Consider the following 230,686-nt stretch of genomic DNA (forward strand, 5'->3'; position numbering starts at 1 on the left):
GCAGGCGCCGGGGAGCTGGCCGAACGCCTCCCACAGGCCGCGGTCGCGCTCATGCCGCAGCAGGTCGTCGTCGAGGTCCTGCCGGGGCGCGTCGCGCGGCTCCAGGGTGAGGAGGTCGGCGACCGGCAGGTCCCGGCTGGCCCGGCGCAGCACGGCCAGCGCCTCCCGCCGGGCCGTGGTGGCGAGCCACGCGCCGAGGCGCTCCGGCTCGCGGATGTTGCCGAGGTGCTCGACGAGGCGCAGCCAGGTCGCCTGGTGCACGTCGGCGGCGTCGGCCGAGCCGAGCCGGTAGCTGCGCGCGACCGACCAGACGAGACCCGAGTAGCGGTCCACCAGCGCGTTCCACGCCTGCTGGTCGCCCTTGGTGGCGCGATCGAGCAGGGCGGCGGTCTCCGATTCCGGCAGCGTCATGTGTTGCGATCCCACCGTCATGGCAGCCCCGGGTATCCGCTGAAGACGCGCGCGCGAGCCGCCGTCAGGACGGCCTTGAGGGCGACCTCGACCGAACCGGTGCGGCTGATCTGCTCGGCGAGGAGGGCGACGACGTGCGGCGTGGCGAAGGAGGTGCCGCTCCACAGCGCCCAGCCGGTGGGGAACCGCTCGTGCTTGACGAAGGTGCTGGTGATGTCCGAGCCGGGTGCGGTGACGGTGACCCAGTCGCCGGCGTTGCTCCACTCGCACAGGCCGAGGCCGTCGTGCGCGGCGACCGCCACGACCTGCTCGGCCCACTCCGCGTCGGTCCCGGCGAAGGCGGCCGGCCAGAACGGCCGGTCCCGCAGGCCGTCGTTGCCCGCGGCCGCGACGACGAGTCGCTCCTTGCCGCTGAGCAGCGACTTCATCGCCGCCGCGAGCGCCAGCGGCGGCTGGTCGTCCAGCGTGTAGCCGCCGAGCGACAGGTTCACCAGCTTCTCGCCGGTCACCCGGCCCAGGGCCGCGATCAGGTCGGCCTCGGTGCACAGACCAAACGTGTCGAGTACGCGCACAGCCCGCACGTCGGCCTTCTGGGTCCGTGCGGCGATCACGCCGATGATGAAGTTGGCGTGCCCCACGTCGCCGTCGAGCATCCCGTCGTGGTCGACATCGGTGTCGTTCTCGTAGTCCGCCGCGCTCGCCGTGTATGCACTCGCCGGGAGCGGGCTGTCGCGCCACACCCCGGTGTCGATCACCATCACCGGCACCTCGCCGTTGGAGCGGGTGTTGCCCGGCTTCAGCAGCGGCTTCGGAGCGGGCTGCGGCGGGCCGAAGGGGCCACCGTGCTCGAAGGGCGCGGAGACGAAGACATGGTTGGGGCTGACCACCGCGCGGGTGTCGCCGTCCTCGGCGGCGGCCTGCCGGACCCCGCGGGCGGCGGCGGCGACATCGAGGCCGTCCACGCGCAGGCGCAGCAGGCCGGGGACGAGCTCGGTCTCGGTGATCCCGTCCGCGTGGCCGAGGCGGCCGAGCACGTGCTCAGCGGCCTGCCGGTGATCGGAGAGGACGAGCAGTTCGTTCTGCGCGAACCAGACGGGCTTGCGACCGGCCTTGGTCTCGCTGCCCAGCCAGCTCAGACGGGTCATTCGGCGCGCGCGCCGCTCCTGCCACTGCTGGAGGCGATCTTCCGACATAGCCATACTCGTTGTCCTCCCACATCCCTCGCGTGCTCGCAAGACAGAGAGCCCGAACGGGTGATCTGATACATCGCCAACTGTCAGAACGACGACAGTCGACAGCCGTCCGCGTAGGCGGATGGGAGTGTATCGAAGCATGAGCGCGCGCTAGCCCTAGTCATGGCCGACCCACGCCGGGCCCGAACTCTCGGGACGGCGTTGCTGGCCAAGGCCGTGCGGGAGCGAGATGCCGCCGCCCAGTCCGGCGCATTGCGCGTTCTCGGTCTCGCCGCCCGCGAGCAGCAGGATCCCGGCCTCGCGGCCCAGCACCTCCGCCGCTCCATCTCCGTCGCCCTGCGCCACGGCCTGCTCACCCTCGCCGCCGAATCCCGGATGAGCCTCGCCCTCGTCCTCGACGACCTCGGCCGGTCCCGCGCCGCCCTGCGGGAGATCGACCGAGCATTGTCCGCATTGGATGGTCTTGCCCTCGCCCGGGCCCGGATGCAGCACGGCATCCTGCTGCGCCGGGTCGGCCGGGAAGGCGAGGCCCTCGACGCCTACGGTGCGGCGCTGGCGAGCTTCCGCCGGCACGCCGACCGGCTCTGGCAGGCACGGGCGCTGACCAACCGGGGGGTGCTGCAGGCGTACCGGGGCGGGTTCGGGCAGGCCCGAGCGGACCTGGGGCGGGCGGAGGAGCTCTACCGCGAGCTCTCCCTCACCGCCGCTGCCGCGCAGGTGCAGCACAACCTCGGGTTCGTCGCGGCGCAGGGCGGCGACATCGTCAACGCCCTGACCTGGTACGACCGCGCCGACGAGCACTTCCGCCGCAGCGGATCACGCCCGGCGGTGGCCCTGATCGACCGTGCCGAGCTGCTGCTCGCCGCCCGGCTGCTGCCGGAGGCGCGGGAGGCGGCGCAGGACGCGGTCGAGTCGGCGACGACGGCCCGGCTCGGTGCGCTGCTGCCACAGGCCCGGCTGCTGCTCGCCCAGGCCGCGCTCGCCGCCGGGGACCACGAGGCGGCCCGGGAGGCGGCGGGCCTCGCCCGTAAGGCGTTCCAGCGCCAGCAGCGCGACCGCTGGGCGGTGCACGCCCGCTACCTCGAACTGCGCTCCGCGCCCCGGCAGAGCCCGGCCCGGCTGCGCGCCCTCGCCGTGTCGCTGGCGGCGGCGGGCTGGCCCGAGCAGGCGCTGGAGGCCCGGTTGAAGGCGGCGGCCACCGGTGACCTCGACGCGCTCGCCGAACTCGCCGCGATCAAGCCCGGTCCCGGCCCCGCCCGGCAGCGCATCCGGGCCTGGCACGGGCAGGCGCTGAGCCGGCTGCACCTCGGCGACCCGGCCGGGGCGAAGCGGGCCCTGCTCGCCGGGATCCGCCTGCTGGATCAGTACCGGGCCGCCCTCGGCGCGACCGAACTGCGGGTGCTCAGCTCGGCCGAGGGCGCCGAGATCGCCGCGCTCGGGGTGCGGCTGGCGCTCGCCGAGCACGCGCCCCGGCAGGTGCTCGCCTGGGCCGAACGCTTCCGGGCGGCCACGCTGCGGCTGCCGCCCGCCGCACCGCAGGACGATCCCGAGCTGCTGCGCGAGCTGGCCCAGCTCCGGCGGGTCAGCGCGGAGATCGCCGGCTACGAGGGCGATCCGGTACGCCGGGCCCGCCCGCTGCGCCGCCAGCGGGCACTGGAGGAGTCGATCCGCCGCCGGACCTGGCGTACGGCAGCAGCCACGTCCAGTGTGGACACACCGGCCTCGGTCGACCGGATCGTCGGGGCGCTCGGCGATCGGGCACTGCTGGAGCTGGTCGAGCAGGACGGCACGCTCTTCGCCGTCGTCGCCGCCGCCGGGCGGGTGCACGTCCTGCCGCTGTGCGAAGCGGCTCTGATCGGACCGGAGATCGCAGCGCTGCGGTTCGCCCTGCGCCGCCTCGTCCTGCACTACGGGTCGCCGGCCTCCCTCGCCGCCGCCGAAGCCGCCGCCCGGCACGGACTGCACCAGCTCGACGGGTGGCTGCTGCTGCCGGTGCGCCGCCTCATCGGCGATCGCGACCTCGTCATCGTGCCGACCGGCGCGCTGCAGGCGCTGCCCTGGTCGGGTCTGCCGAGCTGTGCCGGGCGCTCGGTGACCGTGGCGCCGTCGGCGACCGCCTGGTGGCACGGCGCCACCGCCACGCCGACCGGGCTGGGGGAGCGGACCGTGCTGATCGCCGCCCAGCGCCCCGACCACGCCATCGCCGAGGTGCTGGCGCTCGCCGAACGGGCACCCGACAGCAAGGTGCTCGTCGGGCCGCAGGCGACGGTCCGGGCGACGCTGACCGCGATCGACGGCGCCCGCTACGCCCACCTCGCCGCGCACGGTGCCTTCCGGGCCGACAACCCGCTCTTCTCGCACATCAACCTCGCCGACGGCCCGATGACCGTGCACGACCTGACGACCCTGCGCAAGGCGCCCGACCTCGTCGTCCTCTCCGCCTGCGACACCGGCCTCTCGGCGGTCCACCCCGGCGACGAGCTGATGGGCCTGACGGCGACGCTGCTCAGCGCCGGTACGCGAACCCTGGTGGCGAGCATCGGCCCGGTCAACGACGAGGCGACCCGGGAGCTGATGCTGAGCCTGCACGGACACCTCGGGGCGGGCCTCGATCCGGCGGCGGCGATGGCGGCGGCCCAGCACAAGGCCCCGCCCGAGCACTGGGCCACCGCACACAGCTTCACCTGTTTCGGTGCCGGCGTAGCCTGACCGCCCAGGCCGCCCAGGCCGCCCAGGCCGCGTCCCAAGATCGCCGCAACTCTTGAAGAGTTGGTCCTAAACGGGTTTCTTGGGACCAACTCTTCAAGAGTTGCGGCGATCTTGATTGTCCCGCATCCTGGCATCTACGATTGTAGATATTTATCACCTCGGGAGGTGTGCGTGAAGACAATCATCAGGGCCGGGCTGACCGGCCTCGCCGTGACGGCCATGACGGTCTCGACGGGTGCTGCCGCGGTCGCGGGCCCGGTCGTACCCCGGCATGCGATCAACGTCTGCCAGTCGGCGAGCTTCTACGCCAACTACGATTCCGCCGGCGGGCCGAACCAGCTCAAGCGGGTGCTCGGTTATGCCGACAAGATCGGCCACACACCCGGCGCGCACCCCGTCTACAACGGCTGGGCCGCCACCTTCGACTTCGGCCCCAACGACTGGGGCTACATCCGGATCGAGTGCATCGGCGGTTACGACTCATGGTGACGACCAAACCGCTGTGGCAGCGTGTCCTCGTCGCGCTCGCCGTCGCCACCGCCCTCGTCGTGCTCGCTCCCGGTACCGCTATCGCCGCCAACGGCACGATCGGCGTCCGCGAGACCGTCTGTGCGGAGTCGCTCTTCGTGCGTACCGACCCCAACGGCGCCTGGATGGGCACCCTCTACGCCGGGCAGACCTTCCTCGTGAAGGGTCCGCGCAGCGGCGGCTACATCTTCGGCTTCGCCTACGGCCACATCAACCGCAACGGCTGGGTCCAGGACGGTTGGTTCTGCTAGCCCACGATCGTCGCAACTCTTGAAGAGTTGGTCCTAAACGGGTTTCTTAGGACCAACTCTTCAAGAGTTGCGACGATCGTGCGTTGCGGCTGCCGTGCGGCGGCCGTGACCGTGATCGTGCGGTCGGATATCAGCGCTCCGACCGTCGCCCAGGCGACATGAGCGGGCGTATCAGCGGCCGATCTCCCGCGCTCTGTCTGTCAGCCGTGCCACGAAGGCACGCGACAGTCGGAGGTGCGCATGCCGAACGAGGAGAACACCGGAGCGCTGGCCCGCGGCACCGCGATGCTGCTCGCGAGCCTCGCCGAGACCGGTGTCCCGGCTGAGCTCGCCCACCCGCAGAGCACTGTGGACAGTGCCCGGCTCGGGGTGTGGCCGGTCGCGGTGCTGCCGGAGACGATGCCCGCACAGGTGGGCGCCGCGCTGCGCCTGCGGGTGCGGTACCTCGTCTTCGCCCAGATCCCCGAGGCCGGGTCCATCGCCGAAGCCATGGACGTGCTCGACCGGGTGCTCGTCGTGGGGCAGCCCTACCTGATCCCGGATCAGGTGCCCGACGACCTGTGGCAGGCGCTCGCCACCCCGCACCGGTTGGGGCTCCTCTTCGACGTACCCATCCAGGTCGCCCCGGCCGCGCCCAGCGGACCCAGGGTGACCTCGCTGCCGCAGCTCGCCACCGTCTCGCTCGGCCGGCTCGCCGGCCGGGTGGTCACACCCGGCGGCGTGCCGCTCGCCGGGATGCGGGTGGCGGCCCACGACGGGACCGCCACCACCCACACCGACACCCGGGGGCACTTCACGCTCACCGGTGTCATCGCCGACCAGCCGCTCACGCTGCTGGTCACGGGCCGCGGGCTGCGGCTCACCGCCGAGGTTGCGGCCGTCTCGGCCGAACCCGTCGTCATCACCTGCGAGATCTAAGGAGGTTGATCAATGCCCATGTACTCCTCTCCCGGCATCTATGTCGAGGAGGTGTCCGGTGGCAGCAGGCCGATCGAGTCGGTCGGCACCAGCACCGCCGGCTTCGTCGGAACGGCTCCCCTCGGCAGCGCCCGCCGCCACGAGGCGGTCGCGATCAACAGCTGGTCGGAGTTCCTGCGTGTGTTCGTCGGTGACGCCACCGTCAGCACGCCGCTGTCGCGGGCCGTCTATGGCTTCTTCGACAACGGCGGCGGTCGCTGCTACGTCGTCAACATCCCTCAGGGCGAGCCGCTCGCCGGGAAGGGCCGCCAGCGCAGCGGGCTCCGCCTGCTGGAGGCGATCGACGAGGTCGCGATCGTGGCCGCGCCCGGATACACCGACGCGCTGTCCTATGAGGATCTGCTCGCGCACTGCGAGCTGATGGGCGACCGGATGGCGATCCTCGACGGCCCCGAGCAGGTCGGCGACGTCGAGCAGCTGACCCGGGTCGGCACCGGCACCGCGCCGGCCAAGCCGAAGCGGGCCGCCACCGACAAGCCCGCCGACGGGGAGACGGCTCCGGCCGAGGAGAGCCCCGGCCTGCGGCCGCGCCAGTCCGACTACGGCACGTTCTATGTCCCGTGGCTGGTCGTGCGCGACTCGCTCACCGGCGAGGTCGTCAGCACCCCGCCCAGCGGCCACGTCGCCGGTGTCTGGGCGCGGACCGACACGCTGCGCGGCGTGCACAAGGCACCCGCCAACGAGGCGGTTCGCGGCGCGGTCGACCTCAGCTACCGGGTGACCAAGGTGGAGCAGGACATCCTCAACCCCGCCGGTGTCAACTGCATCCGGCACTTCCCGGCCGAGGGCATCCGCATCTGGGGTGCCCGCACCCTGGCGGCGAGTGCCAGCGAGTGGCGCTACCTCAACGTCCGCCGCCTGTTCAACATGCTCAAGGAGTCGATCGGCGACGGCACCCGGTGGATCGTCTTCGAGCCCAACGACAACCTGCTGTGGAAGTCGATCCGCCGCGACATCGACGCGTTCCTCACCCGGGTGTGGCGCGACGGCGCGCTGCAGGGGCGCTCGCCCCAGGAGGCCTTCTTCGTCAAGTGCGACGAGGAGACCAACCCCGCCGAGGTCCGCGACGCCGGGCAGGTCGTGACGCTGATCGGCGTCGCGCCCGTGAAGCCGGCCGAGTTCGTCATCTTCAAGATCAGCCAGTCCGCCGGTGTCGGCGGCGACCAGGCAGGAGCCTGACATGCCCGACGTGACCGCGCGTCCCGCCGCCCAGCCGGGCAACCTGGTGGACCCGTACCGCGCCTACAACTTCAAGCTGCTCATCAACAACGTGACCGAGGGCCACTTCACCGAGGTCGGCGGCCTGGGCATCAAGGTCGAGACGATCCCTTACCGGGAGGCGGGCAACAACTCCGTGGTCCGGGCCATCCCCGGCCGCGTCAGCTACCTGCCGGTGACGCTGCGCTTCGGCCTCACCTCCTCCCTGGAACTCTGGGAGTGGCTGATGACCGCCGTCGAGGGCCGGGTCAGCCGTCGCAACGTCTCCATCGTCATGCTCGACAGCTCCGGCTCCGCGGAAGCGCTGCGCTGGAACCTCGTCAACGCCTGGCCCCAGGAGTGGTACGGCTCGCCGCTCGACGCGATGAGCCGGGAACTCGCCGTGGAGACGCTCGTCCTCGCTCATGACGGCATCTCGCGGGAGACCAGCAATGTCGGCGCGGCTGCGTAGCCTGGCCGGCTGGGTTCGCGGGCTCGTTCCGGTCGTTCGGCTGGGGGGCCTCGCCCCCCAGCCGGGCCCCGGCAACAACCACAACCCCGCAGGCCCTATCCGGGTACGCCCACCGGCGCGCTCGGCTGTGCGGAAGCCGGTGTCTGCGGCCCCCGCCGCTACCTCGGCCCGCGCGGATGGCGGCGCGCTACCGTCGCAGCCCGCCGTTGGCGAGGCGGCAGAACCCGGCGCCGAGGTGCCGTCGCAGCTCGCCCCGGCCGCTGCGGAGATCGCAGCTCGTGGCGCCGAGGGATCACCGGAGCGTGCCTTCCACGCCAAGATCTCGGCGCCTCCCGCGGCGTACGCGGATCTGGGCGGAGAGGTCGCTTCGGGGCGTGCTCACAACGCCAAGATCGCCGAGCATTCCGCAGCGGCCGCGGCCGCCGGCATCGCGTGGGCGGACGGGGAGCAGCTGTCTGCCGTGGGAGAGCCGTGGATCGCTTCTGCGGAGACGGCGGCTGTGCGGCGGCCGGCTCCGTGGGCGCCGGAAGCGGTCGAGCCCGCTGAGAGCGGATGGCCCGGGGCGGCCGATCGGCACCCCGCGAAGAGCACTCAGGGTGCTGATCCGGGAAGCGACACCGGTCGGCGGAGCCTGCCCGAGGTGCTCGCCGACCAGGTAGGGGTCGAGCCGCGGCAGGCCGGCGACGCTCTGGTCGCAGATCGGGCGAGTCGTCCAGCGACGAGTACGGCGAGCGAGCACACCGGCGCTCTGGAGGCTCCGTCCGGCGCGGCCGGTCAGCGCGCCGCTGCGACACCGCCGGTGCGGCAGCGCGACATCGCCCGCCCGGTCGGCGACCCCGCACATGATCACGTCTGGTTCGGGGAAGCAGACGTGACCGACGCCGGTGAATACGGCGGATTCCCCGAACCAGACGTGATCACCAAGGCCCGCGCGGCGACGGGTGACCGGCCGCGCCCGGCGGCGGACCGTGCCGAGGCCCCCAGCCCGCAGGCGTCGCCCGGCATCGGCGCGGACGCGCGGAGCGAGGGAATCGGCCGGTCGGCGTCGTCGAGCTCGCCGGACCTGCTGGACCGAGCGACGGCGGGCCATCGCCGTCCGAGCGCGGACCGGCGCGCCGCGGTCGGCCCGTTCCCGCCGGTGCCTCCGATTGCGGCGGACCCGCTGAGCCCGGTTGAGCAGGCCACCCGTGCTGCGGCGACGGGCGTATCCCCGCTGCCGGAACCGCGGTGGCGCACGGAACGTGCCGACGCGCTCCGCGCCGACCCGCGTGGTGATGACGCGCCACGTGCCGGCGCGCGCGACGCCGACGCTTCCACGGCAGCCGGTGCGCGCCCGTGGATCGACGGCCAGCGCGACCGGGAACCGCAGCCACGCGCCGAAGCCTCCATGGTGGAGCGCTACCCGGCGACCGGCGGCAGGTACGGCGACACCGACTGGATCGACCGCGCCGACCCGCCGACCCGCTACCTGCCGTGGCTGCTGGCTCAGGCCGAGCGCCCCGAGGACCAGCCGCGCGACGGGGCCGCCCCGACCGCCCGATCCGGCGCCGACGCCCGTCCCGGCGCACCCGCCCGACTCGGCGGCGACACCCGGCCCGGCACTGACACCGGGCCCGGCACTGACACCCGGCTCGGCACTGACACCCGGCTCGGCGGCGACGGTCGGCCCGGCGACGCCCGGCGGCCCGGTGCGGACACCCGTTCCGGTGCCGACGCGCAGCCGGGGACGCGTGACCCGGCGCGCGCCGAGGTCCCGGTCTGGAGCGACGTCCGCGCCCCGTGGCCGCTGCTCGACGGCGAGCAGCCGACGAACCCGACCACCTGGCCCGAGCTGCTCGACGACGCACCGCTGTGGATGGTCGCGCCGCCCGTCGACGCCGATCAGAGCCGGATCGCCCGGCTGCAACGCGAACAGGAGGGCCAGCCGTGGAACGCATAGCTTTTCTCGTCGACGCGACGGGCGAACGGATCGACTGCCTGATCAACCCGGAGACCCTCGTCATCCGCCGGCTCGCCGGGGTACGCCCAGCGGCCCTGCCGGGTGCCGTGGTGGGCGCGGGCGCCGACGACACGCTGCTCTTCACCGGTGGCGGGCGGACCGAACTCGTCCTGGACCTGCTCTTCGACGTGGACCTGCTGGAGCCCGCGCACCGCCCCGACGACGTGCGCGCCCTGACCGGGCGGCTGTGGCGGCTGGCGGAGAACGGACAGGGCCGCCCGCCGCTGGTACGCCTGGTGTGGGGCAAGAGCTGGAACCTGCCCGGTGTCGTGGTGAGCATCGCCGAGCGGCTGGACTCGATCGACACGACGGGTACGCCGCGCCGCTCCTGGCTGCGGCTGAAGCTGGTGCGCTCCGCGGAGGAGCCGCCCGCGACCCCGGGGCGTACCACGTCGAGCGCCGTCGAAGCGGTCGGCAACGGCTCGGGCGGCCAGGGGGTCCGCTTCGACCTGCTCGCCGCCGACGCTCTCGGCGACCCGACCAAGTGGCGCGAACTCGCCGAGCACAACGGGATCGCCAACCCGCTGAGCGTGCCGTCGGGGTCCGTGCTGGGGGTGCCGTCATGATCATCCCACCGCTGACGATCCGCCTCGACGGGGCTCGGCTCGACGCCCGGGTCCTCGCCCTGCGCGTCGCCGGGCAGCTCTCCCAGCCCGCGCAGGCCGAGGTGACCCTCGACGCCGACGCGTCCTGGGCGTTCGGGGCGCGGCTGCAGATCGAGGTCGGCGACGACGAGCTCTTCGACGGCGAGGTCACCGCCGTGGAGCTGGTCCGCGGGCCGGGCTCGGAGCGGGCGCTGCTGCTGCGCGGCTATGACAAGCTGCACCAGCTGCGCAAACGCCAGCTGCCCCGGGTCTTCACCCATGTCACCATCGCCGACCTGGCTCGGGAGCTCACCGCCGACCTCGGCATCACCGTGCAGTGTCCGGACCCGGGCTCGTCGATCGAGCGGCTGGTGCAGCACCGGCAGAGCGACTGGGAGCTGCTGTCGCAGACCGCCGCCCGCTGCGGGCGCTACCTGGTGCTCGACGGCGACACCCTCGTCATCGACGGGCTGCGCCCGCGCGGTGCCGCGGTCGAGCTGAAGGTCGGCGACTCGCTCTGGCAGTGCCGGGTCGAGGCCAATGTGGACCGTGCAGTGCGCGAGGTCTCCTCGATCGGCTGGCACCCCCGGCTGGGGGAGGTCACCACCGGGCGGGCAGCCGATCGCGGGTTCAAGCCGGGCGGGAAGCTCGACCCCGGCGCGGGCGGTACGCGTACCCTGCTGGATCAATCGGTGGACCTGCAGACGGAAGCCGCCCAGGCGGCACTGGACCGCAGCGCGGCTCGCGTGGTCTGCCTGAGCGGGACCGCGCGGGGCGACGTGGCGCTGCGGCCCGGCCGGACCGTGGCGGTGACCGGGCTCGACGACGCGATCGACGGGGCCTACCCGATCTGCTCGGCGGTCCACACGGTGACGGCGGAGGGTTACCGCACGGTCTTCGGCACCGAGCCGCCCGCGCCCGCCGCGCTGCCCACCGGTGCCTCGGTGACGCTCGGCAAGGTGACCTCGGTCAACGACCCGGACGCGAAGGGGCGGGTGCAGGTGAGCCTGCTCGCCTACGGCGACCTGGACATCGGGTGGCTGGGCGTGCTCTGCCCCGGTGCCGGCCCCGGCAAGGGGATCGTGGCGCTGCCGGACCCCGGCGACCTCGTCGTGATCGCGCTGCCGCACGAGAACCCGGCCGAGGGGATCGTGCTCGGCGCGATCTACGGCCCTGAGACCCCGAAGGACACCGGGGTCAGCGGCGGCTCGGTCCAGCGGTGGACCCTGCACAGCGGGGGCGGCCAGAGCATCGTCATCGACGACTCCGAAAAGTCGATCAAGATGGCGAACGCCGACGGCAGCTCGCTGGAGCTCGCTCCCGGCACGGTCCGGCTCCTGGCCCACACCGACCTGGTGATCGAGGCGCCCGGCCACAGCATGACGATCCGGGCCGCGAGCGTCGACTTCGAGCGCGCGCTGCTGCCGGTTCCGTCGCTCGACGTGTCGGCGGTGCTGCCGTGAAGTTCGTCGACAACAGCTTCGACATCCGCTGCGACCACGACGGCAAGGTCCAGAACAACCCGTCGCAGCACTGGGTCGAGATCGCCGGGCACCCGGTGCTCGTCGACGACGATCCGCAGAACCGCGCGATCGTCCGGTGCCCCAACATCGGCGCCACGATGAAGCCCTGCGTGAAGACCCTGCGCGTGGCCGTCGGCTACAGCGAGTGGATCCGCATCGACGGCCAGGCGGTCGTGCTCGACACCCTCGACGGACTCACCGACGGCACGGTGCCCGGCACCGTGCACTACCGCGTCCGGATCCCCGGCCAGTCCTTTGTGGAGGAAAACTCATGACCGCCAGCTCCCTGCGCTTCTCCGGCGCCGACGGCGTCGTCACCACGGCCACCGGTCGGCTGGCGATGGTCCACGGTGACGAGGCGATCCGCCAGGCCATCATGCTGCTGCTCGGCACCGTGCCGGGGGAGCGGCTGATGCGGCCCGACTACGGCTCGCACCTGCACCGGCTCCTCTTCGCGCCCAACGACCAGACGACGGCCGGGCTCGCCATCCACTACGTCCGCCAGGCCCTGGCCCGCTGGGAGCCGCGCGTCGAGGTGGAGGAGGTCGACGCCGACCCCGATCCCGACATCGCCTCCCGGCTCAACATCCACCTGCGCTACCGGGTCAAGCAGACCCTCACCGTCGACACGCTCGACTACCCACTCGCCCTCGGAGACCTGTCATGATTCCCGTACCCAACCTGGATGACCGCACCTTTGCCGACCTGGTCACCGAGGCCAGAGACCGCGTTCAACGCTCCTGCCCGGAGTGGAGCGACCTCTCCGTCCACGACCCGGGCGCGGCCCTGCTGGAGGCCTTCGCCTACCTCACCGAGGTGATGCTCTACCGGCTCAACCGGCTGCCGGAGAAGGCCTACCTCGAGTTCCTCAACCTGCTCGGGATCACCCGGCACCCGCCGGCGGCCGCCTGGGTCGAGCTCACCTTCACCCGCACGGGGCAGGACACCGCCGAGCGGATCACCATCCCGATCGGCACCCGGGTCCTCGCCGCACGGGGAGCCGACCCGCAGCCGGTCGTCTTCACCACGACCACGCCGGCCGTCATCGCACCCGGGGCCACCGAGGTCGGCGTCCGCGCCTACCACTGCGAGCTGGTCGAGGGGGAGCTGCTCGGGCTCGGGACGGGACTGCCGGGGCAGGTGCTGCGTACCGATCGGGCGCCGCTCGTCACGACCGGCGAGGCGCTGGAGGTGATGCTCGGGGTGCAGACGGCCGAGCCGTCGACCGGTGCCGCCGCCCGGGAATATCAGGGCAAGACGTTCGAGATCTGGCGGCAGGTGGAGACCTTCGCGGGGCTCACCCCGCTGGACCGGGCCTACATCCTGGACCGGGCCTCGGGGGTCATCACCTTCGCGCCGGACCTGGACCGGTCCGGGGTGCCCGGTGCCGTGCCGGGGGCGCACCGCGAGATCCGGATGTGGTACCGGATCGGCGGCGGCTCCGGGGGCAACGTCGCCGCCGGGACGCTGACGACGCTGCGGGATCAGCTCGGTGGCGTACGCGTCACGAATGTGGATCCGGCCCGGGGCGGGCGCGACATCGAGCCGGTCGACGCTGCCGCGAGGCGCGGGCCCTACGAGCTGTTCAGCCTGCACCGGGCGGTGACCGCGCGCGACTTCGAGCTGCTCGCGACCGCCGACTCGCCCGCCGTGGCGCGGGCGCGGGCCTTCACCCGGGCCTCGATGTGGTCCTTCGCCCGGCCCGGCGAGGTCGAGGTGACGCTGGTCCCGTTCGTGCCCGAGGCGGCCCGGCCCGGCTGGCGCCTGCCCGTCTCCGCCCTGATCGAGCGGCAGCTCGAAGAGGTCCGGCTGGACACTCAGTCCAATCTCGACAGCCGTCGCGCGCTCGGCACCTCGGTCACCACGACCTGGGCCCGCTACAAGACGGTCTCGATCCGCGGCAAGGTCGTCGTCGGGCGGCAGGAGGACCTCGACGCGGTCCGCCGGCGCATCCACGACCGCCTCTACCAGACGATCAGCCCGCTGCCCGCGCCCGGCACCGTCGAGGGCTGGGCCTTCGGCGAGCCGCTGCGAGCCTCCAATGTGTATCGCATCCTGGAGCAGGCCGAGCCTGGCGTGCGCTACGTCGAGGGCGTCCGCTTCGTCGTCGACCACGCGCCCGACCACGACATCCGCACCCTCGCCTCGGACAACTACCAACCCACCACCTGGTACGCCGGTGGTGCCGAGCAGCTCTTCCGCTCCACCAACGACGGCAGTGGATGGGAGCTGATCAGCGACTTCCCCGGCGAGCGCGTCCGGCAGGTCCTGCCCGCGCCCGCCGCGGACCGCCCCGGCGTCGTCGCCCGGCCCGGCACCGTCGCCGCGATCACCAACTCCGACGAGGGCGGCTCCTCCGTCTATGTCTCGACCGACCTCGGCGAGACCTGGCGCAAGATCGCCGAGATCGACGCGGTGGTGCTGGAGGCGACCTGGATCGACCGCGAGGAGGCGGTGTCGCTGCTGCTCGCCTCGGATGTCGGCCTCTACGAGATGTCGTTGATGGACGGTGCGGTGCCGCTGCAGATCATCGTCGACCAGAAGGACCCCGACCGGGGCTTCTACTCCGTGAAGGCGTTCGTCTCCGAGCGCGGCGTCTGGGGCGTGGCCCTGGCGTCGCAGACGTCCTACGGCATCTACCTCTCCACCGCCGGGGGACGGCAGGGCACCTTCGCCCACATCGGACTCGCGGGCACCGACACGCGTACGCTCGCCGTGCAGCTGGAGGGCCCCGACACCGTGCTCTGGGTCGGCACCGGCATGGCCGACCCGCGCAAGCCCGGCAAGGGCTGCTACCGGGCGCGCCTTTTCGAGGCCGACATCCGCTGGCAGGAGCTCTCCGCCGGGTGGACCGGGGGCACCTGCTGGGACCTCGACTTCCTCGACGGCATCGCCTACGCCGCCAGCCAGAGCGCCGGGGTGCTGACCCTCGACACCCGGGCCTCGGCACCGCAGTGGGAGACCCCGGCCGTCAACTGCGGACTGCCGCTGCGCGACCGGACCCGCTTCGAACCGGTGCAGACCATCGCCGCCGCCGAGCAGGTCCTCGCGGGCGGGGTCCGGGGCATCCAGGCCCGGGTCAACCCGACCCAGTGGAAGTCCGCCGCCAGCACCGAACTGCCCCAGCTCGTCACCGTCCCGCCGACGTGGCTGCTCGTCTCGGGCGACCACGACATCCAGGTGGTGATCGACGATGCGGCGTGACGCGATCGCCGGGATGCTCCCGGCCGCCTACCAGCGGGCCATGCACCCGAGCGGCGTGCTCTTCGCCCTGCTCGACGTCATGGAGGGGCTGCACGAGGCGAGCGAGGCCCGCCTCGACACCGTGGAGGACCTCTTCCACCCCTACCGCACGCCGGAACGGATGCTGCCCTTCCTCGCCCGCTGGGTCGCCGTCGACCACCTCGGCTCCGGCCGGGACCTGGTCGCCCGCGGCACGGCACTGGCGCAGTCCCGGGGCACCGGGCCGGGGCTGCGGGCCGCGATCTCCATCGCGACCGGACTGTCTCCTGCCGAGATCGGGATCGAAGAACCCGCTGACCGGCCGTTCCACCTGATCGTCCGCATTCCCGCCGGATCTGAGCTGACCGAGCGGGTCCGGCACATCGTCGAGCTGGAGAAGCCAGCCGCGACCACGTTTGAGATGGGAACTCTGCCATGACCGCTAAATGGGTAGTCACCACCGCCACCGAGCGGGTCGCGATGGACCAGTCGCGTACCGCCGAGGTGACCTTCACCGTCACCAACCAGTCGCTGCGCAACGCCCGCGCGGTCTTCGACATCCGCACCGGAGAGGGCGTCGACGAATCGTGGTTCACGATCGACGACCCGCAGCGGCCGATCAAACCGGCCGCCTCCGTGCCCTACCTGGTGAGCGTCAAGGTGCCGCCGACGGCGCCGCCCGGCTCCTACGAATTCGAAGCCCGCGTCTACCCGCCCGACTCGGCGCCGGAGGAGAACTTCGTGCTCAGCCGCCGGGTGCTCCTGGAGGTGCCCGCGCCGCCCGCGCCGGTGAAGAAGCCCTTCCCGTGGTGGATGGTGATCGCCGCGGCGCTGCTGGTGCTGGTCATCGGCGTCATCACCTGGGTGGTCTGGCCCAGCTCCGCCGAGCCCGAGGTCGCCCCGAGCGCCTCGCCCAGCCCGTCCGTCTCCGCCTCGGCCGCACCGGTCGTCTTCGCCGCGGTGCCGAAGCTCGCCGGGCTCAGCCTCGCCGACGCGAAGGCAGCCCTGGTCAAGGCCGGGTTCGTCGTCGGTGCCGTGCAGTACAACTGGGACAACGGCCGGGGCCCGGGCTCGGTGGTCCGCCAGTCGCTGCCGGCCGGCCTCTTCGCGGGCAAGGGCAGCATCGTCGACCTCGGCATCGGGGCCGCCGCGTCGAAGCCGGTCGTCTCGGCTCCCGCCAACAACTCCAGCGTCCCGCCCGGGCGGATGCCGAACGTCGTCTGGACCCAGCCCGACTCGTGGCCCGCCCGCTGGCTCGTCTCGGTGCAGATCGAGCGGTGCACGCGCAACATCCTCGGCGAGACCTGCGGTCCGATCCAGCTCGTCCCCGGCCAGGTCGTGACGGCCCGCGAGGTCACCCCGGCGATGCCGGTCCTCAACTACAACGTCGTCAACAACACCCGCGACAGCGGCTGGGTCATCGTCAACGTCCAGGTGCTCGACGACTACGGCACCGCGACCGAAGCCGGCACCGTCCGCTTCTACCTGGAGCACTGAGATGCCCGCGCTGACCAGGGGTCAGAAGATCCTCGCCGCCGTGGCGGTGGTGATCATCGCGCTCTTCGTGACCGGTGTCGCCACCCAGGGCGACGACGGCGAGGTCACCGTCGACCCGACCCAGAACGGCCTGGTCAAGATGCTGGGCGGCTGGTTCGGCAGCCCTGACCAGGCCGAGCTGGGCGAGTTGACCGCGCCCTGCCTCACCGAATCGGTGCTGGCGATCGAGGGGAGCTGCGTGCTCACCGTCAAGGGGTCCGACAAGGACCTCCGCGAAGTCCTGCTCCAGCCGGACCAGGCGCTCCAGCTGCACACCCGGGCGCCGCACGACGACGCCGTGCTCGACAAGGACGTCGAGGCGGGCAAGGAGATCAAGGTAGCCGTCGACGGCGATGGCGTCGACATCACGCTGAGCTGCGAGAAGTGCACTGTGAAGGTGGGTGGGGACAATGGATAGGCTGCGTACGCCGTTCTTCTTCATCGCGCTCGTCGCGCTGGGCCTCGTCGTCGCCGTCGAGACCGGGAGCAACTTCCTGCTCGGCCTGACGACCCCGGCGATCGGCACCGCGCAGCAGCTCGGCGCCGATGTGCCACCCGGCGCCGCCGAGCGCCCCGGCGGCATCGCGATCAGCTACCTCGCGCTCATCGACGTGGTGCTGCTCGGCACGGTCGTGCTGATGGGCGTGGCGATCCTCGCCTCCAAGCGGCTGCACGCCCGAGCACAGGGCGTGATCACGCTGATCGGCGCGATCATCCTGATCATCACGGCGCTGGTGCTGCTCTTCGTCGCCATCGCGAAGCTGATCCTGATGGTGTCGCTGCTGCTGGCGTTCCCGTTCGGGACGATCGTCTATCTCATCCTGTGGGGGTCCTTCCCCCGTGGTGAGGCGGCGACGGTGCTCTCGCTGATCATGTTCCTCAAGGTCGTGGCGGTGGTGTGCCTCGTCGCGGCGCAGCAGCGGTTCCTGCAGAACAAGGGCCTGGTGCTGATGGTGATCACGTCGCTGCTCGGCAACGTGGTGGCGGTGTTCCTGCACGGGCTGGTGCCGGGGATCCTGGTCAGCATCACCGACGACATCGCCGGGATCGTGTTCGCGATCGTGGCGATCATCTGGGCGATCGTGCTGCTCATCGGCTCGATCCCGGCGATCATCCGGGCGATCCAGGTGACGGCGGAGAGCGCGAAGCAACTCAAGAGCGCGGCCCCCGCGGTGACCGTGTAGCGCGTGGCGCTCTGCGCGTGGCGCTCTGCGCGTGGCGCTCCACCCGCTTGATCGCGTTGTTTCCGGGAAATTGGCCCTTCCGGGGGTCGGTGAGGGCGCTGTTTCCGGGAAACAACGCGATCAAGCGCGCAAGGCAAGGGTGCGCGCGCGGTGATGGCACCAACTCTTGAAGAGTAGGTGGGATCTTGCGGGGCGGGGCGGGGCGGGGCGGCGTGGGGCGGCGCGGCGCGGCGCGGCGTGGGTGTGGGGCGGGGCGCCGCAGGTGCGGGGCGGCGCGGGCGGCGGCGGCGCGGGTGACGCGTGCCGGGAAGGGTGGGCCGAGCTGGGCGGGGATTCCCACAAGGTTGCTGCAAGGTCGCGCTGGTTACCTGGTCATAGCCCTTCCACACGCGGAGCGAAGGGGCTGTTTCCAGGGACAGCGCATCAAGCCACCATCCCGCGTCCCAGGATGACCGCACCGCTCGTCCCCTCGGGGACGACCTTGGCGGGTAGCGATGCGGTTAGGCGCCGACGGACCCCCGTGCCGTCGGCGCCTTCGCCCTGTCGCCGTCGCCTGGCGTCGGAATTCGTTGCTACGGTGCCTGAGCACAGCCCGAGCCGCCGACACCGACGAGAGGGGCGCGCACCATGCGCCGACGTGCCGCTTCGCTGATCATCACCGCGACCCTGCTGGCGGGCTGCGGCAGCACCGCCGACCCCGGCGAGCCGATCGCGGCAGCGACCTCGTCCGCGCCCGTCGAGCAGGCCGTCGAGCAGGCCGTCGATCCCGGCGCCACTGCGGGCGTCTCCGGTACGGCGATCCCGCGGCCCAGCGCCCCCGCGACCGCCGCCTGCCACGGCTTTCCCGCCGACAACGTCTGGCGCGCCGACGTCTCGAAGCTCCCCGTGCACCGCTCCTCGTCGACCTATGTCGCCAGCATCGGCGCGAGCGCGGCCATGCATCCCGATTTCGGCTCGGGCACCTGGGAGGGCGCCCCGATCGGCATCCCGATCACCCAGGTCAAGCCGGGTCAGGCGAAGGTCCGGGTCAGCTTCGAGTACGCGTCCGAGAGCGACAGGGGCCCCTATCCGATCCCGATCGACGCCAAGGTCGAGGGCGGCCGGAGCAGCACCGGCGACCGCCACGTGATCCTGGTCGACGCGCCGGGCTGCCGGGTCTACGAGCTGTACGCCGCCTACCCGTCGAGCGACGGCACGTGGCGGGCCGGGTCCGGTGCCGTCTTCGATCTGCGCTCCAACCGGCTGCGCCCGGCCGGGTGGACCTCCGCCGACGCGGCCGGGCTCTCCGTCTATGCCGGACTGGTCCGCTACGACGAGGTGGCGGCCGGGCGGATCGACCACGCGATCCGGATCACGGTGCCGAGGACGCGGGACGCGTACGTGTGGCCGGCCCGGCACCAGGCGTCGGTCCGCACCGACGCGGCGCTGCCGCCGATGGGCCTGCGCCTGCGGTTGAAGGCGTCGGTCGACATCTCCCGGCTGCCCGCCCAGGCCCGGGTGGTCGCCGCCGCGATGCAGCGCTACGGCGTGATCATCGCGGACAACGGCTCGTCCTGGTACATCTCGGGCGCCCCGGACGACCGCTGGTCCAACGACGCGCTGCGGGCGCTGAAGGGTCTGCACGGCAGCGACTTCGAGGCGGTCGACACGTCGAGCCTGATGGTGTCGAAGGACTCGGGCGCGGTGAAGCGCTAACGGCCCGAGCGCGGCCCGCGCAGGACCCGCAGCGCTATCCCCGGTGCCATCAGCGCGGTCGGCGGGTCGACCAGGTTGAGCACCCGCAGGAACGCCGCGCCCAGCACCGGATCGGTGGTCGCGGTCCGGTGCAGCCGGTGGACGTAGGCGTTGACGAACCGGACCTTCGCCGATCGCCGCCCGGTGACCTCGGGGAACCGCAGGTCCGTGCCGACCGCGATCGACCACGGCCCGTCGACGATCGCCGAGGCCTCGCGGAAGAACCGTCGAGCCAGGTCGTCGGTCCCGTCGACGAGGAGCCGCCGCAGCAGCAGCGCCTCCAGCGCCGCGACCGTCATCCCCTGTCCGTAGACGGGGTTGAAGCTGCACAGGGCGTCGGCCACGACGAGGTGGCCCGCGGGGAAGCGGCGCAACCGCTCGTAGCGGCGTCGCGTACTCATCGGATAGCGCATCTTCACCGCGTCGCCGAGCGCCTCGGAGTCGCGGATCACCTCGGCGACCTGCGGCGCGGCGAGCGTGTCGGCGAAGGCGAGCATCCCGTCGTGATCGGTGGGCGGCTCCTCGCCGAGCACGCCGCTGAGCGCGACGGCGAAGGCGCCGTCCTCCTGCACGGCGACGATCCCGGTCCGGGGCGCGCCGGGCATCGCGTTGGTGAGCGCGCCGAGCAACCCGTCGAGGTGGCGCTTGTCCCGTCGGTATGTCCTGGTGACATACGTGACGCCGATGCGCACCTGCTCCTCGACCGGGCGGCGGAAACCAAGTTCCTCCAACCACATCGGCGTACGCGATGCGCGCCCCGCGGCGTCGACGACGAGCTCGGCGCCGATGGTCCGCTCCACCCCGGCCGTCGACCGCACCCGGACCCCGGTGACGCGCCGCCGATCGGGGCTCGCGGTCAGCCCCAGCACCTCGTGGCCGTCGACGATCTCGACGCCGGGCAGCGCGGCGATGCGGGCCCGGATCGCGTGCTCCAGCAGCGGCCGGCCGATCCCGATGCCGATCAGCGGGGAGTCGGCGCGGCTCATCCGGTAACCGTCGTTGTACCAGTGCACGTCACCGTGCAGGTCGACCAGTGGTGCGCCGAGCCGGGCGAGTTCGACGGTGAGTCCCGGGAAGAGCTCCTCCAGCGCGGTGCGGCCCCGGGCGAGCAGCACGTGCAGTTGCCGGTCCTGCGGCACACCGCGCCGGGCCGAGGGCTCCTCCGGAAGGGTGTCTCGATCCACGAGGACGACCTTGGCGTACGCGTCGCTGAGCGCGCGAGCCGTGAGCAGTCCACCCATGCTTGCGCCGATCACCACGGCGCTCTTGGCAGCTGCCATGCGCAAACCCTAAGGTCGCGCCCCCCGCCGAAACCTCTCCTGGATTGCGCACCCCACGATCGTTACGTTTTGCAGCAAAGCGTGGTCATTTCGCGCCGCGAGGGCACGCTTTGCTGCAAAACGTAACGATCTTCGTGCTCGCCGGCTCGGCGGTGGAGCGCTGGCGGTTACCCGGCGCGGCGGAGGAGGACGTCGCGTTCGCGGGCGTTGGCCGTCATCTCGGCGGCCTTCGCGAACTCGGCCCGCGCCTCCGCATCCCTGCCCAACCGGGCGAGCAGATCACCGCGGACCGTGGGCAGCAGGTGGTAGCCGCGCAGCTCGGGCCGGTCGGCGAGCTCGTCGACGAGCCGGAGCGCGGCCTCGGGACCGCTCGACTGTCCTATCGCGACAGCTCGGTTGAGCTGCACGATCGGTGACGGTGCGATGAAGGCGAGCGACTCGTAGAGGGTGGCGATCGCGACCCAGTCGGTCGGGCCCGGCTGGGCGTGGCAGGCGGCGATCGCGGCCTGCAGGACATAGGGGCCCGCCGGGCGGCCGAGCTGCCGGGCCCGGAGCAGGGCGGCGAATCCGCGCCGGATGAGCAGCTGGTCCCAGCGCCCCCGGTTCTGCTCGGGCAACGGGATCGGGTGGCCGTCGGCGTCGACACGGGCCCGCAGCCGCGACGCCTGGAGCTCCATCAGGGCGGCGAGCCCGTGCACCTCCGGCTCGTCGGGCGCGAGTTCGGCGAGCATCCGGCCCAGGCGCAGCGCCTCCCGGCAGAGCTCCGGGCGCATCCAGTCGTCGCCGCTCGTCGCCGAATATCCCTCGTTGAAGACGAGGTAGACGACCTCCAGCACCGAGGCGAGCCGGTCGGCGCGTTCGGCCGGCGGTGGCACCTCGAAGGGGATCTTCTTCTCGGCGAGGGTCTTCTTGGCGCGCACGATCCGCTGCGCCACGGTCGGTTCGGGGACGAGGAACGCCCTGGCGATCTCCTCGGTGGTGAGACCGCCGAGCAGGCGCAGCGTCAGGGCCACCCGGGCCGGGGTGGGCAGCACGGGGTGGCAGGCGATGAAGATCAGCCGGAGCAGGTCGTCGGAGAGCGGATCGTCCTCGAGGACCGCCTCGAACTCCGCATCGGTGGTGAAGACGGCGACGCGCTGCTGGTCGGCGTACTCGTGGCCGATGTCTTTGATCTTGTCTTTGAACCGGTCGTCGCGGCGCAGGCGGTCGATGGCCCGGTGTTTCGCCGTGAGCATGAGCCAGCCGCCGGGGTTGGCCGGGACGCCGGTCTCCGGCCACTCGGAGAGCGCGGCGATCAGCGCGTCGTGCGCGAGGTCCTCGGCGAGCCCGACGTCGCGCACGAGGCGGGTGAGCGCCGCGATGATCCGGGCCGACTCCAGCCGCCAGACCGTCTCGATCGTGCGGTGCGCGTCGGGGTGTGTCACTGCTACTCGAAGACCTGGCGGAAGTCGCCCTCGCCCTCGCCGATCATGGCCCAGAAGCGCCGGGAGATCTCGATGACCTCCTCCTTGGAGCGCACCTCGACCAGCGCGAAGCTGACGATCGTCTCCTTCGCCTCGGCATAGGGGCCGTCGGTGAGGGTCATCACGCCGCCCTTCGTGGAGACGTGGGTGCCCTTGGGGTCGAGGCCGCCGGCCGCGAGCAGCACGCCCTGGCTGGTCAGCTCCTCGATGAAGAGGGCCATCTCGGTGAAGAGCTTCTCGTCGGGGGCGGGTCCGCCACCGTTGGTCGTCATCAGGAATCGCATTTCTCAAAAATATCTCGCCGGGGTTGTCGATTCTCGTCGGGCCCGTTCGCTGCCCTTGTAGAAGCGGATGGAGCAACCATCCGGGACCGATCTGAGGAGATCATCATGCGCAAGCTCGTGGTTGCCGAGTTCATCTCGCTGGACGGCGTCGTCGAGGCACCGGACCAGTGGCACTTCCCCTACCTGAGCGAGGAGATGTTCTCGGTCATGTGGGCACAGAACGCCCAGACCGACACGATGCTGCTGGGCCGGGTCACCTACGAGAGCTTCGCGGGCGCCTTCGCGAACGCCCCGGCCGACGACCCGGTGGCGGCGAACCTCAACCGGCCCGAAAAGCTCGTCGTCTCCTCGACGCTGACCGAGCTGACCTGGAAGAACTCGACGCTGCTCAGTGGCGACGTGGTCGAGCAGGTCACGAAGCTCAAGGAGCAGCCGGGCCGCGACATCCTCACCACCGGCAGCATCACGCTCGTGCGCGAGCTGCTGCGGGCCGGGCTCGTCGACGAGCTCAGCCTGCTGGTGCACCCGATCGTCGTCGGTTCGGGCACCCGCCTCTTCGAGGACGGCGTGCGGATCCCGCTGGCGCTGTCGCACTCCGCGGTGCTCGCGGCAGGCGTGACGCACCAGGTCTACACCAAGGCCTGAGCCGGGTACGGGCGCCGGCCTCCCCCTGCGGGAGGACGGCGCCCGCCGTGGTGCTACGGCTGCTGCACGAGCCGGAACGACTGCGCCCCGGTGCCGTTGCACGCGTACTGCACCAGCTGGACGCTGTTCGCCGTCGAGGCGCCGGGCACGTCGAGGCACTTGCCGCTGAAGCGGTTGACGAAGTGGTAATAGCCCCCGCCCTCCGCGACGGCCTGCCACTGCTGGTTGTTGCCGCCGGAGTAGGACCAGAGCTGGATCGGTGCGTTGTCAGCGGTCGACACATTGGTCACGTCGAGCGACTGCGCGGCGTTGAGCCGGATGTTGACCCGGTGGAAGCCACCCGTGGTCGGCTGGAACTGGAACTGCTGCGCGTTGGAGTTGTTGCAGGTGTACTGCTGGATCGCGGTCCCGTTCGCCGAGGCGGCGCTGCGGGCGTCGACGCACTTGGCGTTGGCCTTGTTGACCACCGAATACCACGCGGTCGGCGAGATCGGGCCGGACGGCGACGGCGAGGTCGACGCGCTCGGGCTCGGGCTCGGGGGAGTGCTGGTCGCACCGCCCAGCCACAGCAGGCCGTCGATGAGCCACCGGTTCTGCACTTCACTGGCGAAGGTGGACGAGAGCCGGGTGTTGGTCTCGTAGTTCATCGCGTTGTGGCCGAAGTTGGCGTAGAGCATCTTGTAGTTCCGGTTGGTCCAGATGATCGGGTAGTAACCGCTGTACCACGTCTGGTTCGGATCGGTCCCGACCGGGAAGCTGGACTGGTCGATCGAGGCGAGGATGTCGATGTTCGGGTTCTGCCGCAGGTCGTTGTTCCACGAATACCACTCGCTCGTCGCCGAGGTGAAGGTGTTGCCCAGCCGCAGCGTGGACGGGTGCGTGGTGTTCTCGACCTTCAGCGTCTCGCTGGTGGGGCCCCAGGTGTTGGTGCGGAAGGCACCCGTGCCGAGGAAGGTGTTGTAGTACCAGCTCCAGGAGTTGGGATCGGTGTTGAAGGCGGTCACGTGGAAGCCCATCCACGCACCGCCATTCTGCATATAGGTCTGGAACGCGGCCCGCTGGGCGGCGGGCGGCGCGTCGTCCAGGAACATGATCACCTTGTACTGGGCCAGGTTGCCGGTGTTGAGCAGGCTCCAGTTGTTGGTCGACTCCCAGGCGAAGCCGTTCTGCGTGGCGGCCTGCGGGAACCAGACCCGGGCCTCCTTGACGAAGTCGATGTGCGCGGCGTCCCAGGTTCCGTTGTAGAAGGCGAGCACCTTGAAGCTGGGTGCGGCCTGGGCGGGGGCCTGGTTGACGGCGAAGCCCAGGCCCAGCGCGGCGCAGAGCGCCACGATGAGGGCGAGCCGCTGCTTGCCGCTGGAGATCAGTCTGCTGGCTGTGGATCTTACGGGCATGAGGATCCTCCGGGGACGGTGAAGGGAGGCGTGACTGCCGATCCAGGCACCGGAGACCGCTTCGGAACATTCTCGGTCACGAATCAATGGATCTGCAAGGCAAGTTTCCTATTAATTCCGCGGGGTGGCGTCGCGTACCCCTGTCCGTCAGTGACGAGCGGCGAGGTCGTCCCTCGCGGTGGTGATCCACCCTCTTCGTCGCAGGCAGGTTGAGTTGAGCGAGCTGACGACCGACCCGGCACCATCCCGCACCGACGAGGGCGCCGTCCCCGGCCCACCCGGCCCCGACGTCGCCGAGCTGCTCGTGGAGATCCGGACCCAGCTGGCGCGGGACAACGACCGCGCCGCCGCGCGCGAGCGGGTCATCGACCGGCTGCACGACGAGAACCAGCTGCTGCGCGGCGGCGAGCACCGACAGCTGCTGCGCCCGGTCCTCACCGATCTGCAGCACCTGCGCAACGACCTGATCCGGCAGGCCGCGAGCCTCCCGCTGGAGCTGACCGCGGCCGACGCGGCGAACCTGCTCGCGAGCTTCGCCGACAGCGTCGAGCTGATCCTCGAACGGGCCGGGGTGCAGATCCTGCCGGTCGAGGCGGGCGACCGCTTCGACCCGTCCCGGCACCGCGCGGCGGGGATCGTCCCCGCGACCACGGCGGAGGAGGACGGCACCGTCGCCGAGAAGCTCGCCGACGGCTACTTCGATCTGACCGTGCAGCGCCCCGCGGCGCCCGCGGTCGTCCGCGTACGCCGCTGGACACCGCCCGCGGCCACCGGCGAGCCCAACACCCAGGAGAACTCATGACCCAGGAGAACACCGCCTACTTCGGCATCGACCTCGGCACGACCTACTCGGCGATCGCCTACATCGACGACACCGGCCGGCCGACCGTGATCCGCGACCAGATCGGGGAGAGCCTGACGATGCCGTCGGTCGTCTTCTTCGAGTCCGCGGAGAACGTCGTCGTCGGGGCGGGTGCCCGCGAGATGGCGAAGATCCTGCCGGAGCAGGTGGTGGAGCGGGTCAAGCGGCAGATGGGCCGCGAGGCGCAGTGGGAGTTCTTCCAGCGGACACACACCCCCGAATCGATCTCCGCGCTGATCCTGCGCAACATGGCCGACTACGCTCGCGAGTTCACCCAGCGCGAGGTGAAGCAGGTCGTCATCACCGTGCCGGCGTACTTCGGGATGCTGGAGCGCAACGCCACCCGTACCGCCGGGGAGATCGCCGGACTCGACGTCATCGGCATCGTGCCCGAACCGGTCGCCGCCGCGCTGCAGTACGAGGTGATGGACGGCTCCCCCGAGAAGACGATCCTCGTCTACGACCTCGGCGGCGGCACCTTCGACACGACCGTCATCCGGATCACGGCCGACGAGATCACCGTGCTCTGCACCGACGGCGACCAGGAGCTCGGCGGCACCGACTGGGACGACCGCCTCGCGCAGCACCTCCTGCAGGAGGTCGTCTCCGCGACCGGTGCGACGGAGAACCCGGAGGAGGACCTCGCCTTCATGGCGGAGCTCTACGCCACGGCGGAGAAGACCAAGCGCCAGCTGTCGCAGGCGGAGTCGCGCCCGGTCGTGCTGCGCTTCGCGGGCAAGCCGGTCAACCTGGTGCTCACCCGGACCGTCTTCGAGGACCTCACCCGGGACCTGGTGGACCGCACCATCGAGATCACGCACCGGACGCTGGCGGCGCTCGGCGAGAAGATCGGCAGCGCTGCGCCGAAGTCCGCGATCGACGAGGTCCTGCTGGTCGGCGGCTCGACGAAGATGCCGATCGTCGCCGCCCGCCTCACCCAGGAGTTCGGCTGGACCCCGCAGATGCACGACCCCGACCTCGCCGTCGCCAAGGGCGCCGCGCGGTTCGCGCTGAGCCAGGCGGTGTGGCACGAGGAGGCGGGCCCGACCGCATCGGGCGAGCCGCGGGGCGCGCTCACCCCGGCCCAGCGGGAGAAGCGGATCGAGGAGCTCTCGGAGCAGACCGGCATTCCCGGCGCCGCGATCGCGCTCGTCTCCGAGAAGAAGATCACCAACGTGCTGCCGAAGGCGTTCGGCGTCAAGCTCTACGACACCCGCAAGAACGGCCCGGAGGCCGATCCCGACTCGTTCTACATCCACCACCTGGTGCACGCCAACGACACGCTGCCGAGCGGGCCGCACGTCCTCGACGCGGAGACGATGGTGGCCAACCAGCAGTCCGTCATGATCGAGATCTACGAGCAGGCCGGCTCCACGGAGAGCCCGGACGTGTCGGCGAACAAGTCGGTCGACCGGGGAAACGGCACGATCGAGCCGCTGCCGCCGCTGCCGGCCGGGTCGCCGATCAAGATCACGATGGAGATCAACAGCGAGGGCCGGCTGGCGCTGCACGCCGTCGAGCCGGTCTCCCGCCGCGAGCTCACGATCGAGGTCCAGGTCAACGTCCTGTCCGACGCCGAGATCGCGCCGCTGAAGAGCATGGTCAGCTCCATCGCCGTGCGGTCCTGACCCGTGGCCTTCGACGCGGCCCGCTACGAGCGGGAGGTGATCGGCCCGCTGCGCGGACGGCGTGGCGGGCTGCCCGACATGGATCCGCGGGTCCGTTACGGCATCGACGCCGGCATGGGGCAGCGCGAGATCGAGGAGCAGCTGCGCAAGGTGCGCGCCTTCTGGAACCAGAAGGCGACGGGCGCCGCGGCCCACCCCGCGACGAAGGTCTGCCGGCAGCTGCTCGCCGCCGACGACGAGCAGAAGCGCGTCGTCGGCGGCCGGATGGCCACGCGCGAATACTGGGACGAGGAGTCCGCCGCCTACGCCAAGCGCGCCAAGACCGCCATGACCGCGCTCGTCGACGAGCTCCGGACGGCCTACGGCGGCGTCGGCCTGGTCCTGCGGACGAGGCTGAGCGCGATCGCGAACCAGAAGGGCATCCCGCTCGGCGAGGTGGAGGCCGCCGCCGGGCAGGCCAAGCTCCGCGTCGTCGATCCGGTGAAGCTGCCCGCCGAGAGCGGGCTCGACCGCACCGCCTTCAAATCGCTCACGGACAACCTCGCCGTCGTCGGCCTGCCCACGATCGTGCAGCTGCTGCACCCCGGTCTCGCCCGTCCCTTCACGCTCACCGGTGGCTTCGCCGTCTCCGGCGGCTCGGAGCGGCTCGACGCCGCAGCGGTCACCGCACAGATCACCGCCGCCGAGCGAGCCGCCGACTCGCCGTCGGTGCGCGCGCGCAAGGCTGCGCTCGGTGTGCTGCGCACGGCACTGGGGCAGGGGAGCGACCTGGGCCAGGTGGCACTGTTCCAGGTGGCGGAGCAGCTGCGGCTGAGCCGCGTCGACGGCGTACCCGACAACATCATCGTCGGCAACGCCGTCGCCCTCGGCATGACCAAGCAGGACGCCGACCTGCTCGTCTCCAGCCTGCCCGCGGGCACGGCACCGGTCTCGCCCGCCACCCGCCTGCGCGAGCTGCTCGCCGAGGGCCGGCTGCGGACGGCGCAGCAGCAGCTCGCCTCCATCCCCGCCGGTGACGGCGAGGCCGACGAGCTGCGCCGCCTGCTGGCGGACGCGGACGGCAAGGTCGTCGCGCTGCTCGCCGAGGCGGACCGGGCGCTCGCCGGTGCCGCGGAGGCGGATGCGGAGCGGGCGCTGCGGCAGGCGCTGGCCCTCGCCACCGACGACGACGAGATCACGGCCCGGATCCGGCGGCTCCCGCCGCCGCCACCGCGGGACCTGCGGGTCACCACCGAGGCAGACACGTCGCTGCGCTGGTCCCCGCCGCTGACGGGCATCGGCGGCCTGCGCTACCGGGTCGTCCGCGCTCTTGACCGCCCACCGGCCTCGCCGCAGGACGGCGTCCTGGTCGGTGAGACCGCCGAGACGACCGTCGTCGATCCCGGCGCGTTGGTCGCCCGGCGGTTCGGCTACGCCGTCTTCGCCGCCGGTGAGGCGCAGGTGTGGTCGCGGGCCGCCGAGACGACCGTCACCGTCATCCCGCCCGTCCGGGATGTCACGGTGAAGGCGACCCAGAGCCAGGTCGTCGTCTCCTGGCAGGTGCACCCGGCGGTGGTCTCGGTGCGGGTGCGGCGTACCTCCGGCCGACCGCCCTCCTCCGCCACCGAGGGCTACCCGATCAAGGCGTCGACGGCGTCGTTCACCGACACCGACATCACCGAGCGCGTGGAGTACTACTACAGCCTCGTCGCCGTCTACCACGACGAGCGGCTCGGCGAGGTCGCCGCCGAGATGGTGCTGGTCTCGGCTGCTCCCCGCCTCACCGCGCGGGCGGTGGAGAACCTCGTGGTGGAGCCGATCGAGGGCAGCGGCGCCCAGCACCGGGTGCGGATCTCGTGGACCCCGCAGCCCTCGGTCGACGTGCGCATCCGCCGCTCCGATGCGGTGCCGTCCTGGCAGGTCGGCACGGAGCTGCCGGTCACCGCCGTGGGCGCCTTCGGCACGGAGGTCGCCGGAGCCGTCGTCACCACCGACAACCGCTGCGTCCTGGAGACCGAGGTCCCGGCCGGCTTCCACGTCTACGTGCCGTTCGCCATCGGCGGCAACGGTGCGGTGGTGGGGCGCCACGTCGCGCAGGGCCTCGCCGCTCCGATGCGGCAGCTGCGGGCCGAGCGCCTCGGCGACCGCGTCGTCCTGTCGTGGGTGTGGCCCGACGGGGTCGGGATCGCCGAGGTGACCTGGCAGGCCGACGGCGGCGCGCAGCAGACCACCCGCATCACCCGCAATCAGTATTTCGCCGAGAGCGGCTGCCGGCTCGACGTCGGCGCGGTCGGCGGAGACGTCGCGGTCGTCGCGGTGACGGTCGGCCCGCTCGGTGAGGCCCGCTCGCCCGTCCTGCGCCAGCCGGTGCCGGGCCGGACCGGGCGCCTCGCCTACACGGTCGAGCGCCTGCCGGGCCTGCGGCAGCGCTGGTCACCGCAGCGCGTCCTGCGGGTCACCGCCGAGACGGCGTGCCACATCGACCACCTCGTCGTCGTCGCCCGCCAGGGCCAGGTGATGCCGCTGCGGGCAGCGCAGGGCGAGGAGATCCACCGCTGGTCCGATCTGGACCTCGGCACGGGCGAGGTACGGGAGTTCACGATCGACCTGCCGGCCGCGTTCCGCCGCCCCTACTGGATCCGCTGCTTCGTCGAGCCACCGCAGGGCGTCACGCTCACCGATCCCCCCATCGACCAGCTGAAGGTGTAGCCATGCGCAAGATCTCCTGTCCCTACTGCTACCGGCGTACCAGGGCCGGTCAGCTGCACTACCAGTGCAACGGTCGCGGTTCGGTCGGCCGGGCCGGGTGCAAGGCCGACACCTCCGATCCGGACCGCGTCCGGGAGACCGGATACACCCAGCCGGTACGCCGGTCCTACCCCCCGCTGCGCAGCTGGTGGCGTTCGCCGCGGCAGGCACCGTGCCCCTCGTGCGGTTCGCTGAGCGGCATCCGGGTCTGCCCGCACTGCCACACGCCGCTGCCGGTGAGCTTCGGCACCTCCAACAGCCCGCTGATCGCCATGATCGGCGCGAAGGGCACCGGCAAGTCCGTCTACCTGACCGTCCTCGCCAACGAGCTGCGGGTCGGGCTGCGCCGGCGGTTCCAGTCGGCGGTCCGCCTCACCGGCGACGCGCAGGGCGGATTCAGCTCGCCCCAGCAGTGGCTCGACAACAACGTCAAGCTCGTCTACGAGAACCACGCCCTGCCGCCGCAGACCGCCGCTGCCACGGGCGGGCGCCGCGAACCCCTCGTCTTCGAGTGGCGCCAGCCCCGCACCCTGTACGGCTTCCTCAAGCGGATCGCCACCACCTACCTCTCCTTCTACGACACCGCCGGTGAGGACCTGTCCAGCCTGCGCAGCGCACAGGACCTCGCCTACCTCGACGCCGCGGACGCGCTGATCCTGCTCCTGGACCCGTTCATGCTGCCGCAGGCCCGGGACCGGATCAGCGTGCCGACGCAGGCGATCACCGAGGAGCCCACGATCCAGATCCTGGGCCAGGTCACCGAGGCCCTGCGGACGAGCCGCCACATCCCGGGGTCGAAGCGGATCAAGATCCCGGTCGCCGTGGCGTTCGCGAAGATCGATGCCTTCTTCGACATCCTGGACCCCGACGACCCGCTGCTGCGCCCGCCCGTGGCGGCCGGCGGCGTCTACGACGAGACGGCGGGCCGCGCCACCCACGAGCACGTCCGAGCCCTGCTCGACGACTGGGGCGGCGACGACATCGACAGCTACCTCCAGACCAACTACACGACCTTCCGCTACTTCGTCGTCTCGTCGCTGGGCGCACCGCCCGACTACGCCAACGCCAAGGTCGACGCGGGCGGCGTACGCCCCTACCGGGTCGACGAGCCGCTGGTGTGGCTGCTGAGCCGCTTCGGTGTCGTGCCGTCCCGGGAGACCAGATGACCGAGGGCTTCGAATCGCTCATCTACACCGACTGCCGCCCCGGCATGGGCCTGTCCGGCAGCGCGGGCTTCCAGTTCCAGGCCCGCTCGGCGGGGGCCGACAAGCGGGCGATGGAGATCGTCGAGAGCGCCCTGCTCTACGAGGCGCCGGCGAACTGGATGGGGGAGCGGCGCCCGGTGGAGGATTACCCGCCGTCGCTGGCCCATCTCTTCGACCGCTACTTCATCACCGCCGCGGGTGCCTACCTCGGCCGGGAGGCCAACGGTGCCCGCGAGGGCAACCAGATCACCCACGCCATCATCACCGCCAACCCCGACGCGTACGGGTCGCTGCGCCCCGCCCAGCTCTTCGGAGCGCCCTTCTGGACCCGCGAGCCCGCACCGACCACGAGCATCCCGCCGCACACCGCCGAGCTGGAGCCGGGCCCGTTCGACGAACTCCAGGCGCAGGAGTTCGTCAACGCCACACCGGGCGGCCAGGAGCTGCTGATCCACCTCGTCTCCGCACTGGAGCGGATGCGCGATCCGGCGGCCCGCAAGGTGCTCTTCATCGCCGACGACCCGGGCCTCGTCCTGCGCTGGATCGCGCTGGGCACGCTGCTGCTGCCCCAGCGCCGGGCCCTCACCATCGGATTCAAGGTCTTCACCACCAGGCCCACCAACAGCAGGCAGCAGATCGTCGCCGTCCATCCGGGGTGGAACAGCCTCAACGTGAGCGTCGACAACGATCAGGGCTTCATGGTCGTGGACCTCGTCCGGGACCGGTGGACCAGGGTGGAGCCGACGCCGCTCGCCGAGCTCTGGGCGCCGCTCTTCTGCACCGAGAACGCCTACGACGTGCTCGCCGCGATCGAGGTCGCTGCGGGCAGCGGGCAGCCCGAGGACCGCGCACCCGTGATCGGGCTCGCCGCCGAGCTGGGCCGGGTTCCCGACCGGACGGACGCCGACGTGGTGGTCGCCTGGCTTCGCGGCGGGCCCGCCGCGCAGCTCGACATCTACGGCGGCCGGGTCACCGACCTGCTCATCGCCGAGGTGGGCAGCTGGCCCGCGGCGGCGCTGGCCGGGCTGGACGAGGTCGCCCGCACCGGTTACCGCGACGGCGGTGACTCGGCGGTCTGGCCGGCCGAACGCGTCGTCGCCGTCCGCCACGCGCTGCTCGTCGCCGAGGTCGCCCGCGCCGTCTCGCACGGGTTCGCCGACGGCAAGCAGCTGCCGCAGCTCCCCGATGCGGTCTGGGGTGCCGAAGCGCGGGCCGCGGCCGTGGAGGCGGTCCTGGCGGGGATGGCGGGCGCGTCGGTCGCCGGGTTCGAGGCGATCCTGCGCGTCGCGCAGCGCTTCCGCGTCGCGGTGCCGCTGGGCCAGGTGCCCGACGCGGTCGACGCCTTCATCGCCGACTGGGCGGACCATCCCGAGCGCGGCTACGACAGCCGGGCCTGGCCCTCCGGCGAGCTGCTCTGGGCGCGGCTCCGGTCGGAGCTGGAGGCGCGTGCGGAGCGGGACCCGAAGGCCGTCGGCGACGCCTGGTGGGAGCGGCTGCTCCCGGAGACGAGCTCGATCTCGGACGCCCTCGACGAGGCGGTCGTCTCGACGGCGATGCTGCGCCTGCCCGCCGCCGACGCCCACGTGCTGCTGACGGACTTCCTGGGCAGCCCGCTGACGGCGAACCAGATCAGCCGGGTGACCTCCGTGCTCTTCGCCCGCCGTGCGGCGCACTACACCGAGCTGGTGACGATCAACGACCGCGTTCCGGCGGACACCGTGATCGGCACCAGGATCTTCGCCGGTCTCGACGACACGCTGCGGACCGCCAGGACGCTGCCGCAGGAGCCGCTGGAGCTGGCGTGCCGCCTGGTCGAACGCGGCCTCTACCACCCGTCCCCCTACGTCGCCGACCTGGTCGAAGCCGTCCGGTGGCTGCCGGAACTCCTCAGTGCACTGCCCAAGTTCCAGCGCACCGAGGTCCCGACGGACCGGCTGCAGGCCCTCCCCTCGATCGTCGTCACCGCCCGGCTGACGGAGCTCTACGAGGCCGTGCTGCTCAACGGCCGCCCGTCAGCCGTCGTCGCCGTGCTGGCGTGCCTGCCCGCCGTCGCCGACCTCTACGGCCGCAGGCTGGCGAAACCGCCCCGCGGCAAGCGGCACCCGGCCCACCTGATGGTCGCCTTCCTGCTGACCGCGGTGCCGGACTGGCAGCCGATCCTCGAACCCAAGCAGCGCGCGGCCGTCGCGGCGGAGCTGCGCTGGTGGCTGGGGCGCGCCGACGACAAGGAGCTCGACGCGATGGAGCGCTACCTGGAGGCGATGCGCTCCAAGGAGGTCCGCGAGCTGTGGAACCAGCACGTGGCGGAGGCAAAGGGCGGCGGCAGCCGCTGGGGCATCTTCGGGCGAAAGGGGTAGGACGATGCAGTACATACTCGCGTTCGCGGCGATCGCCGTGGCGATCGGGCTCTACATCTGGGTCTGCGTCCTGGTGCTGGCGTTCGCCACCCTGCCGATCGCGCTGATCGCGCTCCCCGTCGGCCTGGCCGGTGGAGCAGGACTGGCACTGGTACGCACATCCTCGGTGCTCCTGGGCCGCCAGCCGCTCACCGTCATCGTCACACCGCAGATGACCGCTGCCGCCGCGCTGAAGCGAAAGCGCAAGGCACACCAGACGATCGACGTCGCCTGGGCCCATTACCTGACGGCCCAGGTCTTCCGGGATCACCGTGCCGCCGTCGCCTGGTTGGGCCGCGACATCAAGAAGATGTGGCAGTCGGCGTACAAGCCGATGGCGTCGAGTGACAACGTCATGGTCATCCTGGCCTTCTGGCCGCTGGTGGTGCTGGTGCCGATCGTGCTGGGCGCCGGGACCGCCGGCATCGTGCTCGGCCTGGCGGTGATCACCGCGGTCGGTGCCCTCGTCACCGCCGTCGCCCGGGCGATCGGTGTCGTGGTGACGATGGTGCTGCGGGCTGTCGGCCTGATCTGGCAGTCCGCCTTCCGCGCCCGCGCCAGCTGCCCGAGCTGCTTCGCCGTGACGAGACTGCCCGCCTACCGCTGTCCGGGACCGCACCCGACCGGCGACAACCTGCACCGGCGCCTGGAGCCCGGACGGCTGGGCGTGTGGTGGCGGCGCTGCTCCTGCGGCACCCGGCTGCCCACGACGGTGCTGCGGACGGCGTACAGGCTGCAGGCCGTGTGCCAGATGTGCGGCCATCCGCTGCACAGCGGCGCCGGGATGGCGAGGGATGTCCGCATCCCCGTCTTCGGCGCGGCGAGCGCGGGCAAGACCCATCTCATCATGGGCGGGCTCGTCGGGGTGGTGAGCCGCAACGGCGATCGCGGCACGGAGATCACGATGGCCGACCCGGTCAGCGACGGCACCTACCAGCAGTACCTCAAGCTCGTCGAGTCCGACGTGTCGCCGCCGAAGACCGAGGTGTCGCGCAGGCCGTTCGCCGTGACGGTGCTGATCAAGGGTGGTGGCGTACCCCCGTCGAACCTGGTCCACGTCTTCGACGCGGCGGGCGAGGCCCTGGTGGATCCCAGCCACAACGCCGAGTACTCCTATCTCGACCTGTCCCGCACCCTGCTCTTCGTCCTGGACCCGTTCTCGGTGCCCGATGTCCGCGACCAGGCCGCGCTCTCCTTCCCGAAGGTCGCCGCGCTCGCCAACGCGGCGAGCCGGGACCCGGAGGAGTCCTACAACGGCACCGTCAACCGGCTGCGGGGCTACGGGGTCAAGACCGAGCAGAAGTCGGTGGCGTTCGTCCTGTCCAAGGCCGACCTGCTGGTGCAGATGCCGATCGCCGACGGCCTCGTGGCGGGCCGCTCCGATTCGGCCGCGATCCGCGCGTGGCTGACCGAGCGGCGGCTGGAGAACCTCGTCGCGACGGTCGAGCACGACTTCGCGAAGGTGCGCTACTTCTTCGTCTCCGCCAAGGATCTCGGCCAGCACGGTGCGGTCGCACCCTTCGCCTGGCTGCTGAGCCAGGACGGACTGTCCCTGCTATGAGAGGAGTGACCGCATGACACAGCCGGCCCCACCGTTGGGCTACCGCCGAGGTCGACTCGTCCTGATGCTGATCCTGGGCGCGGTGTTCGCGGCGATCGCGCTGCTGATCGCCACCTCGGGCTTCCCGCCCGCCTACGCGGCGTTCTTCGAGACCATCACCACGTGGGCGCGGGGGGCGTGGTGACGGCCGGGACCCAGCCCATCGGCATCGATCTGGGTACGACGTACAGCGTCGTCGCCACCGTCGACGCCGAGGGCAGGCCGACCGTGCTCCGCAACGACCTCGACGAGGAGACGGTGCCGTCGGTGGTCCACTTCGAGTCCGCGTCCTGTGTGCTCGTGGGCTCGGCCGCGAACAACGCCACCGCCGTCGCGCCCGACCACACCGTGGCGCTGATCAAGCGCCAGATGGGTACGGACCGGCTGCTCGAATTCTCCGGTGTGGAGTACACCCCGGAGTCGATCTCCTCGCTGATCCTGCGGGCCCTGGTGCAGGGGGTCGCCAACGCCCGCGGCTACCGGCCGCCGCCGCCCGGTGTGCCGGTCCCGGCCGTGGTCACGGTGCCGGCGTATTTCGGCATCCGGGAACGCGAGGCGACCCAGCAGGCCTGCCTGCTCGCCGGCATCGACGTGCTGGAGCTCGTGAGCGAGCCCGTCGCCGCCGCCATCCACTATGGACTGTCGGACTCGCCGGGGCAGGGGCTCGCACTCGTCTACGACCTCGGCGGCGGCACCTTCGACGCGACGCTGCTGGAGATCGGGGCGCAGATCTCGGTCCTCGCCACCGACGGCGACGCCGAGCTCGGCGGTGCCGACTGGGACGAGCGCCTCGTCGCGCACCTGATGGACCGGTTCGAGGAGGTCGCCGGTTCGCAGGACGACCCGACCGACGACCCGTCCTTCCTGCCGACGCTGCGGCAGATGGCCGAGCGGCTCAAGCGCGACCTGTCCAGGGTCACGTCCCGGCAGGTGCCGATCCGGCAGGCCGGGAGGACCGTGACCGTGACCGTCACGCGTACCGAATTCGAGGCGATGACGAGGGATCTCGTCGAGACCACCCTCGCCGCGGTACGTCGGCTCCTCCAGCACGCCGGGCGGGTTCCGGCCGAGGTGCGGCACGTGCTGATGGTGGGGGGATCGTCGCGGATGCCGATGGTCTCGGCCGCCCTCGTCGCGGAGTTCGGCTGGCAGCCCCGGCTCTACGACCCCGATCTCGCCGTGGCGAAGGGAGCGGCGCTGCGGGCCCACCACCTCAGGCCGCCCGTGTCGGCGGCGGGCGGGCCGGGGATCCGGGCGGTCCAGAGCCGGGCCGCGACGGCGTCGGTCGTCGCCCGGGGCCTCGGGCTCCTCATCGAGGACAGCAACGACCCGACCGCGAACCGGACCTTCGTCCAGCACGTGATCCATCAGAACGAGCGCCTGCCGATCGTCGGCCGCCAGGCCGAGCTCGCCACGATCCTGCCCGGTCAGGGACGCATGAAGATCGCCGTCTATGAGCAGGCCGGGTCGGTGTCGTCCCCCGAGGCCGAGCACAACCGGCCCGCGCTGGAGGGTGAGCTGAGCGGCCTGCCCGACCGGCTGCCCGCCGGGTCCCGGATCGTGGTCAGCCTCAGCCTCGGGCTCGACGGCCGCCTGGAGGTGACCGCCACCGAACCGCGCAGCGGCGTGACGCTCCGGCTGGAGGCCTTCGTCGAGGGCGTCATCGACGCCGAGGCCCGCCGGCAGGCGGCCGGCCGGCTCAACTCCATCACGGTACGCCAATGACGGCCAGGGGGACCCGATGAGCGACTGGGTGCGACGCGCCTTCGACAGCATCGGCGGTACGCAGAGCCCGCCCGGCGCCTATCTGAAGGTGCTGCAGGACAAGTACATGGGCAAGGTCTTCCTCTGCATCGATGTCAGCGGATCGATGAGCGAGAACGCCGGTGGTGGGAAGACTCGGCTGCAGGCGGCGGTGGCCGGTGCGAAGGTCTTCGTGAAGGAGGCGGTCGCAGCCCACTACCAGGTCGGCCTGATCCTGTGGGACGACAGCGTGCACGTCTTCGTCCCGCTCTCCGGCGACCCGGCGGCGGTCGACACCGCGCTGTCGCGGGCGACGATCGCCGGTGGGACGGCACTGGCGCCGACCCTGACGAAGGGCATCGACCAGCTGCGCAAGCTGCGCGGGGACCGGGTCATCGCGATCTTCAGCGACGGCGAGATCCCCGACATCCGGCGGGCGCGCGAGCTGTCCAAGGAGGCGGCGCGGCTGGAGATCCGCATCCTGGTCCGCGGGCTGGGCCGGTCCGCGGCGGCCTCGCTGGAGCAGGTCGCGACCGAGGGCGACGTCGCCGAGAACGTCGTCGGCACCTCGGCCGAGATCGAGTCCGGCATCGCCTCGATGGCGCGGCGGATCATCAATCGCAAGGGCAGGCCCTGACCGCGCCGGTTCAGGAGGCCGTGGCGGTCTCGGGCTCGACCGGCGGATCCGTGGGCGCCGGCGCCTCGCTCGACGGCTCGTCCGGTGTCGGCGACGGGGCGTCCGTGGGTGACGGGGCCTCGGTGACCGGGTCGGTGGGCGAGGGTGTCGGCGACGGGGCGGACGGCGGGGTCGCGGTGACCACGGTGACGGAGTTGCTGGGCGGCGACAGCAGCCCGGCGTCGTTGCAGGCGATCACGGTGAAGGTGTAGCCGGTGCCGGAGTTGAGGTTGACGATCGTCACGCTCGTCTGCCGGGTCCAGCCGGACGGGGACCCGTCGCGCAGGATGCGGTAGTAGGCGACGCCGCCGGTGCCACCGTCCAGTGGGGGTGACCAGGTCAGGACCACCGTGTCCTGCGTCGCGGCGACCGCCGTGAGGTTGAGCGGGGCCGTCGGGGGCTTCGACTGGCCCGAGCCCGTCCACACCGGGGAGGGCGTCGGCAGGGTGGTGATCGCCGGTGACGGCTGCGGTGCCGAGGACGGCATCGAGGTCGGCAGCGGGCTCGGTCCGATCGACGGGACGACCACCACGGCGGTGATGCCCGGTGCCGGGGTCGTGACGGCTGCCGCCATCGGCGGTCCGTCGCGCCGGTCGGGCTCGCCCTGCAGGAGGAACATGGTGCCGACGGCGACGAGGGCGACGACGATCAGCGCCCCCAGCGCCCAGACCAGCCCGCGCCGGCTCCGCCGCGGGTCGTCGGCGGACGGTGCGTTCTCGATGATCGTCGCCGCGCGCAGCGGTACCGCGGCGGGCCACGGCGCGGGCGGTCCGCTCACCGGCACCTGCTCGACGAACGGGATCCGCGCCAGCGCCTCGGCCACCTCGTCCGGGTGACCCGGCACGGCGTCGACGGCGGAGCGGGCGGTCAGCCAGTGGTTGGTGGCGAGCTCAAGATTGATCTTGTGGGTCTTCGGCCCGCTCAGCGCGACCACGGCCGGCAGGATGACCTGCTCCCACGCGCTCTGCGGCAGAGCGGTGCCACCGCGCAGCGCCGCCCAGGTCTGCGTGAACTCGTGCCGTCCGACCTCCATCCGGTCCAGACGGCTGTCGTGTTCGGGCTGGTCGAATCTGTCCAGGAGCAGTTGGTGCACCTCGTCGCCGGACCGGCCACCCGCCATGTCGTCCAGCAGGATGCCGAGCGACACGATCTGCTCTCGGGCATGCTGCGCTGCGGACATCTGGGCCTGAGCCACTTCTTGCCTCCGGGGTGTCGGTGCTGGGTGCACCCTCATACCCGGTCCCGGCTCAGCTGAACCCGGACCGATCCTGCCGAGCTAGCATGGCGGCGGTCGCCCGGTCACACAAATGGGGCCATATTCATCGATGGAATATGCCTTCTGAGCTGCTGATGGCGATCGCAGCGATGGATTCTCCATCTTTAATCATCAATCAGCGTATGTACGATTCGCGCCCCAACCGGGTACGTTCGCCCCAAACCGGCATGGACGGCGCATGCCTACCGTTGGCTTCCGCAAGATCGTGCTGCTTCCCGGAAGTAGGCCTGACCGACCCGCTCCGAGGGGACTGCTTCCGGGAAGCAGCACGATCTCGTGCGGGCGTGAGTCCGGGATCTAGCCGCTCAGCGGCACGAAAGAGGCCATATCCATCAATGGGATATGGCCTCTGAGCTGCGGTGGGCGATACTGGTTTCGAACCAGTGACCTCTCCGGTGTGAGCGGAGCGCTCTCCCGCTGAGCTAATCGCCCGCATCGGGGTCAGACTTTACAGGATGGCCGAGACCGCCGCATCTTCGCCCCACCCGGCGAGCCGACCCCATCGATCTTCGAACAGGTGTACGATAACCGCGCAACCAAATGCTGCACGCCTCGTTTATATCGATGCATAGTCAGTTGCAAATCAGGTCCTGACCTGGGGGTGGTCGTGGTGAATCTGACCATGGGACGAGTGGAGTCGTGGCGGCTGGCGTGGTCAGTGCGTCGTGACTGGCCCGACGGCACGCACGAGTTCGTCGGCATCCGGCGCACGCGCCGGTCCGCCGAGCGGTTCCAGGTGGGAGATCAGGCGTTCTGGCGGCGGTCGCCGCTCACGCCGGTGCTCTCGGTGGTGCCGATCAGCGAGCGTGACTTCCTGCTGCACGGCCGGTTCCGGCGCGGCTGCCGGGCACCTGACTGCCCGGTGGCGGTCCACGATGTCGAGTTGGTCAACGCGGCTTACCGGTCGCGTCACCGCCTCCGCTGGTGGGCCCGCTCGGAGTGACGGCCCTGTGTCCGTCGCGGCCCCTGGAGAGATCCAGCGGGCCGCGACGGCGCCACGGGCGATGCCCCGGCGCCGGGGCCGATGCCCGGGGTGTGGGGTGAGACCTCAGCGGCCGGGGAGCCAGGAGAGCACGTCGATGCCGAAGGTGACCCGCAGGCTCACCGCGAGCACGACGGCGACGAAGATGAGGCCGATGGCGCCGATCAGCGCGCGGACCGGCCAGGACTGGGCGGAGATCCAGAAGGTCCAGAGGCGGAATTTCTCCCGGCCCCACGTCAGCAGCCGCTTGGCCCAGTGAAACTCGATCGCCCAGATGCCGAGGCCGGCGAAGACGATGAGCCAGCCGGGGCCGGGCAGCGGGATGAGGAGCACGCCGAGCCCGACCACGAGCGCGCCCAGGATGCCGATCACGATCTTGAGGGCGATCCGGCCGGTCGGGTGCTGACGGATCCTACCGAGGCCTTTTGGAGGCTTTGATCCGTTTTCGCCTAGCGCCACAACTCAGCCTGACACACGTTCGCAGCCGAGTGCGTCACCTTACGGAAGGTGCGCACGTTACGGGAGTGAGTCGACGTTGGCACACCCCGACGCCGGGCAGAGCGGGATACCGCAAAGCGGGACATCCTAGAGTAAAGCCGCCCAGAAACGGGAAGCTTTGCCGCTGCCTTCCCACTAGCGGGTGAGATCAGCGCATCACGTAGCGTAACCAAACGTTGTCACTGAGTATTGGGGATGGGCGGGGCGAGCATGCTTCCGCCGCGGTGCCGGGGGGAGTCCGTCATGAGTGCCATCCGACCGACGACCGTTGAGGTCGAAACGTCCCTGCGGCTCGTCGCGCCTGACGCGACAGCCCTACCTGTACGAGCGAGCCTGCGATATGACCCGGCCGACCCGTACGCCGTGCAAGTGATCTTCCACGCGGAGTCGGCCGGCGGCGAGGCGGTGAGCTGGTCCTTCGCCCGTGAGCTGCTCGTCACAGGGCTGGACGAGCCCGCGGGCATCGGCGACGTGCGTGTCTGGCCGTGGGCGACCCCGCGGGGCGATTTCGTCGCCCTCGCGCTGTCGTCACCGGACGGCAACGCGCTCTTCGAGGTCCCGCGCAGCGTGCTCGTCCGCTTCCTGCGGCGCACCTACGTGGTGGTGCCCCGCGGTCGCGAGACGGAGCACCTCGACGTCGACGCCGCGGTCAACCGGCTACTGGCCGGCCGCTGACCTGCTCGGCAACGCGGGGCCGCGGCACGTATTTGCTGCGGTCGTCGACGACCCGGGACTGGTCCGGGTCGAGGAAGTCGATCAGATCGATCAGGCTGTTCTGCGCGTGGATGAGGCGCAGGTTGCCGGTGTCGTCGTTCGAGGAGATCTCGTCGACGTCGCTGCGGAGCCTGGCGAACCACTTCGCGAAGACCGGGTCCGAGTCGAGCCGGGCACAGAATGACGCATAGGTCATCGCCTCGTGCCCGCCGTTCGGACCCGGCACCATCATCAGCTCGCCGATCGCGCGCTGCTGGCCGCGGAAGAGCCGGAAGTGCGGCGGGTATTTCGGCCCGGAGTGGGACAGCGTCGTCTCCACGGCCATCAGCCGAGTGGTGAACTCCTTGTTGCGGGCATCGTCACCGAGGTCGAGGAAGCGCAGCTCGCGGCGGATGATGACGACCCAGCAGAGGTACTCGGTCAGCGTGTAGACGGTGAAGTCCCGCGCGTACTGCTCCTGCTCCTCGTCGCCGCTGTGCAGGTAGCGCGGCAGGTACTCGTCGCGGACCACGTTGAAGATCCGGCCCTGGAGGCTGACCGCGGCGAGCAGCAGCGGCTCGCGGTAGCGGCTGAGCACCTCGGCCGCCCGCTCCGCCTTCGTCGCCTCGTGCTTCTGCTGCTCCAGCGCGTGCTCCAGGCGCCGGGTCCGCTGGCTGGACCAGGTTGTCAGAACGCCGGCCACGATGGCGCCGAGCACGGAGATGCCTGCGGTGATGATCCCGATGATGTCGCCCACGAGGCGCAAGTATCCAGCCTCGGCCGCCACAGCGCCATACCCGCAGGTACGAGCGTCCACGATGGACGGGAAAGGTGGACATCCGGGCCGTTTACCACTAGGTTCGTGCGCCGGAGGCTTGCGTGATGATAAGACGGTCAATCACCGCCAAGATGTCGGCGCTGGTCGTGATTCCGCTGGTGGCGCTCATCGGCCTGTGGCTTTTCGCGACCGCCCTGACCATTGGTCCGGCGCGTGATCTCCGTTCGGCGGAGACCCTTTCGGCCGGTGTCGGCGACCCGGCGAGGTCGGTCGTCGCGCGCCTCCAGGCTGAACGCCGGTGGTCGGTTGTCCGACAGGGCTACCGGACGGCGAAGGCGCCCTCGGCCGAGATCGAGACGGCGCTCATCAAGCAGCGCACGATCACCGACGACGCCATCGCGGCCTTCCTGGACAAAGCGGGCTCCCGCGAGGTCGCCGACGCCGCCAACCCGGTGGTCGCCTCCCGCCTGCAGGAGTTCCGTGCCGTCCTCGCCGACCTGCCCAACGGTCGCCAGAGCATCGACGGCCCCACCGCCAGCCGCGCCGCGATCATGCACCTCTACACCGGTGTCATCGACGCCGCCTACCACCTCTTCAGCCCGCTCGCCGAGGTCAACGACCCGGAGCTCGGCCGGATCTCGCGGACGCTGCTCGGCCTCAGCCGCGCCCGCGAGTTCGTCGCGCAGGAGGACGCCCTGATCAGCGGCGTCGCGGCAGCCGGCACGATGACGCCCTCCGACATCACCGAGATCTCCGGCGCGATCGGCGCGCAGCGGCGCCTCTTCGCCGACGCCGCCGCGGAGCTGCCCGCCGCTGAGGGCACCGCCTACGCGGCGATGCGCAAACAGGACGCCTTCGTCCAGCTCGCCTACATGGAGGACCAGGTCATCCGCGACGGCCGCGCGGACAAGGCGCTGCCCATCAACCCGCAGGTCTGGCGCGCCGCGATCGACACCGTGCTGACCGACCTCAACGAGTTCGAGGTGAAGGTCGCGATCCCGAGGCGCGAGCGCGCGCTCGACGTCTCCCGCGCCGCCTACCTGCGCCTGTCCCTCGCCGGAGTGGCCGGGCTCGGCGCGGTGCTGCTGGCGCTGTGGATCGGGCTGCGGGTGGCGCGCTCGGTGACGAGCCGGCTGCGCAGGCTCCGCGATGTCGCGAGCAACCTCGCCGATGTCGAGCTGCCCGATGTCGTCTCCCGGCTGCGCCACGGAGCCAAGGTGGAGGGCGCCGAGGGCGACAAGACCCTGGAGTTCGGTCTCGACGAGATCGGCGAGGTCGGCTACGCCTTCAGCGCGGTCCGCCGGACCGCCGTGCACGCGGCGATCGACGAGTCGAGCCTGCGCCACGGACTCAACGAGGTCTTCCTCAACGTGGCCCGGCGCAGCCAGACGCTGCTGCACCGCCAGCTCACCCTGCTCGACCGGATGGAGCGCCGCTCCAGCGACCCGCAGGAGCTCGAGGACCTCTTCCGCCTCGACCACCTCGCCACCCGGATGCGCCGCCACGCCGAGGACCTGGTCATCCTCGCCGGTGGCGCACCCGGTCGCGGTTGGCGGCACCCGGTGCCCGCGGTCGACGTGGTGCGGGGGGCGGTCAGCGAGATCGAGGAGTACATCCGGGTCACCGTCGAGCGGATCCCGCCGGTCGCGATCTCCGGCCGCGCGGTCGGCGACATCATCCACCTCCTCGCCGAGCTGGTCGAGAACGGCACGTCCTTCTCCCCGCCGCACACCCGGGTCGAGGTGAGCGGTGAGCTCATCCCCACCGAGGACCAGGAGGGCTTCGACCTCACGATCAGCGTCGAGGACCGGGGCCTGGGCATGTCGGCCGAGGCGCTCGCCGAGGCGAACGAGCGGCTCGCCGCCCCGCCCGACTTCGACCCGGCCAACAGCGCGCGGCTCGGCCTGCTCGTCGTCGGCCGGCTCGCCGCCCGGCACGGGATCTCGGTCCGGCTGCGCCGTTCGGCACACGGTGGCGTCTCCGCCGTCGTGGTCGTCCCCGAGGAGCTCGTCGCCGAGATCGTGCAGCGGCCGACGACGACCGTGCCCGCGCAGCGGTCCGCGCAGGCCCCCGCCATCGCCGCGACCGCCACGGGCCGGGTGGCGATCGGCGCCACCGCCGCGACGCCCGAATCGACCGCCAAGGCCGCCTTCGCCGCGCACGCCGCGACCGAGGTGCTGCCCCGGGTGACCGACGAGCCGGAGCCTTCGGTCGAGCCGAGCCGGGCCGCCGCGCCCGACGTCTCGGTCCCGCCGGCCGACGTGGTGGTCGAGGTCGGATCCGACCTCGGCGGCCTGCCCCAGCGGCGTCGCAACCGGGCCGAGGCCGCGGCACCCGAGCCGGAGTCGCCCGCTGAGGGCAGCGCCGAGGTTTCCCGGACACCGCAGCGGGTACGAGCGACGATGGCCGCCTTCCAGTCCGGCTCCGCCAGCGGCCGGACGGCGGCCCGTCAGTCCGCGGCCGAGCAGGATCACACCGATGAGCTAGGGGAAGCACAGTGACCGCCTCGTCAGCCACAGCCGTCCCCGGTGGTCTCGCGTGGCTCCTCGACGACCTCGTCGAGCGGGTTCCGGTGGCCCGGCACGCGGTGCTGCTGTCGGTGGACGGGCTCGTCGTCGGCGCCTCCTCCGCGATGGCGCGCGAGGACGCGGAGCACCTCGCCGCCGCGTCGGCGGGACTGTCGAGCCTCGCCAAGGGCACCGGACGCAGGTTCGGGGCCGGGGCGGTCCGCCAGACGGTGATCGAGCTGACCGATGCGTACCTGCTGATCGCTTCTGCGGGGCCGGGAGCGTGCCTGGCGATCCTCACCGGACCCGAGACGGACCTGGGCCTGCTCGCCTATGAGACCGAGCTGCTCGTGGCCCGGGTGGGCCCCCACCTGGCAGCACCGGCCCGATCGGGCCCGGCCGGAGCCGATCGCGGCGAGTCACGGGAGACGGGCCCGGGGCGTTGAGTCGGGAACATGCCACTCCCGAGTGGCTTGATGAGGAGGCCGGACCGGTGGTCCGGCCATATACCATCACCGGGGGCCGGGTCGATCCCTCCGGCTTCGATCTCATCGCCCACGTGGTCGCGACCGGCGTCGGACTCAAACCCGAGCACGGCCCCGAGCACCGGGCGATCCTGGCGCTCGCCGAGCACCCCCGCTCGGTGGCCGAGGTGGCGGCCGGTCTCGACCTGCCGCTGGGGGTGGTGCGGGTCCTGCTCGCGGACCTGCACGCCGATGGCCTGCTCGACCGGCACGACCCGCCGTCTGCTGTGGACGGACCGACGGAACAGCTCCTCCAGGCGGTGATTCATGGACTACGCGCGATCTGACGACCACGTACCGCAGGCTCTCAAGATCCTGATCGCGGGTGGCTTCGGCGCCGGCAAGACCACGCTCGTCTCCTCGGTCAGCGAGATCAGCCCGCTGCGGACGGAGGAGGTCCTCACCAGCGCGAGCACGGGGATCGACGACATGTCGGGCGTCGAGCAGAAGCGCACCACCACCGTCGCGATGGACTTCGGCCGGATCACGCTGAGCCCGAAGCTGGTGCTCTACCTCTTCGGCACCCCCGGTCAGGAGCGGTTCCTCTTCCTCTGGGACGAGCTCTCCACCGGCAGCCTCGGTGCAGTGGTGCTCGCCGATACCCGGCGGCTCGCCGACAGCTTCCCGGTGATCGACTACTTCGAGCGCCGCAACACGCCCTTCCTCGTCGCGGTCAACTGCTTCGACGGCAACCGGACCCACAGCGCCACCCAGGTGCGGACGGCGCTCGACCTCGAGCAGCACGTCCCGGTGGTGCTCTGCGACGCCCGCCAGCGCGACTCGGTCAAGGAGGTGCTGATCACCCTGATCGAGCACATCCTGCGCCGGGGCGGCGCCCAGATCGCGCGGCGCTGAGCCGGGCGGCGTGAATACACCGCGGGGCGGGTCCGATGGACCCGCCCCGCGTTACCCCACACCTGGGTCAGATGCCGTTGGTGGCGATCACCGACTGGTACCAGTGCGCGCTGCGCTTGAGAACCCGCTCCTGTGTCTCGTAATCGATGAAGACCAGGCCCCAGCGCTCGTCGTAGCCCGAGTTCCACTCGAAGTTGTCCATCAGCGACCAGACGTGGAAGCTCTCCAGCTTGACACCCTGCTCCAGCGCCGAGTGCACGGCGGCGAGGTGGCTGCGCAGGAACTCCACCCGGTTGGCGTCGTCGACGGCACCGTCGTCGCTGCGCCGGTCGGGGCAGGGCAGGCCGTTCTCGGTGATGGTGAGCGGGATGTCGCCGTAGTCCTTCTTGACCCGGAGCAGGATGTCGGTCATGCCCTGCGGGTAGTTCTGCTGCCAGGACGCCATCGTCACCGGGTGCCGCACGATCGTCTCGCCGGTGCCGGTCACGTAGTAGGGCGTGTAGTACTGGATCGCCAGCAGGTCGACCGGGCTCGCGATGACCTTGAGGTCGCCGTCCTTGATGTTGCTCACCATCGGGCTGAACTGGTCGATGGCGTCGAGCGTGTCCTGCGGGTAGGAGCCCCGGAAGATCGGGTCGAGGTAGAGCCGGTTCTCGAAGCCGTCCAGCTCGTGCGTGGCCGCGATCGCCTCGGTCGACGCGTCGGCCGGGTAGCACGGGTGCAGGTTGAGCGCCGCGCCGACCCGGGTGGCCGGGCCGAGGTGCGGCCGGATCGCCTGCACGGCGAGCCCGTGCGCGAGCATCAGGTGGTGGGCGGCGATGTAGGCGGCCGACGGGTCCTCGAAACCGGGGGCGTGGTGGCCCATCAGGTAGCCGTTCTGGACCACGGTCTTCGGCTCGTTGATCGTCAGCCAGGTCGGGACCGCGTCGCCGAGGGCCTCGGCCACCACGGCGGCGTACTCCGCGAAGCGGTAGGCGGTGTCGCGGTTCTCCCAGCCACCGGCCTCGTGCAGCGTCTGCGGCGTGTCCCAGTGATAGAGCGTCAGCATCGGCGTGATGCCCCGGTCGTGCAGCCCGTCGACGAGTCGCTTGTAGAAGTCGAGGCCCTTGGGGTTGACCGGGCCGCGACCGTTGGGGACGACTCGCGACCAGGAGACGCTGAATCGATAGGAGTGCAGCCCCAGATCCTTGATCAGGTCCAGGTCGTCGGCGTACCGGTGGTAGTGGTCAGCGGCGACGTCCCCGGTGTCACCGCCACGGATCTTGCCGGGCGTGTGACTGAACCAGTCCCACACCGACGGGCCTCGTCCATCGACAGCCGCGGCGCCCTCGATCTGGTACGCCGACGTGGCCGCGCCCCATACGAAGCCCTCCGGGAAGCGAAGTCCCAGCGTCGGCTCCCGTGATGGAGGATGAGGGGGCTGGGTAGGCACCGGCATCGCTTCTCCTTGTAACGTTTTGGGAACGTATGCGTGGGAACGCTCCCAACCTGCGCAATATTCCCGACTCAGCATTACTGGCGAGAGACCGGAGGGCGTGGGAGCGTTCCCATGAATCTGTGCGCGACTTTAGTTGCCCTTCGCACCGAAAGGAAGCCCTCAAATGGCGCAATATCTATGCCTACCCCCTGACCTGCCATAACAGACAAGAGCTCAGAAGGCAGCAACGGTTAACACCCTCGCAACACCACCTAGGAGCACTCCACTGTCAACGCCCACCGTCAAGCCGCTGCCCCACATCGCCTCCCCTGAGCAACAATGGCGCAGTGCGCTACATAGCAGCCATCGACCAGGGCACCACCTCGTCCAGGTGCATCATCTTCGATCACCATGGTGCGGTGGTCTCCAGCAGCAACAGGGAGCACCGGCAGATCTTCCCCCGGCCGGGCTGGGTCGAGCACGACCCCGAGGAGATCTGGGCCAACGTCAAGACCGTCGTCAGGCACGCCCTCGACGAGGCCGGACTCACCCGGGCGGACCTCGCCGCCGTCGGCATCACCAACCAGCGTGAGACGACCGTGGTCTGGGACCGCAGGACCGGTCGCCCGGTGCACAACGCGATCGTCTGGCAGGACACCCGGACCGACACGATGCTGCCGTCCTTCGGCCACCCCGATGTCTTCCGGGAGAAGACCGGACTGCCGCTCGCCACCTATTTCGCGGGCCCGAAGCTGCGCTGGCTGCTCGACAACGTCCCCGGTCTGCGCGAGCGCGCCGAGGCCGGCGAGGTGCTCTTCGGCACGATCGACACGTGGCTGATCTGGAACCTGACCGGCCGCCACCTCACCGACGTGACCAACGCGAGCCGTACCCTGCTGATGAACCTGCGCTCGCTCGCCTGGGACGACGAGATCATCGAGGCGATGGGGATCCCGAGGGCGATGCTGCCGGAGATCCGGGCGTCGGTCGAGGTCTACGGCGAGGCGACGGGGGACCTGGCCGGGGTGCCGGTCGCGGCGGCCTTCGGCGATCAGCAGGCGGCGCTGTTCGGCCAGACCTGCTTCGCGGTCGGCGATGCCAAGTGCACCTACGGTACGGGGAGCTTCCTGCTGCTCAACACCGGTACGCGACCCGTCGTCTCCCAGCACGGGCTGCTCACCACCGTCGGCTACAAGATCTCCGGCCAGCAGGCCGTCTACGCGCTGGAGGGCGCGATCGCGGTGACCGGCTCGCTGATCCAGTGGCTCCGCGACAACCTGGGCATCATCGATTCGGCCGACGAGATCGAGGCGCTGGCGGCGAGCGTCGAGGACAACGGGGGCTGCTACCTCGTCCCGGCGTTCGCGGGGCTGTTCGCACCGCACTGGCGCACGGACGCCCGGGGTGTCCTGGCCGGACTGACCGGCTATATCACCAAGGCCCACATCGCCCGGGCGGCGCTGGAGGCATCGGCGTGGCAGACCCGGGAGGTCGTCGACGCGATGAACGCCGACTCCAAGGTCGACCTGACCGGCCTGCGGGTCGACGGGGGCATGACGGCGAACGGGCTGCTGATGCAGTTCCTCGCCGACGTGCTCGACGTGCCCGTCGTACGCCCGGTGGTCTCGGAGACGACGAGCCTGGGCGCCGCCTACGGCGCGGGGCTGGCGGTCGGCTACTGGCCGGACCTGGCGACGCTGAAGGCGCAGTGGCAGGCGTCGGCGCAGTGGTCCCCGGCGATGGACCCGGCCCTGCGCGACCGTGAGCTGGCCCAGTGGCGCAAGGCGGTCCAGCGAACCCTCGACTGGGCGTAGCCAAGATCGCCGCAACTCATGAAGAGTTGGTCCTGACAGCGGTGACGCTTTGCAGCAAAGCGTGCCCATTTCGCGCTGTGAGGCCACGCTTTGCTGCAAAGCGTGACGAGGGGTTAGCACCAACTCTTCAAGAGTTGCGGCGATCTTGGCGCGGGCCGTGGGGCAGGCGAGCAATGGGAAGGAAGGCCTGGACCGACCGCCCTCGATACGGTGAGGCCGATCGGCGGAGGGCTGGGATGGAAGTCGAAGAGGTCTGGCGGGCTGTCCGCCGCGAACGGCTGGGCGTGGCCGCGATGCTGGAGCAACTCTCGCCGCAGGAGTGGCGGGAGCCGTCGCTGTGTGCGGGGTGGACGGTACGCGAGGTCGCCGCGCACCTGACGATGCAGGACCGGATCGGGCCGCTGAGCCCGCTGCGCGAGGTGATCCGGGCCCGGGGCAACTTCAACCGGATGGCCGATCAGACCGCGCGGCGCCTGGCCCGGCAGCCGACGGCGAAGCTCGTCTCGGACCTGCGGGATCTCGCCGAGTCGCGGCGGATGGGGTTCACGATGCGGCCCGCCGAGGCGCTGCTGGACATGCTCACGCACAGCCAGGACATCGCGCTGCCGCTGGGCCGGGTCTACCCGCTGCCGATCGAGGCGAGCCGGGTGGCGGCGGAGCGGGTGTGGGGGATGACGTTCCCGTTCCTGGCGCGGTGGCGGCTGCGCGGGTTCCGGCTCGTCGCCACCGACATCGAGTGGTCGCGCGGCCGGGGCGCCGAGGTCCGCGGCCCGATCGGGGCGATGCTGTTGCTGCTGGCCGGGCGGAGGGCGAGCCTGTCGCAGCTCTCCGGTACGGGAGCCGCCGCGCTCGCCGCCCGACTGGGCTGATCGCGAGCCCAGGAGCCGGTGTTCCCGATCGTGCACTCGGGAACACCGGCCGTTCTGGTCCGGCTCCGGCGTGACATGTGATCGTCATCCGCGAATGAGATCGTCTACTGTGGATGCCTTCAGCCGATGATCAGTGGAGTGGCGAACGTATGGCGAGCGGACATGAGCTGACCCTGGGGCGCAGCATCGGGATCTCCTTCGAACACGGTGAGGACCTCTTCGGCGGGATCGCCGAGGTCTGCCGGGAGCTGGAGGTTCGACAGGGCTTCATTCCGATGTTCATCGCGGGACTCAGCGAGGTCTCCCTCGCCGGCACCTGCTCCCGCGTCGAGGACCTCGCCGCCCCGGTCTGGGAGAGCGTGGACCTGTCCTACGTGGAGGCGCACGGTTCGGGGACGATCGCCTTCGAACCGGAGGGCGGCGGGATCAGCACCCACATCCACCTGTCGGTCGGGCGACGCCATCAGGCCGCCGTCGGGCACACGAGCCACCTGCTGCAGGCGAAGGTCCAGTTCCTCGTGGAGATGCTGCTGGTCGAGGTGGTGTCCCCGGCGATGCGGCGGCCCCTCGTGCCGGAGCTCTACGGAGTACCCCGGCTGCAGTACACCGTCTGAGCGACTATGCGTACTGCCAAAAGGCGGCAGCCTTGCCGAAGTCGACATACTGCACCTTGGCACCCTTGGCGGCGGCCTTCGGGGCATCGAAAACGATCTTGCCGCTCGTCTTCTGGCCCGGGTTGAGTGTGACTGTGTCCAGGTTGCCGGAGATGCCCGCGATGAAGGTCTCTGACTCGTAGACTGTTCCGTCGGCGGCGATCAGCTTGAAGTCGGAGGGCTCGGCGAGGTAGGTGTCAGCCCCGTCGACGAAGACGATCTCGATGTCGACAGTGATGTAGCCGCGCTCACCGGTGTCGTCGTCGAACTGGTTGGATGAGCGTACGCCTGTCTTCATTCCCCTGACGGTCACCTTGAGGTTCTTGTCGAGGGAGGTGGTGATCGGCACCTGCGTGCCGGCCTTCACTGTGGCCGGGCCACCCGGAGGTGCCGCCTCGGCCGAGGGCGCTCCTGCGTCAGTCTTCCCGGCGAGAGGGACTGTCCCCTTCTGTGTCGAACCAGCCGACGGGGCGGGAGTGTCGGAGCTGAGGGCGATCGCGACGAATCCGGCGAAGCAGATCAGCATCACAGCGCCGACGACTCCGAGAGTGATCCACAATGCGCTGTTGGAGCGCTTGGGCGGCGGTGGTGCGAACGGTCGCCATGCCGTTCCATCCCACTGGAATCCATTTACCACAGCGCCCACGGGGTAGGAGTTCTGTGGTGCGGGCACGATGGGATCGTTGGGCAGGGGTGGAAGCGTCATGGCGATCCTTGGGTTAGGGGGTGACTGGGTCACGCTATTCACCGGTCACGACTACAGGGAGTGCCTGTCTGACCACTAAGGATTGACGATCTGGCGCCCGGCATGGCCGAGGCGGCACGTTGGGCGGCCGACAATGGCTGGTCTCCGTGTCGCTTCCAACAGCTCACCGGGCATGGGGATGCCGTGCTGCCTCTACCGGGGTACGCCGAAAAGCGCTCGCCGGGTGAACACTCGGCTGCTGCCGTAACCTACCGTTAACGCCATCGCGAGAACGATCGGTGACGATGTCCGGCCGGGCGTCGGACGACGTTTCGATCAGCTTCCGCGCCGCGGGGTCGAGGATCCAACCCACTACCCCCTCGGGGGTACGCCGACCGACCACCACGGGGGGACGCTCGTCGATCGTTGCGGCCATAGCGTTCCGGGCATGTTGACAGCGATATTTCGGCAGGTCCGGCCGGTCACCGGGCAGCAGCGGCTGCTGTGGTGGAGCGGGGCGCTGCTGCTCGCCTCGGCGGTCGTCCACACCGTGGTGGCGATCGTCGACGGCGGCCCCTGGCTCGGTGCGGTCTCCTGGCGCAAGCCGGTCGTCTTCGGCTTCTCTTTCGGCGTCCTGCTCTGGTCGGCCGTCTGGATCATGCGCAACCTCAGCGACCGCTGGTTCGGCTGGCTGCCCGCGGGGCTGCTCGGCGGCGCGTCGCTGCTGGAGGTCTCGCTCATCACGATGCAGCGCTGGCGGGGCGTGCCGTCGCACTTCAACGCCGACACCACCCTCGACGACAACGTCTTCTCCGTGATGGGGATGTCGGTGGTCGTCGTCGTGCTCGCCGTGGTCTGGCTGCTCGTCTGGGCACTCGTACGCTTCCGGGGGTCTCCGGCGGCCCGGCTCGCGGCCGTCGCCGGTCTGCTGGCGGTGCTGGCGAGCGGCGTGATCGGCAAGGACATGATCGCCGAGGGCGAGGCGGTCGTCGCCGCCACCGGGCACGTCCCGGCGGGGGTCGTCTTCGGTGTCGAGGGCAGCGCGAAGCTCGCCCACGCGGTGGCGATGCACGGGCTCCAGTTGCTGATCGCGCTCGCCATCGGGCTCCGGCTGGGCCGGCGGAGCAGCCGGAGCCAGACGGGGATCATGCTGCTGGCGATCGGCGGCTACGGTGCGCTGCTCACCTCGGTGACCGTCACGGCGTACGCGGGAAGGTCCGTCACGGACCCGCAGCCGCCGATGGCGCTGCTCGGCGCGGCCGGGGTGATCGTGGTGGCGGCCTGCCTGGCGGTGACCGCGGCGGCGTGGGTGCGACGGCCCGTCCTGGCCGAACCGGCCGCGGCGTGATGAGGTAGCGGCATGGCCGACGACGCAGCCCGCACCGCGTGGCGCCCGGGCGCCCCGGTGCGGGCGGCGGCGCTCCAGGAGCTTCTGACCAGGGCGGGCGCTCGCATCAGCGCCCGCCTCGGCACCGTCCCGGCGCGGACGCTGGACGTGGCGCTCGCCGCCGGGATGCTGGCGGGGATGGTCGCCGACCAGCTCGGCATGGCCGCCGAGCTCGGTCCGATGCTGCCGGTGGCGATCGTCTACGCCGCGGTGATCGCGGGCAGTCTCGCCCTGCGGCGGCGGGCTCCGGTGACCGCCTACGCCATCGGCACGGCGGCTCTGGCGGGGGAGGCGCTGTGGGTGATGTCCGACGGGCTGGCGCCCTACGCCAACATCATCGGGCTCTACTCCGTCGGCCTCTACGCCACCCGGGGCCGCGCGCTCTGGGGACCGGTGCTCGTGCTGCCGGGAGTGCTCGCCTACTTCGCCCGGCTGGACTCGTCGCCGACGCTGCCGGTCGGGGTCCTCTTCGCCTGGCTGCTCGCGTGGGCGGCAGGTTTCAGCGGAGCCCGGCGCCGCGAGCGGCAGGAGGCGGCGCGGAGCCTGCTGCGCTTCACCGCCGTCGCGGAGGAGCGGGCGCGGATCGCCCGCGAGCTGCACGATCTCATCGGGCACACGGTCAACGTCATGCTCGTGCAGGCGGGTGCCGGGCGGGTGGTGCTCGACAGCGATCCCGGCAAGGCACGCGAGCTGCTGCTGAGCGTCGAGCAGACCGGCCGGGACGCGCTCGACGAGCTGGATCGCGTCCTCGGGGCGCTGCGCCAGGACACGGGGCCCGACCAGCAGCCCGGCCTCGCCGAGCTGGCCCGGCTCGCCCAGCGGATGGCCGCGGCCGGGATGGCGGTCACGGTCCTGGTCGAGCCCTCGGTGGGGGAGTTGCCGCGCAGCGTGGACCTCTCGGCGTACCGGATAGTGCAGGAAGCCCTGACCAACGCGCTGCGGCACGGGCGCGCGGCCCGGGCCACCGTCTCGGTCAGCCGGAACGGGCCTGACCTGCGGCTGGAGGTCGCCGATGCGGGACGGGGACCGCTGCCGGGCTACCGGCCGGGGCGCGGCCTGCTGGGGATCGCCGAGCGGGCGGCGCTCTTCGCCGGGACCGTGGAGCACGGGCGCGGCGACGGGGGCGGGTTCCGGGTGCGGGCCGCGCTGAAGGTCTCATGACGATCCGGGTGCTGCTCGCCGACGACGACGCGCTGCTGCGCGCCGGGGTCGCCGTGGTGCTCGGTGCCGCCGACGGCATCGAGGTGGTGGGCGAGGCCGCCGACGGGCTCGCGGCGGTGGAGCTGTGCCGCTCGCTCGCGCCGGACCTGGTCCTGATGGACGTGCGGATGCCCGGGATCGACGGCATCGAGGCGACGCGGCGGATCGTCGCGGCCGGGCTCCCGGCGCGCGTCCTGGTCCTCACCACGTTCCGCCACGATGAGTACGTGTGGGGAGCGCTCCGCGCGGGTGCCAGCGGTTTCCTGCTCAAGCGGGCCTCGCCGGAGCGGCTGGCGGATGCCGTGCGCACCGTGGCGGCCGGCGACACCCTGCTGGACCCGTCGGTGACCCACGATCTCGTGGAGCACTTCGTCCGCCGGGCAGCGTCGGCACCGGCCCCGGCCGAGCAGGACCGGCTCGCCGGACTGACCCAGCGGGAGGTGCAGGTGCTGCGGTTGATCGCGCAGGGCTACTCCAACGAGGAGATCGCCGGGCTGCTCGTGATCGCCGAGTCGACGGCGAAGACCCACGTCAAGCGCATCCTCGCCAAGGTCGGCGCCCGGGACCGGGCCCAGGCCGTGGTCCTCGCCTACCGCACCGGCCTGGTCACCCCCGGCTGAAGCCTGCGGTCCGTGCCAAGATCGCCGCAACTCTTCAAGAGTTGGTCCTAAACCCGTTAGGGCCAACTCTTGAAGAGTTGCGGCGATCTTGGGGTCGGCGCTGAAGGTCAGAGGAGGCCGGCCTGGCGCCAGAGGCGGGTGGCGGGCCCGGCGATCAGGCCGAGTTCGCGCAGGTAGGTGGTGATCCGCTCGGCCGACCACCGCAGCGTCTCCCGGAAGTGCGGATTCGCCCGGGCCGCCGCGAGCCCCACCGCGGGCCGGATCCCCACCGCCCGGTAGGCCTCCGGGTGCACCAGCCGCTGCGAGATCATCCGGGCGGCGAACCCGATCACCAGCCGCGAGTAGGCGAGCTCGCCCCGCCCGGCCGACTCCACCGCCCGGGCCAGCTCCTCCCGGGCGAAGCGGACGTGCCGGGCCTCCTCCACGACGTGGATCCGCGACACCATCCGGATCAGCGGCTGCAGGCTCTCATCGGCCATGATCTCCCGCTGGAACGAGTCGAGGACCTCCTCGGCGATGAGGATCGCGGCGTACATGTGCGGGCCACGGGCGGTGGTCTTGAGGAACCGGCCGAGGCCGTGCTCCACCCGGCTCGGCGGGTAGACCGGAGTGCCGAGTCGCTCGATCAGCCGGCCGAACATGATCGAGTGGCGGCACTCGTCGGCGACCTCCGTCAACGCGTACTGCGCGTGCCGCGACGTCGGGTCCGCGTCGTAATACTGCCGGATCAGCATCTGCATCAGGATCGTCTCGAACCACAGCCCGGCGCTCGCGGCGCTGGAGACCTCGTGCTTGGTGAGCTCGACCTGCTGCTCATGGGTGAGCCCGTCCCACAGCGGGGTCCCGAAGAGGCTGCTGCGTCGCGGCGGCAGCCAGAAGGCGCCCTCGACCAGCGGAGCGTCCCAATCGATCTCGATGAGCGGGTCGTAGGTGGTGCGCAGCGAGGAGGTCAGCAACCTCTCGGCGGTCTGCTCGCGGGAGGGGGTCATCGGCGGCACTCCAGGGTCTTGATGTTTCCCGAAGTAACTGTTACGAATCGTATCGTGCAACAGACGACTGACGGACGCAAGACCCGCTGGGCCGCCCACCGCAGCCAGCGCCGGGTCGAACTCATCGCCGCCGCGATCCACGCGATCCTCCAATATGGACCAGAGGTCGACATGGAGCAGGTCGCGCGGGTCGCCGGGGTCACCAAACCGGTGCTCTACCGCTACTTCGCCGACAAGTCGCAGCTCTGGGGCGCCGTCGGTGAGCACGTCGCCCAGATCGTGGTCGAGGCGGTCGGACCGGCGATCTCCCGGGTCCGCGAGGAGCGCGCGCTCATCGCCGCAACCATCGACGCCTATCTTGGCACGATCGAGGCGCAGCCGCAGCTCTACCGTTTTCTCATGCAGCAGCAGGGGATCCCGGGCGTGCAGCACTCGATCGCCGGTTCGGCGCAGACCGTCGCGGCCGGGCTCGCCCGGGTGATCGGCGACCGGCTCCGCGCGATGGGTCTCGACGCGGGCCCGGCCGAACCCTGGGCCGTCGGCATGGTCGGCATGGTCCAAGCGGTCGGCGACTGGTGGATGCGCCACGGCCAGCCGATGTCGCGCGAGGCGCTCACCGAATACCTGACCACCCTGCTCTGGCAGGGCATCGCGGGGGTCCGGGCCGCGGCCGACGTTCCGGGTGGTCTGGCGGCGAGGATATGACCCCCGACGGGTACGCCGGCCCGGCCCTCCTGCACACCGCCGACCTCGTCCACCCGGTCGAGGTCCGGCTCTCCGGTCGCGTCGAGCCGGTCGACGGCCGGTTCCACTGGGGCGGCCGGATCGACACCGACACCGCCACGGCGGAGCTGGTCCGTGCCGGTGCCCGCGGGGTGGCCCTGAGCATCGCCGACGGCACCCCGGTCCCGGTGCGCCTCGCCGAGGTCGACCCCTGGGGCGGCGTACGCCTCACCGCGACCGGCCCCCCACCCTGGACCGCGCCCTCGCCCCGAGATAGCACCAACTCTTCAAGAGTTGGGGCTAACGGGGACGACGCCCATAGCACCAACTCTTCAAGAGTTGGTGCTATCGAGGGAGACGCCCATGGCACCAACTCTTCAAGAGTTGCGCAGATCTTGGGGGACGGCAGTGACGGGAGCGGCAGTGATCGAGACTGATATCGCGATCGTCGGGGCGGGGTTCGGCGGCCTCGCCGCCGCGATCCGGCTCAAGCAGCGGGGCCACCACGACTTCGTCGTGCTGGAGAAGGCCGACGAGGTCGGCGGGACCTGGCGGGACAACACCTATCCGGGCTGCGCCTGCGATGTGCCGTCGCACCTCTACTCCTTCTCCTTCGCGCTCAACCCCGGCTGGTCCGACACCTTCTCCGGGCAGGCCGAGATATGGGCCTACCTGCGCGGTTGCGTGGAGAAATTCGGTGTCACACCGCACCTGCGCCTCGGGCACACCGTCGGCGACGCCGCCTGGGACGAGCGGTCGCAACGATGGCACGTCGAGACCGACCGCGGCACCTTCTCCGCCCGGGTGCTGATCGTCGCCACCGGCCCGCTCAGCGAACCGTCCCTTCCCGACATTCCCGGGCTGGCGACCTTCGCGGGCACCGTGTTCCACTCCGCGCGGTGGCGGCACGACCACGACCTGGCCGGCCGGCGGGTCGCCGTCATCGGCACCGGGGCGTCGGCGATCCAGTTCGTGCCGAAGATCCAGCCGGTCGTGGGGTCGCTCACCGTCTTCCAGCGTACGCCGCCGTGGATCATGGGACGGATGTCGCGGCCGATCAGCCGGGCCGAGCACGCGGTCTATCGCCGGGTGCCGGGTGCCCAGCGGCTGGTGCGGACGGCGATCTACTGGGTGCGGGACGCCTCCGCGCTCGGCTTCCTGCACCCGAGGATCAACCGGCTGGGCCAGAAGCTCGCCGAGGGCCACCTCCGGCGCCAGGTCGGCGATCCCGAGCTGCGCGCCAAGCTCACCCCGACCTATGTCATGGGCTGCAAGCGGGTGCTCCTCTCCAACGACTACCTGCCCGCGCTGACACAGTCCAATGTCGACGTCGTCACCGAGTCGATCCGCGAGGTCCGCCCCGGTGGCATCGTCACGGTGGACGGCGTGGAGCACGAGGCCGACACGATCATCTTCGGGACCGGGTTCCACGTCACCGATTCGCCGGTGATGCAGCGGATCCGGGGGCGCGATGGGCGTACCCTCGCGGAGACCTGGACCCCGACGATGCGCGCCTATAACGGCACCGCGGTGGCGGGGTTCCCCAACCTCTTCTTCCTGCTGGGACCCAACACCGGGCTCGGGCACACCTCCGTGGTGCTGATGGCGGAGAGCCAGGTCGCCCACGTGCTCGCCGCGCTCGACCACATGCGGCGCAACGGCATCGCCGCGATCGAGCCGACCGAGCAGGCGCAGCGCCGCTACGTCGAGCGCATCGACGCCCGGATGGCCGGCACGGTCTGGGCGACGGGTGGCTGCCAGAGCTGGTACCTCGACTCCACCGGCCGCAACTCCACCCTGTGGCCGGGCTTCGCCACCGGGTTCCGCCTGCGGCTGCGCCGCTTCCGGGCCGCGGACTACGCCGCCGTCCGCCTCCAGCAGGGAGCACCGCTGTGAATCTCTCCGGCAAGACCGTCTTCATCACCGGCGCGGCCCGCGGGATCGGCGCCGAGGTGGCCCGGCTCGCCGCGGCACAGGGCGCCACGGTCGCCGTGGCCGGGCTGGAGCCGGCGAAGCTGAGCGCGCTCGCCGGGGAGATCGGCGGCCTCTGGTTCGACTGCGACGTCACCGATTCGGCGGGCTTGGAACGCGCGGTCGCCGCGACCGTCACCGCGACGGGCCGCATCGACGTGGTCCTCGCCAACGCGGGCATCGCCAACATCGGCACCGTTGCGATCAGCCCGGTCGACGCGCTGGTCCGGACCCTCGATGTCAACCTCGCCGGGGTCTTCCGGACCGTCCACGCGACCCTGCCGCACCTGCGCGAGAGCCGGGGCCACTTCCTGCTCGTCTCGTCGGTGGCGGCGTTCACCGCGCTGCCCGGGATGGCCGCCTACGCCGCGTCGAAGGCGGGAGTGGAGCAGCTCGGCAACGTGCTGCGGCTGGAGACGGCGCACCTCGGCATCACCGTCGGCACCGCGCACCCGATCTGGATCGACACCGACATGGTCCGCGACTTCGAGGCCGACCTGCCGTCGTTCCGGGCGGCGAAGCAGCGGATGCCCTGGCCGCTGGGGACCACGGTGACGGTGCAGAAGTGCGCGCGGCTCCTCGTCCGGGGGATCGAGAAGCGTAAACGCAAGGTCTACGTACCCGGGTCGATCGCGGTGGTCCAGGCGCTGCGGACCGTGGTGCTCAGCGCCTTCGCCGACGCCGTGATCCGTTCCGGCGGCCGGGATCTCGTCCCGCGGATGGAGGCGGAGGTCCGCGCCCTGGGCCGGGACTTCGGCGCGCACGCGGTCGGCACGGCCCGGCCGGAGGCGACCCCGTGACGATCGCCTTCGACCGGCGCGGCAGCGGGCCGCCGCTGGTGCTGATCCACGGCATCGGCCACCGCTGGCAGGCCTGGCAGCCGGTCCTCGACCGACTCGCCGAGCACCACGACGTCGTCGCCATCGACCTGCCGGGCTTCGGCGCGTCGCCGGTCCCGGTCGGCGGCATGCCGCACGGGATGGCCGCGACGGTCGCCGCCGTCGGGGAGGTCTTCGCCGACCTGGGGCTGGACCGCCCGCACGTGGCGGGCAACAGTCTCGGCGGCGCGATCAGCCTCGAACTCGCGGCGGACGGGCTCGCCGCCTCGGCGACGGCGCTCTCCCCGGCCGGGTTCTTCACCGAGGCCGAGCGCCGCCGCGCCCTGCGCATCCTGTCCCGGATGCGGTGGAGCACCTTCGCGCCGGGCGTGATGATGCGGCCGTTCCTGCGGTCGCCACGGGGGAGGGCGGTCTCCTTCGGCCCGATCGTGGCCCTGCCGGGGCAGCTCGAGCACGACCGGGCGGTCGGCGACGCGCTCGCGATGCGGCGCGGCAAGGGCTTCCGCGCGGTGGTCCGGGCCTCCGCCGGGTACGCCTACGCGGGCACCCCGGCCTGCCCGGTCACGGTGGGGTGGGGTGAGCGGGACCACATCTTCGGCGTACACCAGCTGGACCGGGCCCGGGAGCGCCTGCCGCAGGCCCGCCACGAGCGCCTGCCCGGCTGCGGGCACGTGCCGATGAGCGACGATCCGGCGGCGGTGGCGCGTTTGATCCTCACCACAACGGGCGCCGTTTCGGCGTAAACCGCTGGCGCCGCGCGGAGCAGCCGGGATACGGTCGAGGGGATGTGAGCCACTGACACCCGCTCCACGCCCGCGACCGAGGCCCTGCCCGGCGGGCGTTTCGCCTCGTGTCCCCGGTGGTGCCGCATGTCCCAAGCCCTGCTCGCCCATGATCTCGTCCGCACCCTCGGCACCCGCCGCGTGCTCGACGGGGTCTCCCTCACCGCCGCACCCGGCCGCCGCATCGGCCTGATCGGGGAGAACGGTGTCGGCAAGTCCACGCTGCTGCGGCTGCTCGCCGGGGCCGACGAACCGGACTCCGGCACCGTCGTGCGCCCGGCCGACCTCGGCTACCTGCACCAGGAGCTGCCCTTCGAGCCGAGCCGGACCATCGCCGACGTCCTCGACGACGCCCTGCGCGAGGCGCGGGAGGACCTCGCCGAGCTGGACCGGCTGACGGGTGCGATCGCCGTGTCGGCCGACGACCCGGCGCTGCTCGACGCCTATGCCGAGCGGCTCGACCGGGCCGAGGAGCACGCCGCCTGGGACGCCGACCGCCGCGCCGGGCTGGTCCTCGCCGGGCTCGGTCTCGGCCGGCTCGCGCACGACCGCACGGTGGGCTCCCTCTCCGGCGGTCAGCGGGGCCGCCTGGCCCTCGCCGCGCTGCTCATCCGCCGACCCGCCGCCCTGCTGCTCGACGAGCCGACCAACCACCTCGACGACGAGGCGGCCGCGTTCCTGGAGGGCCAGCTCCGCGGCCTGCCCGGTGTCGTGGTGCTGGCGAGCCACGATCGGGCGTTCCTCGACGCCGTCTGCACCGACCTGGTCGACCTGGACCCGTCGATCGACGGTCCGACCCGCTTCGGCGGCGGCTACAGCGACTACCTCGCCGAGAAGCGGGCGGAGCGGCAGCGCTGGGAGCGCCGTTTCGCCGAGGAGCAGGAAGAGCTGGCCGAACTCCGGCAGGCGGTGGCCGTGACGGCGCACCGGGTCGCGCCCGGCCGGGGACCGCGCGACAACGAGAAGATGGGGTTCGGCCACACCAGCGGGCGGGTGCAGAACCAGATCTCCCGCCGGGTCCGCAACGCCGACCGCCGGCTCGACGAACTCTCCCGGGACCAGGTCCGCAAGCCACCGGAGCCGCTGCGCTTCCGGGGCCTGGCACCGGTCGCCGCCGCCGCCGATGGCGTGCTGCTCGCGCTGCGGGAGGTCCGGGTGCCGGGCCGCCTCACCCTCGACCGGCTCGACATCGCCGCCACGGACCGGCTGCTCATCACGGGTGCCAACGGCGCGGGCAAGTCGACGCTGCTCGCGGTGCTCGCCGGTGAGCTCGCCGCCGCGGGCGAGGTGGTGCGGCGGCGCGGGCTCCGGGTCGGCCTGCTGGCCCAGGACACCGTCTTCGACCGGCCGGACCGCACGGTGCGGGAGACCTACGCGACCGTGCTCGGCCCCGAACGCGCCGAGGCGGTGCCGCTCACCTCGCTCGGCCTCGTCGCACCCCGGGACCTGGGCCGTCCGGTCGGCGAGCTCTCGGTCGGGCAGCGGCGGCGGCTCGCCCTGGCCCTGCTCGTCGCCGAACCGCCCGACCTGCTGCTGCTCGACGAGCCGACCAACCACCTCTCGCCCCGCCTCGCCGACGAACTGGAGGAGGCGCTCGGCTCCGGTCCCGGCGCGGTGGTGGTCGCCAGCCACGACCGCTGGCTGCGATCGCGCTGGTCGGGGCGGACGGTGGAGCTGCGGGCCGACAGCCCCGTCGGCGGGTAGCTGCTGGACACGCCACGACACCGCGGCTGAGGCCGGGACCGACTCTGGCGCCGATAGCACCGACTCTTGAAGAGCCGATAGCACCGACTCTTGAAGAGCCGATAGCACCAACTCTTGAAGAGTTGCGGCGATCTTGGCGACGGGACGGGTCGGGGTGGCTGTCGGCGGCTGGGTGGGTCAGCCCGCGTGCACCGGCAGGAACGCGCTGATCGCGGCGCGCAGCCCGGCCGGGTCCAGCCCGTGCAGGCGGGCGTGGTCGTCGGGCGTGCCGTAGCGGCGGAGCTCCTCGTGGCGTACCCCCAGGGCGAGTGTCCGATGTGGAGCAGCGGCCAGCGCGCGTGCCACCTGGGGCACCGACGTGCCCGCGAGGTAGGGCTCGACCAGCACGATCTCGGCCGACGCGGCCCCCACGGCGGCGCGCAGCCCGGCGTCGTCGAAGGGCCGGACCGTGCTCGCGTAGAGCACCGTCACGTCGAGGCCCTCGGTCGCGGCGAGCACCGGGTCGAGCATCGGCCCGACCGCGAGCACCACCGCCGCCCGCCCGGTCCGCACGGTCGCGAAGCGCCCCGGCGCCACCGGCCGCGCGGCGGCGTTGACCTGCGTCGAGAGCCGCAGGTAAACGCGCGAGTCGCCGTCGGCCGCCGCGTGCCGCAGCAGCGCCTCGGCCTCATCGGCATGTCCCGGCACGTGCACGGTCCAGCCCGGCAGCGTGTCCAGCAGCGCGACATCCCCCGGCGATTGATGGGTACGCCCACCGGCCGCCACGTCGTAGGAGGCGCCCACCCCGACCAGCACCGCGCCGACGTCGAGGTGATTGAGATCGAGCTTGATCTGCTCGAAGGGCCGTTCGATGAGGAAGCTGCTGATCGTGTGCACGATCGGGCGCAGCCCGGTCAGCGCCAGCCCACCGGCGGCGCTGATCAGCAGCTGCTCCCGGATGCCCACGTTGATGACGCGGTCGGGGTGCCGGGCCGCGACGGGTTCGAAGGCGGCGGCGGTGATCTCGGCGAGCACGACGGCGAGCCGGGGATCGTGGTCGAGCAGGTCGGCGGTGGTCTCGACGAATCGGTTCCGCATGACGGTTCCCTACTTCTTGGACTCGACGTGCGCGACGACGACGAGCGGCTGCCCGCCGTGCTCCCTGGTGTAGGCCGCCGCCAACAACCCGTGGTCCCGGCCGTCGACCTCCTCGGCCGCCCAGCCCTCCACGACGAAACGGGCGGCGATGCCGCCGGGCCAGCCGTGCGTGTCGGACCGGTTGTCGACCACGACGACGTGCAGGTTGTCGAGGCCGAGTGCCCCGGCGAGCGCGATCGCCTCGTGGTTGCTGCCCTCGCCGAGCTCGGCGTCGCCGACGAGCACCCAGACCTGGGAGCCGAGCCCTTGCGCCTTGAGCCCCAGCGCGACCCCGAGACCGATCGGCAGGCCGTGGCCGAGCGAGCCGCTGGAGATCTCGACACCCGGGAGCAGGGTGCGGTCGGGGTGGTGGCCGAGGGCCGAGTCGATGCCGCCGAATCCGGCGAGGTCGGCCGGGTCGAGGAAGCCCTTCGCGGTGAGCACCGCGTAGTAGGCGCTGGGGCCGTGGCCCTTGGAGAGCAGGAACCAGTCGCGGTCCTGGGCGTCGGCGGTGGCGGGGGAGACCCGCAGCACCCGGTCGTAGAGCACCCAGATCGCGTCGAGGGTGGAGATCGAGGCCGGGTCGTGCTTCTCGTCGCCGGTCATCAGGGAGAGCAGCGGGCGCAGGTCGTCGTAGCCGCGAAGGGCGGTGGCGTTCATGGATACCAGCCTCCGACTTCAAGTGCACTTTAAGTCAAGGGCTAGAATCGGCTGCGTGACCCAGGTCTCGACACCGCACCCGGAGCGGCTGACGATCGGCGAACTCGCCGCCCGCAGCGGGCTCGCGCCGTCGGCGCTGCGCTACTACGAGGAGCAGGGGCTGATCGCCGCCGAGCGGACCTCCGGTGGCCAGCGGCGTTACGCCCGCAACGTGCTGCGCCGCATCGCCTTCGTCCGGGCCGCCCAGCGGGTCGGGCTCACCCTGGAGGAGGCCCGCGTCGCGCTCGACCGGCTGCCGTCGGAGCGGGCGCCCCATGCGGGGGAGTGGGCCAGGGTCGCCACGACCTGGCAGCACCGCATCGACGAGCAGATCGCGGAGCTGCTGACGTTGCGGGAGAACCTCTCCGGGTGCATCGGCTGCGGGTGCCTGTCGCTGCGTACCTGCCGGATCTACAACCCCGACGACGCCGCGCGCGCTGGCGGACCCGGCGCCCGCTATCTGCTCGGCGACGATCATGTCGCCGGTAACTGAAGATGTCTCGTGTAGACGTCTCTACAGCGCCACATTTGCGGACTATGGTGGCTTCCCATGAGCCATCACCCCCTCGACCGCCTGACCGCTGACGAGATCGACGCAGCTCGCGTCGTGTTGGAGCAGGCCGGACTCCTCACCCCCACCACCCGTTTCGCCGTCGTGCAGCTCGTCGAGCCGAGCCGTGCCGAACTCGCCGCCTTCCGTGAGGGGGATCCGGTGGATCGGCGGGTTCGCTCCGTGCTGCTCGATGTCGCGACCGGCGCCACCCGCACCTCCATCGTCTCGGCGACGCATGCCCGCGTCGTCTCGGTGACCGATGTGGACACCGCCCAGGGCCAGGCGCCCATCATGCTCGAAGAGTTCATGCTGGTCGACGAGATCGTCAAGGCCGACGAGACCTGGGCGAAGGCGATGGCCGTGCGCGGCATCACCGACCTCTCCCTGGTCCGCCCCTGCCCGCTCTCGGCCGGTGACTTCGACCTGCCCGGCGAGAAGGGCCGCCGCCTGCTGCGCGTGCTCTCCTTCCTCGCCAACCGCGAGGAGGACCACTGCTGGGCGCACCCGATCGACGGGATCGTCGCCTACGTGGACCTCATCGAGAAGCGGGTCATCAAGGTCATCGACCAGGCGGAGTTCCCGATCCCGGCCGAGGAGGGCAACTTCGACGACCCGGCCTACGTCGGGCCGATGCGCACGACGCTCAAGCCGATCAGCATCACGCAGCCCGACGGGCCGTCGTTCAGCGTCGACGGATCGCTCGTGACCTGGGAGGGCTGGCAGTTCCGCGTCGGCTACGACGCCCGGGAAGGCCTGGTCCTGCACCAGATCTCGCTGCAGGGCCGGCCGCTGATCCACCGCGCCTCGATCGCCGAGATGGTCGTCCCCTACGCCGACCCGAGCCCGGTGCGCTTCTGGCAGAACTACTTCGACGCGGGCGAATACCTCCTCGGCGTCAACGTCAACGCGCTCGACCTCGGCTGCGACTGCCTCGGCGAGATCCACTACTTCGACGCCGTCCTCGCCGACGGCGAGGGCCGCCCGGCGGTCTTCCCCAACGCGATCTGCCTGCACGAGGAGGACCACGGGGTGCTCTGGAAGCACACCGACCTCTTCACCGGCTCCAAGAACACCCGCCGCCAGCGCCGCCTGGTCATCTCGTTCTTCGTCACGGTCGGCAACTACGACTACGGCTTCTACTGGTACCTCTACCTCGACGGCACCATCCAGTTCGAGAGCAAGGCGACCGGCGTCATGTTCACCTCGTCCTATCAGGACGACAGCCCCTATGCCACGGAGGTCGCCCCCGGCCTCGGCGCCCCCTACCACCAGCACCTCTTCAGCGCCCGCCTGGACATGACCGTCGACGGCCCCCGCAACGCCGTCGACGAGCTCCAGGTGCAGCGGGTGCCGGTCTCGGCGGAGAACCCGGTCGGCAACGCCTTCACCCGCAGCTCCACCCGGTTGAAGCGGGAGTCCGAGGCCCAGCGCCTCGCCGACCCGCTCAACGGCCGGGTCTGGCGCATCGTCAACCCCGAGTCCGCCAACCGGATGGGCCGCCCGGTCGGCTACCAGCTGCACGCGCAGGGAACCCCGGTGCTGCTCGCCGACCCGTCGTCGTCGATCCACCGCCGGGCCGGTTTCGCGACGAAGCACCTGTGGGTGACCAGGTACGCCGAGGACGAGCGTTACCCCGCCGGTGAGCTGGTCAACCAGTCCACGCCGCACGCGGGCCTGCCGACCTATGCCGCCGCCGACCGTGACATCGACGGCCAGGAGATCGTGGTCTGGCACACCTTCGGCTCGACGCACTTCCCGCGCCTGGAGGACTGGCCGGTGATGCCGGTCGAGACGACGGGATTCACGCTCAAGCCGGTGGGATTCTTCGACCGCAACCCCACCCTCGACGTCCCCGACTCCCGTGAGCTCACCGCGCACGGCGAGGGTGCCCACTCCTGCGCCTGCTGCTGATCCGGGGCGCACGCGGCGCCCGGTGCACCCGCGAAAAAGCCGCAACTCTTCAAGAGTTGGTCTTAAGGCCTGGCGGCCTGAAGCACCAACTCTTGAAGAGTTGCGGCTTTTTGCAAGTTAGCGGCGGACCTGGAGGGCGATCGCGGCGACGGTGGCCTGGACACCCTTGAGGAGAGCCGGAATCGGGGCCCGGGCGGTGTCGCCGGCGGCGGCGAGCCGCTCACGGGTCTTGCCGGAACCGACGACCACGAAGCGGTCCAGCCCGACGGCGACGACGAGGCCCGCGAGGGTCGCGGTCGGCGTGTCCGGCACGGGCTCGCGGTTGACGACATAGCCGAGGCGTACGCGAGGCGAAGCCGCCAGCAGCGTATTGGCGGCCGGGTAGCGAATGGTGATCTTGCGGCCGAAGGAGGACTTGGTCTCCTCACGGCGGATGACGCCCGTGGCGGTGAGGTCGCGGGCCACCACGCCGCGGATCTCGCCGCGCAGGTGCTCCAGCCAGGCACGGACCGGGTGGCCGTTGCCGCGCCGGACGATCTCGGCGAGCACGGCGTCGGTGAGCCGGGCGCCCCAGGGCTCGCTGTCGCGGACGGCGACGAGGCCGTCCTTGATGTCGATGCGACCGGCGATGAGGAGCTCCGCCAGCGTGGCACCGGCGAGACCGGTGTCGAGTAGATCGTCGTTGATCGGGGCCTTGCCGCTGAACTCATCGTGTCCGATGAGGAACAGCTCTTGCGTCAACGTGAAGTCGGACATGACTGCCACTCCGAGGGGGGTTCGCGGCGAGCCCTGTGATGAAGGAAAAGCACGCCTGGCGGCACCGTCTGATCGACGCCCGTAACCCTACGACACGGAGTCCCTACAGACAAGTTCCACATTGCCTGGATGGAGGAGCCCTATTACCAGAAACAAAGATGAAACACGAACGAACGGAAACGCTTGATGGACAAAAAGATGGGACCCCGCCAACCCGTTGTATGCCCGAATGATCGGTCATAGGATGCCGTGGTCATACCTCCGTACCCCCCTCTAGGAGTTGGCACATGTCCTCTCAGTCCCCCTTCGGCGGGCTGGCACCACGCCGACTAGGCGCGATGCACATCGTCTTCTTCACCGTGGCTGCGTCGGCGCCGCTCACTGTGCTCGGCGGTGGCGTCACGACCACCTTCGCCGTCTCCGGCAGTCTCGGTGCCCCACTGTCCTTCGTGGTCCTCGCGATCGTCCTGGCCATCTTCGCCGTCGGCTACTCGGCGATGAGCCGCTACGTCGCCAACGCGGGAGCCTTCTACGCGTACCTCGCGCAGGGACTCGGTCGCGCCTTCGGCGTCAGCGCCTCCTTCGTCGCGCTGCTCGCCTACAACGCCATTCAGATCGGTCTCTACGGTCTGTTCGGCTACGCCGTCGGTGGCTTCATCAACGAGAAGGCCGGGCTCACCTGGCACTGGTCGGTCTACGCCTTCATCGCGATGGGCATCATCGGCCTGCTCGGCGTACTCAAGGTCGACCTCAACGCCACCGTGCTCGCGGTCTTCCTGATCGCGGAGTGCATCATCATCGCGATCTTCGACGTGCTCGCCCTGGGCAGCCCGGCGGCCGGTTCCCTCAGCCTGGACGGGCTCAACCCGAGCCAGCTCTTCAACGGCACCATCGGCGCGGTCATGGCGCTCGGCATCGCCGCCTTCGCCGGCTTCGAGTCCGGCGCCATCTTCAGCGAGGAGGCGAAGGACCCGAAGCGCACCATCGCGCGGGCCACCTACATCGCCGTCGCCTTCACCGGCATCTTCTACGCCTTCAGCTCGTACGCGTTGCTGCAGGCCGTCGGTCCGACCGGCGACACGGGCATCGCGGCAACCAGCGCCGCGGCCGGCCCGGGCGCCCTCTTCGGCACCCTCGGCGCGCTCTCCAACGGCTTCATGGCCGACGCGGCCGTGGTCCTCTTCGCCACCAGCGTCTTCGCCGCCATGCTGAGCTTCCACAACGGTGTGGCGCGGTACTTCTTCGCGCTGGGCCGGGAGCGGGTGCTCCCGGGCGTGCTCGGCCGCACGGGCGTCCGGACGGGTGCCCCGTTCGTCGGCTCGCTGCTGCAGACCATCATCGCCGCCGTCGTCGTCACGATCGCCGTGGTCTCCGGGACCGACCCGCTGCTCGAACTCTTCACCTGGCTCTCCGGCGTCAGCGCCGTCGGCCTCGTCGCGCTGCTGACCGGCACGTCGATCGCGGTCATCGGCTTCTTCCTCCGCCGCCAGACGGAGGAGAACCTGTGGCAGCGCATCATCGCCCCGGCGCTCGCCGCGATCCTCCTCGCCTCGGTGCTCTTCCTCATCGTCACCAACTTCGAGTACCTGGGCGTCTCGCCGGAGTCGAAGCTGATGTGGATCCTGCCCGGCTTCACGCTCGTGGCGGCGGTGCTCGGCCTGATCTGGGGTCTGGCGCTCAAGCAGGTCCGCTCCGATGTCTACAACGGCATCGGCCAGTCGGCGACGGACCGCCTCGAGGTGCTCCCCGAGTCGACCTACGCCACGCTGTAACAAGCACGCAGGCACCATCGCAGACGCCGATGCGGACCAGGCTCCCCGTGCCCGGTCCGCACCGGCGTTTTTCGTGCCTGTCGGCCCGCTGTGCGTACCCCCGGAGGGTTTTCAGCCCTTGACCGAGCCCGCGAGCAGGCCGCGGACGAAGAAGCGCTGCAGGGACAGGAAGACGACCAGCGGCACGATGATGGAGACGAAGGCGCCGGCGGTGAGGCGTTGCCACTCGTTGCCCCGGGTGCCGGCGAGGTCGGCCAGCTTCACCGTCAGCGGTGCCGTCTTCTCGGTGCCGTCGGCGAAGATCATCGCCACCAGCAGGTCGTTCCAGACCCAGAGGAACTGGAAGATGGCGAGCGAGGCGAGCGCGGGCACGATCAGCGGCAGCACGATGCTGCGGAAGATCCGGGCGTGCCCGGCACCGTCGACGCGAGCCGCCTCGATCAGATCGTTCGGCAGCTCCGCCATGAAGTTGTGCAGCAGGAAGATGCCGAGCGGCAGCGCGAAGCAGGCGTGCGCGAACCAGACCTGGATGAACTTGTCCGGCCCCTGGAAGTCCCACGGCTTCCAGTAGGTCGAGCCGATCGCGATGCCCTTGGAGAAGAAGCTCAGCAGCGGCACGAGCGCCATCTGCAGCGGGACGACCTGCAGCGCGAAGATCGCGATGTAGATCCAGTCCCGGCCCCGGAACTTCGTCCACGACAGCGCGTACGCCGCGAGTGCGCAGAAGAAGAGCGGGAAGAGGACCGCCGGGATCGTGATGACGATCGAGTTGATGAAGTAGCTCGCGAGCCGGCCGCTCTGGTCGTTGGCGCTGAAGAGCACCTCGCCGTAGTTGTGCAGGGTGAGCTGGGGATCGCTGAAGAAGTTCCACCAGCCGTTGGACTTGATCTGGTCCTCGGGGCGCAGCGACGACAGGAAGAGCCCGAAGGTGGGGATGGTCCAGACCAGGGCGATCACGATGGAGACCACGGTGGCGGTGCGGCTGCTCAGCCGCCGCTTGACGCGGCCCGCCGCGGTCGGGGGATCGACCAGTGCGCTCATCGAATCGTCCTTTGCTGCCGCAGGTTGCGAATCTGGTAGATGATGATCGGCGTCACCAGGACGAAGAGCAGGACCGCGAAGGCGGCGCCCTTGCCGCTGTCATAACGCACGAAGGCGTAGTCGTACATGCCGTAGGCGAGCACGCTGGTGTCGAAGTTGCCGCTCGTCATGGCCCGGACGATGTCGAAGACCTTCAGCGTGCCGACGGTGATCGTCACCAGCACCACGATCAGGGCCGGCCGGATGCTCGGGATGGTGACCTGCCAGAACATCTGCCAGGGCGTCACGCCGTCGAGCCGCGCCGCCTCGACGATCTCGGTGGGGATCGCCTTGATCGAGGCGGAGAGGACCACCATGGCGAAGCCCGCCTGGATCCAGATCAGCACCACGATCAGGAACAGGGTGTTCCACGGCGAGTCCAGCAGCCACTGTCTCGGCTCGCCGCCGAACCAGACCACGATCTGGTTGAGCAGGCCGATCTGCTGCTCGCCCGGCGGGCGGTAGGCGTAGACGAACTTCCAGATGATGCCGGCGCCGACGAACGAGATCGCCATCGGCATGAAGATCAGCGCCTTGGCGAAGGACTCCAGCCGGGCCTTGTCCACGAGCACGGCGTAGATGAGGCCGATCGAGGTGGCGATCAGCGGGACCAGGACCACCCACAGCAGCGTGTTGCGCAGTGTGATGAGCGCTTCGCGCTGGGTGAAGATCCACTTGTAGTTGTCGAGGCCGACCCACTTCGCCTCGAAGGTGCTGGCTCCCTGGAAGGACAGGATCGTGGTGCGGATGGCCGGGATGATCAGCCCGATCATCAGCAGCGCACCGGCGGGGAAGAGAAACGCGGCGGCGACCCAGCGGTCCTTGCGCAGCGGCAGTTTGTCGAGCACCAGCAGCAGCACTCCGACCACGGCCAGGAAGGCCAGCACGCCGTAGAGCAACTCCAGGAGCTTCGGGCCCTCGGCGGTCCAGTCGAAGTTCACGCCCACTCCTCAACAAGTGTTCGGATCGTCATTGATCGGATCAGACTAGTGCGGGTGGGACGCGAAAGCGCCCCACCCGCATCAGGTAAAACTCTTACTTGGGCCAGGAGCTCTCGATGTAGTCGAGCGTGTCCTTGGTGCTCTTGCCCGTGATCCAGTCGGTCATGCCCTTCCAGAACGAGCCCGCGCCGACGGCTGCCGGCATCAGGTCCGAGCCGTCGAAGCGGAAGACCGAGGCGGAGTCCTGCAGGATCTCCACGGACTTCTTGTCGATCGGGTTGGAGACGTTGGCGATGTCGAGACCCTTGTTGGCGGAGACCCAGTTGCCCAGCTTGGCGCGGCTGTTGGCGTGGTCGGCGCTGGCGAGGTAGGTCTGGAACGCCTTGACCTCGTTGCGGTCGGCGAAGGCCGCGACGAACTCGCCGCCGCCGAGGACCGGCTTGCCCTTGGCCGGGTCGATCGCCGGGAAGTAGAACGCGAAGACATCGCCGTCCTCGGCGACCTTCGTGCCCTTCGGCCACTGGTTGGCGTAGAAGGAGGCCTGACGGTGCAGGGCGCACTTCTTCTGGGTGATCGGGATGCCACCCTCCTGGAACGACGTGGTCGCGATCGACTTGACGTCACCGAGGCCGCCGTTGACGTAGGCCGGGTTCTTCAGGATGGAGCCCGCCCGGTCCGTCGCGGAGACGATCTTCGGGTCGTTGAAGGGGATCGTGTGGGCCACCCACTGGTCGTAGACCTCGGGGCCCTGGTCGCGCAGGACGATGTCCTCGATCCAGTCGGTCGCCGGCCAGCCGGTGGCGCCGCCGGACTCGATGCCCGCGCACCACGGCTTCATGCCGGTGGCGGCGATGGTGTTGCTCAGGGTGATGAGCTCATCCCAGGTGGTCGGGATAGCCCAGCCCTTCTCCTTGAACATCGAGGGCGAGTACCACACGAACGACTTCACGTTGGAGCCGAGCGGCGCGCCGTAGAGCTTGCCGTCGACCGTCGAGTACTTCAGCCAGTCGGGGGAGTAGTTCTTCTCGGCCTCGGCCTTGGTCGCCGCGCTGGCGGGCTTGAGCGCGCCCTGCTTGGCGAAGGTGGCCAGAAGGCCTGGCTGGGGGATGAACGCGATATCGGGAGCGTTCCCACCCTGGACCTTAATAGGAAGCTGGGCCTCGAAGTCAGAGGTACCCGCGTAGTCGATCTTGATGCCGGTGCAGTCCGTGAAGGCCTTCCACGACTGCTTGAGCAGGTCGGCCTCGGTGTCACGGATGGAGGTGCTGACGGAGACCGTCTTGCCGTCCAGCCCCTGCCCCTTGTAGGCGGCATAGGCCGAGCACGCGGCCGTGTCGAGGTTGGGGTTGTCCTTCCCCGCCTCGGTGTCGCTGCTGCTGCTACATGCCGTGACGGTCAGTAGACCGGCGGCGGCGAACGCTAGGAGCAAGCGTCGCGTGGTGGATGCCATGGACTGTCTCCTTCTACCGATGAACAATCTTGCAGTTCATGCAATCGCTTCCAAGGACTTACGTCTAGACGTGGAGCCAGCAGGGTTCGTAACAATTCAGAAACTGGCTCGTCAAGCGGTTGTGATGTTGTCTAGGTTAAACAAGACGTACGTACGGTTTTCTAGAAAGGTTGCGCCATGTGGGACCCGACGATCTATCAGCGGTACGCCGACGAGCGTTCCCGGCCCTTCCATGACCTGCTCGGACGGGTACGAGCACCCGCGCCGTCCTCCATCGTCGACCTCGGTTGCGGTCCCGGCAACTTGACAGCAACAATCGCCGAACGTTGGCCCGCCGCGACGATCCTCGGCCTCGACTCGTCGCCCGAGATGATCGCCACGGCACGGGGCCTGGCCGGCACCGTCGACTTCCAGGTCGCCGACGTTCGGCAGTGGATGCCCGCTGCCGACCTTGACCTGCTCGTCTCCAACGCGACCCTGCAGTGGATCCCCGGGCACGCCGCCCTCGTGCGGTCCTGGGCGGCGGCCCTGCACCCGGGTGCCTGGCTCGCCTTCGCCGTGCCCGGCAACTTCGACGCGCCCTCGCACCGGGCACTGCGCGACGAGGCCACGGCGCCTGCGTGGGCCGCCCGGCTCGGCGAGCTCACCCGCGACCACCTCACGGTGGCCGAGCCCGCCGACTACGCCTACGACCTGATCGAGGCCGGCTGCGCCTACGTCGACGCGTGGGAGACGACCTACCTGCACCTGCTGCCGGTCGCCGGACCCGACCACCCGGTGCTGACCTGGATGGAGGGGACGGCGCTGCGACCGTTCCGGGCCGCCCTCGACGAGGCGGAGTGGGCTGCGTTCCGCGCGCAGCTCAGCACCCGTCTCGCGGAGGTCTATCCGGCCCGTCATGGTGTCGTCGCCTTCCCTTTCCGTCGCCTCTTCGTCGTCGCCGAGCGGTAGGCACTCACGATCGGCGCAACTCTTCAAGAGTTGGTGCTTTTGCGGTCCGCTGGTGTTTCCGCGTGCCGACGGCTATTCCCGGGCGAAGGCCGCCGAAGCCTCGCGTTCGAGGTCGGCGTACTGGTCGTCGCCGACGCTGACCTCCACCTGGCGGATCCGTCCGCCGGTGAAGGTCGCCGGCGCCCGATACTCCCTGCTCACCGGGTCGGAGCTGTCGCGGCCGACGCACAGGCCGTCGCCGCTGAGGGTGAAGAGCCCGATCTGGGTACGCATCGGGCCCTGCGCCACCACGGTGTCGTTGACCCAGAGCTTGGTGTGGCCGAGGGTCTCGTGGTGGTCGCCGACACTCTCCTTGGCGAACTCCACGCCCAGGATGTAGCGGCCGGGGCTCAGCGGTTCGGAGACGAACTGCTGCTCCGGCGGCACGCCGAGGAAGTTGAAGACGTAGTAGACCTTGCGGTCCTTCAGGAACAGCGAGTGCCCGCCGAAGCGGGAGCCCTGCGCGAAGATGACGCCGGACGCGTCCGGGTCGGTGATCTCGACCGTGGCGAGCAGGCGATAGGAGCGGCCCCGGATGTTGGGCGCGATCTGCTCGGGCACCTCGGCCGAGTCGGGGTAGTAGACGTAGGTGTCCGTCGGCGGGAAGGGCGCCGGGCGGTCGTCGGCGAGGATCTCGTGCGGCCGCCGGTCGTCGAGCGGCAGCACGTTGTAGCGGCCCGCCTCCTCGAACCACAGGTCGACCAGGGCCTTGAGCTTCTCCGGCTCCTGGGCGGCGAGGTTGTTCGACTCGGACCGGTCCACGTCGACGTGGTAGAGCTCCCACTCGTCGGCGTCGAAGTGCCCGATGCCCGAGGTCGGGCCGTGCACGGTGACGGCCTTCCAGCCGTTCTGCCAGATGCCGCGGGTGCCGAGCATCGCGTAATACTGCCGCTCCTTCCTCGTCTGCGCCTCGCCGTTGTCGAAGGTGTAGCGCATCGAGACGCCGGGCAGCGGGACCTGGTCGACGCCGTCGACCACCTCCGGGAAGGTGATGCCGCAGCAGTCCAGGATCGTCGGGACGATGTCGGTGGCGTGGTGGTACTGGTGGCGTACCTCCCCGCGGGCCTTGATGCCCTTGGGCCAGGAGATGACGAGCGGGTCGGCGGTGCCGCCGGCGTAGGAGTAGCGCTTGAACATCTTGAACGGCGTCGAGAAGGCGACCGCCCAGCCGGTGGGGTAGTGGTTGTAGGTGTCGGGGCTGCCCAGCCTGTCGAGGAGGGCGAGGTTCTCCGACATCTCGTCGGGCCAGCCGTTGAAGAACTTGTTCTCGTTGACCGAGCCGTTGGGGGTGCCCTCGCCGCTGGCGCCGTTGTCGGCGCAGTAGAGCACGATCGTGTTCTCCAGCTGCCCGGTCTCCTCCAGGAACTCGACGATCCTGCCCACCTGCGAGTCCGTGAACTCCGAGAAGCCCGCGTAGACCTCCGCCATCCGGATGAAGAGCTTCTTCTCGTCGTCCGAGAGCGTCTCCCACGGCCGCATGTCGTCGCCGGGGTCGTGGGTTCCCGGTGGCAGCGGATTGATCCCGGTCAGGTCGGTCTCGGGCGGGATGATGCCGTGCTCCACCATGCGGGCCAGCGCCCACTCGCGGTAGGCCTCGTACCCGTCGTCGAACTTGCCCTTGTACTTGTCCGCCCACTCGGCCGCGACCTGGTGCGGAGCGTGATTGGCGCCGGGGCAGAACCACATCAGCCACGGCTTGCCGGGTGCGGCCTGGCGGCTGTCGCGCAGCATCTTCAGCGCCTGGTCGGCGAGGTCCTTGGAGAGGTGGTAGCCCTCCTCGGGCTGGTAGGGCTGGTCGATGTAGTGGTTGTCCTCGACGAGGGTCGGGTACCACTGGTTGGTCTCGCCGCCGATGAAGCCGTAGAAGCGGTCCCAGCCCATCCGCAGCGGCCAGCCGCGCTTGGCCGCGCCCGCGTTCGCCTCGTCGACCGGGACGCTGTGGTTCTTGCCGACCCAGTAGGTGTTCCAGCCGTTGTCGCGCAGGACGTGGGCCATGCTCGCGCACTCCGCGGGGAAGTGCGCGTTGGAGCCCGGGAAGCCGATCGAGCCCTCGGTGATGCAGGCCATGCCGTTCTGGTGGTGGTTGCGGCCGGTGAGGAAGATCGACCGGGTCGGCGAGCAGAGCGCCGTGGTGTGCCACTGCGAGTAGCGCAGGCCGTTGTCGGCGAGTTTCTGCAGCGTAGGCATCTCGATCTTGCCGCCGAAGGGCGACCATGCGGCGAGACCGGTGTCGTCGTACAGGACGATCAGCACGTTGGGGGCACCCTCGGGGGCGGTGGCGGCGACATAGGGATCCCAGTCGGGGATGGAGTCGCGCACGTCGAGGTTGATTATTCCTTTGAACGGCTTCGTCATGAAATACACCGTAAAGCGAACAAGCCTCGCCATGGGGCGAAATCCGGTGGGTCCACGGTGTGGGACCGCGTCCCGCTAGGATCTCTCGCGTGGGTGACCTGACCGAATACATCGCCGGCCTGCCGAAGGCCGAACTGCACGTGCACCACGTCGGATCGGCGTCGCCGAAGATCGTCGCGGAGCTCGCCTCGCGCTATGAGGGGACGACCACCGTCCCGGCCGATGAGACGAAGCTCGCGGAGTACTTCACCTTCACCGACTTCCGCCACTTCATCGAGCTCTACCTCAACGTGGTGGACCTGATCCGCGATCCACAGGACATCTACACGCTGACCTATGAGGTCGCCGGGGAGCTGCACCGGCAGGCCGTGCGCTATGCCGAGCTGACCTGCACGCCCTACTCCAGCATGAAGCGGGGGATCCAGGGCGCCGCCTACTGCGAGGCGATCGAGCAGGCCCGCTCCGACGCCCGCCGGGACTGGGGCATCGAGCTGCGCTGGTGCTTCGACATCCCCGGCGAGTCCGGCATCTACGCCGCCGAGCAGACACTGCAGGTCGCGCTCGACCAGCGCCCGGACGGGCTCATCTCCTTCGGCCTCGGCGGCCCCGAGATCGGCGTGCCGCGACCGCAGTTCAAGCCCTTCTTCGACGTGGCGCGGGCCGAGGGGCTGCGCAGCGTGCCGCACGCGGGCGAGACGACCGGGGCGCAGACGGTCTGGGACGCGATCGAGGCGCTCGGCGCCGAGCGGATCGGGCACGGCATCCGGTCGATCGAGGACCCCAAGCTCGTCGACTACCTCGCCGACAACCAGATCCCGCTGGAGGTCTGCCCGACCTCCAACATCCGCACCCGGGCCGTCGCGACCCTCGCGGAGCACCCGCTCGCCGCGCTCGTCGCCGCCGGGGTGCCGATCTCCATCAACTCGGACGACCCGCCGATGTTCGGCACGACCCTGTGCCGGGAGTACGCCGTCGCGGCCGAGCTGCTCGAGCTCAACACGGTCGGCGTGACGGAGCTGGCCCGGGCCGGTGTCCGCCACTCCTTCCTCGCCGAGGAGGGCCGGCAGGCGCTGCTCGCCGAGATCGACGCCTACGAGATCAACTGGTACGCCGAGGGGCGCGATCCGCGGCACTGACGCTCTGAGCAGCCGAAAGGCCGTGTCCGCCCCGCCCGGTATGTCATGATTCATGCGTCCGGGTCGGGGGGAGCGTGTCCACACGTAGGTTGATGATCGCGTACGCCGCGTGGATGCTCGCCCTCTCGGTGGCGTTCTACGCTGCCCCCGAGCAGCACCTCCTCATCTGGGGTGCGGTCGGCGTCAGCAGCGCGGCGGCGGTCCTGTTCGGCGTCTACCGCTACCGGCCGCGCCGCCGCTGGCCGTGGTACCTCATCGCGGCGGCGATCCTCGTCTTCTGCGCCGGAGACGCGACCTACAACATCCTCACCCAGTACCGCGGCTACTCCAACCCCTATCCGTCGCTCGGCGACGCCTTCTACCTCGCGATGTTCCCGCTGCTCGGGGCCGGAGTCTGGGGGCTGTCGCGCAGCGGTGCGGCCGGGCGGGACCGCGGCTCGGCGATCGACGCGTTCATCTTCACCGCCTCGTTCAGCCTGCTCTGGTGGATCTTCCTGATCGGGCCGCACGTCTCCAACCCGGACCTCACCACGCTGCAGCGCATGGTCTCCATCGCCTACCCGATCGGCGACATCCTCATCCTCGCCACGGTCGGCCGGCTCGTCGCCATGGTCCGCTTCTCCCCGACGGTCGTCATGCTCACCATCGGCGGCATCAGCCTGCTCATCACCGACGTGATCTACGGCCTGATCCAGCTGCACGGCGACTGGGCGGTCGGCGGGCCCGTCGACGCCGGGTGGCTGCTCTTCTACGGGCTCTGGGGCGCCGCCGCGCTGCACCCGTCGATGGCCGAGCTCACCGAGCCCCGGATCGTCCGGCCCCGTGCCCCGAGCCGCCGCCGCCAGATCATCCTGTCGCTGATGGCGCTGATCCCGCCGATGGTCCTGCTCGTCGAGGTCGTCGACGGCGAGGTCCGGCACGGATCGGCGATCGCGATCATCGGGATCGTCGCCACCGGGCTCGTACTCGTCCGGCTGCTCGTGCTGCTGGACGCCTACCGTCGCGGTGCGCTGCGGGCCGACGGCGTACGCAAGGCGAGTGCCGCCCTCGTCTCCGCCGACGACGTGGACGGGGTCATCGACGGGCTGCGCGGCGCGGTCTCCAAACTCGTCGCCGACGGCGAGAAATACCGGCTCGCGGTGGTGATGAACGACGGCACCTGCCCCGAGCTCTTCACCGAGATGATCGGCCGCGACACCCAGGTGCGCTACACCTCCTCCCTGCCCGATCGGGTCGGCACGGCGCTCGGCGGCTTCGAGGTCACCCTCGTCTGCCCGCTCGCCCTCGACGACCGGCCGATGGGCGACCCCGTCATCGGCGTACTGCTGATCGGGGCACCCGAGGCATCACTCGGCTACCTCCAGGCGCCGATGGAGGTGATGGCCTCGCAGGCGGCCCTCGCCATCGAGCGGATCACCCTCAGCGGCGAGATCATCCGCCGCAACAGCGAGCAGTATTTCCGCACCCTGGTGCAGAACACCGCCGACGTGATCCTCATCGTCGAGCCCGGCACCCACACGATCCGCTACGCCAGCCCGTCGGCGGAGCAGTTCCTCGGCTCGGCCGAGATCGTCGGCATGCACCTGGAGGACCTGGTCCAGCCCGAGCCGGGTGCCGCCCGCGCCGAGCTGTCGCTGAACGTGGTGGGCGATGAGGCGTACGAGGCGGATTGGTCGATCGTCCGCAAGGACGGCTCGCAGGTGCAGGCGCAGGTCTCCGCCCGCGACCTCACGGCGGAGCCGACCGTGGCCGGCATCGTGGTGACGCTGCGCGACGTGACCGAGGAGCGGCGGATGGCCGCGGAGCTCACCCACCGGGCCTTCCACGACTCGCTCACCGGCCTCGCCAACCGGGTCTTCTTCCAGGAGCGGCTCGCCGCCGCCACCGAGCGGGCCCAGGGCAGCGGCAACACGCTCGGCATCCTCTTCCTCGACATCGACGACTTCAAGGCGGTCAACGACACCTTCGGGCACGACTACGGCGACCGGCTGCTCGCCGCGGTCGGGCAGCGGCTCGCCAGCGTGGTCCGCGCGCAGGACACCGCCGCCCGCCTCGGCGGCGACGAGTTCGCCGCCCTGATCGAGGAGGCGCCGAACGCCACCGCCGTCGAGGAGGTCGCCAACCGGATCGTCACCGTGCTCTCCGAGCCCTTCGTCATCGACGGCCGCCTCGTCTCCGGCGTCTCCAGCATCGGCGTCGCCACCTCGACCGGCTCCATCCCGGGCAAGGACCTGCTGCGCCAGGCCGACCTCGCCCTCTATGTCGCGAAAGGCGAGGGCAAGGGGCGGTGGAAGCGCTACCAGCCGGAGCTGCACGCGGCCTTCGTCGAGAAGCTGGAGCTGCGGTCGGCACTCGACCAGGCGCTGGCCCGCTCCGAGTTCATCCTCGAATACCAGCCGATCATCACCCTGAGCACCGGCGCGACGGCCGGGTTCGAGGCCCTGCTGCGCTGGGACCACCCGACCCGGGGCCGCCTGCTGCCGGGCGAGTTCATCGAGGTCGCCGAGGAGTCCGGGCTGATCGTCCCGCTCGGCGGGTGGGTCCTCGCCCAGGCGATGGCGGCGGCGGTCCGCTGGCAGCTCGTCGCCGGAGCCGCCGAGCAGGGCGCGCCGTGGCACGCGGCCCCCTATGTCAGCATCAACGTCTCCGTCCGGCAGTTCCGCACGCCGGGGTTCGTCGCGAGCGTGCGGGACGCGCTCACCTCCTCGGGCCTCTCACCCCGGCGGCTGATGCTGGAGATCACCGAGAGCCTGCTGCTGCGCGACGACGACCAGGTCTGGGGTGACCTCGCGGAGCTGCGCAAACTCGGCATCCGGGTGGCGATCGACGACTTCGGCACCGGTTACTCGTCGCTGAGCTACCTGCGGCACGTGCCGCTCGACGTGGTGAAGATCGACCGGCTCTTCACCAGCGGCATCACCTCCTCCACCCAGCAGGCCGCACTCGTCGACGGCATCGTGCGGCTCGCGCACACGCTCGGGCTGGCGGTGATCGCCGAGGGCATCGAGTCGTCCGCCGAGCGGGACCTGCTGGAACGCATCGGCTGCGCCTATGGGCAGGGGTTCCTCTTCGCCCGCTCGCTCAGCTTCGTCGCGACGGAGGAGTGGGTGGCGGCTCGGCAGGGCGCCTCCTGATGGTGATCGCGTTGTCCGGGAGACAGTCCCGTCGGGGGCGGGTGAGGGGCCGGGTTCCGGGGAACAACGCGATCGTGGGCTTTGGCTCTGCTCACACGGGCGCAGCACCCGGCGTGTTGCGCCGGTGTAAGCAGAGCAAAGCATCGTTCCCGCCCACACCGGGTAGGGGTAGGTGAGCCGAACGGAGAGGACGATCAACGATGTTGCTGGAACGCAAGGTGGCCGTGGTCTACGGCGCCGGATCCATCGGAACGGCGGTGGCGAGCGCCTTCGCCCGTGAGGGCGCCAGGGTCTTCCTCGCCTCGCGGAAGGAGGAGACGCTGCGCCGGTCCGCCGACCGGATCAGCGCGGCGGGCGGCACCGCCGAGACCGCCGTCGTCGACGCGCTCGACCAGCAGGCGGTCACCGACTTCGTCGACGGGGTCGCCCGGCGGGCCGGCGCGGTCGACATCTCCTGCAACGTCATCGGGGTCGGCGACGTGCAGCAGCCGCTGCTGGAGATCTCGGTCGGCGACTTCCTCCAGCCGATCCGGACCGCGATGCGGTCGCAGTTCATCACGACCAGGGCGGCCGCGCCACACATGATCAGCCAGGGCGGCGGCGTGGTCATCACCTTCGGCGGTTCCGGCCCGCAGACCATCGCCGGCCTGGGCGGGTTCAAGGTCTCGCTCGACGCGATGGAGGGCCTGCGCCGTCAGTGGGCCATCGAACTGGGCCCGCACGGCATCCGCGTCGTCACCCTCAAGTCCGGCGGAATAGCGGAGTCGCTGCCGCCGGAGATGCCCGAGGCCGCCGCGATCACCGAGGCGCTGACGAAGGATACGCAGCTGGGGCGTACCGCGACGCTGGCGGATGTCGGCAACGTCGCAGCCTTCGTCGCGTCCGACCACGCCCGCACGATCACCTCCACCGAGGTCAACATCTCCTGCGGCGCGATCGTCGACTGAGCTCGTCACTGTCTGGTGTGGATGATCGCGTTGTTTCCGGGAAACAGGCCCCTGCGGGTGGCTCTGAGCGGCTGGTTTCCGGGAAACAGCGCGATCATGCCGCTACCAGATCGTGTAGAGCAGGTGGTTGACGCTCAGCGCCGTCACCGCCTGCACCGTGAGCCACCAGCGGTGCGACCTGGACGGCAGCAGCGCAACTGCCGGCAGCAGCCAGATCGTGAACGGAAGCCAGATCCGCTCCACCTCGGCCTTGCTCATCCCGGACAGGTCGGCGGCCATGATCGCGACGAGCCCCGCGACCGGCAGCACCCACACCGCCATAGGACCAACTCTTGAAGAGTTGCGACGATCGTGGCCCTGCCCCGGGACGCGGTCGTGGCCTCGCCCCGGGACGCGATCGTGGTCCCGCCGCGGGGCGCGGTCGTGGACCCATCCCGGGATGTGGTCGTGGACCCAGGCCATGGCGGGGAGGAGGGCCCGGCGCACGGCCACGATCACCGCTGGACCGGCGGCGAGCACCAGGCAGGCGAGGTTGGCCCAGACCCAGTAGGCGTAGGAGCGTTCGTTCGCCACGCCCTGGTAATACCGCTCGACGACCAGGTGGTAGCCGTCGAGCCACCAGAATCCGGCGAGCGCGAACCCGGCCACGACCACCGCGGCACCGCCCAGCGCCCAGCCGATCAGCGTCCAGCGGCGGGTGAGCAGCACCATCGCGAGCGCCGGGAACGCGATGAGGACGAGTCCATAGGAGAGGAAGAGCGTTGCGCCGAGCACCAGCCCGGCCGCGACACCGAGCACGGGACCCCCGCGCCCGGGCCGGGTCGCGGCGGCGGCGAGCAGGGTCAGCCCGACCACCGCGACACCCATGAAGAGCCCGTCGGCCGAGGCGCCGACCCAGATCGCGCCGGGGAAGAGCACCGTGAACGGTACGACCGCCCGGGCGCGCTCCTCGCCGTCGAGCAGGCGTACGGTGAGCGGCACCCCGACCGCCGCGACCGCGCCGACCAGCACGCAGACGATGGCAGCCCAGGCTCCGCCGCCGAGCCCGATCCGGTCGAGGCCGACGAAGAGCAGGGTGATGCCCGGCGGGTGCCCGGAGACGTGGGTGCCCCAGGAGTCGGGCTGGAAGTCGAGGATGTGATCGGTGAAGCCGCGCAGCATGGCGCCCGCGTCGGTGATCCGGGGTACGTCGTGGAGGTATTCGGAGTCGGTGGTGAGCCGGTCCGCGAAGCCCACCTTCCACCCGTCGATCATGGCCAGCGCCATCGTCCACGCGAGCGCACCGAGGTAGGCGGCGCCGAGCAGCGCCACCCAGCCCATCCGCCGGGCGAGTGCCGGGCCGACCCCGATGACCAGCACGGCGATCGCGACGGCGAAGACCGATCCGGTGTCGGCGTGCGGCATCCACGCGGCGTAGATCGGCGGCGACATCGTGTAGACGGGGTGCCCGGCCCGGTTGAGCAGCACTCCGACGACGGCTGCCGCGCCGACGAGCGCGAGGCACGCGGCCAGCGTGATCAGGTCGGCGGCGGCGACGGCGCGGGTCGACGGGCGGGCAGCCTGCTCGGACGAGGTCAAGCCGACGGCCACCATCAGCTCCGCAGTCCCGCCGCGGCGAACTCGGTGAGCCCGGCCCGGAAGTCGATCCGCGCGGCGAAACCCAGCTCGTGCCGGGCCCGGGCGGGGGAGGCGACGACGTGGCGTACGTCGCCGGCCCGGAACCGACCGGTGACGATCGGCGGCGGCCCGGCCATCACCTCGGCGAGGGAGCCCGCCATCTCGCCGACCGTGGTGACGTGTCCCGACGCGACGTTGTAGGCGCGCAGCCCCGTCATCGAACCGGTCGCGGCGGCGAGCGCGGCGACGTTGGCGGCCGCGACATCGCGGACGTGCACGAAGTCCCGGCGCTGGCCGCCGTCCTCGAAGACCTGGGGTGCGTCGCCGCGCTCCAGCGCCGACCGGAAGATCGCCGCCACCCCCGAGTAGGGCGTGTCGCGGGGCATGCGGGGGCCGTAGACGTTGTGGTACCGCAGGGCGACGGCGGCACCACCGACGGCGTGGGCCCAGGCGCTCGCGAGGTGCTCCTGCGCCAGCTTCGTCGCGGCGTAGACGCTGCGGGGATCGAGCCGGGCGTCCTCGTCGACGAGCCCCGGCACCAGGAACTCGCCGCACCGGGGGCAGCGGGGTTCGAACCGCCCGGCGGCGAGGTCGGCGGTGTCGCGGGGCGCCGGTGCGAGCGGGCCGTCGACCGGGCAGGCGTAGGCGCCCTCGCCGTAGACGACCATGGAGCTCGCCAGGACCAGGGAGCCGACGCGGTGCCGGGTCATCGCGGCGAGCAGGACGGCGGTGCCGAGGTCGTTGCAGCCGACATACTCCGGCAGGTCGGCCATGTCGACGCCCATCCCGACCATCGCGGCCTGGTGCACCACCGCGTCGACGCCCGGCAGCAGCTCGTCGAGGATGTCGGGGTCGCGGATGTCGCCGAGGCGCAGCACGGCACCGTCCGGTGTGGGCGGTTGCTCGCGGTGGGCGTACGGGTGCACGGAGTCGAGGATCGCGACGTCGTGGCCGTCCGCGACGAGTGCCTCGGTGACGTGGGAACCGATGAAGCCCAGGCCACCGGTGACGAGGATGCGCATGGTCACAACCTAGGTGCCTCGGACGTGCGAAGTGTGGAGGCGTTCGCAGTTTGTAAGGAAACACTGCGAGTTGGTAAGAATTTAGACCCTTGATCACGGATACGGTCGAGCCCGTGATTGATGTCGTCCTGCCCTGCCTCAACGAAGCGGCCGCGTTGCCGCTGGTGCTGACCCGGCTCCCCGAGGGGTTCCGCGCGATCGTCGCCGACAACGGCTCCACAGACGACTCCGCCCGGGTCGCCGCCGACCTCGGCGCCACCGTCGTCTCGGTGCCCCAGCGCGGCTTCGGCGCCGCCGCCCACGCGGGGCTGGAGGCGGCGACCGCCGAGGTGGTCTGCTTCCTCGACGCGGACGGCTCCTTCGACCCCGCGCAGCTGGTCCGGGTCGCCGAGCCGGTCGATCGGGGTGACGTCGACCTGATGCTCGGCCGCCGCCGCCCGACCACCCGGGGCGCCTGGCCGCCGCACGCCCAGGCCGCCAACGCGCTGCTCTCCTGGCGCCTGCGCCGCACCCTCGGCATCGACATCCACGACCTCGGCCCGATGCGGGCAGTCCGCCGCCGCCCACTGCTCAACCTCTACCTGCGCGATCGGCGCTTCGGCTACCCGCTGGAGATGATCATCATGGCGGCGCGGGCGGGCTGGGACATCCGCGAGGTCGACGTGGACTACGCCCCGCGCGCCGCCGGAACGAAGTCCAAGGTCACCGGCACGGTGAAGGGGACCCTGCGGGCGGTCCGCGACATGAGCAAGGTGCTCGCCCGATGAGCGCCCGGATCCTGGTCCTCGCCAAGGAGCCGGTCCCGGGCCGGGTCAAGACCCGCCTCTGTCCACCCTGGACGCCGGAGCAGGCGGCCACCCTCGCCGCCGCGGCGCTCGCCGACACGATCGAGGCGGTCGACGCCACCCCGGCCGCCGACCGGGTGCTCGTCATCGACGGTGACTGGCCCGTCCCGGACGGCTGGCTCACCGTCCCGCAGTGCGCCGGCGGGCTCGACGAGCGCATCGCCGCCGCCTTCGCCGACACCCGCGAGCCGGGTACGCCGACGCTGCTCATCGGCATGGACACCCCGCAGGTCACGCCGGAGCTGCTGACGGCGGCCGTGGCGGGGCTCGACGGGTCGGACGCGATGCTCGGCCCGGCCGCCGACGGGGGGTGGTGGGCGCTGGCCCTGCGGGAACCCGGCGACGCGAGGCTGCTGGTGGGCGTACCCACCTCGGTTTCCGAGACCGGCGAGCTGACGCTGCGCGCGCTGCGCGCGGGCGGACTGAGCGTGGGTCTGCTGCCCGAACTGCTCGACGTGGACACCGCCGAGGACGCCCACGCCGTCGCCGGGCTGATCCCGGCGAGCAGGTTCGCGCAGGCGGTGGCCCGATGAAGGCCGCGATGGGCGTCTACGCCGCGGCGCTGCACCGGGCCGAGCGGGGCGTCGACTGCGCGCTGTGGCTCACCACCGCCGACGGCGTGCCGCTCAAGGAGATGGACCCCGCCGCGTGGTACGCCGAGCTCACCGACGGCGACATCACCGTGGTGACCCGCTGCGGCGGACCGACGATCGACATCGGCTGCGGGCCGGGCCGCCTCACCGCCGCCGTCTCCGACCTGGGCGTCGTGGCGCTCGGTATCGACATCAGCCCCGACGCGGTCCGCCTCGCCGAGGCCCGGGGCGCCTGGGCGCTGGAACGCTCGGTCTTCGATCCGCTGCCGGGGGAGGGCGACTGGGCGCACGCGCTGCTCATCGACGGCAACCTCGGCATCGGCGGCGACCCGCGCGGGCTGCTGCGCCGCTGCGCCCAGCTGCTGCGCCCGTCGGGAACGGTGCTCGTGGAGGTGGAACCCCCCGGTACGCCGACCTGGCACGGCAACGTGGCGATCAGCGACGCGTGGCGGACCAGCGAGGTCTTCGCCTGGTCGATCGTGGGCGTGGACCGCATCCCGGAGCTCGCCGCCGACGCGGGCCTGCGCGTCGCCGACATCTGGACCGAGGAGGGGCGATGGTTCTCAAGCCTGCAGAACTGAGCAGGGCCTTCACCTCCAGGCTGCGCTCGCCGAAGCTCACCAGCCAGCTCGGCCTCCTGCTCGGCCTCGCGATCGGGATCTGCCTCGGCACCGGCTATCTCAGCCACGCGATCCAGCATCCGCCGGAGTGGTTCTCCTGGCCGTCGCGGCCGGTCAACCTCTACCGGATCACGCAGGGCCTGCACGTCGCGACCGGGCTCGCCGCGATCCCGCTGCTCGCGGCGAAGCTGTGGTCGGTCTATCCGAAGCTGTTCCGCTTCCCGCCGTTCCGCAGCGTGGTGCACGCGATCGAGCGGCTCAGCCTGATCGTGCTGGTCGCGGGCGCGATCTTCCAGCTCACGACGGGCATCCTCAACATCGCCCGGTGGTACGACCCGATGGGCTTCTTCTTCACCGTCGCCCACTACTGGACCGCGTGGATCACCGTCGGTGCCCTGCTCGTCCACATCGGGGTGAAGCTGCCGATCATCCGGCGGGCGCTGGCCGCGACCCCCCGGCAGGCGCCGACGACCGGCCTGACCCGGCGCGGCCTGCTCGCCTCGGTCGGTGCGGCGGTCGGCGTCGTCACCCTCGCCACGGTCGGCCAGACCTTCCGCCCGCTCGCGGGCATCTCGCTGCTGGCACCGCGCGACCCGCGCGTGGGCCCGCAGGGCCTGCCGGTCAACACGTCCGCGCGGGTCGCCGGGGTCCAGGTCGACCCCAAGACCTACACCCTGGCGGTACGCGGACCGGCGCGCGAGCTGACCCTCACCCTCGACGACCTCACCGCGATGGCGCAGGCCGACGCGGAGCTGCCGATCACCTGCGTGGAGGGCTGGAGCGCCACCGCGCACTGGTCCGGGGTCCGCATCCGCGACCTGGTCCGCGCGGTCGGCGGCGACGACACCTCGCAGGTGACGGTGCGCTCGCTGCAGGAGATCGGCTTCTACACCTCGTCGATCGTGGCGCCGCCGCACGCCAAAGACCCGCTGACGCTGCTGGCGCTGCGGATCAACGGCGAGCCGCTGCACCCCGACCACGGCTTCCCGTGCCGGCTGATCGCCCCGAACCGGCCTGGCGTCATGCAGACCAAGTGGATCGCCTCGATCATCGTGGAGCAGCCGTGAAATGGATCCGAGGCCTCCTCGTCGTGGCCGGCGTCTGGATGGTGGTCCACGCCGTCCGGGGTGTCTACGCCGGGCTCGGCGGCCAGGACCTCTTCCATTACGTCCGGTATCTCCTCGGTGCGTGGCTCCTCAACGACCTGGTCCTCGTACCGATAGTCATCGGCCTGGGCTTCGTGGCGACGCGCTGGCTGCCACCGTGGGCCAAGCCCTACGCCCAGGGCGCCCTGCTCTGCGCCCTGTCCGTCGTCATCGTCGCCTATCCGCTGCTCACCGGGCACGGCAAGGCGTCGGACAACCCGTCGGCGCTGCCCCGCAACTACTGGGTCGGCCTGCTCGTCACGCTCGCCGCGATCGGCGCGGTCGCGACCGGACTCGCTCTCAGGGCCAACTCTTCAAGAGTTGGTGCTAAGAAGGCGGAGCCACCCCGATCCCTGGAGGACTCATGATCGCCCCCGACGTCGCCGTCATCGGCGGCAGCGGCTTCTACTCCCTGCTCGACGGTGCCGAGGAGGTCGTCGTCGAGACGCCCTTCGGCGCGCCGTCGGACGCCGTCACCGTCGGCACGGTCGGCGAGCGGCGGGTCGCCTTCCTGCCCCGGCACGGGCGGGACCACAGCGTGCCGCCGCACCGGATCAACTACCGGGCCAACCTGTGGGCGCTGCGCAGCCTCGGCTGCCGCCAGGTCCTCGCACCGTGCGCCGTCGGCGCGCTCGACCCCGCCCTGGTGCCGGGGACGATCGTCCTGCCCGACCAGGTGGTCGACCGCACCACCGGCCGCGAGCAGACCTTCTTCGACACCGGCGCGGTGCACGTACCCTTCGCCGACCCCTACTGCGCGACCGGCCGGGGCACGGTCGCGGCGGTGGCGTCCCGGTCGGACCGCCCGGCCGTGGAGCGGGGCACGATGGTGGTGATCCCCGGCCCCCGTTTCTCGTCCCGAGCCGAATCCCGCTGGTACGCCGCCCAGGGCTTCACGCTCGTCAACATGACCGGGCTGCCCGAGGCGGCGCTCGCCCGGGAGCTGGCCCTGTGCTACACGGCGATCGCCCTCGTCACCGACCTCGACGCCGGGATCGACGGCGGTCACGAGTCGGTGAGCCAGGCCGAGGTGTTCCGGGTCTTCGCCGAGAACACCGAGCGGCTGCGGGCGATGGTCCTCGACGTGGTGACGGAGTTGCCGACCGATCGGACGTGCGCCTGCGCCGACGCCCACGAGGGGATCACGCTGCCGTTTCCGCTGCCCTGAACCGCCCGGCGGGTCGGTTGTCGGGCGCGGCCGGTGTGATGATGGATACGTGGTGAGCAGGGCACCCAGGCGATCCCCAGATTTCCGGGGCACCTTTGGATCATGCAAAGGCGCATCCTGGTCGGCGTACCGTCGGCGATTTTGGCAGTGGCACTCGCCGGCGGCGTCGGACACGCCCTCGTGACGCGGACCGACGAGACCGGCGAGCTCAGCTCGGCGCCCGTGCGCGAGCGGGCCGCCGCCGTGACCCAGGAGAAGGCGCCCGAGGCGGAGGTGCCGAAGGCGCCGACCGTCGCCGTGGCGACGAAGGCCGACACCTGGTTCTCCTGGCAGCTCATCGACACCGCGACCGGGACGAGCTCCGGATCGGCGAACGCGGCCGACCAGACCAACAACACCGAGTCGATGATCAAGGCGTGGATCGGAACCGACTACATCGCCGCCGCCGACGCGCAGGGGCGCGCACTCACCGCCGAGGAGAAGGCGCTGATCACCAAGATGATCAGGTTCTCCGACGATGCCGCCGCACAGACCCTCTACCTGCGGCAGGGCGGCGACGAGGTGATCGAGCGGCTGATCAGCGAGGCGAAGCTCACCGGGACGACGGTCACCGAGAGCTGGTGGTCCAAGACGCAGATGACCGCGCTCGACGCGACCCGGATGATGACCTACATCCTGCAGCGGGCCGAGGCGTCCGCGCAGACGGCGTGGCTGGTGGGATTGATGCGCGATGTCGACCCGAGCAACGCGTTCGGCATCCCCGAGGTGCTCCCGGCGGCCGCGGACCCGGCGGTGAAGAACGGCTGGACCGCGCACGAGTCCACCGGCCTGTGGAACGTCAACAGCCTCGCCGCCTGGGACGGCAAGATCCTGGTGGTGATGACGCACTACCCGGTCGCCTACGGACAGGCCTACGGCGAGCAGCTCATCCGAGATGTCGCGTCCGACCTCCTGCCCTCGCTCTAGTGGCGGGCGCTCGGAGTGGGGGACGGGCGCGGCGATAGCATCGTCAACGCCGGACAAACCGAACTGAGGAGATCATCGTGAGTGCTGTGCCCGTACCCGCTGCTGTGGCCGACCCCGTCGTCGTCCCGGCCGGGACGACGGCCGCGGCCGCGGTGGCCGCCGCCGGATTGCCGACCAGCGGACCGAAGGCGATCGTCGTCGTCCGCGACGGCGAGGGCCGCCTGCGCGACCTCTCGTGGACACCCGACGCCGAGGCGTCCGTCGAGCCCGTCTCGATCGACTCGCCCGACGGCCTCGACGTGCTGCGCCACTCGACCGCGCACGTGCTGGCCCAGGCCGTGCAGGACATCTTCCCCGAGGCGAAGCTCGGCATCGGGCCGCCGATCGACAACGGCTTCTACTACGACTTCTCGGTCTCCCGGCCGTTCAACCCGGAGGACCTCGCGAAGCTCGAGTCCCGGATGCAGGAGATCATCAAGTCCGGGCAGACCTTCCACCGGCGGCGCTTCGACTCCCTCGACGAGGCGAAGGCCGAGCTGGCCGACGAGCCCTTCAAGCTGGAGCTCGTCGACATCAAGGGCGATGTCGACTCCGACGTGATGGAGGTCGGCGGCGGCGAGCTGACGATCTATGACAACCTCGACGCCAAGTCCGGCGAGCGCTGCTGGGGCGACCTGTGCCGCGGCCCGCACCTGCCGTCGACCCGCTTCATCGCCGCCTTCAAGCTGATGCGCTCGGCCGCCGCCTACTGGCGCGGTTCGGAGAAGAACCCGCAGCTCCAGCGCGTCTACGGCACCGCGTGGCCGAGCCGCGACCAGCTCAAGGCGCACCTGGCGATGCTGGAGGAGGCGGCCAAGCGCGACCACCGCAAGCTCGGCGCGGACCTCGACCTCTTCAGCTTCCCCGACGAGATCGGCTCCGGCCTCGCGGTCTTCCACCCCAAGGGCGGCATCATCCGCCGGGAGATGGAGGCATATTCGCGGCAGCGCCACGAGCAGGCCGGATACGAGTTCGTCAACACCCCGCACATCAGCAAGGCGCAGCTCTTCGAGACCTCGGGCCACCTGCCCTACTACGCCGACACGATGTTCCCGCCGATGCAGCTCGAGGGCGCGGACTATTACCTGAAGGCGATGAACTGCCCGATGCACAACCTGATCTTCAGGTCGCGCGGGCGGTCCTACCGCGAGCTGCCGCTGCGCATGTTCGAGTTCGGCACGGTCTACCGCTATGAGAAGTCCGGCGTCGTGCACGGCCTGACCCGGGTGCGCGGCCTGACCCAGGACGACTCGCACATCTACTGCACCAAGGAGCAGGCGCCCGGCGAGCTCAGCGCCCTGCTCGACTTCGTGCTCAACCTGCTCAAGGACTACGGCCTCAACGACTTCTACCTGGAGCTGTCGACCAGGGACGACTCGCCGAAGTTCATCGGCGCCGACGAGGACTGGGCCGAGGCGACCGAGGCGCTGCGTACCGCCGCCGAGGCCTCCGGTCTGGAGCTCGTCCCCGACCCGGGCGGCGCGGCGTTCTACGGCCCGAAGATCAGCGTGCAGGCGCGCGACGCGATCGGCCGCACCTGGCAGATGTCGACGATCCAGGTCGACTTCAACCAGCCGGCCCGGTTCGGGCTGGAGTACCAGGCAGCCGACGGTACGCGTCAGCAGCCGGTCATGATCCACCGTGCCCTGTTCGGGTCGATCGAGCGGTTCTTCGGCGTGCTCACCGAGCACTACGCCGGTGCGTTCCCGGCGTGGCTGGCACCCGTCCAGGTGGTCGGCATCCCGATCCGCTCCGACGAAGAGGCCGGACACCTCGCCCACCTCGCCGCGTTCGTCGCCCAGCTGCGCGAGCACGGCATCCGGGCCGAGGTCGACGCCTCCGACGAGCGGATGCAGAAGAAGATCCGCACCGCGCAGCAGCAGAAGATCCCGTTCATGGCGCTCGCCGGTGACCAGGATGTCGCCGACGGCACGGTCTCCTTCCGCTACCGCGACGGCTCGCAGCGCAACGGCGTCGCGATCGACGAGGCGGTGGCCCACGTCGTCGAGATCGTCCGGTCCCGCGTCAACGTCGGGCCGAGCGCACCCGCCGCGCCCGCCGCGGATGAGCCGGTCGCTTCGTGAGCGTGGCTTCGCGGGCGTGGACCTCGTGAGCGTCGGGGAGCCGGACGGGCTGGAACGGCTCTGGACACCCTGGCGGTTGTCCTATGTGGCTGGACCGGAGACGCCCGGCTGCCCCTTCTGCGCGGCACCGGGCAGTGACGAGCACGGGCTGATGGTGGCGAAGGGGGAGACCGTCTTCGCCATCCTCAACCGCTTCCCCTACAACCCCGGGCACCTGCTGATCTGCCCCTACCGGCACGTCGCCGACTACACCGAGATCACGGCGGCGGAGACGGCGGAGCTGGCGTCGTTCACCCAGACGGCGATGCGGGTGGTCCGGGCGGTCTCCAACGCGCACGGGTTCAACCTCGGGATCAACCAGGGCGGAGTCGCCGGGGCGGGGATCGCCGCGCACCTGCATCAGCACGTGGTGCCGCGCTGGGGCGGCGACGCCAACTTCCTGCCGGTGATCGGGCGGACGAAGGCGCTGCCGCAGCTGCTCACCGACACCCGTGACCTGCTCGCCGAGGCCTGGCACACCGCCTGACCGTCGGGTGTCGTACGGCTGGGGCAGGATCGGATCCATGATTGGTTCTCTCTACTCCACCGTGCTCGACTCGCCCGACATCAAGGGCTCGGCGGCGTTCTACGCCGAGCTGGCCGGGCTGTCCGAGCACTACGCGGACGACAACTGGGTCACCCTCCTCACCAAGGAGGGCTGGCGGGTGTGCTTCCAGCGCGCCGACGACCACGTGTCGCCACGGTGGCCGGACCCGGCCGCGCCGCAGCAGTTCCACCTCGACTTCCGCTTCCCCGACATGGCGGCGGGCGTCGAGCGCGCGATCGAGCTGGGCGCCACCCGGCTGCCCGGCGGCGGCGAGACCTGGACGGTCCTCGCGGACCCGGCGGGCCACCCGTTCTGCGTGTGCCAGGGCGAGCCCGGCAGCGAGATCCAGCTCGCCGACGTGGCGATCGACTGCCCGGATGCGGCCGCGCTGGCGGGCTTCTACTCGGAGCTGCTCGGCCTGCCCGTGACCTGGGAGGGTGAGGGCGGCGGTGCGATCGGTGCCGACGGCAAGCTCAGCGTGATCTTCCAGCAGGTCGAGACCTACAACCCGCCGCAGTGGCCCGACGCGGCCCACCCCCAGCAGTACCACCTCGATGTCAAGGTCACCGACATCGAGGAGGCGGAGCCGAAGGCGCTCGCGCTCGGCGCGACGAAGCTGCCGGGCGGTGGCGAGGACTTCCGGGTCTACGCCGACCCGGCCGGCCACCCGTTCTGCCTCATCTGGTGACCGCAGCCCGAGTCTGAAACGAGATCAATATCACCCGATCGGCTGGAAGGTGTACTTTCGGCCGATCGGGTAGGTGAGGATTCTCCTGAAGAACGATTCACATAGCGGCGGCGGATGTCACCGTTACGTGCGGAATCGGGGATCGGGGGATCGAATGGCTGTGTCGCGGCGTGGACTGCTGCTGGGCAGTGCGCTGACGGCGACGGGTGCCGCCGTGGGCGCGACCGCGCACCTCATCCCATCCCTGTTCGGTCCGGACCGGCTCCCGCTCGACGGCGGCTACGCCCCGGCGGGCAACGCCGACGACTGGACCCCGCGCGGGCAGATCCGCACCATCTGGCATGTGCCGACCGATCAGCCGCTCGTCGCGCTCACCTTCGACGACGGCCCGATGCCGGACTGGACGCCCCGGGTGCTCGACGCTCTCGACAAGGCCGACGCGCCCGCGACCTTCTTCATGGTCGGGCAGAACCTGCGCCGGCACGCCGACCTCGTCAAGGGCCGGCTCGGGCGCCACGAGGTCGGCAATCACACCTGGGAGCACAAGGACCTCGCCAAACGCGACGAGGCCTCCGTGCGCAACCAGCTCGTCCGCTGCCACGAGGCGATCCGCGAGGTCACCGGCCAGACCGCGACGCTGCTGCGGCCGCCGTGGGGCCACCTGGGCGGCTCGACGCTGACCGTCGCCGACACGATGGACTACGACGTGGTGATGTGGTCCTACCGGATGCCGGAGGACCGGTTCCGGACCAACCCGGCGGGCATCGTCGACGATGTGGCGGCCTGCGTGCGGCCCGGGACGATCATGCTGGCGCACGACACCGGGCCTGCCGACCGGCTCGTCACGATCGACAACCTGGGCGAGATCATCAAGGCCGTCAGGGGCAAGGGCATGCGGCTCGTCACGGTCTCCGAACTGCTCGCGGCGGGCACGACCGCCTCGCCGGGCAGCGGATCGAAGAAGTGACGCCGGCCGCTCCCGTGATCTTCGCCGGTGCCACGCGATCATGTTGATGGAATTCAATCTTCCGTCGCCACTTCGCCTCTGCTAACGTTCTGTCATCCATCGACGACGGTGCGCGTCGCGATGCGGGTGAGCAGCCCGCCGAGGAGGAGGTGATGTCCATGTCGGCCACCTCCGGCCAGGTGGGCGCCCCGGGACTCCCGCCGACCCCGCCCGCCCCCCGATGGGAGTAGCCGTCACGCTGCAGGCCACGGCCCTCGTCGCCGCCGCCTGCCGGGCCGAGGAGGCGAGCCAGCCCCTGCCGCGCCTGCACGACCCGTTCGCCGAGCTCTTCACCGCCGACCTCACCGGGTCGGCGCAGGCGCTGCTCGCCGCGGGGCGCGAGGAGGTCGTGCACCGCACGCTCGTCATCGACACGATCGTCAGCGATGAGGTACGCCGCACGCCCGGCCTCACCGTGGTGAACCTCGGTGCGGGGCTCTGCACCCGGCCCTACCGGCTGGACCTCTCCACGTGCCGGGAGGTGGTCGAGGTGGACGCCGCCGCGACCCTGAACCGCAAGGCGGCTGCCCTCGCCGAGCACGAGCCCACCTGCTCGGTGCGCCGCATCGACGCCGACATCCGCGACCTGCCCGACCTCGGCGTCACCGGCCCGATCCTCGTCGTCACCGAGGGCCTGCTCGTCTACCTCGACGCGGCCGAGCTGACCGCGCTCGCGGGGACCCTCGCCCGGCTGCCCGGCGTTCTCGGCTGGGTCGCCGACGTCGTCTCGGCCGACTCCGCGCAGGCGATGGGGGTGACGACCGGCCGGGTCGGTGCGGGGTTGACGATCACGGGCCTCGCCTCGCTGGACCCGATCGAGAGCGCCGGTTGGACGGTCACCGACCACCGGCTGCTGTCGTCGACCCGGTCCGCCGCCCATGCGCCACCGGCCGGGAGCGCTCCTGCCGCCCGCCGCGTCATCGACGGGGTCCTGCTCCTGCGCCCGTGACTCCGCTCGCTGGCCGGTCGAGCGCCGTTTTGTTCCGGGTGATCTCTCGCCGTGTGCGGAGATCTGCGTGCGGCGCCTCGCAGGTGGTCGAGCCATCGGCGCGTCCGGCATGGTGGAGTCATGTGTCGAACATATGTTCTATCTCCGGATGGTGCGCCGCTGTGCCCGGTCGAGGCGGGGAGGCGGAGATGATCGTGGTCGAGGACGTGACGATCCGCTACGGCGCCGTCCCCGCCGTCGACGGGGTGAGCCTGACGGTCGAGCGCGGGGAGATCGTCGGGATCATCGGTCCCGTCGGCTCCGGCAAGACCGCGCTGCTCGAGTGCGTCGAGGGCACCAGGAGCCCCGACAGCGGCAGGGTCCGGGTGGGCGGCGTCGACCCGCACGCCGACCGTACCCACATGTCGGTGATCGCCGGGGTCGCGCCGGCGGGCGTGAAGTACCCGGGCCGTGCCTCGGTCGGTGACATCTCCAAGCTCTTCGCCGGCTTCTACCCCGGCGGGATCGACCACCTCGAGCTGCTGGAGCGGTTCGGTCTCGCCGACCGGCTCCGCCGGTCGCCCAACCGGCTGACGCCGCCGGAGAAGCAGCGATTCGCCCTGGTCATGGCGTTGCTCGGCGATCCGCAGGTGGTCTTCGCCGACGACCTGCACCTCGACGAGGACGGCATCATCGCCGAGCAGCTCCGCCGCTGCGCCCGCGAGGGCCGCACGATCCTGCTCGCCTCGCACCACCTCGCCGAGGCCGAGGCGCTCTGCGACCGGGTCGGCGTGCTCGTCGACGGTGGCCTGGCCGCCCTCGACACCCCGTGGACGATCATCCGCGACCATGCCGGCGGCGGCACCACGCTCGCCGACGCCTACCTCGCCCTGACCGGAGAGCCGGCCCATGTTCACTAGTGTCCTGGCGTTCGAGTCCAAGCGGATGCTCCGCAACATCCCGTCGATCTTCTTCGGCGTGCTGCTCCCCACGATCCTGTTGGTGATCTTCGCCGGGCCGTACGGCAACGAGCCCGCCGAGGTGTTCGCCGGTGCCGGGTCGGTCGACATCGCCGTACCCCGATATGCGGGTTTGGTCCTTGCCTGTGCCGGAATGGTGAGCTTCCTGATCGGTCTCGTCGACTACCGGGCGAAGGGCTTCCTGCCCCACCTGCGGCTCGCACCGGGCCAGCCGAAATACTTCATGCGGGCACAGGTGCTGGTCAACGGCGTGGTCGGCCTCGCCGGGCTGCTCCTGCTCATCGGGTGGGGCGCGATCGCCTACGACCTGCACGCGCCCGCCCACCCGGTGGCCTTCGCCGGGATCGTCGCGCTCGCGGGCGCCGCCATGTTCGCCATCGGTATGTTCTTCGCGGCGGTGCTGCGCCACGACGGGCTCGCCATCCTCGTCGCCAACGTGCTGCACCTGGTGATGATCTTCTGGAGCGGCGCGGCGATCCCGACCGAGTTCATGCCGGACTCCGCCCACAAGCTCGGCGAGCTGCTGCCGCTCACCTACGCCGTGCGGGCGATGGAGTGGGCGTGGCTCGACCGGGGCGGCGACGCGCTCGGTGCCGACCTCGGCGTGCTGGTCGGCACCGTGGTGGTCTGCGGGGCGGTGTCGATCTGGCGGTACCGCTGGAAGTAGCGCGCGCCGGGCACATAGGAGCACGCCTCTGCCGAGTTCGTCGGGCGACCGCCCCGGTGGCGGTCGCCCGGCGGCGGCTCACGCGTGGTGGGCCGCTTTCGCCTGGTCGGCGAGGTGGCCCGGCATCGGGTCGTAGCGCAGGAAGGCGCGGCGGAAGGTCCCCGCACCGGCCGTCATCGACCGCAGCTCGATCAGGTAGCGCAGCAGCTCCGTCGCGGGCACCTCGGCCCGCACGACGGTCCGCTCGCCGCCGTCGGACTCCGAGCCCAGCACCCTGCCGCGCCGTCCGGACAGGTCGCTCATCACCGCACCGACGTAGTTGTCGGGCACCGTGATCGTCACCTCGTCGACCGGCTCCAGCAGGGTCACCGTGCCGTGCTCGGCCGCGTCGCGCAGCGCCAGCGAGCCCGCCGTCTGGAACGCCGCGTCCGAGGAGTCCACGCTGTGCGCCTTGCCGTCGACGAGGGTCACCCGCAGGTCCACCACGGGATACCCGGCGACGATGCCCTTGCCCGCCTGCGCCCGCACGCCCTTCTCGACGCTGGGGATGAGGTTGTGCGGCACCGCCCCGCCGACGACCCTGTCCTGGAATTCGAAGCCGGCGCCGCGGGGGAGCGGTTCGACGATGATGTCGCAGACGGCGTACTGGCCGTGGCCGCCGGACTGCTTGACGTGGCGGCCGTGGCCGTTGGCGTCGGCGGCGAAGGTCTCCCGCAGGGCGACCCGGACCGGTTCGGTGGCGAGCTCGACACCGCCTGCGCGGAGCCGGTCGAGCACCACCTCGGCGTGCGCCTCACCCATGCACCAGAGCACCAGCTGGTGGGTCTCCGGGTTGCGCTCCATCCGCAGCGTCGGGTCGCCCGCCGTGAGCCGGGCCAGGTTCTTGGCGAGCGCGTCCTCGTCGGCCCGCGTCCTCGGCACGACCGCGACCGGCAGCAGCGGCTCGGGCATCGCCCACGGCGCCATCAGCAGCGGCGACTCCTTCGCGGAGATCGTGTCGCCGGTCTCCGCCGACGGCGACTTGGTGATGGCGCAGATGTCGCCGGCGAAGCAGAGGTTCACCTCGCGCAGGCTGGTGCCGAGCGGCGAGAAGAGGTGCGCCACGCGCTCGTCGGCGTCGTGGTCGGCGTGGCCCCGGTCGCTCCGCCCGTGCCCGGCGATGTGCACCGCGGTCTCCGGCCGCAGCGTGCCCGAGAAGACCCGGACCAGCGACACCCGCCCCACGTAGGGGTCGATCGTCGTCTTGACCACCTCGGCGACGAGCGGGCCGTCCGGATCGCACTCGATCGCCTCGCGCGGGTGCCCGGCGAGGTCGGTGACGGCGGGCAGCGGGTGCTCCAGCGGCGTCGGGAAGGCCGAGGTGAGCACCTCCAGCAGCACGTCGAGCCCGACCCCGGTGGTCGCGCAGACCGGCACCACGGGGTAGAAGTGCCCCCGTGCGACCGCCTTCTCCAGGTCGTCGACGATCGTCGCGAGGTCGATGAGGTCGCCGTCGAGGTAGCGGTCCATCAGCGTCTCGTCCTCGCTCTCGGCGATGATCGCCTCGATGAGCTCGTTGCGCGCCTCGTCGATCGCGGGCAGGTGCTCGGCGTCCGCTTCGCGTACCACGCCGGGGTGGCCGTCGCTGTAGTCGTGGACCCGCTGCGTGATCAGCCCGATCAGCCCGGCGACCGAGACGCCGTCGTCGCCGTGCATCGGCAGGTAGAGCGGCATCACGCCGTCGCCGAAGACCCGCTGGCAGAGCGCCACGGCCTCGTCGAAGTCGGCCCGGGGATGGTCCAGCCGGGCCACGGCGACCGCGCGGGGCATCCCCACGGCGGCGCACTCCTCCCACAGCGCCACGGTCGCCGCGTCCATCGGCTCGCCCGCGCTCACGACGAAGAGCGCCGTGTCCGCCGCCCGCAGCCCGGCTCGCAGCTCGCCGGTGAAGTCGGCGTAACCGGGGGTGTCCAGCAGGTTCACCTTGACGCCGTCGTGCAGCAGCGGCGCGCACGCCACCGCCACCGAGCGCTGCTGCTTCACCGCTGCCGGGTCCGCGTCGCAGACCGTCGAGCCCTCCGCCACCGAGCCCGGCCGGGTGATCACGCCCGAGGCCGCCAGCAGCGCCTCGACCAGCGTCGTCTTGCCCGCCCCCGAGTGCCCGACGAGCACCACGTTGCGTACGCCGTCCGGCCCCGCCACCACCGGCACCGGCCCGGTGAGCCCTCTATCGCCCTGCTTGCCTGCCATGTCTCCCAACCTCCTGGACCTGGGTCGATGCGGACAGATGTGCGCTACCTCACACCGATCCCACACCCGATACCCTCACAAAACAACCCCAACAAGAGGCCGACCGCCACACCACTCACATCGCCCGAGCGGCACGACACCACCACGACACCAGAGGACCAAACCGTCCAAGGCGACCGTCGAGCGTCATTGCGGGGAGAAGCCTAGACCGCCCGCGGCGGTGTGGGGCCGGGAACGACCCGCGGCGGGATCGAGCCTGACCGCCCAGAGCGGGTCGTTCCCGGCCCCACACCGCTCACCCCGCGAAACAACGAGCCACTAAGGTGAGATGCCTATGGCGAAGATCTTCAGCGTCTCCATCAAAGCCGCCACCGCGAAGCTTCTCGACCCCATCGGGCGAGCCCTCCTCCGCGTCGGCGTCTCCCCCAACGCCGTCACGGTCGCGGGCACCATCGGCGTCCTGGCCGGTTCCTATGTGGCGGCGCGGGGCCACCTCGTCTGGGCCGTCGTCGTCGTCACCCTCAGCGCCCTCACCGACGTCATGGACGGCTCCATGGCGCGCCTGCGGGGCACGTCGAGCAGGTTCGGCGCGGTGCTCGACTCGACGATGGACCGGGTCGCCGACGGCGCCGTCTTCGTCGGCCTCGCCTACCTCTACCGCGACGAGGTGCCGACCTTCCTCGCCGTCATGGTCTGCCTCGTCGCCGGTCAGGTCGTCTCCTACGTGAAGGCCCGGGCGGAAGGCCTCGGCATGTCGTGCAACGTGGGGCTCGTCGAGCGGGCCGAACGCCTCATCCTGGTGGGCGTGGGTGCACTCATGACCGGCTTCGGCCTCGCCTGGGGCCTGCCGGCCGCGCTCTGGGTGCTCGCCGCCGGGTCGATCTTCACCGTCTTCCAGCGCATGTGGCACGTGAGCAGGCAGGCATGAAGGACCGCCTGGTCGAAGGTGGGTACGCAGCCGGGTGGCGCCTGATCCGCGTCCTGCCCAAGCGGGTCTCCTGGGCGGCGTTCCGGACCGGTGCCGACCGGGCCGCCCGCAAGCGCGGCCCCGGGATCCAGCGGCTGCACCGCAACCTGAGCACCGTGCTCGGCGCCGACGCCTCCGACGAGCTGATCCGGCAGGCGGTGCGCTCCTACGCCCGCTACTGGCTGGAGGCCTTCCGCCTGCCGTCGCTGAGCACCGACCAGATCCGGGCCGGTTTCCGCCTCGACGGCTGGGAGCTGCTGCGCGACGCCCACGAGGCGGGCACCGGTGCCGTGGTGGCGCTGCCGCACTCCGGCAACTGGGACGCGGCCGGTGCCTGGGTCTCGGCCCAGGGCATCCCGATCACCACGGTCGCCGAGCGCCTCAAGCCGGAGGGGCTCTACCAGCGCTTCGTCGCCTTCCGGGAGAGCCTCGGCATGCGGATCGTCCCGCTGACCGGCGGTTCGCAGCCGATCATGGAGGTGCTGGAGGAGGCGTTGCGCGCCGCGCACATCGTGCCGCTGCTCGCCGACCGCGACCTCTCGGCCCGGGGCATCGAGGTCACCTTCTTCGGCGGCCGGACCAGGATGCCGGCGGGCCCGGCGTTCCTCGCGATCCGCACCGGTGCGCCGCTCTTCGTCGTCTCCCTCTGGTACGACGGAGAACTTCCCGTGGGCCGCGTGCACGGTCCCCTGACGGTGCCGGCCGCCTCGGCGGGGCCGCTCGACGTGCGAGTCCGCCAGGTGACCCAGATGATCGCCGACGAGCTGCAGGCGGGCATCGCCGAGCACCCGGCCGACTGGCACATGCTGCAGAAGATGTGGCTGAGGTAAGGGGCCGGGTATGCGGATCGGGATCGTCTGCCCCTACTCCCTGGACGTGCCCGGCGGAGTCCAGTTCCACGTCCGCGACCTCGCGGAGACCCTGATCGGGATGGGCCACGAGGTGAGCGTGCTCGCCCCGGCCGACGAGGACGCGGAGCTTCCCTCCTACGTCGTCTCGGCGGGGCGGGCGGTCGCCGTCCCCTACAACGGCTCGGTGGCCCGCCTCTCCTTCGGCCCGATCTCGCTGGCCCGGGTCCGCCGCTGGCTCTCCAACGGCCGCTTCGACGTGCTGCACGTGCACGAACCCGTCTCGCCGAGCCTCTCCCTGCTCGCCGTGCTGTCGGCCCGGGGCCCGGTCGTCGCGACCTTCCACACGGCGATGACGAGGTCCAAGGCGATGGCGGCGGGCAAGGGCATGCTGCAGCTCGTGCTGGAGCGGATCACCGGCCGCATCGCGGTGAGCGCGCTCGCCCGCAAGGTGCAGGTGGAGCACCTGGGCGGCGGCGCGGTGGAGATCCCCAACGGGGTGGCGGTGGCGAAGTTCGCCCACGCCGAACCGCTGCCGGGCTGGCCGGGCAAGGGCGGCGCGATCGGCTTCCTGGGCCGCTTCACCGAGTCCCGCAAGGGCTTCCCGATCCTCGTCGACGCCGTCACGAAGCTGCTGCCCGACTACCCCGACCTGCGGCTGCTGCTGGCCGGGCCGAGCGATCTCGCCGAGGTCGACATCCCGGACGACGTGGCGGAGCGGCTCACCTTCCTCGGCAAGGTCAGCGAGGAGGACAAGGCCCGCATGCTGCGCAGCGTCGACATCTACGTCGCGCCCAACACCGGCGGTGAGTCCTTCGGGATGATCCTGACCGAGGCGATGGCGGCCGGGGTGGCGGTCGTCGCGAGCGACCTCGACGCGTTCCGCCGGGTGCTCGACGGCGGCCGGGCCGGAGCGCTGTTCCCCAACGGGGACGCAGGTGCCCTCGCCAAGACCCTGGCGAGCCTGCTCGACGATCCGACGCGCCGTGCTGAGCTGCGGGAACGCGCCGCCGAGGTGATCGGCCTCTACGACTGGCCGGTGGTCGCGTCCCGCGTACTGGAGGTCTATTCGTCCGCGATCGACGCGACCCCGGGGACCGTCGTGGCCGAATAGCGGCCCGCCATTGGCCCGTTTCGGTGCCTCGGGACCGTGGGCGGGCAGGTGGGCCGATAGCATCGCGCCCGTGGGATGGGTCGTGAGCGTGGTGGTCGCGGTGGTGCTGGTGGGCACCTACGTGACCTGGCTGGCGACCCGGATCGACCGGCTGCACCAGCGGGCCCACGCGGCGCGGGGAGCGCTCGACGCCCAGCTCATGCGGCGTGCGGCGGCGGCGGCGGTGCTCGCCGAGGAGCGCGAGGTCGGCCCGCTCTACCCGCTGGCCCGGGCGGCTCTCGACGCCACCGAGGAGCGTGAGGCGGCCGAGAACGACCTCACCCATTACCTGCGCAAACTCGACGCCGATCCGGCGGACGGCCTGGTCGACGCGGTGGTCTCGGCCGAGCGGCGGGTCCGGCTCGCGCGGCAGGTCCACACGGACTCGGTCCGCGACGCGCTCACGCTCAGAGAACATCATCTGGTACGCCTGCTCCGGCTCACCAGACGCCACCCGCGCCCGGTCTACTTCGACATTGATCTGTGACTCAGGTCACATCGGGTGCCACGGACCGATGATTGGCCGTCGAGTCCGAGCAGCCCGGCCTCATAAAATTGGACCGCTTCAGTCTGAGTGATCAAGTATCGAGGAGTGGACAATGTCGGAGGCAGTCGTCGGCACGTCGCGCGTCAAGCGGGGCATGGCCGAGCAGCTTAAGGGCGGCGTGATCATGGATGTGGTCACCGCCGAGCAGGCGAAGATCGCCGAGGATGCCGGTGCCGTCGCGGTGATGGCGCTGGAGCGGGTGCCGGCCGACATCCGCGCCCAGGGCGGCGTCTCGCGGATGTCCGACCCCGACATGATCGAGAGCATCATCGCCGCCGTGTCGATCCCGGTGATGGCGAAGGCGCGGATCGGCCACTTCGTCGAGGCGCAGGTGCTCCAGTCCCTCGGCGTGGACTACGTCGACGAGTCGGAGGTCCTGACCCCGGCCGACTTCGCGAACCACATCGACAAGTGGGCGTTCACGGTGCCGTTCGTCTGCGGTGCGACCAACCTGGGCGAGGCGCTGCGCCGGATCACCGAGGGCGCGGCGATGATCCGTTCCAAGGGTGAGGCCGGCACCGGCGACGTCTCCAACGCCACCACCCACATGCGCAAGATCCGGGCCGAGATCAAGCGGCTGACCTCGCTCCCCGCCGACGAGCTCTACGTCGCGGCCAAGGAGCTGCAGGCGCCCTATGAGCTGGTCAAGGAGATCGCCGAGACCGGCAAGCTCCCGGTGGTGCTCTTCACCGCCGGCGGCATCGCCACCCCCGCCGACGCCGCGATGATGATGCAGCTCGGCGCCGAGGGCGTCTTCGTCGGCTCGGGCATCTTCAAGTCGGGCAACCCGGAGCAGCGGGCCGCCGCGATCGTCAAGGCGACGACGTTCTTCGACGACCCGGACGTGATCGCGAAGGTCTCCCGCGGTCTCGGCGAGGCGATGGTCGGCATCAACGTCGAGGAGCTGGCACAGCCGCACCGCCTCTCCGAGCGGGGCTGGTGAGGGTGGGCGACCCGATCATCGGGGTGCTCGCGCTGCAGGGTGACTTTCGCGAGCACCTGACGGCGCTCGCCGAGTGCGACGTCATCGCCCGGCCGGTCCGCCGGCCGAGCGAGCTCGATGAGGTGGACGGGCTCGTCATCCCCGGCGGGGAGTCCACCGCGATGAGCAACCTGGCGATCAACTTCGATCTGATGGACCCGATCTCCGACCGGATCAAGCGCGGCATGCCCGCCTACGGCACCTGCGCCGGCATGATCATGCTGGCGCAGGAGGTCCTCGACGGCCGGCCCGACCAGCGCTCCTTCGGGGGTCTCGGCATCACCGTCCGGCGCAACGCGTTCGGGCGCCAGGTCGACTCGTTCGAGGCCCCGGTGGAGCTCACCGGCATCGAGGGCGGCCCGGTCAACGCGGTCTTCATCCGCGCGCCGTGGGTCGAGTCGGTCACCGACGAGGTCGAGGTTATGGGGCGCGTCACCGATGGACCGGCCGCCGGTAGGATTGTCGCGGTCCGGCAGGGCAACCTGCTGGCCACCTCATTCCACCCGGAACTCACCGGGGATCTGCGGTTGCACCGCCTCTTCGTGGAGATGGTGCACGCCGCGAGCTGAAGACGCGGGCGATCACGCCGCGGAGCTGCCACCATGGTGGTCGCTCCGCGGTGCGGCGCAAGGATGCACACGACGGAGGGGTTATGTCCGGCCACTCAAAATGGGCGACGACGAAGCACAAGAAGGCGGCGATCGACGCCAAGCGGGGCAAGATCTTCGCCCGCCTCATCAAGAACATCGAGGTGGCGGCCCGCACCGGTGGTGGAGACGTCAGTGGCAACCCCACGCTCTTCGACGCCATCCAGAAGGCGAAGAAGACATCGGTCCCGAACGACAACATCGATCGTGCGGTCAAGCGCGGCTCGGGCCTGGAGTCCGGCGGCGCCGACTGGCAGACGATCATGTATGAGGGTTACGGCCCCAACGGCGTCGCGCTCCTGATCGAGTGCCTGACGGACAACCGCAACCGCGCCGCGACCGAGGTCCGCACCGCCCTGACCCGCAACGGCGGCAACCTCGCCGACGCGGGCTCGGTCTCCTACCTCTTCACCCGCAAGGGCGTCGTGATCGTCCCCAAGGCCGATCTCACCGAGGACGACGTGCTCGGCGCGGTCCTCGACGCCGGTGCCGAGGAGTGCAACGACCTGGGCGACTCGTTCGAGGTCATCTCCGCGCCGACGGACCTGGTCGCGGTCCGCACCGCCCTGCAGACGGCCGGCATCGAATACGACTCGGCCGACTCCAACTTCGTCCCGGCGACGACGATCGAGCTCGACGAGGAGGGCGCCCGCAAGGTGCTCAAGCTCATCGACGTGCTCGACGACTGCGACGACGTGCAGAACGTGGTGGCCAACTTCGACATCTCCGACGAGGTCATGGAGAAGCTGGACGCCTGACGTCGACATGGGACCAACTCTTGAGGAGTTGGTCCCATGAGTCCTATACGGCGAGCGCGGGCTCGGCGGCCCGGCGCAGGTTGCGGATCGCGGGCACCGCGAGCAGCACGAAGCAGCCCGCGACCCCGACGACCGCGGAGAACCCCAGCACCTGCTGGGCGCCGACGAGCACCGCGACCGGTCCGGCGAACGCCTGGCCGATCGGCACCCCCATCGTCGACCCCGCCACCTCATAGGCCGAGACGCGGTTGAGCACCTCCCGCGACACCTGGGTCTGGATGCTGGTGGCCCACATCACCGACCAGAACGCCCAGGCCGCACCGCCGACGGCGTGCCCGATCAGCAGCAGTTCCAGCGGTGCAGCCGCGGCGATGGAGAGCGGGATCAGGGCGAACCCGAAGAGCGCGACGGCTCCGGCGGCGAGCGGCCGGGCGGGCCGGATACGCATCGCGACCAGCCCGCCGACGATGGTGCCCGCACCCATCGCCGACATCGTCCAGCCGTAGGCCGACATGCCCAGCCGCTCGGTGACGAGCCCCGAGCCGAGCGGGATGAGCGGTCCGAAGAGCGTCACGCCGTAGCAGACCCAGATCAGGATGACGCTCCACATCCACGTCCGGCTGCGGAACTCCTGCCAGCCGACGCGCAGGTCCCGCCGCATGCTCCGGGCCGTCCGGGTCGCCGTGGAGGCGGGGGTACGCGGCAGGCGGAGGAGCAGGAGGCAGGCGGCACTGAGCGCGAAGGTGCCCGCGTTGATGGCGTAGACCGTGCCCGGCCCGGTGAGTACCACGAGGGTCGCGGCGAGCGCGGGACCGAGCAGCTGGGCGAGCGCGTCGGCGACCCGCAGTGCGCCGTTGGCCCGCTGGACGTCGACCGCCACCATCGGCACCATGCTCGCCACGCCCGGCTGGAACATCGCCGCCGAGCCGCCCGCGATCGCGGACATGACCAGCATCAGCCACAGTGGCGAGTTCCCGGTGACGAGGGCGACCGCCACGATCGTCTGCGTCACCACCCGGACCAGGTCGGCGCCGATCATCATCCGGCGCGCGGTGAACCGGTCGGCGAAGACGCCGCCGAAGAGGATGAGCGTGATGAACGGCGTCATCCACGCCGCGAGGACGAGCCCGACCCCGGTGTCGCCGTGGCCCGCCCCGCGTACGGCGAGAGCCACCGCCACCGGCAGCATCCCGTCGCCGAGCAGGGCCACCGTCCGGGCGGCGAAGTAGAGGGCGAACGTGCGGGTCCAGAGGTGCGGTGCGGTCATGTCCCGGTCGAACCGTCTTCTGTAAAGAATCCTTCCCGATGGAGGGGCCGCGGTCGCGGATGTGGCCGATCGGCCCACCGAGGCCTGAGGAGAACGGTCAGAAGATCGCCGCAACCGTGGAGGAGTCGGTGCTGTTGCGGCGGAGCCTGATCCAGAGCCAGGCGGCGCCCGCGATGATCAGAGCGGCACCACCGGTCACGAGCGGCGTCTGATAGCGCGCGGTGAACGGTCCGACCTGCGGCGATCCGGGGTCCCGCAGCGGCAGCGCCACCGCGTCGGTGGCGACCTGCAGCTCCAGCGTGTCGTCGGGTGCCTCCGCGAGGACGGCGGGCTCGGCGCCGAGCAGGCGTACGCGGTGGCCGTCGACGACGACCGGTGCGCCGCCGCGCCAGCCGACCAGTCGTGAGCCCGGCCGGCCCTCGATCGCCGGGGTCGCGGTGGGCCGCCCGGATGCCGTGTCGAGCCCGTGCAGGCGGCCGGTGCGGTCCATCACCAGCAGCGTCCTGCCGTCCGGCGTCCACGCCGCGGGTCCGGCGAGCCGGCGGCTGTCGAGGGTGACGCGCCAGCCGGATCCGTCGGTGCGGTGCAGGGTCAGGCTGTCGGCCTGCTGAACCGCGATCGCCGTGCCGTCCGGGCTGAACGCGCCCGTCAGCGCGGCGATCGCCATCGGGCGCGGTGGCAGCGGTGCCGACCAGCGGATCCGCCCGGTGTCGGCGTCGACGACCCGGACCTCTCCGCCGCGCGGCTCGTCGACGCTGGGGTCGCTGTCGAAGTGGGCCACGAGGAGTTGGCGGGCATCGGCCGACCAGGCGAGCGGAGCCCCGGCCCGGATCACCCGGACGGATCCGTCGGTGACGTCGAGGATCCGGGTGAACTGCTGGCGGCTGGTGGGCCAGTGCGGCATCGCGAGCCGGCGGCCACCGGGGGACAGGTACATCGTGGCGGCGTCGTCGGAGGTGAAGCTCCACTCCGGACGGTCGTAGACCCGGATCGCGTCGCCGGGACCGATGAGGGTGAGCCGGACCTGGTCCATCCGGGAGTAGACGGCGAAGGCCCGGCCGATCGGCGCACGGTTCAGCGTGGCGGTCCAGGCGGGAGCGAGTTCGAGCGAGCGGGGCAGCGAATCGTCAGCGGCCGCAGGGGTGGTGCCGGAAGCGGTGGCGCCTGCCGAGGCGGCCACGAAGGCGAGCGCCGCACCGCTGGCGAGAGCAACGAGTACGCCTCGGACGGCCACGGATCGCGCCTTCTTCATCGGTACCTCGCACGTCGATCACGTAGATCTGTCGACTTCGAGGATCACCGTAGCGGAGGGAGGGCCGACGGCACATCGGCCCTCCCTCCCGGCTACTTCTTGTCCTGCTTCCAGGACAGGGGTCCAGGCAGGTCGATCCGGTTCGCACGGGTCTTGGAGTTCCAGGACCAGCGACCGATCTTGATCCCCCAGGAGGAGAACCCGCTCTGTGTGAAGTGAAAACGGAACGGTCCAAACCGCGTCATCTTGCGAAACAGAATCGCCATGACTCATGTCTGCCCACAGCGCGCCCCTTCGAAACCAGTGGTGCACACCCGCCCCACGAGTCCCGGATCCGTGTGACCGCGCTCACATTCGATACGGAACAGTATCGTATCGAACTCTGCGCCCGTTAGCTTATGTGAGACACCGATACGGAACGGTCCCGTATCACAACTGGGGGGAAGAGATGGACACCCAAGCACCACCCAATACCGGCCACCCGAGGCGATGGGCGATCCTCGCGGTTCTCGTCCTCAGCCTGCTCGTCGTGGTCCTCGACAACACGGTCCTCAACGTCGCCATGCGCACCCTTGCCAGCCCCGAACCCGTCGGCATCGGCGCCACGCAGGGCCAGCTCGAGTGGGCGATCAACTCGTACACACTGGTGTTTGCGGGTCTGCTCTTCAGCTTCGGCATCCTCGGCGACCGCTGGGGCCGCAAGCGGATGCTCATCCTCGGCCTGGTCCTCTTCGGCCTGGCGTCGCTCGTCTCCGCCTATGCGCAGGACCCGGGCCAGCTCATCGCCGCGCGGGCGCTGATGGGCATCGGCGGCGCCGCGATCATGCCGGTGACGCTCTCGATCATCTCCAACGTCTTCGACCCGCGTGAGCGGGCCAAGGCGATCGGCCTCTGGACCGGCGCGGTCGGCCTCGCCATCGCGATCGGACCGCTGCTCGGCGGCTTCCTGCTGGAGCACTTCTGGTGGGGCTCGGTCTTCCTGATCAACGTCCCGATCGTGCTGATCGGCCTCGTCTCGGTGGCGCTGCTCGTGCCCGAGTCGCGCAACCCGAACCCGGGCAAGCTCGACCTCGTCGGCGTGGTGCTCTCGGTCATCGGCCTCACGGCCCTCGTCTACGGCATCGTCGATGGTGGCGAGCACGGCTTCGACCAGCCGGAGGTCTGGGCCTGGGTGCTCGGCGGCGCGGCGGTCATCGCGGCCTTCATCCGCTGGGAGATGCGCACCGATCACCCGTCGCTCGACGTGAAGCTCTTCCGGGACGCGCGGTTCTCGGCCTCGATCGCGGGCATCGGCCTGCTCTTCTTCGGCGCGATGGGCAGCTTCTTCTTCACCGGCTTCTACCTGCAGATGGTGCGGGACTTCTCACCGATCAAGGCGGGCGCGCTCTTCGTGCCCTTCGCCCTGGGGCAGATGTTCTTCGCACCGCTGAGCTCCACCCTGGTCCGGCGCTACGGCGTGAAGCTGGTCTCGACCCTCGGCATGCTGCTCGCGACCGCCACCTTCGTGGTGATCACCACCTGGAACGCCGAGACGCCGGTCTGGGCCATCGCGGTCAACTTCTTCTTCATGGGCGTCGGCATGGCGAACGTGATGCCCCCGGCGACGGCGGCGATCATGTCGACCCTGCCGAGGGAGAAGGCCGGTGTCGGTTCGGCCGTCTCCAACACGGTGCGGCAGGTCTCGGCGGCGCTCGGTGTCGCGGTGCTCGGCTCGATCGTGGCCGGCGTCTACCGCGACCAGGTCGCGGGTGCCACGGCGGCGCTGCCGGACGGCGTGCGGGAGACCGCGAGCGAGTCGATCGGCGGTGCCTACGGTGTGGCGCAGGGGCTGGCCGCACAGGGTCAGGGTGCCGTCGCGGCACCGCTGATGTCGGCCGCGAACGACGCCTTCGTCCAGGCGATGCACTGGGCTGCCTGGGGCAGCGCGGCCATCACCCTGGTCGGTGCCTTCGTGATCCTGAAGTGGGCGCCGGGCAAGCTGCCGGCCGCGCCGCCCGCACCCGCCACGGGTGCTCCGGCGGCGCCGGAAGCCGGATCGGGAGCGCGGGAGAAGGCACCTGCGCTGGCTGAGGCGTAGGATGCAGCGCTAATGGCGATCTCAGCAGAGTCGAAGGATGGGGGAGCGGCGATCGCCGCTCGCCCATCCGGGCGTCCCCGCAGTGCCCGCGCCGATGAGGCGATCATCGATGCGGCACTCGACCTCCTCGCCGAGGGGGTCGGGGTGGACGCCCTGTCCATCGAGTCGGTGGCGTCCCGGGCGGGAGTCGGCAAGGCCACGATCTACCGCCGCTGGCCCGGGAAGTACGAGCTGCTCATGGACTGCGTCCGCTCGATGAAGATGGCGCAGCCCGAGCCGCGCGGGGAAAATGTTCGCGACGATCTGATCAGCCTGCTCGGCGTCATCGGTCTCAACGACGACAGCCGGTCGGAGAAGGTCTTCCCGTGCCTCATCCCCGAGGTGATGAAGAACCCGGATCTCCGGGTGCTCTACCAGCAGCTGATCGAGCCGCGCCGGGCCCGCATCCGGACCGTGCTGCAGCGGGGCGTCGCCACCGGCGAGCTGCGGGCGGACCTCGACATCGAGCTGACCACGCTGATGCTCAGCGGGCCGGTGGTGATGCAGCGGATGCTGGACTGGAATCCGGCGATCCAGCGCGACGGTCTCGCCGAGCGAGTCGTCGACGCCCTGCTCGCGGGCGCCGCACCCCGCTGATCTCCCACTGGCAGCCCCGTCGGCGCGGGGTCGTCAGTGGACGGTCGCTCTTGACTGGACGCCCGGCACGGGTGATCCTTGTCCTCCGATAGGCAGTTTACTTAACAGTCGTAGGAGGACTGATGCGCCGACGCAGGGCATTCGCGCTCGTCGTGGCGATGGCCGCCGGGATGACGCTGCCGGCCAGCGCCGCCACCGCGGGCGGGCACCACGAGCAGCCTCGCTACCAGCGGGTCGGCTACTTCACCCAGTGGGGCATCTACGACCGCGGCTTCCTGGTGCGCAACCTCGTCGCCAACGGCCAGGCGGCGCGGATGACCGTACTCAACTATGCCTTCGGCAACGTGACCAGCGAGGGCCTCTGCACGGCCGAGGGCGACGCGTGGGCCGACTACCAGCTGCCGTTCGCGGCGGCCGAGAGCGTGGACGGCCGGGCCGATGTCGAGGGCCAGCCGCTCGCGGGCAACTTCAACCAGCTCCGCAAGCTCAAGAAGCGCTACCCCGACCTCAAGGTCAACCTCTCGCTCGGCGGCTGGACCTGGTCGAAGTACTTCTCCGACGCCGCGCTCACCCCGCAGTCGCGCCGGGCCTTCGTCGCGTCCTGTGTGGACCTGTTCATCAAGGGCAACCTGCCGGTGCTCGACGGTGACACCCACGGCGGGCCGCGCTCGGCGGCCGGGATCTTCGACGGCATCGACCTCGACTGGGAGTGGCCGGGCTCGCCCGGCAACGACGGCAACGTCGTGCGCCCCGAGGACAAGCAGAACTTCACCGCCCTCGTCGCGGAGTTCCGCCGCCAGCTCGACGCCGCGGGACGCCAGGCGCGCCGCCACTACGCGCTCACCGCGTTCCTCCCGGCCGACCCCCAACAGATCGACAACGGGTACGAGGTGCGCAAGGTCTTCCGCGACCTGGACTTCGCCACCGTCCAGGGATACGACATGCACGGCAGCACCTGGGAGCTGACCACCAACCACCAGTCGGCCCTCTTCCCGCCGTCCGGCGAACCGCAGCAGCCCGACTTCACCGTCAGCCGGGCCGTCGACGCGCTGCTGAGCCGGGGCGCTCCCCGGTCCAAGCTCGTCGTCGGAGTGCCGTTCTACGGTTACGGCTGGTCCGATGTGCCCGACGTCGACAACGGCCTCTTCCAGCAGGGCTCGGGTCCCGCGCCGTCCTCGGCCGACCCGGGCTACGAGGATTACCGCAACATCGTCAAGCTGCTCGACGAGGGCTTCACGCTGCACCGGGATCCGGCGGCGGGCTTCGCCTGGGTCTTCGACGGCAGCACCTTCTGGACCATCGACGACCCGGTCGTGCTGGCCCAGAAGATGCGCTACATCAAGGCCAACGGGCTCGGCGGCGCGATGGCCTGGTCGCTCGACGCCGACGACGAGCAGGGTTCGCTGATGCGGGCGATCGAGCGCGGCCTGCGCTGACCGGGCTCCGGTGGGGGTGCCGACCCTTCGGCACCCCCACCGGTTCACGCCGGTGCGTTGTCGGTGAGGAACCTCGTGATGGCGGTGCGCAGCGCCTCGTCGCCCATGCCCGGCAGGACCAGGTAGACGCCGTGCTCGCTGTCGCTCGGCACGATCACCAGCTGCTTCACCGTGGTGGCCGGCGTTGCGGCGTAGAAGCTCTGCGCCGCCCGGACGAAGTCGGCCGACTCGTTCTCCCCGGCGGCGTAGAGCACCGGCACCGTCATCTTCTTCGCACTCGGCAGGCCGTCGACCCCGCTGAACGTCTCCGGCGCCGAGATGCTGACCACCGCGGCGAGCCCCGCGACGGACGGCGCCGCGGCCACCGAGGCCGTCGCACCCATCGAGGCCCCCATCAGGACGATCTTCGTCGCCCCATCCTGGACCAGGAAGGCCGCGGCCACCCGGACCTGTTCGGCGAGCCCGGCCGAGGCGGTCGGGGAGACGCCGAAGCCGGCGAAGTCGAAGACGAGCGCGCGGTAGCCGCGATCGCTGAGCTCCGTGGCGTTGGCGATCCACTGGCAGGAGTCGCCGCCGTTCATGTGGGCCAGCACGATCCCGGTGTTACCGGTGCCGAGCACGATCCCGTAGAGATCGGCGCCGATCTCCTTTCCGAAGTGGACCCGGCGGCCGGGGGCGGCCTGCTCCTCGCAGCCGGCGCCCGCGACGGGACCGGAGGGGGACGGCGACGCCGCCGGAGTGGAACCGCTGCAGGCGGCGAGAGCCAGGCACCCGGCGAGGACTGCGAGGGGAGCGGAGAAATGACGCAACATACGGTCGTGACGCGAAAGGCCGCCCGCCCGGTTGCCAGGTGGAGACGGCGTCCGTGGCCCATCTCGGGCCTTGCGGACGGGTTTGAGGAGGCTCCGTTCCGGCTATGCTCCCGCAGTGACCGACTGGCAGATGATCCTGGACACGAAGTTCGCCGTTCCCCGGGATCGGCCGATCGGCGAGCTGGTGGCGCAGCTGGTGCCGATGCTCCGCTCGCCCGATCCCGTGATCCGGGACCGGTTCGGCTACTCCATCCTCTCGACCTGGATCGCCCGCGGGGAGCTCGACGCCTACCTCGGCCAGCTCGGCGATGCCATGGCCGCCCGGTTCGGCGATCCCGAGATCCAGGCACGGACGTTCGCCCCGCTGATCCTCGCCGAGGTCATCGGCCGGGGTCGCTTCGAGCAGACCTGGCTGTCGGCGTTCGAGCGCTGGTACCGCACCGAGACCGACCTGCGCGGGCTCGATCCCCGGCTCGGCTGGTTGCACGCCGTCGCGCACGGTGCGGACCTGCTCGGCGCCTTCGGCGCCGCGGAGCAGCTCACCGCCGCCGACCTCACCGGGCTGCTCGACCTCGCCACGGTGCGGCTGCTGACGCGGACCACCCACGTCTTCGACGCCTGGGAGGACGACCGGCTCGCCGACGCGATCGCCCGGGTGCTGTCGCGGCTGGAGCTGAGCCGGGAGCAGGCGGTGGAGTGGCTGGCGCCGGTCGCGGCCGACTTCACCCGCCGGGACTGGTCCGTGCCGGTGCCCGCCCACGCGGTGAACACCATGCACACGCTGCGGATGCTCTACCTGCTGATCGACCGGGGATTCCGGCTGCCGGGCGTGGAGGGCGAGCCGATCCAGGTCTGGCACCGCGAGGCGATCCTGGAGGCCCTGCTCGACGTCCTGCGCCTGACGAGCCGCCACCTCGGCTGACCGGCCCCGGGCGGCGTCACGTCCGCCGGGCCGCTGTCACGTTTTGCAGCAAAGCGTGGCTTCGCGCAGCGATGTGGCCACGCTTTGCTGCAAAACGTGACGATGTCAGCCGGTGCGGAGGCGGTGCAGGCGCAGCGCCAACTGGACCTCCAGCGCGCGCTCGGGGCGCTGCCAGTCGGGCCCGAGGAGCTGGCCGACGCGGTCGAGGCGCTGGGTGACCGTGTTGACGTGGACGTGGAGCTGCTCGGCGGCGCGGGCGAGGCTGCCCCCGGCGCCGAAATAGCACTCCAGCGTGTGGATCAGCGCCGTGCCCCGCCGCGCGTCGTAGTCGACGACCGGCCCGATCGTGCCGCCGAGGAAGCGCAGCACGTCGCGGTCGCCGCCCGCCGTCACCGCGCCGAGCAGCAGCCCGACGAAGCCCAGCTCCGCCGTCGAGGCGCCCTCGCCCGCGCGGCCGAGCGCGATGAGGGCGGTCACGCACCGGTCCGCCTCGACGTAGGCGGCGGCGAGGGCGGCGGGCGAGGAGGCGGGCCCGGACGAGCCCGCCGTCACCGGCCGGCCGACGACCCGGCCGAGCTCCTTCGCCACGGCGCGGGCCGCGGTCCCGGCGTCGCTGCCGGGCAGCATCAGCACGATCCGGCCGTCGCGGGCCGCCGCGAGCCCGGCCCGGGTCGCGGCGTAGGTCGCCGCCCACGACGCCGACCGCTGCCGCGCCGGTCCGGTGCCGGCCTCGTCGTCGCCGACGACCACGATCACGTGCGGTGCGTCGAGGTCGAGGCCGAGCCGCTTCGCCCGCGCACGCAGCGCGTCCGCGTCCCGGTCCGGGCGCGAAATAAGATCATCGAGCAATTCGCCGCGTACGCGTCCCTCGGCCTCGGCGACGTTGCGGCGGAAGAGCAGCAGCAGTGCGGTGACGAGGGCCGCCCGTTCGAGGATCTGCTGGTCGGCGTCGGCGAGTTCGCGCTCGGGCCGCAGCACCAGGGCACCGAGGTTCTCCGCGCCCGCCACCACGGCCGAATACCACAGCGGGGGCGAACCGGCGCTGATCCTCCTGATCGCCCGCCCCTCGGCCCGGGAGGCCGACAGCGCCTCGGCGACGGCGGACGAATCCGGCTCGGCGATCTCGCCGACCATGGTGAGGCGGCGGCCGTCCGCGTCGAGCACGAGCAGGGCGCCGCCGAGGACCTCGGTGACGGCCGCGGCGACGTCCTCGACCCCGCCGCCGCGCAGCACGAGGGAGGTCATCCGGTCGTGGGCAGCCGCCGCGCGCTCCACGGACGAGCTGTGGGCCCGAATGACGGCGTTGGCGGCCGAGAGCTCGTCCAGCGCCGTTTGCGTCTCAGCGAGCAATCTAGCGGTGTCTATGGCGACGGCGGCGTGCGCGCCGAGGGAGACGAGCAGCGCCACCTCCTCCCGCGCGAACGGGCGGGCCGATCGGTTGGCCGCGAAGAGTACGCCGATCACCCGCGCACCGAGCCGCAGCGGTACGCCGAGGATGGCGACGAGCCCCTCCTCGCGTACCCCCTCGTCGATGTCCCCCAGGTGGCGGAAGCGCTCGTCCTCGCCGTAATTGGCGGTGGCGTAGGGCGTGCCGGTCTCCGCGACCAGACCGCCCAGGCCGGCCCCGAGCGGGAGCCGGAGCCGCTGGAAGCGGGCGGAGATCGACCCGTCGGTGACCCGCATGTAGGTGTCGCCGGTCTCGGGGTCGTTGAGGGTGAGGTAGGCGACGTCGGTGCCGAGCAGGCTGCGCGAGCGGTGCACGATCGCCCGCAGCACCCCGTCGAGATCGCGCAGCCCGGCCAGGTCGCTGGCGGTGTCGAAGAGCCCGGAGAGTTCGAGCTCGCGGCGGCGGCGGCGCTCCAGCAGGGCGCGGACCCGCAGCGCCACCACCTTCGCGTCGTCGAGGTCGGCGAGCTGCTCGGCGCTGAGCCCCTGCGCGCGGGCACCGACGAGCGGGCCCTCGAACTCGACCGGCGCGGCCTCCCGCTCCAGCAGTTCCAGCAGCTCCGTCAATGCCGACATGCGGAGCATTCTTAATGAGCGGTCCATCCGCCGTCCATCGCGATGGACGCGCCCGTGATGAAAGCCGCCGCCGGTGTGCACAGGTACGCCATCAGTTCGGCCACCTCGTCCGGTTCGATCAGCCGTTTGATGGCCGAACGGACGAGCATGATCTTCTCGATCACCTCGGTCTCGGGGATCCCGTGCGCCGTCGCCTGATCCGCGATCTGCCCCTCCACCAGCGGCGTCCGGACGTAGGACGGGTTGATGCAGTTCACCGTCACCCCGTGCGGCGCCGCCTCCAGGGCCACGGTCTTCGACAACCCCTCCAGTCCGTGCTTGGCGGAGACGTAGGCCGACTTGAAGGGCGAGGCCCGCAGCCCGTGTACCGAGGAGATGTTGACGATCCGGCCCCAGCCGTTGGCGTACATGTGGGGTAGCGCGTGCCGGATGAGCAGGAACGGGGCGTGCAGCATCACCCGCTGGATGTAGGCGAAGCGATCCGGCGGGAACGCCTCGACCGGCGCCACGTGCTGCAGCCCGGCGTTGTTGACGACGATGTCGATCGCGGCCGGGATCGCGTCGAGCGCGTCGGCGTCGGCGTCGGCGAGGTCCACGGTGATCGCCACCCCGCCGGTCTCGGCCGCCACCCGGCTCGCCGTTTCGGTGTCGCGGTCCACCACCAGCACCGTCGCACCCGCGGCGGCCAGCCTCAGGGCGCAGGCCCGGCCGATCCCGCTGCCCGCACCGGTCACCAGCGCGGTCCGGCCGGACAGGGCCAGCCGTACCACCGGCGTTGTCGTCGTCATGGCGCTTGAAGTTACGAGCGGATGACTGCCGGGCACATGGGCGCCGGACACATAACTGCGGGGGGCGCTGTGTGGAGATGCTGAAGTGTCACACCGCTGCCGTAGGGTTTCGTGAATGCTGCGGGTGCTCGGTGTGGACCCTGGATTGACCAGGTGCGGGGTGGGGATCGTCGAGGGGGTTCCCGGGCGTCCGTGCACGATGGTGCACTACGAGGTGGTCCACAGTGACCCCGACGAGGAGCTGGCCCATCGGCTGCTGCGCCTTGACCGCCGCTTCGCCGAGCTGATCACGGAGTTCGCCCCGGCGAGCGTCGCCGTCGAGCGGGTCTTCGCGCAGAACAACGTCGGCACCGTCATGGGCACCGCCCAGGCCGGCGCGATCGCGATCGTCGCCGGTGCCCGGGCCGGGCTGCCCGTCACGCTCTACACGCCGAGCGAGGTCAAGGCGGCCGTCACCGGCTCCGGCTCGGCCGACAAGGCCCAGGTGACACTGATGGTCACGCGGCTGCTGAAGCTGGCGGCCCCGCCCCGCCCCGCCGATGCCGCCGACGCGCTGGCCCTGGCGATCTGCCACGTCTGGCGCGGTGGCACCCGGGACAAGCTCGCCGCCGCGCTCAAGGCCGCTCGGCGCTGACCGGCATCCGGCACCGGCGGGGCTCTGCGGCGGACGCGGGCGGGCGTATTACTGTGTCGTACACGTGTGCTGGGAGGGGTTCGACATGATCGCGAGCGTGGCGGGGCAGGTCACCTCGATCGGCGCCGAGAGTGCCGTCGTCGAGGTCGGCGGGGTGGGGCTGGCCGTCCACTGCACGCCCGGCACGCTCGCCTCGCTCCGGCTCGGCGCACCGGCCCGGCTCTCGACCAGCCTCATCGTCCGCGAGGACTCGCTCACCCTCTACGGCTTCCCCGACGACGCCGAGCGCAGCCTCTTCGAGGTGCTGCAGACCGTCAGCGGTGTGGGCCCCCGGGTCGCGCAGGCCGTGCTCGCGGTGCACCCGCCCGACGTGGTGCGCACCGCCATCGCCTCCGGCGACGTCTCGACCCTGACCCGGGTGCCCGGCATCGGCAAGAAGGGCGCGGAGCGGATCATCCTGGAGCTCCGCGACAAGATCGGCCCGGTGGTGCCGGGTGCCCTGGCTACCGGGGTGCCCCGGCAGATGGCCTGGCAGGACCAGGTGCGCCAGGGACTCGTCGGGCTGGGCTGGACCCCCAGCCAGGCCGATTCGGCGATCTCCGCCGTGGCTGAGGGCATCGACGGGCCCACGCCGCCCGTCCCCGACCTGCTGCGGCAGGCGATCAAGCTGCTGGGTAAGGCACGATGACCGCCGAGTCCCTCGTCAACCCGATCGCGACCGCCGAGGAGCGCGACGCCGAGGCGTCGGTGCGGCCCAAGCGGCTCGCCGAGTTCGTCGCCCAGGAGCGGGTCCGCGAGCAGCTCGAAGTGCTGCTGCACAGCGCGCTGCGCCGCGGCACGCCGCCCGATCACATCCTCTTCTCCGGCTCGCCCGGTCTCGGCAAGACCACCCTCGCCATGATCGTCGCGGCGGAGCTCGGCGGCGGGCTGCGGATGACCTCGGGCCCCGCGATCGAGCGCTCCGGCGACCTCGCCGCCGTGCTGACCAGCCTCCAGGCCGGCGATGTGCTCTTCATCGACGAGATCCACCGCATCGCCAAGCCGGCCGAGGAGCTGCTCTACTCCGCGATGGAGGACTTCCGGGTCGACGTCATCGTCGGCAAGGGTCCGGGCGCCACCGCCATCCCGCTCGACGTGGAGCCGTTCACGCTGGTCGGGGCCACGACCCGGTCGGGGCTGCTGACGGGTCCGATGCGGGACCGGTTCGGGTTCGTCGGGCACCTCGAGTTCTATTCGGGGCACGAGCTCGCGGCGCTGCTGATGCGCTCGGCGCGGATTCTCGGCGTCCCGGTGGAGCAGGACGGGATCGTCGAGATCGCCGGGCGGTCGCGGGGCACACCACGCATCGCCAACCGGCTGCTGCGCCGGGTTCGCGACTTCGCCGAGCTGCGGGCCGACGGGGTGGTGACGCTCGCGACGGCGCAGGCGGCGCTCAAGGTCTACGACGTCGACGCCATCGGGCTGGACCGGCTCGACAAGGCGGTCCTGATGGCACTCGTCTCGTCGTTCGGCGGCGGGCCGGTCGGGGTCTCGACGCTCGCCGTCGCGGTGGGGGAGCAGCCGGACACCGTCGCCGAGGTCTGCGAGCCCTTCCTGGTCAGGGCAGGTCTGCTCGCGCGTACGCCGCGGGGTCGGGTGGCGACGCCGGCAGCGTGGCGGCACCTCGGGCTGATCCCGCCACCGAGCGCAAATGGTATCTTTTCGGGCGGCGTCGGAGCGGCGCCCGACCTGTTCACCGCCGACGACGAGGCCGACGATCGTCCGTGACCGGACTGTGATCTGTGCCGGGATGTGGAGATCCCCGGCGAACCGACTAGACTCGCCGCGGTCCGAACGGACGAACACGAATGCCACCGCCGGTGATTTTCATGTCACGGTGGGGTGAGATCGGAAGGTCCCCGACGTGAATATTGCGGAAGCAGCCCAGGGCGGCGGCTCGTACATGACGCTGCTGTTCTTCGCAGCCATGGCGTTGCTCATGTATTTCATGATCATCCGGCCGAACAACAAGCGGCGCCGCGAGGCCGCGGAGCTGCAGAACAGCGTCTCCGCCGGTGACAAGGTGATCACCGTGGTCGGTCTGCACGGTACAGTCGTCGCCGTGGACAGCGAGGCCGGCACGGTCACGCTGGAGATCGCTCCCGGTGTCAACACCGTCCACGAGCGCGCGGCGATCGGCCGGGTCATCAAGGCCGAGAACGCCGAGGAAGCTCCCGCCGTCGAAGCGACCGCGACCAGCGCCGAAGACGTGGTTCAACCCGGTCGTTGACCGGTGATCATTTAATCCACCGCGACGTGCCACACCCTCACGTTCCGACGTAGGGTGTGGCGCACGCCTCTCACCCCGTGCTCCCACACGGTTTGACCCAAGGAGACAAGACAGCCGTGGCACCACCTCAGGGACAGATGCGCCCCGGGCGGCAACTCGCCGTGCTCGGGGCCATTTTCGTCGTCCTCTACGCCATCGTTTTCCTCGGCGGCACGGGCAGCTTTCAGGACAGGTTGAAGCCGCAGCTCGGCCTCGACCTGGTGGGCGGCACGCGAGTGACGCTGCAGGCCGTGACGTCTGACGGCAGCCAGATCGACCCGCAGAAGCTCGAGGAGGCCCGACAGATCATCGAGGATCGGGTCAACGGCAAGGGCGTCAGCGAAGCCGAAGTCGTCACCGACGGCTCGGACAACATCGTGATCTCGGTGCCCGGCCAGAACAACGACTCGGTGAAGGACGTCGGCCAGCCGGCCAAGATGCTCTTCCGCAAGGTCATCAACATCACCAACGGTGGCGGCATGGCCCCGCCGTCGACCGCGTCGCCGAGCCCCTCGGTCAGCGGCTCGGCCAAGCCCAGCGCCTCCGGCTCCGCGAAGCCGAGCGTTTCGGGCTCGGCCAAGCCGAGTGCGACGCCGTCCGCGGGCGGCAGCGGTGGTGGCGGTGCGGCAGCGTCGGCCACGCCGACCCCGACGCCCACGCCCACCCCGAGTGCCAGCGCCCCCGCCGCCGCCGTGGGCAAGGTGCCGACGCTCGACGAGGTCAAGGCGAAGGTCGGTGCCACCGCGTGGAACGCGGCGAGCGCCCTCACCGCCGTCGGCGACCCGACCGCCAACCCCGAGATCGGGCTCACCCTGGCGCCGTTCAGCAAGCTCACCGGCCCCGAGGTCGGTGTGCTGCCGGTGACGATGCAGTTCAACGTGCCGCAGATCAACTGCGAGCAGCTCGACAAGCGCTTCGCGGGCTCGATCGACGATCCGAAGAAGCAGGCTGTCGCCTGCCAGTCGGGTGGCAAGTACCTGCTCGACGTCGCCAAGGTCGAGGGCATCGACATCGACAGCGCGAGCCCGCAGCTGGCCCAGAACGGCCAGTGGGAGGTCGCGCTGAACTTCACCAGCGACGGCACCAGCAAGTGGACCAAGCTCACCGGTGAGGCGTTCCGCAACGACGTCGACCCGAAGTGCGAGCAGGCAGCCCTCGGCGACCAGGGCAAGTGCCTCGTCGCGGTCGTCCTCGACAACACCGTCATCTCGGCACCGCAGATCCTCGGTGTGCTGAGCAGCCAGTCCTCGATCAGCGGCAGCTTCAACTCCGCGAGCGCGCAGGACCTGGCGAACAAGCTCAACTTCGGTGCCCTGCCGCTGTCGTTCGTGTCGCGTGACTCCCAGTCGATCACGGCGACGCTCGGCAGCGAGCACCTCAAGGCGGGTCTGCTCGCGGCCGGTATCGGCATGCTGCTCGTCGCGATCTACGCGTTCTTCTACTACCGCCTCCTGGGCTCGGTCATCTTCCTCTCGCTGATCCTGTCGGGTCTGCTCGTCTTCGGCGCCCTCGTGGTGCTGGGTCGGGAGATGGGCTTCACCCTCACCCTGGCGGGTATCGCCGGCTTCATCGTCTCCCTCGGTGTGGCCGCCGACTCCTTCGTCATCTACTTCGAGAGACTCAAGGACGAGATCCGCGAGGGTCGGACGCCGCGCAGTGCGGTGCCCCGGGCCTGGCAGCGGGCGCGCAAGACGATCCTCACCGCCAACGCGGTCTCGATCATGGCGGCCGTCGTGCTCTACCTGGTCTCCAGCGGTCCGGTGAAGGGCTTCGCCTTCGCGCTGGGCCTGGCGACGGTCCTCGACCTCGTGGTGGTCTTCCTCTTCCGTCACCCGATCATGACCATGTTCGCCAGCACCAAGGCCTTCCTCTCGCCGAAGGTCAGTGGTTTGGGTCGAGTGCTGCACCAGCGCAATACTGATGACGATGAGTCCGTCGGCACCCGCCGCATGCGGACCAAGGAGGCCTGACAATGAGCAACACGGGTCTTGCGACTCGCCTCTACCGGGGCGAGGCCGGTCTCAACATCGTCGGCAAGCGGCGGATCTGGTTCTCGGTCGCCGGCGTCCTGCTGGTGGCAGCGATCCTGAGCCTGACGCTGGTGGGCTTCACCGCCGGCATCGAGTTCGAGGGCGGCAACGAGTTCCAGGTGCCGGCCTCGGTCGGCAGTGTCACCCAGGCGGAGGACGCCGTCGGCAAGGCGGTCACCGCGGTCTCCGCGTCCGACGCCGAGCCGGGGCACGTCGTCTCCTCGCAGCGGGTGGGTGACTCGATCTACTCGATCCGCACCTCGACGCTCACGACGGAGCAGACACTCGCGGCGAAGCAGCAGATCGCCACGGCGCTGGGAATCCCGGCCGACCAGATCGGTGAGAGCACCGTCTCGCCGTCCTTCGGTGGGCAGGTCACCCGGCAGGCCATCATCGGTCTCGTCGTCTTCCTGCTGGTGGTGACGGTCTTCCTGGTGTTCCGTTTCGAGTGGCGGATGGCGGTGGCGGCGCTCGCGTCGCTCGCCTTCGACCTGCTCGCGACGGCGACCGTCTACGCGCTGGTCGGGTTCGAGGTGACGCCGTCGACCGTCATCGGCTTCCTGACGATCCTCGGCTTCGCGCTCTACGACGTCGTCGTCGTCTTCGACAAGGTCCAGGAGAACACCCGGGGCATCACCGGCAGTGCGACCCAGACCTATGCGGAGGCGGCAAACCTCGCCGTCAACCAGACCCTGATGCGCTCCATCAACACCGGTCTGGTCGCCCTGCTCCCCGTCGGCGGCCTGCTCTTCATCGGCGCCGGTCTGCTCGGTGCGGGCACCCTGAAGGACCTCGGTCTGGTGCTCTTCATCGGTATGGGCACCGCGGTCTACTCCTCGATCTTCTTCGCGACCCCGGTCCTCGTGGCGCTCAAGTCGATCGAGCCGAAGATCGCCAACCACACCCAGCGGGTGCTGGCCCGCCGGGCCGGCCTCGCGGCGAAGGCGGCCGAGCCGGCCACCGCCGTCGCGCAGCCCGTGGGTGAGCCGGTCGCGGCCGGTGCGCCGAAGCCGGGCGCCAAGCCCGCTCGCCGCCCGTCCAACACGCGGCCGTCGGCACCGAAGCGTCGCTGACACAGCACGTGTCAAGGGGCCCGCTCACCTCGGTGAGCGGGCCCCTTACGCTTACCCGGTGACTGACGAGCTGACTGGCGACAGCGGACCCGGGGTGGCGGCCCTCGTGGCGAGCCGCGTCGTGGACGTGCCCGATTTCCCCAAGCCCGGGATCCTCTTCAAGGACCTCACGCCGCTCTTCGCGGACGGCCCGGTCTTCCGCCAGGTGATCGATGTGATCATCGCCCATCACGGCGGCCGTGGCGGGTTCGACGTCGTGGTCGGTGTCGAGGCGCGCGGGTTCGTCATCGCCGCCGCCCTCGCCTACGCCTCGGGTGTCGGGGTCGTGCCGGTCCGCAAGGCGGGCAAGCTGCCCCGGGTGGCCCACTCCGCCACCTACGACCTGGAGTACGGCACGGCGACCCTGGAGATCAGCGAGGGTGCCTTCACCCCCGGCCAGCGGGTGCTCGTCGTCGACGACGTCCTCGCCACGGGCGGCACCGCCGAGGCGACCCTGGACCTGGTCGCCCGGGCCGGCGGGGTCGTCTGCGGCTTCACCGTCCTGATGGAGCTGGCCTTCCTCGCCGGGCGCGACCGGCTCCCCGGCTGCGACGTCCACGCGCTGATGACCGTCTGACCGAACGGATGGGTCCGCGCGCTCGGCCGTTCGGTAGTCAAGACCTGGCCGCAGGGTAGGATGGGTTCCTGCCCCGTCGGTCGCGTCGAGCGGCGACGCCTACCGGTCGGGTCGGGAGGAGCGGCTGGTGTCCACCGATCCCGTCGAGTCCCCGGAGGCCGTCAACGGCGTGGTGCCCGCATCGGGCAGCCGCACGGCGACGGTCACCCCTGGAGTCGTCCTGCCCGGCGAGGAGCCGAGCGGCGACATCAGCGGCGGACTCGGCCTGCTCAACGGGGCTCCGTCCGGGCGTCGTGTGCGGGCGAGACTCACCCGCTTCAACGCGCCCTGGCAATCGACGCTCATCAGCGAGGAGCTCACCCCGCTGATCAGCCTGCACCGCAACAGCCACCCGAGGGCCGACATCCGCCTGCTCCAGCGGGCCTATGACACGGCCCGGCAGTGGCACGAGGGGCAGTATCGCAAGTCCGGCGACCCCTACATCACGCACCCGATCGCGGTGGCGAACATCCTCGCCCAGCTCGGCATGGACACCACCACGCTGGTGGCCGCCCTGCTGCACGACACGATCGAGGACACCGACTACACGCTTGAGGGGATCAAGGCCGACTTCGGCGACAGCGTCGCGCTCCTCGTCGACGGCGTGACCAAGCTCGACAAGGTCAAGCTCGGCGACTCGGCCAAGGCCGAGACGATCCGCAAGATGGTCGTCGCCACCGCCAAGGACCCCCGGGTCCTCGTGATCAAGCTCGCCGACCGGCTGCACAACATGCGCACCATCAACTTCCTGCCGCCCGCCAAGCGGGAGCAGAAGTCGAAGGAGACGCTGGAGATCCTGGCGCCGCTCGCGCACCGCCTCGGCATGAACACGATCAAGTGGGAGCTGGAGGACCTCGCCTTCGGGCAGCTCTTCCCGAAGCGCTTCGACGAGATCAAGCGCCTCATCGACGAGCACCAGCCGCAGCGGGAGGCCCTGCTGCGCCAGGTGACCCAGAAGGTCAACGTCGATCTGCGCGCTTCCAAGATCAAGGCCGATGTGACCGGTCGGCCGAAGCACCTCTACTCGGTCTACCAGAAGATGATCGTGCGAGGTCGCGACTTCAACGACATCTATGACTTGATCGGCGTTCGCATCCTGGTCGAGACGGTCCGCGACTGCTATGCGGCGCTCGGTGTGATCCACGCCAACTGGCAGCCGGTGCCGGGGCGGTTCAAGGACTACATCGCGATGCCGAAGTTCAACATGTACCAGTCCCTGCACACCACCGTGATCGGCCCGACGGGCAAGCCGGTGGAGATGCAGATCCGCACCAACGCCATGCACCGCACCGCGGAGTACGGCATCGCGGCGCACTGGAAATACAAGGAGATCAAGAACGCGACGGTCGTCGGACCGCCGGCCCACATCGACGAGATGACCTGGCTGCGGCAGCTGCTCGACTGGCAGCGGGAGGCGAGCGACCCGAGCGAGTTCCTCGACGCCCTGCGCTTCGACCTGTCGAGCCAGGAGGTCTACGTCTTCACGCCCAAGGGCGACGTGCGGGCGCTGCCGGTCGGGTCCACCCCGGTGGACTTCGCCTACGCGGTGCACACCGACGTGGGTGCCCGGTGCATCGGCGCGCGGGTCAACAGCAAGCTCGTGCCGCTGGAGTCGGTGCTCTCCAACGGCGACGTGGTGGAGATCTTCACCTCCAAGTCGGAGAACGCCGGGCCCACCCAGGACTGGCTGGGCTTCGTCAAGTCGCCGCGGGCGCGTACCAAGATCAGGCAGTATTTCAAGAAGGAGCGCCGCGAGGAGGCGATCGAGGCCGGCAAGGAGCTGCTGACCAAGGCGATGCGCCGGGAGGGCCTGCCGCTCAAGCGGCTGCTCACCTCGGATGCGCTGATGGCGGTCGCCCGCGATCTGCACCTGTCGGACCTGGAGTCGCTCTACGCCGCCGTCGGTGAGAGCCACGTCTCGGCCCAGTCGGTCGTCTCGAAGCTCGTCGCCGGTTACGGCGGCGAGGAGGGGGCGATCGAGGACATCGCCGAGACCGCCGTCGCGACCCGGCCGCCGCGGTCGCGACAGTCCGGGCAGGACCCGGGTGTCGTCGTGGTCGGCGTCTCCGATGTCTGGATCAAGCTGGCCCGCTGCTGCACCCCGGTCCCCGGCGACGAGGTCTTCGGCTTCGTCACCCGGTCCGGCGGGGTCAGCGTGCACCGCGAGGACTGCGCCAACACCGCCGACCTGCGCCTGCAGCCGGAGCGGATCGTCCAGGTGAGCTGGAAGCCCACGGCGGGCTCCACCTTCCTCGTCGCGATCCAGGTCGAGGCGCTCGACCGGCACAAGCTGCTGGCCGACGTGACCCGGGCCCTCTCGGAGGAGCGGGTCAACATCCTCTCCGCCGTGGTGACGACGACGCGGGACCGGGTCGCGGTGAGCCGGTTCAGCTTCGAGATGGCCGATCCGAAGCACCTCGGGCACCTGCTCAACGCCGTCCGCAAGGTCGACGGCGTCTTCGACGCCTACCGGGTGACCAGCGGAGCCTAGCCAGGCGACAGCGAGCATGCGAAAAGGGCCCCACCGTCGCGGTGGGGCCCTTTTCGGGGCTTACTGGTGGGTTGGTCAGGCCTTGACCGGAGCGACCGTCACCGTCTTGATGACGACCGGGGTCTTCGGCTTGCCGTCGCCGGTGGCCTTGCCGTCCTCGCCGACCGCACCCGCGGCGATCACCTTGTCGAGGATGTCCAGGCCCTTGGTGATCTTGCCGAGGACCGTGTAGTTGGCCGGCAGGTTCGCCTCGGGGATGTCCTGGTCGATGAGGAAGAACTGGCTGCCCGTCGAGGCCGGCTGACCGGTGTTGGCCATCGCCACCGTGCCCCGCTCGTAGGTCGGGTTCTTGCCGGTCGGCAGGTTCTCCTCGGCGAACTTGTAGGTCGGGCCGCTCGCGCCCGGCTCCTTGCCCACGCCGCCACACTGAAGGATCTTGAAGCCCTCGGTCACCATGCGGTGGCAGCTCGAGTTGTCGAAGAACTTCTTCGACGCGAGGTGCGCGTAGCTGGCGGCGGTGCACGGCGCGTGGGTCACGTCCATCTCGACCTCGATGACGCCGAGGCTGGTGGTGATGGTCATGAGCTGCGTGCCGGCGCGGGGGACCTCGGTCGGCGGAGCGCCGACGTCCTTGAGGTTGGGGTTCTGCGCGACATCATCCGGAACCCACTGGCAGCCCGACGGCGCGGCGGCGCTCGGCGCGGCTGCGGGGGACTTCTCACCGCCGGTCAGCGCGGCGATGCCCCAGATCGTCAGGCCGACGACGAGGAGCAGGCCGACTCCGCCACCGATGAAGGCGTTGCGCTTGCGGCGCTGCTGTGCGGCTTCGAGCCGTTCGGCCATCTGCTGCTCGAGCCGGGCTCGTGCCGCGGCGCGCTGGCGTTGTTCCCTGACGGGCGTCATGATCGTGTTCCTCCGGAGTGTCAGGACTTGGTGCTGGGCGTGGCGGCTGGGGTGCTGCTCGGCGTCGTCGCGGGCGGCTGCTCGGTCCCGGGGACCACGGCGACCGTCTGGATCTTGACGTCGGACTTGGGCTTCGTGTCCTCACCGCTGGCATTCGCCACCGTACCGGCTGCAGCGATCTTCGAGATGATGTCGAGACCACCGCTGACCTGGCCGACGAGGGAGTACTTCCCCATCTCGACCTTGGAATCCTTGTAGAAGATGATGAACTGGCTGCCGCTCACGTTGGGCAGCATCGCGACGGTGCCGGCCTTGAGCGTGACCGTGCCGGCGTCGGCCGAGGCGCTCGGGCTGGGGCTCGCGGCCGGGTCGGCCGGCGGGATCGTGAGCTCGTTGGCGAACGTGTAGCTGGGCCCGCCCTTGCCGGACGCGCTCGGGTCGCCGCAGCGCAGCGAGTAGACATCCTTGGCGTGCTGGAGCTCGAAGCACGACGTGTTGTCGTAGAACTGCTTGCCCGCCAGGTAGCCGATGCTCGCCGCCGCGCAGGGGGAGTTGGCCTGGTCGAGGGCGACCTGCACGGCGCCCGTGCTCAGCGTCAGGGTCATCGCGGCGGTGCCGGTCTCGGCGAGGCCGCTCGTCGCCGGCGCGCCGACCGGCTTGAGGTCGGTGTTGGCCTCGGTGTTCTGCTCCTGCCACACGCACTGCACCGGGGCTGCCGCCGGCTCGGGCTTGGCGTCGAACCCGCCAAGCAACCAGGTGGCACCGAGGCCCACCAGGATCACGGAGAGCCCGGCTCCGACGCCGGCGCGAATCCGGCGGTTGCGCCGGGTCACATCGGCTCGTCGAGCAAGCTGCCGGTCGAGCTTTTCGCGCGCTAATTTGCGCGCCCGCGTCCTGCTGGAAGCCACGAGAGCTCCCTCCCTCATCTTCGCACCGCTAGGGGCACCATCACGTTTGAGACAACGATGCATTTTTGTGGCGCGGTTCACCGCGACACAATGCAAGGCGTCCGAGCGAGTGTACGAGGCGTCACTGAGAAAAGCAGGTGCCCGGGGGCGACAATCTGATCGACCTATGCGACATCCGCCACCTGACGCGCCGGATATCCGCTTCTGCCCGGTCGGTACGCTGTGCACATGTTGGTGGCCGGGTTCCCCGCGGATGCATTCGGGACGAATTGTTACGTGGTCGCGCCCGGCCCCGGTGAGCAGTGCGTCGTGATCGATCCGGGCATCGGTGTCGTGGAGCGCCTCGACGACCTGCTCGCCGAGCACCGCCTGCACCCCGCCGCGGTCCTGCTGACCCACGGCCACCTGGACCACACCTTCTCGGTCGCGCCGGTCTGCGGTGCCCGGGGGATCACCGCCTACATCCACCCGGACGACCGGGAGCTGCTCGCGGACCCCTCCAAGGCCCTCTCGATGGACCTGACAGCTCTCTTCGCCGGTCGGCTCACCTTCACCGAGCCCGACGACGTCGCGCCGCTCACCGACGGGCTGACGCTCGCCCTGGCCGGTCTCGAGATCACCGTCGACCACGCACCGGGCCATACCGGCGGGTCGGTGCTGCTGCGGATGCCCGGCGACGACGAGCCCCTGTGCTTCAGCGGGGACGTGCTCTTCGCGGGCTCGATCGGGCGCACCGACCTGCCTGGCGGCAGCATGGATCAGATGACGTCGAGCCTGCGGAGCAAGGTCCTCACCCTCGACGACGCGACGATCGTGCTGCCTGGCCACGGCCCGGCGACAACCATCGGGCGCGAGCGCACGACCAATCCCTACCTTCGGGAAGCCGGTCGGCCCGCCGCCCCTCGCGGTCTCTGACAGACCGTTCGCGACTTTTCAGCACGATTCAAGGAGCAACACGTCATGAGTAAGCCCATGCCCATCTCCGGCTTCCCGGAGTGGCTGCCCGGCAACCGCATCATCGAGCAGCAGTTCCTCGACCGGATCCGGCGTACGTTCGAGCTGCACGGCTTCGCCCCGATCGAGACGCGCGCCGTCGAGCCGTTGGAGACCTTGCTCAGCAAGGGTGAGACCTCCAAGGAGGTCTACCTGCTGCGCCGCCTGCAGGCCGAGGCGGAGGAGCCGCGGGGTGCGAGCGATGCGCAGCTCGGGCTGCACTTCGACCTGACCGTGCCGTTCGCCCGCTACGTGCTGGAAAATGCGGGCAAGCTCGCCTTCCCGTTCCGGCGCTACCAGATCCAGAAGGTCTGGCGCGGCGAGCGGCCGCAGGAGGGGCGCTACCGCGAGTTCATCCAGGCCGACATCGACATCGTGGACCGCGACACCCTGCCGGCGCACTACGAGGCCGAGCTGCCGCTCGTCATCGGGGACGCCTTCGCGGCCCTGCCGCTGCCGCCGATCCGCATCCAGGTCAACAACCGCAAGGTGCTGGAGGGCTTCTACCGGGGGCTCGGCATCGCCGACCCGGAGGCGGTGATGCGCGCGGTCGACAAGCTCGACAAGATCGGCCCCGCCAAGGTGATCGCGGAACTGGCCGGAGCGGGTGTCACGGAGGCGCAGGCGAAGGCGTGCCTCGCCCTCGCCGAGATCTCGGCGGCCGACGCCTCGTTCGCCGACGAGGTGGCGAAGCTCGGTGTCAGCCACCCGCTGCTCGATGAGGGCCTCGGCGAACTCGTCGCCGTGGTCGAGGCGGCGCGGGCGCACTCGCCCGGTTTGTGCGTTGCTGAGCTGAAGATCGCCCGAGGACTGGACTACTACACCGGGACGGTCTATGAAACGCAGCTGATCGGCTATGAGCGTTTCGGCTCCGTCTGCTCGGGCGGGCGCTACGACAACCTCGCGTCGGCCGGCACCGACCGCTTCCCGGGCGTGGGTCTTTCGATCGGCCTGAGCCGGCTGCTGGGACTGCTCTTCGGCCGGGACGCGCTGGCAGTGTCGCGGCCGACGCCGACGTGTGTGCTGATCGCGCTGCCGTCCGAAGAGGACAGATCGGGCGCGATGCGCACCGCTGCGGCACTGCGCGCACGGGGCATCGCGGTGGAGGTGTCGCCCTCCGCGGCTAAGTTTGGAAAGCAAATTAAGTACGCCGAACGGCGCGGCATCCCGTACGTTTGGTTCCCGGCAAATGCCGAAACGGGTGACACGGTGAAAGACATTCGGTCAGGTGTTCAGGAGGATGCAGCTCCCGCGACCTGGGCACCCCCCACGGCGGACCTATTTCCTGCGATCTCCACTACTTTCAATAAAGAAACCTAAGGATTAACCTGAGGCGGTATCGGTGTCGACGACCGGTCGCGCTGCGGTCCAGCACCGCTGCCGGCGTCGGCACTCCTCTGTGCGGGGGAGACACGCCTCATGGCCACGAACGTGAAGACCGAACAGCACCTGGCGACGCTCGCCGACGCCGTGCTGCAACCAGGATTCGTCGGCACCTCGCCGCCGGACTGGCTGCGCCGACGGCTGGCAGCCGGCCTCGGCGGGGTGGCCCTCTTCTCACGCAACATCGCCGATCCGGAGCAGCTCGCCGGTCTCACCCGGGAGCTGCGCGCCGAGAACCCCGGCGTGGTGATCGCCGTCGACGAGGAGTCCGGCGACGTGACCCGGCTCGACGTGCAGACGGGCAGCACCCGGCCCGGCAACCACGCGCTCGGCGCCGTCGACGACCTGGCGCTCACCGAGGCGGTCGCGGCCGACATCGGCGCCCAGCTCGCCGCCGCCGGGATCACCCTCAACTACGCGCCGACCTCGGACGTCAACTCCAACCCGGACAACCCGGTGATCGGCGTGCGCTCCTTCGGCGCCGACCCGGAGCTGGTCGCCCGGCACACCGCCGCGTGGGTCCGCGGGCTGCAGTCGGCGGGGGTCGCCGCCTGCGCCAAGCACTTCCCCGGCCACGGCGACACCGCCGTCGACTCGCACCACGGGCTGCCGATCGTGCTGGCCTCGACCGACCGGCTCACCGAGGTCGAGCTCGTGCCCTTCCGGGCCGCGATCGCCGCCGGGACCAGGGCGATCATGACCGCGCACCTGCTGCTGCCGGCGCTGGACCCGGCCCTGCCGGCCACGCTCAGCCCGCGAGTGCTGGTCAAGCTGCTCCGCGAGGAGCTCGGCTACACCGGCCTCGTCATCACCGACGGCATCGAGATGGCCTCCATCAAGGCCGAGTTCGGCCTCGCCGGTGCCACCGTGCGCGCCATCGCCGCCGGTGCCGACGCGGTCTGCGTGGGCGGTGACACCGCCGACGAGGAGGCCGCGCTGATGCTCCGCGACGCGCTGGTCGCCGCGGTCCTGGAGGGCGTGCTCCCGGAGGAGCGCCTCGCCGAGGCGGCCGGCCGGGTCGCGGCGCTCGCCGAGTGGACCGCAGCCCAGGCGGCCAACCGCCAGGCCGCCGCGCTGCGCTGGGGCAGCGGTGAGGTCGGCCTCGCCGCCGCCCGCCGCGCGGTCCGGGTCACCGGGCAGATCAAACCCCTGACGACGGGCGCGCACGTCGTCGAGCTCGCGACCACGGTCAACATGGCCATCGACGCGGGTACGCCGTGGGGCGTCGGCGCACCGCTCGCAGCCCTGCTCCCGGGCACCACCGTCGAGCGGGTGGATTCGGTGGGGGCGGCCAACGGCTCCCTCCCGCATGCTCTGCAGACGGCCGACGGCAGGCCGCTCGTGCTCGTCGTACGCGACGCGCATCGGCATGAGTGGATGGCGCGGACGCTGGCGGTCGTTCTGGCCCGGCGCCCGGACACGATCGTGGTGGAGATGGGTGTGCCGACCGGGGAACCGCTCGGCGCGGTGCACCTGGCGACGCACGGCGCCGCGCAGGTGTGTGGCCGGGCGGCGGCGGAGCTCCTGACCGGGATGCGAGAATAGGGCCCTGTCGTAGCCGTTTCTTTCATCCGGGAGCAACTCGTGATCCGCACGCACAACGCCGGCATCCTGCGCGCAACGCACGTCGGTGAGGTGGTGACGCTCGCGGGCTGGGTGGCCCGTCGGCGTGATCACGGTGGCGTGACCTTCATCGATCTCCGCGACGCCAGCGGCGTCGCCCAGATCGTCTTCCGCGACGAAGACACGGCGCACTCGTTGCGCAACGAGTTCTGCGTCAAGGTCGTCGGCACGGTCTCGGCCCGCCCGGCCGGAAATGAAAACCCGGAGCTGCCCACGGGCGCCGTCGAGGTGATCGTCACCGAGCTGGAGGTCCTCTCCACCGCGGCGCCGCTGCCGCTGCCGATCGACGACAACATCGAGGCCGGCGACGACATCCGCCTGCGCTACCGCTACCTCGACCTGCGCCGCAGCGGCCCGGCGAGCGCGCTGCGGCTGCGCTCGCGGGCCAACCAGATCGCCCGCGAGGTGCTGCATGCCCGCGACTTCAACGAGATCGAGACCCCCACGCTGACGCGATCCACCCCCGAGGGGGCACGCGACTTCCTGGTGCCGGTCCGGCTCCAGCCCGGCAGCTGGTACGCGTTGCCCCAGTCCCCGCAGCTGTTCAAGCAGCTGCTGATGGTGGCCGGCATGGAGCGCTACTACCAGATCGCCCGCTGCTACCGCGACGAGGACTTCCGCGCCGACCGGCAGCCCGAGTTCACCCAGCTCGACATCGAGATGTCCTTCGTGACCCAGGACGACATCATCGAGCTCGGCGAGGAGCTCGTCCGCAAGCTGTGGAGCGAGCTCGCCGGGCACGAGATCCCGGCCGGTCCGATCCGGCGGATCACCTGGACCGAGTCGATGGAGCGCTACGGCTCCGACAAGCCCGACCTGCGCTACGGTGTCGAGCTCGTCGAGCTGACCGAGTTCCTGGCGGGCACCGAGTTCCGGGTCTTCCAGGCGCCCTACGTCGGTGCCGTCGTGATGCCGGGCGGTGCGGCGCAGACCCGCAAGGAGCTCGACGGCTGGCAGGACTGGGCCAAGGCGCGCGGCGCCCGCGGCCTCGCCTACCTGCTCATCGACGCCGAGACCGGCGAGCCCAAGGGACCGGTCGCGAAGAACCTCGCCGAGGCGCACCTGAGCGGTCTCGCCGACGCGGTCGGTGCCAAGCCGGGCGACGCGATCTTCTTCGCCGCCGGTGAGCGCCGCGCGTCGCAGGAGCTGCTCGGCGCGGCCCGGATCGAGATCGCGAAGCGGTCCGACCTGGTCGACGAGTCCGCGTGGGCGTTCTGCTGGGTCGTCGATGCGCCGATGTTCGAGCCCGCCACCGACGACGCGGGCAAGCAGCTCGGCTGGACCGCTGTGCACCACCCCTTCACCTCGCCCAACTCGGAGTGGATGGACACCTTCGAGTCGGCCCCCGACCGCGCCCTGGCCTATGCGTACGACATCGTCTGCAACGGCAACGAGATCGGCGGCGGCTCGGTGCGTATCCACCGGGGCGACGTGCAGTCGCGGGTCTTCTCGCTGCTGGGCATCTCGACCGAGGAGGCGAAGGACAAGTTCGGCTTCCTCCTCGACGCCTTCCAGTACGGTCCGCCGCCGCACGCCGGCATCGCCTTCGGCTGGGACCGGGTCTGCATGCTGCTCGCGGGGGAGACCTCGATCCGGGAGGTCATCGCCTTCCCGAAGACCCGGGGCGGCTTCGACCCGCTGACCGGCGCGCCGACGCCGATCACGTCACAGCAGCGGCTGGAGGCCGGCGTCGACGGCAAGCCGAAGCCGGTCGCGATCTCCTGATCCCGTTCTGCTCTCAGCCAGGTGGCACCTCGTGCGCTGCCTGGCTGAATCTATTTCTGCCCGCCACCGGTTATTGCGATCATGACCTCTCATTGCTTAGCATTTTCGCGGCGGCACGAGCCGCCTGCGCGAGGTGCCCCTCTCACCGCGAGCAATCGCACACCTCATTGAAGGAGCACTGGCAGTGACAGCAGTGGCAGAGTCGGGCGTGGCGGTCGCGGTGCGACCCATCCTCGAGGGCATGGCCGATCTGGAGCAGGTCAATCCGATCAGCGTGCTCGCGGGCGCGGTTCTGGACCTGGATTCGCGATCGATGGCGGCCGCCTACCCGGGCGGCGTCGAGAAGCAGGTCGGCAACCTGGCGATCGCGTCCAACGACATGCGGCGGACGCTCGTCGAGCACGGCGAGAGGATCGATTACCTGGGGAGAAAGGTAGCTGATCAGGGGACGCGAGTGTCCAACCTGGAGACCGCTGTCGCGGGCCTGTCCGGCAAGGTCAGCAGTCTGGAGACCAAGGTAGACAGCCTGGAGACCAAGGTCGGCAGCCTGGAGACCAAGGTCGACGGCGTCTGCGACCGGATGGACACGCTCGAGGGCAGGTTCGATGAGTTCGAGCGGAAGGTCGATCTCCGGTTCGAGCGGTTCGAAAAGCTGATGGCCGCGGGATTTGAGCGGCTCGCCACGCAGATCGGCGAGCGCGAGGTCTCGGGCAGGCAGCGCCGCCGCTGACCGGACGCGATCGCGCTGTCTCCGGCGAACGACCCTCTCCGCTCAGGTGCGAGAGGGTCGTTCACCGGAGACAGCGCGATCAGGGCGGAGTGTCGGTGCCCACGGGCATGATGCGCGGGTGACCATCGACAGCCGCATCAACCCCCCGCAGACCGGCGACGAGCGCGCGATGCTCGTCGCGTTCCTGGACTACCAGCGGGCCACGCTGGAGCTGAAATGCGCCGGACTCACCGACGACCAGCTCCGCGAGCTGAGCACCCCGCCGTCGCAGATCTCGCTGCTCGGCCTGCTGCGGCACATGGCCGACGTGGAGACCTGGTGGTTCGGCATCCGCTTCGCCAAGCTGGACCTGCCGTCGATCTTCGATCCACTGGAGGTCAACGCCGATTTCGAGGAGCTCGACTCCATGCCGCCCGCCGAGGTGCTGGCGGTCTTCCGGGCCAACTGTGCGCGTTCCCGCGAGATCGTCGCAGCGGCGGCATCTCTCGAGGACCTCGGCATGCGCGGTGACGGCAGCCCGGCGAGCCTGCGCTGGATCATCCTGCACATGATCGAGGAATATGCCCGCCACAACGGCCATGCCGACCTCGTGCGGGAGCGCGTCGACGGCGCCACCGGCGCGTAGTACCTGAGTATCCGGCCGAGCCCGCGTGAGTAGGTCAGCTCTGCCGCCGCACCGCATCGGCCGAGGACGATACGGGCATGCCACTGGGTAAGGAAGAAGAAGCCGCGCTGCAGCGGCTCGTCACAGAGGGTCAGCTGACCGTGGAACAGGCCGGCGCCGTCCGGCATGCCTTCGCCGCCGCACCGGTCAAGCAGTTCGGCTGGCTGGCCGAAGCGGGTGGCTATGCCGGAGGCGCCCTGATGGCCGTCGGTGCGCTGCTGCTCCTGGGCACCGCCTGGGACGACCTGGGGCACCTCGCCAAGGTCGCCATCCTGGTGGGCGTCGCCGCCGTCATGGCGGTCGCGGCCGTCGCCTTCGCCGGAGCAGCGGGCCTGCGCGCGACGACCGGAGCGCGGGGCCGGGCCGCGAGCGGGCTGCTGGCCCTGGTGTCCGTCCCGCTCGCAGCCGCGGTGCTGGTCGCGGCAGATTCTCAGGTCGATGTGCACCAGCCGACCTACGCGATGCTGGCCGGGCTGGGCGCGTCGATCGTCGCCCTGCTGGTGCGGTCCAGCCCGTTCAGCGTCGTCTGCGCCGGGCTGTGGAGCGCCGCCGCGGTCAGCGTCACGATGGTCGACCTGGCTGGTGCCGAAGCACTCGGCACCGGACTCGCGCTCGTCGCGGCCGGGGCGGTCTGGATCGTGCTCAGCTTCGCCTCGCTGATCACCCCGCGACCGCTGGGACTGCTCGTCGGCGGCGCGCTCGCCATCGTCGGTGGGCAGGCGCCGCTGTTCGGTTCCGCTCCCAACATCTGGGGGTACGGGTTGACGGCCGCGACGGCAGCCGCCTGCTTCCTGCTCTACCGCAGCACCCGGGCGACGGTGATGCTGTTCGGCGCGGTCCTCGGGGTCACCCTCGCCGTACCGGAGCTGGTCTATGACGTCACCGACGGCGGGCTGAGCCCGGCCGTCATCGTCCTGATCACCGGCGTGGTGCTGGTCCTGGCGAGCCTGCTGGCACTGCGACTGCGGTCCACGGCGCCGGTCCCGGAGGAGGCCGGCACCGCTCCGTGACGGCGACGGCCGCCGTGGACTCCACGGCGGCCGTCGTTCGGCGGGGTGTTACGGGGTCGTGCAGGTGTAGCCGGTCGGCAGGCTCGTGTCGCCGTTGGGGCGGCTCGCCTGCAGGCCGAAGGAGGTCGACGCCCCCGGTGCCAGCGTGCCGTTCCAGGAGATGCTCTTGGCGGTGACGACCTGTCCGCTGGTGGTGAAGGTCGCGTTCCAGGAGCCGGTCAGGGCGTGACCCGCCGGGAGCGTGACGGTGACGGTCCAGCTCGTGATGGTGGCGGTGCCGGTGTTGGTGACGGTCACCGGCTGCAGCACGTAGCCGTTGCTCCAGGTGCTCTGCGCGGTGCCGGTCGCAGTGCAGCCGCCACCGCCGCCGCCCGAGGAGGTCATCACGCTGAGCGTGCTGGAGACCGCCGATAGGTTGCCCGCGGCGTCCTTGGCCCGGACCTGGTAGCGGTAGGTGGTCGACGCCGTCAGGCCGGTGTTGGTGAACGATGTCGTGGTCGAGGAACCGACCACGGCGAAGGAGCCGCCGCTGGCACCGGGGGCGCGCAGGATGTCGTATCCGGTGACGCCGACGTTGTCGGTCGAGGCGGTCCAGCCCAGCGTGGTGCTGGTGCTCGTGGTGCCGGAGGTCGTGAGGCCCGTCGGCGCGCTCGGCGCAGTCGTGTCGCCGCCACCGCTGGACGTGGTGACGGTGACCGTGCTGGAGACCGCCGAGACGTTGCCCGCGGCGTCCTTGGCCCGGACCTGGTAGCGGTACGCCGTCGCCGCCGTCAGGCCGGTGTTGGTGAACGACGTGGTGGTCGAGGAACCGACCACGGCGAAGGAGCCGCCGGAGGTGCCCGGGGCGCGCAGGATGTCGTATCCGGTGACGCCGACGTTGTCGGTGGAGGCGGTCCAGCCCAGCGTGGTGCTGGTGCTCGTGGTGCCCGACGCGGCGAGGCCCGACGGCGTGCTCGGCGGGGTGGTGTCGGGGGTGGTGCCGCCATAGATCGTGGCCTGGGTGGAGGTGGTGCTCAGGCCGTTGGCGCCGGTGATGTATCGGTTGCCCCACGAGCTGCGCTGCGCCGGGTTGAAGCTCGTCACGAGGTCGAGGTACTCGACCCCGCCGCCGTTGCCGCTCCACGACCAGGCCATGTTGCCGATCCCGGCGGCCTGGGTCGCCGAGAGGATCGTGTCCTCGTCGGGGTTGCCGTCGGAGTGCATGTCGCCGAACTCGCAGACGCACAGCGCCAGGTTGCGGCTGGTGAAGGAGCTGATGTAGGCGGTGACCTCGGCCGCGGTGTCGAAGACGCCGTACATGTGGATGCTGAAGATGGTGTTGCCGGTGGTGTCCGCCGCGAGCACGCTCGGTGCGGTGTCACGCATGGTGAAACCCCAGTCCTGGCCCCAGTTCGGCGCGTCCACCATGATCGTGTGCTGGAAACCCGCGGTACGCAGGCGCTGGATCGCGCTCGACGTGGCGCTGGTCCAGTTGGGGGTGACGGCGTTGTTGCCGAACGGCTCGTTGCCGATGTTGAGGATGACGTAGTTCTCCTGGCCGGTCAGCGCGCTCTGGATGCTGATCCAGTAGTTCACCGCCGTGTCCAGCGAGACGGAGCCGCTCTGTTCGCCGAAGCCGGTCGTGTCGTGGTTCTCCAGTACGCAGATCAGCTTGTTGGCCTTGCACAGGCTGATCACGTTGCTGACGTCGGCGGCGGTGTTGGCGGTCCAACGGCCACCGCTGAGCACCACGCGGACGGCATTGGCCCCGGCCGCCTTGATGTCGGCGAAGGAGTTGGTCTGGCTCGGGTACCACGTGTGGGCGTGGTTGATCCCCCGCAGCTTCAGCGGTGTGCCATTGGCCTCGACCAGCTTTCCGTTGGTGACGCGGATGCCGACTGCGGCGTGCGCGGGCTCGGCGAACAGGAGCATGGACATGATGAGTGTGACCACCGCGGTGGCGGCGATCGCGATGCGTTGTTTCATTTCCTACCTCGGACAAGAGCCCCGGTGAAGGGGGACACCAAGGGGCGTAACAGATGTGCGCCCCGATGACCGTGCTCAAGCCCGTCCCGGCGATAGCCTAAGCGATGACGTTCATCAACACAACCGGTTAAGTTGAGGTCCGCGAAGTGCCCGCCGTTCGCAGACGCCGCCCGACTAATCCGCCAATGCCGCGCGGGGCGAATCAGGGTTTACTTACTGGCGTGAGTTGGTCGATCCTTGCCACCCCGCTCCACTCCGTCCAGCCGGACGTCCTCGAGTGGGCGGCGAGCGCGAGCGCCTCTTTCGGCGTACCCGGACAGTTGCCGCCGCCGCACCCCCTGCCGGTGGTGGCGGAGGTTTTGACCGCCTTCCGCAAGGCCGGGTGCCACGGCACGCCCTGGTTCCGGGTCGACGGCCTCGGTGCGGGGTTCGAGCTCGCCAGCGGCGGCGGGCTGGACCTCGGCGAGGTCACGCTGCAGGCGCCCGACTGGGAGGACCAGGAGGCGCCGCTCACACCCGAGAGCGAGGTGGGCAGCGTCGGGTTCCGGGACCCGGAGAGCACCGCGGCGCTCTACGCCATCTGCGCGCTCGCCCAGATCGCGGGCGCGATGCTCGTCTTCGACACCGACTGCGAGCGCGTCATCGTGGTCTGGCCCGGCGACAGCCCGGTCTCGCTCGCCGAGCACTGGCCCTGGTAGAGCGCCTGTCTCAGCTGATCCGGATCGAGCTGCGGGTCAGCTCACCCGCGTAGCCGAGGCGGCGGTAGAACCGCAGCGCGCCGTCGTTGTCGGACATCACGCCGAGCGACGCCATGCCGAACTCCGCGATCAGCCGCCGGGTCAGCGCCGAGGTGAGCGCCGCGCCGAAGCCGCCGCCCTGCCGGTCCGAGGCGACCGCGATGGCGGAGATGTGCCCGATCATGTCGACGCTGCGGTCACCCGCGACCGCCACCAGCCTGCCGCCGTGCCGGATGCCGTGCCAGGTCCGGATCCGCGGATCGCCGGGTCGGCTGGTGCTGTGCGGCAGCGCGTCGGCGATCACCGCGAGGATCTCGTCGTGGTCGGCCTCGGTCAGCGCGACCACGTCCGCCTCGCCGGGGTGCGGCGGCGGTTCGTCGGCGGTCCAGAGGAAATCCCAGTCGTCCTGCTCCAGGACCGTGAGGGTGGCGGCGAGCTGCGCGCGCGGGCTCCGGGGCAGGTGCATCCACCGGATGCCGTCCAGCAACCCGACATGGTCGAGCTGGGCGATCAGCATCGCCACCGGCCCGGCCTCGCCGCCGAGGGAGGCGATGATCGGCCCCCAGGGACCGACCGCGCGCCAGACCAGGCCGTCACCGGCGCGCCACGCGGTGACCTGACCGCCGCTGGAGGTGAGCAGGGCGTAGGGGTGCCGGTCGGTCGCGTCGAGCAACTCGGCACGGCCGTGGAGGTAAGGCGTCGGGCCGATCACGGGGAAAACGGTACCGTGGGGCCCGTGAGCGGACGATCGGGCGCCAGGCCCGCGGCGGGTGGTGGCCGGTGGGTCGATGTCGACCCGCCCCGGTTGACCCGCTGGCTGGACGGGTTCGTGCAGCGGCACGGCTCGCCCGAGACCGAGTCCGGGCTGGTGATCACGGGTGCCGACGGCGTCACCGCCGAGCTGACACCGCCGCCGGGGGTCGGCCCGGTCGCGACGATCGACGAGCTCATCGCCGCCGCGAAGCTGCCGCACCGGATCGGGCTGCTGCTGGCCCGGCGGGGTGCGATGGCGGTCGGCGTCGCGTTCGGGGACGAGATCGAGGTCTCCAAGGTGGAGACCTTCTACGTGCAGGGGCGCACGGCGGCGGGCGGCTGGTCGCAGCAGCGCTACGCCCGGCGCCGGGACAACCAGGCGACCGCGGCGACGGAGAAGGCCGCCGACATCGTGGCCCGGGTGCTGCTGCCGTCGGTGACGAGGATCACGGCGCTCGTCTGCGGCGGCGACCGCCCGATGATCGACGCCATCCTCGCCGACCGGCGCCTCGCCCCGCTGCTGGAGCACCGCGACGAGCGCTTCCTGGAGGTGGCCGAGCCGCGCTTCGCCGTGCTCGAGGAGGCGGCCAAGGCCGCCCGCAACACCCGCATCCGCCTGAGCGACTGACCCCGGTCCCCGGTTTGCAGCAAGGCGTGGCCTCCCGACAGGGAATGGCCACGCCTTGCTGCAAACCGGGGACCGGGACCGGACCTCAGCTGAACGTGTTGCACTGCTTCGGGTCGCCGGTGGTGTAGCCCTGGCGGAACCACTGCTGGCGCTGCGCGGCACTGCCGTGGGTGAAGCCGTCCTCGTTGATCGAGCCGCCGGCCTTCTTCTGGATCGTGTCGTCGCCGACCGCCGCCGCCGCGTTGAGCGCCTCGTCGAGGTCCTTGGTGGTGATGTTGGTGAAGAACGGTACGCCGGTGTCGCTCGTCGTCGACGTCGCCGACTTCGCCCAGACACCGGCGTAGCAGTCGGCCTGCAACTCCATCGCGACCGAGTACCTGTTGGCGTTGCGGGGGTCGCGCTGCTGGGCCCGCCGCACCTCCGCCTCGGTGCCGAGCAGGGTCTGCACGTGGTGCCCGTACTCGTGGGCGAGGACATAGGCCTGGGCGAACTGCCCCGGTGCGCCGAAGCGCCGGGCCAGCTCGTCATAGAAGCTGAGGTCGATGTAGACCCGGTTGTCGCCGGGGCAGTAGAACGGCCCGACACCGGAGGTGGCCGCACCGCAGGCGGTGTTGACGGAGCCGCTGAAGTAGCGCGTCGGCACGACCTGGTAGGGCTTGCCGAAGTTCTGCGGCAGCGACTTCTGCCAGTAGGCCTGGATCGAGTTGATGTAGGCGAGGTTGCGGCAGGCCGGGTCGTCGAAGCGCTTGGGGTTGTCCTTCGAGCAGGTCACGGCGAGCGCGGAGTTGTTGGCGGACGCCTGCGGGGCCGTGCCGCCGCCGAGCCCGCCCAGGTCGCCGAGGCTGTTGAGCCCGCCGCCGCGCAGCAGGCAGAAGCCGCCGACGCAGCAGATGACGAGGATGAGGACCAGGCCGAGCTTGCCGCCCTTGCCGCCTTTGAGGAACATCGGCAGCAGGCTGCCGAGGCATCCGAGCGCGGCGCCACCGCCGCCGGGCAGCCCGCCCCCGCCGCCACCGCCCCCGCCGAGGCCGGGGAACATGCCACCGCCCCCACCTCCGCCGCCGCCACCGGCGCCGCGAAGGTCCTCGACCTGGCTCGGGTCCAGGTCGGCGTTCTCATTGAGTGACATGGGGCCTCTCCTGCGCCGGTGATCAGCAGAACCACAGCGTAAGCCCCACCCGCCGCAGGGGATGACAAATCGGGTAGCGTTGCTCACGTTGATCATGCTGGGTTGAAAATCAGTACGGCGCGCCAAGTACGCTAGTTGCATCATGATTACCGCAACCGGGCTCGAGCTGCGCGCCGGCAGCCGCATCCTGCTCTCCGAAGCCACCCTCCGGGTGCAGCCCGGTGACAGGATCGGCCTTGTCGGCCGTAATGGCGCGGGCAAGACCACGATGCTGAAGTCGCTCTCCGGCGAGGGCACGCCCTATACGGGCCAGATCGAGCGCAAGGGCCCGGTGGGCTACCTGCCGCAGGACCCGCGGACCGGCGACCTCGATGTCACCGCCCGGGACCGGGTGCTCTCGGCACGGGGCCTGGACAAGCTGATGGCCGAGATGCAGTCGCTGGAGAGCAAGATGGCCTCCGACGACAAGGCGATCCGCCGCTACGGCCAGCTTGAGGACCAGTTCGCCTCGCTCGGTGGATACGCCGCCGAGGCCGAGGCCGCTCGGATCTGTGCCAACCTCGGCCTGCCCGACCGGGTGCTCGCCCAGACGATCGGCACCCTCTCCGGCGGCCAGCGCCGCCGGGTGGAGCTGGCCCGGATCCTCTTCCGCGACTCCGGCGACGCGGGCATCCTGCTCCTCGACGAGCCCACCAACCACCTCGACGCCGACTCGATCAACTGGCTGCGCGGCTTCCTCGCCGGGCACAAGGGCGGGCTGATCGTGATCTCCCACGACGCCGGCCTGCTGGAATCGGTCGTCAACAAGGTGTGGTTCCTCGACGCCAACCGCGCTGTGATCGACACCTACAACGTCGGCTGGAAGACCTACCTGGAGCAGCGGCAGACCGACGAGCGCCGCCGCACTCGGGAGCGCGCCAACGCCGAGAAGAAGGCCGGCGCCCTGATGGCCCAGGCCGACAAGCTGCGGGCCAAGGCGACCAAGACCGTCGCCGCGCAGAACATGGCCCGCCGCGCCGGCCAGCTGCTGTCCGGACTGGAGGAGGTGCGCGCCTCCGACAAGGTGGCGAAGGTGCGCTTCCCCAACCCCGCGCCCTGCGGCAAGACCCCGCTCACCGCGACCGGCCTCTCGAAATACTACGGCTCGCTGGAGATCTTCAGCGGCGTCGACGTCGCCGTCGACAAGGGCTCGCGGGTGGCGATCCTCGGCCTCAACGGCGCGGGCAAGACCACGCTGCTGCGGATGCTCGCCGGTGTGCTGGAGTCCGACACCGGCTCGGTCAACGCGGGCCACGGCCTGCGGGTCGGCTACTACGCCCAGGAGCACGAGCAGCTGGAGATGGATCGCACGATCCTCGACCACATGCGCTCGGCGGCCGCCGATCAGACCGACACCGACCTGCGCAAGATCCTCGGTGCCTTCCTCTTCAGCGGCGACGACGTCGACAAGCCGGCCGGGGTGCTCTCCGGCGGCGAGAAGACCCGGCTCGCGCTCGCCACGCTCGTCTGCTCCGGCGCCAACGTGCTGCTCCTGGACGAGCCCACCAACAACCTCGACCCGGTCAGCCGCGAGCAGGTGCTCGACGCGATCGCCCGTTACCCCGGCGCGATCGTGCTCGTCACCCACGATCCGGGCGCGGTCACCGCGCTCAAGCCCGACCGCGCCATCCTGCTCCCGGACGGTGTCGAGGACGCCTGGAGCGACGACCTGCTCGAACTGGTCGAGCTCGCCTAGGTCGGCACTCCACGATCGCCGCAACTCGTGAAGAGTTGCGGCGATCTTCGTTGCGGCGATCGCCGGTCGCGGCGAGCTCGGGGCGGCCGTCGTCAGGGCTGGTCGCCGTCGAGCGCCGCGCGCAGCATCGACCGGGCCGACCAGCGCATCATCCGCGCGGCGTCCGCGCGGTCCAACCCCGCGATGTCGGTAAGCCAGATCAGCGCCTCGATCCCGGTGGCGGACCGGATCGCCACCGCGAGGCGCTGGACGTCGACGTCCGGACGGCTCTCGCGCAGCGGTGCCAGCGCGTCGGCGATCCAGCCGATGGCCCGGCCCTGCCGCAGCAGCGGTCGCTCGCCCCCGCTCTCCTCCAGCGTCAGCCGCAGCGAGGTGCGCAGCTGCGGCTCCCACTCGACCGTGATGTCGGTGAAGCGCCGCATCACGATCTCCAGCCGGTCCGCCGCGTCGGCGGGTGCGTCGGCGTCGAGCAGCGACTCCTCGTCGATCTGCGGGTGCGCGGCGAGCAGGAGGCTGCGCTGGCTGGGGAAGTAGCGGTACGCCGTGGTGCGCGAGATGTCGGCCGCGGCGGCAGCCTCCTCGACGGTCGGCGTCACGCCCTGCGCGAGCAGCCTCCTGGTGGCGGTGACCAGGGCGTCCCGGGTGCGCCCCTTCTGCTGTCGGCGGCCGGTCTGCTCATATGGTACGTCGATGCCCATCATGGTATCGTAGTCCCATGAACGAGACGCCGCACGACCCGGTCGTCACCGACCCGCAGCTCTACCACCTGCTCTTCGAGAACGACCGGGTTCGCGTCCTGGAATATCGCGACCGCCCCGGTGACCGGACCTCGCCGCACCGCCACCCCGACAGCGTCATGGTCACCCTCAGCTCCTTCCAGCGCCGGGTCTCGTCGGGCGGCCGGCAGGTCGACATCGAGCTCGGTGCGGGCGAGGCCCGCTGGGTCGGCGCGCAGGAGCACACCGGGGAGAACACGGGCGACACCGAGACCCGCTGCGTCTTCGTCGAGCTGAAGGGCGAGCCGCTCGCCGGGGCCGCCCAGCTCGGCCCCAGCGGCCACTGATCAGACGCATGATCGCCGCAACTCTTCAAGAGTTGCGGCGATCGTGGGTCAGGGTCGGCGCCTACTCCGGGAGCGGGAAGGAGGACTCGCGGCTCGTGCCGCCGACCCGGCCGAAGCTCGCGATCAGCCTCCCCGCCTCGATGCGCCAGTAGCCCACCGGATCGCCGCTCGCAACGGTGTAGGTCCGCAGCTCGTGCCACCCGTCCGGCGCCCGTTCGAAGGCGACGAGCGTGTTCCACGGCTCCACATAGGTCTCCGGCGAGGAGCCGCCCGGCGGGGTCGGCGGAGCGCAACCGATCGCCAGCAGCAGCACGATCCGCGGTGTCCGGCCGGCCGGGATGAAGTGCGGACCCGCGCCGTGCGTGTTGGCCCCGCTGACGTTGTAGGCCCGGTCGGAGTCGACCTGGAATCCGGCGGAGTCGAAGGAGAGCCGGCCGGGGACCTGGGGCGCGAGCCCGCCGGCGCAGGGCAGCGCGCTCGTGACGTGCAGCGGCATCGTGGTCGTGGGATAGATCAGGGGGTACGCCGGAGCCGGCCCCCGCGCCGTGACCCGGTCGCCGGTCAGCGAGAAGGTGTCCACCTGCCCGAGCGGGTTGCCCCCGTCATCCTCGCCCACGTGCAGGATCCCCCCGGCGATCCACGTGCTGGTGAACAGCGCGCCCAGGTGCCCGGCCCAGCCGCGTTCGCGCAGCTCGCCGTCGGCCTCGCGGCCCACGATGAGCAGCCGTCCCCGGCCGTCGCCGGAGTCCTCCTCGTTGTTGAAGCAGGTGACCCAGAGGACCGCTTCGGCCCGGCCGTCGCCGTTGAGATCGCCGACGAGGACCCGCGACGGCTCGAATACCGCTTTCGGAAAGGTGCTCGGGCCGGTGGCGGGACCGTCACCGGTTCTGGTGAACCGGATCAGTCCGCGGGGGCAGCTGCGCTCGGCGGAGACGAGCCGGATCGAGACGGCGGACCAGTCGCGGGTGGCGAGCGGATCCCCGGTCGGCCGGGGGTCCAGGGGCAGCGGCTGCGGTGCGACGGGCCCGGTCGGCGCGGGGGTCGGCGACACGGACGGGGACGGCGTGATCGGCGGCAGCGGATTCTGCCGGATCGGCAGCAGTTGGCTCGCCACGACGAGCAGCACGACCAGCACCGCGACGACGGCGCCCGCGGCTCGGCGTACCCGCCGCTGGTGTTCTGCCTTTGCCCTGACCTCGACGGCCGGTGGCGCGGTGACCCGCGACCCGACCTCGGCCCGCATCTCGGCGCCGAGCGTCGTGGCGAGGCCGGCGCGCCCGCGGCTGAGCCACGACTTCACCGTGCCCTCGGCGGCGGACATCTCCCGGGCCACCTCGCTGACGGGCAGGTCCATCAGGTGGTGCAGGACGATCGCGCGGCGCTGGTTCTCGGGCAGGGTGCGCAGCGCCGCGACGAGCGCGACATGGTCGGGCTCCGGCGGGGGAGCGTCGTCGGCGCGCTGTCGGAGCAGGTACGCCGTCGCGACCCGCAGGTGCCGCCACCGCGATCGGGCCAGGTTGAGCGCGACGTGGCGGACCCAGGCGACCGGCTGATCGTAGGTGCTCACCGAGGCCCAGCGCTGCCAGGCGCGGCTGAACGCCTCCTGGGTCAGGTCCTGTGCCCCGGCGAGGTCACCGGTGTAGGCGTATGTCAGCGCCACCGTGTCGGCGAAGTGCGCACTGTAGAACGTGTCGAAGTCCCGTGGCTCCATGCGCCTCTCACTCCTCGGGCCGCGCGTCGGTTGCGCGGTCAGCGCGGCAATTTCACCGTGCTCTGACGGCTCGTGTCGTTCGCGTCCCGGAACACGATGGTCAGCCCGGTGCCTCCCGCGCCGAGCCACCAGTCGTGCACCTGGTAGCCACGGGGGTTCGGATAGGCCGTGACCTCGTGCCAGCCGTCCGCGGCCCGCGCGAAGGCGAGGAGGGTCTCGCGTGGCGTCGAGCCGTCCTTGCCGGTGGGCGCGCAGCCCACATCGAGCAGCAGGAGGTGGCGCGACGACGGTCCGACGACGATGTGCGGCCCGACCTGGAAGGCCTCCAGCTTCCCCAGGCTGAAGGTGCGGTCGCCGCGGACCGCCTGCCCGGCGCTGTCGAGGTCGAGCCGACCCGGTGCCAGCGCCGGGAGCCCGCCGCCGCACGCCAGCGCGCTGGTGATGTGCAGGGGCAGGGATCCGGTGGGGGAGACCGGCGGGAAGGCGGGCGCGAGACCGGTGTAGGTGACGCCGCCGGTGGTGAGGGCATAGGTCTGCACCTGCCCGATCCGGTAGTCCGCGGTGGCGTATGCCGAGCGCTCCACGACGTGCAGCACACCACCGGCGACCCAGTAGGCGGACAGGTGCGCGCTCTGGTTCGGACGCGTGGCCCAGCCCCGTTCGCGCAGCTCGCCGTTGGTCTGGCGGCTGACGATCAGCAGCCGGCCGGTGCTGTCGCCGCCGTGGTCCGCGGCGAGGGCGCAGTAGACGTGCAGCACGGCCTCGGCGCGGCCGTCGCCGTCGAGATCGCGGACGAGGACCCGGTCCGGCTGGAAGCTGGCCCGGGGGAAGCGGTCGACCCGGCTGCTGGTGCCCAGGCCCGCGATCTTCGAGCGGGAGAAGCGGACCGCCCCGCGCGGGCAGGACGGGTCGGAGACGAGCCGCAGCGTGACGGTCGACCAGTCGAGCCTGGTGAGCGGATCACCCGAGGGGGCGCGATCGACCGGCGTCGGCAGCGGCACCGCGGGTCCGCTCGGCTGCGGTGGGGGTGGCGACAGTGGCGATGCGGACGCGCTCGGCACCTGCGAGCCGGGTGATGCCGACGCCGGCAGGGATTGCGGGGTCGTCGGCTGGCAGGCCGCGGTGAGCAGCGACGCCGTCACCGCCGCCGCGATGGCACCACCGATCCGTCGCCGTGCTGATGACCGGGACTGCTGATGTGTTGTCATGCGGTGCTCACGCCACTGCCGGGACAACGGTTGCAGCGCATGACGGTGATCTCACGCGGACCCTCGGACGGGCCGGTTCCGTTGCGGCGCCGCCTCACCACGGCGTTGCGAGCACCGCCTCCACGACGATCGCGGTGAGCGCGCCGACGGCGGTGAGCAGCAGCGGCGTGGGCGGGATCGGTCCACCCCGCTCCTCGGGCGCGGTCGCGGCGACGCAGAGCCAGGCGAAGTAGGGCAGCCACGCGTGCTCCACGCCGCCCCGGGCGAGCCCCGCGACGATGGAGAAGACCACCGCGACCCCGGCCCCGACCAGGAACGGCCAGCCGGGCGTGGTGCGCGACTTGCGCAGGCTCGCCACCAGCCCCGGTCCGGCGGCGAGCAGCAGCGCGACGATGCTGATCGCGGCCCACGCCAACGCCGGGCGGGCCGGTTCGACCCTCGTGGTGAAGTCCAGGTGGGCGCTGGTGAGGCCGTCCATCCAGGAGAATCCGACGAGCCAGACGGTGATGACGGGGATGAGCGCGCCGATGCCGCTGGCGATGTTGAGTGCGGCCCGCCGACGCGCGAAGTAGAGGCAGACGATGCTGAGCCCGAGCCACGCCGCGGCGTAGGAGAAGAGCGCCGCCGTCCCGAGCAGCATCCCGGCGAGGACCGCCCAACCGCCTGCCCGCCAAGCGCGGGCGCGGCTCGCCCGGCCGCCCGCCACGATCATCGCGGCCACGATGGTGGCGACGACCGCGTCCATCGAGACCGCGAGCCAGACCGCGGAGGTGGCGAGGATCAGCAGCGGTGCGGCTCGCCGCGCGGCCGTCTCACCGCAGGCATCCTTGAAAGCCATGAGCGTCAGGGGTACGGCGAGGGCGCCGATCGCCGTGAAGACCAACCCCAGGGCGAGGTGGTCGGTGAGGCCCGCCTTCTGCACCAGCCAGAGCAGCAGCACCGGTGCGGGCGGGTGGCCCCGGGTGGCGATGGAGTGCTCACCGGCACGTTCGGTGAAATGCCGCAAGTAGCCCAAAGGGTCGTCACCCACAGCGGTGACATCGGAGAGGTAGCTCTCGGGGTCGAGCAGCGCCCGGGTGAACCCGCTGGAACCGTCCACGATGGCCAGTGCGGCCGCCCAACTCAGCATTCCGAGATAAGAACTCGCTAGTAAGGCTCCGAAGCGCGCACGTTCAAACCATCCTCGATACGCAATGGTAAGGACTGTAAGCGCTACCAGTACTGCCAATACGGAGGCGTACCCGATCTCAACTCGATAACGGCCGAGAAATGGAGCGCTCGCCGTTCCAAGTCGCAGTCCCGCTTTCACTGCCCAGAGGGTCAGTAATGAACCCACGATGACCAGCGCCAACCAGGTCAGTAGGTCGGCGTGCTCGCGTCTGCGCGCATTCTTGCTCTCATCGGTCACCACGGCGCATCAGGGTATCGGGTTGCTGACAGTGCCGTGCGTGTCGGTTGGCGGGAACTTGATATCTAGCGCATGATCGTTCGAGGCGGTCTAATAGATGAGACCGCAGAACCGCACCTTCTCCGGACGTGAGGGATTCACGATGGCAGCCACCGGCACAGCTACCACCACCGAAAAGGGTCGCCGGATCGTCGGGACCGAGCGGCAGACGCTCGCCAAGGACCTTGTCAAGCGCTACACCTCTGGTGAGAGCATCCGCGCGCTGGCCTCAACGACCGGCCGCTCGTATGGCTTCATTCACCGAGTGCTGACTGAGTCGGGCGTCCAGCTGCGCCAGCGCGGCGGCGCTCGTCGTCGCAAGAAGGCCTAGGTTCCGACACTGATGACCGTGCCACCCGACGTGCGTCCGGCCGGAGAAAATGTGCCGGCCGGAGTACGGCTTGAGCTGGACGGCGCGATCGCGACCGTCACGCTGGACAGACCCGAGGTTCTCAACGCGCAGACGCCAGCGATGTGGGCGCGTTTGAGTGAGATCGACGCCGCACTCACCGGAGACGTCCGGGTCGTGGTGCTTCGCGGCGAGGGACGTTCTTTCTCCGCCGGTCTCGACCTCGCCAGTGCTCAAGAGCAACTCGGCGCGCTCGCAGTTATCCCGCCGGACCAGGCTGAGGACCGCATCGCCGGGTTTCAGCGTGCCTTCTCCTGGCTCCGGCGGCCCGACCTGATCACGATCGCAGCCGTTCACGGCCACGCGATCGGGGCGGGCTTCCAACTCGCACTCGCCTGCGACCTGCGGGTCATGGCGGACACCGCGACATTCAAGATGGCCGAGATAACGCTCGGCCTCGTGCCCGACCTCACCGGCACCAAGCGCCTCGTCGAGCTCGTCGGCTATGCCCGCGCGCTGGAGATCTGCGCGACGGGCCGCAGCATCCGGGCCGAGGAGGCCGAGCGGATCGGGCTCGCGGCGGTGGTCGTACCCGCCGAGGAGCTCGACGCGGCCGCGCGCGACCTGGCGGCGGCCCTGCTCGCCGGCCCTCGCAACGCGGTCATCGAGATCAAGGCGCTGCTGCTCGGAGCCTCCGGGCGGACCTACGCCGAGCAGGAGCTGGCCGAGCGCCAGGCCCAGGTGCGGCGCATCCGCGACCTCGCGGGCCTAGGTGAATAAGGCGTTACGGAATTAACTCCTTACGCTAGAGGTTGTCGAAGCCGAGACGGCTCGGCAAGCGACGACAGCGTGGAGGATGCCCGTGAGCATGGGTGGAATGGGTGGCGGCGGCGGCAACATGATGCGCTCGATGCGCGATGCCGACAAGGTCAAGCAACATCAACTCACCCGTGGCACGTTCCGACGGATCATGCGGTTCGCCCGGCCCTACCGGCACGACATCTCGGTCTTCCTCGTCACGATCGTGCTGGCCGCCGTCATCGGCGTCGCCACACCGGTCCTCGCGGGGCATGTCATCGATGCCATCACCAGCGGCAAGCCGGAGTCCGGCGGCACCGTGGTGCGCCTCGCGGTCTGGATCGCCGCGCTCGCCGTGGCGAACGCGCTGCTCTCGCTCGCCCAGCGGTGGTATTCGGCGAAGATCGGCGAGGGCATCATCTACGACCTGCGCAGCCAGGTCTACGACCACGTGCAGCGGATGCCGCTGCAGTTCTTCACCCGTACCCAGACCGGAGCGCTCGTCTCCCGGCTCAACAACGACGTGCTCGGCGCGCAGCGCGCCTTCACCTCGACACTCTCCGGGGTGGTGAGCAACGCGATCCAGCTCGTGCTGACCGCGGCGGTGATGTTCAGCCTGTCGTGGCAGGTCACCGTGATCTCGCTGGTGCTGCTGCCCATCTTCATCCTGCCCGCCCGCCGGGTCGGCACGAAGCTGGCGGCGATCACCCGGGAGTCCTACCAGCTCGACGCGACGATGAACGCGACGATGACCGAGCGCTTCGGCGTCGCGGGCGCGCTGCTGGTGAAGCTCTTCGGCAAGCCGGAGACCGAGGCCGGGCGCTTCGCCGACCGGGCGGCCCGGGTGCGCGACATCGGCATCCGCTCCGCGATGTATTCGCGGACGTTCTTCGTCGCGATGCTGCTCGTCGCCTCGCTCGCCCAGGCCGTCGTCTACGGCCTGGGCGGCTGGTACGCCGTGAACGGCCAGATCTCCGCCGGAACCGTCGTGACCCTGGCGATGCTGCTGCTGCGCCTCTACGGCCCGCTGACGGAGCTCTCGAACGTGCGCGTGGACACGATGAGCGCCATGGTGAGCTTCGACCGGGTCTTCGAGATCCTGGACCTGCCGCCCTCGATCGACGAGCGCCCCGACGCGGTGGCGATCCCGAAGGGCACCGCCCGGGTGGAGTTCCGCGACGTGCGCTTCCGCTACCCGGCCGCGAGCGAGGTCTCCCTGGCGTCGCTGGAGGACGTGGCGACGCTGGACCGCACGACGAACGCGCCGGTGCTGCGCGGCGTCTCCTTCACCGTGGAGCCGGGCCAGCTCGTCGCCCTCGTCGGGCCCTCGGGCGCCGGCAAGTCGACGACGTCGATGCTGGTGAGCCGGGTCTACGACGTGACCGACGGATCGGTGCTCGTCGGCGACGTCGATGTCCGCGACGCGACGCTGGACTCGCTGCGCGACGCGATCGGCGTCGTGACCCAGGACGCGCACCTCTTCCACGAGTCGATCGCGGAGAACCTGCGCTACGCCAAGCCCGACGCCACCGACGACGAGATCTGGTCGGCACTGCGCGGTGCCCAGGTCGAGGAGCTGATCCGGGCGCTGCCCGACGGCCTCTCCACTGTGGTGGGTGAGCGCGGGTACCGCTTCTCCGGCGGCGAGAAGCAGCGGATCGCGATCGCCCGGCTGCTGCTCAAGGCGCCGTCGATCGTGATCCTCGACGAGGCGACGGCGCACCTGGACTCGGAGAGCGAGGCGGCGGTGCAGCGGGCGCTCGCGGTGGCGCTGGCCGGGCGGACCGCGCTGGTCATCGCGCACCGGCTCTCGACCGTCCGGGAGGCCGATCAGATCCTCGTCCTCGACGGCGGCCAGATCGTCGAGCGCGGCACCCACGAGCAGCTCTACGCCCAGGGCGGCCTCTACGCCGATCTCTACCGCACCCAGTTCGCGGTCGCCGAACCCCGCTAGGAGCACATGCGAAAGGCGCCGGAGCAGCTCCGGCGCCTTTTCGCTGAGTGGTGGATCAGGCCTGGCGGATCGCCTCGGCCTCGATCTCAATCTTGATCTTCTTGCCGACGAGAACGCCACCGGTCTCGAGTGCGACGTTCCAGGTCAGGCCGAACTCCTCGCGGTCGATCTCGGTGCTGGCGCTGAAGCCGATGAGCTCCTGGCCCCACGGGTTCTTCTCGACGCCCTCGAACTCGACCTTGAGCTGGACCGGCTTGGTCACGTCCTTGACGGTGAGGTCGCCGGTGAGGGTGAACTCGTTGCCGTTGACGTCGCTCACGCCGGTGCTGCGGAAGGTGAGGGTCGGGAACTTCTCGACCTCGAGGAAGTCGCCGCTGCGCAGGTGCGCGTCGCGGTCGGCCGCCCCGGTGCTGATGCTCTCGGCCTGCAGGACCGCGGTGACGGTCGTCTGCAGCGGGTCCTCGGCGACGACGATCGTCGCGGTCGCCTGCGCGAACTCGCCGCGCACCTTGCTGACCATCATGTGGCGGGCGATGAAGCCGACGCGCTTGTGGTTGGCGTCCATCTCGTAGGTGCCCGCGGCGGGGATGGTCAGGCCGTTCCAGGTGCGGGTGGTGGGCTCGGTTGCGCTGGTCATCTCAGGTTCCCCTAAAGTCTGTGAACAAGCAATTGTTGACCGCTCAACTATAACGCACCGGCGGCGAAAGTGAAGTGACCCGGCTCACCCATCCGGGAGCGTGTCGGTTCCGAATGACCCACGTGGCTCCCTTCGGCAAACCTCGACGCGTGGCGGTCATCGGCGGCGGTGTCGCCGGTCTCACTGCTGCCTACCTGCTTCAACGCGAATACGACGTGACCATCTTCGAAGCCGGCGATCGGCTCGGCGGGCACGCGCACACCCATGACGTCGCCTCCGGCGGGCACAGCGTCGCCGTCGACTCGGGCTTCATCGTCTTCAACGAGCGGACCTACCCCATGCTCATCCGCCTGCTCGACGAGCTCGGGGTGGCGAGCCAGGAGACCGAGATGAGCCTGTCGGTGATGTGCCGCGGCTGCGGGCTGGAGTACGCGGGTGCCCGCAAGCTCCCCGGCCTCTTCGCCCGCCCGGCCAACGCCGCCGACCCCCGCTTCCTGCGCCTGCTCGCCCAGGTGCCGGTCTTCCACCGGGAGGCGCGGGCGCTGCTCGACCGGCCCGAGACGGAGACCGAGCCCACCCTCGGGGAGTTCCTCGCGGCGGGGCGCTACACCGACTACTTCATCCAGCACTTCGCCGTGCCGCTCGTCTCGGCGGTGTGGTCCTGCGGCACCCAGGCGGTCGCCGACTACCCGGCCCGCTACCTCTTCTCCTTCCTCGCCAACCACGGCATGCTCTCGGTCGGCGGCTCACCGACGTGGCGAACGGTCACCGGCGGCTCGCGTACCTATGTGGACCTCGTCGCGAAGCGGCTCGCCGCGGTGCACACGAGTACGCCGGTGCGGGCGGTGGCGCGTACCGCCGACGGGGTGAGCGTGCGCGACGACGCCGACGAGATCGCCGTCTTCGACGCGGCCGTGATCGCGACCCACGCCGACCAGGCGCTGGCGCTGCTCGCCGACCCGTCGGCCACCGAGCGCGAGGTGCTGGGCGCCTTCACCTACTCGCTGAACCCGACCGTGCTGCACACCGACACCGGGGTGCTGCCGCGGCGGGCCAATGCGCGGGCGAGCTGGAACCACCTGATGCCGTCCTGCCACCCGCAGCCGGGCGGGGTGAAGGTCAGCTACCACATGAACCGGCTGCAGCGGCTCGACGCCGCCGACGACTTCATCGTCACGCTCAACCCCGGCGACGAGGTGGACCCCGCGAAGGTGCTCGCCTCGATGGTCTACGAGCACCCGATCTACACGCCCGCCTCGCTCGCCGCGCAGCGGCGGCTGCCGGAGCTGACGACATCGACGATCGCCTTCGCCGGTGCCTACCATGGATGGGGCTTCCACGAGGACGGCTGCCGCTCGGGCGTGGCGGCCGCGCGAGCGCTGGGGGTGCAGTGGTGACCAGGGCAGGGTTGGCGTCGAGCGCGCTCTACGAGTCGGTCGTCTCCCATGTCCGCGGCACCCCGCTGCGCCACGCCTTCCGCTACGCCACCTATCAGTGGCTCGTCGACCTGGACCGGATGCCGGTGCTGCCGTGGGCGCTGCGGCCGCTGGCCCGGTTCACCGCCGCCGACCACCTCGGCGACCCCGCTCGCGACATCCGGGCCAACGTCGAGGAGTTCGCCCGGCTGCGCGGCGTGGAGCTGCGCGGTGGGCGCATCCTGATGCTGGCCCAGGCCCGGGTGTTCGGATACGTCTTCAACCCGCTCACCGTCTTCTGGTGCTTCGACGAGGCCGGCGAGCTCGCCTGCGTCCTCGCCGAGGTGCACAACACCTACGGCGAGCGGCACTGCTATCTGCTGACGCCGGGTGGGGACGACCGTTACGCCACCGGCAAGGAGTTCTACGTTTCCCCGTTCTTCGCCGTCGAGGGTGAATATGAGATGCGGCTCCCGGCGCCGGACGAACGGCTACGCTTAATGATCAAGTTGGCACACCACGGCAAGCAGGTATTCGTCGCCACCCTGACGGGGCGGCGACGCGCCGCCACGTCCGGCGCCCTGCTCCGGCTGGCCCTGCGCCACCCCCTCAGCCCGCTGCTGGCCAGCGCGCGGATTCGCTATCAGGGAATCCGTCTCTACCTACGCCGGCTGCCGGTCGTTGCTCGGCAACCCCACAAAACACAGGAAGGTGTCCGGTGACCACCAGTCCCCCCATGGTCGACAAGGCTCGCTGGCCGGATGTCGCGGCGGTGCCCCGGAGCAGGTTCCGGGCCTCGGTCGCGGCCCTGCTGGTCCGCCGCGTCGCCGCCCGGCTGCCGCTGCGGGTGCAGTACCCGGACGGCCGCATCGTCGGCTCCACTCCCGACAGTCCCATCCTGCGGGTCCGCGATGAGCAGGCCTTCCACCGCCGCCTCGGTACGGCCGGGCTCGTCGGCTTCGGTGAGGCCTACCAGGCGGGCGACTGGGAGACCGACGACCTGCCCGCCCTGCTCGCGGTCTTCGCCGACAACGTCGAGCGGATCGTGCCGTCGAGCCTGCAGTGGCTGCGCCATTTCCATGGCGCCCGCTTCCCGGCCGAGGAGACGAACACGCTCGACGGTGCGAAGCGCAACATCCACCGCCACTACGACCTCTCCAACGAGCTCTTCTCGCTCTTCCTCGACGACACGATGACCTACTCCGCGGCGCTGTTCGACTCGCCGCTGCGCGGCGGCGAGGTGCCGAGCTTCGACCGGCTCGCCGACGCCCAGCGCCGCAAGATCGATCGACTGCTGGACCAGACCGGCGTCACCGACGGCAGCCGGGTCCTGGAGATCGGCACCGGCTGGGGCGAGCTCGCGATCCGCGCCGCGCAGCGGGGAGCGACCGTGCACACGGTGACGCTCTCCGCCGAGCAGCGGGCGCTCGCGATCGAGCGGGCCGAGCGGGCCGGTGTCGCCGACCGGATCACCGTCGAGCTGCGGGACTACCGGGAGATCGCCGGTGAGCGCGCGTACGACGCGATCCTCAGCGTCGAGATGATCGAGGCGGTGGGGGAGCGCTACTGGCCGACCTACTTCGCCACCCTGGACCGGCTGCTCGCCCCGGGCGGGCGGATCGGCATCCAGGCGATCACGATGCCGCACGACCGGATGCGGGCCTCCCGCAAGTCCTACACGTGGATGCACAAGTACGTCTTCCCCGGCGGCCTGATCCCGTCGCTGCCCGCGATCGAGAAGATCCTGGCCCGGCACACCGGGCTGCGGGTCGCCGACCGGTTCGCCTTCGGCGAGCACTACGCCGAGACGCTGCGGCTGTGGCGGGAACGCTTCACCGCCAACGCCTCCCAGGTCACCCGGGCCGGTTTCGACTCGACCTTCGGGCGCACCTGGAAGCTCTACCTCGCCTACTGCGAGGCGGGCTTCTCCACCGGCTACCTCAACGTCTACCAACTCGTGATGGAGCCGGCCCGATGAGCGGCGCGGCGGGACTGCTCGCGACGGTCGTCGGCGGTGTCGTCGGTGGCGAGCCGCCGATCCGGCTGCGGGCCTGGGACGGCACCGAGAGCGGTCCGGCCGGCGGTCCGGTGCTCGTCGTCAACGATCCGCAGGCGCTGCGGCGGCTCCTCTGGCAGCCCAACGAGCTCGGCCTGGCCCAGGCGTATGTCACCAAGGAGATCGACGTCGAGGGCGACATCGAGCTCGCCCTGCGGACCGTGTGGCGCTTCGCCCGCACCTCCCTGCCGGACGGGGTGCGGGTCGGCGTACCCCAGCGGATGCGCGCGCTGACCACGGCGATCAAGCTCGGGGCTTTCGGCCTGCCCCCGGCGCCGCCGGAGGTGCAGGCGCAGCTCGACGGCGACCTGCACAGCCGGGAGCGGGACCGGGCGGCGATCGCGCACCACTACGACCTGTCCAACGAGTTCTACGCGCTGCTGCTCGACGAGACGATGGCCTACTCCTGCGCCTACTTCACCGCGGACGGGATGAGCCTCGCCGACGCGCAGCGGGCCAAGCTGGACCTCATCTGCACCAAGCTGGGCCTGAAGCCCGGCATGCGCCTGCTCGACGTCGGCTGCGGCTGGGGCTCGCTCACGGCGCACGCTGCCGAGCACTACGGCGTCGAGGTCGTCGCGGTCACCCTCGCGGCCCAGCAGCACGCCTTCGTCACCGCGCGCGTCGCGGCCGCGGGCCTCGACCACCTCGTCCAGGTACGCCTGAGCGACTACCGCGACATCGCCGACACCGGATTCGACGCGGTCGCCACCGTGGAGATGGGCGAGCACGTCGGCGAGGACAAGTACCCGGCGTTCATCCGGGGGCTGCGCGACAAGCTCCAGCCCGGCGGACGCCTGCTGGTGCAGCAGATGTCGCGGGGCGCCAACCGTCCCGGCGGCGGTGCCTTCATCGAGTCCTACATCGCGCCGGACATGCACATGCGCCCCGTCGGCGAGACGGTCGCCATGATCGAGCGGGCGGGCCTGGAGGTGCGGCACGTGGAGGCGCTGCGCGAGCACTACACGCGGACGGCGCGGGCGTGGCTCGCCACCCTGGAGGAGCGCTGGGACGCCGTCGTCGACCTCGTCGGCGAGCCCACCGCGCGGGTCTGGCGGCTCTACCTCGTCGGCGGCGCGCTCGCCTTCGAGGAGCGCCGCATGGGCGTCGACCAGATCCTGGCGGTCCGCGATGCCTGACCTCGGCGCCGTCGGCGTCAACCTGATCTACGCGGCGATGGCCGCGCTCACCGTCGTGATGATCACCTTCATCATCGGCACCGTGATCGACAAGCACCGCGTCGTCGACATCGCCTGGGGCATCGGCTTCGCCGCGATCGCGGTCACCACCTTCGTCCTCTCCTCGGGGCACGGCGACACCACTCGCCGGCTCGTCGTCATGGGCGCCACCGTGGCGTGGGGGCTGCGCCTCGCCGGGCACATCGCCTGGCGGGCCCGGGGCCACGGCGAGGACCCGCGCTACGAGCAGATGCTGTCGCGGGCCAAGGGCAGCCGGACCGCCTACGCGCTGCGGATGGTCTACCTGCTGCAGGGCCTGAGCATGTGGTTCATCTCGCTGCCGGTCCAGATCGCGCAGTATGACCCCGATCCGCCGAACTGGCTCTTCTGGGTCGGCGTCGCGATCTGGGCGGTCGGGCTCTTCTTCGAGGCCGTCGGCGACTATCAGCTGGTCCGCTTCACCGGCAACCCGGCCAACAAGGGCGAGGTGCTGGACTCGGGACTGTGGCGCTACTCCCGGCACCCCAACTACTTCGGCGACGCGACCGTCTGGTGGGGGCTCTACCTCATGGCCGCGAGCGGCGGCTGGCTCGGCGCGGCGACGATCCTGTCCCCGCTGGCGATGAACTGGCTGCTGGCGAAGAAGACCGGCAAGCCGCTGCTGGAGAAGGACATGGCCAACCGCAGGCCGGGCTATGCCGACTACGTCGCGCGTACCAGCGGCTTCTTCCCCTGGCCACCGAAGCGTTCGGCCTGACCCGGCCCGGGATCGGCTCCAGATCGGCCACATGATCGGCGCAACTCTTCCAGAGTTGCGCCGATCATGTGCTGAGCTGGCACTACTGCTGGCCGGTTTCGGCCATCAGGTCCCGGGTGATCTGCGGGGCGTCGATGCCGGTCAGGCCCTTCGCGGTGAACCAGGTCGCCACGTTGAGCACGTCGCGCTCCATGAAGCGCCGGCCCTGCGGGTTGGCCACCACGTCCACGATCTGCGGGAGATCGATGACGACCAACCGCCCCTCGTGGACGAGGATGTTGTAGGCGGAGAGGTCGCCGTGGGCGTACCCGGAGCGGGCCAGGACCCGCAGCGCCAGCAGGAGCTGCTCCCACAGGTCCTCGAGCTCCTTCACATCGGCGCGCACCGCGGCGAGCCGGGGTGCGGCCACCCCGTCGGGAGTGCCGATGAACTCCTGCAGGATCTCGGTGCCGAGGATCTGCACCGGGTAGGGCGTGAACGGCTCGATCTCCAGCTGCAGAGCCGTCTCCCAGAGCCGGCACAGCGCGCCGAACTCCGCACCGGCCCAGGTCGCGGCGATCGCCTCCTTGCCGAAGGCGCTGCGGCTCGCCATGGCGCGGTTGGTCCGGGACTCCTTGACCCGGCGCCCCTCCAGGTAGCCCGCGTCGCGGTGGAAGAGCCGGTGGTCGTGGCTGCGGTAACGCTTCGCCGCGAGCAGGCATCCCCGGTCGGTGCCGGGGACCTCGCGGGAGAGCAGGAAGACGTCGGCTTCCTTGCCGGTCTTGAGGATGCCGCGCTCCACGTCGACCGCGGCGAGCTCGGTGATGAGCCAGTCGGGGTGCGGCAGCGGACCGCGTTCGGTCGGGGAGGACAGGTCCCACGTCGACCAACGGTCACCGTGCTCGGGACCGTCGTTGGCGGTGGTGTCGTCCTCGTGTTCTTCGTCGAAGAACTTCTCGAAGGTCAGGCTTGCGTCGTCGTCGTCAAAACGGCTACGGCGGTTGTTGCGCACTGCGGGGTCTCCAAAGCTTGAGTGGAAGAGAAAGTAGGCATGGTGAACACGGCAAAGACACGCATCACGGCTCAACCTCCTCTGACACTCACGCCGGACCCAGTGCGGCCGGACTCGCAAAGCCTAACGGGCTCCTCCCGGACCCCGTCAAGTGATTAATTGCTGCGCTTCTCCAAGAGCCCTTGGCTTGTGGTCAGGCGGCGACGAACTCCAGGCGGTTGCCGTGGCAGTCCTCGGTGTGGAAGCGGCGGACGCCCGGCACCTCGTCCTCGCCCCAGACGACCGGCAGGTTCAGCGAGGTCAGCCGCGCCGCCAGGGCGTCGAGGTCGGCCCAGACGAAGGCGGGGTGGGCCTTGCGGGCGGGCCGGAAGTCGTCCTCGACGCCGAGGTGCAGCTCGCCGCCGCCGGGGCTGACGAACCAGCAGCCGCCCCGGATCGCGAGCGCCGGCGGCTTGCGCTTCTCGGTCATCCCCAGCACCCCGACGTAGTACGCCCGCAGGGCGTCCTCGCTGCCCCGAGGGCACGCGACCTGTACGTGATGGATCATGCCCACATCGTGGCACGGAGTTGCGCGGTTAACAAGACGGACGTACGGTTTGGAAGATGCGCGGAGCTTAGTTCGCCCTAACCCGGCGGACCGAGCGGCTGTGCGAAAGACTGACTTCCAAAAGAAGACTGACTGTTAAGGAGTGCGACGGTGGCCAGCCTCGACACCTTCGGTGCCAAGAGCCAGCTCGACGTCGGCGACGCGAGCTACGAGATTTTCACGATCGACAAGGTCGAGGGCCATCAGCGCCTGCCATACAGCCTGAAGATCCTGCTGGAGAACCTGCTGCGGACCGAGGACGGCGCCAACATCACGGCCGACCACATCCGGGCGCTGGGCGGCTGGGACCCCGCCGCCGAGCCGAGCGTGGAGATCCAGTTCACCCCGGCCCGGGTGCTGATGCAGGACTTCACCGGCGTGCCCTGCGTCGTCGACCTCGCCACGATGCGCGAGGCGATCAAGGACCTCGGCGGCGACCCCGCCAAGGTCAACCCGCTCGCCCCGGCCGAGCTCGTCATCGACCACTCGGTCATCGCCGACATCTTCGGCCGGGCCGACGCGTTCGAGCGCAACGTCGAGTTCGAGTACGGGCGCAACCAGGAGCGCTACCAGTTCCTGCGCTGGGGCCAGACCGCCTTCGACGAGTTCAAGGTCGTGCCGCCCGGCACCGGCATCGTGCACCAGGTCAACATCGAGCACCTGGCCCGCGTGGTGATGCCCCGCAACGGGCAGGCCTACCCGGACACGGTGGTCGGCACCGACTCGCACACCACCATGGTCAACGGCATCGGCGTGCTGGGCTGGGGCGTCGGCGGCATCGAGGCCGAGGCCGCGATGCTCGGGCAGCCGGTCAGCATGCTGATCCCGCGCGTGGTCGGCTTCAAGCTGCACGGTGAGCTGCCCAGCGGTGCCACCGCGACCGACCTGGTGCTCACCATCACCCAGCAGCTGCGCAAGCACGGCGTCGTCGGCAAGTTCGTCGAGTTCTACGGCCCCGGCGTCACCGCCGTGCCGCTCGCCAACCGGGCCACGATCGGCAACATGAGCCCCGAGTTCGGCTCCACCTGCGCGATCTTCCCGATCGACACCCAGACGATCGACTACATGCGCCTGACCGGTCGCCCGGCCGAGCAGCTCGCCCTCGTCGAGGCCTACGCCAAGCGTCAGGGCCTGTGGCACGACCCGTCGGTCGAGCCGGAGTTCTCGGAGTACCTGGAGCTCGACCTCAGCACCGTCGTGCCGTCGATCGCCGGACCGAAGCGCCCGCAGGACCGGGTCGCGCTCACCGACGCGAAGACCGCGTTCCGGGGCGCGCTGCCGGATTACGTCGTCGCCGACGCCACCGACGAGGAGGGCGAGGAGAGCTTCCCCGCCTCCGACCCGCCGGCCTCCAACTCGCGGACCTCCAACGGGCGCGTGGCGAAGCCGACCGCCGTCACGCTGGCCGACGGCACCTCCTTCGAGCTGGACCACGGCGCGGTCGTGATCGCCTCGATCACCTCCTGCACCAACACGTCCAACCCGCAGGTCATGATCGGTGCGGCGCTGCTGGCCAAGAAGGCCGTCGAGCGCGGGCTGACCCGCAAGCCGTGGGTCAAGACCACGCTCGCGCCCGGCTCGCAGGTCGTCACGGACTACTACAACAAGGCGGGCCTCACGCCCTACCTGGAGAAGCTCGGGTTCCACCTGGTCGGCTACGGCTGCACCACGTGCATCGGCAACTCCGGCCCGCTCTTCGACGAGATCAGCGCCGCCGTCAACGAGGCCGACCTCGCGGTCGTCTCGGTGCTGTCGGGCAACCGCAACTTCGAGGGCCGGATCAACCCGGACGTCAAGATGAACTACCTGGCGTCGCCGCCGCTCGTCGTCGCCTACGCGATCGCCGGGACGATGGACATCGACCTGTCCCGCGACCCGCTGGGCTATGACTCCTCGGGCAACCCGGTGCACCTCGCCGACATCTGGCCGAGCCCGGCCGAGGTCGAGGCGACGATCGCCGAGGCGATCACGTCCGACATGTTCAGCAAGGGCTACGTCGACGTCTTCCGCGGTGACGAGCGCTGGCGCTCGCTGCCGACGCCCGCCGGCGACACCTTCGCCTGGGCCGGTGACTCGACCTACGTGCGCAAGCCCCCGTACTTCGAGGGCATGGCACACCAGCCGTCGCCGGTCACCGACATCGCCGGTGCCCGGGTGCTGGCGAAGCTCGGCGACTCGGTGACGACCGACCACATCAGCCCGGCCGGTTCGATCAAGGCGGACTCGCCCGCCGGTCGCTACCTCGCCGAGCACGGCGTGGACAAGCGCGACTTCAACTCCTACGGCTCGCGCCGGGGCAACCACGAGGTCATGATCCGGGGCACCTTCGCCAACATCCGCCTGCGCAACCAGGTGGCGCCGGGCACCGAGGGCGGCTTCACCCGCGACTTCACGGTCGAGGGCGCGCCGGTGTCGAGCATCTACGACGCGAGCCAGAACTACCAGGCCGCGGGGATCCCGCTGGTGATCTACGCGGGCAAGGAGTACGGCTCGGGCTCCTCGCGGGACTGGGCGGCGAAGGGCACGATGCTGCTCGGCGTCCGCGCGGTCATCGCCGAGTCCTACGAGCGCATCCACCGCTCCAACCTGATCGGCATGGGCGTCCTGCCGCTGCAGTACCCGGCCGGCCAGACCGCCGAGACGCTGGGGCTCACCGGTGACGAGACGATCTCGATCACGGGCGTGGAGCAGCTCAACGAGGGTGTCACGCCGAAGACGGTTCGCGTGCAGGCCGGGGATGTCGAGTTCGACGCCGTCGTCCGCATCGACACGCCCGGCGAGGCGGACTACTACCGCCACGGCGGCATCCTGCAGTACGTGTTGCGGAAGATGATCGAAAGCTAGTTCACTCTCCCTATGAGGGAGACGTTGACGGTGGCGGCGGTCCAGGCCTATGCGGAACCCGGGGACATCCCGGGCAACACGGCCAGGGCCGCCGCTCTCGTGTCGGAGGCCGCCGACGCGGGTGCGGAACTCGTGGTGCTGCCGGAGCTCTTCCTCTCGGCGTACCAGCTGGATCTGCTCGCTCTTGATCCGGCCGGGACCGACGTGACGCCGCAGGACGCGCGCCTGGACCCGCTGCGGGCCGTCGCGCGCGACCGGGCCGCGGTCGTCGTCATCGGCGCGGCGGTACGCCGACCGGACGGCTCGCGCACCTGCTCCGCCCTCGTGGTGGACCGGGCGGGCGAGGTGCGCGACGCATACGCCAAGCAGAACCTCTGCGGCGCACAGGAGCAGGCGCTCTTCGCGGCCGGGACCAGCGGTGCCACCCTGCACCTGGACGGCTGGCGCTTCGGCCTGGGGGTCTGTTACGACGGCTGCTTCCCGGAGCACGCCCGCGCGGCGACGGAGGACGACGTGCACGGGCTGCTCTACCCGTCGGCCTATGTCCGAGGGTCGGAACACCGACGTGACATCTATTACCCGGCGCGGGCTCTGGACAACACGAGTTACGTCGTCTTCGCCAACCCGGTCGGCGGTGCCGAGCCGTGGTCGTTCAACGGTGGTGCGGCGATCTTCGATCCCGAGGGGCGGACGCTGGCGAAAGGTCCACTCGACGGCGACCGGGTCGTGACGGCGGTGCTGACGCTGGAGCAGCTGGCATTCACGCGAACCGGGCATCCCATGGTGCGGGACCGTCCACGGGACGCCGGTGGCGCCCGGGACAGGTGGGACGGATGAGGCGCCGCGCTCCCACCCGCGGGTCCGGCGCGGCACCTCGGTGGCCAATCGCATGCCATTCAAATCGCCGCCGGGACTTTCGGATCGTGTCGATCGTCACGTAGTGTGCCCGCGTGCCCCTGCTACTCCTCGATCTCGACAACACGCTCATCGACCGTCTGGGGGCGTTTCGGGCGTGGGGTAGCCGCTTTCTGGCCGAAATCGGGGCGCCCGACTATGACATCGACTGGTTGCTCGACCTCGACGCCGACGGGCTGACGTCGCGCTGGGACGTGGCCGAGGGCATTCGGCAACGCTATGACCTGCTTGTCTCCATTGTGGACCTTGTGGAGGAGCTGTACCAGGGCGCCATCGAATACACCAAGCTCGACCCGATGGTCGGTGCCGCGCTGCGGATCGCCGAGGACGCCGGTTGGGTGCCCTTCATCGTCACCAACGGTGACGTTCGGCAACAGGAGGCGAAGATCCGGCGTACCGGACTCGACCGCTTCGTGCTCGATTGGGTGATCTCCGAGGAGGTCGACTGCCGCAAGCCCAATCCGCGCATCTTCGAGATCGCCGCGGAGCGGGCCCGGATGCGGCTGCGCGGCGCCTGGGTGATCGGGGAGAGCCCCGAGGCCGACATCGGCGGTGCGGCGGGCCTGGGCCTGCCGAGCATCTGGATCCGCCGCGGGCGCGAGTGGCGCGAGCCGAGGTTCGCCCCGACCCGCGCCGTCAACGGCGTCATCCAGGCGGTCGCCGCCGTGATGGCCGCAGCGCCTCGGCGTTAGCCGTCACGTTCTGCAGCAAAGCGTGGCCTCGCGGAGCGAAATGGCCACGGTTTGCTGCAGAACGTGACTCGGGAGGTCACCGGGTGGCGATCGCCGCGTGCATCTCCCAGACCAGGACCTCAGCGTCGGCGGTCGCGGTCACCTTCTGGCCGCCGGTGGCGGTGAAGCGGACCGAGTCGCCCTCGGTGAGGGCTCCGGCGCCCTCCAGGGTCACGGCGCCGCGAGCCACGAAGAGGTGCAGGTAGGGCGCCTCGGGCAGCTCGGCGGTCCCGCCCGGCTGCAGGCGGGCCACGTGCAGTGCCGCGTGCCGGTTCTTGATCCGGATCGCCGCCGCGCCGTCGTGCTTCGCCATGCCGGACGCGACCGTCACCAGCCCGCCGCGCAGCAGCTCGTCGTCGATCTCGAGCTGCTCATAGCCGGGGGTGATCCCGTCGCTGTCGGGCACCACCCACATCTGGACGAAGTGCACCGGGTCGCGGTGCTGCTCGCCGCCGAGGCGCCAGGAGTCGTTCTTCTCCGAGTGCAGGATGCCCTTGCCCGCGCTCATCCGCTGGGCCAGGCCCGGGTAGATCACCCCGGAGTGCCCGGTGGAGTCCTGGTGCACGAGCGAGCCGCGCAGGACCCAGGTGACGATCTCCATGTCGCGGTGCGGGTGGGTCTCGAAGCCCGCGCCGGGTGAGACGACATCGTCGTTGTTGACCAGCAGCAGCCCGTGGTGGGTGTTGCGCGGGTCGTAATGGCGGCCGAAGGAGAAGGAGTGCTTCGAGTCCAGCCAGGAGATGCGGGTCTTGCCGCGCTCGTCGGCGTAGCGGATGTCGGTGCGGCTCTTCGCGGGTGCGACGGTCGAGAGTTTCACGATCCGTACAAGGTTGTTGTTGGTTCAACTATTCCCGAACGGGGTCGGTGAGTTGACCAAGCCGTACGTACGGATTGCATCACGACGCGTGACCTGGGAAGATCTTCGGTGTGCCCAGGGTGAGCCAGGATCAGCTCGACGCGCGGCGGCAGGAGATCCTCGGTGCCGCTCGCGCGTGCTTCGCCCGCTTCGGCTACGAGGGCGCCACGGTCCGCCGTCTCGAAGAGGCTACCGGGCTGTCCCGGGGCGCCATCTTCCACCACTTCCGCGACAAGGACTCCCTCTTCCTCGCCGTCGCCGAGGACGACGCCGCCGAGATGGTCGCCACGGTCGCCCGCGACGGCCTCGTGCAGGTCATGCGGGACCTCTTGGCGCACGCCGCCGACCCCGGCGCGGCCGGCTGGCTCGGCACCCAGCTGGAGGTGTCGCGGCGGCTGCGGACCGACCCCGCCTTCGCCGAGCGCTGGTCGGCACGGGTCACCGCGATCGAGGCCGCCACCGCCGAGCGGCTGCAGCGCAAGCGCGAGGCCGGGCTGCTCCGCGACGACGTGCCGGTCGAGGACCTGATGCGCTTCCTGGAGCTCGCCTACGACGGGCTCGTGCTGCACCTGGCGATGGGCCGTCCCGCCGGTGACCTGGGTCCGGTGCTCGACCTCGTCGAGGAGACCGTCCGCCGCCGCTAGAGCGCCCGTCGGATCGGCACCGCTCGCCCATCCACCGCCCTCGCCACCGGACCGGTCGGTTCGGGTCGGCCGATCCGGCCGATGATCCCCGCGCATCAGGTGAATGCGCGTCCGTGAGCGGTCGTGGCGGGTTCCCGCCCGCTGCTCTGTCCGTCAGAAACGGCCAACGACACCGAGAGGCGTGTCGTCATCTCCGGCGGACAGGGCACACGACATGTGGCGGTGGCGGGACAGTGATTTCTGAGCGAACGAGTCCGGGAGGCCGAATCTCGGACGGCGGCAGGCCGGCCCCGGCCCGGCGACGGATGCTGCGACTGTCGAGTGTGGTCGCGGTGGGGGTGCTCGCCCTGACGGGCGGGGTCGCGGCACCGGCTGCGGCTGCTCCGGGCGCGGTCGCCGCGCGACTGGCGGTCGGAGACGACACACAGCCGGTCCGGATCGTCATCGCGGTCGACGAGTCCGGCAGCCTGGCCCCGGCCGACGTGCTGCGCGAGCGGGAGGCCGCGACGATCATCGCGCTGGGCGAGCTGTCGCCCAAGTCGTCGATCACCATCTTCGGTTTCGGCAGCTCCACCGGTGGCGGCCGGGCGGTCGACGCCCGGCAGTGCATGCTGAAGCCGGACGCACCGGCGGCGGACCGCGACGCCATGGCCGCCTGCATCCGCGAGCAGATCAACCGGCGGACCGAGGCCGAGGGGCACGACACCGATTTCGTCGCCGCGCTCAGCCAGGGCATCACGCTGCTCAAGGGGTTCACCGACGACGCGCCGCGCGTGCTGCTGCTGATGACCGACGGGAAGCTCAACGTCGCCAACGACAGCGCCTACGGCTCCGACGCCGACTCGCGCCGCCGAGCCGCCGAGGCGCTGCTCACCGATGAGGTGCTGCCGAGCGCCCTCGCCAACAAGATCCAGATCTGGCCGCTCGGCTTCGGTACGGACATCGACGCCGACATGCTGAAGTCCTTCGCCGCGGGCGGGGCGAAGGCGAGCTGCGCCGGTGTCGCCCGGCCCGATCCGGTCTTCACCCCCGTCCCGGACAAGGCGGCGCTGGTCCAGGCGATGCTCGACGTCTCCGCCACCGCCCGCTGCGCCGTCGCCGAACCCGGGGTCAACGGCGAGCTGCCCGCCGGCGGCGAGGTCGACCTCACCGTGGAGATCCCGCTGATCGCCACCGACGGCTCGATCAGCGTGGTGAAGGGCGACCCCTCGGTCAAGGTGACCTACTTCGACCCGCAGGACAAGCAGGTCAAGGACGGCGACAACGTCGACAGGTCCTCCTTCACCCTCTCCGGCCACAGCGGTGCGATCGAGTCGATGCGCATCCGCAATCCCCGGCCCGGCCGCTGGCGGGTGCACCTGGCCGGCTCCGCCTCCGTCGCCAAGCAGGTGGTCAGCGCCAGCGTGCTGTGGCAGGGCGTCCTGAAGTCGGTCATCTACCCCGACCCGCCGAGCCCGGCCGCCGGTTCGCGCTTCTCCGTGAAGATGCGCCCGCAGACCCGGGAGGATGTCGAGATCACCAACGCGTCCGCCCTCGCCGGACTCACCTTCGAGGCCCACCTCAAGGGCGGTGGCGTCGACCAGACGATCCAGCTCCACGACGACGGTCAGGAGCCGGACCGGCAGGCCGGAGACGCCTACTACGGCGGCAGCTTCGCCCTGCCGGCCAACGCCTCGGGAACCCTCACGCTCGCCGGCATCGCCAAGGGCCCGGGTGTCGCCACCGACCGGCACGAGATCTCGATCGAGATCGCCACCGGGCCGCCGGTGATCCGCGCGACGGTCGTCGTGGACTCCACCACCGTCTACCCGGGAGAGTCGGTCACCGGCAAGGTCCTGCTCGCCAACGACGGTGCCGCCGCACCGATCCGGCTGGAACTGGCGAGCCTCAAGCAGAGCGGGTCGGCCACGCTGACGCCGGCCGGCACGACCGCGGCCCCCGGTTCGAGCGAGATCGCCTTCACCGTCGCCGTCGGCAAGGACGCCGAGCTGGGCCCGCTCGGCGGCGCGATCCAGGTCATCGGCGCCGATGGCAAGCCGATCCAGGCCGAACCGCTGGCCGTGATCGTGGTCGCGGTCCCCACCTTCTGGGATCGGTGGTGGTGGGCGATCGTCGCCGTGGCCGCGCTCGTCCTGCTCGCCCTCGCCTGGCTCGGCATCAAGCTGATCATGGCTCGGCGGGAGCGGGGAGTCGGCGGGCTCGTCCTCAAGCTCTACGAGAACGGCCACGAGCGCAAGCCCACGATCGCGCCCGGCCCGGCACAGGCGCAGGCGGAGGAGTTCGAATTCGACATCCGGGTGCCCGATGACGGGGGAGTGCCGTCGCTGCAGACGGTCTCGCCCGGCACCAACCGCTACCGGCTGCGCCGCGCCGGTGCCGGGAAGGTCGCGCTGCGCGTACCCACGGAGGAGACCTTGACCTTTCCCCTGGGACAGCAGACCGGCCTGCCGCACGTGACGGGATTGTGGCTGCTGGTGGAGGACGTCGGACGCGGTTCCGATGACGAGACAACGGTTCCCCCGCCACCGCCGTCCGGCTCTGTCGACCTTGATCTCTGAGTGACTGAGAGGAGTCATCCCGATGCATCTGTATCACCCTGTGATGTTCGTGGGGCTGGGCGGCACCGGCTGCCGGATCGGCGCCGAGCTCGAACGCCGGCTCCGTGAGGAGCTCTGCGGTGCCGACGGCCTCAAGCTGCACGGCCCCGACTTCAACCTGCAGGAGTTGCAGGCCTTCCAGCTCCCGTCCTGCCTGCAGTTCCTCTACGCCGACCTCAGCGAGGACGAGATGGCGCGGCTGCGCCGGCGCTCCGTGCCCAACGAGGAGTACGCCGATGTCGCCAGCCGCAACGCCTACTACGCCTACGACCTGCTGCCGCAGTTCAACAGCTACCCCGAGGTGGCGAAGAACCTGCGCGTACGGGTCCGCGACCAGGTCCGCGACTGGCTGCCCTCGGCGGAGCACGAGCCGATGGTGACCCCGCTGCGCGTCGGTGCCGGGCAGCTGCCGACGGTCGGCCGGGCGGCGCTCTTCGAGACGGTCTCCGGCGGCATCGACATCGCCCGCCGCCCGATCACCGACGCGATCGGGAAGATCAAGAATTCCGCTGGCGAGCTGCGCAAGCTCAACCGCGACCTCACCGCGCGGATGGAGCCGATCGACGTCTTCGTCGCCTTCTCTGTGGCGGGCGGCACCGGCGCCGGCATCTTCTACGACTACCTTCACATCATCGAGTCGGCCTTCGCCAAGGAGCACCTCAAGGCCAACGTCTACCCGCTGGTGCTGATGCCGTCCGCCTTCGACGAGGGCAAGGGCGGCGGCCTCTACGCGGCGCTCAACGCCGGCCGGGCGCTGCTCGACCTCTTCCGGCTCATCGACGATGTCAACGTCGACCAGCGCAGCCACGGCGAGCTCGTGCCCAACCGCGACCGGGGCGGGCTGCACGTGACCTACCCCGACGAGGTCATCGAGATGACGCTCGGCTCGGCGCAGACCGCGTTCCTCTTCAGCAAGAGCGCCGGGATCGACCGCGACGACCTGCACCGCTCCGTCGTCGCGCTGATCCTCTCCCTCGTCGGTCTGGAGCAGCCGAAGTCGAGCCAGTCCGGCGGCGGCGACCAGTCCTTCGCGGCGAGCTTCATCAACAGCTCGATCAACCGGCAGGCCCTCGCCCGGACCAAGATCGGCAGCCAGGCGGTCTCCACCAGCCTCGTCGGCTCGCTCACCGTGCCCTTCGACGACCTCGCCGACATGTTCGCCGGCCGGCTGCTCGCCCGGGGCGTCCGCGAGCTGCTGCCCGCGCCGCCCGGCCGGGCCGAGTCCAACCGGGACCACATCAAGAACTTCTTCATGGGCGCCAACGTCGGCGCGATCTGGGAACGGGCGGCAGCGCCCTTCCAGGACCCCGCCGCCGTCAAGGGCGCCACCGAGATCATGCGTACGCTGCAGCAGCGGCTCAAGCGGATGGCGGAGGGGCTCGACAGCCTCGACCAGGACCTGGTCCGGCGTACTCCGGATCTCGCGAAGGACTTCAACCCGAGCGAGGGCGGGCTGCGGGTCCTCGGCGACATCGACGTCTTCCGGCTCAAGCGCGTCGTCTGCGGCGATCCCGCCCTCACCGAGGACATCGACCAGCGCGGCGTCGAGGGCGTGATGGAGATCCGGCGTACGCCGCCGACCCCGGCCAACAAGGACCTCGGCGTCAACCCGCCGCCGCTGACCGCGGTGAAGAACCGGATCTTCAAAAAGGCCCACTTCTCCGACCCGGTGGTGCGATCGGCGATCGAGCAGCAGAACGAGTGGTACCGCTACCGCACCAACCGCTGCTGGCACGCCGCCTGGAACGAGCACCGGGGACGCTGGCACGGCCAGCTCGACCGCTTCGTACGCCACCTGCGCGCCCTCGTCGACGAACTCGCCGACCACGAGAACAACAGCGAGGAGGTCTTCTCGCGGCGGGCCGACGAGCTCTACCGGACGCGGGTCGGCGTCACCTACCTGCTGCCTCCCCGGACGGAGCTGGAGCACACCTACGAGCTGATGCTGCGCCGCCTGGTGGCCGGTTTCGCCGCGAAGCGGTTGCGCCCCAACGCCACCGAGGGTGAGATCGTCGCGGCGATGCTCGGCCCGGACGGCTGGCGCGAGGCCCTCTCGGCCAGCCTCACCACCGGCCAGGGCCCCGAATACGGCGTCCGCATCATCCTCGCCCGCCTCAAGCAGGAGGTCGTCAAGATCCTCCGGGACGGCGGCGACGGCGACGGTCCGCTCCTGCCGCACATGCGCCACCTGCTCTCCAGTGCCGCGAAGCGGACCCGGGACGTACCGGTCGCCGAGTCCGACGTGCAGTCCTTCGTCGCCACGCTGTCCGGGATGATCCCCGCGGCGTTCGTACCGGAGGGCACCGGCAGGCTCAGCGTGCTCGTCGTCTACCCCGCCGACACCGGGGACGCCGAGACCGAGCGGTTCCTCGCCGAGACGCTGCGCCTGCCGCAGGGCAAGAACATCGTGCCGACGCAGTTCCAGTGGGCGGAGCCCGAGGCGATCACCGTCGTCTTCGTCCGCTCCGGGATGGGCGTCACCGAGGTGAGCGAGCTGCGCAGCGTCCTGCGGACGTGGGCCGACGCGGTGAAGGCGCCCAAGAGCGACTACTACCTGCCGTGGCGGCAGCGGCTCGGCTTCGACCAGGACTGGCTCGCCACGACCGAGGCGCACCGCATCCAGATCCTCCAGCGCATGCTGGCGGCGATGTGGAACGGGCAGTTCGCCGTCACCGGCGACCGGGACTCGCCCGAGTCGGTCCGCATCTCGCTCGACGCGGGCGACTCCGGGTCGGAGAAGATGCGGCTCGACCTCACCCCGTTCGGCGCGTCGTCGTCGTGGGGGAGCCTGCTGCGCGCGTACGAGGAGTGGACGCTCGCCGACGGCAGCGAGGTCCGGCTGAACTTCTGCGGTGAGCTGATGGAGTCCATGCCCAACGGATTCTCCGGCCGCCTCACCGATCCCGACCCGCTCTATCTCCACTTCGTCAACACGCTGGCGGGCCGCGAGATCAAGGTGCTCTCGGAGATGCGCGAGCGGATGCCGGCCAGCAGCCGGCGCCGCTGCGAGCAGCTCATCTCCTTCTGGGAGTCGACGGTCACGTCGGCCCGCGACCGGACCTTCCTCGGCGAGGCGCCCAACGGCGATTCGCTCCGGGAGCTGGAATACACCTGCGACCTGCGGGGCGGCCGGGCGGGAGAGGTGCGATGACCGTCCACGCCGGACCGGGCCTCGGGCACACCGACGGCGACGGGCGGGTGCCGGTCGTCGACCTGCGCCACGACTACGCGGACCTGCTCACCTTCGCGCACTTCAACGACTACGTGCGGGACCGTGCCGTCGCCACCATGCACCCCGACCGGATCGGTGACGGGCTCGACCTGAGCCGGCTCGTCATCATCGACGACGCGGGCTCGCTCTTCGACCACAGCGCCGCGCTGGCCATGATCCTCAACTCGGCCGCCGTGAAGCAGGTCATCTGCGTGGCGATCGGGATGGCGGTGCCGGCGGAACAGATCGCGGTCGTCGTGCCGTCGATCCTGCGTACCGAGCTCACCGCGGTGCTCTGGGTCGGCGACAAGCAGGGCATCTCCTGGATCCCCGGCAGCGGCCCCGACACGATCATCCGTCCGACGGCCGCGCCGATCGGTGGCGGCGACCCCGTGCCGCTGCGTGATCTGATCGAGGCGCTGACGGCGCCCGAGGTCTTCAGCCAGGTGATGGTCCGCGTGGGCCAGGCGCCGACGCAAGTGGCGGTGCCCGGCGTACGCCTGGTCTCCAGCCGCCTCGACGAGAGCGTGCTGACCCTGGTGCAGACCAGGGTGCTGACGGAGCTGACCTCGGGTGCCGTACGCCTCGCGGCGGACCCGGACGGTGCCGCCGCCGACGCGGAGCTCACCGCGGTGCTCAAGAACTTCGTGCCACCGGACCCGACCGTGCCCGGCGGACGCCTCGGCGCCGCCCGGTCCGCGGCGGCGACCGCGATCACCGAGGTCGAGCAGCTGATCCGCCGGTCCGGACGGCCGTGGGGGCTGCTCTCCTCGCGGCGCGGCACCACGATGCCGATGCTCTTCCGGCAGGCGGTGACCGCGCTGGAGAACTACCGCCTGACGCTCGCCGCGGTCTTCCTCGCCGCCGACGCCGGCACCGACGAGCAGCGGCGGACGAAGCTGCGCGCGGAGGGGATCGTGCTCGCCGACGCGCCCGTCACGCAGCCGTCGGCGATCCCCGACGTACGCCGGCTCGTGCAGCTCTCCGTCGAGTCGGGCCGCCCGATCGAGCAGACGGTACGCCAGCTCTACGACGCGGCCACCTGGCTGCTCCCGATGGGCAGCGCGGCCCGCGTGCCGCAGACCGAGCAGGCCTGCCCGCCGGCGGCGATGAAGCGGCTCGCCGGGCCGCCCCCGATGCCCGCCGGCTTCGGCAATCCGGTGGTCCTGCTGCTGACGCTGATCGCACCGCTGCTCGCGGGAGTCTGGGCGCCGGCCAGCATGGTCACCACGCCGCTGGCGGTGCTGCTGCTGGTGCTGGGCGCGGTGGCGGTGCGGCGCAAGCGGTTCAGCCTCGGCCAGACCTCCGCCAGCCTCGGTGCCGACATCCTCACGGTCGCGGCCGTCGCGGCCGTCGCCGCGCTCGGCGCAGCCGTGGCCCTGGTCCTCTCGGCCACCGATCTCGTCTCGGTCCCCGAGGATATGCGCAACTCGCTGCCGGAGGGGGTCGCGTGGGCGCTCGTCGGCACCGGCCTGCTGCTGGCGCTGCTCACCCCGCTGCTCTGGTGGTCGCTGCTGGTCCGCGCCTGGCGACGGGAACTGCCCGTGCACGACCTGCGCGGGGCCGAGAGCAGGCTCGACGCCGTCTGGCGGGAGGCGTCGGCGGAGTGGGTCCTCACCGACGCCCGGCACCAGGCCTCCGACACCGTCCGGGCGCTCGCCAGCTCCCTCGACGCGACCAGCGGTGCGATGACCGCGCACGCCCAGCAGCTCAGCCAGGACGTGTCGGCGCAGGACACGCTCGCCTCGCCCGAGGCCGAGCTGACCGGCGTCACGATCGGGGCGGTCGGTGCGGTCGTCCGGCACGACCTGACCGGGCTGGTGCTGATGGTGATGACCGATCGCTGGGCCGAGGCGCGCGACCACTACCTCGACGGCATGGCCGACCGGGCCGACCGGCAGGCCCGGGAGCGGCTCGCCGAATACCACGCCTACGTCGGGCGCTGGGGCATCCAGGATCCGCCGCCGGGGTGGCTCGTCCGGTCCGAACGCGAGCAGCTCACGCTCGCGTGGTGGCGCGATGTCAGCCACCTCCGCCAGGCGGTCGCGGTCAGCCGGCCCGTCCGGCAGCTCTGCTCGGACAGCCAGGTCCAGATGCTCAGCCGGGAGGTCTCGACGGCGAGCGGGACACTGCGGTTCGCACCGCGTACGGCGAGGATGGCCCTCACCGACAACCTGGGCGAACCGGTCGAGCGCAGCCGGAGCTTCGGCGAGGGCGACGTGATCTGGACCGAGTCCGGTACCGCCGCCGGCGTGCTCAACATCGTGCCCCTGCGGGCGGGCGTCTCCTACGCCCAGCTCGAGGAGGCCGGCGGCCAGGGTGAGCGGCGGGACATCGCATGAGCCGCGTGACCGTGGCCGAGGTCGACTTCGGTACGCATGCCGCCCGGGCCGTGCTGATGCTTCTCCTGCTGGGCATCACCGTGAGCGCCATGGCGATGACGATCCAGGCACTTCGACGTGGCAACCGCGGAGGCGGACGTGTATAACCCGATGGACGACTCATCGGTCCTCTTCACCACGGTGGACGGCGACGAGGTCGAGTGGGGTGTGAGCGCGGGGCCGGACCTCGAGTCCGGCGGCGACCACCGCGACGGCGGCATGCGCTCGCGCTCCCTGACGACCGAGAGCGGTCAGCGGATCTTCCAGCGCCGGATCACGGGCAGCACCGAGTCCCGCGACCGGGCGGCGCTGGAGCTGCGGCTGGAGAGCGAGATCTGTGCGGGGCTGCGGTTGCAGCGCCGCTACGAACCCGCCGACTACCCCCGGATGCTTCCCAAGATCATCGGGTACGCCGTGGATCGCGGCGAGCCGTTCGTGCTCTGGCATCCGTCGGCCGGCCGACCACTGCGCGACGTGGCCGGGCGCCTGCTCGTCGCCGATCTCGAGCAGGTCATCGTCGACCTCTTCAGCGGCCTCGCCTGCCTCGCCGACTGCGGGATCGTGCACCGGGGCATCACGCCCGACACGATCCGGTGGACCGGTGACCGCGCGGTCTTCGACGGCTTCGCCATGGCGGCGCTGGAGAAGGAGCCCCGCTCGCCGATCGGCAGCCTGCCCTGGGCCTCGCCCGAGCAGCGGTCGGGCAGCGGGCACGTCGAGCGGCGCGACGACATCTGGAGCGCGGCGGTCGTGCTGAGCTATCTCATCTCCGGCCAGCAGGCCACCGCGGCGAACCCGCCACAGCCGGCGCAGCTCGGACCGAAATACGGCCAGCTCCTCGCCGACACGCTCGCACCGCGCGGCTCGATGCGGCCGGACGCCCTCACGGTGCTGTCCCGGCTCTCCATCGAGCCGCCCCGCAACGCGGTCCGGCCGGTCGACGGCGCGATGGCGGCGGGAGCGCAGCGCTTCCTCGATGTCGTCACGGACAAGCGGCACCGCACGGAGGCGGCACCGGCCGCGCGCGGTCAGAGCTCCGCCGGAGAGCGGCCGGTGAAGCGGAGCTGGTGGCGATCGGCACCGCCGCCCCCGCCCCCGCCGCAGCGGGCGCGCTCGGAGTTCGTGCCGCGCCGCTGCTACATGTGCCTCGACACGGTCGAGTGGCAGCCGACCGACCTCTTCATCCGGGACAACGCCACCGGGACCTACCAGGCGCTGCCGCTCACCGGTGTGACCGACGTGAGCAAGCGCGAGGAGGCGATGCGGCACGCCTTCAAGCGCTGCCCCAACCCGTCCAAGGACGCCGAGCCGCACTACCTGCCGGTGCAGTATCTGCGCAGCGACCGGCCGATCAGCGTCGGCATCGTCGGACAGAGCCTCGCCGGCAAGTCGCACCTGCTCGCGGGCATCATGCGGGAGATCGAGGACGAGGGGCTCGCGTCCTTCGGCATCAACACCGGCGCCGTCGACATCGCCGCCCACGACCAGTTCCGGCAGAACCGGGTGGTGCGCCTCTACGACGACCGCAGGACGCTGGAGCACACGCAGGCGAGCGACTCGGCGGCGAACTTCGCCGACGGCGTCATGCTCTATGTCGCGGGCGCCGTGCACCCGCTGATGTTCTTCGACGTCGCCGGTGAGCTGTTCCTGCCCGGCAACCACCAGCAGCGGCCGCGCGCCACGCAGTTCCTCGCGGCCGTGGACGCGCTGATCTTCGTGGTCAACGCCGCGCCCAAGCCCAACGAGGAGAAGGACACCACCTTCGGTGCCGTGCTGGACCGGCTGAGCTACCGGCAGGGCCCGGACGGGCTGCTGGACGTGCCGTCGGCGATCGTCATCTCCCAGAGCGACAAGCTGCGCTTCACCGAGCCGATCGATCAGTGGATCCGGCTGCGGGACCGGGGCAAACACCAGATCGACCGGGACCGCATCGTCGCGGAGAGCCGGGACGGCTACGCCTTCCTGCACGGCCAGAACCGGGTGCCGCTGCTCACCCCCTTCAGCCGCAGTCGCCGCTGCACGCTGCACTTCGTCTCCGCCACCGGCGGCGGCCACGACGACGCGGGCGAGTTCCGTTTCGGCGCCCGTCCGCAGCGCTGCCTCGATCCGCTGCTCTCGCTGCTGGTGATGACCGGCGTCCTGCCCGGCTGGACGCAGTCGGAGGCGTCCTGATGTCCGCCGCGAGGGAGCCGGACCGTCCCGTACACATGATCGTTTTCGGCTGGCGCCGAATCGGCGGCCGACAGGGCATGGGGTCGATCGCCAGCACCATGTCGTCCACCGAGACCGAGCAGTGGCAGCACCGGCTGCTCAGCCGGGTGACGCTGCCCCAGCGGGATCGCAACCCCAGCACCTGCTATCTGCGCTTCGACGACGACGCGGTGCTGCTGCTGCGGCAGCCGGCGCGGGCGGAGGGCCGCGACACGGCGCGGACGGTGGCGCTGATCGGCCCGCCATCGGAGATCACCTTCAGGCGGGCGGTCGCCCTGCGCGCCCTCGACGATCCGCCCGACTGGGGTGGCGGACCCTGGCCGGAGTTCCCGCCGGGCACGATCGCGGACAGCGACACCGGGGTGGAGCGGTCGGCGGTCGATGCGGGCGAGCTGGTCGCGCTCGTCGACCACATCCTGAGCGATCCGGGGGCCAGCTTCACCATCAAGCTGCACAACACCGATGCGCGAGCGCTGCTCTGGGCGGCGCAGCAGTGTGTCGGGCGGCTCGACCGGACACTGTGGACCTTCTCCACCAGCGAGACGCAGACCGCCGATGCGGCGCTGCCGCAGTTCGTCTTCACCTCGGCGCCACCGGAATTCTCCGGCTTCGCGAGCAGCCGCAGGTGGCTCGACCTCGGTGATCCGCCGCCGCGCTCCGAGGGCGACCAGGCCCGAGCGCTGAGGGCCGTCCGCCACTGGCTGCGCAGTGGTTGGGAGCCCGACGACGAGTCTGGAAAAAGTCCGGCCTGGATGGAGCCGGTGGCTGCGCCCGCGCGGGTGGAGCCTGCCGAGGCTGCGGAGCAGGCGCCGCCCACCGTCGTGACGCCGCCGGATGCCACGTCGCCGGATGCCGTGACGGCGGATGCCATCACGACGGGCCGGGGGAGCCCGTGGCTGGAGATCTCGGCCGACCCGCTGCCCACGGAGCCGGAGTTCGAGGCCGTTACCGGTCGCACCCCCGCGGCGCAGCCGGAGCCGCCCGCCGACAAGCAACCTGAGCTGCCCGCCGACGACCTGACTTCCGGGCCGAGCCATGCCGAGCTGCCCGAGCCGACCCCCCTGTCCGACCCGACCCGCCTGCCGGAGCTACCGGACCTGCCCGACCTGCCCGTCCTGCCCGAGCTCTCGCTTCCGGCCGGCCCGCTCGGGCAGGCCGAACCACCCGAGCAGACAGAGCGGCTCGAGCAGACAGAACGGCCAGAGCAGGCAGACCGGCTCGAGCCGGTCGCATCCGCCGAGCCGGTCGCATCCGCGGAACCGGTCGCATCCGCGGAACCGGTCCCGTCGGCGGCACCGACACGGCCGGTGCAGGCGCCTGCACCGGCGTCCGAGCGCTGGGACCCACCGGCCCGGGTGCCGACCCTGGACGAACCGACGTCGAGGCCGATTCAGGTGATGCCCTCCGGGCTGTCGCCCTATGAGGACGCCGAGGGGATCCGTCGGCGCCAGCGCAAGACCGAGGCGGATCACCTCCCCGACGGTGTCCAGTGGTGGGAACGGGACGAGTACACCGTGGTGCTCGCCCTGGTCGTCACCTTCTCGGTCATCATCCTCGCGGGGCTCGCATGGATTGGCGGATCGTCCCAATGACCAGTGCTCCCATCCGGTCCGGTGCCTCGACCGCGCTGGACTTCACCGCCGCGCTGCTGCAGGGTGCGCTCTGCCTGGTGGTGGCGCTCGTCTGGACCATCGCCGGAGGTCGGCTGTCCCCGCCCTGGTGGTCGTGGTGGTCCTGGTGGCTGACACCGCTGATGGTCCTGCTCAGCGTGCTGGTGCTGCTGCTCTTCGCGTCGTCGCGCGGGGCGGAGGTCCGCAACGGCGGCGGCGCCTACGAGCTGCGCGGGATCCTGATCATGGTGTGCTCGCTGGCCCAGGTCGGCTTCCTGCTGCGCGAGAACGACGAGGGGATGGCGCTGCGGGAGTTCGCCCTCTTCACCCTGGGAACCGCCGCGTTCGTCGGGGCGGACCAGCTCGGTGCCCGGATCGTCGGTGCGTGGCGCCGCCACTGGGCATACATCTTCCTCGGTGTCGCACTCGCCGCCGTCGGCGCGCTCTTCCTCTCCCAGGGCTATGTGGGCACGATCGGCGGCACCGTCCTCGGTGCCGCACCGGCGCCGATCGTGTCGGCGGCGACCGTGGGCTTCCTCGCCGCGTGGCTCGGCCAGCCCGAGTCGCCCAGACCGCCGCTGCTGGTGCAGCTCTACGCGGTGACCTTCCCGAGCCTGGCGCTGTTCGCCTTCACCGCCGACCTCGGTGCCGGGGTGGTGATGTTCGTCGGCTGCGCGACCGTGCTTGTCGTCGCGCACTTCACCACCTGGTCCTCGGCGCAGAAGCCGTGGCCGAGGCTGGGCCGGGCGGTCGCGGTGGTGCTGGGCGGCGTCGCGGTGTTAGCGGTCGGTGCGCTGATCATGGTCAAGGCGCTGCCGAACGGGAAGTTCTCGGCGGTGGCGGGCCCACCCGGCGCGGATCTGCTCGGCTCCCCGATCGAGCTGCACCGGACGGCGGAACTGCTCGGCGACGGTCGCTTCCTGCTGGTGCTGATCGTCCTGGTGCTCGTCGTGCAGCTCGTGGTCCTGGCGAGCCGGACGGTCCGCAACGCCCGCCCGGCGACGGTGAGCACCTTCCCGATGCTGCTCGTCGTGGGCATCGCCGCACAGGTCATCGTGGCGTTCCTGGCACCGGTCCTGGGCGTCCTCGACAGCGACCTGCCGGTTCCGATGAGCATGGGCGCCCTGCCCGTCGCGGCCGACGGCGCGAGCTTCCTGCTCACGATGGTCTGCGTCGGCCTGGCGTTCGGAGTGGGGAGCCGGGAGCCGGACCTCCGCTCATAGCGGGCAGCCGGCAGCGGGCCCGGCCGGGCCCGCTGCCCGTGCGGTCAGCGCCCGCCGATCCACCCGAGGTAGGGCCGTGATCCGATGCGCAGCTCGTCGGCGGTGCGGATCAGATCGGTACGGGTCGCCGTGCCCGCCCGATCGGTGGTGACCCACAGGTGTATCCGGTCGGGCAGCCACATCTCCAGCGCGGTCGCGGTGCCGTCGTCGCCGACGTCGATGAGGCCGGCCGTACCGCGAACGGTCACGGAACGGGCGTTCGGACCGGTCACCCGGCTGGTCTCCCTGCCATAGCGCACCCAGAGGCGGCCGGGCAGCATGAGGTCCTGGGACCAGCCGCCGCCGGGGTCGGCATGGGTACGCACCACCACGTCCTTCCACTTCTCCGCCGGCAGCCAGCCGAAGGAGGGCAGCCAGCCGAAGGCGAGGGCGGACTCGACCGTCGCCGCGCCGGGATCGTCGACGACGGACTCGGCGACCCGCAGCGCGGTGGCGAGCGCGTCGACCACCTCGTGGGTGACCACCTGGAGCGTGATCCCCGGCCGGGGCTGCCAGGCGACCGTGGTGACCCCGGCGACCTGGCCGGCCAGCGCGGGGCGGCCGTTGACGGCGACCTGCTCCGGCTGGCTGCCGAGGTCGCCGATGAAGGCGGCACCCAGGGGTCCGTCGGGCGCGACCAGCACCGCGACGTTGGGCGGCACCGTGTTCGGGTTGTGGGTGGCGGGATCGATCGGCGCGGACCAGCGCCGTTGCTGGTAGGCGGGGTCGCTGCGGTCGAGTGTCGCGTCCCGGCCGCTCTCGACGAAGCCGTCGGGCAGCCAGGTCGGCCGGTAGCGCAGCGCGATCCTGGTGTTGCCCGGCCGGACCGCCGGTTCGCGTGCCGGTGGCGGCAGCGGCGAGCCGGGCGCGGTCCGCGCCCGGCTGCCCGGGTGCAGCGTGCCGGGCAGGCCGCCGCGCGACCCGAGCAGCGCCGCGGGCACCGCCACCCCGGCGGCGACCGCGCCACCGGCGAGCAGCATCGTCCGCCGCTGGCGGCGCAGGACCGCTCCCCGGGCCAGCCCGGCGCGCAGCGTCTCCGGTGCCGGTGCCCGCCGGGCGAGGTCGGTGAGGGCGAGCCGGATCTGGTCTTCGTCAAGCATGGATGCGTCCTCCGATGGGTTCGGGCAGCAGCACGTCGTCGGCTGCGGCGGTGCCGTCAGCGAGCGCGGCTCGCAGGGTGGCGATGGCACGGGAGCTGTGGCTGCGGACGGTACTGATCCGGCAGTCGAGCAGCACCGCGATCTCCGGGTCGGTGAGGTCCTCATAGAAGCGCAGCACGATCACCGCGCGCTGCCGGGGCGGCAGGGTGGCGATCAGCCCGACCAGCGTCCGGCGTTCGACGACGGCACCGGTGGGGTCCGTCGTCGGCAGTGCCTCGGGCGGGGGCAGGCTGACCCAGCGGTTGGCGAGCCTGCGGCGCCACGACAGGAACTCGTTGAGGACCATGCGCTTGACGTACGCCTCGGGCTGGTCCAGCGCGGTGATCCGGCGCCAGCGGGACTGTGCCCGGAGCAGCACGTTCTGCACGATGTCCTGGGCGAGGTGCGGATCGCAGGTGAGCACGGTGGCGTAGCGCAGCAGAGCGGCGAGTCGGGTGGCGAGGAATTCGTCGTATGTCACGGGCGGCTCCTTCAATGGTCACCACTCCAACGCGGCGGGCGGCCCGTCTGTTGAGCCCGGCACCGCTTCAATATCCCGCGGCGAGCCCGTCGGCGCGGGGCTCGGAGCCCGCGACGTAGCCGCCCGCGGGCAGCCGCCAGATCGCCTGTCCCATCCCGAAGTCCGAGGGGTCGTCGGTGACGGTGACGGCGTGCCCGCGCCGCCGCAGGTCGGCGACGGCCGCGGCGGGGAAGTCCGACTCCACGGTCACGTTCCGGCCGGCGTGCCAGTACCAGCGGGGTCGGGCCAGGGCCGCCTGCGGGTCGAGCCCGTCGTCGAGGGTGGCGCTGATGAGCTGCACGTGCCCCTGCGGCTGCATGTGGCCGCCCATCACGCCGAAGGGGCCGACCGGCTCGCCGTCGCGGCTGAGGAAGCCGGGGATGATGGTGTGGAAGGGCCGCTTGCCGCCCGCCGCGACGTTGGGGTGCGCCGGGTCGAGGCTGAACCCGGCGCCCCGGTTCTGCAGGCCGAAGCCGTAACCGGGAAGCACCACATAGGACCCGAACCCCAGGTAGGTCGACTGGATCAGCGAGACCATCATGCCGTCGCCGTCGGCCGCGGCGAGGTAGACGGTGCCGCCGCGCATCGGGTCGCCGGGTCCGGGCTCGCCGGCCACCTCGGTGATGAGCGCCCGCCGGGCCGCCACATAGGACGGATCGAGCAGGTCCGGCGTGGGGGTGCGCGGGTCGGCGACGTAGGCGTGCGCGTCGGCGAAGCCCAGCTTCATCGCCTCGATCTGGCGGTGCGGGTCGGTGCCGGTAAAGCCGTCGAGCAGGGCGAACGCCTGCAGCGCCGCGACGCCCTGCCCGTTGGGCGGCAGCTCGTGCACGGTGTGGCCGCGGTAGTCCGCGCTCATCGGGGCCACCCAGTCGCCCTCGTGGGCGGCGAGGTCGTCGCCGGTGAGCAGGCCGCCCGTCGCCGCCGCGAAGCGGTCCAGCGCGTCGGCCACCTCGCCGGTGTAAAAGGCGGCGCAGCGCGTACCGGATAGGAGGCGCAACGTGCGCGCGGCGCCGGAGTTGCGGACGATCTCACCGGGACGCGGCGCGCGGCCGAAGACCTCCGCCCAGCCCGCGCAGGCCGGGTCGTCGATCTCCGCGAACGCGCGCACCGAGCGCGCCCACGACCGGCTCAGGCCGGCCGCCGCGGTGAATCCGTGCTCGGCGTATCCGATCGCGTCGGCGAAGAGCCGCTCGAAGGGCACCCGGCCGAAGCGGGCGTGCAGGTCGCGCCAGCCCGCGGGCGCGCCGGGCACGGTCACGGGCAGCCAGCCGCGCGGTGGCGGCGCCGACTCCGCCGCACCCTGCGCGCCACCCAGGGCACCCGTCGGCGTCCCGCCACCCGCGACCATCCGCTCCAGCGTCAGCGCGGCGGGGGAGCGCCCGGATCCGTTGTATCCGTGCAGCTGTGCACCGTCCCAGACGAGGGCGAAGAGATCGCCGCCGATGTCGTTGGAACCGGGCTGCACCACGGTGAGCGTGATCGCGGCGGCGACGGCCGCGTCGACGGCGGAGCCGCCCTCGCGGAGCACGGCGAGACCGGCCTGGGCGGCGAGCGGCTGGCTGGTGGCGACGACGCCGCGCGGGGCGTAGACGGGTGTGCGCATGTGCTCATCCTGCCGGGTGTCGCCGGTGCCCGGCAGGATGATTCAGCACCTCCCGCTACGGCAGCGGGGGGAGTGGTGGCAGCCCTGGTGCGGGCAGGCCCGGCACGGGTGGCACCGGCAGGCCCGGCACTCCCGGCACGGGCAGATCGGGTACTCCCGGGAGATCGGGGAGACCGGGTGCACCACCCGGCAGCACTCCACCGAGGAGTGAGCCGATGGTGGAGAGCAGGTCACCGATCGCGGAGAGCAGGGCGTTGACCAGATCCATGGGGGACTCCTGTCGTCTGTGGACAACGGAAAGGACGGCCGCCTCAGACCAGTATCTGGCTATTAGTGAAGTAAGTCCATATCCGCGCACTTTTGGGCCCAATCTGCGCGGATCTTGCTGTCCCTGCTGTAAACACGTCATGTCTTGCAAGCTCTTGCGGAAACATTTCAGTTACCCGTATGTTCTGTCTCACACTGCCCTCCTTGGATCAAAGAAGGCCTTCGATGAGTTTCAGAACGCGCCCGGCGCGGAGATACCGAACCTTCCTCGTCACCCTCCTCGCCGCGCTGACGATCGCCACGCCGGTCGTCGCGCTCCAGGCCGTGCGGGACGACGAACCGACACAGTGGGTCGACGCAGGCAGCACCTACTGGCGTGACGAGCCGGGCGCCGCCGCGCTCGCCGCCACCGCGCCGCAGGCGAAGCGTGCCGAGCAGTTCTACTTCGTCCTGCCGGACCGGTTCGCCAACGGCGACACCGGCAACGACAAGGGAGGCCGGACGGGCGACCGGCTCAAGACGGGCTACGACCCGACCGACAAGGGCTTCTACCACGGTGGCGACCTCGCGGGTGTGATCGACAAGCTCGACTACATCGAGGGGTTGGGCACCACCGCGATCTGGCTCGCGCCGGTCTTCGCCAACCGGCCGGTGCAGGGCACGGGCGCCGACGTCAGCGCGGGCTACCACGGTTACTGGATCGAGGACTTCACCAGGGTCGACCCGCACTTCGGCACCAACGCCGACCTGAAGAAGCTGGTCAAGCTCGCGCACTCGCGCGGCATCAAGATCTTCCTCGACGTGATCGTCAACCACACCGCCGACGTGATCCGGTACGAGGAGAACCGGTACTCCTACGTGGAGAAGAAGGACTCGCCCTACACCGATGTCAAGGGACGGGCCTTCGACGACGCCGACTTCGCCGACGGCACCCGGGACTTCCCGGCCGTCGACGCCGCGAGCGGGCCCTACACGCCGGTCTTCGCCACGGGTGCGGACAAGAGGGTGAAGGTGCCGTCGTGGCTCAACGACCCGGCGATGTACCACAACCGCGGCAACTCCTCCTTCGCCGGTGAGAACTCGACCTACGGCGACTTCTTCGGCCTCGACGACCTGTGGACCGAGCGGCCCGAGGTGGTCGAGGGCATGACGAAGATCTACCAGGACTGGATCACCAGCACCGGGATCGACGGCTACCGGCTCGACACCGCCAAGCACGTCGACATGGACTTCTGGCCGCAGTTCGCCAAGGGCATCGCCCAGGCGGCCGAGCGCGCCCACAAGCCCGACTTCTTCATGTTCGGCGAGGTCTACTCCGCCGACGCGTCGATCACCTCCAGCTACGTCCGGCAGGGCGGGCTGCAGGCCACGCTCGACTTCGGCTTCCAGGCCGCTGCGCAGGGCTTCGTCACCGGCGGCAGCGGCCAGGGTCTCGCCGACCTCTACGCCACCGACCCGCTCTACACCACCCGCGGCACCGACGCCGGTGACCTGCCGACCTTCCTCGGCAACCACGACATGGGCCGCATCGGCAGCGCGATCTTGAAATACAGCATCGTCAACGGCGGCGGCGAGCAGGACGCGCTGGAGCGGGACCGGCTCGCGCACGAGCTGATGTTCCTCACCCGCGGCCAGCCGGTCGTCTACTCCGGCGACGAGCAGGGCTTCACCGGCCCCGGCGGCGACAAGGACGCCCGGCAGGACATGTTCGCCAGCCGGGTCGCCGATTACCTCGACGACGACCTGCTCGGCACCGACCGCACCCACGCGGTCGACAACTTCAACACCGCGCACCCGCTCTACCGCTCCATCGCCGCGCTGGGCGACCTGCGCGCCGCCCACCCGGGTCTGCGCGACGGCACCCAGACGACGAGGTACGCCGGTGACGGCGTCTTCGCCTTCTCGCGCCTCGACGCCGCCCAGCGGGTCGAGTACGTCGTCGCCGCGAACAGCGGCACCGGCGAGAAGACGGTCACCGTGGACACCTTCACGCCGGGCGCCGCCTTCGGCAGGCTCTACCCGACCGCCGGTGCCGGTCCGGTGGCGGGCGCCGACGGCAAGCTCACGATCACGATCCCGGCCCTGACCACGATCGCCTGGAAGGCCGGGCAGCAGGTCCCGGGTGCGGCCGCGCCGACGATCTCCATCGCGTCCCCGGCCGCCGGTGCCGCCGTCGCCACCCAGGCCGCGATCACCGCCACCGTCACCGGTGCTCCCAGCTCGACGGTGACCTTCGCCGCCAAGGTCGGCAGCGGCCCCTGGAAGACGCTCGGCACCGCGACTCGGGCGCCCTACACGGTGCACCACGACCTGGCCGGGCTCGCCGGGAAGACGGCGGTGCAATATAAGGCCGTCGTGAAGGACCCGCAGGGCCGGACCGCGACCGCGACGACGAACATCACCGTCGCCACTCCGGTCCAGGGCGCGCAGCGCGACTATGTGCTCGTGCACTACCAGCGTCCGGCCGGGGACTACGACGGCTGGGGTGTCTACAACTGGGGGGACTCGGACGCGTCGTCGCAGCACCCGTGGCCGACCGGCCAGCCCTTCGCCGGACGCGACTCCTACGGCGCCTTCGCCTGGGTGAAGGTGAAGCCGGGCGCGACGAACGTCGGCTTCCTCGTCGTCAACGGCGCCGGGCAGAAGGATGTCGAGTCCGACCGCAGCATCGACCCGAGCCGCACCGGCGAGATCTGGCTGAAGCAGGGCGACGCCACGATCTACCCGTCGCAGGCGGCCGCGGCCGGCTATGTCGACGTGCACTACCACCGGCCGGACGGCGACTACGCCGGGTGGGGCCTGCACCTGTGGGGTGACGGGCTCGGCGCCGGTGCGGGCACCGACTGGGGCTCGCCGCGCCAGCCGGACGGCACGGACGCGTTCGGCGCCTTCTGGAGGGTGCCGGTCGGCGACGCGACGAAGCCGATCAACTTCATCGTCCACAGTGGTGACAACAAGGACCCCAACGGCGACCTCACCGTCGACATGACCGTCGGCTCGGCCTGGGTCAACGGTGGCAGCTCGACGGTCCACCCGACGAAGGCCGCCGCGACCAACACCGCTGTGCTGCACTACCGGCGTGAGGACGGCGACTACGCGGGCTGGGGCCTGCACCTGTGGGACGGCAACGCCAACCCGGTCGAGTGGGGCAGCCCGCTGCTGCCGTCGAGCATCGACGCCTACGGCGCCACCTATGTCGTGCCGCTCGTCGAGGGTGCGACCGGCGTCAACTACATCGTCCACAGGGGAGACGCCAAGGACCTCCCCAACGACCAGCGGCTCGATGTCACCAAGAAGGGCTACGAGGTCTGGCTGCTCGCCGGGGTGGAGAAGGCACTCCGCCCGCTGGAGGCGGCCGCCGCCCGGGACATCGACCTGACGCACTCCAGCGCGCAGTGGATCGACCGTTCGACGATCGCCTGGGCGAAGCCCGACAACGACGGCAAGGTCTACGACCTCGTCGTCTCGGCGAACGGCAACGTCTCCGTCGTCGACGGCAAGCTCGCCGGTGACTTCACCACGATCCGGCTCTCGGCCGGGGCCAACGGGCTCACCGACCGGCAGCGGATCGCGCATCCGGAGCTCTGGGCCTACCAGGCCTTCCAGCTCGGCACCGCCGACCTCCGGGTGATCCGGGACGCGCTGCGGGGTCGGCTGATCGTGGCGGAGAGCGATCACCTGGGCAACCTGCTCTCGGCGACCGGGGTGCAGACTCCCGGCGTACTCGACGATGTCTATGCCGGTGCCACCGCGGCCCGGCTGGGACCGGTCTTCGCGGCCGGGCGCCCGACGCTCTCGCTCTGGGCACCCACCGCGACCGGCGTGGAGCTGCAGCTCTTCGACTCGCCGGCCGCGACCGCGACGGCCGTGCCGATGACCCGCGACGACGCGACCGGCGTCTGGCGTGCCGTCGGCGGCAGCTCCTGGAAGGGGAAGTACTACCGCTTCAGGGTCACCGCCTACCAGCCCGCGACCAGGCAGTTCGTCACCGCGAGCGTCACCGACCCCTACTCGGTCTCGCTCGCCGCGAACTCCACCCACAGCCAGATCGTCGACCTCGCCGACCCGGCCCTCGCGCCGGCCGGGTGGGACAGCCTGCGCAAGCCGCGCGTCACGGGCCGTCCGCAGATTCAGGAGTTGTCGGTACGCGACTTCTCGATCTCCGACACCACGGTCGCTGCGGCGCAGCGGGGCACCTACGGCGCCTTCACCACCCCGGCCACCGACGGCATGACGGAGCTGAAGAAGCTGGCCGATGCGGGTGTCACCCACCTGCACCTGCTGCCGACCTTCGACTTCGCCACGGCGCCGGAGCGGCGGGCCGACCAGGCCGTGCCCGCCTGCGACCTGCCCGCGATGCCGCCGTCCGGCGAGGGCCAGCAGGCCTGCGTCGCGGCTGTCGCCGAGACCGACGGCTACAACTGGGGTTACGACCCGCTGCACTACACCGTGCCCGAGGGCGGCTACGCGGTGAACCCGGACGGCAGTGCCCGGATCACCGAGTACCGCCAGATGGTGCAGGGCATCAACAAGGCGGGCCTGCGGGTCGTGCTCGACGTCGTCTACAACCACACCTCGGCCTCGGGCACCGACCCGAAGTCGGTGCTGGACCAGGTCGTGCCCGGCTATTACCACCGGCTCCTCGCCGACGGCACGGTCGCGACCTCGACCTGCTGCGCCAACACCGCACCCGAGCACGCGATGATGGGCAAGCTCGTCGTCGACTCGATGGTCACCTGGGCCAAGCGCTACAAGGTCGACGGATTCCGCTTCGACCTGATGGGCCACCACCCGAAGGCCAACATCCTCGCCGTCCGGGCCGCGCTCGACGCGCTCACCCTCGACCGCGACGGCGTCGACGGCAGATCCATCCTCATGTACGGCGAGGGCTGGAACTTCGGCGAGGTCGCGAACGACGCGCGCTTCGTGCAGGCAACCCAGACCAACATGGCGGGTACGGGCATCGGCACCTTCACCGACCGCCTGCGCGACGCCGTCCGGGGCGGTGGCCCCTTCGACGACAACCCGCGGATCCAGGGTTTCGCGTCGGGCCTCTACACCGACTCCAACGGCGACCCGGTCAACGGCACCGCGGCGGCCCAGAAGGCGTCGCTGCTGCACCAGCAGGACCTGATCAAGCTGGGTCTCGCCGGGAACCTGGCCGGTTACCGCTTCACCGACTCGACCGGCGCCTCGGTGCTCGGGTCGCAGGTCACCTACAACGGGTCGCCCGCCGGCTACACCGCCTCGCCGAGCGAAGCGGTGACCTATGTGGACGCCCACGACAACGAGATCCTCTACGACACGCTCGCCTACAAGCTGCCGCAGTCGACCTCGGCGACGGACCGGGCGCGGATGCAGGTGGTGGCGCTGTCGACCGTCGTCCTCTCGCAGGGCACGGGGTTCGTCACGGCCGGGTCGTCCCGGCTGCGGTCCAAGTCGCTGGACAAGAACTCCTACAACTCCGGTGACTGGTTCAACGCCATCCGCTGGGACTGCGCGACGGGCAACGGGTTCGGGCTCGGCGTGCCGCCGTCGCCGGACAACACGTCCCGGTGGCCCTACGCCAAGCCGCTGCTCGCCGACCCGGCACTCGTCGCCGGGTGCGCTCCGGTCGAGCTCGCCGACGCGCGCTTCGCCGAATTGCTGAAGGTGCGGGCCTCCTCACCGCTGTTCAGCCTGCGCAGCGCCGCCGACGTGCAGCAGGCGGTGTCGTTCCCGCTCTCGGGGACGAGCGAGACGCCGGGCGTGATCACGATGATGCTGCGCGGCAACGGGCAGACGATCGTGGTCGTCATCAACGCGTCGCCTGACGCCGCGTCGCAGACCGTCGGCGCGCTGGCCGGCAAGTCGATGGCGCTGCACCCGGTGCTGCGGAGCTCCGCCGACCCGGTGCTGGCCGGGTCGGCGTATGTCAAGGGAACCGGCACCTTCACGGTGCCGGGCCGCTCCGTGGCGGTCTTCGTCTCCTGACCGGGCGTGGTGACGGCGGGCCGGGCGCTGCTGCGTCCGGCCCGCCGTGCCTGCGCTGCTAGAGCCGGCGGATCGCCTCGGAGTTGAGGCGGGAGCCGATGGTGCGCTCCACGATCCGCTCGATGAGCTCGTCGCGGGTGCCGCTGCCGAGCGCGCTCATGTCGAGTGCGGCCGCGAGCTCCCGCAGGCTCGCCAGGCTGAACGCGTGCAGCAGAGCGGCACCGTCCTCCCGGGCACTCATGCCGCGCAGCGCGGTGACGGTGTCGGTCGCGCCGCCGACCGGGGCCGCCGCCATCATGGCGGCGAACCGGCCGGGCTGCAGCGCGTGCATCACCTCGGCGGTGAGCTGCCGCAGCTCGTCGGCGGCCGGGGAGTTGGCGCGCTCCCGCAACACCGCTGGTACGCCACGCGGCGTGCCCTGGGCGAAGAGCGTCGCCGCCTCGCGGACCGCGGTGGGGAAGACCGGCAGGCCGAGCGCCCGGACACTGCTCATCGCGTCGGCGTGGGCGGCGATGGGGCGCTGGTACATGAGCTGGATCATCGTGAACGCGACCCCGGCGATGTCGGGCTTGATGATCCCGGGGCGTCCGATGTCGGGGAAGCGCCGCGCGTCGGCGTTGTAGTCCTCGATCAGCTTGTCGACGCTGCCGTAGAGGTAGTCGATGCCGAGCGTCGAGAGGAAGTCGGCCTTCGCCGGGATGATGAGCTGGTCGCTGGCGATGATCGCGGACTGCGTGACGATGTTGAAGGTCGGCGGGCAGTCGATCAGGATCAGGTCGTAGTCGGGCAGGTCGCGGTGGTGCAGCTGCTCGGCGAGCGCACCCCGGATGCGGAAGAGTCCCGCGTCGCGCTCCTCGTCGGTGCCGCGCAGCCCGCGGGCGAGGTCGAGGTCGATGTTGATCAGGCCGAGGTGCGACGCGATCAGGTCCAGCCGGCCGTCCTCGGCATCGGCGATATAGGAGTTCACCGGCTGCGGCGTGATGATGAGCTCGCTCAGCGAGATCCCCGGGCCGTCGCCGCGCAGGCTGTCGAACCAGCGCTTGACCGTCCGCGCCTCGCGCAGATCCCGGCGCCACTCCTCGGGGTCGACGAAGCTGAAGGTGAGACTCGTCTGCGGATCGAGATCGATCAGCAGGACCCGCATGCCCCGGCGAGCCAGTTCGGCACCGAGGTTCGCGGTGATCGTCGTCTTGCCGACGCCGCCCTTGTAATTGATTACGGATACGACCTGCATGTGCTTGACCTCCCCGCTGAGCAGGCTAAACCCGTATCCACCTGATCGTCACCGCCCGACAAGGCGCAACGTGTCCGCCATCGGGCGTGATACCTCGGCGTGATGTCGCTGTCGTCAGACCGCGAGGACGGTGACGGCGCCGGTCAGCGGCAGTGGCGGATCCACCACCGTGATGAAGTCGTAGCGCAGGTGGGTGCTGCTCGCGGCGAGCAGACTGATCGAATTGGAGCCGTAGGGCCGGTCCTCGGCGACCGTGAGCCGCCGGACGATCGCCGCCGGACCGGCCGGATCAAGGTCCGGCAGTGCCAGCAGGTCGAGCCAACTCCGCCAGGCCCGCTCCGGCGGCTGATCCGGCTGCGGCTCCGGGCGGGATGCCCGCGCCAGCAGCGCTCGCAGCCGCTCCACCCGAGGCTGCGTCGGGTCGAGACCGGCGTTGGCGACGATCGTCGTGCCAGGGCTGATCGAGATCTGGGTAATCTCCGTGCCGTTCCAGCCGACGAGCCGAGCGCCGCTGTCGTTCGCGACGCCGTCTCCTGGTAGGGGCAGGTCGAGCAGGTAGAACGGGGCGAAGCCGCTGAGGTCGCGGGGGAGCGGCTCGCCCGCGACCGCCGTCAGCGGCAGCGAGCCCCGGGACAGCCGTCCCGAGCCGGGTGCCCCGCTGTGACTGTTGAGGACACAGGCGATCCGGGGTGCGGCCGGGTCGACCGCGAGCCAGGTCCCCCCGGAGAGCAGATCCCGACCGCCCAGGACACCGGGACGATCGGGCCAGTGCTCGGCGGGCGGCAGCCAGGGCCGGTCCAGCATCTCGTCCCGGATCGCCAGGACGAGCAGCGGGAATTCGGCCTCGGGCTCGATGCTGGCGACGACGATGCACATGATCCCAGTGTGCGGGTGCGGCCGTCAGGCTGCTGCGCGGGCCGCTGCCTTCGCCTGGAGGGTGGCGCGGCGCTCCTCGAACTTGGCGGCATAGCCGTCGAGGTCGGTGAGGAAGTCGGCGAGCTGCTGGCGGGCCTTCTCGCCCTCGCCGTCGAGACCCTCGATCTCGAAGATCCGCAGGTTGCGCAGCACCGGCTGCAGCACCTCGTCGTGGTGGATCCGCAGGTCGTAGATGCCGGCCATCGCCATCTGCACGGACTTGCGGCCGAAGTTCTCGATGCCGTGGCCCGGCATCTGGAAGTCGGAGACGACATCGGTGATGGCGCGCATCGCCTCGTTGGGCGCGATCTGCAGCGCCGCGGTGAGCAGGTTGCGGTAGAAGACCATGTGCAGGTTCTCGTCCGCCGCGATCTTGGCGAGGAGCTGGTCGCAGAGGGGGTCGCCGCTGTAGCGGCCGGTGTTGCGGTGCGAGATCCGGGTCGCCAGCTCCTGGAACGAGACGTAGGCGATGGAGTGCATCGCCTCCATCGAGTGGTCGGAGGTGAACCCGGCCGTCATGTGGACCATGCGGGCGCGTTCGAGGGCGATGGGGTCGACGGCGCGGGTGACGGTGAGGTAGTCGCGGATGGCGACGCCGTGTCGTCCTTCTTCGGCGGTCCAGCGGTGGACCCAGGTGCCCCAGGCGCCGTCGCGGCCGAAGAGGGCGGCGATTTCGTGGTGGTAGCTGGGGAGGTTGTCCTCGGTGAGGAGGTTGACGATGAGGGAGGTGCGGGCGACGTCGCTGAGCGTGGACTGGTCGGGGGTCCAGGCGGTGCCGCCGAGGACGCCGTCGAAGTCGGTGCCCCGGCTCCACGGGATGTACTCGTGGGGGAACCACTCCTTGGCGATCGCCAGGTGCCGGTTGAGGTTGGCCTCGACGACGGGCTCAAGCTGGTAGAGCAGATCAGTCTGTGAGATCACGGCGAGCTCCCGAAGCTAAGGCTACGGTTACGTCACCGTAGGTTTCTCGTTTCAGCGTACCTGCTCGCGGGGGATGCACGAAGGACGAGAGGTTACCGGCGGGGAACCGGATCTTCGGCGCGAGAGGGCTTGATCTGCGTCTTCGGGTGCGGATCATCGCCCCCCTCACGCCATGGGACCAACTCTTGAAGAGTTGCGACGATCTTGGCGTCGTGGGCGGGCCGTGGTGGCTCTGGCTGGTGTGATGTCACGCCCGCTGCAGCTCGATGAGGAGCTCCCGCATCTGGCCCAGCGCCGGGTGCTCCGTCTGCTCGGCCAGGGCGATGGCCCGAACCAGGAACTCGACGGCATCACCCGGCCGCCCCATCCTCGCCATCAGGGCGGCCATGTTGAAGCACATCATCGCCTCGGAACCGCGATCCCCCAGGATGCGGACGATGTCGATCACCTCGTCCAGCGCGGCCTTCGCCCCGGCGAGATCGCCTCGCATGAATCGAATTCCACCGATGTTGTTCAGGGTGGCCGCTTCGCCGGCCCGGTCGCCGATCTCCCGCTGGATGGGCTGCGCCTGCTCGAAGTAGGCCAGCGCCCGCCGCTCGTCGGCCAGCCCGGCGTACGCCATGCCGATGTTGTTCAGGGTGACCGCTTCGCCGGGGCGGTCGCCGGCGTCCCGTTGGACGGGTAGTGCCTGCTCGTAGTAGGCCAGTGCGTGCTGCGGGTCGCCCAGCCCGTCGTATATGCCGCCGATGTTGTTGAGGATGATGGCTTCGCCGGCCCGGTCGCCGACGTCCCGCTTGAGGAGGAGCGCCTGCTCGTAATAGGCCAGGGCCTGCTGCGGGTCGCCGAGCCCGTCGTACGCGCCGCCGATGTTGTTCAGGGTGACCGCTTCGCCGGCCCGGTCGCCGATCTCCCGCTTGAGGGGGAGCGCCTGCTGGTAGTAGGCGAGCGCCTGCCGCCGGTCGCCCATCCGGTTGTGGACCATGCCGATGTTGTTCAGCGTGGCCGCTTCGATGGACGACTTGCCGACCTCTCGCGTGATCGGCAGCGCCTGCTGGTAGTAGGCGAGCGCCTGCCGCCGGTCGCCCAGTCCGTCGTACGCCATGCCGATGTTGTTCAGCGTGGCCGCTTCGCCGGCCCGGTCGCCGACCTCTCGCAGGATGGGCAGTGCCTGCTGGTAGTAGGCGAGCGCCTGCCGCCGGTCGCCCATCCCGTCGTGCACCATGCCGATGCTGCTCAGGGTGGCCGCCTCCCCGGCCCGGTCGCCGGCCTCCCGGATGATCGGCAGCGCTTGCCCGTAGCAGTCCAGTGCCTGTCGAGGACGGCCGGTGGACGACAGTGCCGAACCGAGGTCGTAGAACGCGCCGGCGTCCGGGCCCAACGTCAGCGTCGCCTGAGCCACCGCTGCCACGTCGGCGAACCGCGACCAGCGCATCCACACCCTGCCCACCCGATGCCCGGCATCCCGGGCGATCACCGGTTCCCGGCCCGCCACCGCCAGCCGATGCACCTCCGCCCACTGCGCGACCATCCCACCGGGCGAGCCACCCGCGAACCGGTCCACCTCACCACCGGTCGCGGCCGAGGCATTCGTCAACCCGAACTCCTCCCACCGCCTCGCACCGCCCGGCACGAGAATCAAGATCCGAATAGGACGGAAACACCGCAATCATCCCGCAGCCTCCAACGCCGCCGCAGCCGCCGACCAGACACTGCGCCATCCGCCCATGGGTTCGAGGGGCGGCCGTCACGGACGGCGGCGGTCCCGCCGGTACGCCCAGGCCTCGTGCCAGGTGTGCGGATAGACGCCGAGCAGGAAGTAGTCGCGGGTGCACCGGATCGGCGTTCCCCGGTGGTCGTGGTAGACGAGCCACAGCGGCAGCAGCGCGAAAACCGCGTAGTTGGCGGCGACCAGCGGCAGGTAGAGCGGCCCGAGCAGCCGCGCCTGCAGTATGTGCAGATCCTCGTGGCGCTCGGTCCGGGGACTGACCCCGGCGATGACGGTGCCGATGGTGGTGGCGTACCCGGGGATCGCCTGCTCGACGACGTTGACACGGGCGCTTCCGCGAGAGCGGGGGCGGTCGAGGCGATGCCCGGCGAGCAGGTTGCCCACGAGGAACGCTGCTCCGGCGGCCGTGTTGGGCAGGCTCCACGTGTGATCAAGGACGAAGAGCGCGACGCCGCGCGTCGATCGCGGATAGACCCCCGCCGTGGCGAGCGCCCAGGCGAAGGGCAGTGCGAAGCCGAGCGCGATGACGACGCCGGTCATGAGGCCCGCGTACCCGCCGAAAAGCCAGCCGACCAGGGCCGCGACGGCGGCATTGACCAGCGCGGACGCCGCGGCGGCGAGCATGAGCCGAGACTAGCGAATGGTTACGGGCGGCCGACCACCAATTGTGTCGAATTGGCGACCGTGAGTGATTCATTGCTCACGTCATCCATGCTGCAAGGCTCTGATCAGGCTCAATACATGAAGGCAGATGGGACAGGCAGATGGCGCAGCGGTGGTTGATCACAGGATGTTCCAGCGGGCTCGGCCGCGCGCTGGCGATCAAGCTGGCCGAGGCGGGTGAGAAGGTCATCGCGACGGCCCGCCGCCCCGAGACGATCGATGATCTGGCCCGGCGGTACTCGGGCACGCTCGTCACCGGGGCGCTCGACGTGCGCGAGCCGGCCCAGTGCCAGGCCGCCGTCGACCTCGCCGTCGACTGCTTCGGCGGGGTCGACGTGCTCGTCAACAACGCCGGGTACGGCCAGTTCGGCGCGGTGGAGGAGGTCTCCGACGCGGAGCTCGCAGCCCAGTTCGAGACGAACGTCTTCGGCCCGTGGCGGCTCACCCGGGCGGTCCTGCCGCTGTGGCGGGAGCAGGAGTCGGGGCACGCGATCTTCGTCTCGTCGCTCGCCGGGTTCATGCCGTTTCCGGGGCTCGCGGCATACACGTCGAGCAAGTTCGCGCTGGAAGGGCTGGCCGAGTCGCTGGCGGTGGAGGCGGCGCACCTCGGCGTACGGGTGACGATCATGCAGCCGGGCGGGTTCGCCACCGCCTATGGTGATTCGCTGGTCGAGCCCGACCGGCACGTCGTCGACTACGAACCGGCGATCAGCGGCATGCTCGTCGGCCTGCGCGGCATCCGCGACCTGCCCGCCATCAACGAGCCCGAACTCTTCGCCGAGGTGGTCCTGCGGGTGGCGAGAATGCAGCTGCCGCCGCTGCGGCTGCCCGTCGGGCCGGAGTCGGAGACCTACCTGAGCGCGGTCTACGCGGCCCGGCTGCAGGAGTTCGAGGCGATGACGAAAGCCGGGCACCACGTGGCGCGCTGAGGCGGGCGGGGTAACCTCGCTGGCGGCGGTCGGTAAGTGCCGGTCGCTGTTTGGAGGGAGCATCATGCTGGGACTCGAAGCGAAGTTGTCGAAGGCGTGGGAGGGCAAGTCTGCCCAGGACATCGCCGACGCGCCGGTGACGGCGATCCAGGGCGTGTCCGAGACGGACGCCAAGCACCTGCTGGAGGCGTTCGGCATCAAGACCGTCCGTGACCTCGGGACGAACAAGTTCTTCCGCTGGGCACAGGGCATCGCGGCACTCGCCGACTAGTAGTGGCTCTACATAAGACCTCTACATAAGACAGGGCGCGACTCGTGCGAGTCGCGCCCTGTGCTGTGTTGCCGTGTTGCCGGGTCGCTTCGCTCTCGCGCGCCCCTGTGCAACGTCTTCCTTCGTCGCTTCGCTCCTCAGTCCAGACGTCGCGGCGCGCTTCGCGAAGCTCCCGTGTTGCCGGGTCGCTTCGCTCTCGCGCGCCCCGGTGCAACGTCTTCCTTCGTCGCTTCGCTCCTCAGTCCAGACGTCGCGGCGCGCTTCGCGAAGCTCCCGTGTTGCCGGGTCGCTTCGCTCTCGCGCGCCCCGGTGCAACGTCTTCCTTCGTCGCTTCGCTCCTCAGTCCAGACGTCGCGGCGCGCTTCGCGAAGCTCTCGTACCTGGATGGATCTTTACGGCAGGCGCGGGCCCGCCTCGCGCTGGGCCCCGAGCCAGTTCTCCACCTCGGCGCTGGTGCGCGGGAGCCCGGCCGAGAGGTTGACGCACCCCTCGGCCGTGACCATGACATCGTCCTCGATCCGGACGCCGACGCCGCGCAGCTCGGCCGGGACGAGCTCGTCTTCGGCCTGGAAGTAGAGCCCCGGCTCGACGGTGAGGACATAGCCCTCGTCCAGCTCGCCGTCGCGGTATGCCTCGTTGCGGGCATTGGCGCAGTCGTGCACATCGAGGCCGAGCATGTGGCCGAAGCCGTGCAGGGTCCACCGGCGGTAGATCATCGAGTCCTTCTCCATCGCCTCGTCGACCGAGCACGGGAGGATGCCCAGGTCGGCGAGGCCCTCGGCGAGGACCCGCATGCACGTGGTGTGCACATCGGTGAACTTGACGCCCGGCTTGATGAAGTCCATGCCCGCCTGCTGCGAGGCGTGGACGATGTCGTAGACCTGCTTCTGCAGCGGCGTGAACCGCCCGCTCACCGGGATCGTCCGGGTGATGTCGGCGGTGTAGAGGTTGCGGTTCTCCACCCCCATGTCCATCAGCAGCAGCTTGCCGGGCTCGGTGCGCCCGTCGTTGCGGATCCAGTGCAGGATCGTCGCGTGCGCGTCGGAGCCGACGATCGACGTGTAGCCCACGTCGTTGCCGTCGTGACGCGCCCGCAGCCCGAAGACGCCCTCGATGAGGCGCTCCGAGACCGCGCGGTCGGCCGGGATGATCCGGGCGACATCCTCGAAGCCACGGGTGGTGGCGTCGATCGCGTCCTGGAGCTGGGCGATCTCCCAGGCGTCCTTGACGAGCTTGTGCTCGGAGATCGTCCAGGCGAGTTCGGCGTCGCGGTGGTTCTTGCCGTCCGCTTCGAGAACGGGCAGCACCGCCTTGTCGACCCGGGGGTCGAAGCCGCGCAGGACCCGGGTGCGGTTGGGCGCGAGCCCGGCCAGCACCCCCGGCAGGTCCGCGAGGTTGGCGGTGGCGACGCCCAGCTCGGTCGACTTCTCGCTGAGCGTGTGCCGCCGGCCGATCCACAGCTCGCCGTAGAGGCGGTCGGTGAAGAACTCGTCCGTCGTCCGCGGCGAGCGCGGGCGCACGTAGAGCACGGCTTCGCCGTCGGGCCGGATGACCAGCACGCTCTCGGGGTCGAACTCACCCGTGAGCCAGAAGAAGTCGCTTCCTGGCCGATAGGTGTAGTTGGTGTCGTTTGCCCGAACCTGCTCGTGGCCGCTCGGGATGACCAGCGTGTCGCCAGGGAAGGTGGCGGCAAGCCGGGCCCGTCGGGCCGCGTGGTTCGGTGCGCCGGTGGTCAAGGTCACCGGTAGTTCGGTGTCGCGCCAGCCCGATCGCATGAACTGCACGAACTTCTCCGGGTACGCCGGATCGTGCGTTTGCTGGGCCTTGTCCTTCTCGGTGCCCGCGCCTGCTGCTTCTGGCTGCTCGGCCTCGGTCATTCGGATCCTCCCATCCGTAGTGCGGTGCACCGCGCCGTTGCGGCACACCTTCCCCGACGGTACTCCCGGGGACCGACAGCTCGTTGATCAACCCGGCTCGTCGATGGGCCAGATCGAGTGGCTCTCGATGAGCCACGGTGGGCGTCCTAACGATCCCGGGACGTGGAAGGATGGGCTCCATGTGTGGATTGCTTGCGTTCTTCAGTGCCTATGGCGAAGCTCACCAGCACAAGGCGGCCCTCGGTGAGGCCCTGGAGTGCATGCACCACCGAGGCCCGGATGAGACCGGCGTCGAGGTGGTCGGGCTGGACGCCGTCTTCGCGCACAAGCGCCTGTCGATCATCGATGTGGCGCTGTCGCACGAGCCGCTCGGTTACGACCACGGCCGCTACCTGCTCACCTTCAACGGCGAGATCTACAACTACCTGGAGCTGCGCGACCAGCTCGCCGCCGAGTTCGGCGCCCAGTTCGCCACCAACGGCGACGGTGAGGTGATCGTCGCGGGCTACCACTACTGGGGCGAGGCGATCCTCGACAAGCTGCGCGGGATGTTCTCCTTCGTCATCTGGGACCAGCAGGAGCGGGTGGCCTTCGGCGCCCGCGACCCCTTCGGCATCAAGCCGATGCACTACCTGGAGACCAACGACGGGCTCTACCTCGCGAGCGAGAAGAAGGCGCTGCTGCCCTTCGCCGACTCCGCCTCGCGCGGTGACGCGGGCATCGACACCGCCAACCTGTCGCACTACCTGACCCTGCAGTATGTCCCCGAGCCGCGGACCCTGCACAAGGGCATCTCGCGGATCGGTTCCGGCGAGTGCCTCACCTGGAGCCCGGGGGAGCGGGTCAAGACCCGCCGCTACTACCGCGCCGTCTTCCGGCCCACGCCGACCGACAACCCCGAGGCGCTCTACGCCCGGATCCGCGAGACGCTGCGCGAGAGCGTGCGCATGCACATGCGCTCCGACGTGCCCGTGGGCGCGTTCCTCTCCAGCGGCATCGACTCGACCGCCGTCGTGGCCCTGGCCCGGGAGTTCAACCCCAACATCCTGACCTTCACCGTGGGGTACGACGTAGCCGGCTACTCCGAGATCGACGTCGCGCAGGACTCGGCCCGGCACCTCGACGTGACGACGATCCCCACCAAGATCGGCGCCCAGGAGATGATGGACGCCCTTCCCAAGATCGTCTGGCACCTGGACGACCCGGTCGCCGACCCCGCGCTCGTCCCGCTCTACTTCGTCGCGAAGAAGGCCGCCGAGCACGTCACGGTGGTCCTCTCCGGTGAGGGCGCCGACGAGTTCTTCGGCGGCTACACGATCTATCGCGAGCCGCTGTCGCTCTCGATGGTCAACGATCTGCCCGACGGGCTGCAGAAGGGCCTGCGCGCGGTCTCCAAGGTGATCCCGCAGGGTGTCAAGGGCAAGAGCTTCCTGGAGCGCGGCACCACGCCGATCGAGGCCCGCTACTACGGCAACGCGCGGATCTTCAACGAGGCCGAGAAGCAGAAGCTGCTGCGGCGCTACGACCCCTCGGTGCGCTACACCGATGTCACCGCGCCGATCTATGCCGAGGTGCCCGACCTCGACGATGTCACCACGATGCAGTATGTCGACCTCTACACCTGGCTGCGCGGCGACATCCTGGTCAAGGCCGACCGCATGTCGATGGCGCACTCGCTCGAACTCCGGGTGCCCTTCCTCGACAAGGAGGTCTTCGATGTCGCCTCCATCGTGCCGGTCGACCTGAAGCTCCCGCCGCGCTCCGACGCCACGAAGTACGCCATGCGCCAGGCGCTGCAGACCGTCGTGCCCCCGGCGATCGTCAACCGCCGCAAGCTCGGCTTCCCGACCCCGACCCGGGTCTGGCTCGCCGGCGAGATGTACGACTGGGCCCGCAACATCTTCGCCACCTCCGGCGCGGGTGAGCTGCTGGACCTCAAGTACGCCGACCGGCTGCTCCAGGAGCACAAGGCGGGCGAGGCCGACCACAGCCGCAAGATCTGGACCGTGCTCGTCTTCTGCATCTGGCACGCGATCTTCGTGGCGAAGACTTTGGATCCAGGCATCAGTCGTAATCAATCGGCCTTGCTCACCAAGCCCGTTGTCGGTTCGATGGTGTCGTGACCTATGCGGTGATCCTCGGTGAGGCATTGATCGATCTGCTCTCGACCGCCGACGGCGCGCTGACCCCGGTGGTGGGCGGCGCGCCGTTCAACGTCGCGGTCGGGCTCGCCCGCCTCGGCACCCCTGCCCACCTGCTCACCGCCGTCGGCGGGGACACCTTCGGCGACCGGATCGTCGATTACGCGGCGGCGGCCGGGGTGGGGGTCGGCGGGATCGTCCGGGTGCCCGCGCCGACACCGCTCGCCGTGGCCACCTACACCGGCAGCGAGGCGTCCTTCGCCTTCTACGGGGACCCGCCGGCGTACGGGATGCTGGCCCCCACCGACCTCGACCCGGACCTGCTCGCGGGGGCGTCGGTGCTCTACTGCGGCTCGATCGCCCTGCTCGGCGCCGCGTCGCTGCGCGCCGCCCGGCACGCCTGGGCCACGCCGGGGCCGCTGCGGGCGTTCGACCCGAACGTGCGGCCCTTCCTGCTGCCCGACGCGCACGCCGCCGCCCGGCTCCGCGCGATCGTCGAGGAGTTCTCGGCCGGTGCCGACCTCGTCAAGCTCAGCCTCGCCGACGCGACCGCGCTCTACGGCCCGGTGCCGCCGAGCCGGGTGGCGCTGCGGTTGCTGGCGCTGGGGGCCGGGACCGTCGTCGTCACCCTCGGCGCGGCGGGAGCGATGATCTTCCGGCACCGCGACGACGCGGCGCCCCGGCCGGAGCGGATGGCGGTCGACTACATCCACAGCCGCGCCGAGAGCGTCTTCGGCCTGCCGGTGCACCCGGGACAGGTGATCGACACGACCGGCGCCGGTGACTCGGTCGTCGCCGCGCTGATGCACCGGATGCTCGCCGGGCTGCCGGACTCCGGCTCGTGGATCGAGGCGGTGGAGTTCGCGCTGCGGGTCTCGGCCCACGTCTGCGCCCGGCGCGGCGGCGCGGTGGCGATGCCGACCCTCGTCGAGCTGGCGGCGAGCTAGCTCAGATCAGCGCGTCGAGCTCGTCGTAGCCCCGGGCGACCGCGAGCGTCGCCTCGTGCCGCCCGGCGTCGCCCCAGCGGGTCAGCGCGGTGGCACCGGCGACCTTCTCCGGCGGCACGCCGTCGCCGTGCCCGTCGCGGATCAGCCAGGCCAGGTCGGCGAGCTCGTCGTGCTGCGCGGCGACGAAGTCCCGGCCCACCGGCGCGCCGTGGCCGGGGATCACCCGGGTGGCCGGTCCCAGCCCGTCCCGCAGGGCCGCGACCGTCGCCGGCCAGGCCATCGGGAACGCGTCGCCGAACCCGGGCGGCGCGCCCTCCTCGATCAGATCGCCCGCGATCACCAGGTCGGCGTCGGGCACGTCGACGACGAGGTCGCCCTCGGTGTGTCCGCGGCCCAGGTGGCGCAGCCCGATGACCCGACCGCCGATCGTCAGGGCCTGCGCACTGTGCACCAGGTGGTCGGGCGGGCGGATCGTGATCCGGGCGATCGCGTCGGCGAAGGCCGGATCCTCGCCGCGGAACTCCTCCCACCAGGATCGCTGCAGCGCCGTGCCCCGCTCCCGAAGGATCGCCGCCGCCCGCTCGTGCGCCCAGATCGGCGTGGGTGGCGGCGCGATCACCTCGTTGCCGAAGCAGTGGTCGAAGTGGTGGTGGGTGTTGACGACGACGAGCGGCGCCGTGGTGACCCGGCGGACGGCGTCGAGCAGCTCGGTGGCCTGATCGTCGGTGGAGAGGGTGTCGACCAGCAGCGCCTCGCCGTCGCCGACGACGAGGGTCACGTTGACCCGCAGCATCGGCTCGACCAGCACGAAGACCCGGTCGCTCAGCTCGGTGAAGGCGGTCATCAGGCGCCTCCGGTCGCCTTCTCCACGAATCGGTGCCGGTCGACGACGATCCGCTCGACCTGCCCGTCGGCGATGACGAGGTCCTCGTCGCGGACCGTCACGTCGAAGGTGAGCCTGCGCCCGTCGGACCTGGTCAGCAGGGCCTCCGCCACCACGAGCCGGCCCACCGGGGTGGGCGAGCGGTGGTCGAGCTGGACGTGGACACCCACGCTGGTGAACCCGGCCGGCAGGTGTGACGAGGTCGCGGCGACCGTGGCGGCCTCGGCGAGCGCGAGGACCCGGGGAGTGCCGAGCACGGGGACATCGCCCGAGCCCAGAGCCTGTGCGGTGTCGGCGTCGCCGACCAGCAGCTCGACCCGGGCGATCAGGCCGGGGGTCAGCCCGGCACCCTGTTCCATTCCTTCACCCTAGGGGTGCTTCGTCTTCGCGCGCTACTCTCTTCCGAATGGACTCCGACGGGCTGTTCGCGCTGGCCTCCGACGGCCCCTCGGCGGGCTCGGTGACGGCCGGTTTCGCGACGGCGGCGCCGGACGCCCCGCTCGCGGTGCGCATGCGCCCCGCCACGGTCGACGAGCTGATCGGCCAGGATCACCTGCTCGCGCCCGGTGCGCCGCTGCGCCGCCTGGTGAGCGGGGGCGCGCCGATGTCGGTGATCCTCTGGGGTCCGCCCGGCAGCGGCAAGACGACGATCGCCCACCTCGTCGCGTCGGCGACCGACCGGAAGTTCGTCGGCATGTCCGCGCTCAGCGCCGGGGTGAAGGATGTCCGCGCGGTGATCGACGCGGCCCGCCGGGAGCGGCGTTATGGCAGCTCAGCGACGGTTCTCTTCCTCGACGAGGTGCACCGCTTCTCCAAGACGCAGCAGGATTCGCTGCTCGCCGCCGTGGAGGACCGCACGATCACCCTACTGGCGGCGACGACGGAGAACCCGTACTTCTCGATCATCTCGCCGCTGCTCTCCCGGTGCGTGCTGCTCACGCTGCGCCCGCTCGGCGACGACGCGGTCCGCGCGCTGGTCCGGCGCGCGATCACCGACGAGCGCGGCCTGGGCGGTGCCGTCACGCTCGCCGAGGAGGCGCAGGACCATCTGGTACGCCTCGCCGGCGGCGACGTCCGCAAGGCGCTCACGGCGCTGGAGGCGGCGGCCGGATCCGCTCTGGCGCTGGACGCGGCCGAGATCGACCTCGACACCGTCGAGAAGGCGATCGACGTGGCGGCGCTGCGCTACGACCGGGCCGGCGACGGGCACTACGACGTGGTGAGCGCCTTCATCAAGAGCCTGCGCGGCTCCGATGTCGACGCGGCCCTGCACTACCTGGCCCGGATGCTCGTCGCCGGCGAGGACGCCCGCTTCATCGCCCGCCGGATGGTGATCTTCGCGTCGGAGGACATCGGGATGGCCGACCCGACCGCGCTCGGCGTGGCGACCGCCGCCGCGCAGGCCGTCGAGTTCGTCGGCCTGCCCGAGGTCCAGCTCAACCTCGCCCAGGCCGCGATCCACCTCGCCACGGCACCCAAGTCCAACGCCGTCACCACCGCCATCTTCGGCGCGATCGCCGATGTCCGGGCGGGCAAGGCCGGTGCCGTGCCGGCGCACCTGCGCGACGCCCACTACTCGGGTGCTTCGAGCATCGGCCACGGCAAGGGGTACCGCTACCCCCACGACGACCCCCGAGGTGTCGTCACTCAGCAGTACCCACCGGATGAGCTGAAGGGGGCGGAGTACTACCGTCCCACAGAGCACGGCGCCGAGCGCGCCGTGGCGGTTCGCCTGCCGAAGCTGCGCCACGTGATTCGCGGCGGAGCTGGGACGGCAGGCAACGGCGCGACGACACCACAGAATGGGGAGGGGCGCTGATGGCCCGGGATACGGACGGCGGCGGTCGAGACGGCCGGGGCCGACGCGGGGATCAGCCTGCTGACGAGGGCCGGGGCCGCCGTCGCGGCCGCAACGAGCCGGAGGAGGTTCCCGGTGAGGAGCTCGGCTGGCTCGACGACCTCCGCAGCGCCAAGGAGGCGAAGGGCGATCTCGGTCCCGGCGGGGCCGATGCCGCACCGCCGCCCGCCCGTCGGCCCCGCGCCGACGACGACGCCCCCCGCGAGCCCCGAGACGCCGGCACCCGTGGCGGTGCCGGGGATTCGCGCTGGGCGGATCTGCGCGGCGAGCCCGCGTCCGGTGCCGCTCCGGGCGCCCGGGAACCGGCACCCAGGGACGCGGCACCCCGGGACGCAGCTTCCCGAGACTCAGCACCCAGAGACGCGGCACCGAGGGAGTCGGCCCTCCGTGAGGGTGGGCGCGGACGCCGTCATGTCGACGAGCCGATCAGCGGGGCGCCGCATCCGCAGGACGCGCCGCCGCCACGGCGTACCCCCGATGAACCGCTCGTGGGCGGTCGGCGCTCGACCGAACCGACCGGCGGGACCCGACGAGCACCCGATGAGCCCCTCGGCGGCGCGCGGCGCGCGCCGGACGAGCCGATCGGCGGACCCCGGCGTGGTTCGGACGAGCTGCTCAGCGGCGGCAGGCGCGGCCTGGACGAGCCGTCGGCCCGTGGCCGGCGCGGTGACGACCGACGCGCCGACGACCGACGCGGCGATCTGGACCCGCCGCGGGGCGGCCGCCGTGGCGCCGTTCCCGAGGGCCGCAAACCGGACCCGCTGACCGATCCACTGGAGAAGCCGCTGCGCGGACCCGGCCGCCGCGCGGCATCGGCCGACCCGGTGAGCCGGGTCGAGCCGCCCCGCGCTGCCGAGCCGCGCGGAACCGAACCGCCCCCGCGCTCCGGTGGCGGTCCCGCTCGCCATGGCGGCCCCGAGCCGGAGGATCCGCTGCGTGCCGACGGTGCGCTGCGCCGGGCGAGCGGACGTTTCGTGCCGCTGGGCCCGCGCAGGCCCACCCGCCCGGTCGGCCCGGCCGTCCCCGAGTCGGGCAACGCCCGGCCGATCGACCCGGGTCCGCCGTCGGCAGGCGGCCGCCCGGGGGAGTCCCGGCGGGACCGCGATCCCCGGCGTGACGCCGAGCTCCGCCGCGACGCCGATCCGCGCCGTGATCCGGAGCTGCGCCGTGACGTCGATCCGCGCCGTGACGCCGACCCGCGAGCCGCCGATCCGAGGGTCGGCGATCCGCGTCGCGACCCGCAGCGGCCGCCCCGTGACGCGCGGCGACCGGCTCAGGATCCGCGTACCGAGCAGGCGATCCCCTTCTCCGGTGCACCCGGGGCCCCGCCGATGGGACCGCCGCCCAAGGGCGCACCGCTCGGTCCGCCGATGGGTCCGCCCGTCGGTCCGCCGCCCATGGGTGCGCCCGTGCTGGGTCCGCCGGTCATGGGCCCGCCCGTGCTGGGTCCGCCGGTGGGAGCGCCGATGAGCGCTCCGCTGGGTGCCCCGGTCGGACCGCCGCAGCGCATTCCCGTGGACGGACCGCCGCTGCGACCGGCCGACGGCACCGATGGATCCCGGCCCGATGCCGGGCCGCGCGGGAGCCGGGCCGGGCTGGCGGCCGGGGTGGACATGGTGCAGGGTGCCCGGTCGGAGCTGCGCAAGCAGATGCGCGAGCACCAGCGCCTGCGGATGTGGACGATGATCGCGGTCGTGGTGACGCTGCTCGGCGCCATCCCGCTCTACCTGATGATCCAGAGTGCGACCCGGGACCCGGTGTTCACGTCGCTGGATGCGCTCTCGGTGCCCGGCTGGGCGGCGGAGGCACCGGTCGACCAGGGCGACGGCAGCCGCTGGTGCATCATCGAGTGCCGTTACCGCGAGCGCGCGGTGCACTCGACCAAGGCGTTCGCCGAGACGTCGAAGGCGTACGAGTCGGCGCTGATCGGGGCCGGCTGGCGGAAGTGGACGCCGGAGGCCTGCCCGGAGCAGCCCGTACCGGGTGTCTACAGCTGCTGGCGCCGCGACGAGTTCACGCTGGACCTGTGGGTACGCCCACCGGCCTGCGCGGACAACCTGCTCTACAACCGCCCGACGGTCGGCCCGACGGCGAGCGAGGCCCCGGCGGACGGCATGACGCCGAACCCGAGCCCGTCGGCGGAGTGCACCGGATCGGACGTTCTGATCAAGGTGACCAACGCCATCGAGGACGGCCGGAAGGAGGGCCACGTCGAGCCGGTCAACCCTGACCTGGATCTGGAGATCGATCCGAGTCTGCTGCCGTCGGCCCCGGCGAGCCCGTAACGCACGATCACCCGCGTCGCCGCGACCGCAGGCACGACAACCGGTAAGGTCTCCCACGTCGGGCTGAGCTCCATTGCCGACCGGCGAGCTTTCGGGAGGGATGGCTGTGAACGGTGGACAGATCGCGGCGTTGATCGCCGCGGGTGCCTTCTTGATGCTGGTGATCGTGCTGGCGGTGCCGATCCTTCGGCTGCGCCACACCATCGACGCGGCGACGGACACACTGCGCGCCGTGCAGGTGCGTACCGGACCGCTGCTGGACAACGTCCACCTCACGGTGGACAACGTGAACACCGCGCTGAGCCAGGCACACGTGACGCTGGACGGCGTCAACGTGCAACTGGCCAAGGTGGACACGATGACGGCGCACGCCGCTTCGGCGACGGCGAACATCTCCAACCTCGTCACCGTCGTCTCGGCGGCGGCGGCGAACCCGCTGGTCAAGGCGGCGGCGTTCAGCTTCGGGCTGCGCCGGGCCAATGCGGCCCGCCGGGGTGCCGAGGAGGACCGCGAGGTCCGCTCCACGCTCAAGAGCCAGCGCAAGGCTCGGAAGGGTTGATCATGAAGCGTCTTCTCTGGCTGGGCGCCGGCCTAGCCGTCGGTGCCCTGGTCTTCCGCGCCGTGACCAAGAAGGCGCAGGCGTTCACCCCGGGCGGCATCGCCGACTCGCTCCGGCAAACCGGTGGCGGCGTGGCCGACTCTGTTCGAGACTTCATAGACGATGTGCGCGAGGGCATGGCCGACCGGGAGTACGAGATCCGGTCTTCCTTCGCCGATGGTGTCGCGCTGGATGACGACCAAGACCAGTCCTGGGCCCGTGGGGTCGGGGAACGCTTTTACCGCGAAGGGTGATTCACGGCAATGAGAACAGCGGAGATCAAGCGTCGATTCCTGGCCCACTTCGAGGCTCAGGGGCACACGGTCGTGCCCAGTGCCCCGTTGCCGGCCATCGACGACCCGAACCTGCTGTTCGTGAACGCCGGCATGGTGCAGTTCGTGCCCTATTTCCTGGGGCAGCAGCCGGCGCCGTGGAAGCGCGCGGTGAGCGTGCAGAAGTGCATCCGCACCCCGGACATCGACGAGGTCGGCAAGACGTCGCGGCACGGCACGTTCTTCCAGATGAACGGCAACTTCTCCTTCGGTGACTACTTCAAGGAGGAGGCGATCCCGCTCTCCTGGGATCTGATCACGAAGCCGGTCGCCGAGGGCGGCTTCGGGATCGACCCGGACAAGGTGTGGGCGACGGTCTACCTCGACGACGACGAGTCGATCGAGATCTGGCGCAAGACCGGGATGCCCCTGGAGCGGATCGTGCGCCGGGGCAAGGCCGACAACTTCTGGTCGATGGGCATCCCGGGCCCGTGCGGCCCGTGCTCGGAGATCTACGTGGACCGGGGTCCGTCCTACGGCCGCGAGGGCGGTCCGGAGGTCGACGAGGACCGCTACATGGAGATCTGGAACAACGTCTTCATGCAGTACGAGCGGGGTCCCGGCACCGACAAGGAGAATTACCCGATCCTGGGCGAGCTGCCGGCGAAGAACATCGACACCGGCATGGGCCTGGAGCGGATGGCCTCGATCATGCAGGGCGTCGACAACCTCTACGAGATCGACGAGGTCCGGCCGCTGATCGACAAGGCGTGCGAGCTGACCGGCAAGCGGTACAACGTGGCGCACACGACGACGGCGGCGCAGTCGCACCCCGACGACGTGAAGCTGCGGGTCATCGCCGACCATGTGCGGACCGCGCTGATGCTGATCGGCGACGGCGTGACCCCGGCCAACGACGGCCGCGGCTACGTGCTGCGCCGGATCATGCGCCGCTCGATCCGGGCGGTCCGGCTGCTCGGGTTCCACGAGCCGGTCCTGCCGCACCTGCTGCCGGTGGCGCGGGACGCGATGGCGCCGTCCTACCCCGAGCTGGCGACGGACTTCGAGCGCATCTCCCAGTACGCGTACGCCGAGGAGGCGACGTTCCTGGAGACGCTGAAGTCGGGCACCACGATCCTCGACGTCGCGATCGCGGACACGAAGAAGTCCGGCGGTGCCGCGCTGCCGGGCGACAAGGCGTTCCAGCTGCACGACACCTACGGCTTCCCGATCGACCTGACGCTGGAGATCGCCGCCGAGCAGGGCCTCACCGTCGACCAGGACGGGTTCCGGCGGCTCATGGCCGAGCAGCGGACCCGGGCCAAGGCCGACGCGCAGGCGCGCAAGACCGGCCACGCCGACCTCTCCGCCTACCGGGCGGCGCTCGACGACGGCGGCGCGGTCGAGTTCACCGGCTATGCCGAGGTCAGCCGCGAGTCCCGGGTGCGGGCGCTGCTCAGCTCGACCGGTGCCACCCTGCGCAGCGCGGGCGAGGGCGACGAGCTGGAGCTCGTGCTCGACTCGACCCCGTTCTACGCCGAGGGCGGCGGCCAGCAGGCCGACACCGGTGTCATCACGGTCGGCGGCGGCAAGGTCGAGGTCTACGACGTGCAGCAGCCCATGCCGGGCCTCTACGTGCACAAGGTGCGCGTCGTCTCCGGTGAGGTCCGCGCGGGTGAGGCCGGCTTCGCCGAGATCGACGTGCTGCGGCGCAAGGCGATCTCGCGGGCGCACACGGCGACGCACCTCGTGCACCAGACGATGCGGGCCTTCCTGGGCGAGACGGCGACGCAGGCGGGCTCGCTCAACGCGCCCGGCCGGCTGCGCTTCGACTTCAACACCCCCGGCGCGGTCCCGTCGAGCGTGCTGCACGACGTGGAGCAGCAGATCAACGAGGTGCTCCTGGAGGACCTGGAGGTCCGCGCGTTCATCACCTCGCAGGCCGAGGCGCGGGCGATGGGCGCGATGGCCCTCTTCGGCGAGAAGTACGGCGAGAAGGTCCGGGTCGTCGAGGTGGGTGACTACGCCCGCGAGCTCTGCGGCGGCACGCACACCGAGCGCTCCGGACAGCTCGGCCTCGTCAAGATCCTTTCGGAGTCGTCGATCGGTTCCGGCGTACGCCGGGTCGAAGCGCTCGTCGGCCTCGACGCCTTCCGCTACCTGGCGAAGGAGCACCTGCTCGTGTCGCGCCTGGCCGAGCTCTACCGGGTCCCCAACGAGCAGGTCGCCGACCGGGTGGAGCAGACCGTCACCCAGCTCGCCGACGCGGAGCGGGAGCTCGGCAAGCTGCGGGCCCAGATGGTCCTCGCCGGTGCGGGTGCGCTCGCGGCCGGTGCGCTGGACCTCGACGGCGTCGCCTACGTCGGCACGGAGGCGCCGGAGGGTGCCGCCGTCAACGACGTGCGCACGCTCGCCCAGGAGGTCCGGGGCCAGATCCCCGCCGACCGTCCGGCGGTCGTCGCGGTCGTCTCCCGGGCCAACGGCAAGGCGTCGCTCATCGTCGCGGTCAACGGCACGGGCAAGGCGCGCGGCCTGGACGCGGGTGCGCTCGTCAAGGGTGCCCTCTCGGGTCGCGGCGGCGGCAACGCCGACCTCGCCCAGGGCGGCGGTGTCCCGGCCGACGAGGCGCCGAAGCTGCTCGCCTCCGTCGAGCGGGCACTGCGGTCCGCCGCGTGATCCGAAACGTCTCCGCAGCGCCGCGCATCGCGCGGCGCTGCGGCGTCTCCGGACCTCCGCCGGGAGGCGCCCGGTGATCCGGGGGGTACGCCTCGGCATCGACGTCGGGACCGTCCGGATCGGTGTGGCGCGCTGTGATCCCGACGGCATTCTCGCGACCCCGGTGGTGACCGTCGCCCGGGAGCGCGAGGTCGAGCATGATCCGAGAAAGCCTCGCGCGGCGGAACCCGCGACCCCCGAAAATGCGCAATCTGGGCGAAAAATTCCATCCGATATGGCCGAGATCGCCCGTATTGCAGCTGAGCATGGCACCGTGGAGATCGTCGTTGGGCTCCCGGTGAACCTCGCCGGGATGGAGGGTCCGGCGGCAAAAAGTGTCCGGGAATATGCCCTGATTCTTGCCGATGTGGTCTCTCCTATACCGATAGTCCTGGCGGACGAGAGGATGTCAACCGTCGCGGCTAGCCGTAGGCTGTCCGATCGAGGCTTGAAGGGAAAGCGCAAGCGTGCGGTTGTCGATCAGGCGGCCGCCGTGGAGATCCTGCAGAGTTATCTCGATGGGCAGCGGAGGCGGGACTGATGATCGACGAGCTGGACCTCGGCTACGAGGACCACGATCGTGGTCGATCTCGTCATCGGCGTTCCTCGCAGCGGAGGTCGGCGGTGACGAAGAAGAAGCGCGGCGGTAAGAGCTGGCTGGCGCTCCTGCTGACGCTGCTGCTGCTCGGCGGCCTCGCGGGCGGCGTCTACATCGCCTACGACAAGGTCTCGTCGCTGTTCTCCACGCCCGACTACGACGGCTCGGGCACGGCGGAGACGGTCACGATCGAGGTCAAGCAGGGCGACTTCATCGCCGACATGGGCAACACGCTCTTCCGCGCCGACGTCGTCAAGAGCGCACAGGCCTTCGTCGACGCGGCGGAGGGCAACCCGGCCGCCGTCGGCATCCAGCCCGGGTTCTACAAGGTCAGCAAGCAGCAGAGCGCCGAGTCGGCCCTCGCCGCGCTCCTCGATGCCAAGAACCGACTGGTCAACAAGTTCACCGTGCCCGAGGGCATGATCACGCTCCAGGTCTATGACAAGCTCGCCAAGGAGTTCGGCTTCAAGCTCGCCGACGTCAAGGCGCTCGCGGCCGACCCGGTGAAGCTCGGCGTGCCGGAGTGGTGGTTCAACCGCAAGGACGGCAAGAAGTCGGCCCGCTCCCTGGAGGGCTTCCTCTTCCCGTCGACCTATGACTTCCCGCCCAACGTGACCGCCGAGCTCGCCCTCAAACTGATGGTGAAGCAGTTCCTCGACGTGACGACGAGGCTCGGTTTCGTCGACAAGGTGCAGGCCGAGCGGGGCATCTCGCCCTACGAGGCACTCGTCGCGGCCTCGATCGCGCAGGCCGAGGCGGTCAACGACAAGGACATGGGCCCAGTCGCCCGCGCCCTCTACAACCGCGTCTACGCCGGGAAATACGGCCCGTGCAAGTGTCTGCAGATCGACAGCGCGGTCAACTACTGGTTCCGCCTGCAGGGCAAGGAGCCTAAGGACTCCAACGACCTCTACCAGGCTGAGCTGCACGACAAGAAGAACCCCTACAACACCCACGTCGTGGACGGACTGCCGGTCGGACCGATCAGCAACCCGGGTGAGGCAGCCCTCAAGGGCGCGATGGACCCGCCGCCCTCCGACTATGTATTCTTCGTGACCATCGACAAGCAGGGCACCATGGGCTACGCCAAGGACGGCCAGTTGCAGACCCTCATCAACGAGGCCTGTAAGAACGGCGTCCTCCACGGCGACCTCTGCTGATCGGCGCCACCGCCGTCGCCGCGGAGCACTGCCGCGGAGTCACCCCCCGATAGGCACCGGAGGCGATTTTGATGATCGACGACCTGGACATCGAGTTCGATGACCATGATCGCGATCGGTCCCGGCACCGCCGCTCGGCGGACCGCCGCCCGTCAGGCCGCCGCCAGGACGACCGTGGTTACGGCGAGCCGGTCTACGACGACGACAGCCGTTACGACCAGCGGCGGCCGAAGGGCAAGTCCAAGGGCAAGAAAAAGAAGAAGAAGCGCGGCAAGAGCGGCCTCGCGCTGCTGCTGACCCTGCTGCTGCTCGGCGGCCTCGCGGGCGGCATCTACGTCGCCTATGACAAGGTCTCCAGCTTCTTCGTCACTCCCGACTACGACGGCGCCGGCAACGGCGAGAGCATCACGATCGAGATCAAGCAGGGCGAGTACATCGCCGACATGGCGAACACCCTCGTCAAGGCCGGTGTGATCAAGAGCGCCGCCGCCTTCATCGAGGCGGCCGAGGCGAACTCCGAGTCGACCGGCATTCAGCCGGGCTTCTACAAGGTCAGCAAGGAGATGAGCGGCGCGAGCGCCGTCACCGCCCTGCTCGACCTGAAGAACCGCATCGTCAAGGGCATCACGATCCCCGAGCACCTGATCTCGATCCAGATCTACGACAAGCTCTCCAAGGAGCTGGAGATCCCGGTCGCCGACTTCGTCGCGGCGGCGAAGGATCCGGTCAAGCTCGGCGTACCGGACTGGTGGTTCAAGCGCAACGACGGCAAGAAGTCGGCGATGGGCGTGGAGGGCTTCCTCTACCCGTCGACCTATGAGTTCCCGCCGAAGCCGACCGCCGAGACCGTGCTGAAGCAGATGATCGACAAGTTCCTCGACGTGACCGGCAAGATGAAGTTCGCCGACACGGTGCAGGCCAAGCTGGGCGGCGTCTCACCCTACGAGGCGCTGATCGTGGCGTCGATCGCGCAGGCCGAGTCCCTGGACGCCAAGGACCTCGGCCCGGTGGCCCGGGTCATGTTCAACCGGGTCTACAAGGACTTCCCCTGCAACTGCCTGCAGATCGACAGCGCGGTCAACTACTCGCTGCGCATCCGGGGCAAGATCCCGAAGGACTCCAACCAGATCCTGCGGTCCGAGCAGCACAACATGGCCGACCCGTACAACACCTTCGACGCGCCGAAATACTCCGGCCTGCCGATCGGCCCGATCGGGAATCCGGGCGAGGCCGCGCTGCGGGGCGCCATGGACCCGCCGAAGAACGACTACTTCTACTTCATGACGACCGATTCCAAGGGCACCATGGGGTACGCCAAGGACTGGGCCGGTCACTGCCGGAACTTCCAGACGGCCGTGAAGAACAAGATCCTCACCGGCCACTGCTGACGCGTTCGTTCGACACCGACGGCCGCCCGGGCACCCGCCGGGGCGGCCGTCGGTCGTCAGGCGCCGCTGCGAGAATGATCGCCATGGCGGACACGACCCTCCGGCGGGCGGCTGTGCTCGGTAAGCCGATCGCGCACTCGCTCTCCCCGGTGATCCACAACTCCGGCTACGCCGCGGCGGGGCTGACCGACTGGAGCTATGACCGCTTCGAGTGCGACGAGGCGGGGCTGCCCGCGTTCGTCGCCGCTCTCGACGAGTCGTGGGCGGGGCTCTCGCTCACGATGCCGCTCAAGGAGGCGGGCATGCTGGAGGCGGCCGAGATCTCGCCGGTCGCGACGGCCCTCGGCGCCTGCAACACCCTGCACCGCCGCCCCGACGGCTCCTGGTTCGCCGAGAACACCGACGCGCCGGGCATCGTCGACGCCCTCGCCTCGGCGGGCGTGACCGCCGTCGAGTCGGTCGCCGTGCTGGGTGCCGGTGGCACGGCGAGAGCCGCGATCGCCGCCGCCGCCCAGATCGCGAAGTCGGTGACCGCCTATGCCCGCAGGCCGGAGGCGATCGAGGAGCTGGCCCGGATCGCGGCGCTGCTCGGCATCCCGCTGACGGCGGGGGACTGGTCCTCGCTCGACGGGTGCGCCGGCGCCGACGCGGTGATCTCGACCCTCCCGGCCGGTGTCGCCGACGGTCTGCGCCCGGCGTGGCGGCCGGGGACCGTCGTCTTCGATGTCGTCTACAAGCCCTGGCCGACGCCGTTCGCGGCCGGTGCCGAGGCTGCGGGATGCCGGATCGTCTCGGGTCTGGACCTGCTGCTCTGCCAGGCGGTGCACCAGTTCGAGCTCTTCACGGGCGTCACCGCCCCGGTCGCCGAGATGCGCGAGGCGCTGCACGAGGCGGCCCGCAACCGCACCTGAGCGCGGTGCTCTCCAGCGCGGGTGATCACGTCGCTCTCCCCGAACCAGACGTGATCGTGGGGCGTGATCACGTCTGGTTCCCCGAAGTCGACGGGATCTCGCGGTGTGCGGGCCGGGAGACCGCCGCCCAGCACCGATCAGACCCGCGCGGTGACCGATGCGGGTGCCGAGGAGAGCTCGATCGCGCCTCGGACGAAGAGCACGGCGTAGGTGGTGGCGATCAGCACCACGGTCGCGATGACGGCGAAGGTGCTCAGCCCGATCTGATAGGCGAGCACCGGCGCCACCGCGAGCGCGATCGGCTCCAGCCCGAAGGTCGCCACCGACTCCAGCGCGAAGACCCGGCCCTGCACCTCGGCCGGGAACTCGCGCTGCAGCGCGGTGAACCAGAAGACGACGAAGACGCCGATCCCCGCCCAGGCGAGGAAGGCGGCGGCGCAGAAGACGGCGAGCGGGACCTGGAAGGCGAGGCAGAGCGGCAGCAGCGCCGACGGGGCGAGCGCGTTCATCGCCCACAGGCCGGGGCGTTTCGTGGTGACCCGCCCGGCGAGCGTCGACCCGGCGATCATGCCGATCGAGCCGGCCGCGCTGATCCAGCCGTAGGCCTCGATGCCGTAGCGCTCGGCACTGGCGACGGGCACGAGGGCGAAGTAGGGCGCGAAGACGAGGAAGACCTGCGCGGTGCCCTGGACCATGATCACCCAGGCCCAGGTGCGGCTGCGTACCTGGGCGATGCCCTCCCGGACCTCCGCGAAGAGCGAGGTGCGGACCGCCCCCGCGACCTGGGCGATGCGGGGCAGCCGGATCCAGAAGAGCGTGACGAGGCTGATCGCGAAGGTCGCCACGTCGATCATGAGCGCCCGCTGCGGGCCGACCGTGGCGACGAGCACGCCGCCGAGACCGGCGCCGACGGCGAGGCCGAGCTGGCCGGTCGCGGCGTCGAGCGAGTTGGCCTTCTGCCGCAGCTCCGCCGGGACGATCTGCGGCAGGGCGGCCCGGTGCGCCGGCTGGAACGCCGCGGTGCCCGCTCCGACCAGGGCGGCGGAGACGAGCAGCCCGGCGAGGTGGGTGGTGCCGCCGAAGACGAGGTAGCCGGTGATGCCGACCGCGCGGATCACGTCCGACCAGGCCATGACGGAGGTACGCGAGTAGCGGTCCGCGATCGCCCCGCCGAAGAGCAGCAGCAGGACGGCGAAGAGCGAGTCGACGGCGAGCACGATGCCGTAGGTGCGCCCGTCGTGCGCGGAGAGGATCAGCGCGGGCAGCGCCACGATCCGGATCCCGTTGCCGACGACACTGGTGATCTGACCGAGCCAGAACGCCCGATAGCGGGTGTCGCGCAGCAGCGTGAGCAGGGTCGGTTCAGTCACGTCCGAGGATCCTGCCCGGTGCGGGCGACCGCCCGCAAACCGATTACACCGAGTCCTGCCGGGGAAAGACCACTTCGCGGACGATCATCTGGATCGTGGCGTAGACGGGGATCGCCACCAGCACCCCGATCACGCCGAAGAGCGCGGCGCCGACGAGCGCCCCGACGATCGCGGCGAGGTTGGAGATCTGCACCGCCTTGCCCATCCGCCGCGGATAGATGATGTAGTTCTCCACCGCCTGGTAGGCGACGAAGAACGCGATCGTGATCAGCGCGAGCGTCAGCGACTGCGAGAGCGCGACGAGCACCACGACCGTCGACCCGAGAGTGGCTCCGACCTGCGGGATCAGGTCGAGCAGCGCCACGACGAGGGCGAGCAGCAGGGGATAGGGGATGCCGGTGAGCAGGCACCAGAGCAGGGCCGCCGATCCGGCGAAGGCGGCGATGGAGAGCGCGCCGACGATGTAGCCGCCGATCTTGTCCAGGGCGGCGTCGCCGAGGCGGCTCACCCGGTCCCGGCGCGACGCGGGGACGAAGTGGTAGGCGCCGGCCTTGAGATGGTCGAGGGCGGCGAGGACGAAGAGGGTGAGGATCAGCGTCGTGCCGCCGAGGAAGATCGCGCCGAGCAGGCTCGCGGCGCCGTTGACGAGCCCGGACGCCAGACCGGCGACGTGCTGCGGCGTCAGCAGCTCGGTGAGCCGGTCGTCGAGGTCGGTGGAGTCGCCGAGCCCGGTGAAGTAGGCGCTGTTCATGAGCTTGTCGACATAGCCGGGCACGGCGGCGAAGAAGGCACTCGCCTGCTCGGCGACGACCGGCACGACCAGGCCGAGGAAGCCGCAGGCGAGCAGGTTGCCGGCGATCACGACGAGGAGCACGGCGACACCCCGGCGCATCCCCCGGCGGGTCAGCGCGGCGACCGGCCGGTCCAGGCCGACGGCGAGGAAGAACGCGGCGAAGAGCATGACGAGGATCGTGCTGAGCTGCTTGACGCCGATGAGGGTGATGATCGCGACGAGGGCTCCGGCGGCGGCGGTCAGCCCGATCAGGAAGGGCGACCGGGTGAGTGGTCGCCCGCGCTCGCCGTACCCGTCCGCCATGACTGGAGCTTAAGCCAGTAAAGGTCCTTTTCGGGTCATAGCGGTCGTAACGACCAGGGCGAGGGAGGCAAAGCCGCACATCACCGCAGCCATGGGTACGCCGCTGGCCGCTCCGAACGCACCGACGAGCGGTGCGGCGAGCAGACCGATCGCCGACTGCATGGCGCCCATCAGCGCGGCGGCGGTCCCGGCGGTCGCGGGGTGCCGTTCGAGCCCGAGCGCGAACCCGTTCGGCATGATCATGCCGATGCAGGAGATGTAGAAGAAGAGCATCGGGATCACCAGCACCGCCGCGCTGAGCCCGGACCCGACGAGCGCCAGCGAGGTCGCGCCGAGCCCGGCGATGAGGGCCGAGAAGAGCAGCCGCCGGGGCGTGTGCCGCCCGACCAGCCGGGCGTTGAGCTGCCCCGCCAGCACCAGGCCGAGGGAGTTGATGCCGAAGATGAGGCCGTAGGTCTGCGGCGAGACCCCGAAGACGTCCTGCAGCACGAACGACGAGCTGGACAGGTAGGCGAAGAGCGCGGCGAAGGTGAGCCCGCCCGCGAGCGTGTAGCCGAGGAAGATCCGGTCGGTCGCGACCAGCCTCGCCCCCGCGGCGAACTCGCCGAAGCCGCCCGACCGCCGCCGCTCGACCGGCAGCGTCTCCGGCAGCCCGCGCCACGTCACCAGCAGCAGCGCGACGCCGAGACCGGTGAGGAAGACGAAGACGCCGCGCCAGCTCGTGAACTTCAGCAGCAGCGCGCCCAGGGTCGGCGCGAGGATCGGCGCGAGGCCGAAGACGAGCGACAGCCGGCTGAAGAAGCGGGCCGCCTCGTCGCCGGAGTAGAGGTCGCGGACGACGGAGCGGGCGAGCACCGTGCCGGCCCCGGCGGAGAGGCCCTGCACCAGCCTGATCACCGTCAGTGACTCCACGTTGGTCGCGAGCACGCACCCCAGCGAGGAGAGCGCGTAGGCGGCCGTCGCGATCATCGCGGGGCGCTTGCGGCCGTAGCGATCGCTGAGCGGACCGACGAAGAGGTTGCCGAAGGCCATGCCGACGAGGCAGGCGGTGAGGGTGAGCTGGATCGCCGAGGTGGTCGCGTCCAGGTCGCGGGCCATCTCCGGGAAGGACGGCAGGTACATGTCGAAGGAGAAGGCACCCACCGCCGTGAGGGCTCCCAGGACGAGCAGCATGCGGATTCGGCTAGGCGGGGCGATCACCTTCTGATCCAACACCCTGATCCGCCGGGCTGTCACGGAGTGTGAGCGCCATCGCAGCACCGCACCGTGGCGCCCAGATCCAGGGGTTCATCTGTACCACGTATTGGTCGTGACACACTGGGCGTCGTGCTGCGTTGGCTTACTGCGGGTGAATCGCATGGACCGTCCCTGACCGCGATGCTGGACGGCTGCCCGGCCGGTGTCGAGATCACGAGTGCCGAGATCGGCAATGACCTGGCCCGGCGCCGCCTCGGCTACGGCCGCGGTGCCCGGATGTCCTTCGAGCGGGACGTGGTGACGATCACCGGCGGTGTCCGGCACGGTCTCACCCTCGGCAGCCCGGTCGCGATCATCGTCGGCAACTCCGAGTGGCCCAAGTGGGAGACGGTCATGGCCGCCGACCCGGTCGACCCGGATGTCCTCGCCGCGCTCGCCCGCAACGCGCCGCTGACCCGCCCCCGGCCCGGCCACGCCGACCTCGCCGGGATGCAGAAGTTCGGGCACACCGACGCCCGGCCGATCCTGGAGCGCGCGAGCGCTCGCGAGACCGCCGCCCGCGTCGCCGTGGGTGCGGTGGCGAAGGCACTGCTCAGCCAGGGTCTCGGCATCGAGATCGTGTCGCATGTGGTGGAGCTGGGCCCGATCGCGGTCAAGCCGGGCCTCGTGCCCACGCCGGCCGACCGGGAGCGCATCGACGCCGACCCGCTGCGCTGCATGGATCCCGAGGCGAGCGCCGCCATGGTCGCCGAGGTCGACGCCGCGAAGCGGGACGCCGACACCCTCGGCGGCGTGGTCGAGGTGCTGGCCTACGGCGTACCCCCTGGTCTGGGGAGCCACACCCAGTGGGACCGCAAGCTCGACGCGCGGCTCGCCACCGCGCTCATGTCGATCCAGGCGATCAAGGGTGTCGAGATCGGCGACGCGTTCACGCAGGCCCGCTCGCGCGGGTCGAACGCGCATGACGAGATCTACCCGGGTACGGAGGGCGGCGGTGTCTTCCGCACCACCGACCGGGCCGGCGGCCTGGAGGGCGGCATCACCAACGGCCAACCGCTGCGGGTCCGCGCCGCGATGAAGCCGATCTCCTCGCTCAACCGCGCGCTCTCCACCGTGGACATCACGACCGGCGAGGCCGCGACCGCGATCAACCAGCGCTCCGACGTCTGCGCGGTCCCCGCCGCCGCGGTCGTCGCCGAGGCGATGGTCGCGCTGGTCCTGGCGGAGGCTGCGACGGAGAAGTTCGGCAGCGACTCGATCGCCGAGATCCGCCGCAACCTCGCCGGATACCTCGACGCGCTGGTGATCCGGTGAGCCCCCGAGCGGTCTTCGTCGGCGCACCGGGCAGCGGCAAGTCGACCGTCGGGCAGCTCGTCGCCGAGCGGCTCGGTGTCGGCTTCCGCGACAGCGACGCCGACATCGAGGCGCTGGCGGGCAAGCCGATCCCGGAGATCTTCATCGACGACGGCGAGCCGCACTTCCGGGCACTGGAGCGGGCGGCGGTCGCGGCCGCGCTCGCCGAGCACGACGGCGTGCTGTCGCTCGGCGGCGGCGCGATCCTCGCCGACGAGACGCGGGCGCTGCTCGCTGGGCACCAGGTCGTCTACCTCAACGTCTCGCTCAGCGACGCGGTCTCCCGGGTGGGGCTGGGGCCCGGCCGCCCGCTGCTGGCGGTCAATCCCCGCGCCACCCTGAAATACCTGCTCGACCAGCGGCGGCCGCTCTACGAGTCAGTGGCGGCGGTGACGGTGGCGACGGACGGTCGCACGCCCGAGTCGATCGCCGACGAGGTTGTCACCTTCTTGAAGTGATCAAGGGTTCCGTATGCTGCATCGGATGAACGAGACGGTGATCGGAGTCGGCGGCGATCTTCCCTATGACGTCGTCGTGTCGACCGACCCCTTCGCTGCGCTGCCCCAGATGGTGAAGGGTGCGAGCCGGGTCGCCGTGCTCTTCGCGCCCCCCGTCGCACCGCATGTCGCCAGGGTCGTCCGCACCCTCGCCGACGCCGGGGTCGGCGTCACGGTGATCGAGATCCCGGACGCCGAGGCGGGCAAGACGATCGAGACCGCGCAGCGGGCCTGGGCGCGCCTCGGCGAGGCCGGGTTCACCCGCAACGATGCCGTCGTCGGTGTCGGCGGCGGTGCCGCGACCGACCTGGCCGGCTTCGTCGCCGCCTGCTGGCTGCGCGGCGTGCGCTGGGTGCCGGTCGCGACGAGCGTCGCCGGGATGGTGGACGCCGCCGTCGGCGGCAAGACCGGTGTCAACATCGCGGCCGGCAAGAACCTCGTCGGCGCCTTCCACCCGCCGGCCGGGGTGCTCTGCGTCATCGGTGCGCTCACCACCCTGCCCGGTCCGCAGCTCCGCGCGGGCCTCGCCGAGGTGGTCAAGGGCGGCTTCATCGCCGATCCGCGCATCCTGGAGCTGATCGAGGCCGATCCGGCCGCGGCCGTCGACCCGACCGGGTCCGTGCTGCGCGAACTGGTCGAGCGGAAGGTACGCGTGAAGGCGCACGTCGTCTCCGAGGACCTGCGGGAATCCGGTCTGCGGGAGATCCTCAATTACGGACACACCCTCGGCCACGCCATCGAGAAGTCGGAGCGCTACCGGTGGCGCCACGGCGACGCGGTGTCCGTCGGGCTGATGTACGCGGCGATCCTCGGTCGGCGTACCGGCCGGGTGGATGTCGTGGACCGCATGCGCGCGATCCTGACATCGCTGGACCTGCCGGTGACCTACCGCCCGGACGCGTGGGAGCCGCTGCTCGCCGCGATGCGGGTCGACAAGAAGGCCCGCGGCGCCGCGCTGCGCTTCGTGCTGCTCAACGCCGTCGCCGCACCGGAGACGGTCCAGATCGACGACGAGGGCCTCCTGCGCGAGGCCTACGAGGAGCTGACCGGCCCGTGAAGGTTTTCGTGCTCAACGGTGTCAACCTGGGGCGCCTGGGCACCCGGCAGATCGACGTCTACGGCGTGACGACCTACGCGGCGCTCGTGGAGAGCTGCGTGGAGCTCGGTGCCGAGCTCGGGCTCGACGTGGAGTGCCGGCAGACCGACATCGAGGGCGAGATGGTCCGCTGGCTGCACGAGGCGGCCGACGAGCGGGCTGCGGTGGTGCTCAACCCGGCCGCGTGGACCCACTACTCGATCGCGCTGCGCGACGCGTGCGCCATGCTCAACGGCCCGCTGGTGGAGGTGCACATCTCCAACGTCCACGCGCGCGAGGAGTTCCGCAGGCACTCGGTCATCTCGGCCGTCGCGACGGGCGTCATCGCCGGTCTGGGCGTCGACGGCTACCTGCTCGCGCTGCGTCACATCGCCGCCCGGCTCGCTGCCGCCGAGTCCTGATCCCGGCGGCCGACGGACTCGGCCGGGCACATGACCTGCGCCACCTGTAAAGTCTTATGCACTGTTCTTTTTTAATTGATCTTTATGGGAGTCAGGCAGTGGCCACCACGAACGACCTCAAAAACGGCATGGTGCTCAATCTCGACAACGCGCTCTGGTCCGTCGTCGAGTTCCAGCACGTCAAGCCTGGTAAGGGACCGGCGTTCGTGCGCACGACCCTGAAGCACGTGCTCTCCGGCAAGGTGGTCGACAAGACCTTCAACGCGGGCACCAAGGTCGAAACCGCCAACGTCGACAAGCGCGACATGCAGTACCTCTACAAGGACGGCGAAGACTTCGTCTTCATGGACCTCGACACCTACGAGCAGATCCACGTGGGCGCCGTCACGCTCGGCGACAATGTGAACTACCTCCTGCCGGAGGCGGAGATCACGGTGGCGATGCACGAGGGCGTCCCGCTCTACGTCGAGCTGCCGACCAGCATCATGGTCGAGGTCACCTACACCGAGCCGGGCCTGCAGGGCGACCGCTCGACCGGTGGCAACAAGCCGGCCACCATCTCGACCGGCGCGACCGTCCAGGTTCCGCTCTTCATCACCACCGGTGAGAAGATCAAGGTCGACACCCGCGACGGCCGTTACCTCGGCCGCTCCTGATGGCTGAGGGCCCCAAGTCGCAGATGCCCGCCCGCCGCAAGGCGCGCAAGCGGGCACTCGACGTGCTCTACGAGTCCGATCTGCGCGACGCCAACATCCTCACCACGCTCGACGCGTACGTGGGGCGCATGGAGAACCCGAAGCCGGAACACCTGCCCTACGCGATCTCGCTGGTCGAGGGGGTGGCTCAGCACCTCGACCGGATCGACGAGCTGATCTCCAGCTATGCCGAGGGCTGGACGATCGAGCGGATGCCGGTCGTGGACCGCAACCTCGCCCGGATCGCCGTCTACGAGCTGCTCTACGTCGAGGAGATCGACGACCCGGTGGCGATCACCGAGGCGGTGGAGCTGGCCAAGGAGCTGTCGACCGACGACTCCCCGCGCTACCTCAACGGCATCCTGGGCCGCATCGCGGACTACGCGCACTGACCCGAGACAGCAGAGAGCGCCGGTACCCCAGGGGGCCGGCGCTCTCTGCTTGCGCTTGTCAGTTGCCGCCGCCGCCGCTGAAGAAGGCGCGCGGGTCGGCCACGAGGACGCCGAGCTCGCCGAGACGCTCCGTCAGCTCCGACGGAGACACGTCGTAGACGATGGCGAGCGCGCGCATGTCGTCCGCGCGGATCGACAGGATCCGGCCGTTGTAGTCACCGCGCTGCTGCTGGATGGCCCGGGCATAGCGGGCGACATAGCCCAGCTCGCTGGAGGTCGACTCGTAGAGCTTCTCCAGGTCGAGCACGATCTTGGTGGCGCGCTCCTCGCTCTGCTTCACCTCGGCGCCGTCGGGGAGCAGCTCCGAGACGGGTACGCGGTAGAAGTCGGCCAGTTCCGCCAGGCGCGACACGGTCACGGCGCGGTCGCCACGCTCGTAGGAGCCGACGACTACCGCCTTCCAGCGGCCGTTCGACTTCTCCTCGACACCCTGGAGCGAGAGGCCTTGCTGCGTCCGGATCGAGCGCAGTCGGGCGCCCAGGGACCTCGAGTACTCCGTCGACATCTGCACCCTCCCACAAATGGGGTTCTCCCCAGCGATCGCTACGGAGCGTGACGGTACGGGGGTTATGTCATGTGGTCAAGTGCTGGATGTCCACTTGGTGGAACGTGGTTGCCCGAACGGGCAGTTCACCCCTGCTCCGTGCAGCTCACGGCCGGGTTGGTAGGGTTGCCAAGATTGACAGCAGGATCCAGCAACAACGTCAATACCTTCAGACATCCTTTAACGACCCGTCCAGCGAGGCGGGGAAGGAGGTCAGCCTTGGGCTACCCAAATAAGATCATCCTGTCCGACGTTGACGTGCATCGCGTCGTGGACCGCATAGCTCACCAGATTCTGGAGAAGACCGACGGCGCAGCCGATGTCGTCTTACTCGGTGTAGCGACCCGGGGCGTCCCGCTGGCGCGGCGCCTCGCCGAGCGCATCCATGCCTTCGAGGGCCGCACGCTCCCCGTCGGCACCCTCGACATCACCCTCTACCGCGACGACCTGCGGCACCGGTCACCCCGTGCGCTCGGTCACACCGAGATCCCGCCGGGCGGGCTGGACGGCCGCCGGGTGATCCTCGTCGACGACGTGCTCTTCTCCGGGCGCACGGTCCGGGCCGCGCTCGACGCGCTCAACGACCTGGGCCGGCCCGCCGTCGTCCAGCTCGCCGTCCTCGTCGACCGGGGCCACCGGCAGCTGCCGATCCGGGCCGACTACGTCGGCAAGAACATCCCGACCTCGCTCAGCGAGACCGTGAAGGTGCTGCTGGCCGAGATCGACGGGTGCGACGAGGTCCGGTTGATGGGCGCCGGCGCGAGCCCCGCCGGGCGCGCCGATGACACCGCCAAGGAGGCATCAGCGTGATCAAGCACCTGCTCTCCGCCGCCGACCTCGATGTGGCGACGGCGACCGAGATCCACGACACGGCGGTCGAGATGGCCACCGTCTCGGGGCGCGAGGTCAAGAAGCTGCCCACGCTGCGGGGCCGCACGGTGGTCAACCTCTTCTACGAGGACAGCACCCGGACGCGTACCTCCTTCGAGGTGGCCGCGAAGCGGCTCTCCGCCGATGTGATCAACTTCTCGGCGAAGGGCTCCAGCGTCGAGAAGGGCGAGAGCCTCAAGGACACGGCCTGGACCCTGCAGGCGATGGGGGCCGACGCCGTCGTCATCCGGCACCCGGCCTCGGGCGCGCCGCACCGGCTCACCGGCTGGGTCGACGGCAGCGTGCTCAACGCCGGTGACGGCACCCATGAGCACCCCACCCAGGCCCTGCTCGACACCTTCACCATGCGGCAGCGGCTGGGCCGGATCGCCGGGCTCAACGTCGCGATCGTCGGCGACGTGCTGCACAGCCGGGTGGCCCGCTCCAACACGCTGCTGCTGCACACCCTCGGTGCCAAGGTCACCCTGGTCGGCCCGCCGACCCTGGTGCCGGGCAACTTCGGCGCGCTCACCCCCGATGTCGCGATCAGCTACGACCTCGACGCGGTGCTGCCCGACGCCGACGTGGTGATGATGCTGCGGGTCCAGCAGGAGCGGATGGGCGCGGCCTTCTTCCCCTCGGCCCGCGAATACTCCCGCCGCTACGGCCTCGACGCGGCCCGGATGCGCCGGATGGCCGACCACGCCATCGTCATGCACCCCGGACCGATGAACCGGGGCGTCGAGATCACCTCGGAGGCGGCGGACTCGCCGCGCTCCACCATCGTCGAACAGGTCACCAACGGCGTCAGTGTGCGCATGGCCTGCCTCTATCTCATGCTCGGAGGACGCGCGTGACCGCCTACCTGCTCCAGGGCGTCAGCCTGCTCGGTGCCGCACCGGCCGACCTGCTCATCCGCGACGGCGTGATCGCCGCGGTCAAAGCTACGACTCTGGAAGAGTTGCGGCGATCGTTGACCGGCGACGAGCTGGTGGAGATCGACGCGACCGGCCTCGTCGCCCTGCCCGGCCTGGTGGATCTCCACACCCACCTGCGCGAACCCGGCCGGGAGGACGCCGAGACCGTGCACACCGGCTCGCGGGCCGCGGCGCTCGGCGGCTACACGGCCGTCTGCGCCATGGCGAACACCGCACCCGTCGCCGACACGGCCGGCGTCGTCGAGCAGGTCTTCCGCCTCGGGCGCGAGGCCGGGCTCGTCGACGTGCAGCCGATCGGCGCGGTCACGGTGGGCCTCGCCGGTGAGCGCCTCGCCGAACTCGGCGCGATGGCCGAGAGCGCGGCGACGGTGCGGATCTTCTCCGACGACGGCCACTGCGTGCACGACCCGCGCCTGATGCGCCGAGCGCTGGAGTATGTCAAGGCGTTCGACGGGGTCATCGCGCAGCACGCGGAGGAGCCCCGGCTCACCGAGGGCGCGCAGATGCACGAGGGCGAGGTCTCCGCGCGGCTCGGGCTGGGCGGCTGGCCCGCGGTCGCCGAGGAGGCGATCATCGCCCGCGACGTGCTGCTCGCCGAGCACGTCGGCGCGCGCCTGCACGTCTGCCACGTCTCCACCGCGGGCAGCGTCGAGATCATCCGCCGCGCGAAGGAGCGGGGGGTACGCGTGACCGCCGAGGTCACCCCGCACCATCTGCTGCTGACCCACGAGCTCGCCAGCAGCTACGACCCCGTCTACAAGGTCAACCCGCCGCTGCGGACCGACGCCGACGTGGCCGCCCTGCGGCAGGGCCTGATCGAGGGGGTCATCGACGTCGTCGCCACCGACCACGCCCCGCACGCCGCCCAGGACAAGGAGTGCGAGTGGGCCTACGCCCGCCCGGGCATGCTCGGCCTGGAGACGGCGCTGCCGATCGTGCTCGGCGTCCTGCGCGACGAGTGCGGCTCGGACAGCTGGGAGCTCATCGCCGACCGGATGTCGATCGCGCCGGCCCGGATCGCCGGGCTCGCCGAGCACGGCCGGCCCCTCACGGCGGGCTCGCCCGCCAACCTGACTCTGATCGATCCCGCCGCTCGGATCACCGTCGATCCGCACGCGCTGGCGAGTCTCTCCGCCAACACCCCCTACGCGGGGATGACGTTGCCGGGGCGGATCGTCGCCACGTTCCTGCGCGGTGTGCCGACTGTTCTCGACGGGAAGGTTTGCAAGTGACCAGCAAGGCGATATTGGTTCTCGAGGACGGCCGGACGTTCACCGGCGAGGCCTACGGCGCCGTGGGGGAGACCTTCGGCGAGGCGGTCTTCACCACCGGGATGACCGGCTACCAGGAGACGCTGACCGACCCGTCCTTCCACCGGCAGGTGGTCGTGCAGACGGCGCCGCACATCGGCAACACCGGCGTCAACGGTGAGGACGACGAGTCGGACCGGATCTGGGTCGCGGGCTACGTCGTGCGCGATCCCGCGCGTACCCCCTCGAATTGGCGCTCGACCGGGAGCCTCACCGACCGGCTGGAGCGCGACGGGGTGGTCGGCATCTCCGGGATCGACACCCGGGCACTCACCCGCCACCTGCGCGAACGCGGCTCGATGCGGGTCGGTGTCTCCAGTGTGGAGGACGACCCGCTGGCGCTGCGCGACCGCGTGCTGGCGCAGCCGCCGATGGTCGGCGCGGACCTCTCCGCCGAGGTGACGACCGCCGAGACCTACACGGTCGCCGCGGAGGGCGAGCACCGCTTCACCGTGGCGGCGCTGGATCTCGGCATCAAGCGCAACGTGGCCCGGCGGCTCGCCGCCCGGGGCGTGACCACGCACGTGCTGCCGGCGTCGTCCACCCTGGACGATCTGCTCGCGGTGAGCCCGGACGCGATCTTCTTCTCGCCCGGCCCCGGCGACCCGGCGACCGCCGACCACCCGGTGGCGCTCGCCCGCGAGGTGATGCGGCGGCGGATCCCGCTGTTCGGCATCTGCTTCGGCAGCCAGATCCTGGGCCGCGCCCTGGGTTTCGGCACCTACAAGCTCGGCTACGGCCACCGCGGTGTCAACCAGCCGGTGATGGACCGCACCACCGGCAAGGTCGAGGTGACCAGCCACAACCACGGCTTCGCCGTCGACGCCCCCTTGGATTCGGCGACCGAGACGGAGTTCGGTGCGGTCGAGGTGAGCCACGTCTGCCTCAACGACAACGTCGTCGAGGGCCTGCGCTGCCTCGACGTCCCCGCCTTCACCGTCCAGTACCACCCCGAGGCGGCGGCCGGCACGCACGACGCCGACTACCTCTTCGACCGCTTCGCAGACCTGATCGGAGCCCGCTGATGCCCAAGCGCGACGACATCCAGCATGTCCTGGTGATCGGCTCGGGTCCGATCGTCATCGGCCAGGCCTGCGAGTTCGACTACTCCGGCACCCAGGCCTGCCAGGTCCTGCGTGACGAAGGCATCCGCGTCAGCCTCGTCAACTCCAACCCCGCGACGATCATGACCGACCCCGAGTACGCCGACGCCACCTACATCGAGCCGATCACCACCGAGTTCCTCACCAAGGTGATCGAGCGCGAGCGCCCTGACGCGATCCTGCCGACGCTGGGCGGGCAGACGGCGCTCAACGCCGCCGTGGCCCTGCACGACGCGGGCATCCTCAAGCAGTACAACGTCGAGCTGATCGGCGCCAACATCGAGTCGATCAACCGGGGCGAGGACCGCCAGCTCTTCAAGGGCGTCGTCGCGACGGCGGCGGCGAAGATCGGCATGACCGGTCCGCTCGTGCCGCGCAGCCGGGTCTGCCACTCGATGGCGGAGGTCCGCGAGACCGTCGCCGACCTGGGCCTGCCGGTCGTCATCCGACCGAGCTTCACCATGGGCGGCCTCGGCTCCGGCATGGCGCACACCGACGCGCAGCTCGACCTCATCGCGGGTTCCGGCCTCGCCGCCTCCCCGGTGACCGAGGTTCTCATCGAGGAGAGCGTGCTCGGCTGGAAGGAGTATGAACTGGAGCTGATGCGCGACCGGCACGACAACGTGGTGGTCGTCTGCTCCATCGAGAACATCGACCCGATGGGCGTGCACACCGGCGACTCGGTGACCGTGGCCCCCGCGATGACGCTCACCGACCGCGAATACCAGGTCATGCGCGACCTCGGCATCGCCGTGCTGCGCGAGGTCGGCGTCGACACCGGCGGCTGCAACATCCAGTTCGCGATCGAGCCGTCGACCGGCCGGATCGTCGTCATCGAGATGAACCCCCGGGTCTCCCGGTCCAGCGCGCTGGCGAGCAAGGCGACCGGCTTCCCGATCGCGAAGATCGCGGCGAAGCTGGCGATCGGCTACACCCTGGACGAGATCGCCAACGACATCACCAAGGAGACCCCGGCGGCCTTCGAGCCGACGCTGGACTACGTCGTGGTGAAGATCCCGCGCTTCGCGTTCGAGAAGTTCCCCGGTGCCGACGCCGAGCTCACCACCACGATGAAGTCGGTCGGCGAGGCGATGAGCCTGGGCCGCACCTTCACCGAGGCGCTCGGCAAGGCGATGCGGTCGATGGAGACGAAGGCGTCGGGCTTCTGGACCACCGCCGACCTCTACACGGACAAGGAAGCGGCCCTGACCGCTCTCGCGGTGCCGCACGACGGGCGGCTCTACACCGTCGAGGCGGCGCTGCGCCACGGCGCCACGATCGACGAGGTGCACACGGCGTCGGGCGGCATCGACCCGTGGTTCATCGACCAGATCCTGTCGCTGGTGGAGCTGCGGACCGCGATCGTGGACGCGCCGGTGCTCGACGCCGACCTGATGCGCCGGGCCAAGCGGTCCGGCGTCTCCGACCGGCAGCTCGCGGCGCTACGGCCCGAGTTCGCGGGGGAGGACGGCGTCCGTTCGCTGCGGCAGCGCCTCGGCATCCGGCCGGTCTTCAAGACCGTCGACACGTGCGCGGCGGAGTTCCGGGCACTCACGCCCTACCACTACTCGACCTATGAGGAGGAGACCGAGGTCGCGCCGAGCGACCGGCCGAAGGTCATCATCCTCGGGTCGGGGCCGAACCGGATCGGCCAGGGCATCGAGTTCGACTACAGCTGTGTGCACGCCGTCATGGCGCTCCGCCCGCAGTACGAGACCGTCATGGTCAACTGCAACCCGGAGACGGTCTCGACCGACTACGACACCGCCGACCGGCTCTACTTCGAGCCGCTCACCTTCGAGGACGTGCTGGAGGTCTACCACTCCGAGCACAGCTCCGGCCTCGCCGCCGGCGGCCCCGGCGTCGTGGGCGTGATCGTGCAGCTCGGCGGGCAGACCCCGCTGGGGCTGGCGCAGCGGCTCAAGAACGCGGGCCTGCCGATCGTCGGCACCTCGCCGGAGTCGATCCACCTCGCCGAGGACCGGGGCGCCTTCGGCGCGCTGCTCGCCGAGGCGGGGCTGCGCGCACCGGCCCACGGCACCGCCACCAGCTACGACGAGGCGAAGAAGATCGCCGACGAGGTGGGCTACCCGGTGCTGGTCCGGCCGTCCTACGTGCTCGGCGGGCGCGGCATGGAGATCGTCTACGACGACGAGACGCTGCGGGGCTACATCACCCGGGCCACCGACATCTCGCCCGAGCACCCGGTGCTCGTCGACCGGTTCCTCGACGACGCGATCGAGATCGACGTCGACGCGCTCTGCGACTCCACCGGCGAGGTCTACATCGGCGGCGTGATGGAGCACATCGAGGAGGCGGGCATCCACAGTGGTGACTCGTCCTGCACGCTGCCGCCGATCACGCTCGGCGCCTCGCACCTCGCCGCGGTGCGGAGCTTCACCGAGAAGATCGCGCGCGGGATCGGCGTCCTGGGCCTGCTCAACATCCAGTTCGCCCTCAAGGACGACGCGCTCTACGTGCTCGAGGCCAACCCGAGGGCGTCGCGGACCGTCCCGTTCGTGTCGAAGGCAACCGCCGTACCGCTGGCGAAGGCGGCGGCCCGGATCATGCTCGGCGCGACCATCGCCGAGCTGCGGGCCGAGGGCATGCTGCTCACGACGGGTGACGGCGGGCTGCTGCCCGATCACGCGCCGGTCGCGGTGAAGGAGGCGGTGCTGCCCTTCAAGCGGTTCCGCACCCCGTCCGGCAAGGGCGTCGACTCGCTGCTCGGCCCGGAGATGAAGTCGACCGGCGAGGTGATGGGGATCGACATCGCCTTCGGCCAGGCCTTCGCGAAGTCGCAGGCGGCCGCGTACGGCTCGCTGCCGACGAGCGGCAAGATCTTCGTCTCGGTCGCCAACCGCGACAAGCGCGGCATGATCTTCCCGATCAAGCGCCTCGCCGACCTCGGCTTCACCATCGTCGCGACCGAGGGCACCGGCGAGGTGCTGCGCCGCCACGGGATCGACTGCGAGATCGTGCACAAGCACTACGAGCACCGCGACAAGCGCGACGCGGTGACGCTCATCCAGACCGGCGAGGTCAAGCTCGTCATCAACACGCCGCAGGGCTCGGGCGCCGGTGCCCGCTCCGACGGCTACGAGATCCGCTCGGCGGCGGTGAGCGCGGACATCCCGTGCATCACCACCGTCCCCGGCGCGGCGGCTGCGGTCATGGGCATCGAGGCCCTGATCCGCGGCGACATGACGGTTCGCCCCCTGCAGGAGCTGCACGTCGCTCTGCGACCGGAACTGGCGTAACTCTCCAGCGCTGGCACGAGCAGTGACCGAGCGAAGCGAGGGAGCCCCGCCGGGCGCGCCGGAGACAGCCTTCCAGCGCGCCCGCCGCGGGGTAAGTCAAGAAAGGCAAGACCTGTGAGCTTCTTTGAAAAGATCGTCCGACCGGTTCTCTTCCGGACCGGTGGCGGGGACGCGGAGACGGCCCACGAGGCCACCCTGCACCGCCTGTCGGGCATCGCGTCCAAGCCGAAGGCTCTCGACGCCTTGCGCAGCCGCTACGCGGTCGCCAAGCCGGTCACCGTCTTCGGCGTCGACTTCCCCAACCCCGTCGGCCTCGCCGCCGGCATGGACAAGAACGGTGTCGCCCTGCCCGCGTGGCCCGCGCTGGGCTTCGGCTTCACCGAGCTCGGCACGGTCACCGCGCGGCCGCAGCCGGGCAACGACAAGCCCCGCCTCTTCCGCGCCGTCGCGAGCGAGGCCGTCATCAACCGGATGGGCTTCAACAACGACGGCGCCGACGCGGTGGCCGAACGCCTCCGCGCGCTGCTCGGCACCCCCGCCGGGCGCCCCGGCACCATCGACAACCCGACCAACCTGATCCGCGACCGGGCCCCCGGCGAGCTGCCGCCGCTCGCGAGCGCGCTGGGCCTGCGCGCCCCGCTCGGCATCAGCATCGGCAAGTCCAAGGTGACGCCGCTCGACGATGCGATCGGCGACTACGTCTACAGCGCGCGGCTGCTGCGCCCGTTCGCGGACTACCTCGCGGTCAACGTCTCCTCGCCCAACACGCCCGGCCTGCGCGAGCTGCAGGACCGTCGGCACCTCACGGATCTGCTGGGCGAGCTCACCAAGATCGCGGCGGGTACGCCGGTCCTGGTCAAACTGGCACCCGACCTCACCGACACCGCCATCGCCGAGCTGCTCTCGGTCTGCGCCGCGCACAACGTCGCCGGGGTGATCGCGACCAACACCACGCTGTCGCGGGAGGGCCTCGACCCGGCGGACGCCGCGCTCGGCGCCGAGGCGGGCGGCCTGTCGGGCCGGCCGCTCACCGAGCGGGCCCGCAAGGTCGTCTCCTTCATCCACGCCGAGACGAGCGGCAAGCTGCCGATCATCGGTGTCGGCGGGGTCATGTCGTCCGACGACGCGGCCCGCCTCTTCGACGCCGGTGCCAGCCTGGTGCAGCTCTACACCGGATTCATCTACCACGGCCCGGGCCTGACCAGGGCCGTCGCTTCGTTGCCGGTGCGCTGATGAGCGCCGGCGCGGCGACCGGCTTCCCGCCGGGTGTGCCGGACGGGTCAGCCGGCGCGAGGAGTGCGGGGAGCACGGCGACCGGAGCCCCGCGGCGCGCGCCGGAAGGGCAGCTGGATCCTGAGCTCGTCCTGAAGCTGGACCGGGAGCACGTCTGGCACCCCTATGGCCCGATGCCCGGGATGCGGGACCCGCTCGTCGTCGCCTCGGCGGCGGGGGCGACCCTCACCCTCGCCGACGGCCGGGAGCTGGTCGACGGCATGTCGAGCTGGTGGGCGGCGATCCACGGATACCGCCACCCTGTGCTCGACGCCGCCGCCGTGGACCAGCTGGGCCGGATGAGCCACGTCATGTTCGGCGGGCTCACCCACGAACCGGCCGTCCGCCTGGCCCGCACGCTCGTCGAGATCACCCCGCCGGGACTGGAGCACGTCTTCCTCGCCGACTCGGGCTCGGTGAGCGTGGAGGTGGCGATCAAGATGTGCCTGCAGTACTGGCGGTCCGTCGGCCGCCCCGCCAAGCAGCGCCTGCTCACCTGGCGCGGCGGCTATCACGGCGACACGTTCCACCCGATGAGCGTCTGCGACCCCGAGGGCGGCATGCACCACCTGTGGGGCGGCGTGCTGCCCCGGCAGGTCTTCGCCCCGATCCCGCCGGTCGAGTTCGCACAGTCCTACGTGGACGACCTGGCGGCGACGCTGGCCGAGTGCGCCGACGAGGTGGCGGCGATCATCGTCGAGCCGGTGGTGCAGGGCGCGGGCGGGATGCGCTTCCACGACCCGGCGTACCTGCGGGCGCTGCGGGAGCTCTGCGACACCCACGACGTGCTGCTCGTCTTCGACGAGATCGCGACCGGCTTCGGGCGGACCGGGGAGCTCTTCGCCGCCGACCACGCGGGCGTGACGCCGGACGTGATGTGCCTGGGCAAGGCGCTGACCGGCGGCTACCTGACCCTCGCCGCGACGCTCTGCACGACGCGGGTGGCACAGGGCATCTCCCGGGGTGCCGTACCGGTGCTGGCTCACGGGCCGACCTTCATGGGCAACCCGCTCGCCTGTGCGGTCGCCAGCGCCTCCATCGAGCTGCTGCTCGCCGCACCGTGGCGGGCCACGGTGGCGGGGATCAGCGCCGGTCTGCGGGCCGGTCTGGAGCCGGCCAGGCGGCTGCCCGGCGTCCTTGACGTGCGCGTTCTCGGCGCGATCGGGGTGATCCAGCTCGATCACGAGGTGGAGATGGCGGCCGCGACCGCCGCAGCGGTGGACGCCGGTGTGTGGCTGCGCCCCTTCCGGGATCTGATCTATGCGATGCCGCCCTATGTCGTCACGCAGAGTGAGTTGGAGCGGATCACCGACGCGATGGTGGCGGCGGCGAAAGCGTGTCCGCCTAAACACCTGGTCAATCAAGTGAGTCGGAGAGAGGGATCTTGATGGAGGCCTTTGGTACGCGGCTGCACCGGGCGATGGCCGAACGGGGACCACTGTGTGTAGGGATCGATCCGCATCCGCAGTTGCTCGCCGCATGGGGGCTGCCAGACGACGTGAGCGGTCTCGAACGGTTCAGCCGAACGGTGGTTGATGCAATAGCCGATCGGGTGGCTGCGGTTAAACCTCAGTCCGCTTTCTTCGAGAGATTTGGCTCACATGGGGTGGCCATTCTTGAGTCAACTATCCGACAGCTGAAGGAGGCCGGAGCGCTTGTCATTCTCGATGTGAAGCGGGGAGACATCGGCTCGACGATGGCGGCGTATGCCTCGGCCTACCTTGAGCCATCGAGCCCGCTCTATGTTGACGCGATCACTGTCAGTCCCTTCCTCGGTGTCGGCTCGCTCGCTCCGGTCTTCGACACGGCGCACAAGCACGGTGGCGGAGCCTTCGTTCTGGCGCTCACCTCCAACCCCGAGGGGCCGCAGGTGCAGCACGCCAGGACGGTCGGCGGGCGAACGGTCGCTCAGGAGATCATCGACGAGATTTCCCAGCTCAACGGGGGTGTTGAACCGCTCGGTAGCATCGGTGCGGTGGTCGGTGCCACCATCGGTGACACCGGTCACGACCTCTCCCGGATGGGCGGCCCCTTCCTCGTGCCGGGGCTCGGTGCGCAGGGCGGACAGCCCGCGGATCTCGCCGCCGTCTTCGGGGATCGCATCGATGCCGTTCTTCCCTCTTACTCCCGTGAGGTGCTGGGTAGCGGGCCGAGCCCGGCCGGGTTGCGAGACGCAACCGAGCGGTCTCTCGATGCCTGCCGGGCGGCACTTGGTGAGCATCGCTAACCACCTCTTCCGCGTGACCCTTTCGTGATCAAGCGCGCCGACGTTGCTGAAAACAGCTCTGACCGCTAGTTTTTCGCCCGCTGGGCAACCACACGGTTCACCGGCGTACCGCACGTAACGCAAGTAACGCTCGCCGGCGACCCCCGCCGGCGTCGAACGGAACGAGCACCGGCCACCGGGCCGGTGCGTGGGACCTGAGGAGAACTGGTGCCGCTCCCCACATTGAGCCCTGAGCAGCGCGCCGCCGCGCTGGAGAAGGCCGCTGAGATCCGCAAGGCCCGTGCTGAGCTGAAAGGCGAGCTCAAGCAGGGCAAGACCACCCTGGCCGCGGTCCTGGACCGGGCCGAGGGCGACGATGTTGTCGGCAAGCTCAAGGTGTCTGCTGTGCTGCAGGCGCTGCCGGGCATCGGCAAGATCCGTGCCACCCAGATCATGGAGAAGCTGAAGATCGCCGACAGCCGCCGCCTGCGCGGCCTGGGCGACCAGCAGCGCAAGGCTCTCCTGGCGGAGTTCGCCAACTGAGGTTGGTCGTCGACCGATGAAACGACCGGGGCGCGAGGCGCTCCGGTCGTTTCATCGTTGTAAAGACTGGCGGCACGGAGTGTGAGATGTGCCGGGTACCCGCGACTTGATCATCCGGATTCGGTAGAAACTAACCGTGAGCATGGGCGACGCTGAGACGATGGATGACTTTCCGACCGACTCCGAGAACCGAGCTGTCCGACTGACCGTGCTCTCCGGCCCGTCGGGGGTGGGCAAGGACAGTGTCATCGAGTTGGTCAGGGCCAGGTCACCGTGGGTCTGGCTCTCCGTCTCGGTGACGACACGCCGCAAGCGCGACTACGAGGTCGACGGCGTGCACTACCACTTCGTCGACCGTTCGGGCTTCGAGCGACTCGTCGACGGCGGGCAGCTGCTGGAGTGGGCCGAGTTCGCGGGCAACCTCTATGGCACGCCGCGCGGGCCCGTCGAGGCCCGGCTCGCCAACGGCACCCCCGCCCTGCTGAAGATCGACATTCAGGGCGCGCGCCAGGTCAGGTCGACGATGCCCGACGCCCAGCTCGTCTTCCTCGCCCCGCCCAGCGTCGCCGAGCTCAAGCGCCGGCTCGTCGGCCGGGGCACCGACGACGAGGAGACGATCATCCGCCGGCTCAAGCACGCCGACGAGGAGCTCGCCTCCGAAGCGGAGTTCGACGTCACCGTGGTGAACGACTTCGTCGAAAGGGCTGCGGAAGAGTTGGTAGGATTGCTCGGTTCGCGCCTAGCGCCCGTCCGGGCGCGTTTGTGACGCGTTTTTAGATATCGCTAAGGATTGTGATCGTGGCCGCCACTGTCGCCAACCCAGAAGGCATCACCAACCCGCCGATCGACGAACTGCTCGAGAAGACCTCCTCG

201 protein-coding genes, 1 tRNA gene and 1 pseudogene (2 of these 203 only partly in view) are annotated in these 230,686 nt (G+C 70.8%); 145 read left to right on the forward strand and 58 right to left on the reverse strand.

What is annotated here, in order from left to right:
* Nucleotides 1-405: the 5' portion of an RNA polymerase sigma factor gene (locus tag F4553_RS31450; protein WP_376776351.1), read on the reverse strand. It extends 141 nt beyond the left edge of the window; the window shows 405 of its 546 coding nt (coding positions 1-405); the start codon lies at nt 403-405; its stop codon lies off the left edge, out of view.
* Nucleotides 406-428: 23 nt separating this feature from the next.
* A complete protein-coding gene (locus tag F4553_RS31455; protein ID WP_184843345.1) occupies nt 429-1,610 on the reverse strand; it encodes a S8 family peptidase in 1,182 nt (393 codons plus the stop codon).
* A gap of 156 nt (nt 1,611-1,766) precedes the next feature.
* Here F4553_RS31455 and F4553_RS31460 point away from each other — a divergent pair, with 156 nt between their 5' ends.
* From F4553_RS31460 to F4553_RS31540, 17 genes are all read left to right on the forward strand, one after another.
* Nucleotides 1,767-4,313 (forward strand): CHAT domain-containing protein, encoded by a 2,547-nt coding sequence (locus F4553_RS31460; protein WP_184843348.1) that lies wholly within the window; start codon nt 1,767-1,769, stop codon nt 4,311-4,313.
* Nucleotides 4,314-4,484: 171 nt separating this feature from the next.
* A complete protein-coding gene (locus tag F4553_RS31465) occupies nt 4,485-4,802 on the forward strand; it encodes a hypothetical protein (RefSeq protein WP_221470556.1) in 318 nt (105 codons plus the stop codon).
* The gene (locus F4553_RS31470) at nt 4,796-5,092 is read left to right on the forward strand and encodes a hypothetical protein (RefSeq protein ID WP_184843351.1); all 297 of its coding nucleotides are present in this window, start codon (nt 4,796-4,798) and stop codon (nt 5,090-5,092) included. Before F4553_RS31465 ends, F4553_RS31470 begins: the two co-directional genes overlap by 7 nt.
* A gap of 240 nt (nt 5,093-5,332) precedes the next feature.
* On the forward strand, nt 5,333-6,010 hold the full coding sequence (locus tag F4553_RS31475) for a carboxypeptidase regulatory-like domain-containing protein (protein ID WP_184843354.1): 678 nt from the start codon (nt 5,333-5,335) through the stop codon (nt 6,008-6,010).
* A 12-nt stretch (nt 6,011-6,022) separates the two neighbouring features.
* Complete coding sequence (locus F4553_RS31480) at nt 6,023-7,249, forward strand: phage tail sheath family protein (protein ID WP_184843357.1); 1,227 nt, start codon at nt 6,023-6,025, stop codon at nt 7,247-7,249.
* Nucleotide 7,250: 1 nt separating this feature from the next.
* Nucleotides 7,251-7,739, forward strand: coding sequence for a phage tail protein (locus F4553_RS31485; protein ID WP_184843360.1), 489 nt, complete (start codon nt 7,251-7,253; stop codon nt 7,737-7,739).
* Nucleotides 7,740-7,878: 139 nt separating this feature from the next.
* Nucleotides 7,879-9,678: a hypothetical protein gene (locus F4553_RS31490; protein ID WP_184843363.1), complete on the forward strand. Its 1,800-nt coding sequence runs from the start codon at nt 7,879-7,881 to the stop codon at nt 9,676-9,678.
* Entirely contained in the window at nt 9,666-10,304 is a 639-nt protein-coding gene (locus F4553_RS31495; RefSeq protein ID WP_184843366.1) for a CIS tube protein, read from the forward strand. Before F4553_RS31490 ends, F4553_RS31495 begins: the two co-directional genes overlap by 13 nt.
* Nucleotides 10,301-11,785 (forward strand): phage baseplate assembly protein V, encoded by a 1,485-nt coding sequence (locus tag F4553_RS31500; RefSeq protein ID WP_184843369.1) that lies wholly within the window; start codon nt 10,301-10,303, stop codon nt 11,783-11,785. The genes F4553_RS31495 and F4553_RS31500 overlap by 4 nt, the downstream gene beginning before the upstream one ends.
* On the forward strand, nt 11,782-12,120 hold the full coding sequence (locus tag F4553_RS31505) for a hypothetical protein (RefSeq protein WP_184843372.1): 339 nt from the start codon (nt 11,782-11,784) through the stop codon (nt 12,118-12,120). The genes F4553_RS31500 and F4553_RS31505 overlap by 4 nt, the downstream gene beginning before the upstream one ends.
* Nucleotides 12,117-12,512 carry a GPW/gp25 family protein gene (locus F4553_RS31510; protein ID WP_184843376.1) on the forward strand — a complete coding sequence of 132 codons (396 nt, stop codon included), beginning with the start codon at nt 12,117-12,119 and terminating at the stop codon, nt 12,510-12,512. The genes F4553_RS31505 and F4553_RS31510 overlap by 4 nt, the downstream gene beginning before the upstream one ends.
* Nucleotides 12,509-15,049, forward strand: coding sequence for a putative baseplate assembly protein (locus F4553_RS31515; protein WP_184843379.1), 2,541 nt, complete (start codon nt 12,509-12,511; stop codon nt 15,047-15,049). Before F4553_RS31510 ends, F4553_RS31515 begins: the two co-directional genes overlap by 4 nt.
* On the forward strand, nt 15,039-15,506 hold the full coding sequence (locus F4553_RS31520; RefSeq protein ID WP_184843381.1) for a phage tail protein: 468 nt from the start codon (nt 15,039-15,041) through the stop codon (nt 15,504-15,506). The genes F4553_RS31515 and F4553_RS31520 overlap by 11 nt, the downstream gene beginning before the upstream one ends.
* Nucleotides 15,503-16,564 (forward strand): Stk1 family PASTA domain-containing Ser/Thr kinase, encoded by a 1,062-nt coding sequence (locus tag F4553_RS31525; protein WP_184843384.1) that lies wholly within the window; start codon nt 15,503-15,505, stop codon nt 16,562-16,564. Before F4553_RS31520 ends, F4553_RS31525 begins: the two co-directional genes overlap by 4 nt.
* A 1-nt stretch (nt 16,565) precedes the next feature.
* On the forward strand, nt 16,566-17,021 hold the full coding sequence (locus F4553_RS31530) for a hypothetical protein (protein WP_184843385.1): 456 nt from the start codon (nt 16,566-16,568) through the stop codon (nt 17,019-17,021).
* Nucleotides 17,014-17,787, forward strand: coding sequence for a hypothetical protein (locus F4553_RS31535; RefSeq protein ID WP_184843388.1), 774 nt, complete (start codon nt 17,014-17,016; stop codon nt 17,785-17,787). Before F4553_RS31530 ends, F4553_RS31535 begins: the two co-directional genes overlap by 8 nt.
* A gap of 627 nt (nt 17,788-18,414) precedes the next feature.
* Nucleotides 18,415-19,482, forward strand: coding sequence for a hypothetical protein (locus F4553_RS31540; RefSeq protein ID WP_184843391.1), 1,068 nt, complete (start codon nt 18,415-18,417; stop codon nt 19,480-19,482).
* Here F4553_RS31540 and F4553_RS31545 read toward each other — a convergent pair.
* The 3 genes from F4553_RS31545 to F4553_RS31555 form a co-directional block, all read right to left on the reverse strand.
* On the reverse strand, nt 19,479-20,801 hold the full coding sequence (locus F4553_RS31545) for an FAD-dependent monooxygenase (RefSeq protein ID WP_184843393.1): 1,323 nt from the start codon (nt 20,799-20,801) through the stop codon (nt 19,479-19,481). The two genes, F4553_RS31540 and F4553_RS31545, sit on opposite strands and share 4 nt — an antisense overlap.
* 167 nt (nt 20,802-20,968) lie before the next feature.
* Entirely contained in the window at nt 20,969-22,225 is a 1,257-nt protein-coding gene (locus tag F4553_RS31550; RefSeq protein ID WP_184843396.1) for an RNA polymerase sigma factor, read from the reverse strand.
* Nucleotides 22,226-22,227: 2 nt separating this feature from the next.
* Nucleotides 22,228-22,548 carry a YciI family protein gene (locus F4553_RS31555; protein WP_184843399.1) on the reverse strand — a complete coding sequence of 107 codons (321 nt, stop codon included), beginning with the start codon at nt 22,546-22,548 and terminating at the stop codon, nt 22,228-22,230.
* 105 nt (nt 22,549-22,653) lie between these two features.
* Between F4553_RS31555 and F4553_RS31560 the strand changes: the two genes are divergently transcribed.
* Nucleotides 22,654-23,193, forward strand: coding sequence for a dihydrofolate reductase family protein (locus F4553_RS31560; protein ID WP_184843402.1), 540 nt, complete (start codon nt 22,654-22,656; stop codon nt 23,191-23,193).
* A gap of 53 nt (nt 23,194-23,246) precedes the next feature.
* On the opposite strand, the gene F4553_RS31565 is transcribed toward F4553_RS31560, so the two are convergent.
* Nucleotides 23,247-24,587 (reverse strand): ThuA domain-containing protein, encoded by a 1,341-nt coding sequence (locus F4553_RS31565; protein ID WP_184843405.1) that lies wholly within the window; start codon nt 24,585-24,587, stop codon nt 23,247-23,249.
* Nucleotides 24,588-24,801: 214 nt separating this feature from the next.
* Between F4553_RS31565 and grpE the strand changes: the two genes are divergently transcribed.
* Genes grpE through F4553_RS31610 form a run of 9 tightly spaced genes read left to right on the forward strand, consistent with a single transcriptional unit; the run spans nt 24,802 to nt 37,385 of the window.
* On the forward strand, nt 24,802-25,389 hold the full coding sequence (gene grpE, locus F4553_RS31570) for a nucleotide exchange factor GrpE (RefSeq protein WP_184843408.1): 588 nt from the start codon (nt 24,802-24,804) through the stop codon (nt 25,387-25,389).
* Nucleotides 25,386-27,077, forward strand: a complete 1,692-nt coding sequence (locus F4553_RS31575; protein ID WP_184843411.1) for an Hsp70 family protein — start codon at nt 25,386-25,388, stop codon at nt 27,075-27,077. Before grpE ends, F4553_RS31575 begins: the two co-directional genes overlap by 4 nt.
* Nucleotides 27,078-27,080: 3 nt before the next feature.
* Nucleotides 27,081-29,765, forward strand: coding sequence for a SaeA-related protein (locus tag F4553_RS31580; protein ID WP_184843414.1), 2,685 nt, complete (start codon nt 27,081-27,083; stop codon nt 29,763-29,765).
* A 2-nt stretch (nt 29,766-29,767) separates the two neighbouring features.
* Nucleotides 29,768-30,970 carry a hypothetical protein gene (locus F4553_RS31585; protein WP_221470557.1) on the forward strand — a complete coding sequence of 401 codons (1,203 nt, stop codon included), beginning with the start codon at nt 29,768-29,770 and terminating at the stop codon, nt 30,968-30,970.
* The gene (locus F4553_RS31590) at nt 30,967-33,366 is read left to right on the forward strand and encodes a GTPase-associated protein 1-related protein (RefSeq protein WP_184843417.1); all 2,400 of its coding nucleotides are present in this window, start codon (nt 30,967-30,969) and stop codon (nt 33,364-33,366) included. Before F4553_RS31585 ends, F4553_RS31590 begins: the two co-directional genes overlap by 4 nt.
* A gap of 4 nt (nt 33,367-33,370) precedes the next feature.
* The gene (locus tag F4553_RS31595; RefSeq protein ID WP_184843420.1) at nt 33,371-34,966 is read left to right on the forward strand and encodes a TRAFAC clade GTPase domain-containing protein; all 1,596 of its coding nucleotides are present in this window, start codon (nt 33,371-33,373) and stop codon (nt 34,964-34,966) included.
* A 13-nt stretch (nt 34,967-34,979) separates the two neighbouring features.
* Nucleotides 34,980-35,150 carry a hypothetical protein gene (locus tag F4553_RS31600; RefSeq protein WP_184843423.1) on the forward strand — a complete coding sequence of 57 codons (171 nt, stop codon included), beginning with the start codon at nt 34,980-34,982 and terminating at the stop codon, nt 35,148-35,150.
* Nucleotides 35,129-36,730, forward strand: a complete 1,602-nt coding sequence (locus F4553_RS31605; protein ID WP_221470558.1) for an Hsp70 family protein — start codon at nt 35,129-35,131, stop codon at nt 36,728-36,730. The genes F4553_RS31600 and F4553_RS31605 overlap by 22 nt, the downstream gene beginning before the upstream one ends.
* 16 nt (nt 36,731-36,746) lie before the next feature.
* Complete coding sequence (locus F4553_RS31610) at nt 36,747-37,385, forward strand: vWA domain-containing protein (RefSeq protein WP_184843425.1); 639 nt, start codon at nt 36,747-36,749, stop codon at nt 37,383-37,385.
* Between the two features lie 10 nt (nt 37,386-37,395).
* Here the strand turns inward: F4553_RS31610 and F4553_RS31615 are convergent, their stop codons facing one another.
* Together F4553_RS31615 and F4553_RS31620 are read right to left on the reverse strand one after the other, a co-directional pair.
* Complete coding sequence (locus F4553_RS31615; RefSeq protein WP_184843428.1) at nt 37,396-38,604, reverse strand: fibronectin type III domain-containing protein; 1,209 nt, start codon at nt 38,602-38,604, stop codon at nt 37,396-37,398.
* 456 nt (nt 38,605-39,060) lie between these two features.
* Nucleotides 39,061-39,132 (reverse strand) — tRNA-Val (locus F4553_RS31620).
* Between the two features lie 178 nt (nt 39,133-39,310).
* Here F4553_RS31620 and F4553_RS31625 point away from each other — a divergent pair.
* A complete protein-coding gene (locus tag F4553_RS31625; RefSeq protein ID WP_184843431.1) occupies nt 39,311-39,643 on the forward strand; it encodes a hypothetical protein in 333 nt (110 codons plus the stop codon).
* A gap of 105 nt (nt 39,644-39,748) precedes the next feature.
* On the opposite strand, the gene F4553_RS31630 is transcribed toward F4553_RS31625, so the two are convergent.
* Nucleotides 39,749-40,141 (reverse strand): TIGR02611 family protein, encoded by a 393-nt coding sequence (locus F4553_RS31630; protein ID WP_184843434.1) that lies wholly within the window; start codon nt 40,139-40,141, stop codon nt 39,749-39,751.
* Between the two features lie 282 nt (nt 40,142-40,423).
* Here F4553_RS31630 and F4553_RS31635 point away from each other — a divergent pair, with 282 nt between their 5' ends.
* Nucleotides 40,424-40,855, forward strand: coding sequence for an SsgA family sporulation/cell division regulator (locus F4553_RS31635; protein ID WP_184843436.1), 432 nt, complete (start codon nt 40,424-40,426; stop codon nt 40,853-40,855).
* Here the strand turns inward: F4553_RS31635 and F4553_RS31640 are convergent.
* A complete protein-coding gene (locus tag F4553_RS31640) occupies nt 40,830-41,630 on the reverse strand; it encodes a hypothetical protein (protein WP_184843439.1) in 801 nt (266 codons plus the stop codon). The genes F4553_RS31635 and F4553_RS31640 overlap by 26 nt on opposite strands.
* A 125-nt stretch (nt 41,631-41,755) precedes the next feature.
* Here F4553_RS31640 and F4553_RS31645 point away from each other — a divergent pair, with 125 nt between their 5' ends.
* The 4 genes from F4553_RS31645 to F4553_RS31660 are packed head-to-tail and all read left to right on the forward strand — an operon-like array spanning nt 41,756 to nt 45,537.
* Complete coding sequence (locus F4553_RS31645) at nt 41,756-44,152, forward strand: sensor histidine kinase (protein ID WP_184843442.1); 2,397 nt, start codon at nt 41,756-41,758, stop codon at nt 44,150-44,152.
* On the forward strand, nt 44,149-44,604 hold the full coding sequence (locus tag F4553_RS31650) for a roadblock/LC7 domain-containing protein (protein ID WP_184843445.1): 456 nt from the start codon (nt 44,149-44,151) through the stop codon (nt 44,602-44,604). Before F4553_RS31645 ends, F4553_RS31650 begins: the two co-directional genes overlap by 4 nt.
* Complete coding sequence (locus tag F4553_RS31655) at nt 44,601-44,969, forward strand: DUF742 domain-containing protein (protein WP_184843448.1); 369 nt, start codon at nt 44,601-44,603, stop codon at nt 44,967-44,969. Before F4553_RS31650 ends, F4553_RS31655 begins: the two co-directional genes overlap by 4 nt.
* On the forward strand, nt 44,950-45,537 hold the full coding sequence (locus F4553_RS31660; protein WP_184843451.1) for a GTP-binding protein: 588 nt from the start codon (nt 44,950-44,952) through the stop codon (nt 45,535-45,537). Before F4553_RS31655 ends, F4553_RS31660 begins: the two co-directional genes overlap by 20 nt.
* A gap of 67 nt (nt 45,538-45,604) precedes the next feature.
* Here F4553_RS31660 and F4553_RS31665 read toward each other — a convergent pair whose 3' ends face one another.
* Complete coding sequence (locus tag F4553_RS31665) at nt 45,605-46,975, reverse strand: GH1 family beta-glucosidase (RefSeq protein WP_184843453.1); 1,371 nt, start codon at nt 46,973-46,975, stop codon at nt 45,605-45,607.
* A gap of 326 nt (nt 46,976-47,301) precedes the next feature.
* On the opposite strand from F4553_RS31665, the gene glpK reads away from it, so the two are divergent.
* The 3 genes from glpK to F4553_RS31680 all read left to right on the forward strand — a co-directional run bounded on the left by glpK (nt 47,302) and on the right by F4553_RS31680 (nt 50,251).
* Entirely contained in the window at nt 47,302-48,768 is a 1,467-nt protein-coding gene (gene glpK, locus F4553_RS31670; RefSeq protein WP_312875461.1) for a glycerol kinase GlpK, read from the forward strand.
* A 236-nt stretch (nt 48,769-49,004) separates the two neighbouring features.
* Nucleotides 49,005-49,637 carry a maleylpyruvate isomerase family mycothiol-dependent enzyme gene (locus F4553_RS31675; protein WP_184843458.1) on the forward strand — a complete coding sequence of 211 codons (633 nt, stop codon included), beginning with the start codon at nt 49,005-49,007 and terminating at the stop codon, nt 49,635-49,637.
* Between the two features lie 149 nt (nt 49,638-49,786).
* Complete coding sequence (locus tag F4553_RS31680) at nt 49,787-50,251, forward strand: PCC domain-containing protein (protein ID WP_184843461.1); 465 nt, start codon at nt 49,787-49,789, stop codon at nt 50,249-50,251.
* Between the two features lie 4 nt (nt 50,252-50,255).
* Here the strand turns inward: F4553_RS31680 and F4553_RS42010 are convergent, their stop codons facing one another.
* The gene (locus F4553_RS42010) at nt 50,256-51,029 is read right to left on the reverse strand and encodes a DUF4352 domain-containing protein (RefSeq protein ID WP_184843465.1); all 774 of its coding nucleotides are present in this window, start codon (nt 51,027-51,029) and stop codon (nt 50,256-50,258) included.
* Between the two features lie 394 nt (nt 51,030-51,423).
* On the opposite strand from F4553_RS42010, the gene F4553_RS31690 reads away from it, so the two are divergent.
* The 3 genes from F4553_RS31690 to F4553_RS31700 are packed head-to-tail and all read left to right on the forward strand — an operon-like array spanning nt 51,424 to nt 54,182.
* Entirely contained in the window at nt 51,424-52,323 is a 900-nt protein-coding gene (locus tag F4553_RS31690) for a hypothetical protein (RefSeq protein WP_184843468.1), read from the forward strand.
* A 12-nt stretch (nt 52,324-52,335) separates the two neighbouring features.
* Complete coding sequence (locus tag F4553_RS31695; protein WP_184843470.1) at nt 52,336-53,523, forward strand: sensor histidine kinase; 1,188 nt, start codon at nt 52,336-52,338, stop codon at nt 53,521-53,523.
* Nucleotides 53,520-54,182 carry a response regulator gene (locus tag F4553_RS31700; RefSeq protein ID WP_184843473.1) on the forward strand — a complete coding sequence of 221 codons (663 nt, stop codon included), beginning with the start codon at nt 53,520-53,522 and terminating at the stop codon, nt 54,180-54,182. Before F4553_RS31695 ends, F4553_RS31700 begins: the two co-directional genes overlap by 4 nt.
* 107 nt (nt 54,183-54,289) lie before the next feature.
* On the opposite strand, the gene F4553_RS31705 is transcribed toward F4553_RS31700, so the two are convergent.
* Nucleotides 54,290-55,171: an AurF N-oxygenase family protein gene (locus F4553_RS31705; RefSeq protein ID WP_184843476.1), complete on the reverse strand. Its 882-nt coding sequence runs from the start codon at nt 55,169-55,171 to the stop codon at nt 54,290-54,292.
* Nucleotides 55,172-55,225: 54 nt separating this feature from the next.
* Here F4553_RS31705 and F4553_RS31710 point away from each other — a divergent pair, with 54 nt between their 5' ends.
* From F4553_RS31710 to F4553_RS31735, 6 genes are all read left to right on the forward strand, one after another.
* Nucleotides 55,226-55,876 carry a TetR family transcriptional regulator gene (locus F4553_RS31710; protein ID WP_312875462.1) on the forward strand — a complete coding sequence of 217 codons (651 nt, stop codon included), beginning with the start codon at nt 55,226-55,228 and terminating at the stop codon, nt 55,874-55,876.
* A complete protein-coding gene (locus tag F4553_RS31715) occupies nt 55,873-56,331 on the forward strand; it encodes a DUF4873 domain-containing protein (RefSeq protein WP_184843481.1) in 459 nt (152 codons plus the stop codon). Before F4553_RS31710 ends, F4553_RS31715 begins: the two co-directional genes overlap by 4 nt.
* The gene (locus F4553_RS42605; protein WP_312875463.1) at nt 56,318-57,790 is read left to right on the forward strand and encodes a flavin-containing monooxygenase; all 1,473 of its coding nucleotides are present in this window, start codon (nt 56,318-56,320) and stop codon (nt 57,788-57,790) included. The genes F4553_RS31715 and F4553_RS42605 overlap by 14 nt, the downstream gene beginning before the upstream one ends.
* Complete coding sequence (locus F4553_RS31725; RefSeq protein WP_184843487.1) at nt 57,787-58,665, forward strand: SDR family oxidoreductase; 879 nt, start codon at nt 57,787-57,789, stop codon at nt 58,663-58,665. Before F4553_RS42605 ends, F4553_RS31725 begins: the two co-directional genes overlap by 4 nt.
* Nucleotides 58,662-59,447: an alpha/beta fold hydrolase gene (locus F4553_RS31730; protein WP_184843490.1), complete on the forward strand. Its 786-nt coding sequence runs from the start codon at nt 58,662-58,664 to the stop codon at nt 59,445-59,447. Before F4553_RS31725 ends, F4553_RS31730 begins: the two co-directional genes overlap by 4 nt.
* 126 nt (nt 59,448-59,573) lie before the next feature.
* Nucleotides 59,574-61,190, forward strand: a complete 1,617-nt coding sequence (locus tag F4553_RS31735) for an ABC-F family ATP-binding cassette domain-containing protein (RefSeq protein WP_184843493.1) — start codon at nt 59,574-59,576, stop codon at nt 61,188-61,190.
* Between the two features lie 177 nt (nt 61,191-61,367).
* Here the strand turns inward: F4553_RS31735 and F4553_RS31740 are convergent, their stop codons facing one another.
* Nucleotides 61,368-62,267, reverse strand: coding sequence for a transketolase family protein (locus F4553_RS31740; RefSeq protein ID WP_184843496.1), 900 nt, complete (start codon nt 62,265-62,267; stop codon nt 61,368-61,370).
* Nucleotides 62,268-62,276: 9 nt separating this feature from the next.
* Entirely contained in the window at nt 62,277-62,966 is a 690-nt protein-coding gene (locus F4553_RS31745) for a thiamine pyrophosphate-binding protein (RefSeq protein WP_184843499.1), read from the reverse strand.
* Nucleotides 62,967-63,021: 55 nt separating this feature from the next.
* Between F4553_RS31745 and soxR the strand changes: the two genes are divergently transcribed.
* Together soxR and F4553_RS31755 are read left to right on the forward strand one after the other, a co-directional pair.
* Nucleotides 63,022-63,498, forward strand: coding sequence for a redox-sensitive transcriptional activator SoxR (gene soxR, locus F4553_RS31750; protein WP_312875464.1), 477 nt, complete (start codon nt 63,022-63,024; stop codon nt 63,496-63,498).
* Nucleotides 63,499-63,555: 57 nt separating this feature from the next.
* Nucleotides 63,556-65,469 carry a primary-amine oxidase gene (locus F4553_RS31755; RefSeq protein WP_184843505.1) on the forward strand — a complete coding sequence of 638 codons (1,914 nt, stop codon included), beginning with the start codon at nt 63,556-63,558 and terminating at the stop codon, nt 65,467-65,469.
* Nucleotides 65,470-65,586: 117 nt separating this feature from the next.
* Here F4553_RS31755 and F4553_RS31760 read toward each other — a convergent pair whose 3' ends face one another.
* Nucleotides 65,587-66,225, reverse strand: coding sequence for a GOLPH3/VPS74 family protein (locus F4553_RS31760; RefSeq protein ID WP_184843508.1), 639 nt, complete (start codon nt 66,223-66,225; stop codon nt 65,587-65,589).
* 287 nt (nt 66,226-66,512) lie between these two features.
* Between F4553_RS31760 and F4553_RS31765 the strand changes: the two genes are divergently transcribed.
* Nucleotides 66,513-67,997, forward strand: coding sequence for an APC family permease (locus F4553_RS31765; RefSeq protein ID WP_184843511.1), 1,485 nt, complete (start codon nt 66,513-66,515; stop codon nt 67,995-67,997).
* 111 nt (nt 67,998-68,108) lie between these two features.
* Here the strand turns inward: F4553_RS31765 and F4553_RS31770 are convergent, their stop codons facing one another.
* From F4553_RS31770 to F4553_RS31780, 3 genes are all read right to left on the reverse strand, one after another.
* Nucleotides 68,109-69,038, reverse strand: a complete 930-nt coding sequence (locus F4553_RS31770) for a carbohydrate ABC transporter permease (protein WP_184843514.1) — start codon at nt 69,036-69,038, stop codon at nt 68,109-68,111.
* Nucleotides 69,035-70,018, reverse strand: coding sequence for a carbohydrate ABC transporter permease (locus tag F4553_RS31775; RefSeq protein ID WP_184843516.1), 984 nt, complete (start codon nt 70,016-70,018; stop codon nt 69,035-69,037). The genes F4553_RS31770 and F4553_RS31775 overlap by 4 nt, the downstream gene beginning before the upstream one ends.
* Nucleotides 70,019-70,112: 94 nt before the next feature.
* Nucleotides 70,113-71,468, reverse strand: a complete 1,356-nt coding sequence (locus tag F4553_RS31780) for an ABC transporter substrate-binding protein (RefSeq protein WP_184843519.1) — start codon at nt 71,466-71,468, stop codon at nt 70,113-70,115.
* A 177-nt stretch (nt 71,469-71,645) separates the two neighbouring features.
* Between F4553_RS31780 and F4553_RS31785 the strand changes: the two genes are divergently transcribed.
* Nucleotides 71,646-72,419, forward strand: a complete 774-nt coding sequence (locus tag F4553_RS31785) for a trans-aconitate 2-methyltransferase (protein WP_184843522.1) — start codon at nt 71,646-71,648, stop codon at nt 72,417-72,419.
* Nucleotides 72,420-72,491: 72 nt separating this feature from the next.
* On the opposite strand, the gene F4553_RS31790 is transcribed toward F4553_RS31785, so the two are convergent.
* Nucleotides 72,492-74,813 carry an arylsulfatase gene (locus tag F4553_RS31790; protein WP_221470559.1) on the reverse strand — a complete coding sequence of 774 codons (2,322 nt, stop codon included), beginning with the start codon at nt 74,811-74,813 and terminating at the stop codon, nt 72,492-72,494.
* Between the two features lie 89 nt (nt 74,814-74,902).
* Between F4553_RS31790 and F4553_RS31795 the strand changes: the two genes are divergently transcribed.
* The 3 genes from F4553_RS31795 (at nt 74,903) to F4553_RS31805 (ending at nt 80,030) form a co-directional block, all read left to right on the forward strand.
* Nucleotides 74,903-75,949 carry an adenosine deaminase gene (locus tag F4553_RS31795; RefSeq protein ID WP_184843530.1) on the forward strand — a complete coding sequence of 349 codons (1,047 nt, stop codon included), beginning with the start codon at nt 74,903-74,905 and terminating at the stop codon, nt 75,947-75,949.
* Nucleotides 75,950-76,023: 74 nt separating this feature from the next.
* Nucleotides 76,024-79,083: a putative bifunctional diguanylate cyclase/phosphodiesterase gene (locus F4553_RS42610; RefSeq protein WP_221470560.1), complete on the forward strand. Its 3,060-nt coding sequence runs from the start codon at nt 76,024-76,026 to the stop codon at nt 79,081-79,083.
* A gap of 200 nt (nt 79,084-79,283) precedes the next feature.
* The gene (locus tag F4553_RS31805) at nt 79,284-80,030 is read left to right on the forward strand and encodes an SDR family NAD(P)-dependent oxidoreductase (RefSeq protein ID WP_184843536.1); all 747 of its coding nucleotides are present in this window, start codon (nt 79,284-79,286) and stop codon (nt 80,028-80,030) included.
* Nucleotides 80,031-80,132: 102 nt separating this feature from the next.
* Here F4553_RS31805 and F4553_RS31810 read toward each other — a convergent pair whose 3' ends face one another.
* On the reverse strand, nt 80,133-81,620 hold the full coding sequence (locus F4553_RS31810; RefSeq protein WP_312875465.1) for a phosphatidylglycerol lysyltransferase domain-containing protein: 1,488 nt from the start codon (nt 81,618-81,620) through the stop codon (nt 80,133-80,135).
* A 2-nt stretch (nt 81,621-81,622) separates the two neighbouring features.
* Nucleotides 81,623-82,669: an NAD-dependent epimerase/dehydratase family protein gene (locus tag F4553_RS31815; protein ID WP_184843541.1), complete on the reverse strand. Its 1,047-nt coding sequence runs from the start codon at nt 82,667-82,669 to the stop codon at nt 81,623-81,625.
* A 113-nt stretch (nt 82,670-82,782) separates the two neighbouring features.
* Between F4553_RS31815 and F4553_RS31820 the strand changes: the two genes are divergently transcribed.
* From F4553_RS31820 to F4553_RS31885, 14 genes are all read left to right on the forward strand, one after another.
* Nucleotides 82,783-83,436 carry a glycosyltransferase family 2 protein gene (locus F4553_RS31820; protein ID WP_184843544.1) on the forward strand — a complete coding sequence of 218 codons (654 nt, stop codon included), beginning with the start codon at nt 82,783-82,785 and terminating at the stop codon, nt 83,434-83,436.
* Nucleotides 83,433-84,047 (forward strand): TIGR04282 family arsenosugar biosynthesis glycosyltransferase, encoded by a 615-nt coding sequence (locus F4553_RS31825; RefSeq protein WP_184843547.1) that lies wholly within the window; start codon nt 83,433-83,435, stop codon nt 84,045-84,047. Before F4553_RS31820 ends, F4553_RS31825 begins: the two co-directional genes overlap by 4 nt.
* The gene (locus F4553_RS31830; protein WP_184843550.1) at nt 84,044-84,688 is read left to right on the forward strand and encodes a class I SAM-dependent methyltransferase; all 645 of its coding nucleotides are present in this window, start codon (nt 84,044-84,046) and stop codon (nt 84,686-84,688) included. Before F4553_RS31825 ends, F4553_RS31830 begins: the two co-directional genes overlap by 4 nt.
* Nucleotides 84,664-85,794 carry a molybdopterin-dependent oxidoreductase gene (locus F4553_RS31835; RefSeq protein ID WP_184843553.1) on the forward strand — a complete coding sequence of 377 codons (1,131 nt, stop codon included), beginning with the start codon at nt 84,664-84,666 and terminating at the stop codon, nt 85,792-85,794. Before F4553_RS31830 ends, F4553_RS31835 begins: the two co-directional genes overlap by 25 nt.
* On the forward strand, nt 85,791-86,240 hold the full coding sequence (locus tag F4553_RS31840; protein WP_184843555.1) for a hypothetical protein: 450 nt from the start codon (nt 85,791-85,793) through the stop codon (nt 86,238-86,240). Before F4553_RS31835 ends, F4553_RS31840 begins: the two co-directional genes overlap by 4 nt.
* The gene (locus F4553_RS31845) at nt 86,237-87,040 is read left to right on the forward strand and encodes an S-methyl-5'-thioadenosine phosphorylase (RefSeq protein WP_184843558.1); all 804 of its coding nucleotides are present in this window, start codon (nt 86,237-86,239) and stop codon (nt 87,038-87,040) included. The genes F4553_RS31840 and F4553_RS31845 overlap by 4 nt, the downstream gene beginning before the upstream one ends.
* Before the next feature lie 102 nt (nt 87,041-87,142).
* Nucleotides 87,143-88,006 (forward strand): serine hydrolase, encoded by an 864-nt coding sequence (locus tag F4553_RS31850; RefSeq protein ID WP_184843561.1) that lies wholly within the window; start codon nt 87,143-87,145, stop codon nt 88,004-88,006.
* Between the two features lie 104 nt (nt 88,007-88,110).
* Nucleotides 88,111-90,129, forward strand: a complete 2,019-nt coding sequence (gene thrS / locus F4553_RS31855; RefSeq protein ID WP_184847166.1) for a threonine--tRNA ligase — start codon at nt 88,111-88,113, stop codon at nt 90,127-90,129.
* The gene (locus tag F4553_RS31860; protein ID WP_184843564.1) at nt 90,110-90,655 is read left to right on the forward strand and encodes an HIT family protein; all 546 of its coding nucleotides are present in this window, start codon (nt 90,110-90,112) and stop codon (nt 90,653-90,655) included. Before thrS ends, F4553_RS31860 begins: the two co-directional genes overlap by 20 nt.
* 37 nt (nt 90,656-90,692) lie before the next feature.
* Nucleotides 90,693-91,403 (forward strand): VOC family protein, encoded by a 711-nt coding sequence (locus F4553_RS31865; RefSeq protein ID WP_184843567.1) that lies wholly within the window; start codon nt 90,693-90,695, stop codon nt 91,401-91,403.
* Between the two features lie 154 nt (nt 91,404-91,557).
* Nucleotides 91,558-92,370, forward strand: a complete 813-nt coding sequence (locus F4553_RS31870) for a polysaccharide deacetylase family protein (RefSeq protein WP_184843570.1) — start codon at nt 91,558-91,560, stop codon at nt 92,368-92,370.
* A gap of 220 nt (nt 92,371-92,590) precedes the next feature.
* Nucleotides 92,591-93,358, forward strand: coding sequence for a class I SAM-dependent methyltransferase (locus F4553_RS31875; RefSeq protein WP_184843573.1), 768 nt, complete (start codon nt 92,591-92,593; stop codon nt 93,356-93,358).
* 188 nt (nt 93,359-93,546) lie between these two features.
* Nucleotides 93,547-94,257 (forward strand): ABC transporter ATP-binding protein, encoded by a 711-nt coding sequence (locus F4553_RS31880; protein WP_184843576.1) that lies wholly within the window; start codon nt 93,547-93,549, stop codon nt 94,255-94,257.
* Entirely contained in the window at nt 94,247-94,984 is a 738-nt protein-coding gene (locus F4553_RS31885) for an ABC transporter permease (protein WP_184843579.1), read from the forward strand. The genes F4553_RS31880 and F4553_RS31885 overlap by 11 nt, the downstream gene beginning before the upstream one ends.
* 78 nt (nt 94,985-95,062) lie before the next feature.
* Here the strand turns inward: F4553_RS31885 and F4553_RS31890 are convergent, their stop codons facing one another.
* The gene (locus tag F4553_RS31890) at nt 95,063-97,213 is read right to left on the reverse strand and encodes an elongation factor G-like protein EF-G2 (RefSeq protein ID WP_184843581.1); all 2,151 of its coding nucleotides are present in this window, start codon (nt 97,211-97,213) and stop codon (nt 95,063-95,065) included.
* 334 nt (nt 97,214-97,547) lie between these two features.
* Between F4553_RS31890 and pgsA the strand changes: the two genes are divergently transcribed.
* The 7 genes from pgsA to F4553_RS31925 all read left to right on the forward strand — a co-directional run bounded on the left by pgsA (nt 97,548) and on the right by F4553_RS31925 (nt 103,115).
* A complete protein-coding gene (gene pgsA, locus F4553_RS31895; protein ID WP_184843584.1) occupies nt 97,548-98,141 on the forward strand; it encodes a phosphatidylinositol phosphate synthase in 594 nt (197 codons plus the stop codon).
* Nucleotides 98,138-99,010, forward strand: coding sequence for a phosphatidylinositol mannoside acyltransferase (locus F4553_RS31900; protein WP_184843587.1), 873 nt, complete (start codon nt 98,138-98,140; stop codon nt 99,008-99,010). The genes pgsA and F4553_RS31900 overlap by 4 nt, the downstream gene beginning before the upstream one ends.
* Nucleotides 99,011-99,020: 10 nt before the next feature.
* Entirely contained in the window at nt 99,021-100,142 is a 1,122-nt protein-coding gene (locus tag F4553_RS31905; RefSeq protein ID WP_184843590.1) for a glycosyltransferase family 4 protein, read from the forward strand.
* A gap of 70 nt (nt 100,143-100,212) precedes the next feature.
* On the forward strand, nt 100,213-100,668 hold the full coding sequence (locus F4553_RS31910; protein ID WP_184843593.1) for a hypothetical protein: 456 nt from the start codon (nt 100,213-100,215) through the stop codon (nt 100,666-100,668).
* Between the two features lie 112 nt (nt 100,669-100,780).
* Complete coding sequence (pdxS, locus tag F4553_RS31915; protein WP_184843596.1) at nt 100,781-101,671, forward strand: pyridoxal 5'-phosphate synthase lyase subunit PdxS; 891 nt, start codon at nt 100,781-100,783, stop codon at nt 101,669-101,671.
* A gap of 2 nt (nt 101,672-101,673) precedes the next feature.
* Nucleotides 101,674-102,279, forward strand: a complete 606-nt coding sequence (gene pdxT / locus F4553_RS31920; RefSeq protein WP_184843599.1) for a pyridoxal 5'-phosphate synthase glutaminase subunit PdxT — start codon at nt 101,674-101,676, stop codon at nt 102,277-102,279.
* 83 nt (nt 102,280-102,362) lie between these two features.
* Complete coding sequence (locus F4553_RS31925; protein ID WP_184843601.1) at nt 102,363-103,115, forward strand: YebC/PmpR family DNA-binding transcriptional regulator; 753 nt, start codon at nt 102,363-102,365, stop codon at nt 103,113-103,115.
* 43 nt (nt 103,116-103,158) lie between these two features.
* Here F4553_RS31925 and F4553_RS31930 read toward each other — a convergent pair whose 3' ends face one another.
* The 3 genes from F4553_RS31930 to F4553_RS31940 form a co-directional block, all read right to left on the reverse strand.
* Nucleotides 103,159-104,382, reverse strand: coding sequence for an MFS transporter (locus tag F4553_RS31930; RefSeq protein ID WP_184843604.1), 1,224 nt, complete (start codon nt 104,380-104,382; stop codon nt 103,159-103,161).
* Between the two features lie 97 nt (nt 104,383-104,479).
* Nucleotides 104,480-105,634 carry a WD40 repeat domain-containing protein gene (locus F4553_RS31935; protein WP_184843606.1) on the reverse strand — a complete coding sequence of 385 codons (1,155 nt, stop codon included), beginning with the start codon at nt 105,632-105,634 and terminating at the stop codon, nt 104,480-104,482.
* Nucleotides 105,635-105,726: 92 nt separating this feature from the next.
* Complete coding sequence (locus tag F4553_RS31940; protein WP_184843609.1) at nt 105,727-105,900, reverse strand: DUF4236 domain-containing protein; 174 nt, start codon at nt 105,898-105,900, stop codon at nt 105,727-105,729.
* A gap of 182 nt (nt 105,901-106,082) precedes the next feature.
* Between F4553_RS31940 and F4553_RS31945 the strand changes: the two genes are divergently transcribed.
* From F4553_RS31945 to F4553_RS31955, 3 genes are all read left to right on the forward strand, one after another.
* Nucleotides 106,083-107,711, forward strand: coding sequence for a DHA2 family efflux MFS transporter permease subunit (locus F4553_RS31945; RefSeq protein ID WP_184843612.1), 1,629 nt, complete (start codon nt 106,083-106,085; stop codon nt 107,709-107,711).
* Nucleotides 107,712-107,723: 12 nt separating this feature from the next.
* On the forward strand, nt 107,724-108,347 hold the full coding sequence (locus F4553_RS31950) for a TetR/AcrR family transcriptional regulator (protein ID WP_184843615.1): 624 nt from the start codon (nt 107,724-107,726) through the stop codon (nt 108,345-108,347).
* Between the two features lie 122 nt (nt 108,348-108,469).
* Nucleotides 108,470-109,783: a glycoside hydrolase family 18 protein gene (locus F4553_RS31955; protein WP_184843618.1), complete on the forward strand. Its 1,314-nt coding sequence runs from the start codon at nt 108,470-108,472 to the stop codon at nt 109,781-109,783.
* A gap of 44 nt (nt 109,784-109,827) precedes the next feature.
* Here the strand turns inward: F4553_RS31955 and F4553_RS31960 are convergent, their stop codons facing one another.
* Nucleotides 109,828-110,592, reverse strand: a complete 765-nt coding sequence (locus tag F4553_RS31960; RefSeq protein WP_221470562.1) for an alpha/beta fold hydrolase — start codon at nt 110,590-110,592, stop codon at nt 109,828-109,830.
* 118 nt (nt 110,593-110,710) lie between these two features.
* On the opposite strand from F4553_RS31960, the gene F4553_RS31965 reads away from it, so the two are divergent.
* The gene (locus F4553_RS31965) at nt 110,711-111,517 is read left to right on the forward strand and encodes a DUF2785 domain-containing protein (protein ID WP_221470563.1); all 807 of its coding nucleotides are present in this window, start codon (nt 110,711-110,713) and stop codon (nt 111,515-111,517) included.
* Nucleotides 111,518-111,622: 105 nt separating this feature from the next.
* On the opposite strand, the gene F4553_RS31970 is transcribed toward F4553_RS31965, so the two are convergent.
* Together F4553_RS31970 and F4553_RS31975 are read right to left on the reverse strand one after the other, a co-directional pair.
* Nucleotides 111,623-113,548 carry a helix-turn-helix domain-containing protein gene (locus tag F4553_RS31970; RefSeq protein WP_184847170.1) on the reverse strand — a complete coding sequence of 642 codons (1,926 nt, stop codon included), beginning with the start codon at nt 113,546-113,548 and terminating at the stop codon, nt 111,623-111,625.
* A gap of 2 nt (nt 113,549-113,550) precedes the next feature.
* Nucleotides 113,551-114,327 (reverse strand): 3-hydroxybutyrate dehydrogenase, encoded by a 777-nt coding sequence (locus F4553_RS31975; RefSeq protein ID WP_184843624.1) that lies wholly within the window; start codon nt 114,325-114,327, stop codon nt 113,551-113,553.
* Nucleotides 114,328-114,445: 118 nt separating this feature from the next.
* Here F4553_RS31975 and ruvC point away from each other — a divergent pair, with 118 nt between their 5' ends.
* From ruvC to F4553_RS32015, 8 genes are all read left to right on the forward strand, one after another.
* A complete protein-coding gene (ruvC, locus tag F4553_RS31980; protein ID WP_184847172.1) occupies nt 114,446-114,961 on the forward strand; it encodes a crossover junction endodeoxyribonuclease RuvC in 516 nt (171 codons plus the stop codon).
* An 85-nt stretch (nt 114,962-115,046) separates the two neighbouring features.
* The gene (ruvA, locus tag F4553_RS31985; RefSeq protein ID WP_184843627.1) at nt 115,047-115,649 is read left to right on the forward strand and encodes a Holliday junction branch migration protein RuvA; all 603 of its coding nucleotides are present in this window, start codon (nt 115,047-115,049) and stop codon (nt 115,647-115,649) included.
* Complete coding sequence (ruvB, locus tag F4553_RS31990; RefSeq protein ID WP_184843630.1) at nt 115,646-116,728, forward strand: Holliday junction branch migration DNA helicase RuvB; 1,083 nt, start codon at nt 115,646-115,648, stop codon at nt 116,726-116,728. The genes ruvA and ruvB overlap by 4 nt, the downstream gene beginning before the upstream one ends.
* Nucleotides 116,729-116,864: 136 nt before the next feature.
* Complete coding sequence (gene yajC / locus F4553_RS31995; protein WP_312875466.1) at nt 116,865-117,230, forward strand: preprotein translocase subunit YajC; 366 nt, start codon at nt 116,865-116,867, stop codon at nt 117,228-117,230.
* 116 nt (nt 117,231-117,346) lie between these two features.
* Nucleotides 117,347-119,239 carry a protein translocase subunit SecD gene (secD, locus tag F4553_RS32000; RefSeq protein ID WP_184843633.1) on the forward strand — a complete coding sequence of 631 codons (1,893 nt, stop codon included), beginning with the start codon at nt 117,347-117,349 and terminating at the stop codon, nt 119,237-119,239.
* Between the two features lie 2 nt (nt 119,240-119,241).
* Nucleotides 119,242-120,372: a protein translocase subunit SecF gene (secF, locus tag F4553_RS32005; protein WP_184843636.1), complete on the forward strand. Its 1,131-nt coding sequence runs from the start codon at nt 119,242-119,244 to the stop codon at nt 120,370-120,372.
* Between the two features lie 58 nt (nt 120,373-120,430).
* The gene (locus F4553_RS32010; protein WP_184843639.1) at nt 120,431-120,988 is read left to right on the forward strand and encodes an adenine phosphoribosyltransferase; all 558 of its coding nucleotides are present in this window, start codon (nt 120,431-120,433) and stop codon (nt 120,986-120,988) included.
* Nucleotides 120,989-121,115: 127 nt separating this feature from the next.
* Nucleotides 121,116-123,518 carry a RelA/SpoT family protein gene (locus tag F4553_RS32015; protein ID WP_312875467.1) on the forward strand — a complete coding sequence of 801 codons (2,403 nt, stop codon included), beginning with the start codon at nt 121,116-121,118 and terminating at the stop codon, nt 123,516-123,518.
* 75 nt (nt 123,519-123,593) lie between these two features.
* Here F4553_RS32015 and F4553_RS32020 read toward each other — a convergent pair whose 3' ends face one another.
* The gene (locus F4553_RS32020; protein ID WP_184843642.1) at nt 123,594-124,421 is read right to left on the reverse strand and encodes a peptidylprolyl isomerase; all 828 of its coding nucleotides are present in this window, start codon (nt 124,419-124,421) and stop codon (nt 123,594-123,596) included.
* 20 nt (nt 124,422-124,441) lie between these two features.
* The gene (locus F4553_RS32025; protein WP_184843645.1) at nt 124,442-125,329 is read right to left on the reverse strand and encodes a peptidylprolyl isomerase; all 888 of its coding nucleotides are present in this window, start codon (nt 125,327-125,329) and stop codon (nt 124,442-124,444) included.
* 228 nt (nt 125,330-125,557) lie between these two features.
* On the opposite strand from F4553_RS32025, the gene F4553_RS32030 reads away from it, so the two are divergent.
* The 7 genes from F4553_RS32030 to F4553_RS32060 all read left to right on the forward strand — a co-directional run bounded on the left by F4553_RS32030 (nt 125,558) and on the right by F4553_RS32060 (nt 133,457).
* On the forward strand, nt 125,558-126,244 hold the full coding sequence (locus F4553_RS32030; RefSeq protein WP_184843648.1) for an MBL fold metallo-hydrolase: 687 nt from the start codon (nt 125,558-125,560) through the stop codon (nt 126,242-126,244).
* Between the two features lie 45 nt (nt 126,245-126,289).
* Complete coding sequence (hisS, locus tag F4553_RS32035; protein WP_184843650.1) at nt 126,290-127,642, forward strand: histidine--tRNA ligase; 1,353 nt, start codon at nt 126,290-126,292, stop codon at nt 127,640-127,642.
* 99 nt (nt 127,643-127,741) lie between these two features.
* A complete protein-coding gene (locus tag F4553_RS32040; protein ID WP_184843653.1) occupies nt 127,742-129,250 on the forward strand; it encodes a glycoside hydrolase family 3 protein in 1,509 nt (502 codons plus the stop codon).
* A gap of 39 nt (nt 129,251-129,289) precedes the next feature.
* Entirely contained in the window at nt 129,290-131,053 is a 1,764-nt protein-coding gene (gene aspS, locus F4553_RS32045) for an aspartate--tRNA ligase (protein WP_184843656.1), read from the forward strand.
* A 241-nt stretch (nt 131,054-131,294) separates the two neighbouring features.
* A complete protein-coding gene (locus F4553_RS32050) occupies nt 131,295-131,783 on the forward strand; it encodes a hypothetical protein (protein ID WP_184843659.1) in 489 nt (162 codons plus the stop codon).
* A 118-nt stretch (nt 131,784-131,901) separates the two neighbouring features.
* Nucleotides 131,902-132,408 carry a DinB family protein gene (locus F4553_RS32055; protein ID WP_376776321.1) on the forward strand — a complete coding sequence of 169 codons (507 nt, stop codon included), beginning with the start codon at nt 131,902-131,904 and terminating at the stop codon, nt 132,406-132,408.
* Between the two features lie 77 nt (nt 132,409-132,485).
* Nucleotides 132,486-133,457 (forward strand): hypothetical protein, encoded by a 972-nt coding sequence (locus F4553_RS32060; RefSeq protein ID WP_184843662.1) that lies wholly within the window; start codon nt 132,486-132,488, stop codon nt 133,455-133,457.
* A gap of 48 nt (nt 133,458-133,505) precedes the next feature.
* Here the strand turns inward: F4553_RS32060 and F4553_RS32065 are convergent, their stop codons facing one another.
* The gene (locus tag F4553_RS32065) at nt 133,506-135,422 is read right to left on the reverse strand and encodes a cellulase family glycosylhydrolase (RefSeq protein WP_184843664.1); all 1,917 of its coding nucleotides are present in this window, start codon (nt 135,420-135,422) and stop codon (nt 133,506-133,508) included.
* Between the two features lie 221 nt (nt 135,423-135,643).
* Here F4553_RS32065 and F4553_RS32070 point away from each other — a divergent pair, with 221 nt between their 5' ends.
* The gene (locus F4553_RS32070) at nt 135,644-136,120 is read left to right on the forward strand and encodes a hypothetical protein (RefSeq protein WP_184843666.1); all 477 of its coding nucleotides are present in this window, start codon (nt 135,644-135,646) and stop codon (nt 136,118-136,120) included.
* A gap of 10 nt (nt 136,121-136,130) precedes the next feature.
* On the opposite strand, the gene F4553_RS32075 is transcribed toward F4553_RS32070, so the two are convergent.
* Nucleotides 136,131-136,871 (reverse strand): GNAT family N-acetyltransferase, encoded by a 741-nt coding sequence (locus F4553_RS32075; protein WP_312875468.1) that lies wholly within the window; start codon nt 136,869-136,871, stop codon nt 136,131-136,133.
* 24 nt (nt 136,872-136,895) lie between these two features.
* Between F4553_RS32075 and F4553_RS41370 the strand changes: the two genes are divergently transcribed.
* Nucleotides 136,896-137,540 carry an acVLRF1 family peptidyl-tRNA hydrolase gene (locus F4553_RS41370; RefSeq protein WP_312875469.1) on the forward strand — a complete coding sequence of 215 codons (645 nt, stop codon included), beginning with the start codon at nt 136,896-136,898 and terminating at the stop codon, nt 137,538-137,540.
* Between the two features lie 85 nt (nt 137,541-137,625).
* Here F4553_RS41370 and ypfJ read toward each other — a convergent pair whose 3' ends face one another.
* Complete coding sequence (gene ypfJ, locus F4553_RS32085) at nt 137,626-138,669, reverse strand: KPN_02809 family neutral zinc metallopeptidase (protein WP_184843674.1); 1,044 nt, start codon at nt 138,667-138,669, stop codon at nt 137,626-137,628.
* A 142-nt stretch (nt 138,670-138,811) separates the two neighbouring features.
* On the opposite strand from ypfJ, the gene F4553_RS32090 reads away from it, so the two are divergent.
* Nucleotides 138,812-140,404, forward strand: coding sequence for an ABC-F family ATP-binding cassette domain-containing protein (locus F4553_RS32090; protein WP_184843676.1), 1,593 nt, complete (start codon nt 138,812-138,814; stop codon nt 140,402-140,404).
* Between the two features lie 92 nt (nt 140,405-140,496).
* Here the strand turns inward: F4553_RS32090 and F4553_RS32095 are convergent, their stop codons facing one another.
* Complete coding sequence (locus tag F4553_RS32095; RefSeq protein ID WP_184843679.1) at nt 140,497-141,102, reverse strand: TetR/AcrR family transcriptional regulator; 606 nt, start codon at nt 141,100-141,102, stop codon at nt 140,497-140,499.
* A 17-nt stretch (nt 141,103-141,119) separates the two neighbouring features.
* Between F4553_RS32095 and F4553_RS32100 the strand changes: the two genes are divergently transcribed.
* Nucleotides 141,120-141,467, forward strand: a complete 348-nt coding sequence (locus tag F4553_RS32100; RefSeq protein ID WP_184843682.1) for a cupin domain-containing protein — start codon at nt 141,120-141,122, stop codon at nt 141,465-141,467.
* A gap of 61 nt (nt 141,468-141,528) precedes the next feature.
* On the opposite strand, the gene F4553_RS42615 is transcribed toward F4553_RS32100, so the two are convergent.
* From F4553_RS42615 to F4553_RS32115, 3 genes are all read right to left on the reverse strand, one after another.
* Complete coding sequence (locus F4553_RS42615; RefSeq protein WP_184843685.1) at nt 141,529-143,178, reverse strand: SigE family RNA polymerase sigma factor; 1,650 nt, start codon at nt 143,176-143,178, stop codon at nt 141,529-141,531.
* A 38-nt stretch (nt 143,179-143,216) separates the two neighbouring features.
* Nucleotides 143,217-144,386, reverse strand: coding sequence for a hypothetical protein (locus F4553_RS32110; protein WP_184843688.1), 1,170 nt, complete (start codon nt 144,384-144,386; stop codon nt 143,217-143,219).
* Between the two features lie 94 nt (nt 144,387-144,480).
* Entirely contained in the window at nt 144,481-145,515 is a 1,035-nt protein-coding gene (locus F4553_RS32115; RefSeq protein ID WP_246467537.1) for a hypothetical protein, read from the reverse strand.
* 421 nt (nt 145,516-145,936) lie between these two features.
* Here F4553_RS32115 and F4553_RS32120 point away from each other — a divergent pair, with 421 nt between their 5' ends.
* From F4553_RS32120 to F4553_RS32130, 3 genes are all read left to right on the forward strand, one after another.
* The gene (locus F4553_RS32120; RefSeq protein WP_184843691.1) at nt 145,937-146,164 is read left to right on the forward strand and encodes a helix-turn-helix domain-containing protein; all 228 of its coding nucleotides are present in this window, start codon (nt 145,937-145,939) and stop codon (nt 146,162-146,164) included.
* Between the two features lie 12 nt (nt 146,165-146,176).
* Entirely contained in the window at nt 146,177-146,962 is a 786-nt protein-coding gene (locus F4553_RS32125; protein WP_184843694.1) for an enoyl-CoA hydratase/isomerase family protein, read from the forward strand.
* A gap of 88 nt (nt 146,963-147,050) precedes the next feature.
* A complete protein-coding gene (locus F4553_RS32130) occupies nt 147,051-148,934 on the forward strand; it encodes an ABC transporter ATP-binding protein (protein WP_376776352.1) in 1,884 nt (627 codons plus the stop codon).
* 55 nt (nt 148,935-148,989) lie between these two features.
* On the opposite strand, the gene F4553_RS32135 is transcribed toward F4553_RS32130, so the two are convergent.
* The gene (locus tag F4553_RS32135; RefSeq protein WP_184843699.1) at nt 148,990-149,571 is read right to left on the reverse strand and encodes a YceI family protein; all 582 of its coding nucleotides are present in this window, start codon (nt 149,569-149,571) and stop codon (nt 148,990-148,992) included.
* A 149-nt stretch (nt 149,572-149,720) separates the two neighbouring features.
* Between F4553_RS32135 and F4553_RS32140 the strand changes: the two genes are divergently transcribed.
* Genes F4553_RS32140 through F4553_RS32160 form a run of 5 tightly spaced genes read left to right on the forward strand, consistent with a single transcriptional unit; the run spans nt 149,721 to nt 154,977 of the window.
* The gene (locus F4553_RS32140) at nt 149,721-150,968 is read left to right on the forward strand and encodes an NAD(P)/FAD-dependent oxidoreductase (protein WP_312875470.1); all 1,248 of its coding nucleotides are present in this window, start codon (nt 149,721-149,723) and stop codon (nt 150,966-150,968) included.
* Nucleotides 150,965-151,708, forward strand: coding sequence for a DUF1365 domain-containing protein (locus tag F4553_RS32145; RefSeq protein WP_312875471.1), 744 nt, complete (start codon nt 150,965-150,967; stop codon nt 151,706-151,708). The genes F4553_RS32140 and F4553_RS32145 overlap by 4 nt, the downstream gene beginning before the upstream one ends.
* On the forward strand, nt 151,705-152,964 hold the full coding sequence (locus F4553_RS32150; RefSeq protein WP_312875472.1) for a class I SAM-dependent methyltransferase: 1,260 nt from the start codon (nt 151,705-151,707) through the stop codon (nt 152,962-152,964). Before F4553_RS32145 ends, F4553_RS32150 begins: the two co-directional genes overlap by 4 nt.
* The gene (locus tag F4553_RS32155; RefSeq protein ID WP_184843707.1) at nt 152,961-154,181 is read left to right on the forward strand and encodes an SAM-dependent methyltransferase; all 1,221 of its coding nucleotides are present in this window, start codon (nt 152,961-152,963) and stop codon (nt 154,179-154,181) included. Before F4553_RS32150 ends, F4553_RS32155 begins: the two co-directional genes overlap by 4 nt.
* Nucleotides 154,174-154,977, forward strand: a complete 804-nt coding sequence (locus F4553_RS32160) for a DUF1295 domain-containing protein (protein WP_184843710.1) — start codon at nt 154,174-154,176, stop codon at nt 154,975-154,977. The genes F4553_RS32155 and F4553_RS32160 overlap by 8 nt, the downstream gene beginning before the upstream one ends.
* Before the next feature lie 82 nt (nt 154,978-155,059).
* On the opposite strand, the gene F4553_RS32165 is transcribed toward F4553_RS32160, so the two are convergent.
* Both F4553_RS32165 and F4553_RS32170 read right to left on the reverse strand, forming a co-directional pair.
* A complete protein-coding gene (locus F4553_RS32165) occupies nt 155,060-155,968 on the reverse strand; it encodes an RIO1 family regulatory kinase/ATPase domain-containing protein (RefSeq protein WP_184843713.1) in 909 nt (302 codons plus the stop codon).
* Between the two features lie 193 nt (nt 155,969-156,161).
* Complete coding sequence (locus F4553_RS32170; protein WP_184843716.1) at nt 156,162-156,515, reverse strand: VOC family protein; 354 nt, start codon at nt 156,513-156,515, stop codon at nt 156,162-156,164.
* Nucleotides 156,516-156,665: 150 nt separating this feature from the next.
* On the opposite strand from F4553_RS32170, the gene acnA reads away from it, so the two are divergent.
* The 3 genes from acnA (at nt 156,666) to F4553_RS32185 (ending at nt 161,005) form a co-directional block, all read left to right on the forward strand.
* Nucleotides 156,666-159,398 (forward strand): aconitate hydratase AcnA, encoded by a 2,733-nt coding sequence (gene acnA / locus F4553_RS32175; RefSeq protein WP_184843718.1) that lies wholly within the window; start codon nt 156,666-156,668, stop codon nt 159,396-159,398.
* Between the two features lie 12 nt (nt 159,399-159,410).
* The gene (locus F4553_RS32180; protein WP_184843722.1) at nt 159,411-160,235 is read left to right on the forward strand and encodes a carbon-nitrogen hydrolase family protein; all 825 of its coding nucleotides are present in this window, start codon (nt 159,411-159,413) and stop codon (nt 160,233-160,235) included.
* A 113-nt stretch (nt 160,236-160,348) separates the two neighbouring features.
* On the forward strand, nt 160,349-161,005 hold the full coding sequence (locus tag F4553_RS32185) for an HAD family hydrolase (RefSeq protein WP_184843725.1): 657 nt from the start codon (nt 160,349-160,351) through the stop codon (nt 161,003-161,005).
* 76 nt (nt 161,006-161,081) lie between these two features.
* On the opposite strand, the gene F4553_RS42620 is transcribed toward F4553_RS32185, so the two are convergent.
* The gene (locus F4553_RS42620; RefSeq protein ID WP_184843728.1) at nt 161,082-161,861 is read right to left on the reverse strand and encodes a pirin family protein; all 780 of its coding nucleotides are present in this window, start codon (nt 161,859-161,861) and stop codon (nt 161,082-161,084) included.
* A 110-nt stretch (nt 161,862-161,971) separates the two neighbouring features.
* Between F4553_RS42620 and F4553_RS32195 the strand changes: the two genes are divergently transcribed.
* The 8 genes from F4553_RS32195 (at nt 161,972) to F4553_RS32230 (ending at nt 175,777) form a co-directional block, all read left to right on the forward strand.
* The gene (locus F4553_RS32195) at nt 161,972-162,544 is read left to right on the forward strand and encodes a TetR/AcrR family transcriptional regulator (protein WP_184843731.1); all 573 of its coding nucleotides are present in this window, start codon (nt 161,972-161,974) and stop codon (nt 162,542-162,544) included.
* A 305-nt stretch (nt 162,545-162,849) separates the two neighbouring features.
* A complete protein-coding gene (locus F4553_RS32200) occupies nt 162,850-165,102 on the forward strand; it encodes a vWA domain-containing protein (RefSeq protein ID WP_184843734.1) in 2,253 nt (750 codons plus the stop codon).
* 22 nt (nt 165,103-165,124) lie between these two features.
* Nucleotides 165,125-168,292, forward strand: coding sequence for a tubulin-like doman-containing protein (locus tag F4553_RS32205; RefSeq protein WP_184843739.1), 3,168 nt, complete (start codon nt 165,125-165,127; stop codon nt 168,290-168,292).
* Complete coding sequence (locus tag F4553_RS32210; protein WP_184843742.1) at nt 168,289-170,694, forward strand: hypothetical protein; 2,406 nt, start codon at nt 168,289-168,291, stop codon at nt 170,692-170,694. Before F4553_RS32205 ends, F4553_RS32210 begins: the two co-directional genes overlap by 4 nt.
* Nucleotides 170,695-170,699: 5 nt before the next feature.
* Nucleotides 170,700-170,840 carry a hypothetical protein gene (locus F4553_RS32215; protein WP_221470565.1) on the forward strand — a complete coding sequence of 47 codons (141 nt, stop codon included), beginning with the start codon at nt 170,700-170,702 and terminating at the stop codon, nt 170,838-170,840.
* Entirely contained in the window at nt 170,833-172,905 is a 2,073-nt protein-coding gene (locus F4553_RS32220) for a serine/threonine-protein kinase (protein WP_184843748.1), read from the forward strand. Before F4553_RS32215 ends, F4553_RS32220 begins: the two co-directional genes overlap by 8 nt.
* A complete protein-coding gene (locus F4553_RS32225; RefSeq protein ID WP_184843751.1) occupies nt 172,905-174,536 on the forward strand; it encodes a hypothetical protein in 1,632 nt (543 codons plus the stop codon). The genes F4553_RS32220 and F4553_RS32225 overlap by 1 nt, the downstream gene beginning before the upstream one ends.
* Entirely contained in the window at nt 174,533-175,777 is a 1,245-nt protein-coding gene (locus tag F4553_RS32230; protein WP_184843754.1) for a hypothetical protein, read from the forward strand. The genes F4553_RS32225 and F4553_RS32230 overlap by 4 nt, the downstream gene beginning before the upstream one ends.
* Before the next feature lie 44 nt (nt 175,778-175,821).
* Here F4553_RS32230 and F4553_RS32235 read toward each other — a convergent pair whose 3' ends face one another.
* The 4 genes from F4553_RS32235 to F4553_RS32250 all read right to left on the reverse strand — a co-directional run bounded on the left by F4553_RS32235 (nt 175,822) and on the right by F4553_RS32250 (nt 179,346).
* Nucleotides 175,822-176,916, reverse strand: coding sequence for a hypothetical protein (locus F4553_RS32235; protein ID WP_184843757.1), 1,095 nt, complete (start codon nt 176,914-176,916; stop codon nt 175,822-175,824).
* On the reverse strand, nt 176,909-177,436 hold the full coding sequence (locus F4553_RS32240; RefSeq protein ID WP_184843760.1) for a SigE family RNA polymerase sigma factor: 528 nt from the start codon (nt 177,434-177,436) through the stop codon (nt 176,909-176,911). The genes F4553_RS32235 and F4553_RS32240 overlap by 8 nt, the downstream gene beginning before the upstream one ends.
* Nucleotides 177,437-177,503: 67 nt before the next feature.
* Nucleotides 177,504-179,078, reverse strand: a complete 1,575-nt coding sequence (locus F4553_RS32245) for a gamma-glutamyltransferase family protein (RefSeq protein WP_184843763.1) — start codon at nt 179,076-179,078, stop codon at nt 177,504-177,506.
* 55 nt (nt 179,079-179,133) lie between these two features.
* Nucleotides 179,134-179,346, reverse strand: coding sequence for a hypothetical protein (locus F4553_RS32250; protein ID WP_184843766.1), 213 nt, complete (start codon nt 179,344-179,346; stop codon nt 179,134-179,136).
* 224 nt (nt 179,347-179,570) lie between these two features.
* Between F4553_RS32250 and pulA the strand changes: the two genes are divergently transcribed.
* Nucleotides 179,571-185,318, forward strand: coding sequence for a pullulanase-type alpha-1,6-glucosidase (gene pulA / locus F4553_RS32255; RefSeq protein ID WP_184843769.1), 5,748 nt, complete (start codon nt 179,571-179,573; stop codon nt 185,316-185,318).
* Between the two features lie 58 nt (nt 185,319-185,376).
* On the opposite strand, the gene F4553_RS32260 is transcribed toward pulA, so the two are convergent.
* From F4553_RS32260 to F4553_RS32280, 5 genes are all read right to left on the reverse strand, one after another.
* Nucleotides 185,377-186,552 carry a ParA family protein gene (locus F4553_RS32260; RefSeq protein WP_184843772.1) on the reverse strand — a complete coding sequence of 392 codons (1,176 nt, stop codon included), beginning with the start codon at nt 186,550-186,552 and terminating at the stop codon, nt 185,377-185,379.
* A 114-nt stretch (nt 186,553-186,666) separates the two neighbouring features.
* Nucleotides 186,667-187,428: an NRDE family protein gene (locus F4553_RS32265; protein ID WP_184843775.1), complete on the reverse strand. Its 762-nt coding sequence runs from the start codon at nt 187,426-187,428 to the stop codon at nt 186,667-186,669.
* A gap of 24 nt (nt 187,429-187,452) precedes the next feature.
* Nucleotides 187,453-188,388, reverse strand: coding sequence for an acyl-ACP desaturase (locus F4553_RS32270; RefSeq protein ID WP_184843777.1), 936 nt, complete (start codon nt 188,386-188,388; stop codon nt 187,453-187,455).
* Between the two features lie 247 nt (nt 188,389-188,635).
* Nucleotides 188,636-189,982, reverse strand: a complete 1,347-nt coding sequence (locus F4553_RS32275) for a tetratricopeptide repeat protein (RefSeq protein WP_246467539.1) — start codon at nt 189,980-189,982, stop codon at nt 188,636-188,638.
* Between the two features lie 150 nt (nt 189,983-190,132).
* Nucleotides 190,133-190,738 (reverse strand): glycine zipper family protein, encoded by a 606-nt coding sequence (locus F4553_RS32280; protein ID WP_184843780.1) that lies wholly within the window; start codon nt 190,736-190,738, stop codon nt 190,133-190,135.
* Nucleotides 190,739-190,878: 140 nt separating this feature from the next.
* On the opposite strand from F4553_RS32280, the gene F4553_RS32285 reads away from it, so the two are divergent.
* Nucleotides 190,879-191,706 carry an SDR family oxidoreductase gene (locus F4553_RS32285; RefSeq protein WP_184843783.1) on the forward strand — a complete coding sequence of 276 codons (828 nt, stop codon included), beginning with the start codon at nt 190,879-190,881 and terminating at the stop codon, nt 191,704-191,706.
* 64 nt (nt 191,707-191,770) lie between these two features.
* Nucleotides 191,771-191,977, forward strand: coding sequence for a hypothetical protein (locus F4553_RS32290; RefSeq protein WP_184843786.1), 207 nt, complete (start codon nt 191,771-191,773; stop codon nt 191,975-191,977).
* Between the two features lie 392 nt (nt 191,978-192,369).
* Here F4553_RS32290 and F4553_RS32295 read toward each other — a convergent pair whose 3' ends face one another.
* Complete coding sequence (locus F4553_RS32295; protein WP_184843789.1) at nt 192,370-193,854, reverse strand: aminopeptidase P family protein; 1,485 nt, start codon at nt 193,852-193,854, stop codon at nt 192,370-192,372.
* 179 nt (nt 193,855-194,033) lie between these two features.
* Between F4553_RS32295 and asnB the strand changes: the two genes are divergently transcribed.
* Nucleotides 194,034-195,977, forward strand: a complete 1,944-nt coding sequence (gene asnB, locus F4553_RS32300) for an asparagine synthase (glutamine-hydrolyzing) (RefSeq protein ID WP_184843792.1) — start codon at nt 194,034-194,036, stop codon at nt 195,975-195,977.
* Nucleotides 195,974-196,942, forward strand: coding sequence for a PfkB family carbohydrate kinase (locus F4553_RS32305; protein WP_184843795.1), 969 nt, complete (start codon nt 195,974-195,976; stop codon nt 196,940-196,942). The genes asnB and F4553_RS32305 overlap by 4 nt, the downstream gene beginning before the upstream one ends.
* Before the next feature lies 1 nt (nt 196,943).
* Here F4553_RS32305 and F4553_RS32310 read toward each other — a convergent pair whose 3' ends face one another.
* Nucleotides 196,944-197,789 carry an MBL fold metallo-hydrolase gene (locus F4553_RS32310; RefSeq protein WP_376776353.1) on the reverse strand — a complete coding sequence of 282 codons (846 nt, stop codon included), beginning with the start codon at nt 197,787-197,789 and terminating at the stop codon, nt 196,944-196,946.
* On the reverse strand, nt 197,786-198,184 hold the full coding sequence (locus F4553_RS32315; protein WP_184843800.1) for a thioesterase family protein: 399 nt from the start codon (nt 198,182-198,184) through the stop codon (nt 197,786-197,788). The genes F4553_RS32310 and F4553_RS32315 overlap by 4 nt, the downstream gene beginning before the upstream one ends.
* Before the next feature lie 47 nt (nt 198,185-198,231).
* Here F4553_RS32315 and F4553_RS32320 point away from each other — a divergent pair.
* From F4553_RS32320 to F4553_RS32360, 8 genes and pseudogenes are all read left to right on the forward strand, one after another.
* A pseudogene (locus F4553_RS32320) lies at nt 198,232-199,721 on the forward strand (replication-associated recombination protein A); the annotation flags it as partial.
* Between the two features lie 2,353 nt (nt 199,722-202,074).
* Nucleotides 202,075-202,527 (forward strand): DUF948 domain-containing protein, encoded by a 453-nt coding sequence (locus F4553_RS32330; protein WP_184843808.1) that lies wholly within the window; start codon nt 202,075-202,077, stop codon nt 202,525-202,527.
* 2 nt (nt 202,528-202,529) lie between these two features.
* The gene (locus F4553_RS32335; protein WP_184843811.1) at nt 202,530-202,820 is read left to right on the forward strand and encodes a hypothetical protein; all 291 of its coding nucleotides are present in this window, start codon (nt 202,530-202,532) and stop codon (nt 202,818-202,820) included.
* A gap of 9 nt (nt 202,821-202,829) precedes the next feature.
* On the forward strand, nt 202,830-205,514 hold the full coding sequence (gene alaS / locus F4553_RS32340; protein WP_184843814.1) for an alanine--tRNA ligase: 2,685 nt from the start codon (nt 202,830-202,832) through the stop codon (nt 205,512-205,514).
* A 73-nt stretch (nt 205,515-205,587) separates the two neighbouring features.
* A complete protein-coding gene (gene ruvX / locus F4553_RS32345; RefSeq protein ID WP_184843817.1) occupies nt 205,588-206,094 on the forward strand; it encodes a Holliday junction resolvase RuvX in 507 nt (168 codons plus the stop codon).
* On the forward strand, nt 206,094-207,311 hold the full coding sequence (gene mltG, locus F4553_RS32350) for an endolytic transglycosylase MltG (RefSeq protein WP_184843820.1): 1,218 nt from the start codon (nt 206,094-206,096) through the stop codon (nt 207,309-207,311). The genes ruvX and mltG (F4553_RS32350) overlap by 1 nt, the downstream gene beginning before the upstream one ends.
* Before the next feature lie 71 nt (nt 207,312-207,382).
* The gene (mltG, locus tag F4553_RS32355; RefSeq protein WP_184843822.1) at nt 207,383-208,699 is read left to right on the forward strand and encodes an endolytic transglycosylase MltG; all 1,317 of its coding nucleotides are present in this window, start codon (nt 207,383-207,385) and stop codon (nt 208,697-208,699) included.
* 83 nt (nt 208,700-208,782) lie between these two features.
* Nucleotides 208,783-209,610 (forward strand): shikimate dehydrogenase, encoded by an 828-nt coding sequence (locus F4553_RS32360; RefSeq protein WP_184843825.1) that lies wholly within the window; start codon nt 208,783-208,785, stop codon nt 209,608-209,610.
* 137 nt (nt 209,611-209,747) lie between these two features.
* Here F4553_RS32360 and F4553_RS32365 read toward each other — a convergent pair whose 3' ends face one another.
* Genes F4553_RS32365 through F4553_RS32375 form a run of 3 tightly spaced genes read right to left on the reverse strand, consistent with a single transcriptional unit; the run spans nt 209,748 to nt 213,249 of the window.
* Complete coding sequence (locus tag F4553_RS32365) at nt 209,748-210,980, reverse strand: MFS transporter (RefSeq protein ID WP_184843828.1); 1,233 nt, start codon at nt 210,978-210,980, stop codon at nt 209,748-209,750.
* 43 nt (nt 210,981-211,023) lie between these two features.
* Nucleotides 211,024-212,076: an AI-2E family transporter gene (locus F4553_RS32370; protein ID WP_184843831.1), complete on the reverse strand. Its 1,053-nt coding sequence runs from the start codon at nt 212,074-212,076 to the stop codon at nt 211,024-211,026.
* Between the two features lie 9 nt (nt 212,077-212,085).
* On the reverse strand, nt 212,086-213,249 hold the full coding sequence (locus F4553_RS32375) for a multidrug effflux MFS transporter (RefSeq protein WP_184843834.1): 1,164 nt from the start codon (nt 213,247-213,249) through the stop codon (nt 212,086-212,088).
* Nucleotides 213,250-213,402: 153 nt separating this feature from the next.
* Between F4553_RS32375 and aroC the strand changes: the two genes are divergently transcribed.
* The 6 genes from aroC to nusB all read left to right on the forward strand — a co-directional run bounded on the left by aroC (nt 213,403) and on the right by nusB (nt 217,707).
* On the forward strand, nt 213,403-214,587 hold the full coding sequence (gene aroC / locus F4553_RS32380) for a chorismate synthase (protein ID WP_184843836.1): 1,185 nt from the start codon (nt 213,403-213,405) through the stop codon (nt 214,585-214,587).
* Nucleotides 214,584-215,084 (forward strand): shikimate kinase, encoded by a 501-nt coding sequence (locus F4553_RS32385; RefSeq protein ID WP_184843839.1) that lies wholly within the window; start codon nt 214,584-214,586, stop codon nt 215,082-215,084. Before aroC ends, F4553_RS32385 begins: the two co-directional genes overlap by 4 nt.
* A 13-nt stretch (nt 215,085-215,097) precedes the next feature.
* The gene (aroB, locus tag F4553_RS32390; RefSeq protein WP_376776322.1) at nt 215,098-216,180 is read left to right on the forward strand and encodes a 3-dehydroquinate synthase; all 1,083 of its coding nucleotides are present in this window, start codon (nt 215,098-215,100) and stop codon (nt 216,178-216,180) included.
* Nucleotides 216,177-216,620, forward strand: a complete 444-nt coding sequence (gene aroQ / locus F4553_RS32395) for a type II 3-dehydroquinate dehydratase (protein ID WP_184843844.1) — start codon at nt 216,177-216,179, stop codon at nt 216,618-216,620. The genes aroB and aroQ overlap by 4 nt, the downstream gene beginning before the upstream one ends.
* A gap of 98 nt (nt 216,621-216,718) precedes the next feature.
* Complete coding sequence (gene efp, locus F4553_RS32400; RefSeq protein ID WP_184843847.1) at nt 216,719-217,276, forward strand: elongation factor P; 558 nt, start codon at nt 216,719-216,721, stop codon at nt 217,274-217,276.
* Nucleotides 217,277-217,299: 23 nt separating this feature from the next.
* Complete coding sequence (nusB, locus tag F4553_RS32405; protein WP_184847186.1) at nt 217,300-217,707, forward strand: transcription antitermination factor NusB; 408 nt, start codon at nt 217,300-217,302, stop codon at nt 217,705-217,707.
* A gap of 58 nt (nt 217,708-217,765) precedes the next feature.
* On the opposite strand, the gene bldD is transcribed toward nusB, so the two are convergent.
* Nucleotides 217,766-218,272, reverse strand: a complete 507-nt coding sequence (bldD, locus tag F4553_RS32410) for a transcriptional regulator BldD (protein ID WP_184843850.1) — start codon at nt 218,270-218,272, stop codon at nt 217,766-217,768.
* 258 nt (nt 218,273-218,530) lie between these two features.
* Between bldD and pyrR the strand changes: the two genes are divergently transcribed.
* From pyrR to rpoZ, 11 genes are all read left to right on the forward strand, one after another.
* A complete protein-coding gene (gene pyrR / locus F4553_RS32415; protein WP_184843853.1) occupies nt 218,531-219,121 on the forward strand; it encodes a bifunctional pyr operon transcriptional regulator/uracil phosphoribosyltransferase PyrR in 591 nt (196 codons plus the stop codon).
* Nucleotides 219,118-220,038: an aspartate carbamoyltransferase catalytic subunit gene (locus tag F4553_RS32420; RefSeq protein WP_184843856.1), complete on the forward strand. Its 921-nt coding sequence runs from the start codon at nt 219,118-219,120 to the stop codon at nt 220,036-220,038. Before pyrR ends, F4553_RS32420 begins: the two co-directional genes overlap by 4 nt.
* Nucleotides 220,035-221,351, forward strand: coding sequence for a dihydroorotase (locus tag F4553_RS32425; RefSeq protein WP_184843859.1), 1,317 nt, complete (start codon nt 220,035-220,037; stop codon nt 221,349-221,351). The genes F4553_RS32420 and F4553_RS32425 overlap by 4 nt, the downstream gene beginning before the upstream one ends.
* Nucleotides 221,348-222,454 (forward strand): glutamine-hydrolyzing carbamoyl-phosphate synthase small subunit, encoded by a 1,107-nt coding sequence (gene carA / locus F4553_RS32430; RefSeq protein WP_312875473.1) that lies wholly within the window; start codon nt 221,348-221,350, stop codon nt 222,452-222,454. Before F4553_RS32425 ends, carA begins: the two co-directional genes overlap by 4 nt.
* Complete coding sequence (gene carB / locus F4553_RS32435) at nt 222,454-225,792, forward strand: carbamoyl-phosphate synthase large subunit (RefSeq protein WP_184843866.1); 3,339 nt, start codon at nt 222,454-222,456, stop codon at nt 225,790-225,792. The genes carA and carB overlap by 1 nt, the downstream gene beginning before the upstream one ends.
* Before the next feature lie 114 nt (nt 225,793-225,906).
* Complete coding sequence (locus tag F4553_RS32440; RefSeq protein WP_184843869.1) at nt 225,907-227,025, forward strand: quinone-dependent dihydroorotate dehydrogenase; 1,119 nt, start codon at nt 225,907-225,909, stop codon at nt 227,023-227,025.
* Nucleotides 227,026-227,138: 113 nt separating this feature from the next.
* Complete coding sequence (locus tag F4553_RS32445; protein WP_281395678.1) at nt 227,139-228,452, forward strand: adenosylmethionine--8-amino-7-oxononanoate transaminase; 1,314 nt, start codon at nt 227,139-227,141, stop codon at nt 228,450-228,452.
* Complete coding sequence (gene pyrF, locus F4553_RS32450) at nt 228,452-229,291, forward strand: orotidine-5'-phosphate decarboxylase (protein ID WP_184843875.1); 840 nt, start codon at nt 228,452-228,454, stop codon at nt 229,289-229,291. Before F4553_RS32445 ends, pyrF begins: the two co-directional genes overlap by 1 nt.
* Before the next feature lie 207 nt (nt 229,292-229,498).
* The gene (mihF, locus tag F4553_RS32455) at nt 229,499-229,813 is read left to right on the forward strand and encodes an integration host factor, actinobacterial type (RefSeq protein WP_184843878.1); all 315 of its coding nucleotides are present in this window, start codon (nt 229,499-229,501) and stop codon (nt 229,811-229,813) included.
* Nucleotides 229,814-229,973: 160 nt separating this feature from the next.
* On the forward strand, nt 229,974-230,579 hold the full coding sequence (gene gmk, locus F4553_RS32460; RefSeq protein WP_184843881.1) for a guanylate kinase: 606 nt from the start codon (nt 229,974-229,976) through the stop codon (nt 230,577-230,579).
* A gap of 32 nt (nt 230,580-230,611) precedes the next feature.
* Nucleotides 230,612-230,686 carry the start of a DNA-directed RNA polymerase subunit omega gene (gene rpoZ / locus F4553_RS32465; protein ID WP_184843883.1) on the forward strand. Its footprint extends 189 nt past the window's final position, so the window shows 75 of its 264 coding nt (coding positions 1-75); the start codon lies at nt 230,612-230,614; its stop codon lies beyond the right edge, outside the window.

The sequence above is a fragment of the Allocatelliglobosispora scoriae genome, assembly GCF_014204945.1.
Lineage (GTDB): Bacteria > Actinomycetota > Actinomycetes > Mycobacteriales > Micromonosporaceae > Allocatelliglobosispora > Allocatelliglobosispora scoriae.

What these genes read in the sequence shown, in the direction of transcription:
- F4553_RS31970 (WP_184847170.1), bottom strand. Translation starts at nt 113,548, where the DNA reads ATGCTCCGCATGTCGGCATTGACGGAGCTGCTGGAACTGCTGGAGCGG.
- asnB (WP_184843792.1), top strand. Translation starts at nt 194,034, where the DNA reads ATGTGTGGATTGCTTGCGTTCTTCAGTGCCTATGGCGAAGCTCACCAG.
- F4553_RS32260 (WP_184843772.1), bottom strand. Translation starts at nt 186,552, where the DNA reads ATGCAGGTCGTATCCGTAATCAATTACAAGGGCGGCGTCGGCAAGACG.
- F4553_RS31455 (WP_184843345.1), bottom strand. Translation starts at nt 1,610, where the DNA reads ATGGCTATGTCGGAAGATCGCCTCCAGCAGTGGCAGGAGCGGCGCGCG.
- F4553_RS31510 (WP_184843376.1), top strand. Translation starts at nt 12,117, where the DNA reads ATGACCGCCAGCTCCCTGCGCTTCTCCGGCGCCGACGGCGTCGTCACC.
- F4553_RS31545 (WP_184843393.1), bottom strand. Translation starts at nt 20,801, where the DNA reads ATGGCAGCTGCCAAGAGCGCCGTGGTGATCGGCGCAAGCATGGGTGGA.
- pdxS (WP_184843596.1), top strand. Translation starts at nt 100,781, where the DNA reads ATGTCGGAGGCAGTCGTCGGCACGTCGCGCGTCAAGCGGGGCATGGCC.
- F4553_RS31610 (WP_184843425.1), top strand. Translation starts at nt 36,747, where the DNA reads ATGAGCGACTGGGTGCGACGCGCCTTCGACAGCATCGGCGGTACGCAG.
- F4553_RS32100 (WP_184843682.1), top strand. Translation starts at nt 141,120, where the DNA reads ATGAACGAGACGCCGCACGACCCGGTCGTCACCGACCCGCAGCTCTAC.
- F4553_RS31475 (WP_184843354.1), top strand. Translation starts at nt 5,333, where the DNA reads ATGCCGAACGAGGAGAACACCGGAGCGCTGGCCCGCGGCACCGCGATG.
- F4553_RS32245 (WP_184843763.1), bottom strand. Translation starts at nt 179,078, where the DNA reads ATGCGCACACCCGTCTACGCCCCGCGCGGCGTCGTCGCCACCAGCCAG.
- F4553_RS31565 (WP_184843405.1), bottom strand. Translation starts at nt 24,587, where the DNA reads ATGCCCGTAAGATCCACAGCCAGCAGACTGATCTCCAGCGGCAAGCAG.
- F4553_RS32280 (WP_184843780.1), bottom strand. Translation starts at nt 190,738, where the DNA reads ATGCTCGCCGCCGCGGCGTCCGCGCTGGTCAATGCCGCCGTCGCGGCC.
- F4553_RS32020 (WP_184843642.1), bottom strand. Translation starts at nt 124,421, where the DNA reads ATGACGCCCGTCAGGGAACAACGCCAGCGCGCCGCGGCACGAGCCCGG.
- F4553_RS32050 (WP_184843659.1), top strand. Translation starts at nt 131,295, where the DNA reads ATGGCCGATCTGGAGCAGGTCAATCCGATCAGCGTGCTCGCGGGCGCG.
- F4553_RS32250 (WP_184843766.1), bottom strand. Translation starts at nt 179,346, where the DNA reads ATGGATCTGGTCAACGCCCTGCTCTCCGCGATCGGTGACCTGCTCTCC.
- F4553_RS31950 (WP_184843615.1), top strand. Translation starts at nt 107,724, where the DNA reads ATGGCGATCTCAGCAGAGTCGAAGGATGGGGGAGCGGCGATCGCCGCT.
- F4553_RS31645 (WP_184843442.1), top strand. Translation starts at nt 41,756, where the DNA reads ATGATAAGACGGTCAATCACCGCCAAGATGTCGGCGCTGGTCGTGATT.
- ruvB (WP_184843630.1), top strand. Translation starts at nt 115,646, where the DNA reads ATGACCGCCGAGTCCCTCGTCAACCCGATCGCGACCGCCGAGGAGCGC.
- F4553_RS32135 (WP_184843699.1), bottom strand. Translation starts at nt 149,571, where the DNA reads ATGACCAGCGCAACCGAGCCCACCACCCGCACCTGGAACGGCCTGACC.
- pyrF (WP_184843875.1), top strand. Translation starts at nt 228,452, where the DNA reads ATGGAGGCCTTTGGTACGCGGCTGCACCGGGCGATGGCCGAACGGGGA.
- F4553_RS32200 (WP_184843734.1), top strand. Translation starts at nt 162,850, where the DNA reads ATGCTGCGACTGTCGAGTGTGGTCGCGGTGGGGGTGCTCGCCCTGACG.
- F4553_RS32160 (WP_184843710.1), top strand. Translation starts at nt 154,174, where the DNA reads ATGCCTGACCTCGGCGCCGTCGGCGTCAACCTGATCTACGCGGCGATG.
- F4553_RS31700 (WP_184843473.1), top strand. Translation starts at nt 53,520, where the DNA reads ATGACGATCCGGGTGCTGCTCGCCGACGACGACGCGCTGCTGCGCGCC.
- F4553_RS32360 (WP_184843825.1), top strand. Translation starts at nt 208,783, where the DNA reads ATGGCGGACACGACCCTCCGGCGGGCGGCTGTGCTCGGTAAGCCGATC.
- F4553_RS31955 (WP_184843618.1), top strand. Translation starts at nt 108,470, where the DNA reads ATGCGCCGACGCAGGGCATTCGCGCTCGTCGTGGCGATGGCCGCCGGG.
- F4553_RS31865 (WP_184843567.1), top strand. Translation starts at nt 90,693, where the DNA reads ATGATTGGTTCTCTCTACTCCACCGTGCTCGACTCGCCCGACATCAAG.
- F4553_RS31765 (WP_184843511.1), top strand. Translation starts at nt 66,513, where the DNA reads ATGTCCTCTCAGTCCCCCTTCGGCGGGCTGGCACCACGCCGACTAGGC.
- F4553_RS31695 (WP_184843470.1), top strand. Translation starts at nt 52,336, where the DNA reads ATGGCCGACGACGCAGCCCGCACCGCGTGGCGCCCGGGCGCCCCGGTG.
- F4553_RS32265 (WP_184843775.1), bottom strand. Translation starts at nt 187,428, where the DNA reads ATGTGCATCGTCGTCGCCAGCATCGAGCCCGAGGCCGAATTCCCGCTG.
- F4553_RS31690 (WP_184843468.1), top strand. Translation starts at nt 51,424, where the DNA reads ATGTTGACAGCGATATTTCGGCAGGTCCGGCCGGTCACCGGGCAGCAG.
- F4553_RS32030 (WP_184843648.1), top strand. Translation starts at nt 125,558, where the DNA reads ATGTTGGTGGCCGGGTTCCCCGCGGATGCATTCGGGACGAATTGTTAC.
- F4553_RS31515 (WP_184843379.1), top strand. Translation starts at nt 12,509, where the DNA reads ATGATTCCCGTACCCAACCTGGATGACCGCACCTTTGCCGACCTGGTC.
- F4553_RS32120 (WP_184843691.1), top strand. Translation starts at nt 145,937, where the DNA reads ATGGCAGCCACCGGCACAGCTACCACCACCGAAAAGGGTCGCCGGATC.
- F4553_RS32110 (WP_184843688.1), bottom strand. Translation starts at nt 144,386, where the DNA reads ATGACAACACATCAGCAGTCCCGGTCATCAGCACGGCGACGGATCGGT.
- F4553_RS31805 (WP_184843536.1), top strand. Translation starts at nt 79,284, where the DNA reads ATGTTGCTGGAACGCAAGGTGGCCGTGGTCTACGGCGCCGGATCCATC.
- F4553_RS32225 (WP_184843751.1), top strand. Translation starts at nt 172,905, where the DNA reads ATGTCCGCCGCGAGGGAGCCGGACCGTCCCGTACACATGATCGTTTTC.
- F4553_RS32065 (WP_184843664.1), bottom strand. Translation starts at nt 135,422, where the DNA reads ATGAAACAACGCATCGCGATCGCCGCCACCGCGGTGGTCACACTCATC.
- nusB (WP_184847186.1), top strand. Translation starts at nt 217,300, where the DNA reads ATGCCCGCCCGCCGCAAGGCGCGCAAGCGGGCACTCGACGTGCTCTAC.
- F4553_RS32285 (WP_184843783.1), top strand. Translation starts at nt 190,879, where the DNA reads ATGGCGCAGCGGTGGTTGATCACAGGATGTTCCAGCGGGCTCGGCCGC.
- F4553_RS31860 (WP_184843564.1), top strand. Translation starts at nt 90,110, where the DNA reads ATGAGCCGGTCGCTTCGTGAGCGTGGCTTCGCGGGCGTGGACCTCGTG.
- aroB (WP_376776322.1), top strand. Translation starts at nt 215,098, where the DNA reads ATGCTGCATCGGATGAACGAGACGGTGATCGGAGTCGGCGGCGATCTT.
- F4553_RS31660 (WP_184843451.1), top strand. Translation starts at nt 44,950, where the DNA reads ATGGACTACGCGCGATCTGACGACCACGTACCGCAGGCTCTCAAGATC.
- gmk (WP_184843881.1), top strand. Translation starts at nt 229,974, where the DNA reads ATGGATGACTTTCCGACCGACTCCGAGAACCGAGCTGTCCGACTGACC.
- F4553_RS31560 (WP_184843402.1), top strand. Translation starts at nt 22,654, where the DNA reads ATGCGCAAGCTCGTGGTTGCCGAGTTCATCTCGCTGGACGGCGTCGTC.
- F4553_RS31615 (WP_184843428.1), bottom strand. Translation starts at nt 38,604, where the DNA reads ATGTCCGCAGCGCAGCATGCCCGAGAGCAGATCGTGTCGCTCGGCATC.
- F4553_RS31555 (WP_184843399.1), bottom strand. Translation starts at nt 22,548, where the DNA reads ATGCGATTCCTGATGACGACCAACGGTGGCGGACCCGCCCCCGACGAG.
- ruvA (WP_184843627.1), top strand. Translation starts at nt 115,047, where the DNA reads ATGATCGCGAGCGTGGCGGGGCAGGTCACCTCGATCGGCGCCGAGAGT.
- F4553_RS31825 (WP_184843547.1), top strand. Translation starts at nt 83,433, where the DNA reads ATGAGCGCCCGGATCCTGGTCCTCGCCAAGGAGCCGGTCCCGGGCCGG.
- F4553_RS32335 (WP_184843811.1), top strand. Translation starts at nt 202,530, where the DNA reads ATGAAGCGTCTTCTCTGGCTGGGCGCCGGCCTAGCCGTCGGTGCCCTG.
- F4553_RS31830 (WP_184843550.1), top strand. Translation starts at nt 84,044, where the DNA reads ATGAAGGCCGCGATGGGCGTCTACGCCGCGGCGCTGCACCGGGCCGAG.
- F4553_RS32210 (WP_184843742.1), top strand. Translation starts at nt 168,289, where the DNA reads ATGACCGTCCACGCCGGACCGGGCCTCGGGCACACCGACGGCGACGGG.
- F4553_RS31500 (WP_184843369.1), top strand. Translation starts at nt 10,301, where the DNA reads ATGATCATCCCACCGCTGACGATCCGCCTCGACGGGGCTCGGCTCGAC.
- F4553_RS31575 (WP_184843411.1), top strand. Translation starts at nt 25,386, where the DNA reads ATGACCCAGGAGAACACCGCCTACTTCGGCATCGACCTCGGCACGACC.
- carB (WP_184843866.1), top strand. Translation starts at nt 222,454, where the DNA reads ATGCCCAAGCGCGACGACATCCAGCATGTCCTGGTGATCGGCTCGGGT.
- F4553_RS31715 (WP_184843481.1), top strand. Translation starts at nt 55,873, where the DNA reads ATGACCCCCGACGGGTACGCCGGCCCGGCCCTCCTGCACACCGCCGAC.
- F4553_RS32375 (WP_184843834.1), bottom strand. Translation starts at nt 213,249, where the DNA reads ATGCTGCTCGTCCTGGGAGCCCTCACGGCGGTGGGTGCCTTCTCCTTC.
- F4553_RS32290 (WP_184843786.1), top strand. Translation starts at nt 191,771, where the DNA reads ATGCTGGGACTCGAAGCGAAGTTGTCGAAGGCGTGGGAGGGCAAGTCT.
- F4553_RS32295 (WP_184843789.1), bottom strand. Translation starts at nt 193,854, where the DNA reads ATGACCGAGGCCGAGCAGCCAGAAGCAGCAGGCGCGGGCACCGAGAAG.
- F4553_RS31770 (WP_184843514.1), bottom strand. Translation starts at nt 69,038, where the DNA reads ATGAGCGCACTGGTCGATCCCCCGACCGCGGCGGGCCGCGTCAAGCGG.
- F4553_RS31635 (WP_184843436.1), top strand. Translation starts at nt 40,424, where the DNA reads ATGAGTGCCATCCGACCGACGACCGTTGAGGTCGAAACGTCCCTGCGG.
- F4553_RS31485 (WP_184843360.1), top strand. Translation starts at nt 7,251, where the DNA reads ATGCCCGACGTGACCGCGCGTCCCGCCGCCCAGCCGGGCAACCTGGTG.
- mltG (WP_184843822.1), top strand. Translation starts at nt 207,383, where the DNA reads ATGATCGACGACCTGGACATCGAGTTCGATGACCATGATCGCGATCGG.
- pulA (WP_184843769.1), top strand. Translation starts at nt 179,571, where the DNA reads ATGAGTTTCAGAACGCGCCCGGCGCGGAGATACCGAACCTTCCTCGTC.
- F4553_RS31680 (WP_184843461.1), top strand. Translation starts at nt 49,787, where the DNA reads ATGGCGAGCGGACATGAGCTGACCCTGGGGCGCAGCATCGGGATCTCC.
- hisS (WP_184843650.1), top strand. Translation starts at nt 126,290, where the DNA reads ATGAGTAAGCCCATGCCCATCTCCGGCTTCCCGGAGTGGCTGCCCGGC.
- F4553_RS31460 (WP_184843348.1), top strand. Translation starts at nt 1,767, where the DNA reads ATGGCCGACCCACGCCGGGCCCGAACTCTCGGGACGGCGTTGCTGGCC.
- F4553_RS42615 (WP_184843685.1), bottom strand. Translation starts at nt 143,178, where the DNA reads ATGGAGCCACGGGACTTCGACACGTTCTACAGTGCGCACTTCGCCGAC.
- F4553_RS31845 (WP_184843558.1), top strand. Translation starts at nt 86,237, where the DNA reads ATGATCGCCCCCGACGTCGCCGTCATCGGCGGCAGCGGCTTCTACTCC.
- F4553_RS31945 (WP_184843612.1), top strand. Translation starts at nt 106,083, where the DNA reads ATGGACACCCAAGCACCACCCAATACCGGCCACCCGAGGCGATGGGCG.
- F4553_RS31850 (WP_184843561.1), top strand. Translation starts at nt 87,143, where the DNA reads ATGCAAAGGCGCATCCTGGTCGGCGTACCGTCGGCGATTTTGGCAGTG.
- F4553_RS31780 (WP_184843519.1), bottom strand. Translation starts at nt 71,468, where the DNA reads ATGGCATCCACCACGCGACGCTTGCTCCTAGCGTTCGCCGCCGCCGGT.
- F4553_RS31520 (WP_184843381.1), top strand. Translation starts at nt 15,039, where the DNA reads ATGCGGCGTGACGCGATCGCCGGGATGCTCCCGGCCGCCTACCAGCGG.
- F4553_RS31525 (WP_184843384.1), top strand. Translation starts at nt 15,503, where the DNA reads ATGACCGCTAAATGGGTAGTCACCACCGCCACCGAGCGGGTCGCGATG.
- secF (WP_184843636.1), top strand. Translation starts at nt 119,242, where the DNA reads ATGAGCAACACGGGTCTTGCGACTCGCCTCTACCGGGGCGAGGCCGGT.
- F4553_RS31480 (WP_184843357.1), top strand. Translation starts at nt 6,023, where the DNA reads ATGCCCATGTACTCCTCTCCCGGCATCTATGTCGAGGAGGTGTCCGGT.
- F4553_RS31745 (WP_184843499.1), bottom strand. Translation starts at nt 62,966, where the DNA reads ATGAACGCCACCGCCCTTCGCGGCTACGACGACCTGCGCCCGCTGCTC.
- F4553_RS32155 (WP_184843707.1), top strand. Translation starts at nt 152,961, where the DNA reads ATGAGCGGCGCGGCGGGACTGCTCGCGACGGTCGTCGGCGGTGTCGTC.
- F4553_RS31835 (WP_184843553.1), top strand. Translation starts at nt 84,664, where the DNA reads ATGGTTCTCAAGCCTGCAGAACTGAGCAGGGCCTTCACCTCCAGGCTG.
- F4553_RS32060 (WP_184843662.1), top strand. Translation starts at nt 132,486, where the DNA reads ATGCCACTGGGTAAGGAAGAAGAAGCCGCGCTGCAGCGGCTCGTCACA.
- F4553_RS31665 (WP_184843453.1), bottom strand. Translation starts at nt 46,975, where the DNA reads ATGCCGGTGCCTACCCAGCCCCCTCATCCTCCATCACGGGAGCCGACG.
- F4553_RS32090 (WP_184843676.1), top strand. Translation starts at nt 138,812, where the DNA reads ATGATTACCGCAACCGGGCTCGAGCTGCGCGCCGGCAGCCGCATCCTG.
- F4553_RS31595 (WP_184843420.1), top strand. Translation starts at nt 33,371, where the DNA reads ATGCAGTACATACTCGCGTTCGCGGCGATCGCCGTGGCGATCGGGCTC.
- F4553_RS31760 (WP_184843508.1), bottom strand. Translation starts at nt 66,225, where the DNA reads ATGTCCGACTTCACGTTGACGCAAGAGCTGTTCCTCATCGGACACGAT.
- F4553_RS31530 (WP_184843385.1), top strand. Translation starts at nt 16,566, where the DNA reads ATGCCCGCGCTGACCAGGGGTCAGAAGATCCTCGCCGCCGTGGCGGTG.
- F4553_RS31590 (WP_184843417.1), top strand. Translation starts at nt 30,967, where the DNA reads ATGACCGAGGGCTTCGAATCGCTCATCTACACCGACTGCCGCCCCGGC.
- F4553_RS31535 (WP_184843388.1), top strand. Translation starts at nt 17,014, where the DNA reads ATGGATAGGCTGCGTACGCCGTTCTTCTTCATCGCGCTCGTCGCGCTG.
- bldD (WP_184843850.1), bottom strand. Translation starts at nt 218,272, where the DNA reads ATGTCGACGGAGTACTCGAGGTCCCTGGGCGCCCGACTGCGCTCGATC.
- F4553_RS32205 (WP_184843739.1), top strand. Translation starts at nt 165,125, where the DNA reads ATGCATCTGTATCACCCTGTGATGTTCGTGGGGCTGGGCGGCACCGGC.
- F4553_RS31600 (WP_184843423.1), top strand. Translation starts at nt 34,980, where the DNA reads ATGACACAGCCGGCCCCACCGTTGGGCTACCGCCGAGGTCGACTCGTC.
- F4553_RS32235 (WP_184843757.1), bottom strand. Translation starts at nt 176,916, where the DNA reads ATGCTTGACGAAGACCAGATCCGGCTCGCCCTCACCGACCTCGCCCGG.
- F4553_RS31790 (WP_221470559.1), bottom strand. Translation starts at nt 74,813, where the DNA reads ATGACGAAGCCGTTCAAAGGAATAATCAACCTCGACGTGCGCGACTCC.
- F4553_RS31815 (WP_184843541.1), bottom strand. Translation starts at nt 82,669, where the DNA reads ATGCGCATCCTCGTCACCGGTGGCCTGGGCTTCATCGGTTCCCACGTC.
- F4553_RS31870 (WP_184843570.1), top strand. Translation starts at nt 91,558, where the DNA reads ATGGCTGTGTCGCGGCGTGGACTGCTGCTGGGCAGTGCGCTGACGGCG.
- F4553_RS31875 (WP_184843573.1), top strand. Translation starts at nt 92,591, where the DNA reads ATGGGAGTAGCCGTCACGCTGCAGGCCACGGCCCTCGTCGCCGCCGCC.
- F4553_RS32170 (WP_184843716.1), bottom strand. Translation starts at nt 156,515, where the DNA reads ATGATCCATCACGTACAGGTCGCGTGCCCTCGGGGCAGCGAGGACGCC.
- ypfJ (WP_184843674.1), bottom strand. Translation starts at nt 138,669, where the DNA reads ATGTCACTCAATGAGAACGCCGACCTGGACCCGAGCCAGGTCGAGGAC.
- F4553_RS31935 (WP_184843606.1), bottom strand. Translation starts at nt 105,634, where the DNA reads ATGAAGAAGGCGCGATCCGTGGCCGTCCGAGGCGTACTCGTTGCTCTC.
- F4553_RS32180 (WP_184843722.1), top strand. Translation starts at nt 159,411, where the DNA reads ATGAGGGAGACGTTGACGGTGGCGGCGGTCCAGGCCTATGCGGAACCC.
- F4553_RS31470 (WP_184843351.1), top strand. Translation starts at nt 4,796, where the DNA reads ATGGTGACGACCAAACCGCTGTGGCAGCGTGTCCTCGTCGCGCTCGCC.
- F4553_RS31900 (WP_184843587.1), top strand. Translation starts at nt 98,138, where the DNA reads ATGAAGGACCGCCTGGTCGAAGGTGGGTACGCAGCCGGGTGGCGCCTG.
- F4553_RS31975 (WP_184843624.1), bottom strand. Translation starts at nt 114,327, where the DNA reads ATGACGACGACAACGCCGGTGGTACGGCTGGCCCTGTCCGGCCGGACC.
- F4553_RS31675 (WP_184843458.1), top strand. Translation starts at nt 49,005, where the DNA reads ATGGAAGTCGAAGAGGTCTGGCGGGCTGTCCGCCGCGAACGGCTGGGC.
- F4553_RS31785 (WP_184843522.1), top strand. Translation starts at nt 71,646, where the DNA reads ATGTGGGACCCGACGATCTATCAGCGGTACGCCGACGAGCGTTCCCGG.
- F4553_RS31880 (WP_184843576.1), top strand. Translation starts at nt 93,547, where the DNA reads ATGATCGTGGTCGAGGACGTGACGATCCGCTACGGCGCCGTCCCCGCC.
- F4553_RS31540 (WP_184843391.1), top strand. Translation starts at nt 18,415, where the DNA reads ATGCGCCGACGTGCCGCTTCGCTGATCATCACCGCGACCCTGCTGGCG.
- F4553_RS32095 (WP_184843679.1), bottom strand. Translation starts at nt 141,102, where the DNA reads ATGGGCATCGACGTACCATATGAGCAGACCGGCCGCCGACAGCAGAAG.
- F4553_RS31735 (WP_184843493.1), top strand. Translation starts at nt 59,574, where the DNA reads ATGTCCCAAGCCCTGCTCGCCCATGATCTCGTCCGCACCCTCGGCACC.
- mltG (WP_184843820.1), top strand. Translation starts at nt 206,094, where the DNA reads ATGATCGACGAGCTGGACCTCGGCTACGAGGACCACGATCGTGGTCGA.
- F4553_RS32130 (WP_376776352.1), top strand. Translation starts at nt 147,051, where the DNA reads ATGGGTGGAATGGGTGGCGGCGGCGGCAACATGATGCGCTCGATGCGC.
- alaS (WP_184843814.1), top strand. Translation starts at nt 202,830, where the DNA reads ATGAGAACAGCGGAGATCAAGCGTCGATTCCTGGCCCACTTCGAGGCT.
- pgsA (WP_184843584.1), top strand. Translation starts at nt 97,548, where the DNA reads ATGGCGAAGATCTTCAGCGTCTCCATCAAAGCCGCCACCGCGAAGCTT.
- F4553_RS31755 (WP_184843505.1), top strand. Translation starts at nt 63,556, where the DNA reads ATGAGCCATCACCCCCTCGACCGCCTGACCGCTGACGAGATCGACGCA.
- F4553_RS32040 (WP_184843653.1), top strand. Translation starts at nt 127,742, where the DNA reads ATGGCCACGAACGTGAAGACCGAACAGCACCTGGCGACGCTCGCCGAC.
- F4553_RS32370 (WP_184843831.1), bottom strand. Translation starts at nt 212,076, where the DNA reads ATGGCGGACGGGTACGGCGAGCGCGGGCGACCACTCACCCGGTCGCCC.
- F4553_RS31890 (WP_184843581.1), bottom strand. Translation starts at nt 97,213, where the DNA reads ATGGCAGGCAAGCAGGGCGATAGAGGGCTCACCGGGCCGGTGCCGGTG.
- F4553_RS31740 (WP_184843496.1), bottom strand. Translation starts at nt 62,267, where the DNA reads ATGCGGAACCGATTCGTCGAGACCACCGCCGACCTGCTCGACCACGAT.
- F4553_RS31925 (WP_184843601.1), top strand. Translation starts at nt 102,363, where the DNA reads ATGTCCGGCCACTCAAAATGGGCGACGACGAAGCACAAGAAGGCGGCG.
- F4553_RS31885 (WP_184843579.1), top strand. Translation starts at nt 94,247, where the DNA reads ATGTTCACTAGTGTCCTGGCGTTCGAGTCCAAGCGGATGCTCCGCAAC.
- F4553_RS31705 (WP_184843476.1), bottom strand. Translation starts at nt 55,171, where the DNA reads ATGACCCCCTCCCGCGAGCAGACCGCCGAGAGGTTGCTGACCTCCTCG.
- F4553_RS31930 (WP_184843604.1), bottom strand. Translation starts at nt 104,382, where the DNA reads ATGACCGCACCGCACCTCTGGACCCGCACGTTCGCCCTCTACTTCGCC.
- F4553_RS31905 (WP_184843590.1), top strand. Translation starts at nt 99,021, where the DNA reads ATGCGGATCGGGATCGTCTGCCCCTACTCCCTGGACGTGCCCGGCGGA.
- F4553_RS32230 (WP_184843754.1), top strand. Translation starts at nt 174,533, where the DNA reads ATGACCAGTGCTCCCATCCGGTCCGGTGCCTCGACCGCGCTGGACTTC.
- F4553_RS31940 (WP_184843609.1), bottom strand. Translation starts at nt 105,900, where the DNA reads ATGGCGATTCTGTTTCGCAAGATGACGCGGTTTGGACCGTTCCGTTTT.
- F4553_RS32315 (WP_184843800.1), bottom strand. Translation starts at nt 198,184, where the DNA reads ATGGAACAGGGTGCCGGGCTGACCCCCGGCCTGATCGCCCGGGTCGAG.
- F4553_RS32125 (WP_184843694.1), top strand. Translation starts at nt 146,177, where the DNA reads ATGACCGTGCCACCCGACGTGCGTCCGGCCGGAGAAAATGTGCCGGCC.
- F4553_RS32115 (WP_246467537.1), bottom strand. Translation starts at nt 145,515, where the DNA reads ATGCTGAGTTGGGCGGCCGCACTGGCCATCGTGGACGGTTCCAGCGGG.
- F4553_RS31585 (WP_221470557.1), top strand. Translation starts at nt 29,768, where the DNA reads ATGCGCAAGATCTCCTGTCCCTACTGCTACCGGCGTACCAGGGCCGGT.